This window comes from Pectobacterium quasiaquaticum, assembly GCF_014946775.2.
Classification (GTDB): domain Bacteria; phylum Pseudomonadota; class Gammaproteobacteria; order Enterobacterales; family Enterobacteriaceae; genus Pectobacterium; species Pectobacterium aquaticum.
Window position 1 is genome coordinate 805,163 of the sequence record NZ_CP065177.1, and the last position, 230,686, is coordinate 1,035,848.

General features: G+C 53.3%; 195 protein-coding genes, 4 tRNA genes, 4 rRNA genes and 7 pseudogenes (2 of these 210 cut by a window edge). 130 read left to right on the plus strand and 80 right to left on the minus strand.

Translation table 11 applies throughout. From position 1 onward, the window contains the following. The 5 genes from yjfP to rplI form a co-directional block, all read left to right on the plus strand. Positions 1-489, plus strand: the 3' portion of a protein-coding gene (yjfP, locus tag IG609_RS03695) for an esterase (RefSeq protein ID WP_193397327.1). The gene continues 264 nt to the left of window position 1, outside the view; only the last 489 of its 753 coding nucleotides appear in the window; its start codon lies off the left edge, out of view; it ends in the stop codon at positions 487-489. Positions 490-670: 181 nt separating this feature from the next. Then, a complete protein-coding gene (gene rpsF, locus IG609_RS03700; RefSeq protein ID WP_005974793.1) occupies positions 671-1,063 on the plus strand; it encodes a 30S ribosomal protein S6 in 393 nt (130 codons plus the stop codon). A gap of 5 nt (positions 1,064-1,068) precedes the next feature. Then, complete coding sequence (gene priB, locus IG609_RS03705) at positions 1,069-1,389, plus strand: primosomal replication protein N (protein WP_015841576.1); 321 nt, start codon at positions 1,069-1,071, stop codon at positions 1,387-1,389. Positions 1,390-1,393: 4 nt separating this feature from the next. Then, positions 1,394-1,621 carry a 30S ribosomal protein S18 gene (rpsR, locus tag IG609_RS03710; protein WP_005974788.1) on the plus strand — a complete coding sequence of 76 codons (228 nt, stop codon included), beginning with the start codon at positions 1,394-1,396 and terminating at the stop codon, positions 1,619-1,621. Positions 1,622-1,662: 41 nt separating this feature from the next. Beyond that, positions 1,663-2,115 carry a 50S ribosomal protein L9 gene (gene rplI, locus IG609_RS03715; RefSeq protein WP_102117464.1) on the plus strand — a complete coding sequence of 151 codons (453 nt, stop codon included), beginning with the start codon at positions 1,663-1,665 and terminating at the stop codon, positions 2,113-2,115. A gap of 220 nt (positions 2,116-2,335) precedes the next feature. On the opposite strand, the gene IG609_RS03720 is transcribed toward rplI, so the two are convergent. Further along, the gene (locus IG609_RS03720; RefSeq protein WP_193397326.1) at positions 2,336-3,049 is read right to left on the minus strand and encodes a LysM-like peptidoglycan-binding domain-containing protein; all 714 of its coding nucleotides are present in this window, start codon (positions 3,047-3,049) and stop codon (positions 2,336-2,338) included. A gap of 356 nt (positions 3,050-3,405) precedes the next feature. On the opposite strand from IG609_RS03720, the gene bamJ reads away from it, so the two are divergent. After that, positions 3,406-4,026 (plus strand): BamJ family beta-barrel-assembly machinery protein, encoded by a 621-nt coding sequence (gene bamJ, locus IG609_RS03725; RefSeq protein WP_102117466.1) that lies wholly within the window; start codon positions 3,406-3,408, stop codon positions 4,024-4,026. 100 nt (positions 4,027-4,126) lie between these two features. On the opposite strand, the gene ytfE is transcribed toward bamJ, so the two are convergent. Next, positions 4,127-4,792 carry an iron-sulfur cluster repair protein YtfE gene (gene ytfE, locus IG609_RS03730; protein ID WP_193397325.1) on the minus strand — a complete coding sequence of 222 codons (666 nt, stop codon included), beginning with the start codon at positions 4,790-4,792 and terminating at the stop codon, positions 4,127-4,129. A 228-nt stretch (positions 4,793-5,020) separates the two neighbouring features. Between ytfE and IG609_RS03735 the strand changes: the two genes are divergently transcribed. Continuing rightward, positions 5,021-5,443, plus strand: coding sequence for a DUF2502 domain-containing protein (locus IG609_RS03735; protein WP_193397324.1), 423 nt, complete (start codon positions 5,021-5,023; stop codon positions 5,441-5,443). 71 nt (positions 5,444-5,514) lie between these two features. On the opposite strand, the gene IG609_RS03740 is transcribed toward IG609_RS03735, so the two are convergent. Both IG609_RS03740 and IG609_RS03745 read right to left on the minus strand, forming a co-directional pair. Beyond that, on the minus strand, positions 5,515-6,069 hold the full coding sequence (locus tag IG609_RS03740; protein ID WP_102117469.1) for a flavodoxin family protein: 555 nt from the start codon (positions 6,067-6,069) through the stop codon (positions 5,515-5,517). A gap of 12 nt (positions 6,070-6,081) precedes the next feature. Then, positions 6,082-8,034: a bifunctional 2',3'-cyclic-nucleotide 2'-phosphodiesterase/3'-nucleotidase gene (locus IG609_RS03745; protein WP_193397323.1), complete on the minus strand. Its 1,953-nt coding sequence runs from the start codon at positions 8,032-8,034 to the stop codon at positions 6,082-6,084. A gap of 203 nt (positions 8,035-8,237) precedes the next feature. Between IG609_RS03745 and cysQ the strand changes: the two genes are divergently transcribed. After that, the gene (cysQ, locus tag IG609_RS03750) at positions 8,238-8,978 is read left to right on the plus strand and encodes a 3'(2'),5'-bisphosphate nucleotidase CysQ (RefSeq protein ID WP_193397322.1); all 741 of its coding nucleotides are present in this window, start codon (positions 8,238-8,240) and stop codon (positions 8,976-8,978) included. An 11-nt stretch (positions 8,979-8,989) separates the two neighbouring features. Here cysQ and IG609_RS03755 read toward each other — a convergent pair whose 3' ends face one another. Further along, the gene (locus tag IG609_RS03755) at positions 8,990-9,559 is read right to left on the minus strand and encodes a YtfJ family protein (RefSeq protein ID WP_193397321.1); all 570 of its coding nucleotides are present in this window, start codon (positions 9,557-9,559) and stop codon (positions 8,990-8,992) included. Positions 9,560-9,909: 350 nt separating this feature from the next. Here IG609_RS03755 and IG609_RS03760 point away from each other — a divergent pair, with 350 nt between their 5' ends. Continuing rightward, the gene (locus IG609_RS03760; RefSeq protein WP_005974755.1) at positions 9,910-10,116 is read left to right on the plus strand and encodes a DUF1107 domain-containing protein; all 207 of its coding nucleotides are present in this window, start codon (positions 9,910-9,912) and stop codon (positions 10,114-10,116) included. A 59-nt stretch (positions 10,117-10,175) separates the two neighbouring features. On the opposite strand, the gene paeA is transcribed toward IG609_RS03760, so the two are convergent. Further along, the gene (gene paeA / locus IG609_RS03765; protein WP_102117473.1) at positions 10,176-11,501 is read right to left on the minus strand and encodes a polyamine export protein PaeA; all 1,326 of its coding nucleotides are present in this window, start codon (positions 11,499-11,501) and stop codon (positions 10,176-10,178) included. 171 nt (positions 11,502-11,672) lie between these two features. Next, entirely contained in the window at positions 11,673-12,311 is a 639-nt protein-coding gene (msrA, locus tag IG609_RS03770; RefSeq protein WP_102117474.1) for a peptide-methionine (S)-S-oxide reductase MsrA, read from the minus strand. Between the two features lie 473 nt (positions 12,312-12,784). On the opposite strand from msrA, the gene tamA reads away from it, so the two are divergent. Genes tamA through IG609_RS03785 form a run of 3 tightly spaced genes read left to right on the plus strand, consistent with a single transcriptional unit; the run spans position 12,785 to position 18,893 of the window. Then, on the plus strand, positions 12,785-14,500 hold the full coding sequence (tamA, locus tag IG609_RS03775) for an autotransporter assembly complex protein TamA (RefSeq protein ID WP_193397320.1): 1,716 nt from the start codon (positions 12,785-12,787) through the stop codon (positions 14,498-14,500). Continuing rightward, the gene (tamB, locus tag IG609_RS03780; protein ID WP_193397319.1) at positions 14,497-18,531 is read left to right on the plus strand and encodes an autotransporter assembly complex protein TamB; all 4,035 of its coding nucleotides are present in this window, start codon (positions 14,497-14,499) and stop codon (positions 18,529-18,531) included. Before tamA ends, tamB begins: the two co-directional genes overlap by 4 nt. Before the next feature lie 2 nt (positions 18,532-18,533). Further along, positions 18,534-18,893 carry a gamma-glutamylcyclotransferase family protein gene (locus IG609_RS03785; RefSeq protein WP_193397318.1) on the plus strand — a complete coding sequence of 120 codons (360 nt, stop codon included), beginning with the start codon at positions 18,534-18,536 and terminating at the stop codon, positions 18,891-18,893. Between the two features lie 114 nt (positions 18,894-19,007). On the opposite strand, the gene ppa is transcribed toward IG609_RS03785, so the two are convergent. Further along, positions 19,008-19,538: an inorganic diphosphatase gene (gene ppa / locus IG609_RS03790; protein WP_010278977.1), complete on the minus strand. Its 531-nt coding sequence runs from the start codon at positions 19,536-19,538 to the stop codon at positions 19,008-19,010. A gap of 273 nt (positions 19,539-19,811) precedes the next feature. Beyond that, positions 19,812-20,447 carry a glycerol-3-phosphate 1-O-acyltransferase PlsY gene (gene plsY, locus IG609_RS03795; RefSeq protein ID WP_193397317.1) on the minus strand — a complete coding sequence of 212 codons (636 nt, stop codon included), beginning with the start codon at positions 20,445-20,447 and terminating at the stop codon, positions 19,812-19,814. 128 nt (positions 20,448-20,575) lie between these two features. On the opposite strand from plsY, the gene folB reads away from it, so the two are divergent. Further along, complete coding sequence (gene folB, locus IG609_RS03800) at positions 20,576-20,929, plus strand: bifunctional dihydroneopterin aldolase/7,8-dihydroneopterin epimerase (protein ID WP_193397316.1); 354 nt, start codon at positions 20,576-20,578, stop codon at positions 20,927-20,929. A gap of 147 nt (positions 20,930-21,076) precedes the next feature. Continuing rightward, entirely contained in the window at positions 21,077-21,895 is an 819-nt protein-coding gene (gene bacA / locus IG609_RS03805; RefSeq protein WP_193397315.1) for an undecaprenyl-diphosphate phosphatase, read from the plus strand. Between the two features lie 75 nt (positions 21,896-21,970). Here the strand turns inward: bacA and IG609_RS03810 are convergent, their stop codons facing one another. Next, positions 21,971-23,215: a multifunctional CCA addition/repair protein gene (locus tag IG609_RS03810; RefSeq protein ID WP_193397314.1), complete on the minus strand. Its 1,245-nt coding sequence runs from the start codon at positions 23,213-23,215 to the stop codon at positions 21,971-21,973. 108 nt (positions 23,216-23,323) lie between these two features. Continuing rightward, positions 23,324-23,944, minus strand: a complete 621-nt coding sequence (locus IG609_RS03815) for a TIGR04211 family SH3 domain-containing protein (protein ID WP_193397313.1) — start codon at positions 23,942-23,944, stop codon at positions 23,324-23,326. A gap of 322 nt (positions 23,945-24,266) precedes the next feature. On the opposite strand from IG609_RS03815, the gene IG609_RS03820 reads away from it, so the two are divergent. The 6 genes from IG609_RS03820 to IG609_RS03845 all read left to right on the plus strand — a co-directional run bounded on the left by IG609_RS03820 (position 24,267) and on the right by IG609_RS03845 (position 34,250). Further along, positions 24,267-25,604 carry a CYTH domain-containing protein gene (locus IG609_RS03820; protein ID WP_193397312.1) on the plus strand — a complete coding sequence of 446 codons (1,338 nt, stop codon included), beginning with the start codon at positions 24,267-24,269 and terminating at the stop codon, positions 25,602-25,604. Between the two features lie 52 nt (positions 25,605-25,656). Continuing rightward, positions 25,657-28,512: a bifunctional [glutamate--ammonia ligase]-adenylyl-L-tyrosine phosphorylase/[glutamate--ammonia-ligase] adenylyltransferase gene (gene glnE / locus IG609_RS03825; protein ID WP_193397311.1), complete on the plus strand. Its 2,856-nt coding sequence runs from the start codon at positions 25,657-25,659 to the stop codon at positions 28,510-28,512. Positions 28,513-28,824: 312 nt separating this feature from the next. After that, a complete protein-coding gene (gene hldE, locus IG609_RS03830; protein WP_193397310.1) occupies positions 28,825-30,261 on the plus strand; it encodes a bifunctional D-glycero-beta-D-manno-heptose-7-phosphate kinase/D-glycero-beta-D-manno-heptose 1-phosphate adenylyltransferase HldE in 1,437 nt (478 codons plus the stop codon). Positions 30,262-30,397: 136 nt separating this feature from the next. Continuing rightward, positions 30,398-32,452: an NAD-dependent DNA ligase LigA gene (gene ligA / locus IG609_RS03835; protein WP_193397309.1), complete on the plus strand. Its 2,055-nt coding sequence runs from the start codon at positions 30,398-30,400 to the stop codon at positions 32,450-32,452. 3 nt (positions 32,453-32,455) lie between these two features. Further along, positions 32,456-32,677: a DUF3820 family protein gene (locus IG609_RS03840; protein ID WP_193397308.1), complete on the plus strand. Its 222-nt coding sequence runs from the start codon at positions 32,456-32,458 to the stop codon at positions 32,675-32,677. A gap of 136 nt (positions 32,678-32,813) precedes the next feature. Continuing rightward, a complete protein-coding gene (locus tag IG609_RS03845) occupies positions 32,814-34,250 on the plus strand; it encodes an IS1182 family transposase (protein ID WP_226374242.1) in 1,437 nt (478 codons plus the stop codon). A 144-nt stretch (positions 34,251-34,394) separates the two neighbouring features. On the opposite strand, the gene IG609_RS03850 is transcribed toward IG609_RS03845, so the two are convergent. From IG609_RS03850 to garD, 3 genes are all read right to left on the minus strand, one after another. Continuing rightward, the gene (locus IG609_RS03850) at positions 34,395-34,754 is read right to left on the minus strand and encodes a FlxA-like family protein (RefSeq protein ID WP_116162427.1); all 360 of its coding nucleotides are present in this window, start codon (positions 34,752-34,754) and stop codon (positions 34,395-34,397) included. A 183-nt stretch (positions 34,755-34,937) separates the two neighbouring features. After that, positions 34,938-36,473: a methyl-accepting chemotaxis protein gene (locus IG609_RS03855; RefSeq protein ID WP_167469130.1), complete on the minus strand. Its 1,536-nt coding sequence runs from the start codon at positions 36,471-36,473 to the stop codon at positions 34,938-34,940. 665 nt (positions 36,474-37,138) lie between these two features. Then, positions 37,139-38,713 carry a galactarate dehydratase gene (garD, locus tag IG609_RS03860; protein WP_193397307.1) on the minus strand — a complete coding sequence of 525 codons (1,575 nt, stop codon included), beginning with the start codon at positions 38,711-38,713 and terminating at the stop codon, positions 37,139-37,141. Positions 38,714-39,255: 542 nt separating this feature from the next. Here garD and IG609_RS03865 point away from each other — a divergent pair. The 6 genes from IG609_RS03865 (at position 39,256) to IG609_RS03890 (ending at position 47,200) form a co-directional block, all read left to right on the plus strand. Next, complete coding sequence (locus IG609_RS03865; RefSeq protein WP_103861738.1) at positions 39,256-40,608, plus strand: MFS transporter; 1,353 nt, start codon at positions 39,256-39,258, stop codon at positions 40,606-40,608. Between the two features lie 740 nt (positions 40,609-41,348). Beyond that, on the plus strand, positions 41,349-42,686 hold the full coding sequence (locus IG609_RS03870) for an enolase C-terminal domain-like protein (RefSeq protein ID WP_193397305.1): 1,338 nt from the start codon (positions 41,349-41,351) through the stop codon (positions 42,684-42,686). Between the two features lie 36 nt (positions 42,687-42,722). After that, entirely contained in the window at positions 42,723-44,063 is a 1,341-nt protein-coding gene (gudD, locus tag IG609_RS03875; RefSeq protein WP_193397304.1) for a glucarate dehydratase, read from the plus strand. Positions 44,064-44,132: 69 nt separating this feature from the next. Further along, a complete protein-coding gene (garL, locus tag IG609_RS03880) occupies positions 44,133-44,903 on the plus strand; it encodes a 2-dehydro-3-deoxyglucarate aldolase (protein WP_193397303.1) in 771 nt (256 codons plus the stop codon). Positions 44,904-44,992: 89 nt separating this feature from the next. Continuing rightward, positions 44,993-45,877, plus strand: a complete 885-nt coding sequence (gene garR, locus IG609_RS03885; RefSeq protein ID WP_010285153.1) for a 2-hydroxy-3-oxopropionate reductase — start codon at positions 44,993-44,995, stop codon at positions 45,875-45,877. A 177-nt stretch (positions 45,878-46,054) separates the two neighbouring features. Continuing rightward, complete coding sequence (locus IG609_RS03890) at positions 46,055-47,200, plus strand: glycerate kinase (RefSeq protein WP_193397302.1); 1,146 nt, start codon at positions 46,055-46,057, stop codon at positions 47,198-47,200. Between the two features lie 451 nt (positions 47,201-47,651). Here the strand turns inward: IG609_RS03890 and barA are convergent, their stop codons facing one another. Beyond that, complete coding sequence (barA, locus tag IG609_RS03895; protein WP_193397301.1) at positions 47,652-50,447, minus strand: two-component sensor histidine kinase BarA; 2,796 nt, start codon at positions 50,445-50,447, stop codon at positions 47,652-47,654. Positions 50,448-50,563: 116 nt separating this feature from the next. Between barA and rlmD the strand changes: the two genes are divergently transcribed. The 5 genes from rlmD to eno all read left to right on the plus strand — a co-directional run bounded on the left by rlmD (position 50,564) and on the right by eno (position 58,685). Next, positions 50,564-51,916: a 23S rRNA (uracil(1939)-C(5))-methyltransferase RlmD gene (gene rlmD / locus IG609_RS03900; protein ID WP_193397300.1), complete on the plus strand. Its 1,353-nt coding sequence runs from the start codon at positions 50,564-50,566 to the stop codon at positions 51,914-51,916. Positions 51,917-51,966: 50 nt separating this feature from the next. After that, a complete protein-coding gene (gene relA, locus IG609_RS03905; RefSeq protein WP_116162411.1) occupies positions 51,967-54,201 on the plus strand; it encodes a GTP diphosphokinase in 2,235 nt (744 codons plus the stop codon). Between the two features lie 430 nt (positions 54,202-54,631). Beyond that, positions 54,632-55,429: a nucleoside triphosphate pyrophosphohydrolase gene (mazG, locus tag IG609_RS03910; RefSeq protein ID WP_193397299.1), complete on the plus strand. Its 798-nt coding sequence runs from the start codon at positions 54,632-54,634 to the stop codon at positions 55,427-55,429. A gap of 226 nt (positions 55,430-55,655) precedes the next feature. Next, positions 55,656-57,293, plus strand: a complete 1,638-nt coding sequence (pyrG, locus tag IG609_RS03915; RefSeq protein WP_102117503.1) for a glutamine hydrolyzing CTP synthase — start codon at positions 55,656-55,658, stop codon at positions 57,291-57,293. A gap of 96 nt (positions 57,294-57,389) precedes the next feature. Then, positions 57,390-58,685, plus strand: a complete 1,296-nt coding sequence (gene eno, locus IG609_RS03920; RefSeq protein WP_116155118.1) for a phosphopyruvate hydratase — start codon at positions 57,390-57,392, stop codon at positions 58,683-58,685. Between the two features lie 257 nt (positions 58,686-58,942). Here eno and IG609_RS03925 read toward each other — a convergent pair whose 3' ends face one another. Together IG609_RS03925 and IG609_RS03930 are read right to left on the minus strand one after the other, a co-directional pair. Beyond that, the gene (locus tag IG609_RS03925; RefSeq protein ID WP_116162497.1) at positions 58,943-59,620 is read right to left on the minus strand and encodes a type 1 glutamine amidotransferase domain-containing protein; all 678 of its coding nucleotides are present in this window, start codon (positions 59,618-59,620) and stop codon (positions 58,943-58,945) included. A gap of 47 nt (positions 59,621-59,667) precedes the next feature. Next, positions 59,668-61,086 (minus strand): coniferyl aldehyde dehydrogenase, encoded by a 1,419-nt coding sequence (locus IG609_RS03930; RefSeq protein ID WP_193397298.1) that lies wholly within the window; start codon positions 61,084-61,086, stop codon positions 59,668-59,670. 158 nt (positions 61,087-61,244) lie between these two features. Between IG609_RS03930 and IG609_RS03935 the strand changes: the two genes are divergently transcribed. The 3 genes from IG609_RS03935 to bglB all read left to right on the plus strand — a co-directional run bounded on the left by IG609_RS03935 (position 61,245) and on the right by bglB (position 65,180). Further along, positions 61,245-62,135: a LysR family transcriptional regulator gene (locus IG609_RS03935; RefSeq protein ID WP_102117506.1), complete on the plus strand. Its 891-nt coding sequence runs from the start codon at positions 61,245-61,247 to the stop codon at positions 62,133-62,135. A gap of 302 nt (positions 62,136-62,437) precedes the next feature. After that, positions 62,438-63,997: an MFS transporter gene (locus IG609_RS03940; protein ID WP_193397297.1), complete on the plus strand. Its 1,560-nt coding sequence runs from the start codon at positions 62,438-62,440 to the stop codon at positions 63,995-63,997. 43 nt (positions 63,998-64,040) lie between these two features. Continuing rightward, the gene (gene bglB / locus IG609_RS03945; RefSeq protein WP_010309925.1) at positions 64,041-65,180 is read left to right on the plus strand and encodes a beta-galactosidase BglB; all 1,140 of its coding nucleotides are present in this window, start codon (positions 64,041-64,043) and stop codon (positions 65,178-65,180) included. 131 nt (positions 65,181-65,311) lie between these two features. Here bglB and IG609_RS03950 read toward each other — a convergent pair whose 3' ends face one another. Together IG609_RS03950 and IG609_RS03955 are read right to left on the minus strand one after the other, a co-directional pair. Then, positions 65,312-66,058: an SDR family oxidoreductase gene (locus IG609_RS03950; RefSeq protein WP_116162399.1), complete on the minus strand. Its 747-nt coding sequence runs from the start codon at positions 66,056-66,058 to the stop codon at positions 65,312-65,314. Between the two features lie 8 nt (positions 66,059-66,066). Continuing rightward, positions 66,067-67,050 carry an MBL fold metallo-hydrolase gene (locus tag IG609_RS03955; protein ID WP_193397296.1) on the minus strand — a complete coding sequence of 328 codons (984 nt, stop codon included), beginning with the start codon at positions 67,048-67,050 and terminating at the stop codon, positions 66,067-66,069. 202 nt (positions 67,051-67,252) lie between these two features. Here IG609_RS03955 and queE point away from each other — a divergent pair, with 202 nt between their 5' ends. Then, positions 67,253-67,924 (plus strand): 7-carboxy-7-deazaguanine synthase QueE, encoded by a 672-nt coding sequence (gene queE, locus IG609_RS03960; protein WP_039285249.1) that lies wholly within the window; start codon positions 67,253-67,255, stop codon positions 67,922-67,924. 85 nt (positions 67,925-68,009) lie between these two features. Here the strand turns inward: queE and queD are convergent, their stop codons facing one another. Further along, positions 68,010-68,372, minus strand: coding sequence for a 6-carboxytetrahydropterin synthase QueD (queD, locus tag IG609_RS03965; RefSeq protein ID WP_010309068.1), 363 nt, complete (start codon positions 68,370-68,372; stop codon positions 68,010-68,012). A 94-nt stretch (positions 68,373-68,466) separates the two neighbouring features. Beyond that, positions 68,467-69,801: a glycoside hydrolase family 28 protein gene (locus tag IG609_RS03970; protein ID WP_193397295.1), complete on the minus strand. Its 1,335-nt coding sequence runs from the start codon at positions 69,799-69,801 to the stop codon at positions 68,467-68,469. 575 nt (positions 69,802-70,376) lie between these two features. On the opposite strand from IG609_RS03970, the gene IG609_RS03975 reads away from it, so the two are divergent. Then, the gene (locus tag IG609_RS03975) at positions 70,377-71,669 is read left to right on the plus strand and encodes an ABC transporter substrate-binding protein (protein ID WP_193397294.1); all 1,293 of its coding nucleotides are present in this window, start codon (positions 70,377-70,379) and stop codon (positions 71,667-71,669) included. 53 nt (positions 71,670-71,722) lie between these two features. Here IG609_RS03975 and IG609_RS03980 read toward each other — a convergent pair whose 3' ends face one another. Next, entirely contained in the window at positions 71,723-73,402 is a 1,680-nt protein-coding gene (locus IG609_RS03980; protein ID WP_193397293.1) for a hypothetical protein, read from the minus strand. Between the two features lie 362 nt (positions 73,403-73,764). Here IG609_RS03980 and cysJ point away from each other — a divergent pair, with 362 nt between their 5' ends. The 8 genes from cysJ to IG609_RS04020 all read left to right on the plus strand — a co-directional run bounded on the left by cysJ (position 73,765) and on the right by IG609_RS04020 (position 83,231). Continuing rightward, on the plus strand, positions 73,765-75,594 hold the full coding sequence (cysJ, locus tag IG609_RS03985) for an NADPH-dependent assimilatory sulfite reductase flavoprotein subunit (RefSeq protein ID WP_193397292.1): 1,830 nt from the start codon (positions 73,765-73,767) through the stop codon (positions 75,592-75,594). Next, complete coding sequence (cysI, locus tag IG609_RS03990) at positions 75,594-77,327, plus strand: assimilatory sulfite reductase (NADPH) hemoprotein subunit (protein ID WP_193397291.1); 1,734 nt, start codon at positions 75,594-75,596, stop codon at positions 77,325-77,327. The genes cysJ and cysI overlap by 1 nt, the downstream gene beginning before the upstream one ends. Positions 77,328-77,339: 12 nt before the next feature. Beyond that, the gene (locus IG609_RS03995) at positions 77,340-78,074 is read left to right on the plus strand and encodes a phosphoadenylyl-sulfate reductase (RefSeq protein ID WP_116186494.1); all 735 of its coding nucleotides are present in this window, start codon (positions 77,340-77,342) and stop codon (positions 78,072-78,074) included. Positions 78,075-78,359: 285 nt separating this feature from the next. Further along, positions 78,360-79,802 (plus strand): siroheme synthase CysG, encoded by a 1,443-nt coding sequence (gene cysG / locus IG609_RS04000; protein ID WP_193397290.1) that lies wholly within the window; start codon positions 78,360-78,362, stop codon positions 79,800-79,802. 9 nt (positions 79,803-79,811) lie between these two features. Next, positions 79,812-80,720: a sulfate adenylyltransferase subunit CysD gene (gene cysD / locus IG609_RS04005; RefSeq protein ID WP_010299862.1), complete on the plus strand. Its 909-nt coding sequence runs from the start codon at positions 79,812-79,814 to the stop codon at positions 80,718-80,720. Positions 80,721-80,794: 74 nt separating this feature from the next. Further along, a complete protein-coding gene (gene cysN, locus IG609_RS04010; protein WP_039285240.1) occupies positions 80,795-82,222 on the plus strand; it encodes a sulfate adenylyltransferase subunit CysN in 1,428 nt (475 codons plus the stop codon). After that, complete coding sequence (cysC, locus tag IG609_RS04015) at positions 82,161-82,841, plus strand: adenylyl-sulfate kinase (RefSeq protein WP_226373414.1); 681 nt, start codon at positions 82,161-82,163, stop codon at positions 82,839-82,841. The genes cysN and cysC overlap by 62 nt, the downstream gene beginning before the upstream one ends. 57 nt (positions 82,842-82,898) lie before the next feature. Further along, complete coding sequence (locus IG609_RS04020; protein WP_189338692.1) at positions 82,899-83,231, plus strand: DUF3561 family protein; 333 nt, start codon at positions 82,899-82,901, stop codon at positions 83,229-83,231. Positions 83,232-83,284: 53 nt separating this feature from the next. Here IG609_RS04020 and IG609_RS04025 read toward each other — a convergent pair whose 3' ends face one another. The 3 genes from IG609_RS04025 to IG609_RS04035 all read right to left on the minus strand — a co-directional run bounded on the left by IG609_RS04025 (position 83,285) and on the right by IG609_RS04035 (position 85,677). Next, positions 83,285-84,007, minus strand: a complete 723-nt coding sequence (locus tag IG609_RS04025; protein WP_095700430.1) for an amino acid ABC transporter ATP-binding protein — start codon at positions 84,005-84,007, stop codon at positions 83,285-83,287. Further along, on the minus strand, positions 83,994-84,758 hold the full coding sequence (locus tag IG609_RS04030) for an amino acid ABC transporter permease (RefSeq protein WP_039306715.1): 765 nt from the start codon (positions 84,756-84,758) through the stop codon (positions 83,994-83,996). The genes IG609_RS04025 and IG609_RS04030 overlap by 14 nt, the downstream gene beginning before the upstream one ends. 133 nt (positions 84,759-84,891) lie before the next feature. Further along, positions 84,892-85,677, minus strand: coding sequence for a basic amino acid ABC transporter substrate-binding protein (locus tag IG609_RS04035; protein WP_193397289.1), 786 nt, complete (start codon positions 85,675-85,677; stop codon positions 84,892-84,894). Positions 85,678-85,997: 320 nt separating this feature from the next. Here IG609_RS04035 and ftsB point away from each other — a divergent pair, with 320 nt between their 5' ends. The 7 genes from ftsB to rpoS all read left to right on the plus strand — a co-directional run bounded on the left by ftsB (position 85,998) and on the right by rpoS (position 91,933). Continuing rightward, a complete protein-coding gene (ftsB, locus tag IG609_RS04040) occupies positions 85,998-86,333 on the plus strand; it encodes a cell division protein FtsB (protein WP_010299850.1) in 336 nt (111 codons plus the stop codon). Between the two features lie 3 nt (positions 86,334-86,336). After that, positions 86,337-87,068: a 2-C-methyl-D-erythritol 4-phosphate cytidylyltransferase gene (gene ispD / locus IG609_RS04045; RefSeq protein WP_193397288.1), complete on the plus strand. Its 732-nt coding sequence runs from the start codon at positions 86,337-86,339 to the stop codon at positions 87,066-87,068. 35 nt (positions 87,069-87,103) lie between these two features. Then, a complete protein-coding gene (ispF, locus tag IG609_RS04050; protein ID WP_102117522.1) occupies positions 87,104-87,601 on the plus strand; it encodes a 2-C-methyl-D-erythritol 2,4-cyclodiphosphate synthase in 498 nt (165 codons plus the stop codon). Positions 87,602-87,691: 90 nt separating this feature from the next. Further along, positions 87,692-88,738, plus strand: a complete 1,047-nt coding sequence (truD, locus tag IG609_RS04055; protein WP_193397287.1) for a tRNA pseudouridine(13) synthase TruD — start codon at positions 87,692-87,694, stop codon at positions 88,736-88,738. A gap of 139 nt (positions 88,739-88,877) precedes the next feature. Continuing rightward, positions 88,878-89,504: a protein-L-isoaspartate(D-aspartate) O-methyltransferase gene (locus IG609_RS04060; protein ID WP_193397286.1), complete on the plus strand. Its 627-nt coding sequence runs from the start codon at positions 88,878-88,880 to the stop codon at positions 89,502-89,504. Positions 89,505-89,861: 357 nt separating this feature from the next. Beyond that, positions 89,862-90,887 (plus strand): murein hydrolase activator NlpD, encoded by a 1,026-nt coding sequence (gene nlpD, locus IG609_RS04065; protein WP_193397285.1) that lies wholly within the window; start codon positions 89,862-89,864, stop codon positions 90,885-90,887. Between the two features lie 53 nt (positions 90,888-90,940). Continuing rightward, positions 90,941-91,933: an RNA polymerase sigma factor RpoS gene (rpoS, locus tag IG609_RS04070; RefSeq protein WP_102117526.1), complete on the plus strand. Its 993-nt coding sequence runs from the start codon at positions 90,941-90,943 to the stop codon at positions 91,931-91,933. 118 nt (positions 91,934-92,051) lie between these two features. Here rpoS and proS read toward each other — a convergent pair whose 3' ends face one another. From proS to metN, 6 genes are all read right to left on the minus strand, one after another. Beyond that, on the minus strand, positions 92,052-93,770 hold the full coding sequence (gene proS, locus IG609_RS04075; RefSeq protein WP_193397284.1) for a proline--tRNA ligase: 1,719 nt from the start codon (positions 93,768-93,770) through the stop codon (positions 92,052-92,054). 145 nt (positions 93,771-93,915) lie between these two features. Then, entirely contained in the window at positions 93,916-94,632 is a 717-nt protein-coding gene (gene tsaA / locus IG609_RS04080; RefSeq protein ID WP_193397283.1) for a tRNA (N6-threonylcarbamoyladenosine(37)-N6)-methyltransferase TrmO, read from the minus strand. Then, positions 94,629-95,039 carry an Rcs stress response system protein RcsF gene (gene rcsF, locus IG609_RS04085; protein ID WP_193397282.1) on the minus strand — a complete coding sequence of 137 codons (411 nt, stop codon included), beginning with the start codon at positions 95,037-95,039 and terminating at the stop codon, positions 94,629-94,631. Before rcsF ends, tsaA begins: the two co-directional genes overlap by 4 nt. 313 nt (positions 95,040-95,352) lie before the next feature. Then, the gene (locus IG609_RS04090; protein ID WP_193397281.1) at positions 95,353-96,168 is read right to left on the minus strand and encodes a MetQ/NlpA family lipoprotein; all 816 of its coding nucleotides are present in this window, start codon (positions 96,166-96,168) and stop codon (positions 95,353-95,355) included. A 64-nt stretch (positions 96,169-96,232) separates the two neighbouring features. Then, on the minus strand, positions 96,233-96,886 hold the full coding sequence (locus IG609_RS04095; RefSeq protein WP_010681577.1) for a methionine ABC transporter permease MetI: 654 nt from the start codon (positions 96,884-96,886) through the stop codon (positions 96,233-96,235). Beyond that, positions 96,879-97,910 (minus strand): methionine ABC transporter ATP-binding protein MetN, encoded by a 1,032-nt coding sequence (gene metN / locus IG609_RS04100; protein WP_193397280.1) that lies wholly within the window; start codon positions 97,908-97,910, stop codon positions 96,879-96,881. Before metN ends, IG609_RS04095 begins: the two co-directional genes overlap by 8 nt. Positions 97,911-98,090: 180 nt before the next feature. Between metN and gmhB the strand changes: the two genes are divergently transcribed. The 9 genes and pseudogenes from gmhB to IG609_RS04145 form a co-directional block, all read left to right on the plus strand. Beyond that, on the plus strand, positions 98,091-98,654 hold the full coding sequence (gene gmhB / locus IG609_RS04105) for a D-glycero-beta-D-manno-heptose 1,7-bisphosphate 7-phosphatase (protein ID WP_193397279.1): 564 nt from the start codon (positions 98,091-98,093) through the stop codon (positions 98,652-98,654). A gap of 382 nt (positions 98,655-99,036) precedes the next feature. Next, a 16S ribosomal RNA gene (locus IG609_RS04110) occupies positions 99,037-100,578 on the plus strand. A 73-nt stretch (positions 100,579-100,651) separates the two neighbouring features. Further along, positions 100,652-100,728, plus strand: a tRNA-Ile gene (locus IG609_RS04115). Positions 100,729-100,770: 42 nt separating this feature from the next. Then, positions 100,771-100,846, plus strand: a tRNA-Ala gene (locus IG609_RS04120). 221 nt (positions 100,847-101,067) lie between these two features. Further along, positions 101,068-103,974: ribosomal RNA gene (locus IG609_RS04125) — 23S ribosomal RNA — on the plus strand. A 129-nt stretch (positions 103,975-104,103) separates the two neighbouring features. Next, positions 104,104-104,219: ribosomal RNA gene (rrf, locus tag IG609_RS04130) — 5S ribosomal RNA — on the plus strand. Between the two features lie 18 nt (positions 104,220-104,237). Beyond that, positions 104,238-104,313: transfer RNA gene (locus IG609_RS04135), tRNA-Thr, on the plus strand. A 37-nt stretch (positions 104,314-104,350) separates the two neighbouring features. Beyond that, a 5S ribosomal RNA gene (gene rrf / locus IG609_RS04140) occupies positions 104,351-104,466 on the plus strand. The 16S, 23S and 5S rRNA genes sit together here with 3 tRNA genes alongside, the layout of an rRNA operon. 130 nt (positions 104,467-104,596) lie before the next feature. After that, positions 104,597-104,938 (plus strand): annotated as a pseudogene (locus IG609_RS04145) (alpha-ketoglutarate transporter); the annotation flags it as partial. A gap of 108 nt (positions 104,939-105,046) precedes the next feature. Here IG609_RS04145 and pssA read toward each other — a convergent pair. The 4 genes from pssA to trxC all read right to left on the minus strand — a co-directional run bounded on the left by pssA (position 105,047) and on the right by trxC (position 110,599). Continuing rightward, a complete protein-coding gene (pssA, locus tag IG609_RS04150) occupies positions 105,047-106,402 on the minus strand; it encodes a CDP-diacylglycerol--serine O-phosphatidyltransferase (RefSeq protein WP_193399188.1) in 1,356 nt (451 codons plus the stop codon). Between the two features lie 200 nt (positions 106,403-106,602). Beyond that, positions 106,603-109,251 (minus strand): bifunctional acetate--CoA ligase family protein/GNAT family N-acetyltransferase, encoded by a 2,649-nt coding sequence (locus IG609_RS04155; protein WP_193399146.1) that lies wholly within the window; start codon positions 109,249-109,251, stop codon positions 106,603-106,605. Between the two features lie 32 nt (positions 109,252-109,283). Continuing rightward, complete coding sequence (locus tag IG609_RS04160) at positions 109,284-110,033, minus strand: tRNA-uridine aminocarboxypropyltransferase (RefSeq protein WP_193399147.1); 750 nt, start codon at positions 110,031-110,033, stop codon at positions 109,284-109,286. A gap of 146 nt (positions 110,034-110,179) precedes the next feature. Continuing rightward, positions 110,180-110,599, minus strand: coding sequence for a thioredoxin TrxC (trxC, locus tag IG609_RS04165; RefSeq protein ID WP_102119433.1), 420 nt, complete (start codon positions 110,597-110,599; stop codon positions 110,180-110,182). A gap of 249 nt (positions 110,600-110,848) precedes the next feature. Here trxC and IG609_RS04170 point away from each other — a divergent pair, with 249 nt between their 5' ends. Further along, positions 110,849-112,000: a tRNA/rRNA methyltransferase gene (locus IG609_RS04170; protein ID WP_102119434.1), complete on the plus strand. Its 1,152-nt coding sequence runs from the start codon at positions 110,849-110,851 to the stop codon at positions 111,998-112,000. 69 nt (positions 112,001-112,069) lie between these two features. Continuing rightward, positions 112,070-112,504, plus strand: a complete 435-nt coding sequence (locus tag IG609_RS04175; protein WP_102119435.1) for a DUF3574 domain-containing protein — start codon at positions 112,070-112,072, stop codon at positions 112,502-112,504. 169 nt (positions 112,505-112,673) lie between these two features. Here the strand turns inward: IG609_RS04175 and IG609_RS04180 are convergent. The 7 genes and pseudogenes from IG609_RS04180 to IG609_RS04210 all read right to left on the minus strand — a co-directional run. Beyond that, positions 112,674-113,059, minus strand: a pseudogene (locus tag IG609_RS04180) (Na+ dependent nucleoside transporter N-terminal domain-containing protein); the annotation flags it as partial. Between the two features lie 206 nt (positions 113,060-113,265). After that, the gene (gene emrB, locus IG609_RS04185) at positions 113,266-114,762 is read right to left on the minus strand and encodes a multidrug efflux MFS transporter permease subunit EmrB (RefSeq protein ID WP_240349007.1); all 1,497 of its coding nucleotides are present in this window, start codon (positions 114,760-114,762) and stop codon (positions 113,266-113,268) included. Positions 114,763-114,818: 56 nt separating this feature from the next. Next, entirely contained in the window at positions 114,819-115,994 is a 1,176-nt protein-coding gene (gene emrA, locus IG609_RS04190; protein WP_102119437.1) for a multidrug efflux MFS transporter periplasmic adaptor subunit EmrA, read from the minus strand. Between the two features lie 271 nt (positions 115,995-116,265). Next, positions 116,266-116,781, minus strand: coding sequence for a transcriptional repressor MprA (gene mprA, locus IG609_RS04195; protein WP_014916439.1), 516 nt, complete (start codon positions 116,779-116,781; stop codon positions 116,266-116,268). A 189-nt stretch (positions 116,782-116,970) separates the two neighbouring features. After that, positions 116,971-117,300 (minus strand): L-valine transporter subunit YgaH, encoded by a 330-nt coding sequence (gene ygaH, locus IG609_RS04200; protein WP_102119438.1) that lies wholly within the window; start codon positions 117,298-117,300, stop codon positions 116,971-116,973. Further along, positions 117,297-118,028 carry an AzlC family ABC transporter permease gene (locus IG609_RS04205; protein ID WP_010282655.1) on the minus strand — a complete coding sequence of 244 codons (732 nt, stop codon included), beginning with the start codon at positions 118,026-118,028 and terminating at the stop codon, positions 117,297-117,299. Before IG609_RS04205 ends, ygaH begins: the two co-directional genes overlap by 4 nt. Before the next feature lie 184 nt (positions 118,029-118,212). After that, positions 118,213-119,433 (minus strand): MFS transporter, encoded by a 1,221-nt coding sequence (locus IG609_RS04210; protein ID WP_116227098.1) that lies wholly within the window; start codon positions 119,431-119,433, stop codon positions 118,213-118,215. Between the two features lie 160 nt (positions 119,434-119,593). Here IG609_RS04210 and IG609_RS04215 point away from each other — a divergent pair, with 160 nt between their 5' ends. After that, positions 119,594-120,754: a lactonase family protein gene (locus tag IG609_RS04215; RefSeq protein WP_193399148.1), complete on the plus strand. Its 1,161-nt coding sequence runs from the start codon at positions 119,594-119,596 to the stop codon at positions 120,752-120,754. Positions 120,755-120,814: 60 nt separating this feature from the next. Here the strand turns inward: IG609_RS04215 and proX are convergent, their stop codons facing one another. The 3 genes from proX to proV are packed head-to-tail and all read right to left on the minus strand — an operon-like array spanning position 120,815 to position 124,310. Further along, on the minus strand, positions 120,815-121,819 hold the full coding sequence (gene proX, locus IG609_RS04220; RefSeq protein ID WP_193399189.1) for a glycine betaine/L-proline ABC transporter substrate-binding protein ProX: 1,005 nt from the start codon (positions 121,817-121,819) through the stop codon (positions 120,815-120,817). A 27-nt stretch (positions 121,820-121,846) separates the two neighbouring features. Continuing rightward, a complete protein-coding gene (gene proW, locus IG609_RS04225; RefSeq protein WP_193399149.1) occupies positions 121,847-123,115 on the minus strand; it encodes a glycine betaine/L-proline ABC transporter permease ProW in 1,269 nt (422 codons plus the stop codon). Continuing rightward, a complete protein-coding gene (gene proV / locus IG609_RS04230; RefSeq protein WP_193399150.1) occupies positions 123,108-124,310 on the minus strand; it encodes a glycine betaine/L-proline ABC transporter ATP-binding protein ProV in 1,203 nt (400 codons plus the stop codon). Before proV ends, proW begins: the two co-directional genes overlap by 8 nt. An 821-nt stretch (positions 124,311-125,131) precedes the next feature. On the opposite strand from proV, the gene IG609_RS04235 reads away from it, so the two are divergent. After that, on the plus strand, positions 125,132-125,314 hold the full coding sequence (locus IG609_RS04235) for a hypothetical protein (protein ID WP_193399151.1): 183 nt from the start codon (positions 125,132-125,134) through the stop codon (positions 125,312-125,314). A 55-nt stretch (positions 125,315-125,369) separates the two neighbouring features. Here the strand turns inward: IG609_RS04235 and hpxZ are convergent, their stop codons facing one another. From hpxZ to IG609_RS04255, 4 genes are read right to left on the minus strand one after another with little or no spacing between them, the layout of a single operon-like run. Continuing rightward, on the minus strand, positions 125,370-125,756 hold the full coding sequence (gene hpxZ / locus IG609_RS04240; protein WP_193399152.1) for an oxalurate catabolism protein HpxZ: 387 nt from the start codon (positions 125,754-125,756) through the stop codon (positions 125,370-125,372). Between the two features lie 11 nt (positions 125,757-125,767). Beyond that, entirely contained in the window at positions 125,768-127,165 is a 1,398-nt protein-coding gene (locus tag IG609_RS04245; RefSeq protein ID WP_193399190.1) for an AtzE family amidohydrolase, read from the minus strand. A gap of 11 nt (positions 127,166-127,176) precedes the next feature. After that, positions 127,177-127,374 (minus strand): oxalurate catabolism protein HpxX, encoded by a 198-nt coding sequence (hpxX, locus tag IG609_RS04250; RefSeq protein WP_039288532.1) that lies wholly within the window; start codon positions 127,372-127,374, stop codon positions 127,177-127,179. A gap of 26 nt (positions 127,375-127,400) precedes the next feature. Then, a complete protein-coding gene (locus tag IG609_RS04255) occupies positions 127,401-129,005 on the minus strand; it encodes a gamma-glutamyltransferase family protein (protein ID WP_193399153.1) in 1,605 nt (534 codons plus the stop codon). Between the two features lie 199 nt (positions 129,006-129,204). On the opposite strand from IG609_RS04255, the gene IG609_RS04260 reads away from it, so the two are divergent. The 7 genes from IG609_RS04260 to hpxK all read left to right on the plus strand — a co-directional run bounded on the left by IG609_RS04260 (position 129,205) and on the right by hpxK (position 136,085). Further along, positions 129,205-130,044 (plus strand): MurR/RpiR family transcriptional regulator, encoded by an 840-nt coding sequence (locus IG609_RS04260; RefSeq protein WP_193399154.1) that lies wholly within the window; start codon positions 129,205-129,207, stop codon positions 130,042-130,044. Positions 130,045-130,647: 603 nt separating this feature from the next. Beyond that, the gene (locus IG609_RS04265; protein ID WP_488646065.1) at positions 130,648-131,433 is read left to right on the plus strand and encodes a transporter substrate-binding domain-containing protein; all 786 of its coding nucleotides are present in this window, start codon (positions 130,648-130,650) and stop codon (positions 131,431-131,433) included. A gap of 12 nt (positions 131,434-131,445) precedes the next feature. After that, entirely contained in the window at positions 131,446-132,111 is a 666-nt protein-coding gene (locus IG609_RS04270; protein WP_010282622.1) for an amino acid ABC transporter permease, read from the plus strand. Then, on the plus strand, positions 132,111-132,764 hold the full coding sequence (locus IG609_RS04275) for an amino acid ABC transporter permease (RefSeq protein WP_094370396.1): 654 nt from the start codon (positions 132,111-132,113) through the stop codon (positions 132,762-132,764). Before IG609_RS04270 ends, IG609_RS04275 begins: the two co-directional genes overlap by 1 nt. Next, the gene (locus tag IG609_RS04280; protein WP_014916424.1) at positions 132,745-133,488 is read left to right on the plus strand and encodes an amino acid ABC transporter ATP-binding protein; all 744 of its coding nucleotides are present in this window, start codon (positions 132,745-132,747) and stop codon (positions 133,486-133,488) included. Before IG609_RS04275 ends, IG609_RS04280 begins: the two co-directional genes overlap by 20 nt. A gap of 93 nt (positions 133,489-133,581) precedes the next feature. Beyond that, positions 133,582-134,826 carry a pyridoxal-phosphate-dependent aminotransferase family protein gene (locus tag IG609_RS04285; RefSeq protein ID WP_193399156.1) on the plus strand — a complete coding sequence of 415 codons (1,245 nt, stop codon included), beginning with the start codon at positions 133,582-133,584 and terminating at the stop codon, positions 134,824-134,826. Beyond that, positions 134,823-136,085 carry an allantoate amidohydrolase gene (hpxK, locus tag IG609_RS04290; protein ID WP_193399157.1) on the plus strand — a complete coding sequence of 421 codons (1,263 nt, stop codon included), beginning with the start codon at positions 134,823-134,825 and terminating at the stop codon, positions 136,083-136,085. The genes IG609_RS04285 and hpxK overlap by 4 nt, the downstream gene beginning before the upstream one ends. Positions 136,086-136,093: 8 nt before the next feature. On the opposite strand, the gene IG609_RS04295 is transcribed toward hpxK, so the two are convergent. Beyond that, positions 136,094-136,861 (minus strand): amidohydrolase, encoded by a 768-nt coding sequence (locus tag IG609_RS04295; protein WP_193399158.1) that lies wholly within the window; start codon positions 136,859-136,861, stop codon positions 136,094-136,096. Beyond that, complete coding sequence (locus tag IG609_RS04300; RefSeq protein WP_193399159.1) at positions 136,849-138,006, minus strand: pyridoxal phosphate-dependent aminotransferase; 1,158 nt, start codon at positions 138,004-138,006, stop codon at positions 136,849-136,851. The genes IG609_RS04295 and IG609_RS04300 overlap by 13 nt, the downstream gene beginning before the upstream one ends. A gap of 180 nt (positions 138,007-138,186) precedes the next feature. On the opposite strand from IG609_RS04300, the gene IG609_RS04305 reads away from it, so the two are divergent. From IG609_RS04305 to IG609_RS04315, 3 genes are read left to right on the plus strand one after another with little or no spacing between them, the layout of a single operon-like run. Beyond that, positions 138,187-138,804: a methylthioribulose 1-phosphate dehydratase gene (locus IG609_RS04305; protein WP_193399160.1), complete on the plus strand. Its 618-nt coding sequence runs from the start codon at positions 138,187-138,189 to the stop codon at positions 138,802-138,804. Further along, a complete protein-coding gene (gene mtnC / locus IG609_RS04310) occupies positions 138,801-139,490 on the plus strand; it encodes an acireductone synthase (protein ID WP_193399161.1) in 690 nt (229 codons plus the stop codon). Before IG609_RS04305 ends, mtnC begins: the two co-directional genes overlap by 4 nt. Beyond that, positions 139,487-140,032: a 1,2-dihydroxy-3-keto-5-methylthiopentene dioxygenase gene (locus IG609_RS04315; RefSeq protein ID WP_116156538.1), complete on the plus strand. Its 546-nt coding sequence runs from the start codon at positions 139,487-139,489 to the stop codon at positions 140,030-140,032. The genes mtnC and IG609_RS04315 overlap by 4 nt, the downstream gene beginning before the upstream one ends. Before the next feature lie 321 nt (positions 140,033-140,353). Here the strand turns inward: IG609_RS04315 and mtnA are convergent, their stop codons facing one another. Next, positions 140,354-141,382, minus strand: a complete 1,029-nt coding sequence (gene mtnA / locus IG609_RS04320) for an S-methyl-5-thioribose-1-phosphate isomerase (RefSeq protein ID WP_193399162.1) — start codon at positions 141,380-141,382, stop codon at positions 140,354-140,356. Positions 141,383-141,551: 169 nt separating this feature from the next. Between mtnA and mtnK the strand changes: the two genes are divergently transcribed. Continuing rightward, positions 141,552-142,754 (plus strand): S-methyl-5-thioribose kinase, encoded by a 1,203-nt coding sequence (gene mtnK, locus IG609_RS04325; RefSeq protein WP_193399163.1) that lies wholly within the window; start codon positions 141,552-141,554, stop codon positions 142,752-142,754. Positions 142,755-142,819: 65 nt separating this feature from the next. Here mtnK and yajD read toward each other — a convergent pair whose 3' ends face one another. Both yajD and fadE read right to left on the minus strand, forming a co-directional pair. Then, entirely contained in the window at positions 142,820-143,170 is a 351-nt protein-coding gene (yajD, locus tag IG609_RS04330; RefSeq protein WP_039277633.1) for an HNH nuclease YajD, read from the minus strand. A gap of 241 nt (positions 143,171-143,411) precedes the next feature. Further along, the gene (gene fadE, locus IG609_RS04335; RefSeq protein WP_193399164.1) at positions 143,412-145,859 is read right to left on the minus strand and encodes an acyl-CoA dehydrogenase FadE; all 2,448 of its coding nucleotides are present in this window, start codon (positions 145,857-145,859) and stop codon (positions 143,412-143,414) included. Between the two features lie 349 nt (positions 145,860-146,208). On the opposite strand from fadE, the gene lpcA reads away from it, so the two are divergent. After that, positions 146,209-146,790, plus strand: a complete 582-nt coding sequence (gene lpcA, locus IG609_RS04340; protein WP_193399165.1) for a D-sedoheptulose 7-phosphate isomerase — start codon at positions 146,209-146,211, stop codon at positions 146,788-146,790. Between the two features lie 47 nt (positions 146,791-146,837). Next, positions 146,838-147,605, plus strand: coding sequence for a class II glutamine amidotransferase (locus tag IG609_RS04345; RefSeq protein WP_010306060.1), 768 nt, complete (start codon positions 146,838-146,840; stop codon positions 147,603-147,605). On the opposite strand, the gene dpaA is transcribed toward IG609_RS04345, so the two are convergent. Next, positions 147,576-148,331: a peptidoglycan meso-diaminopimelic acid protein amidase gene (dpaA, locus tag IG609_RS04350; RefSeq protein WP_193399166.1), complete on the minus strand. Its 756-nt coding sequence runs from the start codon at positions 148,329-148,331 to the stop codon at positions 147,576-147,578. The genes IG609_RS04345 and dpaA overlap by 30 nt on opposite strands. 267 nt (positions 148,332-148,598) lie before the next feature. Next, positions 148,599-148,883, minus strand: a pseudogene (locus tag IG609_RS04355) (SAM-dependent methyltransferase); the annotation flags it as partial. Positions 148,884-148,926: 43 nt separating this feature from the next. Here IG609_RS04355 and dinB point away from each other — a divergent pair. Beyond that, complete coding sequence (gene dinB / locus IG609_RS04360; protein ID WP_039280314.1) at positions 148,927-149,985, plus strand: DNA polymerase IV; 1,059 nt, start codon at positions 148,927-148,929, stop codon at positions 149,983-149,985. Between the two features lie 66 nt (positions 149,986-150,051). On the opposite strand, the gene pepD is transcribed toward dinB, so the two are convergent. Continuing rightward, the gene (gene pepD, locus IG609_RS04365; protein WP_193399167.1) at positions 150,052-151,512 is read right to left on the minus strand and encodes a beta-Ala-His dipeptidase; all 1,461 of its coding nucleotides are present in this window, start codon (positions 151,510-151,512) and stop codon (positions 150,052-150,054) included. A 330-nt stretch (positions 151,513-151,842) separates the two neighbouring features. Between pepD and gpt the strand changes: the two genes are divergently transcribed. Continuing rightward, positions 151,843-152,301 (plus strand): xanthine phosphoribosyltransferase, encoded by a 459-nt coding sequence (gene gpt / locus IG609_RS04370; RefSeq protein WP_010282559.1) that lies wholly within the window; start codon positions 151,843-151,845, stop codon positions 152,299-152,301. 241 nt (positions 152,302-152,542) lie between these two features. Next, on the plus strand, positions 152,543-153,790 hold the full coding sequence (gene frsA, locus IG609_RS04375; RefSeq protein WP_193399168.1) for an esterase FrsA: 1,248 nt from the start codon (positions 152,543-152,545) through the stop codon (positions 153,788-153,790). A gap of 80 nt (positions 153,791-153,870) precedes the next feature. On the opposite strand, the gene IG609_RS04380 is transcribed toward frsA, so the two are convergent. After that, positions 153,871-154,206, minus strand: a complete 336-nt coding sequence (locus tag IG609_RS04380) for a 5-carboxymethyl-2-hydroxymuconate Delta-isomerase (RefSeq protein ID WP_193399169.1) — start codon at positions 154,204-154,206, stop codon at positions 153,871-153,873. Positions 154,207-154,386: 180 nt separating this feature from the next. Here IG609_RS04380 and crl point away from each other — a divergent pair, with 180 nt between their 5' ends. The 3 genes from crl (at position 154,387) to proA (ending at position 157,253) form a co-directional block, all read left to right on the plus strand. After that, positions 154,387-154,761, plus strand: a complete 375-nt coding sequence (crl, locus tag IG609_RS04385) for a sigma factor-binding protein Crl (protein ID WP_193399170.1) — start codon at positions 154,387-154,389, stop codon at positions 154,759-154,761. A gap of 124 nt (positions 154,762-154,885) precedes the next feature. Then, positions 154,886-155,989, plus strand: coding sequence for a glutamate 5-kinase (gene proB / locus IG609_RS04390; protein ID WP_193399191.1), 1,104 nt, complete (start codon positions 154,886-154,888; stop codon positions 155,987-155,989). Between the two features lie 10 nt (positions 155,990-155,999). Then, on the plus strand, positions 156,000-157,253 hold the full coding sequence (gene proA / locus IG609_RS04395; protein ID WP_039523290.1) for a glutamate-5-semialdehyde dehydrogenase: 1,254 nt from the start codon (positions 156,000-156,002) through the stop codon (positions 157,251-157,253). 307 nt (positions 157,254-157,560) lie between these two features. On the opposite strand, the gene IG609_RS04400 is transcribed toward proA, so the two are convergent. Then, complete coding sequence (locus IG609_RS04400) at positions 157,561-158,034, minus strand: hypothetical protein (protein WP_193399171.1); 474 nt, start codon at positions 158,032-158,034, stop codon at positions 157,561-157,563. A gap of 527 nt (positions 158,035-158,561) precedes the next feature. Here IG609_RS04400 and IG609_RS04405 point away from each other — a divergent pair. After that, positions 158,562-158,637: transfer RNA gene (locus IG609_RS04405), tRNA-Thr, on the plus strand. A 307-nt stretch (positions 158,638-158,944) separates the two neighbouring features. Here the strand turns inward: IG609_RS04405 and IG609_RS04410 are convergent. Beyond that, entirely contained in the window at positions 158,945-159,529 is a 585-nt protein-coding gene (locus IG609_RS04410; RefSeq protein WP_193399172.1) for a putative adenosine monophosphate-protein transferase Fic, read from the minus strand. Further along, on the minus strand, positions 159,522-160,013 hold the full coding sequence (locus IG609_RS04415) for a YhfG family protein (protein WP_193399173.1): 492 nt from the start codon (positions 160,011-160,013) through the stop codon (positions 159,522-159,524). Before IG609_RS04415 ends, IG609_RS04410 begins: the two co-directional genes overlap by 8 nt. Before the next feature lie 736 nt (positions 160,014-160,749). Here IG609_RS04415 and IG609_RS04420 point away from each other — a divergent pair. From IG609_RS04420 to IG609_RS04430, 3 genes are all read left to right on the plus strand, one after another. After that, positions 160,750-160,944 carry a type II toxin-antitoxin system HicB family antitoxin gene (locus IG609_RS04420; RefSeq protein WP_039504723.1) on the plus strand — a complete coding sequence of 65 codons (195 nt, stop codon included), beginning with the start codon at positions 160,750-160,752 and terminating at the stop codon, positions 160,942-160,944. Between the two features lie 40 nt (positions 160,945-160,984). Beyond that, positions 160,985-161,371: a hypothetical protein gene (locus IG609_RS04425; protein ID WP_193399174.1), complete on the plus strand. Its 387-nt coding sequence runs from the start codon at positions 160,985-160,987 to the stop codon at positions 161,369-161,371. A 70-nt stretch (positions 161,372-161,441) separates the two neighbouring features. Further along, positions 161,442-161,837, plus strand: a complete 396-nt coding sequence (locus IG609_RS04430) for a hypothetical protein (RefSeq protein ID WP_039280037.1) — start codon at positions 161,442-161,444, stop codon at positions 161,835-161,837. Positions 161,838-161,923: 86 nt separating this feature from the next. Here IG609_RS04430 and IG609_RS04435 read toward each other — a convergent pair whose 3' ends face one another. The 4 genes and pseudogenes from IG609_RS04435 to IG609_RS20505 all read right to left on the minus strand — a co-directional run bounded on the left by IG609_RS04435 (position 161,924) and on the right by IG609_RS20505 (position 164,210). Next, complete coding sequence (locus IG609_RS04435; protein WP_193399175.1) at positions 161,924-162,760, minus strand: DUF4225 domain-containing protein; 837 nt, start codon at positions 162,758-162,760, stop codon at positions 161,924-161,926. Position 162,761: 1 nt separating this feature from the next. Beyond that, positions 162,762-163,241, minus strand: a complete 480-nt coding sequence (locus IG609_RS04440) for an Hcp family type VI secretion system effector (protein ID WP_193399176.1) — start codon at positions 163,239-163,241, stop codon at positions 162,762-162,764. Positions 163,242-163,685: 444 nt separating this feature from the next. Continuing rightward, a pseudogene (locus IG609_RS04445) lies at positions 163,686-163,941 on the minus strand (tyrosine-type recombinase/integrase); the annotation flags it as partial. Positions 163,942-164,087: 146 nt separating this feature from the next. Then, positions 164,088-164,210: a YhfG family protein gene (locus IG609_RS20505; protein WP_226374080.1), complete on the minus strand. Its 123-nt coding sequence runs from the start codon at positions 164,208-164,210 to the stop codon at positions 164,088-164,090. 1,152 nt (positions 164,211-165,362) lie between these two features. Between IG609_RS20505 and tssB the strand changes: the two genes are divergently transcribed. The 16 genes from tssB to IG609_RS04525 are packed head-to-tail and all read left to right on the plus strand — an operon-like array spanning position 165,363 to position 186,948. Then, positions 165,363-165,866, plus strand: a complete 504-nt coding sequence (tssB, locus tag IG609_RS04450; protein WP_010282535.1) for a type VI secretion system contractile sheath small subunit — start codon at positions 165,363-165,365, stop codon at positions 165,864-165,866. Between the two features lie 22 nt (positions 165,867-165,888). After that, positions 165,889-167,367: a type VI secretion system contractile sheath large subunit gene (gene tssC, locus IG609_RS04455; protein ID WP_193399177.1), complete on the plus strand. Its 1,479-nt coding sequence runs from the start codon at positions 165,889-165,891 to the stop codon at positions 167,365-167,367. A gap of 5 nt (positions 167,368-167,372) precedes the next feature. After that, positions 167,373-167,804 (plus strand): type VI secretion system baseplate subunit TssE, encoded by a 432-nt coding sequence (tssE, locus tag IG609_RS04460; protein ID WP_012822785.1) that lies wholly within the window; start codon positions 167,373-167,375, stop codon positions 167,802-167,804. 2 nt (positions 167,805-167,806) lie between these two features. Next, complete coding sequence (gene tssF, locus IG609_RS04465; RefSeq protein ID WP_193399178.1) at positions 167,807-169,573, plus strand: type VI secretion system baseplate subunit TssF; 1,767 nt, start codon at positions 167,807-167,809, stop codon at positions 169,571-169,573. Beyond that, a complete protein-coding gene (tssG, locus tag IG609_RS04470; RefSeq protein WP_193399179.1) occupies positions 169,537-170,535 on the plus strand; it encodes a type VI secretion system baseplate subunit TssG in 999 nt (332 codons plus the stop codon). Before tssF ends, tssG begins: the two co-directional genes overlap by 37 nt. A gap of 2 nt (positions 170,536-170,537) precedes the next feature. Continuing rightward, positions 170,538-171,758 carry a type VI secretion system-associated FHA domain protein TagH gene (gene tagH, locus IG609_RS04475; RefSeq protein ID WP_193399180.1) on the plus strand — a complete coding sequence of 407 codons (1,221 nt, stop codon included), beginning with the start codon at positions 170,538-170,540 and terminating at the stop codon, positions 171,756-171,758. Continuing rightward, on the plus strand, positions 171,758-172,279 hold the full coding sequence (gene tssJ / locus IG609_RS04480) for a type VI secretion system lipoprotein TssJ (protein ID WP_116163208.1): 522 nt from the start codon (positions 171,758-171,760) through the stop codon (positions 172,277-172,279). Before tagH ends, tssJ begins: the two co-directional genes overlap by 1 nt. A gap of 2 nt (positions 172,280-172,281) precedes the next feature. Then, positions 172,282-173,619 carry a type VI secretion system baseplate subunit TssK gene (gene tssK, locus IG609_RS04485; protein ID WP_039547059.1) on the plus strand — a complete coding sequence of 446 codons (1,338 nt, stop codon included), beginning with the start codon at positions 172,282-172,284 and terminating at the stop codon, positions 173,617-173,619. A 15-nt stretch (positions 173,620-173,634) separates the two neighbouring features. After that, entirely contained in the window at positions 173,635-174,411 is a 777-nt protein-coding gene (gene icmH, locus IG609_RS04490; RefSeq protein WP_039276629.1) for a type IVB secretion system protein IcmH/DotU, read from the plus strand. 13 nt (positions 174,412-174,424) lie between these two features. After that, positions 174,425-177,022 carry a type VI secretion system ATPase TssH gene (tssH, locus tag IG609_RS04495; RefSeq protein ID WP_193399181.1) on the plus strand — a complete coding sequence of 866 codons (2,598 nt, stop codon included), beginning with the start codon at positions 174,425-174,427 and terminating at the stop codon, positions 177,020-177,022. Between the two features lie 2 nt (positions 177,023-177,024). Next, a complete protein-coding gene (locus IG609_RS04500) occupies positions 177,025-178,563 on the plus strand; it encodes a sigma-54 interaction domain-containing protein (protein WP_193399182.1) in 1,539 nt (512 codons plus the stop codon). After that, complete coding sequence (gene vasI, locus IG609_RS04505; protein ID WP_193399183.1) at positions 178,563-179,123, plus strand: type VI secretion system-associated protein VasI; 561 nt, start codon at positions 178,563-178,565, stop codon at positions 179,121-179,123. The genes IG609_RS04500 and vasI overlap by 1 nt, the downstream gene beginning before the upstream one ends. A gap of 11 nt (positions 179,124-179,134) precedes the next feature. After that, complete coding sequence (gene tssA, locus IG609_RS04510; protein WP_193399184.1) at positions 179,135-180,556, plus strand: type VI secretion system protein TssA; 1,422 nt, start codon at positions 179,135-179,137, stop codon at positions 180,554-180,556. 24 nt (positions 180,557-180,580) lie between these two features. Beyond that, a complete protein-coding gene (gene tssM / locus IG609_RS04515) occupies positions 180,581-184,078 on the plus strand; it encodes a type VI secretion system membrane subunit TssM (RefSeq protein WP_193399185.1) in 3,498 nt (1,165 codons plus the stop codon). A gap of 49 nt (positions 184,079-184,127) precedes the next feature. After that, positions 184,128-185,564, plus strand: coding sequence for a VasL domain-containing protein (locus IG609_RS04520; protein ID WP_193399186.1), 1,437 nt, complete (start codon positions 184,128-184,130; stop codon positions 185,562-185,564). Positions 185,565-185,592: 28 nt separating this feature from the next. Further along, on the plus strand, positions 185,593-186,948 hold the full coding sequence (locus IG609_RS04525; RefSeq protein WP_116186547.1) for a tetratricopeptide repeat protein: 1,356 nt from the start codon (positions 185,593-185,595) through the stop codon (positions 186,946-186,948). A gap of 515 nt (positions 186,949-187,463) precedes the next feature. On the opposite strand, the gene IG609_RS04530 is transcribed toward IG609_RS04525, so the two are convergent. Beyond that, positions 187,464-188,069, minus strand: a complete 606-nt coding sequence (locus IG609_RS04530) for a TetR/AcrR family transcriptional regulator (protein ID WP_051910628.1) — start codon at positions 188,067-188,069, stop codon at positions 187,464-187,466. A gap of 94 nt (positions 188,070-188,163) precedes the next feature. Here IG609_RS04530 and IG609_RS04535 point away from each other — a divergent pair, with 94 nt between their 5' ends. The 9 genes from IG609_RS04535 (at position 188,164) to IG609_RS04580 (ending at position 202,669) form a co-directional block, all read left to right on the plus strand. Next, positions 188,164-189,045 carry an SDR family oxidoreductase gene (locus IG609_RS04535; protein ID WP_193399187.1) on the plus strand — a complete coding sequence of 294 codons (882 nt, stop codon included), beginning with the start codon at positions 188,164-188,166 and terminating at the stop codon, positions 189,043-189,045. A gap of 956 nt (positions 189,046-190,001) precedes the next feature. Further along, positions 190,002-190,520 carry an Hcp family type VI secretion system effector gene (locus tag IG609_RS04545; protein WP_116186550.1) on the plus strand — a complete coding sequence of 173 codons (519 nt, stop codon included), beginning with the start codon at positions 190,002-190,004 and terminating at the stop codon, positions 190,518-190,520. A gap of 201 nt (positions 190,521-190,721) precedes the next feature. Continuing rightward, complete coding sequence (locus IG609_RS04550) at positions 190,722-192,758, plus strand: type VI secretion system Vgr family protein (protein WP_250127233.1); 2,037 nt, start codon at positions 190,722-190,724, stop codon at positions 192,756-192,758. Between the two features lie 9 nt (positions 192,759-192,767). Continuing rightward, a complete protein-coding gene (locus tag IG609_RS04555) occupies positions 192,768-194,138 on the plus strand; it encodes a PAAR domain-containing protein (protein ID WP_193401198.1) in 1,371 nt (456 codons plus the stop codon). An 80-nt stretch (positions 194,139-194,218) separates the two neighbouring features. After that, positions 194,219-194,917: an ankyrin repeat domain-containing protein gene (locus IG609_RS04560; RefSeq protein ID WP_193399353.1), complete on the plus strand. Its 699-nt coding sequence runs from the start codon at positions 194,219-194,221 to the stop codon at positions 194,915-194,917. Positions 194,918-195,076: 159 nt separating this feature from the next. Then, on the plus strand, positions 195,077-196,033 hold the full coding sequence (locus IG609_RS04565) for a DUF4123 domain-containing protein (protein ID WP_193401196.1): 957 nt from the start codon (positions 195,077-195,079) through the stop codon (positions 196,031-196,033). Continuing rightward, positions 196,030-196,947, plus strand: a complete 918-nt coding sequence (locus IG609_RS04570) for a DUF4123 domain-containing protein (RefSeq protein ID WP_193401194.1) — start codon at positions 196,030-196,032, stop codon at positions 196,945-196,947. The genes IG609_RS04565 and IG609_RS04570 overlap by 4 nt, the downstream gene beginning before the upstream one ends. A 20-nt stretch (positions 196,948-196,967) precedes the next feature. Next, on the plus strand, positions 196,968-202,271 hold the full coding sequence (locus tag IG609_RS04575; RefSeq protein WP_250127234.1) for an RHS repeat-associated core domain-containing protein: 5,304 nt from the start codon (positions 196,968-196,970) through the stop codon (positions 202,269-202,271). Further along, positions 202,271-202,669 (plus strand): hypothetical protein, encoded by a 399-nt coding sequence (locus IG609_RS04580; RefSeq protein WP_226374246.1) that lies wholly within the window; start codon positions 202,271-202,273, stop codon positions 202,667-202,669. Before IG609_RS04575 ends, IG609_RS04580 begins: the two co-directional genes overlap by 1 nt. 75 nt (positions 202,670-202,744) lie before the next feature. Here IG609_RS04580 and IG609_RS04585 read toward each other — a convergent pair whose 3' ends face one another. Continuing rightward, positions 202,745-202,969 carry a SymE family type I addiction module toxin gene (locus IG609_RS04585; RefSeq protein ID WP_110372355.1) on the minus strand — a complete coding sequence of 75 codons (225 nt, stop codon included), beginning with the start codon at positions 202,967-202,969 and terminating at the stop codon, positions 202,745-202,747. 78 nt (positions 202,970-203,047) lie between these two features. After that, positions 203,048-203,419 carry a helix-turn-helix domain-containing protein gene (locus IG609_RS04590; protein WP_039289056.1) on the minus strand — a complete coding sequence of 124 codons (372 nt, stop codon included), beginning with the start codon at positions 203,417-203,419 and terminating at the stop codon, positions 203,048-203,050. Between the two features lie 152 nt (positions 203,420-203,571). Between IG609_RS04590 and IG609_RS04595 the strand changes: the two genes are divergently transcribed. From IG609_RS04595 to IG609_RS04615, 5 genes are all read left to right on the plus strand, one after another. Further along, positions 203,572-206,451 carry a CHC2 zinc finger domain-containing protein gene (locus IG609_RS04595; protein WP_193400758.1) on the plus strand — a complete coding sequence of 960 codons (2,880 nt, stop codon included), beginning with the start codon at positions 203,572-203,574 and terminating at the stop codon, positions 206,449-206,451. Between the two features lie 33 nt (positions 206,452-206,484). After that, positions 206,485-207,540, plus strand: a complete 1,056-nt coding sequence (xerC, locus tag IG609_RS04600; RefSeq protein ID WP_193400760.1) for a site-specific tyrosine recombinase XerC — start codon at positions 206,485-206,487, stop codon at positions 207,538-207,540. A gap of 96 nt (positions 207,541-207,636) precedes the next feature. Then, positions 207,637-208,017 carry a hypothetical protein gene (locus tag IG609_RS04605; protein ID WP_193400762.1) on the plus strand — a complete coding sequence of 127 codons (381 nt, stop codon included), beginning with the start codon at positions 207,637-207,639 and terminating at the stop codon, positions 208,015-208,017. 645 nt (positions 208,018-208,662) lie between these two features. Continuing rightward, positions 208,663-208,923: a hypothetical protein gene (locus IG609_RS04610; protein ID WP_198481889.1), complete on the plus strand. Its 261-nt coding sequence runs from the start codon at positions 208,663-208,665 to the stop codon at positions 208,921-208,923. Between the two features lie 8 nt (positions 208,924-208,931). After that, entirely contained in the window at positions 208,932-209,303 is a 372-nt protein-coding gene (locus IG609_RS04615) for a hypothetical protein (protein WP_193399585.1), read from the plus strand. Positions 209,304-209,360: 57 nt separating this feature from the next. Here the strand turns inward: IG609_RS04615 and IG609_RS04620 are convergent, their stop codons facing one another. The 3 genes from IG609_RS04620 to IG609_RS04630 all read right to left on the minus strand — a co-directional run bounded on the left by IG609_RS04620 (position 209,361) and on the right by IG609_RS04630 (position 210,499). Further along, positions 209,361-209,705: a SymE family type I addiction module toxin gene (locus tag IG609_RS04620; protein WP_193399584.1), complete on the minus strand. Its 345-nt coding sequence runs from the start codon at positions 209,703-209,705 to the stop codon at positions 209,361-209,363. Further along, positions 209,702-210,031: a SymE family type I addiction module toxin gene (locus IG609_RS04625; protein WP_193399583.1), complete on the minus strand. Its 330-nt coding sequence runs from the start codon at positions 210,029-210,031 to the stop codon at positions 209,702-209,704. The genes IG609_RS04620 and IG609_RS04625 overlap by 4 nt, the downstream gene beginning before the upstream one ends. Positions 210,032-210,100: 69 nt before the next feature. After that, positions 210,101-210,499: a helix-turn-helix domain-containing protein gene (locus IG609_RS04630; RefSeq protein WP_039552385.1), complete on the minus strand. Its 399-nt coding sequence runs from the start codon at positions 210,497-210,499 to the stop codon at positions 210,101-210,103. Between the two features lie 101 nt (positions 210,500-210,600). Between IG609_RS04630 and IG609_RS04635 the strand changes: the two genes are divergently transcribed. The 5 genes and pseudogenes from IG609_RS04635 (at position 210,601) to IG609_RS04650 (ending at position 216,282) form a co-directional block, all read left to right on the plus strand. Continuing rightward, a complete protein-coding gene (locus IG609_RS04635) occupies positions 210,601-213,492 on the plus strand; it encodes a CHC2 zinc finger domain-containing protein (protein ID WP_193401157.1) in 2,892 nt (963 codons plus the stop codon). Between the two features lie 33 nt (positions 213,493-213,525). Beyond that, positions 213,526-214,569, plus strand: coding sequence for a site-specific tyrosine recombinase XerC (gene xerC / locus IG609_RS04640; protein WP_193401159.1), 1,044 nt, complete (start codon positions 213,526-213,528; stop codon positions 214,567-214,569). 922 nt (positions 214,570-215,491) lie between these two features. Further along, a pseudogene (locus IG609_RS20565) lies at positions 215,492-215,575 on the plus strand (RHS repeat-associated core domain-containing protein); the annotation flags it as partial. Beyond that, positions 215,570-215,959 (plus strand): hypothetical protein, encoded by a 390-nt coding sequence (locus IG609_RS04645; protein ID WP_240349017.1) that lies wholly within the window; start codon positions 215,570-215,572, stop codon positions 215,957-215,959. The pseudogene IG609_RS20565 and the gene IG609_RS04645, both read left to right, overlap by 6 nt. Then, on the plus strand, positions 215,956-216,282 hold the full coding sequence (locus IG609_RS04650) for a hypothetical protein (RefSeq protein ID WP_193401249.1): 327 nt from the start codon (positions 215,956-215,958) through the stop codon (positions 216,280-216,282). The genes IG609_RS04645 and IG609_RS04650 overlap by 4 nt, the downstream gene beginning before the upstream one ends. Positions 216,283-216,397: 115 nt before the next feature. On the opposite strand, the gene IG609_RS04655 is transcribed toward IG609_RS04650, so the two are convergent. After that, the gene (locus IG609_RS04655; protein WP_193401252.1) at positions 216,398-216,478 is read right to left on the minus strand and encodes a SymE family type I addiction module toxin; all 81 of its coding nucleotides are present in this window, start codon (positions 216,476-216,478) and stop codon (positions 216,398-216,400) included. Positions 216,479-216,810: 332 nt separating this feature from the next. Between IG609_RS04655 and IG609_RS04660 the strand changes: the two are divergent. Both IG609_RS04660 and IG609_RS04665 read left to right on the plus strand, forming a co-directional pair. Beyond that, positions 216,811-218,788 (plus strand): annotated as a pseudogene (locus tag IG609_RS04660) (RHS repeat-associated core domain-containing protein). Next, entirely contained in the window at positions 218,742-219,275 is a 534-nt protein-coding gene (locus IG609_RS04665; protein WP_226374196.1) for a hypothetical protein, read from the plus strand. The pseudogene IG609_RS04660 and the gene IG609_RS04665 overlap by 47 nt, the downstream one beginning before the upstream one ends. 88 nt (positions 219,276-219,363) lie before the next feature. Here the strand turns inward: IG609_RS04665 and IG609_RS04670 are convergent, their stop codons facing one another. From IG609_RS04670 to IG609_RS04680, 3 genes are all read right to left on the minus strand, one after another. Continuing rightward, complete coding sequence (locus IG609_RS04670; protein ID WP_250127235.1) at positions 219,364-219,708, minus strand: SymE family type I addiction module toxin; 345 nt, start codon at positions 219,706-219,708, stop codon at positions 219,364-219,366. Beyond that, positions 219,705-220,034 (minus strand): SymE family type I addiction module toxin, encoded by a 330-nt coding sequence (locus tag IG609_RS04675; RefSeq protein WP_193399583.1) that lies wholly within the window; start codon positions 220,032-220,034, stop codon positions 219,705-219,707. Before IG609_RS04675 ends, IG609_RS04670 begins: the two co-directional genes overlap by 4 nt. Before the next feature lie 82 nt (positions 220,035-220,116). After that, positions 220,117-220,512 (minus strand): helix-turn-helix domain-containing protein, encoded by a 396-nt coding sequence (locus tag IG609_RS04680; RefSeq protein ID WP_193401204.1) that lies wholly within the window; start codon positions 220,510-220,512, stop codon positions 220,117-220,119. A gap of 98 nt (positions 220,513-220,610) precedes the next feature. Here IG609_RS04680 and IG609_RS04685 point away from each other — a divergent pair, with 98 nt between their 5' ends. The 5 genes and pseudogenes from IG609_RS04685 to IG609_RS04700 all read left to right on the plus strand — a co-directional run bounded on the left by IG609_RS04685 (position 220,611) and on the right by IG609_RS04700 (position 226,331). Beyond that, positions 220,611-223,523 carry a DNA primase gene (locus tag IG609_RS04685; protein ID WP_250127236.1) on the plus strand — a complete coding sequence of 971 codons (2,913 nt, stop codon included), beginning with the start codon at positions 220,611-220,613 and terminating at the stop codon, positions 223,521-223,523. Between the two features lie 29 nt (positions 223,524-223,552). Further along, positions 223,553-224,596 (plus strand): site-specific tyrosine recombinase XerC, encoded by a 1,044-nt coding sequence (gene xerC / locus IG609_RS04690; protein ID WP_250127237.1) that lies wholly within the window; start codon positions 223,553-223,555, stop codon positions 224,594-224,596. 953 nt (positions 224,597-225,549) lie between these two features. Continuing rightward, positions 225,550-225,631 (plus strand): annotated as a pseudogene (locus IG609_RS20700) (type IV secretion protein Rhs); the annotation flags it as partial. 149 nt (positions 225,632-225,780) lie between these two features. Further along, complete coding sequence (locus IG609_RS20705; RefSeq protein ID WP_488646066.1) at positions 225,781-225,960, plus strand: hypothetical protein; 180 nt, start codon at positions 225,781-225,783, stop codon at positions 225,958-225,960. After that, a complete protein-coding gene (locus tag IG609_RS04700) occupies positions 225,957-226,331 on the plus strand; it encodes a hypothetical protein (protein ID WP_193401225.1) in 375 nt (124 codons plus the stop codon). The genes IG609_RS20705 and IG609_RS04700 overlap by 4 nt, the downstream gene beginning before the upstream one ends. Positions 226,332-226,532: 201 nt before the next feature. Here IG609_RS04700 and IG609_RS04705 read toward each other — a convergent pair whose 3' ends face one another. The 5 genes from IG609_RS04705 to IG609_RS04725 form a co-directional block, all read right to left on the minus strand. Then, the gene (locus tag IG609_RS04705; protein WP_193399575.1) at positions 226,533-227,741 is read right to left on the minus strand and encodes an IS256 family transposase; all 1,209 of its coding nucleotides are present in this window, start codon (positions 227,739-227,741) and stop codon (positions 226,533-226,535) included. A gap of 58 nt (positions 227,742-227,799) precedes the next feature. After that, positions 227,800-228,933 (minus strand): ISAs1 family transposase, encoded by a 1,134-nt coding sequence (locus IG609_RS04710; RefSeq protein ID WP_250127238.1) that lies wholly within the window; start codon positions 228,931-228,933, stop codon positions 227,800-227,802. Between the two features lie 30 nt (positions 228,934-228,963). Continuing rightward, entirely contained in the window at positions 228,964-229,320 is a 357-nt protein-coding gene (locus IG609_RS04715; protein ID WP_250127239.1) for a SymE family type I addiction module toxin, read from the minus strand. Further along, positions 229,317-229,646 carry a SymE family type I addiction module toxin gene (locus IG609_RS04720; protein ID WP_193401494.1) on the minus strand — a complete coding sequence of 110 codons (330 nt, stop codon included), beginning with the start codon at positions 229,644-229,646 and terminating at the stop codon, positions 229,317-229,319. The genes IG609_RS04715 and IG609_RS04720 overlap by 4 nt, the downstream gene beginning before the upstream one ends. An 82-nt stretch (positions 229,647-229,728) precedes the next feature. Then, positions 229,729-230,124 (minus strand): helix-turn-helix domain-containing protein, encoded by a 396-nt coding sequence (locus IG609_RS04725; RefSeq protein ID WP_193401204.1) that lies wholly within the window; start codon positions 230,122-230,124, stop codon positions 229,729-229,731. A gap of 98 nt (positions 230,125-230,222) precedes the next feature. On the opposite strand from IG609_RS04725, the gene IG609_RS04730 reads away from it, so the two are divergent. Next, positions 230,223-230,686 carry the start of a CHC2 zinc finger domain-containing protein gene (locus tag IG609_RS04730; protein WP_250127240.1) on the plus strand. Its footprint extends 2,434 nt past the window's final position, so only the first 464 of its 2,898 coding nucleotides appear in the window; its start codon is at positions 230,223-230,225; its stop codon lies beyond the right edge, outside the window.

Below are 230,686 nucleotides of genomic sequence, written 5' to 3' on the forward strand. Positions count from 1 at the left end.
ATTGAAGAACTTCCCGATTATGTCGCGGAATATCGGCAGCGTGGCTTGATCGACGGGGAACGGGTTGGCGTTTGCGGCGCGTCACTTGGTGGAATGAGTGCACTCGGATGTATGGCGCGTTATCCGTGGATTACTGCGGTGGCAGCGTTTATGGGATCGGGCTATTTCTCTACGCTATCGTCCGCGCTGTTTCCTCCCGTTCCTGTCGATAGTGAGGAAAATCAAGCGGTGTTGCAGACGTTAGCGAGCAAACTGGCTGATTATGATGTCACCACGCGTCTGGACGCGTTGTCCGATCGGCCGCTGCTGGTGTGGCACGGGGAAGCGGATGATGTCGTGCCGGCGGCAGAAAGCGCCCGTCTCTATCAGGCATTACAGGCACGCGATAAGCTGGCCAATCTGACGTATTTGACCGAGTCGGGTGTAGGGCATCGCATTACGCCAACGGCGCTGCAGGCGGGTGCTGATTTCTTCCGGCGGACGCTGTAATCCTGCCCTGATGGTGTAAACATCACCATGCAGAAAACTCCTGTGTTTCTTCCTTGTGTTCTTTAATGTCGGGCACTATACTTACGCGTCATTTTTTCAGCCGCACACATACACGTTCCTTGCCTCCACGGGCCGCGGTTGACCCAGACAGGAGGCTGAATAATCCGTAAGGAGCAATTCGATGCGTCATTACGAAATCGTATTTATGGTTCATCCTGACCAGAGCGAACAGGTTCCGGGCATGATCGAGCGCTACACTGCTACCATCACTGGTGCGCAGGGCACGATCCACCGTCTGGAAGACTGGGGCCGCCGTCAGTTGGCTTACCCGATCAACAAACTGCACAAGGCACATTACGTTCTGCTGAACGTTGAAGCGCCGCAGGAAGCGATCGATGAGCTGGAAACAAACTTCCGCTTTAACGATGCCGTTATCCGCAGCATGGTTATGCGCGTTAAGCACGCGGTAACTGAAGCATCTCCAATGGTGAAAGCGAAAGACGAACGCCGTGAGCGTCGTGAAGATTTCGCTGAAGCTGGCGATGATGTGGATGCAGGGGATTCTGAAGAGTAATTGTTGTGGTGACGGTGAATCGTCTGGTGTTGTCCGGCACAGTGTGCAAGACGCCCATTCGTAAAGTCAGCCCGTCAGGCATTCCTCACTGTCAGTTTGTGCTTGAGCACCGCTCGACACAGGAGGAAGCCGGATTGAGTCGGCAAGCATGGTGTCGTATGCCCGTGATTGTCAGCGGACTCTCGTCACAAGCAGTTACCCACAGTATAACGGTCGGCACGCAACTTACCGTGCACGGGTTCATTAGCTGCCATCAAGGGCGCAATGGCTTGAGCAAGATAGTGTTACATGCCGAGCAGATTGAATTGATAGATTCTGGAGACTAGCCACATGGCACGTTATTTCCGTCGTCGCAAATTCTGCCGTTTCACCGCGGAAGGCGTTGTAGAGATTGATTATAAAGATATCGCTACGCTGAAAAACTATATCACTGAAAGCGGCAAGATTGTTCCGAGCCGTATCACCGGTACTCGTGCAAAATACCAGCGTCAGCTGGCCCGCGCTATCAAGCGTGCGCGTTACTTGTCTTTGTTGCCGTACACTGACCGTCATCAGTAATCGGCCACTGTCCATTAACGAGACTTTGAGAGGATAAAGTAATGCAAGTTATTCTGCTTGATAAAGTAGCAAACCTGGGCAGCCTGGGTGATCAGGTGAACGTTAAAGCGGGCTATGCTCGTAACTTCTTGGTTCCACAGGGCAAAGCTGTCCCGGCAACCAAGAAAAACGTTGAGTTCTTCGAAGCACGCCGTGCTGAACTGGAAGCCAAACTGGCTGACGTTCTGGCTGCTGCTGAAGCTCGCGCTGCTAAAATCAAAGAACTGGGTAGCGTTACCATCGCGTCTAAAGCAGGCGACGAAGGTAAACTGTTTGGTTCCATCGGTACTCGCGATATCGCTGATGCGGTAACGGCTGCCGGTGTTGACATTGCTAAGAGCGAAGTTCGCCTGCCGAACGGCGTTCTGCGTACTGTGGGTGAGCATGAAGTGAGCTTCCAGGTACACAGCGATGTCTTTGCTGCACTGAATGTCGTTGTTGTTGCTGGAGCGTAATTCACGTTTATCGTTGAATTAACACTTTAGTTAACATGTGAAACGCTGGCCTTGTGCCAGCGTTTTGCATTTTAGGGATCGGGAAATGACCTATCATTACCTACACCTAAAAGCAGGCCGGAGACTGCATGTCTGACTTGATTCATCTCATCCGTGTTTATGACGCGCAGCACAACCATGCTATCGTCCTGCGCGATTTTCTATTGGAACGGCTGGCTCGTTAGCGAGTGCGAGTAAAAGCACCGTCTGCACTGCGGGTGAACCGAATCGTCTGGTTCGCCGTGGTTTCGATCTCCAGCTCTGCGACCATACCTTGTGCATTCAACTGTAATTTGACTGCCTGACCCGCCCGTAAATTGCTGAGCGGCTTATCCCTGCCTTCCACCTGAGCCATCGCGAACACATCGCTGACTGGCAGATTGTTATCGCGAAAGAGCTGGGCCAGCGTTTGCCCTGAGGCGATCTCATACTGTCGCCACGGTGCTGATGACGGCGTCGGAGGCTCGGTAGCCGCAGGCCGCTGCTGGGGTATGGAAGGCTGGTTTTCAATAATCACGGCTTGCATCGCAGCCTGATTATCTGCCTGCGTAAGAGGCACGGGCGTGGTACGGGCTGGCTGCGAATGTTGGGCGCTGTAAGGCCAGAGCAGCACGACCAGCAGCAGTGCGATAGCGATTAAAATCCCGCGGCGATGGAGGAACGGCAGCGGTTCCATCCAGTGATAGCCGTCGGGCAAATGCCAGACTTTCTGTAGCATGGCACCAAGACGCTCACGCAGGGAAGGAGAGGGCAGTTGTTCCTGCTCTTTGTGTTCCCCGTCGTTTTCTACGATTACAGCATGTGAGGGCTGCCGCTGGATGATTCGCTGGCAGAAGCGTACTAGCGTTTGATAATCCCAGGTGGTTTTCCGCTTCCTGGGCGCAATTCTGCCCATGGTGACCTCTCTTACTACAGTTCAGTATAAAAACAATCAGTATAAAAATGACGTCACTAACAACGCTATACCAGTCACTACGCTATACCAGTAGCTACGCGGCGTCGGCATAAAAACAGTATCAGGATAATAACGCAATCCAGTATACCGATAATCCGCATGGGCTGACCAGTTAACGCGTTGATGATTAAGGCAACCCGTGCGATAGCAACATCAGAACTACCAGTATAGGCTCGCTTCCTTGAATGGCTTGGCTGGCGTGTGGTTAACGTGGTTACTTGCACACAGGATTTTACCCCAATCCCCGTCGCTGTTATGCTGCGCTTTCAGTTTTTTACAGATTAAAAGGAACATCCATGACAACTCCTTCTTTTGATAGCGTCGAAGCGCAGGCAAGTTACGGCATCGGCTTACAAGTTGGTCAACAGTTACAGGAATCAGGTCTTGAAGGTCTGATCCCAGAAGCCCTGCTTGCTGGTCTACGTGATGCGCTGGAAGGTAATGCGCCAGCGGTGCCTGTGGATGTGGTTCATCGTGCGCTGCGTGAAATTCACGAACGTGCTGATGTGGTACGTCGCGATCGCCAACAGGTGCTGGCGGTAGAAGGTCAGCAGTTCCTGGCCGAAAACGCGCAGAAAGAAGGCGTGAACAGCACGGAATCGGGTCTGCAATTCCGCGTGTTGACGCAGGGTGAAGGTTCGATCCCGGCTCGTCAGGATCGCGTACGTGTGCATTACACCGGTCGTCTGATTGACGGCAGCGTGTTCGACAGCTCCGTCCAGCGTGGTCAACCTGCTGAATTCCCAGTAAGCGGCGTGATTCCAGGCTGGATTGAAGCGCTGACGCTGATGCCAGTGGGTTCCAAGTGGGAACTCTATATTCCGCACAATTTGGCGTATGGCGAACGTGGCGCGGGTGCTTCTATTCCGCCGTTCAGCGCGCTGATTTTTGAAGTGGAACTGCTGGAAATTCTGTAATCTCCAGACAAAAGAAAGGCGCTCACTGAGCGCCTTTTTTGTTTCTACTTAAATTGTTTCTACTTAAATTGTTTTTAATTACTTTTTTATTGAAATGACATTACTCACCGCGCAGCGCGCGTGGGAACAGCAAATTGTTTTCCAGATGGATGTGTTCCATCAGGTCGGTAATGAACTCGTTGATACCAGAGTACAGCGCACGCCAGGTGTTGCAGGCCCCTTCTGGTGGTACGACACCGTTGGTTAGCTCTTTGACCACTTCCACATCACGTCCAGCGTCATCGTGCTCATGCTCCATCACTGAAATCGGTGCGGCAGCATTCGCGCCCATTCCCTGACTGATCATCGGGAAGAGGATGCGTTCTTCTTTCATCATATGCTGAGACAGCTCGTTATAGATGGTGGTCAGCTGATTTGCGAGGCCGTGCGGGCAGTCGGCTTTATCGTGATGCACGCGCTCGACTTTTTCTGCCATCAGAATCAGCTCTGGTAGCTGTTCGCGGTGGCGATCGTGAAAGCGAGGGATGATGTACGCGATAATGTCGGCCAGCGGTGCTTCACGCCAGTTGCGTGCGTCAGAAGGCTGCGCGGCCAGTTTTGCTAACTGTGCTTCCAGCTCGTCGATATTGAGATCTTTTTTGCCCGCCGCGCGGCTGAGCGTTTGCTTTCCGCCGCAGCAGAAGTCCAGATTGAGTTCACGAAAGAGTTTGGTCGCGCGCGGAATAGCGATAGCCAACTCACCCAGGGATTGATCGCGGTATGCCATGATGATGCCTCTCAACGAATGCAGTTTATAAATTGCATTTTAAATGCATCTTTAATCATTGGATATACCGCTTACGAGGTAGGCGGTAAAAAGCATGCTGTGCTGACTCGTAGATAAAACGTTAAGAACGGTAAAATCAGGAAAATAAGTATTTATCTGATAGTGACGTAGGGGAATTCCCCGTATATCTCTGTCAGGCCGCAGTCGCGGTGAGCAAGGAGTTACCCTATGTTTAAGCCACTCGTCATCAGTGCCCTGTTTGTAGGAATGTTTGCGGTCATGCCAGCGCCAGAGGCTAAGGGAGCCAGCATCGATCTGATGCCCGGCGTCACATTGAATATCGGCGAGCGTGACAGACGAGGTAATTACTGGGATGGCTATGACTGGCGCAGTGAGCGTTGGTGGCAGGAGCACCGAGGTTACCATCGTGGTGAACGTAATCAGCACGGTTACTATTGGGATGGCTGGCGCTGGCGCGATGCCCGCTGGTGGCGTGAGAGTCAGCGCGACAGGCGCTATTATGATCAGCGCCGCTTTGATCCCCCTCGCTACGTGGACGATCGCGGGCCGCATCGCGGTGAGTGGGACAGACGCGGGCATGAGCGGGGGAAGGGGTACTATCGCAATGGGCGGGGAGCGTTTCGCGACTAGCGGATAAAAAAAGCGCCGCGAAAGGGCGGCGCTTGTGAATTGGATAATGGTACGTAGAGTGTGTTGCTGAACTAGTTAGCCAGTTTTGCGGCGATGTCAGCAATGCGCTGGCCGTATAGCTTACCGGTCGCCAGATCGCCCGCGACCACTTCATCTACGCTGGCGTCAGACGGCGTCTGTGCCAGCAGACCAACAGAACCACCGAGGTTATTCAAATCATCGCGTTTTGCTGCTTTGGCATTGGAAGGCAGTTGATTCAGGCTGACCCAAATTCCGCCGTGCTGTGAAGCCAGCGTTTGCAGATAAATCAGCGTGACCTGCTTGTCGCCGTTCAGGCTGGCGCTGTTAGTAAAGCCACCAAACACTTTGTTGCTCCAACTGCGGGAGAACCAGGCTTTAGAGCTGGCATCTGCGAATTTTTTGAACTGCCAGGTTGGGCCACCCATGTAGGTCGGTGTACCGAAAATAATGGCGTCAGCGGCAGCGAGTTGCTCCCACTCGGCATCGCTGATATTTCCTTCCGCATCGATGGCAATCAGCTCGGCGTTAGCGCCTTCGGCAACGGCAGTAGCCAAACGCTGAGTGTGGCCGTAGCCTGAATGATAAATAACGACTGTTTTTGACATAACCTATCCTCTTTATTTAGCGTGTTGCAGGTCAAGGCGATAAACCGCAAAGCCTGTTTCATCATTGCCGACGGACGTCATCGGGTACTGGGCTTTCTCTTTGATAAACGCTATGGCTTTTTCAGACGGCGACGTTTCAAAACGGATATCCAGCGGTGTCTCGCTGACAATAGGCGCCAGGCGCCAGTTGTTATCCGCCTGCGGTTTCACTTCTCCCGATTTTTGCGTTTCCGCGCTGATGTAGGCCGCCAGAACGGAGCGGTTTTCATCCGGTGATGCAAAAGCCACATATTTCTCACCCGTACCGGCAAATTTCTCGCCGTAGGCGCGGTAGTTGTTGGTGGCAATCAGGAAGGTCGCTTTAGGATCGATCGGTTTGCCGTTAAACGTCAGCGCTTTGATACGGTGTGCTTTATCGTTGATTAATGCGCATTCGTTGTCATAGCGAGCAGGCTGCGTCACATCAATCTGATAATTGACGCCATCGATCACGTCGAAGTTATAGGTGCGGAAGCCGTCCCAGTTGAGTAGGGATTGCGGCTCACGCTTGCTCGGATCGATTTGTTTGAACTGACCCGCAGAGCATTCCAGCCACTCCTGTACCTGCTGCCCGTTAACTTTCACCACCACCAGCGTGTTCGGGTAGAGATACAGATCGGCAGCATTACGGAAGGTGAGCTGGCCTTTTTCCACTTCGACATAGCTGGCAGGATCGTTTTTACGCCCACCGGCTTTAAACGGCGCGGCGGCGGAAAGTACCGGCAGATCGGCCAGGTCGGGATCGCCCTGAATAAAGTGTTCCACATAGGCGCGCTGAGCATTGTTGACGATCTGCACCGTAGGATCGTCCTGAATCAGCGACAGGTAGCTATACATGTTGTCTGCGGATTTACCAATCGGTTTGCTGACAAATTCGCGCGTATTCTGGTGCGCATCGGACAGCACTTTCACCAGCTTGTCGTCTTCCGTCGCCAGCGATTTCTTCTGCGCTTTGTCATAGATCGGTCTGGCTTCCGCTTTCGCCTGTTCTACCTGCCATGTGCCGCTGTCATTATTCAGCGTGAAATCGACGACGCCGAGGTGGTCACCCCATTGCCCCGGCATCACCGCAGGCACGCCGTTAAGCGTTCCCTGTTTGATGTCAGCGCCCTTGATGTTCGCAAAGTCATTGCTGGGGAAAACCGCATGAGCATGGCCGAACATGATCGCATCGACCCCAGGAATTTGGCTGAGGTAGTAAACAGAGTTTTCCGCCATTACTTTATACGGTTCGGCAGAAAGGCCGGAGTGAGGGATAACGATCACCAGATCGGCACCTTGCTTACGCATTTCAGGCACCCACTTTTTGGCACTCTCCGTGATGTCTTCTACGGTGACTTTTCCCGTCAGATTGGCTTTATCCCACACCATGACCTGCGGTGGGACGAAGCCAATATAGCCGATGCGCAGGGTATGCTGTTTGCCGTCGCGATCCGTAACCGACTTGTTTTCAATGTGGTAAGGCGTAAATAGCGGTTTGCCCGTTTTGGCATCCAGCACGTTGGCGTTCACATAAGGGAATTTCGCGCCGGACAGCGCCTTGTGCAGATAGTCCAGGCCATAGTTGAATTCGTGGTTACCGATGTTGCCGACGGAATAATCCAGCGTGTTCATCGCCTGATAAACCGGGTGCACGTCGCCCGCTTTCAGCCCCTTCGCGGCCATGTAATCGCCTAACGGGCTGCCTTGGATCAAATCGCCGTTGTCCACCAGCACGCTATTGGTGGCCTGCTCACGCGCGGCGTGAATCAGGCTGGCGGTGCGCACCAGACCAAACTTATCGGTTGGCGCATCCTTGTAATAATCGAAGTCCATCATATTGCTGTGCAGATCGGTAGTTTCCAATACCCGTAGATCAACAGTAGCTGCATGAACGGTCGTGGCGACCAGCGTAGCAAGCAGGCTGAGTGCCAGTGAATGCTTCATTGCGTAACTCCTTGTGCGGTAATTATCGACGCGTGAGGCGATCGGGGTGTCTTTCATATCATGATGAAGTTAAAGTGATTATCGTCTCTAAATGCTGAGGATGACATCAATAATGGCAATAATCGTAGATTGCCTCACAGATGTATAATGAATGACAGAGATGAAGTCTGCGTTACGTGTAACCGATAACGACGAGGTCGATCATGTTAGAAACTGTTTGCCAACTGGCTCGCGATGCTGGTGCTGCGATTATGCAGGTTTACGAAGGGCAACATCCTGTCGATGTTGCGCACAAGAAAGATGACTCACCGGTGACGGCTGCCGACCTTGCGGCGCATCGCGTTATTAAGGACGGGCTGGCTGCGGCGTATCCTGACATTCCTTTGCTGTCAGAGGAAGATCCGCCGGAGTGGGAAATCCGTCGGCACTGGCAGCGCTATTGGTTGGTTGATCCACTGGACGGCACCAAAGAGTTCCTTAGCCGCAATGGCGAGTTTACGGTGAATATTGCGCTGATCGAGAACGGTCAGGCCGTGCTGGGCGTGGTGTATGTGCCGGTCACGGGCGTGATGTATTTTGCGGCGGACGGCAAAGCCTGGAAAGAAGAGAACGGCCAGCGTCGGCAAATTACGGTGAAGCAGGCGCATCCGCCGCTGGTGGTGGTTAGCCGCTCTCATGCCGATAGTGAACTGAAAGATTATCTTAGCCAATTGGGTGAGCACCAGACGGTGGCGATTGGGTCATCGCTAAAATTTTGTCTGGTGGCAGAAGGCGAAGCGCAGCTTTACCCACGCTTCGGGCCAACTAACATTTGGGATACCGCAGCAGGCCATGCGGTGGCAGTCGCCGCTGGGGCGCAGGTTAACGATTGGCAAGGGCGCCCGCTGTCCTACACGCCACGTGAATCTTTCCTCAACCCCGGTTTTCGCGTCTCCCTGTTTTAACTGCTTTAGTGCTATTTCTCTTCCAGCAACTGGCGCAGCAGGGACATCACCTGCTGCACTTCCTGTCCGCTCAACGCGCCATCCTTCACGAAACGGATTTTCCCTTGTTTATCCAGCACCGCGATAGCTGAGCTTTGCGGTTGTAGCTGCCAGGTCTTCCGTACGTTGCCGTTACTGTCGACAATGAATTGCGACCACGGGAAGGCTTTCTTGTTGTCCTCCAGACTACTGCGCACAAACATGCTGGTGCCTATGATGGCATCGTCGGTATTCACGATTGTCGTCGTTTGGTAATAATCATGCGGTAGGTTAGCGGCCTTCAGTGCAGAGATGAGCGGATCGTTCATCTCTTTGGCAGAGGTGCGGCCAGCGATATGTTGTATCACCCGCACTTTTCCAGGCAACTGCGCGCTGTTCCAGTTTTTATAACTAAACTGATTATTAAGGTACTGAAGTTCTCCCTTGTCTGCGACGCCAACCGGTGGAACCAATTGGTTGAGTACCAGCATATGGGCTAAGGCTGGGAGCCCCAGCAGAGGCGTGATAGAGATCGCGAGGAGCAGGTGGCGTATTTTTATCATGGTATGTCCTTCAATGTGGGTGGCCCGATGCGATGTCAGAGATGGGAAATATCAGGCTATGGAATAAGCGTAGATTCAGGAAACTGGTCTGTCCTGCTCCGCGATAAAACGGTTTGTGCCCGAGTGCACAAAACCCTTATTTTTGAAGGTTTATACTGATGACTAAGGGTTTCCTTAAACACTACTCTGTAAAAGTCTGTAAAAGCAGTTAAGAATACTGAATAGTGAGGGAACTAAATGCCGTTTTACAGTACTAACTAGCAGTATCCGTTATCTCATTAGCGCTCCAGAACCTCGGCCATGTTGGCAAAAGGGAGAGCGTAAAAAAAATAAAACGGGAGAGTAAAACGATGAGGATCTTCGAACGTTACAATCCTTTAAAAGTTGCCAAGTATGTGAAAACCCTGTTTCGTGGGCGGCTGTACATAAAAGGGGTTGGTGCTTTTGAGTTCGACTACGGCAAAATTCTATTGCCAAAGAAACAGGATAAGCAGCATCTTCTGGTGATGTCCGAAGTCAATCGCCAGGTCATCCGGCTTCAGGCCGAGATGGGATGAGTGATAAAGAAACGGCCCGTAGCGGGCCGTTCTGGTTTTTTATGCATGCCTTTTAGCGGTTAATCGTCGCTATCAATCTTCGCGCTTGATGAGACAATCGGGCGATCTTCCAGACGCGTCACCAGCAACTGATCGATCTTGTAGCTGTCGATATCTACCACTTCAAACTTATAGCCAGAGAAGCGCACCGCATCGGTACGTTTCGGGATTTTTCGCAGCGTATACATCATGAAACCGCCGATGGTTTCGTAATTGCCAGAATGCGGGAAATCATCAATATTCAGCGCCCGCATCACGTCTTCTATTGGCGTACCGCCTTCAACCAGCCACGAATTTTCATCGCGCGCGACAATCTGTTCTTCCATTCCCTGACCGACGAGATCGCCCATTAGCGTCGTCATCACGTCGTTAAGGGTGATGATGCCGACGATCAGCGCGTATTCATTCAGAATAACGGCGAAATCTTCGCCCGCGGTTTTAAAGCTTTCTAAGGCTTCGGACAGCGTCAGTGTATCCGGCACGATCAGCGCGGGACGAATCTGCACGCCGCTACTCAGCGTCAGGCTCTGGTTTCCCAGCACCCGAATCAGCAGGTCTTTGGAATCCACATAGCCGACGATCTGATCGATCGTGCCATCGCAAACCAGAAACTTGGAATGCGGTTGCTGGGCGATCTTTTCCTTAATACTGTCTTCCTGCTCGCGCAGATCGAAATAGACCACGCTTTCGCGTGAGGTCATTGAAGACGGTACGGTACGGGATTCCAGCTCAAACACGTTCTCGATAAGCTCATGTTCCTGCTTACGCAGTACGCCAGCCAGCGCACCGGCTTCCACTACGGCATAAATGTCATCGGATGTGATGTCATCTTTACGCACCATCGGCAGCTTGAGCAGGCGGAAAATGACGTTAGCCAGGCCGTTAAATACCCAAACCAGCGGGCGGAAAAGTAACAGACCGAAGCGCATGGGGTTGATTATGCGTACGGCAACGGCTTCCGGCGCAATCATACCAATGCGTTTCGGGGTGAGATCGCCAAACAGAATAAACAGACTGGTGACGAGTACGAATGAGCAGATGAAACTGACTTTATCTGCGGCTTCGGGTGACATGAAGCGTTCAAACAGTAGGGAAAACGTCGGGGAAAATGCCGCATCGCCGATGATACCGGCCAGAATCGCGACGGCGTTGACGCCAATTTGAATCACGGTAAAGAAGATGCCCGGTGTTTCCTGAAACTTGAGCACCAGATCGGCATTGAGGTTTCCCTCATCGGCCATCAGTTTGAGTTTAATTTTACGGGATGCCGCCAGCGAGATCTCGGAAATCGAGAAAAATGCACTGATGGCAATGAGAAAAAGAATCAGTAATAGACTGTTTAACATAGTTTTTACTTTAGATAAGTTTTTGCATGAACCGAAAGTGGCACTGCGACTCTCAGAAAAGTGAACACAGTAAAGTGAACACATTATGATCGTTATTGAAGGCTATAACCGAGCAACGATCCGCCCGGTTCGGACGCAGTATAGCAGGAGCGGTGAAATTACCGCCAGTGGTCAACGTTGAGGAGGCAGACAGATGCCGATGCCGCCTAATCCACAATAGCCGTTCGGGTTCTTGTACAGGTATTGCTGGTGCTCGTCTTCCGCGTAATAGAACGGACCCGCAGACTCTATTTCTGTGCTGATGGCGCGGTTGTCACCGTTCTCCCTCATCGCCTGCTGAAAGCGTTGAAGGCTTTCCTGCGCCGCCTTTTCCTGTTCGGGCGTGAGCGTATAGATAGCAGAACGGTACTGACTGCCGATATCTCCGCCCTGACGCATACCCTGCGCGGGGTCGTGATTTTCCCAGAACAGCTGTAGCAGTTGCTCGTAGTCGATCACCGCGGGATCGAAAACGACACGCACCGCTTCGGCATGATCGGTCTGCCCGCTGCACACTTCACGGTAGGTCGGGTTGGGCGTGTAACCGCCAATGTAACCCGCCGCTGTGCTATAGATACCCGGCTGTTGCCAGAACAAACGCTCCGCGCCCCAGAAGCAGCCCATCGCAAAAATCGCCACGGACATCGAGTCTGGCACATGCGTCATGGAATGTTCATGAACGACATGCAGCCTAGCGACGGGCATGGGGGTGGAACGCCCTGGTAAAGCATCGGATTGCGTAATCCGCCGTGTCTTATCAATTGAATTCATCATGTTGTTAACTCCAGCTAGACTGGGTAAATAACCCGCTTTCATGGAAAGCATAACCAAGAAGCATGTGGCTGTCTTGATATCTTCATGGTGTTTAATGTTAAGGTAATGTGTATCTGTAATGCCTCCTACGGATATTTTTAGGTGAAAATCTATTCTTAAGCTGAAAAATTAGTATTTATCACTAACATCATGCAAAGTTGGTGGGAGATTTCGGCGCTGCGTTGCGGATTGTCCGGTAAGCGTACCGCGACGGTCGTCAATGCGGTGGGCGAAGTGATAAAAGCCATGCTATAGGTTTTAGACGACAAGGTTTTAGACGACAGACCGATTTATCAGGGAGCTCAGTGACTATTTTCATCTCAACGAAAAGTTTCATTGGAAAAAAAAACGTTACCGGGCAAAAAGGCATAGCAGGACAAAAGAATAGCTTTGCTGGCTGTGGGGCGTCACGATACTGGGTTCTTGGCCTTATGTGCGCGCTGCTGATGCTGGCCCCAGAGAGCCAGGCAGCGAATGTGCGTCTGCAAGTCATGGGGCTGGAAGGGCAGTTACAAAAGAATGTACGGGCACGCTTATCAACCATTTCGGTTGATGAGGTGAATGCCGATGGGCGTTTCCGCTCACGCGTCGATGAAGCGATCCGTCAGGGGTTGCGCGCGCTTGGCTACTACGATCCACAGATTGGTTTCGAATTCCGGCCTGCCGTTAATGGCGGACGACCCGTATTGATTGCCACCGTGACTCCCGGTGAACCGGTAAAAATTGCTGGGGTGAACATCACCCTGCGCGGTGGTGCACATGACGATAAAGACTACCAACAACTGGTTAAAGACGATCGCCCCGAAATCGGTTCAGCATTGAACCATGGCGATTTCGATCGCTTTAAAAGTGGGCTGAACGGTTTGTCATTACGCAAAGGCTATTTTGATGCGCGCTTCCAGCAAAGCCAGCTCGGCGTGATGCGGGAAGAGAGAGAAGCGTTTTGGGATATCGATTTTGATAGCGGTGAACGCTATCGCTTTGGCGCCGTACATTTTCAGGGCGCACAAATCCGCGATGATTACCTGCAAAATCTGGTGCCGTTTCATGAAGGCGATGCCTACACCAGTGAAAATCTCGGTGAGTTAAACCGCCGTCTTTCTGCGACGGGGTGGTTTAACTCTGTCGTGGTTTCTCCTGATTTTGACCAGTCGAAAAGTTCTAAGGTGCTGCCGCTGGAAGCCGTGGTGACGCCACGAACCCGTAACCGTATTGAAACCGGTGTCGGCTATGCCACGGATGTTGGCCCCCGCTTTAAAACGACTTGGAATAAGCCTTGGGTGAATTCACGGGGCCACAGTCTGGAAAGCAGCCTGAGCGTGTCTGCGCCGGAGCAATCACTCGATTTTAGCTACAAAATCCCCTTGCTGAAGAACCCGCTTGAGCAGTATTACCTGCTGCAAGGCGGTTTCAAACGTGAAGATCTCAACGATACCAAATCCGATGGCACCACGCTGAACGTGGCACGCTACTGGGATCTCTCCAGTGGTTGGCAACGGGCGATTAATCTGCGCTGGAGCCTCGATCACTTTACTCAGGCAAGCGTGACGGATACCACGATGCTGATCTATCCGGGCGTCAGCATTAACCGAACTCGCCAACGCGGTGGGCTGATGCCGGTATGGGGCGATACGCAACGTTATTCTATCGATATTTCCGACACCACCTGGGGATCGGATATCGATTTTGCCGTGGTTCAGGCACAAAACGTCTGGATTCGTACGCTGGTGGATAAACACCGCTTTGTCGCGCGCGGCAATCTGGGCTGGATTGAAACCAACAATTTCTCCCGCGTGCCGCCCTCACTGCGTTTCTTTGCTGGTGGCGATCGCAGCATCCGTGGGTATAAGTACAAATCTATTTCGCCGCGCGACAACGACGGCAAACTGATTGGTGCGTCCAAGCTGGCGACCGGCTCGCTCGAATACCAATACAACGTCTCGGGAAAATGGTGGGGCGCAGTTTTTGTTGATTCAGGTGAAGCAGTGAATGACATAAAACGCAGTAATTTCAAGACCGGCACGGGCGTCGGCGTACGCTGGGCCTCGCCGATTGGGCCGGTAAAACTCGATGTTGCTATGCCGATCGGCGATGCAGAGAAGAAGAACGATGTTCAGTTCTATATCGCGCTGGGGCCTGAATTATGATGGATGAGAAAAACGAAAAAAAAGCACAGGATCCGGTGACAGAAGAAAACGTCGCGCAGGATAATGCGCCGCCGACGCCAGCACGAAAAGGGCGCTGGTGGAAAAAGGTCGGTATTGGCCTCGTGGCATTTTTACTGCTGCTCGTTGTTGGCGTAGGGCTGCTGGTGGGCACCACACCGGGCCTGCATCTGTTGCTGAATACCGCCGCACGCGTGGTGCCGGGGCTGGACATTGCTAGCGTGAGCGGCGGCTGGCGTGATTTAACGCTGAAAAACGTCAGCTACGAAATGCCAGGCGTGACGGTAAAGATCGATGAATTTCATCTGTCGCTCGCGCTGGGCTGCTTGCGTAAAAGTCAGCTGTGCATCAATGACCTCTCGGCAAACCGCATTGATGTGGTTGTGGATTCCACAGCCTTGCCTGTGGCGGCAGAACCACCGCCGCCTTCAACGCCAGTAACGGAAATTTCAACACCATTCCCTATTTCTCTGCGCCAGCTAACGCTCAGCAACGTTCAGGTTACCGTGGATGATACGGCGATTTCACTGGGCGAGTTCCGCACGGGCATGCAGTGGAAAGGGCGCGCGTTGACGCTGCTACCGACCAAAATCAGCGCGCTGCTGGTGGCCTTACCGAAAACCCCCGTCGATGTGCTGGAAGATGGCAAAGTGACGGCGGCGGAAATGGCGTCTGTCGTCAAAGAAACGGTGCAGAGCGTGCGTGAAACGGCCGAGCAAGGTACCTCGCAAACGCTTCACATTGATAACGCGCTGGCCGCAAACAATACCGTCGCGGCAGCCACCACCACGACACTGACGGCATTGACATCCAAAACGGATAGCACCTCTGACAAGCTTGCCGTGCCTGAACAACCGCTAGTTGAACGTCTTAGCGAGCTGTTCTCCAAACCGCTATTACCGGATTTGCCGCAGTTCACGCTGCCGTTGGATCTGAATATTGTTGAGATTCACGGTGAACAGTTGCGACTGACGGGCGATCAGGACATTTTGATTAATAACCTTTTCTTACAGGCATCGACCCAGCAACAACATTGGCGTCTGGACAAGCTGGTCGTGCAATCGCCACAGGGTGGATTGAATGTGCGCGGTGAAGCGACACTCAGCGATAGCTGGCCGGTCTCGCTGACGGCGAACGGCGTGCTAAACGTTGATCCGCTCAAAGGCGAGAAGCTGAAACTGACGGTTGATGGCGGCCTGCGCGAACAGCTGAATGTGGCGCTGAACCTGTCGGGACCGCAGCGTGCGAAGTTAGAGCTGCAAACTCAACTGGCGGAAGCTGGGCTGCCGCTGGCGTTGACGCTGCAAACCGAACGTGTGCGTTGGCCGCTGACGGGCGCGACGCAATATCAGGCTGACAACGTCAAGCTGCGTTTTAACGGCAAAGCGACCGACTATGCGCTGTCGCTGCACGGCGATCTGAGCGGCGCGGAGATTCCTCCCGCAACGCTGCTGCTCGATGGTAAAGGCAGCGAGCAACAGTTTACGCTGAGCCGCCTGCGGCTGGCAGCATTGCAGGGCAATGCCGATCTGAGTGCGCTTATCGACTGGAGCAAAGCCATAAGCTGGCGCAGTGAACTGGTGCTGAACGGGATTAACACGGCGAAACAGTGGCCTGAATGGCCAGCTAAAGTAGACGGCAAGATTACGACGCGCGGTAGCGTCTATGGCGGTAGCTGGCAGTTGCAGGTGCCGGAACTGCGTCTGGACGGCAACGTGAAAGCGAATAAGCTCACGGCCAGAGGTGAACTGCGCGGTAACGCGGCGGGCCAGTGGACAATTCCAGCGCTGAATCTGGCGCTAGGCCGCAACCAACTGAACGTCAAAGGCGACCTGAGCGACGAGTGGCAGTTGGATGCCGACATCAATGCGCCGTCGTTGGACGGCATCTTACCCGGTCTGGCAGGACGCGCCATCGGCGCACTCAAACTCCGAGGCAATCTGCGTGAACCACAGATGCTGGCGGATATCACGGCTTCTGGCCTGCGTTGGCAGGCTATGGCGATTAGCAGTGTGAGGGTGGAAGGCGATGTGCGCGCTGAGCAGCAGATTCAGGGCAAGCTGACCGTACGCCTCGAAGCACTGAAGCAAGAAGAAGGCTTGAATATTGCTCTGCTGACGTTGGATGCCAGCGGTAACGAGAAACAGCACCAGCTTCGGCTGAATATGCAGGGTGAACCGATCGCGGGGCAACTGGCACTTTCGGGCAGCTTTGATCGTCAGGAACAACGCTGGCGCGGCACGCTGAACAATACCCGCTTCGACACGCCGGTGGGTGAATGGCGTCTGACGCAGGATATGGCGTTGGATTACCTGAATGCGCAGCAGAAAATTACTATCGGCACGCACTGCTGGCGGAATCCGAATGCAGAACTCTGCGTACCAAAAGCGATTGAGGCCGGACCGAGCGGACAGGCGAGCATTCGACTGAACCGCTTCGATCTCGCCATGCTGAAACCCTTCCTGACGGCGGATACCGTGCTGGCCGGGACGTTCACCGGCGGTGCCGATATCAGTTGGCAGGCGGGGCAAGGTTTACCGCAGGCGAAAGTGTCGCTGGTGGGTAACGGCGTCAGCGTTCGCCAGCAGATGCGGGGCAACACGCTACCGATTGATTTCGATACCTTTACGTTGAATGCTGGGCTCGACCGCGGTCGGGCCCAGCTTGGCTGGCTGATGGCGATTCGCGAGAACGGACGCTTCAGCGGTGATATTCAGGTAACCGACCCACGGGGCCGGCGCAATCTCGGCGGCAGCGTCACGATCAACACGATTTCGCTGGCGCTGCTCAACCCTGCGTTGAGTAAAGGAGAGAAAGCGGCGGGGATACTCAATGCGAACCTGCGTCTGGCGGGGAATGCGGCGCGTCCTCAGCTCTTCGGCCAGATGGTGCTGGAGCGGGTGGACATTGACGGCAACTGGATGCCAGTCGATCTGACCAACGGGCGGCTGGCGGTGAATTTCAGTGGGATGTCGTCAACGCTGCAAGGCTTCCTGAAAACGGACAACGGGCAGTTGAACCTCGGTGGGAATGCGGACTGGTCGCGGCCTGATGCCTGGCGTGCGCGCATTGCGGCGAAAGGCCAGAAGCTGCGGGTGACGATTCCGCCGATGGCGCGGCTGGATGTCTCGCCGGATATGGTCTTCGAGGCCACGCCGCAGCTGTTCGCGTTAAACGGGTCGGTCAGTATTCCGTGGGCGCGCATTATGGTTAAAGATATGCCGGAAAGCGCGGTGGCGGTGTCATCGGATGAAGTGATGCTGGATGCCCAGCGCCAGCCGTTGAAGAAAGCCAGCGCCGCGATTCCGATTAACAGCAACCTGACGATCCGCGTCGGGAATGATGTGCAACTGGATGCGTTCGGGCTGGCGGCACGCCTACAGGGTGACCTGAAAATGGTTCAGGACGAGCGCGGATTAGGGCTGAACGGCCAGATAGACATTCCATCTGGCCGCTTTAAAGCCTACGGACAGGATCTGATCGTCCGCAAAGGGCTGATTCTGTTCTCTGGCCCGCCGGATCAGCCGATCTTGAATATCGAAGCTATTCGTAACCCAGACAACACGGCGAACGACGTCATTGCCGGTGTGCGTGTGACCGGCATGGCCACGACACCGAAGCTTGAAGTCTTCTCCGATCCGGCGATGTCACAGCAGGAAGCGCTCTCTTATCTGCTGCGTGGGCAGGGTTTGGACAGCGGCGGAGCAGATAGCTCGGCAATGACCTCAATGTTAGTCGGTTTAGGGGTTGCACAAAGTGGTCAAGTTGTGGGTAAAATCGGCGAGGCCTTTGGCGTAAGTAATTTAGCTCTGGATACACAGGGTGTTGGCGATAATTCTCAGGTTGTCGTCAGCGGCTACGTCCTTCCGGGTCTGCAAGTAAAATATGGTGTTGGCATATTTGATTCTTTGGCAACGTTAACGCTGCGTTATCGCCTGATGCCAAAGCTATACTTGGAAGCGGTGTCTGGCATTAGCCAGGCATTAGATGTGCTCTATCAGTTTGAGTTCTAGCGATGCGAATTATTGTTTACGGCAGTTTACGACGCAAACAGGGAAACAGTCATTGGATGACAAATGCGCAATGGTTAGGGGATTGTCAGCTCGCGGGTTTCGAGCTGTACGATCTCGGCCATTATCCGGCAGTCGTACCTGGTAATGGAGAAATCCATTGCGAGGTCTATCGCATTAGTTCGTCGATTTTGACAGAACTGGATGCTTTAAAGCGGGACGGCCACGAATACCAGCGTGAGTTGATTCCTACGCCTCTGGGCAGTGCTTGGATCTATCTGTACAAGCACCCTGTTGCAGGGCTGACGCGTATTGCCAGCGGTGACTGGCTAAAGCGCAGTGAAGAAGATGAAGAAGAGGCTTGAGGGCGAGTCGCCAATCAAGTCATGGTCGCTATAATTAAAAACACCGCACAAGGCGGTGTTTTTGATCATGCGATATCTTGAGCCCGTAAGGCTTTAAGGCATATCGTGTGGCGCTTATTTGTTTTTCGCGCGCTCGAAGGAAGCAACGATCTCGGCTTTCGCCGCAGCAGCGTTATCCCAACCTTCAACTTTCACCCACTTGCCTTTTTCCAGATCTTTGTAGTGCTCAAAGAAGTGGCCGATCTGTGCACGCAGCAGTTCAGGCAGGTCGTTAACGTCTTTAATGTGATCGTATTCTTTGGTCAGCTTGCTGTGTGGAACGGCAACCAGCTTGGCATCTTCGCCTGCTTCGTCGGTCATTTTCAGCACGCCAACAGGACGGCAGCGGATCACTGAGCCCGGCTGCAACGGATACGGGGTCGGAACCAGAACGTCAACTGGGTCGCCATCCAGAGACAGCGTGTGGTTGATGTAGCCGTAGTTGCATGGGTAGAACATGGCCGTAGACATGAAACGGTCTACAAACAGCGCACCGGTATCTTTATCAATTTCATATTTGATCGGATCGGCGTTCGCGGGAATTTCAATCACTACATAGATATCTTCCGGCAGATCTTTACCCGCCGGGACATTGTTCAGACTCATGTCGGTTTCCTTCTCTTAAACCTGAAATAGCGTGGCCGTCATTATAGCCAAAAAGCGTTTAATGTCCCTGATTTTTAGCGTGTGCAAGGCGTGATGCGCTTGCGCGAGTCGTTTAAGTAAAAATACGTTCGTTACTCAATGTCTTCCGGCAATGAAAGACATCCTGTCTCTCACCGGAGGTCAACCTTTGGCTGGTCAAATTCGTTCCCGACGAATTTGTCACTGTGTCGTCGCCTTCACGCAACTCGAATTATTTAGGGGAATTTTTTTGTCTTATTCTTCGGAGGACGTCTGTTCGTCTTCTGGCTGCTTCTTCTTGCGTAGCCTATTCCAGATTTTACTTTCCTGTCCGCGCCAGAGGCGTTGGATATTGTCATGATGACGCATCAGTATCAGGCAAGAGAGCATCGCGACGGGGAAGGTAAACTGTGGCTTGAACCACCAGACATAAAACGGCGCGATGAGCGCACTGACAATCGCACCCAGCGAGGAATAACCGCTCAGCAGCACGGTCAGTAGCCAGGTGCCAGTCATCAGGCCGGTCAAATCCCAGCCGATCGGGGCAATGGCACCCAGCGCCGTTGCCACACCTTTGCCGCCGCGAAAGTGGAAAAATACGGGATAGATATGGCCGAGGCAGGCAGCGATAGCGGTTAGCCCGAGATACAGCGGGGGAACGCCCAGCGCGTAAGCGGCCCAGACTGGCAGCATGCCTTTCAGAACATCAAACACCAATACGGTTGCAGCGGCCGCTTTGCCGCCAATACGCAATACGTTAGTGGCTCCGGGGTTCCCAGAACCATGTTGTCGCGGATCGGGCAGCCCAGTAATTCTGCAGAACAAAATCGCACTGGAAATAGAGCCACACAGATACGCGATTAACATCATACCAAGCGCGGTAACACTCATAACGCTATTCCGTTTAGTTTGTATAGAGAGACGTTTAATAAGGGTCGTTTTACTCTTCTCATCTGTGGATAATACGCACATTCCGTCGGAAGTGGTATCCGACAGCGACAAAAACAGAGAATGGCGTGATGGATATCGTATTTATTGAAGAACTTACTGTAATCACAACTATTGGTGTTTACGATTGGGAACAGACCATCCAGCAGAAACTGGTGTTCGATATCGAAATGGGCTGGGATAACCGTCAGGCAGCCGCCAGTGACGATGTTAAGGACTGCCTGAGCTATGCCGATGTCAGCGAGGCGGTGATTGGCCACGTGGCAAACCAGCGCTTTGCTCTGGTGGAACGCGTTGCCGAAGAAGTCGCACACATGTTGATGCAGCGCTTCTCGATTCCCTGGCTGCGGATCAAGCTCAGCAAGCCGGGTGCCGTCGCGCAGGCGCGGCAGGTTGGCGTTATCATTGAGCGCGGCACGCGATAAATCTGATTTAACAGAAGAAATACTGATTTACGTGCAACTAAACCGTAACCCAAATAGTCTATAAGCCAGTTATAGCGGCTCGCGGAAGTACGCGGCCGCTTTTTTGTGCGCTGCATTTTCGTTTTTATTAGAGGCAAGGATTTTTAGATGACTGACCTGCATTCATTGCTAATCGCATTTATTCTTGGCGTGGTCGAAGGACTGACCGAGTTTTTGCCCGTATCGTCTACAGGGCATATGATTATCGTTGGTCATTGGTTAGGGTTCGCCGATGAGAAAGCCAAGACGTTTGAAGTGATCATTCAGCTTGGCTCGATTCTGGCCGTTGTTGTGATGTTCTGGCGCCGCCTCTTTGGTCTGATAGGGATTCACTTCGGCGATGTTGCGCACGAGGGGAAAACCGCTGGGCGTTTGAAATTAACGCACATCTTGCTGGCTATGATTCCCGCCGTGGTGCTTGGGCTGGTTTTCCATGACGTGATCAAGTCGCTGTTTTATCCGCAGAACGTGATGTATGCGCTGGTGATCGGTGGTTTCCTGCTGTTAGCGGCGGAATGGTTCAAGCCAAAACAGCCTCGTGCTGCTGGGCTGGATGACATCACGCATCGTCAGGCATTTATGATTGGCTGTTTTCAATGTCTGGCGCTGTGGCCCGGCTTTTCTCGTTCGGGAGCGACCATTTCCGGCGGGATGCTGATGGGCGTTAGCCGCTATGCGGCTTCTGAGTTCTCTTTTATTCTGGCGGTTCCCATGATGATGGGTGCGACCGTTCTGGATCTGTATAAAAGCTGGCATTTCCTGTCGCTGGCCGATGCGCCGATGTTTGCCGTAGGCTTCGTGACGGCCTTTATCGTGGCGCTGATTGCGATTAAAACCTTCCTGAAAATCATCAAACGCATCTCGTTTGTCCCGTTCGCGATTTACCGTTTTATCGTCGCGGGCGTGGTTTACATGGTGTTTATGTAAGACTGATTGCGTAGATGTTAGGTCGACCATTATTTATAGAGAGAAGAGGCCACGCTGATGCGTGGCCTCTTTGTTTCAGGACGCGCCCGAGCTATCTGGCTGTTGTGCTTTCCAGTCTGCCAGTGCATGAATGCGGCGACGAGCCAGTTCGTTACGTACATCAATGCCCTTAAATCCATCGGCGACGACGTCCGCACTGCTGACCTGACTGGCGATGCAGAAGGCTTCACGCAGATAGTCGCCTTGTGGATACGAGTTCTCTTCAAAACCAGCACGACCTCTGGCATCGGCTTCGCTCGTGAGTGCTAACTGCTCCAGACGCTGTGGTTTACGCCAGACGTCAATCGCATCAAATAACTTCAGCAGGGTTTTGGGTTGCAGCACCTGCACGGTATGAACCAGATCATGATATTCCGCAACCAGCTTTGCCAAATCGCGAATCGGGTTAGGTACGCGCAGACGCTGGCACAGTGCTTCAACCAGTTTGACGCCCGCTGGGCCATGCCCGTGATGACGCGGCCACAGTTCGGGGGGCGTCAGCCCTTTTCCTAAATCGTGGCATAGCGTAGCAAAACGTACGTCAATCTCAGGGCTGAGGCGAGCAGACATCGCCACTGTCATCATCGTATGAATACCGGTATCAATTTCCGGGTGCCATTTGGCGGGAGCCGGCACGCCGTACAGATTATCGATTTCAGGGAACAGCACGGCCAGCGCACCGCAGTCACGCAGTACCTGAAAATAGACATCTGGCGACGAGGTGCCGAGCGCTTTTTCCGTCTCTTTCCAGACGCGCTCTGGCGTCAGGTAAGCCAGCTCGCCCTCATGCGCCATTGTTTGCATCAGCGCCATGGTTTCTTCGGCAATCTGGAAGCCGAGATGAGCAAAACGCGCGGCAAAACGGGCGACGCGCAGCACCCGTAACGGATCTTCGCTGAATGCGTCGGAAACGTGGCGCAGCACGCGATTCTCGAGATCGCGACGACCGTGATAAGGATCGATAAGATCGCCTCGCTCGGTGCGGGCGATCGCGTTGATGGTCAAATCGCGGCGCAGCAAATCCTGCTCTAATGTGACATCGGGGGCAGCATGGCAGACAAAACCGGTATAGCCTTTGCCAGATTTGCGTTCGGTACGTGCGAGCGCGTATTCATCGTGGCTAACGGGGTGTAAGAAGACGGGGAAATCCTTTCCAACCTGCTGGTAACCCTGCTCAAGCAGGTTCTCCGGCGTCGCGCCGACCACCACCCAATCTTTCTCGGTGACGGGTAAACCCAGCAGGCTGTCCCGAACAGCGCCGCCGACAAGGTAGATCTTCAACGTCGGGCTCCTGAATTGATAACGAATACTTCACCACATACTACCATCTTTGCTCCGTGGCGTTGGCCGCAAAGAAAAATGCCAGCGTCTCGCAGGCAAGTATTCCGATTAGCTCATCCAGCGGTCATTTTTCTTTTTGCGAGGGATGATGTGCGGCAACAGCAGACCCAGTAGCAAGCCGATGCCAGCAACGCCGCCGCCATACATAAACCACTGTAGAATGATGGTGCGCTGCTTATCGTCAAGCTGGACATTCGCCGCGCTGACTTTCTTCTGCGCGATGATAAGCTGATTTTTCAGATCCTGATTTTCCTGACGCAACCCATTGATAACACCATCGCTGGCTGCGACTTTCTGCTGCATATCCGCGGTGCGTTGGTTCCAGGTCTGATCGATATTATTCAGTTTGTCAGTCAGGTCTTTTACCTGTTTTTCCAGCTCCGGTACCCGCGTGCGCAGGCTTGGCGTCTCGCTAAGCTGGTCGAGAGGAATCCAGGTGGTGCGGTTTTTATCATCACGAATCTGCGCATAGCCTGCACTTTCATTAACGCTGAGTAGCGTGACCTCAGTGCCAGCATTCACCGTGCCGACGATACGATATTGATTGCCCGGCCCGCTGTGGACATACGTCAATAACTCATCGGAAATATAGCGTTTTTCTTCCGCCTGTGCGGTCCAACTCAGCGTGAGTGAAAATAAAGTAAAACAGAGTAAGCCTAATTTCTGCATAAGATCATCATGTTGCGTTAATGGTGGTCCGATAGTAGAGGCTTAAGTCTGACGAGGCAATGTATAAACCTAAATGAGAACAGTCTTAGAACCTATCCCATGAGGGCTATTTCGTCCCAATAACGCCTATTGGGATCGGTTCTTAGAAGGCGGTGGGCGGCGTGTTTAAGCGGGGGAAAGCGATGTTGCCAATGGCAGCTTTGCATAAGAAATGCGCGCTTGTTCGCAGGTGAAAAAGAGTGTGTGCGGTAAGAGTAGTAAGCTGAAGTAAAATGTTATTTACTGACATGATAATGAATGTGGTCTTGGTGTTGTGAATGCTATGAGTGAAGAAATTGAGCTGAAGTTTATTGTTCATCCCGACAGCGTTGAATCGCTGCTGACGCAACTGGCTGACTGGGAGAGTGATTACAGTCAGTATGAGCACATGCGTGCCCAGCGTCTGAGCAATACCTATTATGAAACGGCGGATAATTACCTGCGCCGCAATGGCATCGGCCTGCGTATTCGTGGCGAAAATGAACGCTACGAAATGACGGCGAAAAGGGCCGGCAAGGTGATTGGCGGGCTGCATCAACACCCAGAATATAATGTTGAGCTGGAGAAAGCTGAGCTGGATCTCAGCCTGTTTCCGGCGGAAGTTTGGCCGGAGGATTGCGATGTTGAGGCGCTGCAATCGTCGCTTAATCCGCTGTTTAGTACGGATTTTACGCGTGAAAAGTGGGTGTTTACTTACTATCAAAGCGTGATTGAGGTTGCTTTAGATCGCGGTGAGATTCGTGCCGGAGATCTGAGTGAACCGCTGTGCGAGCTTGAGATGGAGCTTAAGGTCGGGCAGACCACCCATCTGCTGGAGCTGGCAAAGGAAATCGCGGAATTTGGTGGTATGCGACAGGGCAGCCTGAGTAAGGCGGCGCGCGGATACCATTTGGCTAAAGGTAACCCAGTTCGCGAGTGTCAGCCTCTCAATCGATTGGTTGTGGATCCAAAAACCAATATCGATCAAGCCATCCGCGCGGCGCTGGAACTGGGGTTGAGTCACTGGCAATACCATGAAGAACTGTGGGTAAGAGGGAATGCCTCTGCCCGTGAAGCCCTGCCAGAGGCCAGCGCGTTGATGCGCGAAATGTTGGTGCTGGTGGGCGGCGTCGTGTTACGCAAGGTCACCACGCTTTTTCGCTCTGCACTCGCCACTCTGGAGGCTCGGCTACAAGGCTCCGATGGCGCGGAAGTGTGTTACAGCGTCGACTACCTGCAAAGTAAGTTAGTACTTACTTCCTGGCTGATCGAGTCTGGCTGGCGTGACCATATGGATAATAAAGATCGCATTAAGCTACAGGGATCGTTCAAACGCTTTGCCGACATTATGTTAAGCCGTAGCACGGCGGATCTGAAAAGCGCCTTTTCCTCTAAATTGACGGAAGCGCAGTACGAACAGCAAATCCCCCGTCTGCAACGTAATATTTGCGCGTTTTTTCTCTTATCCGGCGCTTATCCAGCGGAGCAGGTGGAAGCCTACGTTGAACACTGGCAGGCGTTACTGCACGAAATTGAGCGGCTCGCTGCCGGGCAGGCTCCTTCTGCGTATCTGGAAGCCTACCGTAAAGAGGTGCTGAACTTGTCCCCGTTCTGGCTACATAGCGGCGGACCATCACAGTAACCGTTAACTGCCGCTTGTCAGTGAAGATAGGCGGCGCATCAAGGGAACCCCCATGTCGATACTTCCTTTGCCCGCTTTACCTGTGCTTCTGACGGAACACTCTCAGCGTGCTCTGTCGCGTTTGCGGGAAGCCGCACCTGATGAACCGATAACCGACAGTGACTCTGCTGTTCTGGCATTGAGCGATTTTGTCAGCGACGCGCTTGCACTGCATCCTGACTGGTGGCAAGGGATTCATCAGCAACCGCCGCAGCCCGAAGAGTGGCAGCATTATGCCGACTGGTTGAGCAATGCATTGGCCGATGTTAACGATGAAAATGCGTTGATGGCCGCGTTGCGCCGGTTTCGCCGACATATGTTGACGCGAATTGCGTGGTCGCAGGCGCTGCAAACCAGTACGACGGAACACACGCTGCGTCAGCTCAGTGAGCTGGCCGAGGTGGTGATCGTGGCGGCCAGAAGCTGGCTATATCAGGCCTGTTGTCGCGAGTGGGGTACACCTTGCAATGCGCAGGGCGTAGCTCAGCCTCTGCTGATTCTTGGCATGGGAAAATTGGGTGGGGGGGAACTTAACTTCTCTTCGGATATCGATCTGATCTTCGTCTATCCCGAAAATGGTCATACGCAAGGCGGGCGTCGCGAGCTGGATAATGCACAGTTCTTCACGCGTCTGGGACAGCGGCTTATTAAGGTGCTGGATCAGCCGACCGTCGATGGTTTTGTTTACCGTGTGGATATGCGGCTACGTCCCTTTGGTGACAGTGGCCCGCTGGTGCTCAGCTTTGCGGCCATGGAAGATTATTATCAGGAGCAGGGCCGCGATTGGGAACGCTATGCAATGGTCAAAGCGCGCCTGATGGGGGGAATGGACGATGACTATAGTCAGGAACTGCGCAGTACGCTGAAGCCCTTTGTCTTCCGTCGCTATATCGATTTCAGCGTGATCCAGTCGCTGCGAAATATGAAGGGCATGATTGCCCGCGAAGTGCGTCGACGGGATCTGCGCAATAACATCAAGCTGGGTGCGGGCGGCATTCGTGAAATCGAATTTATCACGCAGGTTTTCCAACTGATTCGTGGCGGGCGTGAACCAGGATTGCAGGGGCGCTCGCTGCTGCCTACGCTCCAGCATGTAGGAACGCTGGGATTATTAACGCCGCAGCAGGTGCTCGATCTCAGTACCTCTTACCTATTTCTGCGTCGTTTAGAGAACCTGTTGCAGGCGATTGCCGATGAGCAGACGCAAACCTTGCCGGGTGATGAGCTGAATCAGCAGCGGCTGGCCTGGGGAATGGGTTTCGATAATTGGGGCACGCTGCAATCCATGCTGGAACAGCATATGCAGGCGGTGCGTCACGTATTTGATGACCTGATTGGCGATGATGCGCCGGACAATAATGATATCCCTGAACATAGCAGCTATAGCAGCCTATGGCAGGACACGCTGGATGACGGCGAACTGGCTCCGCTGACGCCGCATCTCTCAGAAAGCGTGCGTGAAAAACTGATGCGGACGATTGTGGAATTCCGTCACGATGTAGCGAAACGCACGATAGGGCCGCGCGGGCGAGACGTGCTGGATCAGCTCATGCCGTGTTTGCTGGCGGAAGTCTGCGCTCGTCAGGAAGCGGATACGGTGCTGTTTCGTCTGACGCCGCTGCTGCTGGGGATCGTCACACGCACCACCTATCTTGAACTGCTGCTGGAGTCTCGCGCTGCGCTCGGCCAACTGATTCGCCTGTGTGCGGCGTCGCCAATGGTTGCCAGCCAGTTGGCACGCTATCCCTTGCTGCTGGATGAATTGCTCGATGCGTCAACGCTATATCAGCCGACGGCACCGGGCGCGTATGCCGATGAGCTACGTCAGTATTTGATGCGTGTCCCTGAGGATGATGAAGAACAGCAGTTGGAAGCCGTTCGCCAGTTCAAACAGTCGCAGCAACTGCGTATCGCCGCAGGAGATATCGGCGGCGTATTGCCCGTGATGAAAGTGAGCGATCACTTAACCTATTTGGCGGAAGCGATTATCGCGGCCGTGGTTCAGCAGGCGTGGGGGCAGATGGTGGCGCGCTATGGCCAGCCGTCGCATTTGCAGCATCGTGAAGGTCGTGGGTTTGCCGTGATTGCCTACGGCAAACTCGGCGGCTGGGAGCTGGGATACCGCTCCGATCTGGATTTGGTCTTCTTGCTGGATTGTCCATCGGACGTGATGACGGATGGCGAACGTAGTATTGATGGTCGTCAGTTTTATCTGCGCCTCGCACAGCGAGTGATGCATCTGTTTAGCACCCGGACGTCATCAGGCATTTTGTATGAAGTGGATGCCCGTCTGCGGCCATCGGGCGCGGCGGGTATGCTGGTGAGTACGGTAGAAGCGTTTGATGACTATCAGCGCAATGAGGCATGGACGTGGGAGCATCAGGCGCTGGTGCGTGCGCGTATGGTGTACGGCGAAAGCGGTGTGCAGCAAACATTTGAGTCTATTCGTCGCAGCATTCTGTGTGCAGAGCGTGACGCGGAGACGCTGCGAACCGAAGTGCGCGAAATGCGGGAAAAAATGCGTCAGCATCTGGCGAACAAAGATAAAGCACTCTTTGACATCAAAACGGATGCGGGCGGCATTACGGATATCGAATTCATTGCCCAGTATCTGATGCTACGTTACGCCGCTCAGGAACCGCGTTTGACCCGTTGGTCAGACAACGTGCGTATTCTGGAACTGATGGCGCAATATGGCGTAATGGAAGAGAGTGAAGCCAATGCGCTCAAGCTGGCCTACGTCACCATGCGCAATGAACTGCACCATCTGGCCTTGCAGGAACTGTCCGGGCGGGTCAGCAAGGATCGGTTTGTCGCGGAGCGGGAGCAGGTGCTGGTGAGTTGGAATAAGTGGCTGGTAGGAGCGTAAGCTCCTCCACCCGTCATACTTCAAGCTGCATGTGCGTTGGCTTTTCTCGCTCACCCCAGTCACTTACTGATGTAAGCTCCTGGGGACTCGCTGCGTCGCCGCGTTACAAGGCCATAAATGGGCCTTGCCCTAAAGGGTCAACGCAGGGCGTTGTTCAAAACGCTAACGTTTTGTCCTGCAACTCGAATTATTTAGGGTATATCTATATGGTCAAAATGTGTCGTGCGGTTTAGAGCCGCGCAGCAGTGGCGTGTATGATACGTGCCTATGATATTATTACGCGCATTATGCGAAATAAGCCTGGAGTAGAGGATGAAAGTGACGCTGCCTGATTTCCGTCAAGCGGGTGTGTTAGTGGTCGGTGATGTCATGCTGGATCGTTACTGGTATGGGCCGACCAGCCGAATTTCACCAGAGGCACCGGTGCCTGTGGTCAAGGTTGATACGATCGAAGAGCGCCCAGGCGGCGCGGCGAACGTCGCCATGAACATCGCGGCATTGGGCGCGGGATCGCGTCTGGTGGGGTTAACGGGCATTGACGATGCTGCACGCGCACTGAATGCCAAACTTGGCGAAGTGAATGTGAAGTGTGACTTTGTCGCTGTTCCTACGCATCCGACGATCACCAAGCTACGCGTGCTGTCGCGTAATCAGCAGTTGATCCGACTGGATTTCGAAGAGGGCTTTGAAGGGATTGATCCTCAGCCGATCATCGAGCGTATTCAACTGGCGCTGCCAAAAATTGGCGCACTGGTGCTGTCTGACTATGCAAAAGGCGCACTAGCGCATGTGCAAACCATGATTCAGACGGCAAAAGCGGCTGGCGTTCCGGTGCTGATCGACCCGAAAGGCACGGATTTTGCCCGTTACCGTGGCGCGACGTTGCTGACGCCAAACCTGTCTGAGTTTGAAGCGGTAGCAGGGCGTTGCAAAACGGAAGACGAGTTGGTTGAGCGCGGTATGCAGATGGTAGCCGATTACGATCTGTCCGCGTTGCTGATTACCCGTTCCGAGCAAGGGATGACGCTGCTACAGCCGGGCAAAGCACCGCTGCATTTGCCGACGCAGGCGCAGGAAGTGTACGACGTGACCGGTGCGGGCGATACCGTCATCGGTGTGTTGGCCGCTGCGCTGGCGGCAGGTAACCCGCTGGAAGAAGCCTGTTTCCTGGCGAATGCTGCCGCAGGCGTCGTCGTCGGCAAGCTGGGTACGTCCACGGTCACGCCGATTGAATTGGAAAATGCTATCCGCGGCCGTGCCGACACTGGATTTGGTGTCATGACCGAAGAACAGCTGAAACATGCCGTTGAACTGGCGCGTCAGCGTGGCGAAAAGATTGTGATGACCAACGGCTGCTTCGATATTCTGCACGCCGGACACGTGTCTTACCTAGCAAACGCCCGCAAACTTGGTGACCGGTTAATCGTTGCAGTAAACAGCGATGCGTCGACCAAACGCCTGAAGGGGCCGACTCGTCCCGTCAACCCGCTGCCGCAGCGCATGATCGTGCTGGGTGCACTGGAAGCCGTCGACTGGGTCGTGCCGTTTGAAGAAGATACGCCGCAGCGCCTGATTGCCAGCATTCTGCCGGACATTCTGGTGAAAGGTGGAGACTACCAGCCACATGAAATCGCCGGTAGTGAAGAAGTCTGGGCCAACGGCGGTGAAGTGAAAGTCCTGAACTTTGAGGACGGCTGTTCCACGACGAACATCATCAACACGATTAAAGCCAACACGTCTCAATCTTAAATGAAATAAAACTGACGGTGCTCGCAAGATTTCGGCACCGTTAGGCCGCAAGCTAATGATTCTCGCTCTGGTAGATCACGAGCGAGAATCATAACAATCACGACGCCGACAGGGCGACACGTCAGATAAAACAGGTATGAAACCAGTGAAGAAAGAACCAGCCGAAGTGAATGCGGCCGCACTGCGGGTAGCGGAGTTGCGCCGGGTCTTACGCCATCACGAATACAAATATCACGTTGAAGATGCGCCCGACATTCCTGATATCGAATATGACAAGCTCATGCAGGAACTGAAAGCGTTAGAGGCGGATCACCCCGAACTGGTAACCAGTGATTCTCCCACGCAGCGCGTGGGCGCGGCACCGCTGGCGGCATTTGAGCAGGTACGTCATGAAGTGCCGATGTTATCGCTGGATAACGTCTTTGATGAAGAGAGCTATTTGGCCTTCAGCAAGCGAATTGGCGACAGGCTTAAAAACGGTGACGATCTGACATTCTGCTGCGAACTGAAACTGGATGGTTTAGCCGTCAGCTTGTTGTATGAAGAGGGTGTTTTGGTACAGGCGGCCACGCGCGGGGATGGCACGACCGGGGAAAATATCACCAGTAACATTCGTACCGTTGCAGCGATTCCACTGCGCCTTGAGGGTGACAATATTCCGCGTCGTGTTGAAGTACGCGGTGAAGTGTTTATGAAGCACAGCGGTTTTGAAAAGCTGAACGAAGAGGCTCGTCGTACGGGGAGTAAAGTTTTTGCTAACCCGCGTAACGCTGCCGCCGGATCGCTGCGCCAGCTTGATCCGCGCATTACGGCTAAGCGTCCACTGACCTTCTTCTGCTATGGCGTAGGTCTGCTGGAGGGCGGTGAGTTGCCTACGAGCCACTGGGAGCGGCTGATGCAGTTCAAGGCGTGGGGATTGCCGGTTAGCGACAGAATTAAACTATGCACGGGTCCGGCTGAAGTACTCGATTTTTATCGTCAGGTTGAGCAGACCCGCAGTTCGTTAGGCTTTGATATCGACGGCGTCGTTGTCAAAGTTGACTCTCTGGAACTGCAGGAGCGGTTAGGGTTTGTTGCCCGTGCGCCTCGCTGGGCGGTGGCCTTTAAATTCCCAGCGCAGGAGCAGCTGACCTGGGTGCGCGATGTTGAGTTTCAGGTCGGGCGTACAGGTGCGATTACGCCGGTTGCGCGTTTGGAACCCGTCGCTGTGGCCGGGGTTATCGTCAGCAACGCCACGCTGCATAATGCCGATGAAATTGAGCGGCTAGGTTTGCAGATTGGTGATCGCGTGATTGTGCGTCGAGCGGGGGATGTGATCCCGCAGATCGTCGGCATCGTGGAATCTGAGCGGCCAGAAACGGTGCGCCCGATCGTTTTCCCTGCGGCCTGTCCCGTATGTGGATCTGACGTTGAACGCGTAGAAGGTGAGGCCGTCACGCGCTGTACCGGTGGCCTGATCTGCGGTGCCCAGCGCAAAGAGGCACTGAAGCATTTTGTTTCTCGTCGCGCATTGGATGTGGAAGGCATGGGCGATAAGATCATCGATCAACTGGTGGAAAAAGAGTACGTCAAGACGCCAGCCGATCTGTTTCGTCTGAGTGCAGGGATCATGACGGGGCTGGATCGCATGGGGCCGAAATCCGCGACGAATCTGGTCAATGCGCTGGAAAAGGCGAAAAGCACCACGCTGGCACGTTTCCTCTATGCGCTGGGGATCCGTGACGTTGGCGAATCGACGGCGGCTAATCTGGCTGCGCATTTTGGTTCGCTGGAAGCCCTTTTTGCTGCCAATGAAGACGCGCTGCTGGAAGTGCCGGATGTCGGTAAAGTCGTCGCCGCGCACGTTCGCCATTTCCTTGAGGAAGAGCACAACCAAACCGTGATCCGCGAATTGACCGATCCCGCGGGCATCAACATTCACTGGCCTGAGGTTCAGGTCGTCAACGCTGAAGAGATCGACAGCCCATTTGCGGGGAAAACGGTGGTATTGACCGGATCGCTAAGTGTTCTGTCCCGCGACGAAGCCAAAGATCGGCTAACGGCGTTAGGGGCGAAAGTAAGCGGCAGCGTCTCGAAGAAAACCGATATGGTGATTGCGGGTGAAGCCGCGGGTTCTAAACTGGCGAAGGCGCAAGAATTGGGGATCCCAGTGCTCGATGAGGCGGAAATGATCCGACTATTGGGAGTGTAAGAGGTGGAAAAAGAAGACCTGATAGACATTGCCACGATGCAGATGCCGTTTGGTAAATACAAAGGGCGAGTGCTGATCGATTTACCGGAAGAGTACCTGCTGTGGTTCTCCCGCAAGGATGAATTTCCTAAAGGTCGCTTAGGGGAATTGATGCAGGTTACGCTGGCAATCAAGATAGAGGGTCTGCAAGGGTTGGTCACGCCGTTGAAGCGACCCCGTTCCTGACAATCCGTTCCTTGTCTAACCCCTGACGAAAAAAGATCGCTTCAATGAAGCGATCTTTCAGATTGCTGACAAAGTCCTGGCCGTGAGGCCAGGACTTTGATCTAATAAGGTCAGTACAAAAAACGGACTGACCGCCATGCTCAGAGAACCCGCCACACAGCAATACCAGTTTGAAATGGTCACACTTGAAGAACTGGTGCCTGAAGACCATCTGGTGCGCAAAATTGATGCCGCCATCGATTTCGAATTTATCCGCGATACGGTCACCCATCTCTATTGCCACAATAACGGACGTCCCGCCATCGACCCGGTGCGCCTGATTAAAATGATGCTGCTCGGTTACCTCTTCGGCATCCCTTCCGAGCGCCGTCTGGTAAAAGAAATTCAGGTCAACGTCGCCTACCGCTGGTTCCTGCGCATGGGGCTTACCGAAAAAGTGCCCGACGCCTCCACCCTCAGCCAGAACCGTATTCGCCGTTTTAACAACAGCGATGTCTTCCAGCAGATTTTTGACCATATCGTCGAACAGGCATTGTCACAGGGTATGGTCAATGGCCGTGTACTTTATACCGACAGCACACACCTGAAAGCTGATGCCAACCCGCGTAAATCTGTCAACGAACTACGCCCGGAAGGGGTAAGCGAATACATCGACCAACTCAATGCTGCTGTGGAGGCCGACAGGAAGCAACACGAAAAAAAGCCGCTGCCCGCCGCAAAAAACAAGCCAGAAAACACCGCCGCCGTTAAGAACACCAAAGTCAGCACCACCGACCCGGAGAGTGGCTTCATGCACCGGGACAACAAACCGCAGGGCTTCTTTTACCTCGACCACCGCACTGTGGATGGTAAGCACGGCATTATAACTGACACTCATGTGACGCCGGGGAATGTGCATGATAGTCAACCGTTTATAGGACGGCTTGAGCGGCAGATAACACGCTTCGGGCTGGAGCCAGTGGCGGCTGGTGTGGATGCGGGGTACTTCACAGCGGCGGTATGTCATCTGACACAGGAAATGGGCGTGGCGCTGGTGCCGGGCTACCGCAGACCGAACAAAGGACAAAATGAATACCAGAAGAAACACTTCACTTACGACCCCACGCGGGATGTGTATATCTGCCCGACAGAAAAATTATTGACGTACGGTACGACAGACCGCAACGGTTATCGGCACTATCGGTCAGACCCCAGCCTCTGCATAGGTTGTTCATTACGCGAGAACTGCACAAAAAACAGCAAGAAACAAAGAACCCTGACCCGGCATGTGTGGGAAGAGGCCAAAGAAGAAGCAAACAGACTACGGCTGACAAAATGGGGCAAGAAAATCTACGCGCGACGCAAGGAAACGGTGGAGAGAAGCTTCGCCGATGCGAAACAACATCATGGTCATCGCTATGCGCGGTTCCGTGGGTTGAAGAAAGTACAGATGCAATGTCTGTTGGCAGCAACGGCCCAGAATATGAAGAAAATGGCGCTGCTGGCGCTATTTTGTCGGTTTTTAGTGGCCCTGAAATGGATATTAGGGCGTGATAGCTGGCGTTCAGGTCCGATAAATGTCGTGATGGACTAAATAGTGAAAATACCGCGATCGCGACCTGCGGTCGCTTACAAAAACAAAACCCCACACAGAAACATGGGGTTCGTCAGCAGTCTGAAAGATCGCTTCAATGAAGCGATCTTTCACGTTTACTGGCTACCCCATCCCTGACGTAGATTAGACGTAGATATTAATCTGGTTGTCTGCTGTCGGGCGGTTAACGCCTTCTTGTTTAGCACTTTGAGTCGACGCAGAGGAAGCAGACTGCTGTTCCGAGCCTTCGCTCTGCAAACGGGCAATTTGCGCCTGTAGCATCTGGATCTGTGCCTGAATAGTCTGCTGCTGTTGCTGGATCTGCTGACGTTCTTCGTCGCTTTCTGCGCTGGAAGCGGATTCAGCCAGCTTACTGACCTGTTTGGTTAGCGTCTGGACCTGCTTATTGAGCTGCGCAATCTGTTGCTCAGAAGTGTTGCTACTGCTTTTACTGCTGCTTGCCGTTGTTGTCGATACGCTGATACTGCTGATGGTGTTTGACATTTTCCCTCCTGAAAAGATGCCGGTGTACCCTAATGACTTGTGCTACATGCCTTTGCATCGGCAATTTAAGCACTTTCTCGAAGGTAATATTGTTGGCAATCAAACATGAAACGCTCACTTTTTTGACAGCTCATGTAACAAAATGTATCAGTCAGTAAAGGGAGAAAAAGAAGATAGCGTCAGTTAACTTCCGTACACGTTAATCGCGCTATTCAGCCTTCTGGCTTGAAGGTTTAGCCCTTCAGCCGCTTCTGTGGAGTGCGTAACCATATCGGTGTTGCGCTGTGTCATTTGTTCTATCTGTGCAATAGAGGTATTGATCAGGCCCAATGCCGAGGTTTGCTCATGCGTTGCGTTGCTGATCTCTTTGATCATAGTGGAGACCTGCAAGACTTCATCAACAATGTCGCTGATATGCTTGCCCGCGTTCTCGACCATTATGCTGCCCTGTTTCACACTTTCGACGTTGGCGTCGATCAACGTTTTAATCTCTTTAGCCGCAGAGGCGGAATGCTGCGCCAGATTGCGAACCTCAGCGGCTACCACCGCAAACCCGCGTCCTTGTACGCCAGCACGAGCGGCTTCAACGGCCGCATTCAGCGCAAGGATGTTGGTCTGGAAGGCAATACTGTCTATCACGCCAATGATATCAACGATTTTATCGCTGGCGCTGGAGATGGAATCCATCATACCGATGGTTTCCTTCATGATATTGCCACCTTTAAACGCGGTGCTGCTGGCGGCTTCTGCCAAGGTGGTGGCCTGTGCTGCCGTTTCTGCACTCTGCTGCACGGCAACGGTAATTTCTTCAATGGCGGCGGCAGTTTGTTGCAGATTGGCCGATGTCTCTTCCGTGCGGGTATTCAAGTCGACATTGTTTTCCGCCAGCTTATGGCTGACGTTGGTGATGCCGTTTACCTGTGTACTGACGTCGTCGACAAGCGAATGCAGGTTCAGGCCAAACTGGTTAACAGAGCGTAGCAGCAAGCCGATTTCGTCGACCCGGTTCAGGTGGACATGCTTTACTTTACGGCCTGATACCACATGCTGAGCCTGCTTCAGTATCATCCTGATTGGCTGGGCAATTTGCTTTTGCAGAAACTGATCCATGATGACGATGAGTAGTAGCGTCAGTGCCAATAGCCACAGCGGATTTATGCCGTTGAACGCAAGCAGTGCGGGAATGAGGCCCACCGTTAAGACTGCCAGGCGCAAGCGCCAGCGGACTGATAATTTCTGTAAGAGCGACAGTGGCGAAAAGAGCCCAGTACGAACGACTAACCCTTTGTAGAACTTACGGCTGCCCGCCTGTTTTTTCTGCACGGCGCTATACAGCGTTTCGGCATACTTGATTTCTTCAGCGTTAGGCGTGTTACGTACTGAGATATAGCCTGCGAGCTGCTCCTGCTGATAAACCGGCGTAACGTTGGCGCGGACCCAGTAGTGGTCACCGTTATTGCGACGATTTTTAACTAATCCAGTCCAGCTATCGCCTTGTTTCAGCGTAAACCACATGTCGGCATAGGCTTCAACGGGCATGTCGGGATGGCGCACAATATTGTGAGGCTGATTGATGAGCTGCTCTTCGGAAAAACCACTAACCGTGATGAAGGCAGAGTTGGCATAGGTGATGTGGCTGTGAATATTTGTCGTGGACATCAATATGGTGTCCATGTCTAACAGATACTCCTGCTGTGTAACAGGTGTATTTAATCTCATTAGAAACCCCGGCGTACGTATCCCGCTCAGTTTTCATGTTCAGACACGTTGGCCGCTTTTCTTGCTTCAGACGCTCTGGTTGTTACAGAGGCTGAAACGCCATGTTGCTGCCGAATGGTCCGTCCCGTGAAATCTGTCAGGCATATTGCTGTATAAATATTCAAGTTATTCAAATAGGTATACTGAAATTTTTTGGGTGACGCGTTCATTTATATAAAATAATGTCAGACATTATTTATAATGATCAGCCTATTTACCCTATATTGTGCGTGATGGAGATTTTGTAACTGTATTTTTGTAACAAATATGTCATCAGTGTTAGCACGCTTTTTCAGCACGCGTAAATTTATGATGAGGATGATTATCTGTCAATTGATTCATTTTATTGACAATAAATAAATGGTAAAAAATGATTAAAAATAGGGTGAGTAAAATAGAGATTTTTCTTAAAAGGTGTTTTGGTGTCGATGATGATGACGTTAAGAAGAATGACTTGTTAAGTTTTTTTTATTTTTTCTTTGCGTGAATGAAATTAAATGTTGCTGCTCTGCTGTTTATTCTTTTAATTACGACTTTCTTCCATGTTTATTGACGCTGAATTTATTATAGATCAAATAATGCGATCCGCAGGCCAGATAATGACGCTGGCCTGCGGAGAACGGTAATCAGGTTACTGGCGCTGGATTGAAGACGGCCAGTGCATTATGCAGTCCCCACTGATCGGACCAAGTTTTTTTCCTGCCGCTGGCGATATCCAAAATGAAGTGGAAAAGCTGCCAGCCCACGTCTTCGATCGTGGCCTCTCCGGTAGCAATGGTTCCGGCATCAATATCCATCAGATCGTGCCAGCGGTTTGCCAATGCGGTTCGGGTTGCCATTTTGATGACAGGGACAGCCAGCAGGCCATAGGGTGTGCCACGACCGGTGGTGAAGACTTGCACGGTGATACCAGAAGCGAGCTGTTGAGTGCCACACACGAAATCACTGGCTGGCGTTGCGGCGTAAATCAGCCCGCGTTTGGTTGGGCGCTGACCGGGGGACAGGACTTCGACAATCGCGCTGGTGCCGGATTTGGCGATGGAGCCGAGCGCTTTTTCCACCACGTTCGCGAGGCCACCTTTTTTGTTGCCCGGCGATGGGTTAGCGCTACGATCGGTCTGCCCGCTGTCGAGGTAGTTATCGTACCAGGCCATTTCTTCCAGCAAGCGTTTACCGACCTCTTCATTGATGACGCGCGGCGTTAACAGATGAATGGCGTCGCGTACTTCGGTCACTTCGGAGAACATGACGGTTGCGCCGCAGCGTACCAGCAGATCGGATGCAAAACCAACGGCTGGGTTCGCGGTGACGCCGGAGAAAGCATCGCTGCCGCCACACTGCATGCCGACAACCAGCTCAGAGGCTGGGCAGGTTTCACGCTGACGTTTGTTCAACCGCTGTAGGTGCTTGTCTGCCATCGTCAGAATGTCATCCACCATCGATCTGAAACCAACGTGGTGTTCATCCTGCAAGCGGACAATGCTGGTGTCGTCAAGGGAGATGGCCTGTACGTCAGACGTCCCTTCCAGCAGGCGTTCCGGCTGTAATTTTTCACAGCCCAGACCAACCACCAGTATCTCGCCACCAAAATTTGGGTTCAGCGCCAGATTGTGAATGGTACGGATAGGAACCACCGCAGCAGGGGCATTGATTGCTACGCCACAGCCATAAAGATGGTTGAGTGCGACAACGCCATCCACATTGGGATATCTCGGCAATAAATCGCGCTCGATAATTTTGACGACATAGTCGACCACGCCCGCGACGCAGTGCACGCTGGTGCTGATGCCCAGCAGATTTTTCGTGCCTACGCTGCCGTCGGCGTTGCGGTAACCTTCAAAGGTATAACCTTCCAGCGCAGGCAGCGCGGGTGGGATTTTGGTCGCTAGCGGCAGGGTTTCCAGCGCGGGAGCTTGAGGCAACTCGACCAACGATTCATCGATCCAGCTTCCTTTCGCAATATCACGCTGCGCATACCCGATAATTTCACCATAGCGGATGATGGCGCCTGATTTGGCGATATCCACAAGGGCAACTTTGTGACCTTGCGGAACATGCTCAATTAATTCGAGATCATCATTAAAACGGGTTCCGGCACGTAAGCCATTATTATTAACAACAATGGCAACATTATCAGAATCGTGGACCTTAATATAAAGTGGCTGCTCTTGTGCAGCATTACTTTCTGATTTATCTGACATGATGCAAGCCTTTATTATTGGTTTATCAGAAACACGGTGGTAGCTATTACCACACTATTACTTCATTGCTCGCTAATGAGTATACGTGAGGTTCCCTTCTCGTACATTATGCAATTGACCTAAGCCAGTGCTTTTTGTTTCTGATTTATCAGGCGAAGCCCCAGTTTTTGGTGAGATTGATCACATTCTTTCAGCGCACGGTTTTTAAGTCAGAAATGAAAATAATGTGTATGAATGTAAAAAGAGAATAGCGGCGTTTTTCGTGAAACACCTCGCACTATATAGGGCAAGTGCACCAACATATTCAAAAGGACATTTTTAATGTTGTGCTTTTAGCTAGTGAGCAGTCAGTGGGTAAAAATTATAATGTTCCTGCGAGTTGAAGATGTCAGCTAATTACTCTGAGGCTATATAGCCTGGCTATTCGCAAAAAAAATAAAAATGGGAATTTAACTATCCACTGATCTTCATTCTGATAACCCTACACCGTTATCTGTTATTCGGAATGAATGAGCGAACCGCGATTGAAGCAGGAGTTCATCATGAATACAGTAAGCTCAGCAGCTGGCGCGATACAAAAGAGAACAAACGCCCGCTACTGGATTGTCGTGATGTTGTTTATTGTCACGTCATTTAACTATGGGGACCGCGCAACCTTGTCCATTGCTGGTTCAGCAATGTCTAAGGAAATTGGGCTGGATGCGGTGGGGATGGGCTATATCTTCTCTGCTTTCTCCTGGGCATATGTTATTGGGCAAATACCCGGAGGCTGGCTGCTCGATCGCTTTGGTTCAAAGAAAGTCTACTTCTATAGTATTTTTACCTGGTCGATTTTTACCTTATTACAAGGTTTTGTCGATATCTTCAGCGGTGCGGGCATCGTCATTTCCCTGTTCTTGCTGCGCTTTATGGTTGGTTTGTGTGAATCACCCTCCTTCCCGGGGAATAGCCGAATTGTAGCGGCCTGGTTCCCTGCACAAGAGCGCGGTACTGCTGTCGCGATATTCAACTCGGCACAATACTTCGCTACCGTGATTTTTGCTCCTATCATGGGCTGGCTGGTACACGCCGTGGGTTGGGCGCATGTGTTCTGGTTCATGGGCGGATTGGGGATCATTCTGAGCTTTGTCTGGCTGAAAGTGATCCACGATCCTAAAGATCACCCTAGCGTGAATCAGGCCGAACTGGATTACATCGAGGCCGGTGGCGCACTGATCAATATGGATGCCAAAGGGTCGAAGAAAGCGACTGAAAAGGGTGAAAAATGGCACCAGATCAAGCAATTAATGCAGTCCCGTATGATGCTTGGTGTTTACATCGGTCAATATTGTATTAACGCACTGACTTACTTCTTCATCACCTGGTTCCCGCTTTATCTGGTTCAGGCGCGCGGTATGTCGATCCTCAAAGCAGGATTCGTCGCCTCGGTTCCTGCTATCTGTGGTTTTGTGGGAGGCGTTCTGGGCGGCATTATTTCCGATTACCTGATGCGCAGGACTAATTCACTGACCTTTGCCCGTAAAACGCCAATCGTTCTCGGTATGTTGCTCTCCATGTCGATGGTGATTTGTAACTACGTTGAAACCGAGTGGGTCGTTATTGCGGTGATGTCTGCAGCCTTCTTCGGCAAAGGCATTGGTGCGCTGGGCTGGGCGGTTATGGCCGATACTGCACCGAAAGAAATCAGCGGATTGAGCGGTGGACTGTTCAATATGTTTGGTAACGCGTCTGGTATCGTGACGCCGATTGCGATTGGCTACATCATCGGAATGACCGGTTCCTTCAATGGTGGTCTGGTGTATGTCGGGATTCATGCGCTGGTTGCGATCTTCAGCTACCTGTTCATTGTGAAAGATATTAAACGTGTCGAATTGAAGCCGTTCGTTAAGAATTAAGGCCAGTCGTTACCGTATTAGTTTGAATATAGGCAATAACACAAAACGCTGTTCCATCAGTATGATGGCGCAGCGTTTCGCTATATACCCGTCATACTTCAAATTGCATGTGCGTTGGCTGCGCTCACGCACCCGAATCACTTACCTGAGTAAGCTCATCGGGATGCCTTCTCTTGCCGCCTGCCTGAAACTCGAATTATTTAGGGTATAGATTTGTCATTTATTCATGCCCTTTAACGTCGGGTTTTACCTCTTGTAAATCGGGTGCCAAGGGACGTATTGCGGTGTTGATAAAGCAGAAATTCGCTTTTCTCGGTTTTCGTGAAACACCTCCCATTGGTCTGTGATAATGACATATTTAATCTGCATTTTGTCAGGGAATGCTGTGCTATTGCCCAATGAGTTGTGAAATAAGAAAACTTATACTTTTTACTGAGGTTGGTAAGGCAGCATTGATGACGACACTGCTTTTCTGACTGTTTTATTCCGATATCGGGACAGTAATAACCTGTTTTTATTCTGATAACCCTACAAGCAGTGTTCAGTTCAAATCAGAGTAAAAACAAGGTCGCGCTAATAAAGTAGGAAAACAACATGAAATCATCTACTGGTGCACCATCTGTTTTTTATTTCTGTATGACTGAATTATTTTCATCTACTTCAACGCGCCCCTGCGTTGTGGCAAACATCGGAAACCTAAGCGTCAATCCTGTGCGCTCCATTTGTGACGGGAGCCTGTCATGACACACTTTTCAGCGACGCCCGTGATTACTGACATGAAAGTCATCCCCGTTGCGGGCTATGACAGCATGTTGCTGAACATTGGCGGTGCGCATGGTGCTTACTTCACGCGTAACCTCGTCATTTTAACCGACAGCGCTGGGCATACCGGTGTTGGCGAAGCGCCCGGTGGCGACGTCATTTACAACACGCTGGTTGAAGCCATTCCCCGTGTGAAAGGCGAACAAATCGCCCGCATGAACCGTCTGGTTCATGACATCCATGTCGGCAACCAGTCTTCTGATTTTGATTCCTTTGGCAAAGGTGCCTGGACGTTTGAACTGCGTGTGAATGCGGTGGCGGCACTCGAAGCTGCGTTGCTCGATCTGCTGGGGCAATTCATGGAGGTCCCCGTTGCTGAGCTGCTGGGACCGGGTAAACAGCGTGATGAAGTCACCGTGCTCGGTTACCTGTTCTATATCGGTGATCGTACGAAGACGGATCTACCCTATTTATCTGGTGAGAAAGGCAAGCACGAGTGGTATCACCTGCGTCACCAGCAGGCGATGGACAGCGACGCGATTGTGCGCTTGGCCGAAGCCACGACTGACCGCTACGGATTTAAAGATTTCAAACTCAAAGGTGGTGTACTGCCTGGCGAGCAGGAAATCGATACCGTGAAAGCGCTGAAAAAGCGTTTCCCAGATGCGCGTATTACCGTCGATCCAAACGGTGCCTGGCTGCTGGATGAAGCTATCGGGTTGTGCAAAGACATGAAGGGCATTCTGACCTACGCGGAAGATCCGTGCGGTGCTGAACAAGGTTTCTCCGGTCGTGAAGTGATGGCGGAATTCCGTCGTGCCACCGGGCTACCGGTCGCGACCAACATGATTGCGACCAACTGGCGCGAAATGAACCATGCCGTGATGCTACAGGCGGTCGATATTCCGCTGGCCGATCCGCATTTCTGGACAATGCACGGTGCGGTGCGCGTCGCCCAACTGTGTGATGAGTGGGGCCTGACGTGGGGCTGCCATTCCAATAACCACTTCGATATTTCTCTGGCGATGTTCACGCACGTAGGGGCGGCGGCACCGGGTAACCCGACGGCGATTGATACGCACTGGATTTGGCAGGAAGGGCAGCATCTGACCAAAGAGCCACTGCAAATCGTCAACGGCAAGATTAAGGTGCCGGACCGTCCCGGTCTGGGAATTGAGCTGGATAGGGAACAGGTCATGAAAGCCCACGATCTGTACAAAAAATTACCGAGCGGGGCACGTAATGATGCCGCCGCCATGCAGTACCTGATTCCTGGTTGGAAATTTGATCGTAAACGCCCGGTTTTTGGCCGCTAACCCTACATAGAAAAATTAGAGAGAAAGGATAAGAAAATGACATTGCAAAGTTCAACTCCGGTGATTACCCACATGCAGGTTATTCCGGTCGCAGGTCACGACAGTATGCTGCTCAACCTGAGTGGCGCACATGCACCTTATTTCACTCGCAACATTGTGATCCTGAAAGATAACGCTGGGAATACCGGTGTCGGCGAAATTCCCGGCGGTGAGAAAATCCGTCAGACGCTGGAAGATGCTGCTGCGCTGGTGGTGGGCAAAACGCTGGGCGAATACAAAAACGTGATGACGGCGGTACGTGTGCAGTTCGCCGACCGCGATGCTTCCGGACGCGGTTTGCAGACATTCGATCTGCGTACCACTATCCATGTCGTCACGGGGATCGAAGCCGCCATGCTCGATCTGCTGGGGCAATTCCTCAACGTCAGCGTGGCCTCGCTGCTGGGCGATGGTCAACAGCGTGATGCCGTCGAGATGCTGGGTTATCTGTTCTACATCGGCGATCGTAATAAAACCGATCTGCCTTACCAGAGTCAGGCTAACGAGAAATGCGACTGGTATCGCCTGCGTCATGAAGAAGCGCTGACGCCAGAAACCATCGTGCGTCTGGCTGAAGCCGCGTATGAAAAATACGGTTTCAACGATTTCAAACTGAAAGGCGGCGTACTGGCCGGTAGCGAAGAGGCCGAAGCGGTTACCGCGCTGGCGAAACGCTTCCCACAGGCTCGCATCACGCTGGATCCGAACGGTGCCTGGTCGCTGGATGAAGCTATCGGCCTGGGTAAACAGCTACGCGGCGTGCTGGCGTATGCAGAAGATCCATGCGGCGCGGAGCAAGGTTTCTCCGGTCGTGAAGTGATGGCGGAATTCCGCCGTGCGACGGGGCTGCCTACTGCGACCAACATGATCGCCACCGACTGGCGGCAGATGGGGCACACCATTTCGCTGCAATCGGTCGATATCCCGTTGGCCGATCCGCACTTCTGGACGATGCAAGGTTCCGTACGTGTGGCGCAGATGTGCCACGAATGGGGCTTAACCTGGGGCTCTCACTCCAATAACCACTTTGATATTTCACTGGCCATGTTTACTCAGGTCGCTGCGGCGGCTCCGGGCAAGATTACGGCGATTGATACGCATTGGATCTGGCAGGAAGGTAATCAACGCCTGACGAAAGAACCGTTGCAGATTGTTGGCGGCATGGTGGAAGTGCCGAAGAAACCGGGTCTGGGCGTCGAACTGGATATGGATCAGGTGATGAAAGCACACGAACTGTATAAAAACATGGGATTAGGCGCACGTAACGACGCCATGGGAATGCAGTACCTTATTCCTGAGTGGACGTTTGATAATAAACGTCCGTGTCTGGTTCGCTAACATTCTGATTTTCCGTTTTTTGAGCGCGCCGCTTCAGGCAAGCGGCGCTGGAATGACCGAGGATAAAAAATGAAGACTCCGCTGTTACCTAACCGTTTTCGCCAGGATTTACTGCACGGGAAAACGTTGATTGGCTGCTGGTGTGCGCTGGGCAACCCGATTTCAACTGAAGTGCTGGGGCTGGCGGGATTCGACTGGCTGGTGCTGGATGGAGAGCATGCGCCTAACGATATCGTGACGTTTATTCCTCAGCTCATGGCGTTGAAAGGCAGCCACAGCGCGCCCGTCGTCCGTCCGCCGTGCAATGAGCCGATCATCATCAAACGACTGCTGGATATCGGGTTCAATAACTTCCTGATTCCTTTCGTGGAAACGGCGGAAGAAGCTGCGCGTGCGGTCGCGTCAACCCGTTATCCGCCAGCGGGTATCCGCGGCGTTTCCGTGGCGCACCGTAGCAACGGCTATGGCACCGAACCGAACTATTTTGCCAACATTAACGACAACATTACCGTCGTAGTGCAAATCGAAAGTCAGGACGGCCTCGATAATCTGGATGCAATTATTGCCGTAGACGGCGTAGACGGCGTATTTGTTGGCCCGAGCGACCTGTCTGCGGCGCTCGGCTATCTCGGTCAGCCTAACCACCCTGACGTGCAGAAAGCGATCCGCCACATCTTCGATCGTGCGGCGGCGCATAACAAGCCGTGCGGCATTCTGGCTCCGGTTGAAGCCGATGCGCGTCGCTATCTGGAATGGGGCGCAAGCTTCGTTGCAGTCGGTAGCGATCTGGGCGTGTTCCGCAGCGCAACACAGGCGCTGAGCGACAAGTACAAGAAGTAATTCAGTCATTCCGTGCGAATCGGATCCGCCATGAGGCGGGTTCATCGTGAATTGAAGTGATATCTACATCAGACAATGAGGTTAGGGCGATGAAAATTGGTTTTATTGGATTGGGCATCATGGGAAAACCGATGAGTAAAAATCTGCTGAAAGCAGGTTACTCATTAGTCGTGATGGACAGAAATCTGGACGCGGTCGCGGAAGTGGTTGCAGCGGGTGCCACTGCGGCTACAACGCCGAAACAGGTTGCAGAGCAGTGCGATGTCATCATCACCATGCTGCCTAACTCTCCACACGTTAAAGACGTGGTGCTGGGTGAAAACGGCGTCATCGACGGTGCTCGCGCCGGAAGCATTGTAGTGGATATGAGCTCAATCGCCCCGCTTGCCAGCCGTGAAATTGCTACCGCACTGGCGGCGAAAGAGATCGCTATGCTGGACGCGCCGGTCAGTGGCGGTGAGCCTAAAGCGATCGACGGCACGCTGTCCGTGATGGTCGGTGGCGACAAAGCTCAGTTTGATCGCTGCTTTGAGATTCTGAAATCCATGGCGGGTTCCGTTGTTCATACCGGTGATATCGGTGCAGGGAACGTGACCAAACTGGCGAATCAGGTGATTGTGGCGCTGAACATTGCCGCCATGTCTGAAGCGTTGGTGCTGGCGACGAAAGCTGGGGTTAACCCAGATCTGGTTTATCAGGCGATCCGCGGTGGATTGGCGGGCAGCACCGTGCTGGATGCGAAAGCGCCGATGGTGATGGATCGTAACTTTAAGCCAGGTTTCCGCATCGATCTGCACATCAAGGATTTGGCGAACGCGCTGGATACCTCACACGGCGTCGGCGCACAGTTGCCGTTAACGGCGGCGGTGATGGAAATGATGCAGGCGCTGAAAGCGGACGATCTGGGATCGGCCGACCACAGTGCGCTGGCGTGCTACTACGAGAAGCTGGCCAAAGTTGAAGTTACGCGATAAGCCGTGAAGCGATAGTCACGAGGCTGGCACGGGATGCCAGCCGACTGGCAGATAATCACTCTGATCTACCTCCTGGGTTTCAGGATCTGCTGCCCTGAACGTTGGCAGGTATAAGCGCCGTTTCATGAGCGCGCGGATTATTGATGCAATCGGAACGTTGATGAAATCGGATCGTTTATGAAAATAGTGATCGCACCGGATTCTTATAAAGAAAGTCTGTCTGCACAAGAGGTTGCTACGCAGATTGAAAAGGGATTTCGTGAAATATTTCCCGATGCCTGCTATGTCAAATTGCCTGTTGCAGATGGTGGGGAAGGCACCGTTGAAGCCATGGTCGCTGCGACCGATGGCAAGATTGTGAATGTTAAGGTGACAGGACCGTTAGGCGATAACATCGATGCGTTCTTTGGCCTGTCTGGTGATGAAAAAACGGCTTTTATTGAGATGGCGGCGGCAAGCGGTCTGGAGCGTGTGCCTTCGCAACTGCGTAATCCGTTAAAAACCACCAGCTATGGCACGGGTGAGTTGATTCGCTGCGCGTTGGATCACGGTGTTCGGCACTGCATCATCGGAATTGGCGGGAGCGCAACCAATGACGGCGGGTCGGGCATGGTACAGGCGCTGGGCGCGAAGTTGCTGGATAAGCAGGGCGAACAGATTGGTTTTGGCGGTGGTGAACTCGACAAACTTGAACGCATCGATATCAGCGAGCTGGATGAGCGTATTAAAAATTGTCGCTTTGAAGTGGCTTGCGATGTGACTAACCCGTTGACGGGGAAACAGGGCGCGTCGGCGATTTTTGGCCCCCAGAAAGGGGCAACGCCGGAGATGATTGAACAGTTGGATAATGCGCTGAAGCATTATGCGGCGGTGATTCGCCACGATCTGGATATGGATGTGGAACACGTTCCCGGTGCGGGCGCGGCGGGCGGTATGGGGGCAGCGCTACAGGCTTTTTGCGGCGCTGAGCTACGTCAGGGCATTGAGATTGTCACGGAAGCGTTGGGGCTGGATGAACTCGTACGAGATGCCACGCTGGTGATTACCGGGGAAGGGCGCATAGACAGCCAGACGATCCACGGCAAAGTACCGATTGGTGTGGCGCGGATTGCCAAACAGTATAATAAACCGGTGATTGGCATTGCCGGTAGCCTGACGGCAGATGTCGCCGTGGTGCATGAACATGGCCTGGATGCCGTATTCAGCGTGCTTTACAACATCTGTTCACTCGAAGAAGCGCTGGATAATGCGGCAGAGAATGTACGGATGACGGCACGTAATATCGCCGCCACGATCCGACTGGCGCAGTCGGTATCGCGTTGATCGTCATCGTGATTCGATGGTGTTTGGTATTTTTCTATGCAGACTGAGAGACGATTTCGTGCGCCACAATACGGCTATTTCATGCTACTTCGCAGCACGCGCCCGACACGGGACGGCTCACACGCCGCTCGCCCCGTGACCCCAGGCTTTCGGCGGAAATTATGCCGCTAACGCGGTACCTTCGTCGATATCCGGCTTAACGGATCGCTTGCGACACGTTTACTCGCCCCATAAATGGGGCTCGCCCTTCGGGCCAGCACGAGTGCTGTTCAAAAACGTCTCTGGCGTTTTTGTCCGACGTGGCGCAAGCTTTCGCCGCGTCCTGCGGCTCATCCGAAGCCCGCTATCTCCTCAGCATAATTTTTTACGCCGTATGACAGCAAAGCGCACGAAACGGTCTCTGCATCCACATAGCATGTGACAAAAATACAGGTCTATGCTGGGATATTGATTACGAATGCATTGATTTGATATGCGGCTGGGCGGCTTTGTTGACGTTGTCGATTTCGTCCAGCAATTCCAGCCACTCGGGGTCCAGATCGCTGGCGTGAACCCCTTTACGCAGCTGTTGTTCCAGATAGCGGCAGATGCGTTGCAGACGCGGAACACCGCTGTAGCTGCAACTGCCGTGCAGTTTATGAACCAGCTCAATGATGCCATCATCCGTCTGCCCCTTCAGCACGTTTTCTATCTTCCGCTGAACCTCTGGCAAGAAGTCCAACAGCATTTGCAGCAGGTCGCGCGCCAGTTCTGGTTTGTTGGCCGCCTGTTGCTGCGCCAGCGCCCAGTCGAGCGATAGCTGGCTATCGTTGTGCTCACTCAGTAAACCTATGATATCGCCTCGGTAGCGCTTCAACGGATCTCTCCTCGCATGGCGTGTCAGCACGCTTTTCAGCATCTGTTCGTCTATCGGTTTAGCCAAATAGTCATCCATACCCGAACGCAGCAGATGCTCACGTTCCCCCGTCATGGTCTGCGCTGTCACCGCAATGATAGGCGTGGTGGCATGGTGAGGGATCTGACGGATCAATTCGCTGGCGCAAATGCCGTCCATACCCGGCATCTGAATATCCATGAGGATAATGTCGTACTGATTCCGTTCTGCCTGTGCAATCGCATCTTGTCCGCTTTCGCACAGGATAATCGTCTCGACCTGCTCTTCCAGCAGCGTGCCGATCAGTTTCAGATTAGCTGGGTTGTCGTCCACCGCCATCACCCTCAGTGGCAAACGGGCAGGATGTCGCATTGCACTCTGGTTTGGTGCGGCGGCATCCGACAGAAAAGAGAGCTGGAACAGCGTGCTGTCGTGTAACAGCGGCAGCAGGCGTGACGCGGCGAGCGGTTTACTTAGGCAGGCATGTACGCCGAAGGTTTTCAACTGCTCGGCATCCATTTGTGCGAGGCTGGGCAGCGCCAGAATCACATAAGGCGAACGGCGGCAGATATCGCGCAGTCTGGGGGTGTAGTCGAGCAGAGAGTTGCGATATTGGACGGGAATACCGAGCAGCAGGATATCGAATCCCCCTTCCGGCAGTTGCTCAAACGTCGGGCTGTAGCTCACGATAAGCGGCGTCTGGCTCAGGATATCCAGCGTGGCCTGTGCGGCAATAGAATGGGACTCAACGTACGCCAGATGCTTGCCTTGCAACATCGTGTAGGCTGGCTCGGTCGGCATGGCGTGCGGGTTGAGCGGCAGCGTGATATGGAACCAGAAGGTCGATCCCTTGTTGAGTTCGCTCTGAAAACTGATGTCGCCACCCATCTCTTTGACCAAGCGCTGGGTGATGACCAGCCCGAGACCCGTGCCGCCATGACGGCGCGAAATACTGGTGTCGGCCTGGCGGAAAGCCTGGAACAACTGCGATTGCTGCAACTCGGCAATACCGATGCCGGTATCGCGTATTTGCACCTCTAGCTGCACCTGATGTGGTTCCTGCCGGCGCTTCTCCACCCGAATATCGATATTGCCCTGTTCGGTAAATTTAATCGCGTTGCCCAGCAAGTTGGTGATGATTTGCTGTATCCGCAGTGGATCGCCGACAAACTGTTCGGGCACGTCATTCTGAATACTGAGCGTCAGCTCCAATCCTTTTTCATGTGCCGTGTGCGCCAGTAGCATCACCACGTCGTCCAGCGTGTTGTGCAGGGAGAACGGAATATCCTCCAGCACTAGCTTTCCGGCTTCCAGCTTTGAGAAATCCAGCACATCGTTAATAATATTCAGCAAGTTATTGGCAGACCGCTCGATGGTGCGTAGATAGTCCGTCTGCGTGGTGTTCAGCGGCGTCTTCAACGTCTGGCGGGTGAAACCGATCACGCCATTCAGTGGCGTTCTCAGTTCGTGCGACATATTTGCCAGAAACTCTGATTTGATGCGTGCCGCTTCCTGCGCGCGCTTTTTGGCCAGATCCAGTTCGACGTTCTGGATCTCCATCTGCTCCAGCGTTTCCCGCAGATCGTAGGTCGCCTGATCGATATTTTGCTGCATTTCTTCGTGGTAGGCGGTCAGCGACATCGCCATCGAGTTGATGCCGTTTTTCAGCATATCCAGCTCGCCGAGCATGTAACCTTCGACCCGGCTATCCAATTGCCCACGGCGAATGCGGTCAACGGTATCCACCATATTACGAATCGGGGTGGTGACATCCCGCATCAGACGATAGGCAAAGATGACGGCAGCGCCCAAAGAGAGCAGCAGCAAGAGCGCGGCAATGAACATTTCCTGATACTGCTGAAGCTGAATGGGGCTGGTATCCAGCTCGATCACCAGATAGCCGAGAGGTGTCGCGGTACTGGGTAGCACCGGAGTCGTTCCGCCCTGCATGAATTCGCTGTCATTGACGATCGGCATGTGCAGAATCAGCGCGTCATTCGTGTGGTGCAGGTGCAGTTTATTGTGTGCAAGTACATCGTTGCTGAGCGACTGCAATGTCACGTTGTTGCGTACGTTGGTGGTCGCCAGAAGCTGATTACGCGCATCGAACACGCTAATAGTACGAATAATCGCGGAATGGCGGCGATGAAGCGTATTGATTAATGCTGGAATCGTGTCCATCTGGCGATGGGTAATGGCGTAAGCGCTGATGGTTGCCAGCGGCTCAATGATACTGGCGCCTGAATCGGCCAACTGCGACTGCAACTGATTGTAACGATGAATCACGAAGAACGAACTCAGCAGCAGCCCGATCATCAGCGTCGGTGCCAAAATCAGTATCAACATCCGTGCACGAAGACTGTATTTGGTCATGAGGTTCCAATGTGGGAGAATTAGAGGATGCTGAGCACCCAATGATGTCATTAGTTATCGGGTACTGCATGTACCGGTTACAGCCGTTCAACTCAAGAGAAAATCGATAGTACATTATGGCGCAATTCTACTCTCCAAACCGGCGTGTGACGACCCGGAAAGCAATTCCTGCTAAGAACCTCACTGTTACGGTCACGTCGCTTGATCCATTTGGGCAGGGGGTGGCGCGTCACGAAGGCAAGACGGTGTTTGTCACGGGTGTACTGCCGGGAGAGCAGGCCGAGGTCCAACTGACAGAAGAGAAACGTCAGTTTTCGCATGCAAAACTTAAACGCCTTCTGATCCATAGCCCGCAGCGCGTCGCACCGCCGTGTCCGCATTTTACCCGCTGTGGCGGCTGCCAGCAGCAGCATGCGGACATCGCGCTGCAACAGAGCAGCAAAACGGCTGCATTGATGCGTCTGATGACGCGGGAAACGGGCGTAGATCTGTCTGAAGCCTCGCTGATTGCTGGCACACCTTATGCCTATCGGAGGCGCGCGCGGCTTGCGTTATACTTTCAGGCAAAAGAGCAGCGTCTGTTGATGGGCTATCGGCAGCCAAATTCTCACGATCTGGTGGATATCAAATCCTGTCCGGTGTTGCGCCCCGAGCTTGAAGCGTTGCTGCAACCGCTGCGCGACTGCCTGAGCCGATTAAAGGCGGTGAAGCGCCTTGGGCATGTAGAACTGGTGCAAGCGGATAACGGTCCGCTGCTGGTGCTGAGGCACCTTGATCCACTCCATTCATCGGATCAGCAGGCGCTGCGTGATTTTGCGCAGCAGCAGGGCGTTTCGGTTTATCTGGCACCGGATGCCGATTCGCTGACGTGTCTACAGGGCGAAGAGCCGGTTTATCACGTTGCTGGGCTGACGCTGGCCTTTAGCCCGCGCGATTTTATTCAGGTTAATGACGCGGTGAACCAGCAGATGGTCGCGCAGGCGCGGGCATGGCTGGATGTGCAACCGCAGGATAGAATATTAGATCTGTTTTGTGGCATGGGTAACTTCACGCTACCGCTGGCACAGCATGCCGCGAGCGTCGTCGGCGTTGAAGGGGTGACCGCGTTAGTTGAGAAAGGACGCGAAAATGCCCAGCGCAATGGGTTGTCCAATGTCACATTTTTTCACCAAAATCTTGAAGATCATGTCACGCAGCAGCCATGGGCGGTTCAGGGTTTTGATAAGATATTACTTGATCCGGCACGTGCGGGCGCGGCAGGCGTGATGGAGCAGATAACCAGACTGGCACCTAAACGGGTGGTGTATGTTTCCTGTAACGCCACGACGCTAGCGCGCGACAGCAAAGTCTTACTGGCTGCGGGTTTTAGACTGGCGAATGTCGCCATGTTGGATATGTTTCCACATACCGGTCACCTTGAATCGATGGCACTGTTTTTGCACGATACGGGCACGCGGAAGGCGCAATAAGCAGCAAAAACGCATCATTTGCAAGGTGAAGGGTAACGTAGGGAGAAATTATGGTTGCGGTAAGAAGTGCGCATTTGAATACGGAAGGTGAGTTTGTCCCTGACGCGTGGATTGCTTCACTGGGCATTGCCAGTCAGCAATCGTGTGAACGTTTAGCCGAAACCTGGCGTTATTGTGAGCAGCAAACGCAAGACCACGCTGATGCGCCGCTACTGCTGTGGCGTGGCATCGAAATGGTGGAAATCCTGTCCACACTCAGCATGGACAATGACAGCATGCGCGCGGCGCTGCTCTTTCCGCTGGCCGATGCGAACGTGGTCGATGAGGCGACGCTAGAAGCCGCGTTTGGGAAAAACATCGTTGATTTGGTGCATGGCGTGCGCGATATGGATGCAATTCGCCAGCTCAAAGCGACGCAGAATGATTCCGGCGCGTCTGAGCAGGTCGATAACATCCGCCGCATGCTGCTGGCGATGGTGGAAGATTTCCGCTGCGTGGTGATCAAACTCGCGGAGCGGATCGCGCATCTGCGTGAAGTGAAGGATGCCCCAGAAGAAGAACGGGTATTGGCAGCCAAAGAGTGTACCAATATCTATGCGCCGCTGGCTAACCGCCTGGGTATCGGCCAGTTGAAGTGGGAGCTGGAGGATTTCTGCTTCCGCTATCTGCATCCTGATGAATATAAAAAAATTGCCAAGCTGCTGCACGAACGCCGTATCGATCGCGCGCAGTACATTGACGATTTTGTCAAAACGCTGCGCAACGCGATGAAAGAAGAGGGCGTGCAGGCGGAGATCTACGGTCGTCCCAAGCATATCTACAGCATCTGGCGCAAGATGCAGAAGAAGGCGCTGTCGTTCGATGAGTTGTTCGATGTGCGCGCAGTGCGCATTGTCGTTGAACGCTTGCAGGATTGCTACGGCGCGCTCGGTATTGTGCATACCCATTATCGCCATCTGCCGGACGAGTTTGACGACTACGTCGCTAACCCCAAACCAAACGGTTATCAGTCCATCCACACGGTGGTGCTAGGGCCGGGCGGGAAGACGCTTGAAATTCAGATTCGCACGCGTCAGATGCATGAAGATGCTGAACTGGGCGTGGCGGCACACTGGAAATACAAAGAAGGCACGGCTGTCGGCGGGCGTTCCGGCTACGAAGGCCGCATTGCCTGGCTGCGTAAACTGCTTGCCTGGCAGGAAGAAGTGGCGGATTCGAATGACGTACTGGACGAAGTTCGCAGTCAGGTGTTTGACGACCGGGTTTATGTCTTTACGCCGAAAGGCGATGTGGTGGATCTCCCCATGGGCTCCACGCCGTTGGATTTTGCCTATCACATCCACAGTGATATCGGGCACCGCTGCATCGGGGCGAAAATCGGCGGACGTATCGTGCCGTTTACCTATCAACTGCAAATGGGCGATCAGATTGAAATCATCACCCAGAAGCAACCGAACCCGAGCCGTGACTGGCTGAACCCGAATCTGGGGTATATCACCACTAGTCGCGGACGTTCGAAGATTCAGAACTGGTTCCGTAAGCAAGATCGCGACAAGAACATTCTGGCGGGTCGACAGATCCTGGATGACGAACTGGCGCATCTGGGTGTCAGCCTGAAAGCAGCGGAAAAACTGCTGCTGCCACGCTACAACGTGAATTCGCTGGATGAGTTACTGGCTGCTATCGGTGGCGGTGATGTTCGCCTGAACCAGATGGTGAATTTCCTGCAATCGCAGCTAAAACAGCCGAGCGCGGAAGAACTGGATCGCGAAGCGCTGCGCCAACTGACGCAAAAATCGCATCAGCCTGTGGCACGTAACACGAAGGACAACGGCCGTGTGGTGGTAGAAGGTGTAGGCAATCTGATGCACCACATTGCCCGCTGCTGCCAGCCGATTCCGGGTGATGAGATCACTGGGTTTATCACGCGCGGACGGGGCATTTCGATTCACCGCGCGGACTGTGAACAGTTGGACGAACTGCGTGCCAGTTCGCCGGAACGCATTGTCGATGCCGTCTGGGGAGAAAGCTACTCCAGCGGCTATTCGCTGGTGGTGAGGGTGATTGCCAACGATCGTAGCGGGCTGCTGCGCGATATCACCACGATTCTGGCGAATGAGAAGGTTAATGTACTGGGCGTCGCCAGCCGCAGCGACACCAAGCAGCAACTGGCCACGATTGATATGGATATCGAGATCTACAACTTGCAGGTGCTGAGCCGCATTCTGGCGAAACTCAACCAACTGCCGGATGTGATTGACGCGCGGCGCCAGCAGGGGGCGTGACACTTCCCTACGTTTCCTTCATCGGCTGCCTTTTAGGCTCAAATGATGTAGGGAATCACTGGGGCTGGCTGTTACCCAGCGTAAGAAATTATGCTGAGGAGATAGCAGGCTTAGGATGAGCGGCATGGATGCCGCGAAAGCTTGCGCCACGTCGGGAACGTGTCGCAAGCGGTCCGTTAAGCCAGATACCGACGAGGGTATCGCGCAGCGACATAATTTAGCCGGAAGCCAGGGTTCACAGGGCGACGGCGATTGAGCCGCCCTGTGTCGGGCGCATGCTACGGGGTAGCATGAAAATGGCGGTATTGTGGCGCACGAAACCCTTCCCACATCGGCATAAATATGTGGTTGAGAGACAGGTCACAGCGGAGGTGTGGGGAACAGACTTTGGCGCACCTTATTTTTTGTTTGTTTTATAATCGAGAACTCAATGAACGTATCCTCCATCGAGCGCCTGCTCGCCATCATGAAAACTCTGCGCGATCCTGAAAACGGCTGCCCGTGGGACAAGAAACAGACATTTGACACTATCGCGCCCTATACATTGGAAGAAACGTATGAAGTGCTGGATGCCATCAGCCGTCAGGATTTTGATGATTTGCGCGGTGAGTTAGGGGATTTGCTGTTTCAGGTGGTGTTTTACGCGCAGATGGCGCAGGAAAAGGGCCTGTTCGATTTCTCCGACGTGTGTAACGCCATCAGCGACAAATTGGAACGCCGCCACCCGCATATTTTCGGCGATCTGACGCTGACGGACAGCGATGCCGTGCTGGCAAACTGGGAGCAGACCAAAGCACAGGAGCGAGCGGAGAAAGATCGTCATTCACCGTTGGATGACATTCCTGATGCGCTGCCTGCCTTAATGAAAGCGCAAAAAATTCAGCAGCGTTGTGCCTCTGTTGGCTTCGATTGGGACAGTCTGGGTCCGGTGCTCGATAAAGTGTATGAAGAAATCGACGAGGTGATGTTTGAGGCGCGGCAAGCCGTTGTCGATGAAGAAAAATTAGGTGAAGAGATTGGTGATTTATTGTTCGCCACAGTCAATCTATCTCGTCACCTAGGGCACAAGGCCGAGAATGCGTTACAGGCGGCGAATCGTAAGTTTACGCGTCGTTTTCGTAAGGTAGAACAAATCGTTACGGCATCGGGAAAAACGCTGGAACAGGCGACGCTGGACGAAATGGAAGCGGCATGGCAGCAGGTGAAAAAACAGGAAATAGACCATTAATCCGTTTTTAATCGCAAACCCTGTTTTTATCGATTTTAATGAATTTATTGCTTTGTTATTAAAGGTAATTATTGGTTTTGGTGAGGGTGGTTTTACCTCGCCTTAGAGTGTGTTGGAATCGCCACATTGTGTAAAACGAACATTTGTGGCGTTCATCAGGTTCAGGTATACTACTTTCCCGTCTTGGTACCTCCATCGTCTTTAAACCTAAACTCTCAGGTTCAGCATGACAACTAATTATATTTTTGTGACCGGCGGGGTCGTTTCCTCTCTGGGTAAAGGCATTGCCGCAGCCTCTCTGGCGGCTATTCTTGAAGCCCGTGGCCTCAACGTTACCATCATGAAACTGGACCCGTACATCAACGTGGATCCGGGCACGATGAGCCCGACGCAGCACGGTGAAGTGTTTGTCACCGAAGACGGCGCCGAAACCGATCTGGACTTGGGTCACTACGAGCGTTTCATCCGCACTAAAATGTCGCGCCGCAACAACTTCACCACTGGCCGTATCTACTCTGATGTCCTGCGCAAAGAGCGTCGTGGTGACTATCTGGGCGCGACTATTCAGGTGATTCCACATATCACCAACGCGATTAAAGAGCGCATCATTGAAGGTGGCGAAGGCCACGATGTCGTTCTGGTCGAAATCGGTGGTACTGTTGGTGATATCGAATCTTTGCCGTTCCTTGAAGCGATTCGGCAGATGGCGGTGCAAGTGGGCCGCGAGCACACCCTGTTTATGCACCTGACGCTGGTGCCGTATCTGGCGGCGGCAGGTGAAGTGAAAACCAAGCCGACGCAGCACTCCGTTAAAGAACTGCTTTCTATCGGTATTCAGCCTGACGTGCTGATTTGCCGTTCCGACCGCACCGTGCCTGCCAACGAGCGAGCAAAAATTGCTTTATTCTGTAATGTGCCGGAAAAAGCAGTAATCTCCCTTAAAGACATTGATTCGATTTATAAAATCCCGTCGCTATTGAAATCACAGGGGCTGGACGATTATATTTGTAAACGATTCAGCTTGGATTGCCCCGAAGCCAACCTGTCAGAATGGGAACAGGTTGTGTATGAAGAAGCCAATCCGGGCGGCGAAGTGACCATCGGTATGGTCGGTAAATATGTTGCGCTGCCGGATGCCTACAAATCTGTTATCGAAGCCCTGAAACACGGTGGGTTGAAGAACCGCCTGACGGTAAATATCAAGCTGATCGACTCACAGGATGTTGAAACCCGTGGTGTCGAAGTATTGAAAGATTTAGACGCTATTTTGATTCCGGGCGGTTTTGGCTATCGTGGCGTCGAAGGGAAAATCATGTCGGCGAATTACGCCCGTGAGAACAAGATCCCTTATCTGGGCATTTGCCTGGGGATGCAGGTCGCATTAATGGAATTTGCCCGTAACGTTGCTGGGATGGAAGGGGCAAACTCAACGGAGTTTGTGCCAGACTGTAAGTACCCGGTGGTTGCGCTGATTACAGAATGGCGTGATGAGAACGGCAATGTTGAAGTCCGTGATGAAGCAAGCGATCTGGGCGGCACCATGCGCGTTGGCGGGCAGCAATGCCATCTGACCGAAGGCAGTCTGGTGCGTCAGATGTACGGTGAGCAGACGATTATCGAACGTCACCGTCATCGTTATGAAGTTAACAACATGCTGTTGAAACAGATTGAAGCGGCGGGATTACGGGTTGCAGGCCTTTCCGCCGACCGCAAACTGGTGGAGATTGTCGAGTTACCCGATCATCCCTGGTTCGTTGCCTGTCAATTCCACCCGGAATTTACATCAACACCGCGAGATGGACATCCGCTGTTTGCCGGCTTTGTCAAAGCCGCTGGCGCGTACCAGAAGCGTCAGGTGAAGTAAGAGTTATATCAGCAACGCGCGATCTATCGCGCGTTGCTCGTCTAGGGTTTTAGTTCTATCTAAAGTTTTAGTTTAACTTGTACTGAGGAAAATCTAATGTCCAAAATTGTTAAAGTCATCGGCCGTGAAATCATCGACTCACGCGGAAACCCAACTGTTGAAGCGGAAGTTCATCTGGAAGGTGGTTTTGTAGGTCTGGCTGCTGCGCCATCAGGAGCTTCTACTGGCTCTCGCGAAGCACTGGAACTGCGTGACGGTGACAAATCCCGTTTTCTGGGCAAAGGCGTAACGAAAGCTGTTGCTGCTGTTAATGGCCCGATTGCTCAGGCTGTACTGGGTAAAGACGCGAAAGATCAGGCGAACATCGACAAGATCATGATCGATCTGGATGGTACTGAGAACAAATCCAAGTTCGGTGCTAACGCCATTCTGGCTGTTTCTCTGGCTGCGGCTAAAGCAGCAGCAGCGTCAAAAGGCCTGCCACTGTACGCGCACATCGCTGAACTGAACGGCACTCCAGGTAAATATTCCATGCCACTGCCAATGATGAATATCATCAACGGCGGCGAGCACGCGGATAACAACGTTGATATCCAAGAGTTCATGATTCAGCCTGTTGGCGCGAAAACCCTGAAAGAAGCCATCCGTATGGGTTCTGAAGTGTTCCACACCCTGGCTAAAGTTCTGAAATCCAAAGGTATGGGTACAGCTGTTGGTGACGAAGGTGGCTATGCGCCAAACCTGGGTTCCAACGCCGAAGCGCTGGCTGTTATCGCTGAAGCGGTAAAAGCAGCAGGCTACGAGCTGGGCAAAGACATCACGTTGGCGATGGACTGCGCAGCGTCTGAATTCTACAAAGACGGTAAATACGTTCTGGCTGGCGAAGGCAACAAAGCGTTCACCTCTGAAGAATTCACCCACTTCCTGGAAGATCTGACCAAACAGTACCCAATCGTCTCTATCGAAGACGGTCTGGACGAATCTGATTGGGCTGGCTTCGCTTACCAGACTAAAGTTCTGGGCGACAAAATCCAGCTGGTTGGTGACGATCTGTTCGTAACCAACACCAAGATCCTGAAAGAAGGTATCGAGAAAGGCATCGCTAACTCCATCCTGATTAAATTCAACCAGATCGGTTCTCTGACCGAAACGCTGGCTGCAATTAAAATGGCGAAAGATGCAGGCTACACGGCTGTTATCTCTCACCGTTCAGGCGAAACTGAAGATGCCACCATCGCTGATCTGGCAGTAGGTACAGCGGCTGGCCAGATCAAAACGGGTTCTATGAGCCGTTCTGACCGTGTTGCTAAATACAACCAGCTGATTCGTATCGAAGAAGCGCTGGGTGATGCTGCACCGTTCAATGGACTGAAAGAAGTTAAAGGTCAGTAATTACGTTTCTGGTGTCGTCAGACCGCGGATAAAACGGCCTGATATACGCCAACGTGATTAACTATAAAAATCCAGAAGCGTGAAAACGTTTCTGGATTTTTTTATGACGGACATCCTTGTCCGTCACCCTTCGGGCCGTTGCTTACGCAACGTTGAAAAACGTTCCCGACGTTTTTTTATGGCAGACATCCCTGTCTGCCACCCTACTGGCCGTTGCTACGCGATGCTGAAAAACGCTCTGATACCGCTAGTATCGATCACGCTAGCTGTTTGAGAATCGCTTTGGCAACCACTTCCGAGCTGGCTGGGTTCTGACCGGTGATCAGCTTGCCGTCTTCAACGAGGTATGGTGCCCAGTCTGGGCCTTTTTCGTATAGTCCGCCGAGTTTCTTGAATTCATCCTCAATCAGGAAAGGTACGACGTCCGTCAACTGAACTGCTTCTTCTTCACCGTTGGTGAAGCCCGTCACTTTGCGGCCTTTAATCAGGGCATCGCCATTTTCTGCTTTAACATGAATCAGTACGCCTGGGGCGTGGCAGACAAACCCGGTCGGTTTGTTGGCGCGTACAAAGGCTTCGATGAGCGCGATAGAGACAGGCGATTCTGCCAAATCCCAAAGCGGGCCGTGGCCGCCGGGGTAGAAGACGGCATCGAAATCCTGTTCGCTGACGGTATCGAGTTTTACCGTATTCGCCAGTGCCTGCTGCGCAGCCGGGTCTGCTTTAAAGCGATGTGTCAGTTCGGTTTGAAAATCAGCCAGATCGCTTTTCGGGTCGAGAGGCGGCTGGCCGCCCGCAGGGGAGGCGAGCACCAGCTCGGCGCCTGCGTCTTTAAAGGTGTAATAAGGGGCGGCAAACTCTTCCAGCCAGAAGCCGGTTTTATTGCCCGTGTTGCCCAGTTTGTCGTGAGAAGTCAGTACCATTAAAATTTTCATCATTTTTCTCTCTATTGTTGCAGGATGATCGGGTGGATAGACGCCAGTTAGCCTTTGAGGACGGCGACAATCGCGTCTTGTTTTTCATGGTAAGGCGCACGCAGTGTCAGGTTAGACGCACCATCTTCACTTTGTATGACAATCGGTTTGGCATGGCTGAAACGGCGGAATCCGTGAACGCCGTGGTATGCACCGATACCGGATGCGCCAACGCCGCCGAACGGAAGTGTGTCGATAGACACGTGCGTCATCACATCGTTGATAACCAGCGCACCTGATGTCGTTCTGGCTGCGAAACGCTGCTGCATCGTTTCATCGTTGCTGAACAGATACGCCGCCAGCGGGCGTGGGTGCGCATTGATGTAGTGAATCGGTTCCTCTGCTACCTGATAGGTTTTAATCGGCAGCAGCGGGCCAAAAATTTCTTCCTGCATGATCGTCATATCGTCATGTACGCCGAACACCAGATGCGGGGCAATCTTGCGGCTTTTCGCATCGTAGGGCGCTTCACCTTCCGGTGCCAGACTGACGACAGTTGCGCCCTGCTGTTCAGCCTCTTTCAGAATACGAATCAGGCGATCGTAATGCCTGTCAGCAATGATAGACGTGTAATCCGGGTTCGCCTGTAACGTCGGGAAACTTTTCTGCATAAAGGCTTTCGCGGCATCGCGGAAAGCCTGCTCCTGACCTTCAGGCAGCAAAACGTAATCCGGTGACAGGCAGATTTGCCCGGCGTTGAAGGTTTTCACCGTCAGCGTGCGTTCAACGGCTTCGGTGATGTTTGCGCTACGATCGATGACGACCGGTGATTTGCCACCCAGCTCCAGTGTAACCGGCACCAGATTCTCTGCTGCTGCGCGCATCACATGTTTCCCAACAGCGGTGCTACCGGTGAAGACCAGATGATCGAACGGCAGTTCGCTGAATGCCTGACCGATTTCCGCATCGCCCAACACGACGGCCAATTCCAGCGGGTCAAAATAGTGGGCAATCAATTCCGCCAGCAGTTCAGATGTGCGTGGCGTGAGTTCTGACGGTTTCAGAATCGCGGTATTACCGGCGGCAAAAATATCAGCCAGCGGGCCGAATGACAGGTTGATCGGGAAATTCCACGGGCTGATCACGCCGATCACGCCCAGAGGCTGATGCTGGATCCACGCCTGCATGCCGGGAGCGGGTTCATCAACAGGCTCTGGCTGCATCCAACGCTCAACGTTGTCGATGGCGTTCTGTAGCATCTTCAACGTAGTGCCGACATCAGCGGCGAAGGAATGATACAGGCTGCGATGGCCGAAATCGTCACTCATGGCCTGTGCGAGCGCCGCGTGGTTTTCACGGATAAGATTGATGCTGCGCTGTAAGCGATCTTTACGCAGTGTGGCATCGGCTGGGCCAGATGCAATGTGAGCACGCTTCATCGTATTCAGGATGGCTTGTAAATCCTTTTTGGATTGTTGTGTCGACATGTTTTGTCCCCTTTTCGTTGTCGAGTACCAGAGAAAACAGAAAGTTAACCGAGGGTTCCGGGTCACTCAAGATGGGATAAAGGATACGGCAGGGGTTGATCCGTCCGCCAACAAGATTATTATTCGAGGGGTATAAATAATTTTATAGGTATCATCGTATGTCACTTATCCGTCTACGCACGTTTGTGGAAGTCTATCGGCAGCGCTCGATTAGCGGCGCGTCGCGCGCGCTCAATCTGACCCAGCCAGCGGTGTCGCAGCATATTGCCGGGCTGGAAGTGGCGGTGGGGCGTCGTCTCTTTGAGCGTCAGGCAAACGGTGTAACGCCAACGTCGGCAGCGGATGATCTGGCGGCGGATCTGGGGGATAAGCTCGATGAAGCGGAAGCAGCGCTGGCTTCTGCCCGTGCGAGGTCAATGGACGTCGCGGGGACGCTGCATATCATTGGTCATGCGGATTTCATGGCAGAAGTGGTGTCGGAACAGCTATTGCCGCTGCTTGAGGCGGGCGTGCGGGTGCATATGCATACCGGCGACGGCGATTTAATTAAACAGATGCTGCTGGAAGGGCACTGTGATTTGGGCATAACGGCGCATCCGGTGACGGATAAGCGGCTGAAAAGCGATCTGTTAAAGAGTGCGACACTACAGGCGGTGGCGGCTCCCGCGATTGTCGAACGGCTCTTGCAGACGGGCGATCTGCCGCAGGCGCTGGCGCAGGAACCGATGCTGGCGTATGACCTTGAATTTCCTCTGATCGATCACTGGTTGAAGAAGAACCGCATGGAGGATAAGGGACTGGTGCCCGCGGTGGTGAGTCAGGATCTGCGTGCGCTGCGTCGTGTGCTAACCAGTGGATTTGGTTGGACGGTGATGCCGGTGTATTTATGTCAGGATCTGCTGGATACGGGGGCGCTTGCCATTATTCCGCCTCCTGTCGGCACCACGCAACTGGATTACTATCTGGCCTGGGTACCGGGCGCACTGCGCCAACCGCGTTTAGCCCATGCGCGGCAAACCTTCCTGTGGCGGTTGCAGCACGCAGAATAGCGCCATTTTTTTGCCAAAAAACGCCAATTTTTCAAAGCATCACAAGGCAACGTCCGCTGGCGACGTTGCCCTTCTTTCTGCTGACGTCCCATCTTCTATCCTGTGATCGCCATAAACGAACTGTTGGTTTCGTTCAGTTAAAATGCCTTTTTATAAAATCTTTGAAGCGGATCGCGCCAATCTTCCCTGTGCTGCCAGCGTGGGGCACGTGGTGGCAAACGCGCAAAGGTTTTCACGATCGCCGAGCGCTACCGTATCAGCGTGACACCTTCATAACTAAAAATGTTCGGGGAAGGATGGCGATGAAAACGCGTAAGATAGGTTTGGCTAACTATTTAGCCTACGGTTCAGGGGACTTTCTTGGTGCGGGTACAACAGCGCTGACGGCCGCTTGGTTACTCTATTTTTATACCACGTTCTGTGGCTTAACACCGATTGAGGCAACGTTTATTTTTGCGATGGCGCGTGTGCTTGATGCCGTCGTCAGCCCGCTGATGGGCTTTCTGACTGATAACTTCGGTTCAACCTGGCTCGGCAAACGCTTTGGCCGCCGCAAGTTCTTTATTCTGCTCGGTATTCCCTTCGTGTTCAGCTACAGCTTCATGTGGGTCGGGGATATGAGCTATTGGTACTATCTGCTGACGTACCTGCTGTTCGATGTCGTGTATACGATGGTGCTGGTGCCGTATGAAACGCTGGTGCCGGAAATGACCGATGACTTCAAACAAAAGACCAAGTTCTCCGGCGCACGTATCGCGCTGGCGCAGTTGTCCGCGATTCTGGCCGCGTTCCTGCCGGGTATCCTGCTGGGCTACTTTGGCAAAGATAACTCGGTGTCCTTCTTCTATTCGAGTCTGGTGTTCTCCGTTATCTGTGCGCTGGTGCTGACGCTGGTCTATCTTTTTACCTGGGAACGGCCACGCGATCAGATGTCGGAAGCGTCGCTGCGGGCGGAGAAAGAGCGCCAGTCTCTGACGTTAGGCCAAAGCCTGAAGCGGCTGAACGTCGAACTGGTTTCCACGCTGCGTATTCGCATTTTCCGTCAGCATCTCGGGATGTATCTGGGCGGGTATATCGCGCAGGACGTGTTTAACGCTGTGTTCACCTATTACGTGGTTTTTGTGCTGATGCAAAGCCCAACCATGGCGTCGAACCTGATGGGAACGATGGCGATTCTGCAATTCATTGCGGTGATTGGCATGATTCCGCTGTGCATCCGCTTTGGGCCAGCCCCGTCTTACCGCTTGGTCGTGTGCCTGTTTGGCGTGAGTGCGCTTTCCTATGCCGTCCTGTGGTACAGCGGTCTGCATGACACCTTCTCTCTATTGCTGTTGATTTCTGCGCTGGCGGGTATCGGACGTGGCGGGATCAACTACGTGCCGTGGAATACCTACACTTACATCGCCGACGTGGATGAAGTGATCACCGCGCAGCGTCGCGAAGGGATCTTCGCCGGGATTATGACGCTGACTCGCAAAGCCTCTCAGGCCGGTGCGGTGATGTTGGTGGGTATTGTGTTACAGCTCTCCGGCTTTGTATCCGGCCAGAGCGTACAGGCACCGGGCGTTAGCCACACAATTCTGATGATTTTGAGTTTCGGCACTGTGGGTGTGCTGGCGCTGGGCTTCCTGGTTTCTCTGCGCTTTAAACTCAACCTGCAAACGCACAGCGTGCTGCGGGAAGAGACGCTGAAAATGCGTGAAGCCGGGCGTCCTGTGCCGGAGAACATTACGCCGCAGGCGCGGGCAACGGTCGAAATGCTGGCTGGTATGCCGTATGAATCGCTGTGGGGCAATAACAACATCGGCTATCTGAATCGCCATAAAGGTGACAAGCCGGTCACGCACGCCACGCAGTCGTAACTGTATTGAACTGTTAACTGATAACTCAATTGGATGAATGACTATGACCGTATTCAGTGTAAAACATAGCCCGCTTTTACGTCAGCCAGAACGCTTCATCTCCCGCGAGGATCTGAAGGCGCTGATTTGCCGTATCACCGACAATCTGGTGAATATTGAGGATAAAACCGGTGAGTTTTTGTTACGGCTGGACGATGGTCGGGTAATTGATACCAAAGGCTGGGCGGGTTGGGAATGGACGCACGGCATCGGGCTGTATGGGATTTACCAGTATTACCAGCAGACGGGCGACGAGCAGATGCGCGCCATCATCGACGACTGGTTTACCGAGCGTCTGGCGGAAGGTACGCCGACGAAGAACGTGAACACCGTGTGCCCGTTCCTGACGCTGGCTTATCGCTATGAAGAAACGGGCGATGCGCGCTGGCTGCCGTATCTGGAGCGCTGGGCGGAGTGGGTGATGTATGAAATGCCGCGTACGGATAAGCAGGGCTTGCAGCATATTGTTTATAACAACGAAAACCATCAGCAGTTGTGGGATGACACGCTGATGATGAGCGTGCTGCCGCTGGCGAAAATTGGCAAGCTGTTAAACCGGCCTGAGTTTGTGGAAGAAGCCACGTATCAGTTCCTGCTGCACGTGCAATATCTGATGGATCGCGAAAGCGGCCTGTGGTTCCACGGCTGGACGTTCGAAGGACAACACAACTACGCGAAGGCTCGCTGGGCGCGTGGTAACAGCTGGCTGACGATCGTTATTCCTGAATTTATCGAACTGCTGGATCTGCCGGAAAATAACGCCACGCGCCGCTTCCTGTTGCAGGTACTGGAAAGCCAGATTGAAGCCTTGGCGAAATATCAGGATGACAGCGGCCTGTGGCACACGCTGATCGACGATCCGAATTCGTACCTTGAAAGCTCGGCAACCGCCGGTTTTGCCTACGGGATCCTGAAAGCGGTGCGCAAGCGCTACGTGGACCCGAGTTACGCTGAAGTGGCGGAGAAAGCGATTCGCGGCGTAATTAATCACGTCAATAAGGACGGTGAACTGACGCAAGTGTCATTCGGCACCGCGATGGGCAACGATTTGGATTTCTACCGCAACATCGCCTTGACCTCCATGCCGTACGGCCAGGCAATGGCGATCCTGTGTCTGGCGGAATATCTGCGGGTGTATCTGTAATTGGATTAACGCGAGCGTTGCCTCTTAGTCATATCGGTTATGCTGGCTAAGGGGCACGAAAGCCCCTCTTAATCTGCATACCAATGTGAGTAAGAGACAGGCTAAGCGGTGGGAATCTGCATAGGTTTCGTCTATTTCCCGCCCGCTAGATCGATAAAATTCCCTGTGACATAGGACGCCTCGTCCGATAACAGCCAGCCTATTGCCTGTGCGACTTCCATCGGGTGGCCGCCCCGTTTCATGGGGAGCGAGTGCTTGATGCGATCCACTCTTGCCGGTTCGCCGCCGTCAGCATGCATATCGGTATAAATAAAACCGGGACGCACGGCGTTCACTCGAATGCCCTGATCGGCGACCTCCAGCGATAAGCCAATCGTCAGCGTATCAAGCGCGCCTTTTGACGCCGCATAATCAATATATTCATGCGGTGAACCCAGCCTAGCGGCGGCGGATGACACGTTGACGATAGCCCCGCCTTTTCCGCCATGACGGAACGCCATACGCTTGACCGCTTCTCGGGCACAGAGAAAGCTGCCAATCGTGTTGGTGGCAAAAATATCGTTAAGCCGCACGGTATCAAGCTGTTCAATGGTGGCTTGAGGTTTCAGCATCGCGGCGTTATTCACCAGACCGGTGAGGCAGCCAAGTTCTTCATCCGTTCGCTTAAAAAGCTCGATAACCTGCTCTTCATCGGCGATATCGACCTGAACGGCGATGGCCGTCCCACCGTTAGCGCGAATCTCGTCGAGAACGCTATATGCACTGTCCTGCTGGGTGCGGTAGCCGATGCAAATCTTGTGGCCTTTGCCTGCCAGATAACACGCGGTTGCGCGGCCAATGCCGCGCGAACCGCCAGTAATTAACGTAATGAATGCCATTCTGATACCTAGTTCTTTAACCCTGCCACGCTGTAATTCGCTGGCAACCAGCGGTAGCCGTTAGTGGTGCCGTTGCGTTCCAGACGCGTGCCCACGTGGCCGATGCCGGGGAAGGGTAGGTGAGCGCCAGCAACCCAGTAACCCTGACTGGCGGCGTCGGCCAGCGCTTTATTACGGGATTCCGTCGCCTGATCCATATTTGAGTCAAAGCTGATGGTGGTGGCCGGTAAGCTCATTTGCACCGCTTCCGCATGAATGATGTCTCCCCATGCCAGCAGTTTTTTGCCTTCGCTCTCGATCAGAAAAGACGTGTGCCCCGGCGTATGTCCTGGGCTTGGGATCGCGGTGACACCGGGCAGCAGTGTTGTCTGTTGAGCCGAGAACGTTTTCAGCTTGTTCTCTTTGCGAATGGTATCAAAGAGGTTTTGCACGCGTTGGAACGCTGCTTTTCTGCCTTCAGGGGCATTTTTCAGGTTTTCTGGGCTGAGCCAGAAGTCGGTTTCTGGCTGGCTGACATACACGGTGGCATTCGGGTAGCTGAGTTTATTGTCCTGCACCAGACCGCCAAAATGGTCGCCGTGCAGGTGAGTCATCAATACGGTATCGACCTGTTCAGGTTTGTAGCCCGCCGCAATCAGGTTCGACAGCACTTTTCCGACCGTAGGGTTGCTCTGCTTGCCGTTACCTGTGTCGATTAGAATCAGGTGCTTGCCGGTATTGACCAAATAGGCGTTGATAGAGGTTTCTACCTGCGGCGTCAGCGCTTTTTCTGCTAGCAGTTCGGTGATTTTTTCCGGTGGGGTGCGCTGTAACAGCTTATCCATTAGCATGGTATTAGTGCCGTCAGACAGGGCGGTAATTTCGAACTGGCCCAGCATCATGCGGTAATAGCCCGGCTGCGTTTTAATCTGCGCGATATCCTGCGCCTGAGTAAATGCAGGCACAAAGGCACACGAGACGAATAATAGGGCCAGTGGTTTCAGTAACTTCATTGATTCTTTTCCTTGTTAATAATGAAACGTATGCAAGCAGGTGAAGTCGTAACAACAGATTGATTATGACGCACGGGCTAAATTACTCAACTGTCCCCAATTTAGTGTGCTCCAGCCAGATTTGCTAGCGCATTGCTGACGTCCTGCAACGCGAATGGTTTAGGGTATACTGCATTTTTAAGTGAGAGAGACAGTGAAAACCATGCAGTACCCGATTAATGAAATATTCCAGACGTTACAGGGCGAAGGCTATTTTACCGGTGTGCCGGCGGTGTTTGTGCGCCTGCAAGGCTGTCCGGTCGGCTGTAGCTGGTGCGATACCAAACATACCTGGGACAAGCTGGCAGAGCGGGAAACCTCATTGGATCAGGTGCTGGTAAAAACGGAAGAAAGCGATGCCTGGGGTGCGGCGAGTGCGGACGACATTCTGGCGCTGATGGTGCAGCAAGGCTACACGGCGCGCCACATTGTGATCACCGGCGGTGAACCCTGCATCCACGATTTGGCACCGCTGACGCTACAGTTGGAAAAGCAGGGCTTTAGTTGCCAGATCGAAACCAGCGGCACGCATGACGTGCGCTGTTCACCAAAAACCTGGGTGACGGTATCGCCGAAAGTGAATATGCGCGGCGGTATGAAAGTGCTCGATCAGGCGTTGCAACGGGCGGATGAAATAAAACATCCGGTGGCGCGTGAGCGTGACATTGAGGCGTTGGATGCATTACTGGCACGGCTTGATGATGATAAGCCGCGGATTGTGGCACTACAGCCGATCAGCCAGAAAGACGATGCGACTAAACTGTGTATCGAGACCTGCATCGCCCGCAACTGGCGGCTGTCTATGCAGACACATAAATACCTGAATATCGCCTGATATTCATTTACTGATAATAGCGACCGATCGTAGCGGCGTGAGTAAGGGATGCTCACGCCAGACTACAGCACCACCACTTCTTTTGTTACTCGCCTTTATAGACGCAGCCGGCAGTGCAGGTTTCTTTCACCATGACAGCGCTGAGCAGCGGTAATGTCGGCTTCAACTGATGCCAGATCCAGTGTGCCAGCACTTCGCTGGTCGGGTTTTCCAGACCGGGGATCTCGTTCAGATAGTGATGATCCAATCGTTCCCACGTAGGTTTGAACGCAGCTTTCAGTTCAGAGAAATCCATCACCCAGCCGGTATACGGATCCACTTCACCGGTAATTTCCAGCCTCACCATGAAAGAGTGCCCATGCAGCCGTCCGCATTTGTGGCCGTCTGGTACGTGGGGCAGATGATGCGCGGCTTCAAACTGAAAATCTTTAAAGAGTGTAGTGACCATAGCGATGTTCCCGGTTTCGTTCTGAAAAAGGGGCTCTCAGAACAGAGTATGCAAAAAACCGTCGCATACTACCCGAAAGCGTCGCTTGAATCACTTATTCTTCCTGCTGCACGATCGCGGCGTGATGCCAGCCGGAAGGCAGCGGGTCGGGACGGTGGATCGTCATGTGGCTGGTGGTCAGGTTCAGGACGCCACGGGCAAAGATCGCGGGCATGCCGCCTGGATAATAGTCGACACCGAAGGCGCGACCTGTCGCCGGATCGACCCGATACGCATTGTCCAGCCCCATACCCGTCGGGCGTTCTGGATTGCAGGGCGGACGCACATCGTACATGCCCTGTTCCGGTGAGTCGCTCTGCCGCTGTTCGAGATGCACGGCATGGAAATGGATATCCCGAATGTAGCCTGCGGGCGTACTGTGCAGGTTAATCGCTCCCTCGCTGACACCGGCGATCTGAGAAAACTGTACCGCTTCGATCCGGCCCGGCTCGATGGCGGGATCGCGATGGCGCACGGAGATAAAGATCGGATCGGCTTTGCCCCAGTGACACGGATGCGCGGCGACACACTGGAACGTGATGTTGCTGAACTGTAAGCGTCGGAATGCACCGCCATCGCGGGAGATCAGGCCGATCGCACGGTTGGTATCGTAAATGGCGCAGTTGCTGACGGAAATGTCTTCGATATCGGCAAAGGTTTCGGTGCCGATCTTCAGGGCGCAGCTCTTGGAGCGTAACAGGCAATTGCTGATGACGACCTGCTGCACCTTACGTTGCAGATGGGGCGGCTTATGGGTAGTTTTGATGCACAGCGCATCGTCGGCGGCGCTCAACGAGCAGTTGCTGATTTGCACCTGCTGGCAGCTGTCAAGATCCAGCGCGTCGGTATTCGCCATGCTCAGATCGTTATCAATCGTCAGCCGTTCGACGATGATGTGGCGACAGCTGACCAGATGCACGGTCCACATAGGGGCGTGTTCAATCGTAAAATCACACAGGCTGACGTGTTCGCAATCCTCAAAGACCACAATGCGCGGGCGATGTTGTGCAGGCAGGCGATAGCCTTGGTCGTCGGGCTCTGCAGAGAAATAGGCGTCGGCATTTCCCATGATCTTACCCTGACCGCAGATCGTGATATTGCGCTGTTGGTAGGCATAAAGAAACGCGCGGTGCGACAACTCGGCCATGCTGATCGTGGTGGCCTGCGCAAACTGTTCATAGTCACCGCTGACAATGAGCTCAGCCCCCGCCTCCAATTGCAGACAAAAATTGGAAGGCAGCAGTAATCCCCCTAATAGATAGCGCCCCGGTTCCACCGTCAGGGTGCCGCCACCCTGTGCCGCAATCCGATCGATAGCCTGCTGAAAGATGGCAGTATCCGGCGTGATGCCGTCGGCTGCGGGAGAGTATGACTGAATAGAGTGCTTCATCGCGTTATCCTATCTGATCGAGCCTGCTCCGATTGCATCACGTTTGCTGACCTTTGGCTGTGCCTGTCGTGATGAAATCTGCACAGGTTGGAGCGGGCTTCACAGCGCACGGCGTGTGGCGCAAGAAAATGTGAAAGGCATAACGAAGAGGGCGAGGCGACACGTTATGCCATGTGTGTTTCATCACACTTTTACGCCGCTTTTTCTCTTATGCCGCTTGCATGGAGCGGTTTTGTTGTTTTTGTGTTTCTTATTTGTGAATTAAATCTCTTTTTGGTGTGGTGCGTCGGTTAATGATGTGAGGCATCTCCCTGCCGCATTACCTAGGGCTCACGCTGTGTGGTTGAAACGCCCGCTAACACGGTGCAGTCATTCACATTTCTTCCGTCCGCCCCGCAAATCACGCGTTTTCCCGCCGTGATCACTAGCACGATAAAAAGGGTTCTGCCTATCTTGTCAGCGTCGAGAAATGGTTTGATTCACGGCTATGTACCTGACCTGCTTTCTCATCTATATCGCCACACCAGTACGCCAGACACACGCACAAACACAATAATAATGTCGTTGGGGGAAAAATGAGATTACCTGGACTGATTGCCATCGCCTTCTCTGCGCTCTGTTCGTTCGCGCAGGCTGCTGAACCCGTAGAATTACGCCTCTCTTGGTGGGGAGGAAACAGCCGCCATCAGGCGACCTTGACCGCGCTGGAAGCGTTTCAGAAAAAGTATCCGCACATCAGCGTGAAACCAGAATATACCGGTTGGGACGGGCACCTATCCCGCCTGACGACGCAGATTGCCAGCGGCGAAGAACCGGATGTGCTACAGGTTAACTGGAACTGGCTGCCGATTTTTTCCAAGACGGGCACCGGATTTTATGACCTGAATAAGCTGACCGATACGCTGAAATTGCAGGATTTCCCCGAAGATGCGCTGAAGCCAGCGACGATCGATGGCAAAGTGAACGCGATTTCCACTTCGCTAAATGCGCTGGTGATGTACTACAACACGGAAACCTGGAAGAAGGCTGAACTGCCGTATCCCACCACCTGGGATGAGCTGTTCCATGCAGGCAAGGTGTTTAAAGAGAAACTGGGCGATAACTATTTCCCCATTGCTTCACCTGCGCAGGACAGCGGTGAAGGCATGCTGGAATTGATCAACTATTACATGACGCAGAAGTACCAGATCGGCATGATCGATGAAAAGAATAAACGCTTTAACTACAGTGAGGCGCAGTGGATCGAGGCGTTTCGCTTCTATAAGCGTTTGATCGACGAGCATGTGATGCCGTCTTCGAAGTATTACAACGCGTTCGGCAAAGTCGGCATGTATGAAACACGTCCCTGGATTAACGGGGAATACGGTGGGGCGCATCTGTGGATTTCGGTGGTGAAGAAATACGCCGATCCACTGGCGGCACCCAGTAAGCTAGAATTAGGTCCGTACATCATGACGCCGGGATCGGACAACTCTGGGCAGTTCTTCAAACCGTCAATGCTGTTTGCTATCAGTAAAACTACCAAGCACCCGAAAGAAGCGGCACTGTTGTTGAATTATCTAATGAACGATCCTGAAGGCGCGCTGCTGATGGGCACCGAGCGCGGCATTCCGCTCAGCCGTATCGCCAGACAAGCGCTGGAAGAAAAACAGAAACTGGATACGAACGATCTGTCGGTTGCTGGGCTCTCAATGGCGCTGCAAAAACCGATGCAAACGCCGGTGTCCTCGTATCTTGAAGATCCACAGCTGGCCAGCCTGATCCTGCAAACCATCGAACAGCTCGACTATGGCAAGAAGAGCGTGGAAGAATCGGCGAAAAACTTCAGTAATTCAGGTGAACGTATTCTGAAACGTATGATTCGTTAAGTGAATGACTAGCGTAGTCAGTTACTGACTACGCTATGTGATTGGCCGGTGCGTTACGTGAGTTCAGCCAACTGCTGTTGCAGGCTATCGGCTAACGCGCGTGGACGCTCGGCATCAAACATCACATGTAGGCTCACTGGGTAATCCCGGTGTTGCAGGCAGAAATCCTCCATCTCATGCCCAATCCCGTACAGCGCCTGAATATTGGTTTTGGCGATTTCCCGCAGCGTCCAGTTGTTCTCCACCTGTTTGCAGTAGTGCAGCGTAAAGAAGGCTTTCTGTGCGTGAACAAAGGCGCGGCAATACAGCGTCAGCCCGCGCCATTCCTGCTGCCAGCGCTGTCTGAGGGCGTCCGGCATTGTGTGTTCGCGGGAGAATTGCAGTGCGGCCTGCTGGCACTGTTCCGCCAACTGCCATGCGGCATCTTTCTCTTTCGCAATGTGATAGAGGTTTTGCGAAGCCAGCTCTGCATGTTGCGGATCGAACGTAATATCCTGACCGGAACCCGGCAGCCAGTGGTTGCGATTGAGCTGACCGTACAGGCTCCAGATCGCCTGACCAAAGCTGGTCGGCAGCAGACTGTGGCGGTGAAAAACGTGGTGGCGGGTGTACAGCGACAGGGAAATGGCCTGATGAGCCTGATCTAATAAGGCCTGCATTGTGTGCAGCACACTATCGTCCGGTTGCCACTGATAGCGTGTCATTAACCACTGTGCAAACAGCGTACTTTCGTTTGTCGCTGCGGTCTGGTTAGTCAGCAGTCGCGAACAGGCAAACAACGTAAATTCGCTGAGTGTGCCGATCACGCTGTGATTATCCACTCCTTCCCAACTGATACGGCACAGCGCGCTGACAATCGCTGGGTTTTTCTCCCGGCACCACAGCAGCCGCCCCTGCACCTCGGTGTAACGCAGAAAGGGGAGATTGCCCCAGCCCACTTCTTCGCCAGCCAAATCCAGTTCAACCCAGACTTCACGCTCGGTGACGTCCAGCAGCGCGGGGTTATTGGGAAACTCCGGCCAGAAGCGTTCCGGCGTGACTTTAATGGCGACGGAGACCGATTCGGGCAGTGTGCGAATGGCGTTCAGGACATTACCGATATCCTGATGGCTGGCGGGAAACGCACGTAATACCAGATGGCGTTGGTGGTAGTGCATCACGCGGGCGACGGCGGAGAATAGACGGTGATAGATCTGCTCGCTGTCGGCGTTGGTCGGCCAGAGCGTGGTAACGGGAGCGACACCGTTGATCGCATCGCCGGAAGGGGCAGAAAAGCGCAGTAGGCTATCGCTGTTGGAAATCGCCAGCAGCAGGCCGCTCAGCCTCGGGATCTGCTGCATCAGCAGTTCGACTTTGGCGGCAAGGTAGTTGCACCAAAAATCGGTATCCATGCGGAGGCTATGCTTGTCGTCGAGTAATTCCGGGTGATGGAGCAGTAAATCAGTGGGAAAGGACAGCTCTTTGCATTGCAGATACAGCGCCAGCCCCTGTTCACGGCAGTGCGCCGCGACCTGATTCAGGTAAACACAGCGTGAACGCTGCTGGCTGCTGATGCGATCGTCAAAACGCGCGTTATTGTAGGCTTCCGGCGTCACCAGCTTATCCAGTAAATCCGCCGCACCCAGCACCAGCGTATTGAAACCCTGTTCATGGGCGTAATCGACGACCGAGATGACCTGTTGCCAGTTCCAAATATCCTGCGTATTAAGTTCCAGCGCGCGTCGTTGCCACATCGTTTTTCTCCCGTTGCCACTGGCGTGAGTATCGCATTGATGTGCGATTGCAAAGGATCAATTCCTGCGGCGAACGCCAGAAATGTGAGCCTGTTCGCTTCTTTTAGAGAAGACGGTTTAGCGCTCTTGTTATGAGAAAATGGTGTGCCGGATACTTGGATACCTACTTCCAGCTATAACACTTTAAGCAATAAGGACTATCAGAAAAACCATTTAGTCATTTTGGTTATTTAATATTTCCATCATTTCTTTAATTGTTAAGATGCAGATCGTTACCCTTATCCTCCATCCATCTTTTTATTGCCTATTTTTGTATTAGCGTCGTTGGCTAACAGCACAGGCACAAGGAAACAGAAATCACAATGACTACTCCGGTTTCCCCCACTTCATTGCTTCCGCTGAGTGTGGAGCAATTAACGCGTTTACAGGCGGCAACCGGTGATTTCTCATCGACGCAGCTAGCCTGGCTATCCGGCTATTTCTGGGGTTTAGTTCAGCAGCCAGGGAATGTGCAGCCGGGGGCGATCGCTGCCACGGCAACGACAGCATCCGCAGTCACGGTGCCGGTACAAACGATTACGCTGATTTCCGCCTCACAAACCGGCAATGCACGTCGGGTGGCGGAACAACTGCGTGACGATCTGCTGGCAGCCAAGCTGTCCGTCAATCTGGTCAATGCGGGTGATTACAAATTCAAGCAAATCGGGCAGGAAAAGCTGCTGCTGATTGTGGCCTCGACGCAGGGGGAAGGGGAGCCGCCAGAAGAAGCCGTCGCGCTGCACAAGTTCCTGCTGTCCAAAAAAGCCCCAGAGATGAAAGACACCGCGTTTGCCGTGTTTGGTCTGGGTGATACTTCTTATGAATTCTTCAGCAAGGCGGGTAAGGATTTCGATAGCCGTCTGGCTGAGCTAGGCGCTGAACGTCTGCTGGATCGCGTTGATGCCGATGTCGATTATCAGGGGCTTGCCGAACAGTGGCGACGCCAACTGGTGGACATTTTACAGGCGCGGGTGCCGGTTCAGGGTGACGCCGTGGCGCAGATTGCCGCTCAGGGCGCACTGGATGAAATTACCAGCAGCCCGTACAGCAAAGCTTCACCGCTGCATGCCACGTTTGCCGTCAATCAGAAAGTGACCGGGCGTAACTCCGAAAAGGATGTTCGCCATATCGAGATCGATCTGGGCGATTCTGGTTTGCGTTACCAGCCGGGAGATGCGCTGGGTGTGTGGTTCGATAACGATCCCGCGCTGGTTCAGGAATTGCTGGAACTGCTGTGGCTGAAAGGCGATGAGTCCGTCAGCGTTGACGGCAAGACGCTGCCATTATCGCAGGCGTTGAAAAGCCACTTTGAGCTGACGCAGAACACGGCACCGATTGTCGAGAAGTATGCGGCACTGTCGCGTAATGAAACTCTGCTGTCGCTGTTGGCCGATAAGCCTGCGCTTCAGCAGTTTGCACAGCGCACACCGCTGGTCGATATGGTGCGACAAGCGCCGACTGAGCTGACGGCGGAGCAACTGCTGGGCCTGCTGCGTCCGCTGACGCCGCGTCTTTACTCTATTGCCTCCTCGCAGGCGGAAGCCGAAAGTGAAGTGCACATCACCGTTGGCGTGGTGCGCTACGAATACGAAGGCCGCGTGCGTGCCGGTGGCGCATCCAGCTATCTGGCCGACAGGCTGAGCGAAGACGACGAAATCCGCGTCTTCATCGAACATAACGATAACTTCCGTCTGCCTGCTAACTCCGATGCACCGGTCATCATGATTGGGCCGGGCACAGGAATTGCGCCATTCCGCGCGTTTATGCAGCAGCGTGATGCCGATGGGGCTGAAGGGAAAAACTGGCTGTTCTTCGGTAATCCACACTTTACGGAAGATTTTCTGTATCAGGTTGAATGGCAGCGCTACGTCAAAGATGGCCTGCTGACCAACATCGATCTGGCCTGGTCACGCGATCAGGCGCATAAAGTTTACGTGCAGGACAAACTGCGGGAAAAAGGCGCGGAAGTCTGGCGCTGGATTCAGGACGGTGCACACTTGTACGTGTGTGGTGATGCCAACCGTATGGCAAAAGACGTCGAGCGGGCACTGCTGGATGTGATAGTTGAGCATGGCGGCATGGACAGTGAACAGGCCGATGAGTTTTTAAGCGATCTGCGCCTTGAGCGCCGTTATCAGCGAGATGTGTACTAATGAGTGAAAAATACGTTTTCAGTGAAAAACACCCCGGCCCCTTAGTGGTAGAAGGGAAACTCGCTGACGCAGAGCGCATGAAGACAGAAAGTAACTTTCTGCGCGGCACGATTGCTGAAGACCTGAACGATGGTCTGACCGGCGGCTTCAGGGGCGATAACTTTCTGCTGATCCGTTTCCACGGTATGTATCAGCAGGATGACCGCGATATTCGCGCCGAACGTGCCGAGCAGAAGCTGGAGCCGCGTCATGCGATGCTGCTGCGCTGCCGTCTGCCTGGTGGCGTGATAACGCCAGAGCAGTGGCTGCGGATCGACAAATTTGCGACTGAAAATACGATCTATGGCAGCATTCGCATCACGAACCGCCAGACGTTCCAGTACCACGGTATTCTCAAATCGAACGTGAAACCGGTGCACCAGATGCTGAATAGCATTGGGCTGGACGCGCTGGCGACGGCGAATGACATGAACCGTAACGTGCTGTGTACGTCTAACCCGATAGAATCCGAACTGCATCAGCAGGCGTATGAGTGGGCGAAAAAGATTTCTGAGCATCTGCTGCCGCGCACGCGCGCCTATGCTGAGATCTGGATGGATCAGGAAAAAGTCGCCACGACGGATGAAGAGCCGATTTTAGGTTCAACGTATCTGCCGCGTAAGTTCAAAACTACAGTGGTGATCCCGCCGCAGAATGATATCGATCTGCATGCGAACGATCTCAACTTCGTTGCGATTGCCGATAACGGCCGCCTGGTGGGCTTCAACGTGCTGGTGGGCGGTGGGCTCTCTATCGCGCACGGCGACAAAGAAACTTACCCGCGTACTGCCAGTGAGCTGGGCTACATTTCTATTGAGCATACGCTGGCCATTGCGGAAGCGGTGGTGACCACGCAGCGCGATTGGGGTAACCGGACTAACCGTAAAAATGCGAAAACCAAATACACGCTGGAGCGTGTGGGCGTAGACAACTTCAAGCAGGAAGTGGAAGCGCGTGCCGGTGTGAAATTTGAAGCGGTGCGCCCTTATGAATTTACCGGACGTGGCGATCGCATCGGTTGGGTAAAAGGCATCGACAATAAATGGCATCTGACGCTGTTTATCGAAAACGGTCGTGTTCTGGATTATCCGGGCCGTCCGCTGAAAACCGGTCTGGCGGAAATTGCCAAGATCCACAAAGGGGATTTCCGGTTAACGGCGAACCAGAATTTGATCATCGCGGGCGTTCCTGCGCGTAGCAAAGCGAAGATTGAGGCGCTGGCGCGTGAGCACGGCCTGATTGATGACGGCGTCAGCGAGCAGCGCAAGAATTCGATGGCCTGTGTGTCGTTCCCGACCTGTCCGCTGGCGATGGCGGAAGCCGAACGCTTCCTGCCGGAGTTCGTCACGAAAGTAGAAGGCATCATGCAGCAGCACGGCGTGGGCGATGAACACATCGTTCTGCGCGTGACGGGTTGCCCGAACGGCTGCGGCCGTGCAATGCTGGCGGAAATCGGTCTGGTGGGTAAAGCGGTGGGGCGTTATAACGTGCATCTGGGTGGGAATCGCGAGGGAACACGCATTCCGCGTATGTATCGCGAGAACATTAATGAAACCGAGATCCTTGCAGAAATGGATCGGCTTATCGGGCTGTGGGCGCAAGATCGCCAGCCGAATGAAGGCTTCGGGGATTTCGTGATTCGTACCAACATCATTAAACCGGTGCTGGATCCCGCTCGCGATTTTTATGACTGACAGGAGAGCCTGATGGCCGAATTTAATCTTGAGGCGCTCAACGCGTTACCGAAAGCGGAGCAGGCGGCCGCGCTGGCTGTCGTAAATGGTCAACTTGAACAGCTGTCTGCGCAGGAAAGAGTAAGCTGGGCGCTGGAGAATTTGCCGGGCGATTATGTGTTGTCGTCCAGCTTCGGCATTCAGGCGGCAGTATCGCTGCATCTGGTGACGCAACAGCGGCCAGATATTCCGGTTATTCTCACGGATACGGGCTATCTGTTTCCTGAAACCTATCAGTTTATTGATGCGCTGACAGAACAGTTAACGCTGAATCTGCAAGTGTATCGCGCAACAGCGTCTCCGGCCTGGCAAGAGGCGCGCTACGGAAAGCTGTGGGAGCAGGGGGTAGAAGGCATTGAGCGCTACAACCTGCTGAATAAAGTCGAGCCGATGAATCGGGCATTGAGCGAGTTAAAGGCGAAAACCTGGTTTGCTGGCCTGCGTCGTGAGCAGTCCGGCAGCCGGGGTGAATTACCGGTACTGGCGATTCAGCGCGGCGTCTTCAAATTCCTGCCGATTATCGACTGGGATAACCGGACGGTGTATCAATATCTGAAAGAAAACGGTCTGAGCTACCATCCACTGTGGGATCAGGGCTATCTGTCCGTCGGCGATACACACACCACCCGTAAATGGGAACCGGGTATGGCCGAAGAAGAAACGCGTTTCTTCGGTCTGAAACGTGAATGCGGGCTGCACGAAGGGTAAAAGAGAAAACGGGGTATCGTCTGATACTGGTTACTTAAGCCCGTTATTAGGGGAAACACAGGGGGAGGTTCCCGTAGGGACGCCTCACCCCTGTGGTCGCCCCGAGTATCTCGATGCTTAAACGATCGGCATTAGAGCACGGCCCGGTTTTTTATCGCCTGAATAACGGTTGTAAACGTGTTGTTATTCCATTACGGAACTTGTCATTCCAATTCGGCATTTCATAAGTGTTCTGTCCTCACCGTATAGTCGCGTTATCTCTTTTTTTGCTTAGTTAAGGCGACTGTGAACTATCTCCCTTTATTTGCCGATGTTCGTCAGCGTCCGGTACTGGTTGTTGGTGGCGGTGAGGTTGCTACGCGCAAAATCGATCTGCTGCAACGCGCGGGTGCGGAGGTAAAAATTGTCGCACAGGCGCTGGCCGAACCGTTGGCGGTGCAGCATCAGGCTGGACAGGTTGAATGGCTGGCGCATACTTTTACGCCTGATTTGTTATCCGGCGTGTTTCTGGTGATTGCCGCCACGGATGACGCCGAGCTGAATGCTGCGGTATTTGAGGCGGCGAATCAGCGGCATTTGCTGGTGAACGTGGTGGACGATCAGCCGAAGTGCTCGTTTATTTTCCCCTCGATTGTCGATCGCTCTCCGCTGGTGGTGGCGATTTCCTCGGGTGGACAGGCGCCAGTGCTGGCGCGTCTGCTGCGTGAAAAGCTGGAATCATTACTGCCCGCCAGTTTGGGCACGATGGCGGATATCGCCGGAAGCTGGCGCGACAGAATTAAAACTCGACTGCATTCGATGCCGGCACGCCGTCGCTTTTGGGAGCGGCTGTTTGTCGGACGCTTTGCGTCGCTGGTGTCCGCGGGGCAACTGGCGCAGGCCGAAGATGAATTGCAACAGCAGCTGGCGCATCAGCAAGAGGAACAGCAGCAGCCAGCAGCGGCACGTGGCGAAGTCGCACTGGTTGGCGCAGGCCCCGGTGATGCCGGACTGCTGACGCTGCGTGGATTACAGGTGATGCAGCAGGCGGATGTGGTGCTGTATGACCATCTGGTCAGCGCCGACGTGCTGGATCTGGTGCGCCGCGACGCCGAACGCATCTGCGTTGGAAAACGTGCCAGTGCGCATTCGTTGCCGCAGGATGAGATTAATCAGCTACTGGTGACGCTAGCGCAGGAAGGAAAGCGGGTCGTGCGTCTGAAAGGTGGCGATCCCTTTATTTTTGGCCGCGGCGGTGAAGAGCTGCAAGCGGTCGCGCAGGCCGGCATCACGTTTCAGGTGGTGCCCGGCGTGACGGCGGCGGCAGGCGTCACGGCGTATGCGGGGATCCCGTTAACGCACCGCGACTACGCGCAGAGCGTACTTTTTATTACCGGACACTGTCGCCCGGATGGCGATTCGCTGGACTGGTCGACGCTGGCGCGTGGCCGTCAGACGCTGGCGATTTACATGGGAACGATGAAGGCCGCCGAGATTTCGCAGCAGCTGATCGCGCATGGCCGTTCATCGCAGACGCCCGTTGCCGTGATCAGTCGCGGCACCCGACACGATCAGCAAGTGCAAATTGGCACGCTGCAACAGTTAGAACATTTGGCACGGCAAGCGCCGACACCGGCGCTGCTGGTGATTGGCGAGGTGGTGGATTTGCACCATCAGATTGCCTGGTTTGGTCAGACAACGCCGACGGTGCCACAAGACAGCCGCCCAGCGGTAGTAAACTTGGCTTAAGGAAAGGGTATGGACGAGAAACGACTCACGCATTTACGGCAGCTTGAAGCCGAAAGCATTCACATCATCCGCGAAGTAGCGGCCGAGTTCAGTAATCCGGTGATGATGTACTCCATCGGCAAAGACTCTTCGGTGATGCTGCATCTGGCGCGCAAGGCGTTCTATCCGGGATCGCTGCCTTTCCCGCTGCTGCACGTTGATACCGGCTGGAAATTTCGTGAAATGTACGAGTTCCGCGACCGGACGGCAAAGGCCTACGGCTGTGAACTGCTGGTGCACCGCAACCCGCAGGGTGAAGCGCTGGGGATTAACCCCTTTGTGCACGGCAGCGCCAAGCACACTGACATTATGAAAACCGAAGGGCTGAAGCAGGCGCTGGATAAATACGGTTTTGATGCCGCGTTTGGCGGGGCGCGTCGCGATGAAGAGAAATCGCGTGCCAAAGAGCGTATTTACTCCTTCCGCGATCGTTTCCACCGCTGGGATCCGAAGAATCAGCGCCCGGAGCTGTGGCATAACTACAACGGCCAGATTAATAAAGGCGAGAGCATTCGCGTTTTCCCGCTCTCCAACTGGACCGAGCTGGATATCTGGCAATACATCTATCTGGAAAACATCGATATTGTTCCGCTGTATCTGGCCGCGCCGCGTCCGGTGGTGGAACGCGATGGCATGCTGCTGATGGTGGATGACGATCGCATCGATCTGCAACCCGGTGAAGTGATCGAACAGCGCATGGTGCGCTTCCGCACGTTAGGCTGCTGGCCGCTGACGGGCGCGGTGGCATCAGAGGCGCAAACGCTGCCGGAAATCATCGAAGAGATGCTGGTTTCCACTACCAGTGAGCGTCAGGGAAGGGTAATTGACCGCGATCAGGCCGGTTCAATGGAGCTGAAAAAGCGTCAAGGGTATTTCTGAGGAATCGTCGAATGAGCCAAACTTCGTTAAAAGACACAGCGGCAGAAAATGCGGCTGAGAAAGATGCCGTCATCATCAACAATGCGATTGCACAGCAGATCGCCGAGCAGGGCGGTGTGGAAGCGTATTTACACGCGCAGCAGGATAAAACGCTGTTGCGTTTCCTGACCTGCGGTAGCGTCGACGATGGAAAAAGTACGCTGATTGGTCGTTTGCTGCACGATACGCGCCAAATTTATGAAGATCAGCTCAGTACGCTGCACAATGATAGCAAGCGTCTGGGCACGCAGGGCGAAAAACTGGATCTGGCGCTGCTGGTTGATGGGCTTCAGGCTGAACGTGAGCAGGGCATCACGATTGACGTGGCCTACCGCTACTTCTCGACGGAAAAACGCAAATTCATCATCGCCGATACGCCGGGACACGAGCAGTACACCCGTAACATGGCGACGGGCGCATCAACCTGCGAGCTGGCGATCCTGCTGATTGACGCGCGCAAAGGCGTATTGGATCAAACCCGTCGTCACAGTTTTATTGCGACCCTGCTGGGGATTCGCGATCTGGTGGTGGCGGTGAACAAAATGGACTTAGTGGATTATCAGCAAACGGTGTTTGAGCAATTTAAGCAGGACTATCTGGATTTTGCTCAGCAACTGCCTGCCGACCTGAATATCACCTTTGTGCCGATTTCCGCGCTGGATGGCGACAATGTCGCAACGCCGAGTACGACGATGGGCTGGTATACCGGACCGACGCTGCTGGACGTGCTGGAAACGGTCAATGTGGCACAGCGCACGCTGGAGCAGCCGATGCGCTTCCCGGTGCAGTATGTGAATCGCCCGAATCTGGATTTCCGCGGCTACGCGGGAACGCTGGCCTCCGGCATCATCCGCGTTGGGCAACGGGTTAAAGTGCTGCCATCCGGCGTAGAATCCACCGTCAGCCGTATTGTGACCTTTGACGGGGATTTACCGCAGGCGCAGGCGGGTGAAGCGATTACGCTGGTGCTGGCGGATGAGGTGGATATCAGCCGTGGTGACCTGCTGATCGACAGCAGCGAATCGCTGAAAGCGGTGCAGCATGCGCTGGTGGATGTCGTCTGGATGGCAGAGCAGCCGCTGGTGCCGGGACAGAGCTACGACATCAAGATTGGCGGTAAGAAAACGCGTGCTCGGGTCGAGAATATTCAGTATCAGGTTGAGATCAATACGCTGACGCAGCGCGTCGCGGAGAACCTGCCGTTGAATGGTATCGGTTCGGTTGAGCTGATTTTTGATGAGCCGCTGGTGTTGGACAACTATCAGCACAATGCGGTGACGGGCGGGATGATCTTTATCGATCGCCTGAGCAACGTCACGGTCGGTGCGGGGCTGGTGCGGGAACCTATCGAGCAGGTGTATCAGGAGCCGGGCGCACACAGCGCGTTTGAGCTGGAACTGAATGCGCTGGTACGTCGCCACTTCCCACATTGGGGTGCGCGCGATCTGCTGGGAGGCAAATAACGTGTCTTTACGCGATGAACCGACTGACGATAACGTCGTCTGGCATGCACACGATGTCACCCGAGAGTCGCGCGAGAAATTGCATGGTCATCAGGGCGTCGTTATCTGGTTTACCGGGTTGTCTGGATCCGGTAAATCCACGCTGGCGGGGGCGTTGGAACAGGCGCTACATCAGCGTGGTGTCAGCACCTACCTGCTGGATGGCGACAACGTGCGGCACGGGTTGTGCCGTGATTTAGGCTTCACCGACGACGATCGGCGCGAAAACATCCGCCGCGTGGGTGAAGTTGCCAAACTGATGGTGGATGCGGGTCTGGTGGTCCTGACCGCGTTTATCTCGCCGCACCGCGCCGAGCGTAAAATGGTGCAGGATTTACTGGGCGAAGGGCAGTTCATCGAAGTCTTCGTGGATACGCCGTTAGCGACCTGTGAAGCGCGCGATCCTAAGGGTTTGTATAAAAAAGCCCGTGCGGGAGAGCTACGTAATTTCACTGGGATTGACTCGGCGTATGAAGCGCCGGAAGCGCCGGATAGTCATCTGGATGGCGAACAATTCGTAACAAATTTGACAGACCAATTGTTAGATCTGCTTGGCAAGCGAGCTATTATCAAGCTCTGATGTCCCCGCTTTTTTCACCGCGTTGTTGGGTGATTCAGGGGAAGAATGGGAAAGATTATGCAAAATGCTACGCAGTTAACGATTAGCAAGACTCGGCCAGCACAAGAAGAAGATGACGGCGTTTCCTACCAGTTTATGGGGGCGGTCACGGGGTTCTCTTTTTATTGGTTGGCCTTTACTATCCCTTTTCTGGTATACGGCTCCAATACCACGTTTTTCTTCATGCTCTACACTTGGCCGTTTTTTCTGGCGCTGATGCCGTTTTCAGTGCTGGTTGGCGTCGGGTTTAGCTTTTTGCTGAGAGGCTATCTCTTTTATACGCTCTTTGCGACGGGCTTGACGGTGGTCTGTCTGTTCTGGCTGGTCTTTTCTTTTTTGATGGGGTGGTAAAAAGAAAAAGGCTGCCAGCGTGGAAGGCGCTGACAGCCTGTGGTTTTAACGCGCTACAGTATCTTGCTCAGGAAAGCCTGCGTGCGCGGGTTACTCGGATGCGTAAAAATCGCTTCTGGCGTCCCTTGTTCCTGAATAATCCCCTGATCGATAAAGATCACTCTATCGGCTACTTCTCTGGCAAATGCCATTTCATGGGTCACGATGACCATCGTCATTCCTTCATTCGCCAACGTTTTCATGACCGCTAACACTTCACCAACCAGTTCTGGATCCAGCGCGGATGTGGGTTCATCGAACAACATGATCGCGGGTTCCATCGCTAACGCGCGGGCAATCGCGACACGCTGCTGCTGCCCACCGGACAAGCTATTCGGCCAGGCATCGATTTTATCCAGCAGGCCGACCTTGCTGAGCAACGCTTTCGCCCGTTCAACGGCCTGCGCACGCGGCAATTTCTTCACATCCATCGGCGCCATAATCACATTTTCCAACACCGTCATGTGCGGAAACAGATTAAAGCGTTGGAACACCATCCCCACGCTTTCACGCACGCGATTGATATTGGTTTTCTGATCGTGAATGGCAAAACCGTTGACCGTGATCTCGCCTGCCGACAGCGTCTCCAGTGCGTTGATGCAGCGCAGAAAGGTACTTTTTCCTGAACCGGATGGGCCAATCAGGCAGAGCACTTCCTGAGGGGCGATGTCGCAGGAAATACCACGCAGGACATGCGTATCGCCAAACTGTTTTTGCAGGTTTTTAACGTGAATCACTTTTGCCAAACCTCGTTTCCATGTGCCGCACCAGCAGCGAAAGCAGGAAAGTAATAACCCAATAAACGATAGAGATCGCCAAGTAGGGTTCCCAGTACGTGGCGTAAGCCCCTGACACCGTACGAGCGGCATAGGCGAGATCCGCCAATCCGATTGCTGAAGCCAGCGATGAATCCTTCACAATCGCGATGGCGTTGTTGCCCAGCGGTGGCAGCATGCGGCGGAAAGCCTGCGGCAGAATGACTTTCCGCATGGTGCGGCCATAGCTCATTCCGAGAGAGCGTGAGGCTTCCATCTGGCCGCGATCGATCGACTGAATGCCAGCGCGGAATATCTCAGAGACATAGGCACCCGCATTCAGCGTAATTGCTACGATGCAAGAGAGGAACGCGCCGTAATCTGAGCGTAGCGTACGGGCAAAATCGACCGACATAATATTGCTGGTCACCAGCAGCCCGTCACGCGGATTGATGAACAGCGGCACCAGCGCGAAGTGCACCACCATGATTTGTACAAACAGCGGCGTGCCGCGGAAGGCGCTGATGTAGATGCGTACCGGCCATTGAACGCCGTAGTGCAGGATATATTTCCACGGCCCGTGCGGTGCCTGGGCTAAGCGGCCTAATCCGAGCGTTAATCCCCAGCAGGTGCCAAGAATGACACAGATAATGGTGCATTTGATGGTCATCCAGGTGCCTTCCATAAACAGCGGGGCATATTCCTGAATGATCTCCCAACGAAATCCCGTCAAGATCGTTTCCTTTTTTGAATAGGCTAACGTAATGATTACTCTAAATTAAACCGGACAGGCTAGCTGTCCGGTTAATGCGATGTCTCGTGTGAGGCAATGGAGACCTAGAGAGATGCGCAGTGTCTTGCAGGCGTTATTCTGCGGGTAAGGTCGGAACGTTGTTATCAAACCATGCTTGATAGATCTTGGCGTAGGTGCCATCAGCAACGATTTTTTTCAGCCCAGAGTTAATCTTCGCGCGCAACTGGTCGTTACCTTTTGCGACGGCGATCCCGAAATACTGGCGTTCGAATTTGGCGTCGGAAACCAGATTGAACTGTTTTTCAGGGTGAGTCTTAATATAAAACTTCACCACGCCCACATCGCCAACCGCTGCGCCCACACCATCTTCATACAGCTCTTGTAACATTAACGGGGTGTTATCAAAGCGCTTAATCGATGTACTGTTTTTGCCTAATACATCGGAGACCACGATATCGGCGGTGCTGGAGTTCACGACACCCACTTTGTGATCTTTCAGCGCAGCAATCGAGTCGATCGTCGAGCCTTTAGGCACCACAATGGACTGCTCAGCTGGGAAATAAGGCGTGGAGAAATCGACCATTTGCTTACGTTTGTCGGTAATCGTGATACCGGAAATGATAATGTCGCGGTCGCCGGAGTTAAGGGTCGCGAAGATCCCTTCCCACGGCGTATTGATCAGCTTGATATTAAAATTCTCCGCCTTGGCGATCGCTTTAATTATATCAATATCAAAACCTTCCAGCTCTTTCTGCGCGTTTTCAAACTCAAAAGGGCGATAGGTCCCGCCAGAGCCAACAACGTAAGTGGGTTCAGCTGCGAAGGCGCTGGTGGGCAGTACGGTAGTGGATAGGGCGGTAGTGAAGAGCGCACCGACGAATAACAGTTTTTTGAACATGGCTTTCTCCTGGTTTAAATGTAAAAATTTCTTTTTTTATGCACTTTGTATGCATAAAAATACACAGATAGCATTAATGGTTCAACTGACGTTTTTCCTATGGTCGGTTTTAGCCAGACGGACGCTATGCGCTGATGTCTTCTGATGAACAGAAAGTACAAGGGAATGAGAGAGTGGCCTGAGAGCACGTTTGGCATGCTCTTCTGCCCGAAACATCCCCATTTGGGCACGCGGCAGGGTGAATATTGCCTCCCATTACTGGACACAGTGGAGTCGAAACAAAAGTTATGGGATGATTAGGCGGTTTTTCAGGGGGCGGGATGGGAAAGCTTACGCTGTTATTATTGATATTGCTTGGCTGGCTTCAGTACTCACTGTGGCTGGGCAAGAATGGCATTCATGATTATGTTCGGGTAAAGGATGATGTTGTTGTCCAGCAGGGGAACAATGCCAAATTAAAAGACCGTAACGAACAGCTGTTTGCCGAAATTGACGACCTCAATGGCGGACAGGAAGCGATTGAAGAGCGCGCACGCAATGAACTGGGGATGATCAAACCCGGTGAAAGCTTCTATCGTCTGGTGCCAGAATCGAACCATCGTAACGCGAATACGACGTCATCTAATAACGCTTCATCTAACAACACACAACGTTGACGCATGCAGACACCACGCCTTTACCCGCCTGACATTGTTGCCGTTTTGCCCGCTGCGGGTAACGGCAGCCGGATGCAAAACGATCGTCCTAAGCAGTATCTGACGATTGGCAATGATGCGACCGGCCATAAAACCATTCTTGAACATACCATTGACGCGCTTTTACGCCATTCACGAGTACCGCGTGTCGTTGTCGTTATCAGTCCCGATGACGCATTCTTTCATACCCTGGCGATTGCTAACGATCCCCGTATTTGTGCCGTGACGGGCGGGCAGCAGCGTGCGGATTCCGTGCTGGCTGGGCTGTCCGCTGTTGCCGATAGTGCATGGGCGTTAGTGCATGACGCAGCGCGTCCGTGTCTGCATCAGGACGATTTGACGCGCCTGCTGGCGATTGTCGAGCAGAGTGACGTTGGTGGAATTCTGGCCGCACCGGTTCGTGACACCATGAAGCGCGGCACGGACGGGTTTATCGATCGCACGGTAGAACGTAACGATTTATGGCATGCGCTGACGCCGCAGCTTTTTCCTGCTGCGCTGTTGAAACAGTGCCTGCAACGGGCGCTTCAGGATGGCGTTGCCGTCACAGATGAAGCCTCCGCGTTGGAATACTGTGGCTATCGCCCACAAATTATCAGCGGACGTTCGGATAATATCAAAGTCACTCGTCCAGAGGATTTGGCATTAGCCGAATTCTATTTAACCCGTTTGCAGTCACCCCATTTTATTCGCTAAATTTATTCGTTAAATACAGATAAGGAGAACGCGCGATGCGTATCGGTCACGGTTTTGATGTTCATAAGTTCGGTGGAGAAGGTCCGCTGGTGATCGGTGGCGTGCGCATTCCTTATACTCAAGGCTTGCTGGCGCATTCCGATGGGGATGTGGTGCTGCATGCGGTGACCGATGCCCTGTTGGGGGCCGCCGCGTTGGGTGACATTGGCAAGCTATTTCCTGATACCGATCCGGCTTTTAAAGGGGCGGACAGCCGTGGCCTGCTGCGTGAAGCCTGGCGTCGTATCAATGAAAAAGGCTACCAGTTAGGCAATCTGGACGTCACGATTATTGCTCAGGCGCCGAAAATGGCACCACATATCCCGCAAATGCGCGTGAATCTGGCTGAAGATTTGCAGTGTCACATGGATGACGTCAATGTGAAAGCGACCACGACAGAACAGTTGGGCTTTACTGGTCGTGGCGAAGGCATTGCCTGCGAAGCCGTTGCCCTGCTGGTGAAAAAAGAAATGGGTGAAATTATTGCTTGGTAAGCGATAGTCTTATCAGTTATAGAAAGTTAACAGCATAAAAAACAATGTCGTGGCCGTGTGTCATCCTGCCATGCACTTTGTAGGATAACGATGGAAAATAACGAACAACTCGTCTGGTTGCACGGTGAACCACAGGCTACTGGCTCATTGAAATCCACTGCTGAAGATTTTCTGGTGGTGGAAGATCTGGGGTTTCAACCAGATGGTGACGGTGAGCAGGTATTGGTGCGCGTGCGCAAACGCGGTTGCAATACGCAATTTGTGGCCGAGATGCTGGCGAAATTTGTTCGTCTACCGCTACGTGCCGTTAGCTATGCGGGCCTGAAAGATCGTCATGCTGTCACCGAACAGTGGTTCTGCCTGCACATGCCGGGAAAAGAGACGCCTGATTTCTCCTCGCTGGCGCTTGAAGGTTGTGACGTGCTGGAGGTGATTCGCCACCGTCGCAAGCTGCGGATCGGTACGCTGCGGGGTAACCATTTTACGCTGGTGCTGCGCCAGGTCAGTGACCGAAACGAGGTTGACGCTCGTTTGGCACTGATCGCCGCGAACGGCGCACCTAATTATTTCGGCAGCCAGCGTTTCGGGCGCAACGGAAATAATCTTGAGCAGGCTCGTCTGTGGGCGAATAACGAGATTCGGGTAAAAGAACGCAGTAAGCGGAGTTTTTATCTTTCCGCCAGCCGTAGTGCGATGTTTAATCAGGTTGCCAGTGCACGACTCGCGGGGCAGCAGGCGAAAACGGTCTTGTGTGGTGACGCATTGCAGCTAACAGGTCGCGGCAGCTGGTTTGTTGCTAAGCCTGATGAATTAGACGTTTTACAGACGCGCCTTGATGCGGGCGAACTCCAGATTACCGCACCGCTGCCTGGTGATGGTGAATTGGGTACGCAGGATGACGCGCGGGTATTTGAAGAACAGGCTTTGCTCGGACAAGACGCGCTGTGGTCTTTGATTAAGCGTGAGCGGGTTGAACCTGCCCGGCGTGCGGTGCTGCTGTATCCGCAGCAGATGCACTGGGAATGGCGGGATGATGCGACCGTGGAAGTGAAGTTTTGGCTACCTGCGGGCAGTTTTGCGACCAGCGTGGTGCGTGAATTGCTGCATTCACAGCAGGATACCGATCTCGGTGCCTGATGTGCTGCGATACGTTTTTGCAGAAAATTGTTGAAGATAATCAATGCTGGCAACCGTGTAATCGCGGCAACTGGCTTACCCCTAGGCGGGAAAATTGCTGTGTTGGTGACGAGGTTAACCAGAGCTAAGGTCGGCGGGAATGGTAAACAAACGTAGAGAAACGTTGTTGGCGCAGTTGCGCCAGCAGGGCATTCAGGACGAACGTCTACTGAGTGCGATAGAAGCCGTACCCAGAGAACGTTTTGTTGACGAGGCGTTCGAGCACAAAGCGTATGAAAATACCGCTCTGCCTATCGGTTCCGGTCAGACGATTTCGCAGCCCTATATGGTTGCGAAGATGACGGAACTGCTCAGCCTGACGCCCGTCTCCCGCGTGCTGGAAATTGGCACTGGATCAGGCTATCAAACGGCAATTTTAGCGCATTTGGTCCGGCACGTTTGCTCGGTTGAGCGCATCAAAGGGCTGCAATGGCAGGCTAAACGTCGCTTAAAACAGCTTGATTTGCATAATGTATCTACCCGTCATGGCGATGGGTGGCAGGGCTGGGCGTCGCGTGGGCCGTTTGATGCCATTATCGTGACTGCGGCACCGCCGGAAATTCCTCGAGCGCTGATGGAGCAGCTCGATGACGGTGGTGTGATGGTATTGCCCGTCGGTGAACAGTCACAATACTTACAAGTTGTTCAACGCCATGCTGGCGAATTTATTATTCAAACGGTTGAAGCTGTTCGGTTTGTTCCGCTGGTCAAAGGGGAATTAGCCTGATAACGTGGCGTTGGTATGCATTTGTTGTTAAGTCTTTAAAATTTCAACACAACGGTTTTATAGTGCGAACTTGTTGATATTGTTAGCATCTAATCATTGTGGTGCCTTTCCCATTTTGCTTATGCGCCAGCGATGGTGAAGTAGCGATCTTTCTCGTTCCAACTAACGAATAAATCACCGGATACCGGTACGCTACAATCACTTACGCGATAGGCTGTTTAGCAACGGCCCGTTAAGCGAGAGCAGATGCGAGGGAGGCATGTCCGAATTGGGTTCTGAGTATTACTGTTTTTTGAATGTTATCGACACTTTTTTGAACGCTATAGTTAGAGGGGAGTAAGGCGCATGGGAAGCCGAATGATGAATTTGCGTCACATTGCTGCTTGTACGGTGATTGTCTTAGGATTGGCGGGATGTACCAACAATAATTCCAAATCCGCACCGATCAGCAGCGTTGACGGAAATACGGGCAACCGAGGGGGAATGTTATCTGCGCCACCATCACGCATTTCAACAGCGGGTGAAAGCGTTGCAACAACGTCCGACGGCCGAATTGTTTACAACCGCAGCTACGGCAATATTCCGAAAGGCAGCTACAGCGGCGGCAATGCCTACACGGTTAAACGGGGCGATACCCTATTTTATATCGCGTGGATTACCGGTAATGACTATAGGGATCTGGCGCAACGCAACAATATTCCTGAACCGTACAGCCTGAATGTCGGGCAATCACTGAGCTTAGGCAGCGGATCTGGTAACAATGCTTCGGGCGGCGGACTGACGAGTGGTGGTGGAATGTTGGCAACCACCGATGCCACCCGAGGTGGAATCCCCACGCCGCCATCAAGTGCTCAAATACAAACTACATCGGTTGATTCTCAGTCAACTAATGCGTATTCTGGTAATCAAGGTAAACAGAATAATGTAGGTAAGATGTTACCTACGGCAGGGGCGACAACAACCGCTCCTGTTTCCGCACCAGCAACTGTTGCCAGCAGCAATATGGCTGCTGTAGGCAGTTGGCATTGGCCTGCCGATGGGAAAGTCATAGATAGTTTCTCCGCTTCTGAAGGGGGAAATAAAGGGATTGATATCGCCGGCTCACGTGGGCAACCGATCACCGCAACCGCCAGTGGGCGCGTGGTGTATGCGGGTAATGCGCTACGTGGTTACGGAAATCTGATAATCATCAAACATAATGATGACTACCTCAGTGCCTATGCCCATAACGATACGATGCTAGTCCGTGAGCAACAAGATGTCACGGCAGGACAAAAAATCGCTACGATGGGCAGTACGGGTACCAGCTCAGTTCGCTTGCACTTTGAAATTCGTTACAAGGGGAAATCCGTAAACCCGCTGCGTTTTCTGCCGCAGCGATAAATCAGGCAGAATATTTCGGTATTCTGCCAAGGGATCACGGGTAGGAGCCACTTATGAGCCAAAGTACGCTGAAAGTTAACGAGTTACATGAAGATACCGATTTCGAAGAAAATGGACTTGACGTTTTTGACGATAAAGCGCTGGCAGAGGAAGATACCAATGATAATGACTCAGCGGAAGACGAGCTGTTATCACAAGGGGTCCCACAGCGTGTCCTTGACGCAACCCAACTCTATTTGGGAGAGATCGGCTATTCGCCACTTTTAACCGCAGAAGAAGAAGTCTATTTCGCACGACGCGCGTTGCGTGGCGATGTCCCATCGCGCCGCCGTATGATCGAGAGTAACCTGCGGCTGGTGGTGAAAATTGCCCGCCGTTACAACAATCGTGGTCTGGCGTTGCTGGATCTGATTGAAGAGGGGAACCTCGGCCTGATCCGTGCGGTTGAAAAATTCGATCCAGAAAGAGGATTTCGTTTTTCAACCTACGCAACCTGGTGGATTAGACAAACGATAGAACGGGCGATTATGAATCAAACCCGTACCATCCGTTTGCCGATTCACATTGTCAAAGAACTCAACGTTTATTTGCGCACTGCGCGCGAGCTGTCTCACAAACTGGATCACGAGCCGAGTGCGGAAGAAATCGCCGAACAGCTTGATAAGCCCGTTGATGACGTCAACCGCATGCTGCGCCTGAATGAACGAATTACTTCCGTCGATACCCCGCTGGGTGGTGACTCGGAAAAAGCGTTGCTGGATATTCTGGCAGACGAAAAAAATAACGGACCTGAAGATACCACTCAGGATAACGATATGAAGCAGAATATCGTTAAATGGTTGTTTGAGCTGAATGCCAAACAGCGTGAGGTGTTGGCGCGTCGTTTCGGCCTGTTAGGGTACGAAGCGGCTACGCTGGAAGATGTGGGTCGTGAAATCGGCTTAACGCGTGAACGTGTTCGCCAGATTCAAGTTGAAGGCCTACGCCGCCTGCGGGAAATTTTGCAGGTTCAGGGGCTGAGCATTGAAGAACTGTTTCGTGAATAATTCGTGACGAGTTACTGATGTTTTGAAATAAACGTCTTGAAATAAAAAATGGTGGTTTTCCCCACCATTTTTTATGCCTGTATTTGCCCTTTCGCGTGAAAGGGCGGTTCGGCGGCAATTAGCGGATGATATTCGCCAGCAGGAAATCGACGATTTCGCTGGTTTTAATCATTTGCTTTTCACCGACTCGGCGGTTCTTATATTCAATCTCTTCGCTATCCAGATTGCGATCGCCAATGACGATGGTATGCGGTACGCCAATCAACTCCATATCGGCGAACATCACGCCCGGACGCTCTTTACGGTCATCAAGCAGAACTTCAATGCCTTTAGCGCGCAACTGCTGGTAGATATCCTCAGCCACTTCCTTCACGCGGAAAGATTTGTGCATATTCATTGGCAGAATAGCGACGTGGAAAGGTGCAATCGCATCTGGCCAGATGATGCCACGTTCGTCATGGTTTTGCTCAATCGCCGCTGCGACAACGCGCGTTACACCAATACCGTAGCAACCCATCGTCAACGTCTGGTTGCGGCCATCTTCACCTTGAACTGTCGCTTTCAACGCTTCAGAATACTTGCCGCCCAGTTGGAAAATATGGCCGACTTCGATACCGCGTTTAATTTGTAGTGTGCCTTTACCGTCTGGACTGATGTCGCCTTCAACCACGTTACGGATGTCTGCAACCTGCGGCAGGGTAACGTCACGTTCCCAGTTGATGCCAAAATAGTGTTTGCCATCAATGTTTGCGCCAGCGCTGAAATCGCTCATCGCCGCAACGGTACGATCGACAACAACAGGAATCGACAATTTGACTGGGCCAAGTGAACCTGGACCTGCACCGATAGTTGCACGAATCTCTTCTTCTGTTGCGAACGTCAGCGGGCTAGCAACCTGAGCAATTTTCTCAGCCTTTATTTCGTTAAGTTCATGATCGCCGCGAACCAACAACGCAGCCAGTTTATGGCCGCTTTCTTCCGTTGCTTTAACCAGCAGCGTCTTCACGGTTTTTTCTACTGGCAACGTAAACTGCTCAACCAGCTCGGCGATGGTCTTGGCATTTGGCGTATCAACCAGACGCAACTCTTCCGTCGCTTCAGCGCGGCCTAACTTCGGCGCGACAGCTTCTGCCAGTTCAATGTTTGCCGCGTAGTCGGATTCCGTTGAGAAAACGATATCGTCTTCGCCGCTGGTCGCCAGCACCTGAAACTCATGGGAGGCATTGCCCCCGATAGAACCGGTATCTGCCTGAACAGCTCTGAAATCCAGATCCATACGGCTGAAAATCTTGCTGTAAGCGGCGTACATCGTGTCGTAAGTGACCTGCAACGATTCCTGCGAGGTATGGAAAGAGTAGGCGTCTTTCATCAGGAATTCACGTGAGCGCATGACGCCAAAACGCGGGCGCACTTCATCGCGGAATTTGGTTTGAATCTGGAAGAAATTCAGCGGCAGCTGTTTATAAGAGCTAATTTCATTACGAATCAGGTCGGTAATCACTTCTTCGTGTGTTGGGCCGAGCACAAATGGGCGCTCACCACGATCGACAAAGCGCAGCAGTTCTGGGCCATATTGATCCCAACGTCCACTTTCCACCCATAAATCGGCAGGCTGAACAACGGGCATGGACACTTCAATCGCGCCAGCGTTGTTCATCTCTTCGCGCACGATATTTTCAACTTTTCTCAAAACACGTAAACCGGTTGGCAACCAGGTGTAAAGGCCTGAGGCCAGTTTACGAATCATTCCTGCCCGGAGCATCAACTGATGGCTGATGACTTCTGCATCGGCTGGCGTCTCCTTGAGTGTGGAGAGCATGTATTGGCTAGTACGCATGGGGTTTTAGTTCCGTTAGAACGACAAGTAGCATAGGGCTGCCGTGCAGCCGAAGGCACATAAAAAGTGGCTTAGTTTACCAGCGTGGGCGACGTGTCAAAAGAGAGCAGGGACAATTTTAGAATATATTGCTGCGGTTCGTGTATTAACACGTATGTGACGGGTCGAGACTCAACACTTCGGTTTGTTCTTCGCAGACGCGCCAGCGCACATTGAACTCCAATAGCAAAACGGCGTATTCCCGCGTGGTATTTTCCCCTTTACGGTAGGCGGGGCGCGGATCCTGCGCCAATACCTGCGAGATAAAGCGTTTTAACTGGGGATATTTCTTTTGGTGTTCTACGATTTGGCTTTCCGCAAGGGGGGAAAAAGTGACTGGCATCGCGGCATCGGGTGCCATTTGGGCAAAGCCCGCTCGCGCCTGAGGATGGCTTTCTGCAAAGGGTAGGTAAGGTTTAATATCGACAACCGGTGTGCCATCGACCAGATCAAGACTGCCTAAGTCGAGTGTAATCGCATCGCCTTTTGCTCGGATGCCTTTTAATTCAACTAGCGACATGCCAACAGGATTGGGACGGAAGGTGGAACGCGTAGCGAAAACGCCCGTACGGGTGTTTCCTCCCAGACGCGGTGGTCGAACTGTCGGACGCCAGCCGCCGTCCATCGTTTGGTGAAAGATGAACAGGATCCAAATATGACTGAAATCTTCCAGCCCCCGCACACATTCTGCCTGATTGTACGGTGGTAATAGCTGAAGCTCTCCGTCTCCATCTTCAATCAGGCCCGGTTGCCGCGGAATGGCAAACTTTTCTTTATACGGTGAGCGGATAATCCCGATCTGATTGAAAACAAATTGACTCATTGTGCAGAGACTTTCAGTGCAGTGCCTTGGCAAACGACCTGGCTGTAGCAACCTGCTACGCCGCTGACGGTTTGGCATTCATGCAGTAAAACTGCATTGGCTTTCATTGCGGTTGCGCGGTTTTGCATTCTTTTACGCGCATTTGCCGTGTTAGGGGGAGCGTCCTGAGCGCTGACCTGACATGAGGAGCCTGAAACTTCGCCCATATCACGGAAAGGTTTACCGACTAATTCTTCTGCACTTTTATATAACACCGCTGGCGTCGGGCGAGCCGCTGGCTTCGGTTTAGGCGCAGGTTCTACAGTTTTGGTTTCAATAGCGGGTTGAGGTGCCGGTGCCGGTGGCTTCTGAAATAAAGAACAGCCTGTCAGCGACATGGCTAACAATATAAAGGGAACAGCACGCATTAAGGATTCCTCTGCTTTTTCTCAAAGAGCGGGTATTGAAGCAAGCAATTGCACAAATAACAAGACGGGCCGTAGCCCGTCTTACAGATATCTTTTAATTAAACGCGTATACACGTCATACTTCAAGTTGCATGTGCGTTGGCTGCGTTCACTCACCCGAATCACTTACTTGAGTAAGCTCATCGGGATTCCTTCCCTTGCCGCGTTACGATGCTCATTACTGAGCATCGCCCTAAAGGGCTAACGCTTCGCGTTGTTCAAAACGTTAACGTTTTGTCCTGAAACTTGAATTATTTAGCGTATAATTGCCGGATTACCAGCCTTTCACTGCGCCGCCATTAAAAATTTTATTTGCTGCGTCATTTACTGCGTCAGACTGATAAGCCTGAACGAATTTCTTCACATTTTCAGCGTCTTTATTGTCTTCGCGTGAAACCAACAGGTTTACATACGGAGAGTCTTTCTCTTCAACAAACAGGCCATCTTTGGTCGGCGTCAGGTTAATCTGGCTAGCGTAAGTGGTGTTGATTACCGCCAGCGCGATTTGTGCATCATCTAAAGAACGTGGCAGTTGTGGCGCTTCCAGCTCAACCAGTTTGATGTTTTTCGGGTTTTCGGTCACATCCAGTACGGTTGGCAGCAGACCAACGTTGTCTTTCAGTTTAATCAAGCCGACTTTTTGCAGCAGCAGCAGAGAACGGCCCAGGTTGGTTGGATCGTTTGGCAGCGCAACTTGAGCACCATCTTGCAGCTCATTCAGCGATTTGATTTTTTTGGAGTAACCCGCGATTGGGTAAACAAAGCTGTTACCGACAGAAACCAATTTATAACCACGATCTTTGATCTGCTGATCCAGATAAGGTTTGTGCTGGAACGCATTCAGGTCGATGTCGCCTTTGCTCAGGGCTTCATTTGGCAAAACGTAGTCGTTGAATGTGACCAATTCAACGTCCAGACCGTATTTGTCTTTCGCCACTTTCTGCGCAACTTCCGCCACTTGCTGCTCTGCACCAACAATAACGCCGACTTTAATATGATTAGGATTCTTTTCTTCCTGACCACATCCCGCTAGCGCCAGAGCACCAATAAGTGCGCCAATGGTCGCAATAGATTTCAGTTTAATCGCCATATCCTTACCCCTAATTAACTATTCTCTTGGCAGATGCCTGTATGGCAAATGCGTATTGTGATGACTACTTGTGTGTGACAGCTTTTACTGCCCTGTCGCCGCAGAATTGAATCAGGTAAACCAAAACAACCAGTAATATTAATACCGTATTCATGACCGTCGCGTTATAACCAATATAACCATACTGATAACCAATTTGACCTAAGCCGCCTGCGCCCACGGCTCCACCCATAGCAGAATAGCCTACGAGTGTGATTAGCGTGATAGTTGCGGCATTAATGAGTCCCGGTAATGCTTCCGGCAGTAATATTTTTCTGATGATTTGCATTGGCGTTGCACCCATCGCACGGGCGGCTTCGATCAGGCCGGTAGGAATTTCAAGCAGCGCATTTTCCACCATACGGGCAATAAACGGCGCTGCACCTACGGTGAGGGGAACGATAGCCGCTTGCAGGCCAATCGAGGTTCCGACAATGATGCGGGTAAAAGGAATCATCCACACCAGCAAAATAATGAATGGAATCGAGCGGAAAATGTTTACCAGTGCAGAAACGGTTCGGTAGAGTTTTGGGTTGGCGATGATTTGCCCCGGACGTGTGGTATACAACAAAACGCCTACGGGTAAGCCAAGCACAAAGCCAAAGAAACCAGAAACGAACGTCATCGCGACGGTTTCCCATACTCCCTTAGCCATTAACCACATCATTGCTTCAGACATAACCCAGAACCTCAATTGTAACGTGACTTTCCTGCAGGAATTGGATTGCGGCTTTGATGTCAGCATCGTTGCCGTGCATTTCTGCCAGCATGATGCCGAACTTAACGCCACCAGCATAATCCATCTGAGCGCTGATAATGTTGTTGTTGACGCTAAAGCGTCGAGCAACCTCGGACAGCAGCGGAGCATCCACTGATTTACCGGTAAACTCCATTCGTAATAATGGCGTGGTATCCGGGCGAGAGTCGGGAGACAAACGGGCGAGGTAATCGTCTGGGATGTCCAAGTGTAACGTGGACTGAATGAATTTCTGTGCCAGTGGCGTTTTCGGGTGTGAGAAGACTTCGCTTACCGTGTCCTGTTCGATGAGTCGTCCTTCGCTGATCACCGCAACCTGATCACAAATACGTTTCACCACGTCCATTTCATGGGTAATAAGAAGGATGGTTAGACCGAGGCGGCGATTGATGTCTTTCAGTAACTCAAGAATCGAACGGGTTGTGGCAGGATCTAATGCACTGGTTGCTTCGTCACACAACAGAACTTTAGGATTGCTCGCCAACGCACGGGCAATGGCGACTCGTTGCTTTTGTCCGCCGGACAAATTGGCGGGGTAGACATCATGCTTATCTGCCAGCCCAACCAGCTCCAACAACTCATTGACTCGTTTGGTGATGTCGGATTTCGGCGTGTTATCTAATTCCAGTGGTAGCGAAATGTTGCCAAAAACGGTGCGCGAAGCGAGCAGGTTGAAATGTTGGAAAATCATGCCGATTTGACGGCGTGCACGGGTCAAGTTGCTATCTGACAACTGAGTCAGTTCTTGTCCATTGACCAGCACTTTCCCTTCTGTCGGACGTTCCAATAAATTGACGCAGCGGATCAATGTACTTTTACCTGCGCCCGATGCGCCGATAACGCCATAGATTTGCCCCGTTGGGACATGAAGGCTCACATCAGCAAGCGCGGTAATTGTCCGCCCGTTCTGCTGGAAAACCTTAGTAATATTAGAAAGTTCAATCATATTTTTTTATCGTGAGTGCCTATGGCTGGATAAATCAGTTTCTGAATTAACAGAATATGAAATGGATGTTAGGGCGTCTAGACGTCTAAGTCAATCGGGATTGTCATGGCCTTGCATTCTCCCTATCGGCGAAAACATGCGATACTACCGCGTAATTCACGCCATTCAGGAGCAAAGTCAGTGGCACAAAGCGTTCCAGCAGTTTTTCTTGATCGTGACGGCACGATCAATGTCGATCACGGTTATGTTCATGATATTGACCATTTTCAGTTTATTGATGGTGTCATTGACGCCATGCGAGAGCTGAAGAGCATGGGGTTCGCGCTGGTTGTGGTGACTAATCAGTCCGGCATTGCCCGCGGTAAGTTTACAGAAGATCAGTTTATGCAACTGACGGAGTGGATGGATTGGTCGCTGGCCGATCGTGGTGTTGATCTGGATGGCATCTATTTTTGTCCGCATCACCCTGAAGCTGGGGAAGGTGAGTATCGCCAGAGTTGTGATTGCCGTAAGCCTGAGCCGGGCATGCTGCTTTCCGCACAGCATGAGCTGAACATTGATATGGCGGCTTCTTATATGGTGGGAGACAAATTAGAGGATATTCAGGCTGCAATTTGTGCTGGTATAGGAAAAAAACTGCTGGTTCGTACTGGTAAACCCGTTACTGAGCAAGGCGAAGCACTGGCTGATGGTGTGCTGGAAAGCCTCGCAGATCTGCCAAAATGGATAAAAACGCGCAGTTAACAAGCGGAACGAATGAAAGATGCGCAAACAGAAAAAAGTTTACGAGATTTGCTTGCGCTTCTGAATTGGCTCCCTATAATGCGCCTCCATCGACACGGCGCTGTGAACACACAACTGGGTCGATAAAGAAAGAGAAAACGCTTTAAAATAAGCATTGACTCCGAAGGTGAAAAGCGTAGTATACGCCACCTCGCGAAGTGGTTAAGGCCACAACGCACTGCTCTTTAACAATTTAATCAGACAATCTGTGTGGGCACTCACAAGACCGTATCTTAACGATATAAAAAAGTCTTGAAGAGTGAACAACAGTAAATTCATTACGAATAAACAGTTACTAATTCTTTGAGCATCGCTGACGAGTTCAGCAAATCAAACAAATCTTAAATTGAAGAGTTTGATCATGGCTCAGATTGAACGCTGGCGGCAGGCCTAACACATGCAAGTCGAGCGGTAGCACAGGAGAGCTTGCTCTCTGGGTGACGAGCGGCGGACGGGTGAGTAATGTCTGGGAAACTGCCTGATGGAGGGGGATAACTACTGGAAACGGTAGCTAATACCGCATAACGTCTTCGGACCAAAGAGGGGGACCTTAGGGCCTCTCGCCATCGGATGTGCCCAGATGGGATTAGCTAGTAGGTGAGGTAATGGCTCACCTAGGCGACGATCCCTAGCTGGTCTGAGAGGATGACCAGCCACACTGGAACTGAGACACGGTCCAGACTCCTACGGGAGGCAGCAGTGGGGAATATTGCACAATGGGCGCAAGCCTGATGCAGCCATGCCGCGTGTGTGAAGAAGGCCTTCGGGTTGTAAAGCACTTTCAGCGGGGAGGAAGGCGATGAGGTTAATAACCTTATCGATTGACGTTACCCGCAGAAGAAGCACCGGCTAACTCCGTGCCAGCAGCCGCGGTAATACGGAGGGTGCAAGCGTTAATCGGAATGACTGGGCGTAAAGCGCACGCAGGCGGTCTGTTAAGTTGGATGTGAAATCCCCGGGCTTAACCTGGGAACTGCATTCAAAACTGACAGGCTAGAGTCTTGTAGAGGGGGGTAGAATTCCAGGTGTAGCGGTGAAATGCGTAGAGATCTGGAGGAATACCGGTGGCGAAGGCGGCCCCCTGGACAAAGACTGACGCTCAGGTGCGAAAGCGTGGGGAGCAAACAGGATTAGATACCCTGGTAGTCCACGCTGTAAACGATGTCGATTTGGAGGTTGTGCCCTTGAGGCGTGGCTTCCGGAGCTAACGCGTTAAATCGACCGCCTGGGGAGTACGGCCGCAAGGTTAAAACTCAAATGAATTGACGGGGGCCCGCACAAGCGGTGGAGCATGTGGTTTAATTCGATGCAACGCGAAGAACCTTACCTACTCTTGACATCCAGAGAACTTAGCAGAGATGCTTTGGTGCCTTCGGGAACTCTGAGACAGGTGCTGCATGGCTGTCGTCAGCTCGTGTTGTGAAATGTTGGGTTAAGTCCCGCAACGAGCGCAACCCTTATCCTTTGTTGCCAGCGATTCGGTCGGGAACTCAAAGGAGACTGCCGGTGATAAACCGGAGGAAGGTGGGGATGACGTCAAGTCATCATGGCCCTTACGAGTAGGGCTACACACGTGCTACAATGGCGTATACAAAGAGAAGCGACCTCGCGAGAGCAAGCGGACCTCATAAAGTACGTCGTAGTCCGGATTGGAGTCTGCAACTCGACTCCATGAAGTCGGAATCGCTAGTAATCGTAGATCAGAATGCTACGGTGAATACGTTCCCGGGCCTTGTACACACCGCCCGTCACACCATGGGAGTGGGTTGCAAAAGAAGTAGGTAGCTTAACCTTCGGGAGGGCGCTTACCACTTTGTGATTCATGACTGGGGTGAAGTCGTAACAAGGTAACCGTAGGGGAACCTGCGGTTGGATCACCTCCTTACCAAGAAGATGTGCGTTAAGTGAAGTGCTCACACAGATTGTCTGATGAAAATAACGAGCAGAAATACCTTAATAGGCTTGTAGCTCAGGTGGTTAGAGCGCACCCCTGATAAGGGTGAGGTCGGTGGTTCAAGTCCACTCAGGCCTACCAACTCTTCCGTGAGTGGTATCTAAGGTATCTGTAAGCAACGATGGGGTTATAGCTCAGCTGGGAGAGCGCCTGCCTTGCACGCAGGAGGTCTGCGGTTCGATCCCGCATAGCTCCACCATCACTACTCGCGCTATAGAAAACTTCAGAGTGTACCTGTTAGGGTGCACTGCGACGTTTTGCTCTTTAACAATCTGGAACAAGCTGAAAATTGAAACATGACAGCTGAACATGCATGACAGCCTTCGGGTGTGTCGTGGTGAGTCAGTCTGTCAATGAGTCTCTCAAATAATCGCAGCGCGACAGTGACTTTGATTTATCAAAGACATCTTCGGGTTGTGAGGTTAAGCGACTAAGCGTACACGGTGGATGCCTAGGCAGTCAGAGGCGATGAAGGGCGTGCTAATCTGCGATAAGCGTCGGTAAGCTGATATGAAGCGTTATACCCGACGATACCCGAATGGGGAAACCCAGTGTGTTTCGACACACTATCATTATGTGAATACATAGCATAATGAGGCGAACCGGGGGAACTGAAACATCTCAGTACCCCGAGGAAAAGAAATCAACCGAGATTCCCCCAGTAGCGGCGAGCGAACGGGGAGGAGCCCAGAACCTGAATCAGTTTGTGTGTTAGTGGAAGCGTCTGGAAAGTCGCACAGTAAAGGGTGATAGTCCCGTACACAAAAATGCACAAGGTGTGAGTTCGATGAGTAGGGCGGGACACGTGACATCCTGTCTGAATATGGGGGGACCATCCTCCAAGGCTAAATACTCCTGACTGACCGATAGTGAACCAGTACCGTGAGGGAAAGGCGAAAAGAACCCCGGCGAGGGGAGTGAAATAGAACCTGAAACCGTGTACGTACAAGCAGTGGGAGCCTACTCGTTAGGTGACTGCGTACCTTTTGTATAATGGGTCAGCGACTTATATTCTGTAGCAAGGTTAACCGAATAGGGGAGCCGCAGGGAAACCGAGTCTTAACTGGGCGTTAAGTTGCAGGGTATAGACCCGAAACCCGGTGATCTAGCCATGGGCAGGTTGAAGGTTGGGTAACACTAACTGGAGGACCGAACCGACTAATGTTGAAAAATTAGCGGATGACTTGTGGCTGGGGGTGAAAGGCCAATCAAACCGGGAGATAGCTGGTTCTCCCCGAAAGCTATTTAGGTAGCGCCTCGTGAACTCATCTTCGGGGGTAGAGCACTGTTTCGGCTAGGGGGTCATCCCGACTTACCAACCCGATGCAAACTCCGAATACCGAAGAATGTTATCACGGGAGACACACGGCGGGTGCTAACGTTCGTCGTGAAGAGGGAAACAACCCAGACCGCCAGCTAAGGTCCCAAAGTCATGGTTAAGTGGGAAACGATGTGGGAAGGCATAGACAGCCAGGATGTTGGCTTAGAAGCAGCCATCATTTAAAGAAAGCGTAATAGCTCACTGGTCGAGTCGGCCTGCGCGGAAGATGTAACGGGGCTAAACCATGCACCGAAGCTGCGGCAGCGACACTTAGGTGTTGTTGGGTAGGGGAGCGTTCTGTAAGCCGTCGAAGGTGGCCTGTGAGGGCTGCTGGAGGTATCAGAAGTGCGAATGCTGACATAAGTAACGATAATGCGGGTGAAAAACCCGCACGCCGGAAGACCAAGGGTTCCTGTCCAACGTTAATCGGGGCAGGGTGAGTCGACCCCTAAGGCGAGGCTGAAAAGCGTAGTCGATGGGAAACAGGTTAATATTCCTGTACTCGGTGTTACTGCGAAGGGGGGACGGAGAAAGCTAGGTTATCCGGGCGACGGTTGTCCCGGTTTAAGCGTGAAGGTGGATGACCTTGGTAAATCCGGGTCGTCATTAACACTGAGGCGTGATGACGAGTCACTACGGTGATGAAGTAACCGATGCTACGCTTCCAGGAAAAGCCTCTAAGCTCCAGGTAACATCAAATCGTACCCCAAACCGACACAGGTGGTCAGGTAGAGAATACTCAGGCGCTTGAGAGAACTCGGGTGAAGGAACTAGGCAAAATGGTGCCGTAACTTCGGGAGAAGGCACGCTGATGGTAAGTGAAGTGACGTGCTCACGGAGCTGAAATCAGTCGAAGATACCAGCTGGCTGCAACTGTTTAATAAAAACACAGCACTGTGCAAACACGAAAGTGGACGTATACGGTGTGACGCCTGCCCGGTGCCGGAAGGTTAATTGATGGGGTCAGCCGCAAGGCGAAGCTCTTGATCGAAGCCCCGGTAAACGGCGGCCGTAACTATAACGGTCCTAAGGTAGCGAAATTCCTTGTCGGGTAAGTTCCGACCTGCACGAATGGCGTAATGATGGCCAGGCTGTCTCCACCCGAGACTCAGTGAAATTGAACTCGCTGTGAAGATGCAGTGTACCCGCGGCAAGACGGAAAGACCCCGTGAACCTTTACTATAGCTTGACACTGAACCTTGAGCCTTGATGTGTAGGATAGGTGGGAGGCTTTGAAGCGTGGACGCCAGTCTGCGTGGAGCCGACCTTGAAATACCACCCTTTAATGTTTGATGTTCTAACGTGGGCCCGTAATCCGGGTTGCGGACAGTGTCTGGTGGGTAGTTTGACTGGGGCGGTCTCCTCCCAAAGCGTAACGGAGGAGCACGAAGGTTAGCTAATCCTGGTCGGACATCAGGAGGTTAGTGCAAAGGCATAAGCTAGCTTGACTGCGAGAGTGACAGCTCGAGCAGGTGCGAAAGCAGGTCTTAGTGATCCGGTGGTTCTGAATGGAAGGGCCATCGCTCAACGGATAAAAGGTACTCCGGGGATAACAGGCTGATACCGCCCAAGAGTTCATATCGACGGCGGTGTTTGGCACCTCGATGTCGGCTCATCACATCCTGGGGCTGAAGTAGGTCCCAAGGGTATGGCTGTTCGCCATTTAAAGTGGTACGCGAGCTGGGTTTAGAACGTCGTGAGACAGTTCGGTCCCTATCTGCCGTGGGCGTTGGAAGATTGAGAGGGGTTGCTCCTAGTACGAGAGGACCGGAGTGAACGCACCACTGGTGTTCGGGTTGTGATGCCAATTGCATTGCCCGGTAGCTAAGTGCGGAAGAGATAACCGCTGAAAGCATCTAAGCGGGAAACTTGCCTCGAGATGAGTCTTCCCTGGGCACTAGATGCCCCTGAAGGGCCGTTGAAGACGACGACGTAGATAGGCTGGGTGTGTAAGCGTAGCGATACGTTGAGCTAACCAGTACTAATGACCCGAGAGGCTTAACCTTACAACACCGAAGGTGTTTTAAAGACTCATAGAGAACGATATTCAGCTTGTTCAGAGATTGGTTCTGGTGGTTACGGAGATGACAAAGAGAAAGTCATGTAAAGTAACGGCTGGAATGAAACAGAATTTGCCTGGCGGCGATAGCGCGGTGGTCCCACCTGACCCCATGCCGAACTCAGAAGTGAAACGCCGTAGCGCCGATGGTAGTGTGGGGCTTCCCCATGTGAGAGTAGGGAACTGCCAGGCATCAAATTATACAGGTGCGCTGATATGGCTCAGTTGGTAGAGCGCACCCTTGGTAAGGGTGAGGTCCCCAGTTCGACTCTGGGTATCAGCACCAGTTACTTGGGTTAATGTTCGGTTTAAAAAAGAATTTACCTGGCGGCGATAGCGCGGTGGTCCCACCTGACCCCATGCCGAACTCAGAAGTGAAACGCCGTAGCGCCGATGGTAGTGTGGGGCTTCCCCATGTGAGAGTAGGGAACTGCCAGGTTTCAATTAAGATAAAAGGCCATCCTGTTAAGGATGGCCTTTTGTTTATTTCAGGATAGTAAACTCTTCATTTTACCTGAATAGACTCGCTTCTTCTTATTAAACAACCTCATAATAACGTCCTCGTTGTTGCTGCTTTATTAGTTCCCATTCTGACGGTATTGCAGAGTGTGGCGAGCACTGTCATTGTCTCCTCATTGGTGATGCTTTCGCTGATTATTGTCAGTTTCTACACGTCCATCAGCGGCATTTTAAAAGCAGAAATGTGCCCGCCTGAAGTTCGGGCGTTGGGCGTAGGCTTATCTTATGAGGTTGCTAATGCGCTGTTTGGTGGTTTGGCTGAGTATGTTGCACTTTCGCTGAAATCGTTTGGTATGGAAACAGCTTTCTTTTGGTACGTATCAGTGATGGGGGCGATTGCGTTTATTGTGTCATTGACGCTGCATCGCAGAGGGAAGGGAATGAAACTTTAGTTTTCAGACCGCTGCCATAACGCCTGGTCGGTAGTTGCACCGGCAGGCTCCCAAATGACAATAAAAAAACCTCGGCTTCCGAGGTTTTTTTAAAGCAGAGCACGGGTCTTAGAGAATACGGCTGATGAGTCGATCGATACGGATACGGCGCAGACGTCGTATCAGCTTGCGGACTTTCACGGGATATTGCGCAATGCTCTCCAGTTCCGTATAGCTTTGTACGACGTGAGTATGCGTCCTGATCGTGTCCAGTTCGTCCAGACGTTGCTGCAATAGAACCTTCTGAGGATCGTGAATCAGGATGGCATTTTCCAGATCCAGACGCCATGCGCGTGGGTTAAGGTTATTTCCCGTCAACAGTTGCCACTTGTCATCTACCCACATGCCTTTCAGATGGAAGCTGTTATCACCATCTTTCCATAGCCGTACAACAAGCTGCTGATTCTCAATGTAGCGTTCCAGACGACTCAGGAAACGGCGAAGGTTGATCTCATAGAGATACGGTAACGCGCCGATAATTTTAAAAGGCTGATCTTCTGGAATATAGAAATCGTTAGCGGTCTTATCTCCGATAATAATTTCTACTTTTTTACCGTCTCGTAATAGCCGGATGATATTTCTTACCAGCAGCGCTGGCAGGTTGAAATACGGGGTACAGATAACCACATGTTCATCAGCGCAATACATCAGGTGATGTATGGTCTTATTCAGCGGACTTTGTTTTCCTAACCCGACCAATGGCGTGACGGTTAATTCGTTCGCGTCTGTGCTGTGTTCCGGGGCTTGATAATTGGCAGTACGCAACGTTTGGCGGAACTGCTTAATATCATTTTTGATTTCCAGACTCTTGGGGCGATCGGTATGATCCAACCGCTGTACTGCCGGAGCCGATAGCATGGTCTGGATATATTGCACCATCGTATCGGCCAATGCCGGATTATGAATCAGCTGATAGCGGTCATAACGGTATTTCTGATGTTGGTGCAGATAAACATCATTTAGGCTGGCCCCGCTGTAGATAACTGTGTCATCGACAATGAATCCTTTCAGGTGCAGCACGCCCAATGCTTCGCGTGTGTTGACAGGAATGCCATAGATAGGGAAATGCGTGTCTGGATGTTTTTTCGCCATATCGCAATACCAGTCAGCATTGGTATTTTCTGCCGCTGCGCCGATTCTGCCGCGCTGAGCACGATGCCAGTCTACCAGAATGCGGACATCCAGCTCTGGGCACTGCCGTTTGGCTTCATAAATTGCGGATAGAACTCCCATGCCGCCGTCATCACGCTCAAGATATAACGCTACGATATAGATGCGTTTTTTAGCACTCAAAATGGCGTTGATCAGCGTCGTGCGGAAAAGCTCAGGCGAATGCAACGTCTGAATATCATCTGCGTTCTGAGGAATTCTGGGCAGTTGTGCAAGGTGCTGTTGGTATTTATTGCGTTTAAAATTTGACAGCATCACAGTGCGTTTCTTCTCTCATCAGTTTATACCCACCATACGTCGAGCTGCATTAGGGTATATGACCTTCTGGTCATTATCAAAAGTTAAGGAGTAGTCGAATGGGCGATAATACCATTACTTTCCGGCTGTTGTGAGTCTGTTTTGCCATTGAATCGATATCACAATTCCCGTTGCAAGAGCCATGTCACGTATTACTATCAATTCCTCAGCGGCAATTCCAGTGTCACAATTCCCTCTTCTAATTGTACGTCGATGTGAAAACCGAGCTTTTTGGACAGCTGGATCATGCCTTGATTATGCGGCATGGTGATGCCAGTCAAGCGGGAGAGACCATGTGCTTTGGCGTAATCAATCAGCTTTTCCAACAGGCGTCTGCCAAGGCCCAGCCCTTTTAGATCGGATCGCACCAGCACGGCAAATTCCGCATCCGTATTATCCGGATCGGAAATCGCACGCGTCACGCCAATAATCTCAGTCTCCTCACCGAGCTGGCGCACGGCAACGAATGCCATCTCACGATCGTAGTCAATTTGTGTCATATTGGCTAAGTCTTCGTGAGTAAATTCATTAATTTCGCTGAAATAACGGTAATACAGATCTTCTTTCGTCACTCTTGCAATGAACGAACTGAGCAGCGGTTCATCTTCCGGCAAAATGGGTCGGAACAGACAGCTATCACCATTTTTGAGGGTAACTGTTTCTTCCAACTCGTGTGGATAAGGGCGGATTGCCAGCCTTGACTGCGGATCGCCACTGAACGGCGTCAGATGTAGCGTGACATCCAGCAGCGTAAAGGTGTCCCCAGACGCCAGCAGAGGATGAATGTCTAACCGGGAAATTTCAGGGCAGTCGAGAATCAGGTTGGAAACCTGAACCAGCAAGCGGCTGAGCGCGGGAATGTCCAGCGGACGCAGCGCGCTGTATTCCCGAATTTTGCCGCCTTTCACCGCTTGCAGCACCAAATAACGGGCCAGCGTCATATTTAGCGGAGGCAGGGCGACGGCAGCTTGTTTTTCTCGCCACTCAACGCCGCCTTCTCCTAGCATAATCAGCGGACCGAAAACGGGATCCTGCTCGACGGCAATCCTAAGCTCCTGCGCACCAGCGCGATTTGCCATGCTCTGCACGAGCAGACCGTAAATGCGTGCCTGTGGGTAGGTGCGCTTCACTCGGTCAAGAATGGCATCTGCCGCCTGCTGGACTTCTCTGGCGGTTCGCAGGTATAGCATGACGCCCTGAACTTCCGATTTATGCGGAATATCTGGCGATCTCAGCTTAATCGCGACCGGATAGCCAATTTGTTCGGCGATATGGACGGCTTCTGCGCTATCGCCAGCAATCCAAGTAGGTAACGTATCCAAACCGTAGGCTTGCAGGATCGGCTGAACTTCATGCGTGTCGAGCTGCGTCACGCCGTCTGACAGCGCCTGATGAATCAGCGCATGTGCCTGACTGGCGTTGATGCCTAAATTGAGCGGCAGCGCTGGGGTTTCCTTTAGCTGTTTCTGATTACGTCGATATTCGACGGTATGCATAAATGCCGTGACCGCGCCTTCCGGTGTGCGATAGGTCGGAATGCCAGCGTCGTTAAACAAACGTCGCGCTTCCTGCGAGGAAAATTCGCCGCACCAGTTGGTCAGTAGCGTAATTCTTTTCCCACGCGGATGCTGTTGGAAGAGCGTGATCAACTGAGATGCGCTATCGGTGCCGGGAGCCGCGGCGCTGGGCGCGTGAATGATTAATAGTGCATCGACTTCATCGCTGTCCAGTAATACTGAAACCGCTGCCAGATAGCGAGCCGCAGTCGCGTCATCACGTAGATCGAGCGGATTGCCGATCGTGACGGTCGGCGGTAGCGCGTCCTGTAGCGCTTGTCGGGTCGCCTCGCTGAGCTGTGCCAGCTTTCCTTGTCGGCTGAGGAGCTGATCCAGCGCCTGTGCAGCGGGCGATGCGCCATTGCTTACTAGCATCAAGCGTTCACCGCGTAGCGGCCGCAGGTGGCTTAAGGTTTCCACCGCGGAAAAAAGCTCATGCGTATCTCGTACCCGCAGTAAGCCTGCGCGTTGAATTGCCGCGTCATAGGCGGCATCCAGGCCGTGGCGCTGGTCATTCAGCAACTGCTGTGCCTGCTGGCTGCGCCCGCTTTTTATCACCAGTATTGGTTTATTCCGGGATGCGCTACGAGAAGCGGAAAGAAAGCGGCGCGCATCGCTGATGTGTTCCAGATGCAGCAGAATCGCACTGGTTTTGCCATCGCGTGCCAGAAAATCTAACAGGTCGTCGACATCGATATCCAGACTGTCGCCCAGAGCGATAAAATAGGAAAAACCAATGCCGCGCTGCTGCGCCCAGTCCAGTATCGTGTTGGACACAGCGGCCGACTGCGAAATGAATGCCAGCTTGCCTTTCATAATCGGTACAGGGGAGAAACTGGCATTCAGGCCTTGCCAAGGCGCGAGTAGCCCGAGGCTATTAGGGCCAAGCAGACGCATGTGGTAGCGTGCAGCGCAGGCCTTTAATTCGCTGAACTGGGTCGGTGGTGCGGAGAGGATGATGACCGTTTTGCAGCCTTTCTGGCCCAGATCGTCTAACAGCGTGAGATTACGGCTGGCGTTGGTGCAAATCACGGCAAGGTCGGGCGTCATGGGCAGGCTGGCAACAGTCGGATAGGCCAGCACGCCGCAGACGGCACGATACTTCGGTGTAACAGGCAGCACGGGGCCGCTGAAATGGCCGTCCAACAAATTTTTCATCATCAGAAAACCGGCTCTTCCCAGTTTTTCGGACGCGCCGAGAACGGCGATAGACTTAGGGCGTAGCAGTGCTTCCAATCCGCGCTGGCTCATGCGTCACTCCTTCACATTAATCCCCTTTGATACTAAACGCTTTCTGCCGGTTGTGCTGTGACGGTGGGTAAACTTTCTCGCAAGCTGTGGTGTGATTTCCCCGCCAGATAGTGTCGCCGGAAACGATCAAAATGCTGGGATAGCGCGTCGGCCGCGACGATATCCCCCGCCTGTGCGAGCAGGGCGATGGCAATTTCGGCGGTGCAGTGCTGTCCTGCGCTGCTGGCTTCACGCAGTTGATAGCGGGAAAGTGCCTCTACATTCAGCGACAGGATCGGCAGGTTGTCCAGATAGGGACTTTTACGGAACATTTTACGCGCTTCCGGCCAGGTCCCGTCGAGCAAAACAAACAGGGCGGGCTTTTCCGTTACGGGAAGTTGGTGAAACACCTGACGTCCTTCTTCCGCAGCATCGGCAAGGAAAACCAGATACGGCTGAATGTCTGGGTTTTGTAGGGTCGCAAGCAACTCGGGATCGGGCTCGGTGCGTGACCAGCGAAACGCCAGCGTTTCGGGAAGAATATCGGCGATAAGACGTCCGGTATTGCTCGGCTTTAACGGTTCGGTATCAAACATGATCAGACAGACGCGGCTGCGGGATTGCTGCGCCTGAATGGTATGGCACAGGCAGTTGGTTGCGGGTAATAAACACTGCTGGCAGCGTACTACGCGGCAACCGCGGGCGCGGAACGGTTTGGTGGACTGCTCAAGACGTTGCTGGCGCAGGCGGAGTACGGCATTGTCCGTGAGGGGACGGTTAACCGTTAAAGGATGGTTGATCATGAAATAGATGACGCCATGAGATTCTGCAACGAATCGGCTTCTTTCTCATCATTGAGAAGCTGATTCAGAAAGGCAACATTCTAATCGACAGGCGGGTTGACCAAAAGGGTAGGAGGCAATAATACCTGCTATCCTACCCTAATTCTCTACAGTGATTCGTCCAGCCAGCTCTCAAACTGTGCTTTTGGTAGCGCACCGTTGAGGATATCGGCCATCTGACCCTGTTTGAAGATCATGAGGGTTGGAATACTGCGGATACGGAAACGTGCGCTGAGTGCCGGTTCGGCTTCGGTATTGACCTTAATAAAGCGGATTTTCCCGCTACGCTCCTGCGCGACGTTTTCAAACACCGGGGCGAAGTTGACGCAGGGGCCACACCAGGGCGCCCAGAAATCGATTACGACGGGAAGATCGTCCTGTAACAGCTTATCGAGCGTCGCTTCTGTTGCATTGGTAACGTCACCGCTGAATAAGGTTTCTCCGCAACGACCACACTTTGCATGGTCATCAACACGCTCTTCTGGCAGGCGATTGGTTGTTTGGCAAGATCCACATACCGTATTCATAACAGGGCCTCAGATAAAAGGGCTAAAATAAAGATGTCGCTGATAAAATGCGCGCAATGCGGCATTGGAAAGTCAACGTCATGTTGCTTAAGCGTGAATAAATTATGGTGGGGAGACATTATGGCAACAACGTGGTTTGCCCAATAGCTACAATAGCTTCTGACTGTTAGCGCTCTTTTACCACAAGCGTGTGGCTAAGCGGGTGTACATAAGGTAATCTTCGCGCCCAGCGCGTAGGTGGAGAGAACAATGAGCGATTCATTCAATAGTAAAAGCGGCAAAGTCCGTGTGATGTACGTCCGTAGTGATGATGAGGGCGAGAAAGAGAATAAAAACAAGCGCCCAACTGACAAAGATCGCCGTGGCGATCGGCGTGATGGCGGTGGCTCTCGCGATCAACGCGAAAAGCCGAAGCATCCCCGCGACGTTAACCCGCGCTATGCCCGGGAAAATCCGTCCCGTGACGGCGATAGCAATGCTAAGTCGCCGTGGGGCAATAAAGATCGTAATGAACGCAGTGGTGATAAGCCTCGCCGGCCGCGCGGTGAAGAGACGGGAGGGTATGAATCCCCGTGGAAAACCGTGTCTCGTGCGCCAAGCGATAGCGAAACGCCGGACCATGGCGGTATCACAGGCAAGAGCCATATCGATCCTGAGCAACTGCGTCGCCAGCGTCAGGAAGAAACACGTGTCTACGGCGAAAATGCCTGTCAGGCGCTGTTTAAAAACCGTTCTGAGGTGATCGTTCGTGCCTGGTTCCTGCAAGAAGTGACACCGCGTTTCCGCGATGCACTGCGCTGGATGGCGGCAAACCGCAAGGCTTACCACGTTGTGGAAGAGGACGAGCTGATTAAGGCTTCCGGCACTGAGCACCACGGCGGTGTCTGCTTCCTGATTAAAAAGCGTCAGGGACTGGATGTGCGTGAGTACCTGAAAACGGCTGGCGAGCAAGACTGTGTACTGGCGCTGGAAGATGTGGGTAACCCGCACAACCTCGGCGGCATTATGCGCAGCTGCGCGCATTTCGGCGTGAAAGGTATTCTGGTGCAGGATGCGGCGCTGCTGGAATCCGGCGCGGCCGTGCGTACGGCAGAAGGTGGTGCGGAACACGTTAAAGCGATTAACGCTGACGATTTCCTGTCCGTGCTGACAGAGTTCCGTAACGCAGGTTATACCATCGTGACCACCTCCAGCCATAAAGGTACGGCATTGTCGCAAGCGACGCTTCCGGCGAAAACTGTGATCGTGCTGGGTCAGGAAGGCGATGGTCTGTCTGATAGCGCCTGGCAACAGGGGGACGTAAAAGTCTCTATCGGCGGTACCGGTAAGGTGGAAAGCCTGAATATTTCGGTCGCAACGGGCATTTTGCTGTCCGAGTGGTGGCGACAGAATCAGGCCTGATATCACGCATCGACGCACAGGGAGAATTGGCTCCCTGAGTCGGTGTAACCACGGATGAGAGGACGATTGATGAAGCAGAAAGTTATCGCGGTATCGTTGCTGTTGGGTACATTGCTGGTAAGCGGTTGCCATTCGCTGCCGCACTCGTCCGTTGCCGCTACGTCAGCCGCTGATGCGTGTCAGATTGGTGATAAGCAGGTGCAGACCACGCTTTATTTTGGTTTGAATCGTCCTGCTGGTCCAGTGATTTCAGAGGCTGAGTGGAAAGCGTTTTTGGATGGTGACGTTACGCCACGCTTTAAAGAAGGCCTGACGGTGTTTGATGCCAAAGGGCAATGGCTGGGGAACGATGGCGTGGTTGCCCGAGAGAACAGCAAGGCGCTGATGTTGATTCACGGTGCTGATAAAGAGCGTGATATTGAAGCGCTGCGCACCACCTACAAATCACGTTTCGCGCAGGAATCCGTCATGCGGATTGATGCTCCCGTCTGCGTCGCTTTCTGATTCATATAGTTTGTAATCCCATAGACAGAACAAGAACGGTGATAATGGGATAGAAGAGTAAAGCGTTTGCGCCATGGACAAAAACGTCAGGAACGTTTTTGAACGTCGCTTACGACGGCCCTAAAAGGGTGAATCTCAGGGATGAGATTCATATCTGCGCAACCCGAGCGTTCACTTTGGACAGCAGTGTGCCGATACCTTTGATAATCAGCGGTAAATGCGCCAGTGCTGCAAAATGCCGATCAGCGCAGAAATAAAGACGATAGGGCAGAGCACGTTGAGGAAGATAAAGGAAAGCCCTTGTGCGTTCATCCCGCCGAACACAAAATCGGTCCCTTGATTGGCAAAAGATAATAGCTTTTCAAACAAACCAGCAAAGGCGCTAATCGCGTTAAGCCCGATGCTGGAATGCAAAAGGAAATAGGCCAGCAAAATTTCAATCACCAGCAGTTGTACAATAAAGCGCAGTCGGATGCGTTTTCTGTCGTGACTGACGAGCAGTGCCAGCAAAAAAATGGCTGCCGTTGCCAAAATGAAATGTAAAACCTGTGACATAGAAGAACCACGTAATCCCCGAATAAAAGAGGCGCATTGTAATCGGAATGTGAAAATATGTTCATCCCGAATCTGTAAATCCTTATTCACTACCGCGCTATAAGAAGGGGGAGTGTATTTGAGTCATCAGGGGTCGGTGGGAAGGGTAAAAGAGGCTTCCCCTTCGGCCAGTTGCTGGCGGAAGGGGACAGAAAGCTTACGGTGAGTTAGTGCGCCCCACCGCCTCCACCGCCAGTGGTAAAGGGCGGTTTAGCGAACCAGACCAGCACCAGCAGGACCAGAAAGACGGCCGCTGCGGCCCAGAAGATTTCGTTGGCAGAAATAATCAGTCCCTGTGCGGTAATCTGCTCTGCGATGTAGGCTGAGGCCTGCGTTTGGCTCATCCCCATTGCCTGAAGCTGCTGGTACGTTTCCTGCGCGATCGGATTATAGGGCGTGATAGATTCCGTCAGGTGCGCATGGTGTAGCGATTCGCGCTGCGTCCAGAGCGTGGTGGTCAGCGACGTTCCGATTGAGCCCGCCAGCGTACGCGCAAAGTTCGATAGGCTCGATGCTGCCGCCAAACGTTCCGGCGGAAGCCCAGACAGCGTGATGGTCGTCAGCGGCATGAAGAAGCAAGCGACGGCAAACCCCTGAACAAACTGCGGCCAGGCCGATGCGCCGAAATCCATGCCCGGCTCAAAGGTGTACGCGCGCCAGTAAAAGCAGACGGCGTACATGATAAAGCTGAACGTCACCAGTTTGCGCATGTCCAGACGCGGCGCGAATCGACCGATGATCGGCGACAGCACCACCGGCATCAACCCAACGGGGGCGGATGCCAGCCCCGCCCAGGTGGCGGTATAGCCATACACCTCCTGCAACAGTTGCGGCAAGAGCACGATCGCCCCGAAGTAAAACATGTAGGCTAGGCTGATACACAGACAGCCAATGGTGAAGTTGCGCGATTTAAACAGCGATAAATCCACCACTGGGTGGTCGTCGGTTAGCTCCCAGACAATCAGGAACGCGATTGCAATCACCGCCACCACGGTTAGGGTGATGATTTCCGTCGAGTTAAACCAGTCCAGTTCTTTTCCGCGGTCGAGCATCATCTGGAGGCTACCGATACCGACAACCAACAATGCCAGCCCGATGGTATCGATGGGTTTGATCTCGGTTTTGGTTTCTCGCCCGCGCAGCGTTTGCATGGCAATAAATACCACGGCGATGCCGAGCGGAACGTTGATGAAGAATATCCAGCCCCAGTGATAGTTGTCGCTAATCCAGCCGCCCAGAATCGGGCCACAGATCGGCGCGACGACCACGGTCATCGACCATAGCGCCAGAGCGATGCTGCGTTTTGCAGGAGGATAATTGCTGAGCAACAAACTCTGTGACAGCGGGATCAGCGGCCCAGCGACAATCCCCTGCAACACGCGGGAGAAAATCAGCATTTCCAGGCTGGTGGATATTCCGCATAGCCAGGACGTCAGAGCGAAGAGTGCCGTTGACCACAAAAACAGGCGGACTTCCCCAAACCGTTTGGCCAGCCAGCCGGTAATAGGAATAGAGATGGCGTTGGCGACCCCGAACGAGGTGATGACCCACGTTCCCTGTGAGTTGGACGCACCCAGATTACCGGCGATGGTCGGAATAGCGACGTTGGCGATGGTAGAGTCCAGCACCTGCATAAACGTTGCCAGCGACAGAGCAACGGTCATCCAGGCCAGACTCGCGCCTTTAAGCGGTTCTCTCTGCACGTTTCTCTCCTGCCCGCTTAACCGGCATTCGCCTGAATAATGGCGCTGATTTCCTGATTAACAGGCGTGAGATCCAACGTCAGCGCATCACTTTGGTAGGCCGGCGTGGTGCGTGAGGTTTCCGCTAACGCGCTGCCTTCGGTATTGGCGGTATCGACATTAACCAGCGCGGACAGACCGATACGCAACGGATGTTCGGCGATCTGTTTCGGATCGATCTCAATACGTACGGGCAGGCGCTGCACAACCTTGATCCAGTTGCCCGTCGCGTTCTGCGCTGGCAGCAGAGAGAACGCGCTACCGGTACCCATATCGAGACCGACCACTTTTCCCTGATACACGACGTCGTCACCGTAGATATCCGCGATCACGGTAGCCGGTTGGCCGATACGCATATTGGCTAACTGTGTCTCTTTGAAGTTCGCATCGACCCACAGGTGATTGGCAGGAACGACGGCCATCAGCGCTGATGTCGAAGAGATACGCGCCCCAATCTGCACGCTGCGGCGTGAGACATAGCCGTCGAGCGGGCTGACGATTTTGGTACGCTGTAGCGCCAGCCAGGCATCGCGCATTTCTACGGAGGCTTGCTGTATGGCGGGTTGCTTCTCAAGCGGCGTATCCAGAATCATTGCCTGATTCGCCTGATATTGCTGTCTGGCGACTTCCAGTGCGGCTTTGGCGGTTGCGACGGCATCACGAGCATGCTGCACTTCTTCACGCCCGATAGCATTAGCGCTGCCGAGTGCTTCCCGGCGGCTCAAGTCACTTTGCGCCTTGTTCAGCTCGGTTTGGCGCAACTCAATATTGGCCTGATACTGCTTACTGTTGATGATCAACTGGTGCGTCTGGCGGACGCTGTTGGCCAACCCGGTTTTCGCGCGTTCAAACGCCTGCTGGGCATCGGTCGGATCTAACTCCACCAGCACCTGTCCCTGCTTAACAAAATCGGTATTGTCGACGTTAACATGGGTGACGCTGCCGCTGACCTGCGCCATGATCTGAATCTGATTCCCTGCGACGTAGGCGTCGTCGGTGCTTTGGTGGTGTCTGAGCACTAGGAACCAGTAAACCAACCAGGCACAGCCCAGCACGACGAAAATAAACGTCAGCAGTGATAACACGCGCTTGCGCTGCTGTTTTTTATTTTTCTGTGGCGTCTGTGGCACCCGATTTTCCACACTTTCACTCATGGTATTTTCTCTCTTTTTATTTTCTTTGTATCGGCTATCGCACCAGACAGAACAGTCTGGCGATAGTCGCAATGAATTCATTTTGCTGTGCGGCCTGGGGGGCTTAAGGTCGCTAGCCCAGAGCGTGAGATTGCCGTTTTGCTAAGCCGCATACCGCGGTTGCGGAGAAGCCATGCTTAATTTTCGCAGCAAAACGCCTCCACCCGATACATAAGCATCGGGTCATTCCGAGTGGAAAGGTGCTGACTATTGTTTTTTGTTGTTTTTTCTGTTATTCGTTGACTGACTCGTCCATCTCATCCAGCCGGACCAGCAGCTTTCTCATCAGGCTTTCGAGCTGTTTTTGCTCACCAGATTCAAGCACGGAGCAAAGCACATGGAGGCTATGGTGCTGCGGTGGAATCAGTTGACCAAGAAATGCTTTACCTTCTTCTGTCAGATGCAGATGTAGGCAGCGTCTGTCACTACTGCTTTCACGCCGTTCAATCCAGCCTCTTTTTTCCAGATCGTCGGCAATGCGCGTCGCGTTAGTGCGTGACGATCCCAGTGCGGCACTGAGTTCAGAGGGCTGAATGCTATAAGACTCTTGAGATTCCAGTGTCAGCAATGCCATGAAGAGGGTTTCATTGATGCCCTGTTCTTTCAGAATTCGGTTTCTGTGTTCCAGGATTTTGCCCTGTACGTGCATGAATAAACGCAGCAATAGCACTTCCTGACGCGGGAAGTCGGGCTTACGCGAAGCACGCAGGTCGAGCATTTGTTCTATAGGAGTGAATGAACTGTCCATTTTTTATATAAACCTCATTAATCACGGAATGCATAGTAACTAATGTTACTAACTGGGTAAACGGCATTAAGGTGGGAAATTGTGCTTATTTCTGTGACAGAAAGTAAGCGGAGAATCGCTTAAAATGAAGATTATTCACCGATTACTTTATTTAAATCAAAATGTTAGTTGATAATTCGCACGACGGATTCAAAGCAGTTTAAAGGTAATGCCGTAGCAGAGCGCGCCCAGTAACGTTGATAAGACGATACTGCGGGTTTTATAAAAACAGGCGGTCAGCGTAATGAATCCTACCAGCGTTGGCAGCAGCTTTTCACGATGCGCGAGAATATCCGGCACGCTGGAAACAATCAGCAGCGCACAAATGGAAGCAATGCCGATGCTATCAAGCAACAGCGCTTTTTTGCCGCGTTGCAGTGAACCGGAAGCGCGTGAGGCGCTCAGCCGCAGAGGCAGATAGCGGAAGAGGTAGTTCACCAAGCCGACAATCAGCCCGATAAGAATGACTTCTGTACTCATGCGTTCACCTGTGGCGTGGCAGGATTCACCAGCGAAGCCAGACAGCCGCTTAGAATGCCGAACAGTATTGCGGCTGGGATGGAGGACAGCAGCAGGCCAAGCAGCGCGCCGCCGAGCGCGCAGGCGACGACCAGACTCTGTTTCCGCCTGAAGGACGCGAGTAAAAAACTCAGGAACAGTGCGGGCAGCATAAAAGACAGCGCCGCTTCAACGGCAGGGTAATCATTCAACGGGCCGTTACCGAACACGGCTCCGATCACCGTGCCGAGCACCCATGAGAGCCAGGCAAGCAGCGACACGCCCATCATCCACTCTTCTGACCAGCGGCGGTTATCTTTCGCCAGTCGGGTGGCGGCTGCAGCAAAGACTTCGTCCGTCAGGCCGAACGCCCACAGCGCGGTTTTTCGGGTCGGTAGTCGCTGCGCAATACGATGCCGTAAAGCAGGACCATACAGCACATGGCGGACATCCATCGCCATGACGGTCAATGCTGCCACCCAGATGGACATGCCTGCGCTGAGCAGGGCGGTGATGACGAACTGGCTGGCTCCAGCGTAAATGATGCAAGAAAGGAAAATGCCTTCCAGCGGGGTAAAACCTAGCTTGACGGCGTTCATACCAAACGCGAATGCTACGGGCATGTAGCCGATAACAATCGGCAGGCTGTCAAATACGCCTTCGCTAAAAGACGCAGATTTTGTTGGTGCAGATGAGGTTAATGTCTTCACTGGCTTGATATGTTTTGTTCTTAAAGGAAATTAACCGATAACACTAGCAAAGCATCACCGGAATTTCACGTTATTACGTAACTGGCGTGATGGTTTTTGACGAAATGGTATCGGGTGTAATTTTCTCGCGAGAAACTGTCTCAAATAAGACAGTCTCACGCGAGTGTGTTGCAAATACGAAGGTCTACAGCGCTGCCATCTCGTCCTGTGTCTCATGATGATGGCTTCGCCACCACACCAGCAGATTCAACAGGCTGATAATGCCGCCCGCGGCACAAACCCCGAGCCAGCCCCACTGCTGGTAAGCCGAGGCGGAAAGGAGCGATCCCAGCGCGCCGCCGATAAAATAGCTGGTCATATAACCTGCCGTCAGGCGATTACGCGCTTCGGGCATCATACGGTAGATCACACTCTGGTTGGTCACGTGTACGCCCTGAACCGCCAGATCCAGCACGATAATACCAATGAGCAGCGCCGCAACGGAATGAATACCGAGCGCGATAAAGCCCCATGACAGCAAAAGTAGGATAATCCCCACGCTGGTGGTCGGTTTGGCTTTGCCCTGATCGACTAAACGCCCAGCGCGTGATGCAGCTAAAGCTCCGGCCGCACCGACCAGTCCAAACAGGCCGATAACGCCTTCGGAATAGCCGTATGGCGGAGAGGCCAGCAGGAAGGCCATTGACGTCCATAGAATGCTGAAATTGGCAAAGGACAGGCAGCCCAGGATGGCACGCGTGCGCAGCAGCGGAGTGGCAGAGAACAGGCGGAAGATTGAGACGAGCAACTGCGGATAGTTCAGCGTATTTTGCTGAGGAATACGCGGCAATGCCCGCCACAGAACCAGCGCCATGATGACCATCAGCGTGCTGGCAACCCAGTACACGGTGCGCCAGTCACCGAGTGAAGCAAGCGCACCCGCGACGGTACGCGCCAGCAGAATCCCCAGCAGCAGACCACTCATAATCGTGCCAACGACTTTACCGCGCGTTTCCGGCGTCGCCAGCGTCGCGGCGAGAGGCACCAGCAGCTGTGCGACAACGGAGAACAGCCCGGTCAATGCCGTACCGGCAATCATGATCCAGAGCGTGGGGGCAGAGGCGGTGATCAGCATCCCAGCCGCGGCGAGTAGCGTCATGCCGACAATCAGCGTTCGGCGTTCAAACATATCCCCCAGCGGCACCAAAAATAGCAGGCCGACGGCATAACCCAGCTGTGCGGCGGTGACAATGAACCCTGCCTGATTAACGGAAAGCGCAAAGACTCTGGCAATGGTCTCCAGCAGCGGCTGGGCATAATAGTTACTGGCGACGGCAAGACCGGTCGCGACAGACATAATCAGGGTCAAAGACAGGCTAAGCCCCGGTTGCGGCTGGGGTGATACAGATTGTTGCTGAAGAGACATAGTGTGAACGTTAATATGATGTTAAAAGCAGAGGGTATATAGTATCCGGCAGAGCCTAATGAGATACCAGAATATCTTTACGCTGCTTAAGTTTGTTTTGTTTTTCCTGAGATTGATTTAGCTTATCGCCAAAGTCATAACATTATCGACAGGGGACATTATGTTTAAGCATTATCAGATATTTAAGAAAAAAAGCGTTGCAGTGTTAATGGGATGTGCACTTCTGCCCGCAGCAGCGCTGTGGTCGATGGGCGCGCAGGCGGTTACGGCCGTCTACGTCTCTGCTGCCACTGACGGCGCAATCGATGCCTACACACTCAACATGCAAAGCGGCGAATTAACCGCTATTGGGAAAGCTGCCGCTGGCGCGAAAGTGATGCCGATGGCGATTAGCCCAGATAAATCCTTCCTCTATGCCGCGACGCGCGGCATTCCTTACTCGGCGGTTAGCTATAAAATCGATCCTAAAAGCGGCGTGCTGAGCCCGTTAGGCAAAGCGGAATTGCCGGACAGCATGGCCTACATCTCGACGGACCGAACTGGAAAGTGGCTGTTCAGCGCCTCGTACGGCGGAAATAAAGTCGCCGTTAATGGCATTGATAACGATGGCAAAGTGAACGCGAGTGTCGTCACCGTGGTGCCGACAGGTGAGAAGGCACACAGTATTATTGCCGACCGCAAAAATAAATTCGTTTTTGCCAGCAATCTGGGCAGCGACCAAATCGTACAGTTCCGGTTTGATGCGAAAACCGGCACGCTGACGCCAAATGAACCGGCAGAAATTACGCTGCCTAAAGGAAACGGACCGCGCCATCTGGTGTTATCGCCAGATAATAAAACGCTCTACGTGAGCAATGAACTGTCCGGCAAAGTCGCGCGTCTAGCGTTGAATGAAAATACAGGGCAGCTCACGCTGTTGGATTACACGGACACCGTGCCGGCCGATGCAGGGATGCGAGCGGGAACTGTTACGCCAGATAAAAATAGCACTGACAGCCGTCCACAGATATGGAGCGCCGATTTACGTTTGACGCCAAATGGAAAATTCCTGTACGTATCGGAACGCACCAAAAGCACGATTGCGCTGCTGCGGGTAGAACCGAAAACCGGGCAGTTGCAATACATTACGCGCTACCCGACGGAAACGCAGCCGCGCGGCATTCAGATCGATCCAAGCGGGAAATTCCTGATCGCCAGCGGCGAAAAATCGACGTCGCTGTCGGTGTATCGCATCAATCAGGATAACGGGGATTTAGTGCGAGTAGGGCAATTTCCGACAGGAAAAGGCGCGAACTGGGTCGAAATCGTTAACCTGCCGTAATTATCGCCCATCAATGAAAAACGCCCCTTTCCTGTGAAAGGGGCGTTCGTCTACCGGTGATTATTTCGCGGCATCGGCAGCGGTTTTCACCCAGCCGTCAAACAGCTGCTGGTGTGTTTTGATCCAGCCATCAACATGACGTTCGATATCCTTCTGTGAACCCTGACCTTTGTGCATACGTAGGTTCTGCGCATTCACATCCGCAATCGGCAGCTTCATGATAGCGAACAGCTTCGCCGCTGCTGGGTTTTTCTCGGCCCAGGCTTTATTCGCGGCAATCTTCATCGTGTTAACGGGGAAGCCATAGTCGGCACCGTTTGGCAGCTTGGTGCTGACATCTTTCATTTCACCCGGTTGAGAAGAGAAAGGTACCTGCAACCAGACTACGTCACGCCCCGGTACCAGCACATCACTCACCCAGTACGGCGTCCAGGTGTAGTACAGAATCGGCTTGCCTTCTTTATAACGGGTGATGGTATCGGCAATCATCGCCGCATAGTTACCCTGATTATGTTCTACCGTGTTGGTTAAGCCATAGGCAGGCAGGTGATGATTAATCGCCGCTTCACATCCCCAGCCCGGCGTACAGCCCGTCAGATCGGCTTTGCCGTTGCCATTGGTATCAAACAGCTTGGCGATTTTCGGATCTTTTAGCTGTGCAATATTGGTAATTTTGTATTTATCAGCCGTTTTCTTATCGATCAGATAACCCTGTGCAGCACCGGAGACATATTCACCCTGACGGTAGAATTTCGCGTCCCCGCCAGCGGCTTTGTACTGATCGGCGTGCAGCGGATCCCAGTTCACGGCGATAAACGTCGCATCGCCGGAGGCAATTGAGGTGTAGGCCACGTTGTAGTCCACTTCACGGGGGGATTGGACGTCATAGCCCAGTTTTTCCAACGCGCGGCTGACCAGCAGCGTCTGGAACGTTTCTTCGGAGATGGTGCTTTGCACCGGAATAACGGAGATACCTTTACCAGGTTGCGCGGTGTCTGCGGCGTAAACCTGCGTACTCAACAGGGCGGTAGTCAGGGCGGTGGCCCAAAGTGTGGTGTTACGCATCATGATTCCCTCTGTTTTTATCGTGCGTTATTGCTTGATGAAAGGACGGGTCAACAGGCCAATCGGGCCGCTGGTGTACCAGCTTTTGTTACCCTTGCTGCGGCGATCGCGTCCCAGAGATTGGGTAAGGCGGTCAAGAATAATCGCCAGAATGACGATCCCGACACCACCGACGGCAGCCAGACCCATATCCAGACGACCAATACCGCGCAGTACCATCTGACCCAAACCGCCTACGGCGATCATCGAGGCGATAACCACCATCGACAGCGCCAGCATCAGCGTCTGGTTAACACCGGCCATGATGGTCGGCATGGCCAGCGGGAGCTGAACCTTAAGCAGCATCTGGCGCGGGCTGGCGCCGAATGACTCGGCGGCTTCGATCAAATCGGCCGGCACCTGACGAATACCCAGAATCGTTAAGCGAATAATTGGCGGCAGGGCAAAGATTATCGTCACCACGACGCCCGGCACGTTACCGATACCGAACAGCATGACGATAGGCACTAAATAAACGAACGCGGGCGTCGTCTGCATGGCATCCAACAGTGGCCGAATGAACTTTGCGGCCCGTTCGCTACGTGCGAGCCAGATCCCAACGGGGAGCCCGATGAGCACGCAGAAGAACAGCGCAGTCAGTACCAGCGCTAACGTGATCATGGCCTGCGACCAGGCACCAATCGCACCAATCACAATGAGAGACAACAGGGTAGCCACGCCCATGCCGAGGCTGGACATCTGCCAGGCAAGCAGCGAAAACACCAGAATAGCGATCGGCGCGGGCATACCCAACAGAAACTGCTGGAAGCCGCCCAGAATAAAATCAACCGGGACGCGAACGCCCTGGAAGATCGGTCTGAAGTGCAGCACAACCCAGTCGATGCCGTGGGTGACCCAACTGTCCAGCGGGATCAGCGTGTCTTTAAACGGATCGAGCAGGTTGAAATGCTCGGGCGTCGCAGGTGCGGCGTTATTCAGCCAGTCACTGCCGGATTGCGCCGCCTGATGGGCGGCATCGGCGGAACCATCGGGAGCCGGTGCGGTGCTCCAGGCATCGCTGCCGTTAGCCGGTGCATCCTGAGCGGGCGCGCCGGTGGACCAAGGGTCACTCTGTGCAGCACTGTCAGGCGTAGCACCATCATTCGCTGGTGCAGAATCGGCTGGTGCGTTTTGCGAGCTGGCCGCCCACGGATCGTTTTGCTGTGCGCCATTGGCCTGTTCAGGGGCTGCGTTTTGATCGGTTGGCTGATGTTGTGCCGTGGTGTTATCCCACGGATTTGATGTTGATTTACTCATTGGTCACTCCTTCCTTATCCAGTGCCTGTAGCAACATTCCTTTGGAAATGATGCCAATGTACTCATGATTTTCGCCGACGACAGGAACGGCACAGGGAGCCTGTGCGACCTGAGAAATCAGCTCGTTGAGTGACATATCTGCGGGCACTGGAACAGGTTCGGGCAGTAACGCCTGTTCCAGCGGCTGCTGTTCTTTCAACGCCTGCTTCAGTGAATCAATAGACACGATGCCAATGAAACGTTTTCCACCTTCCAGCACGTAGCCGTAATCACGGTCTTCATCCTGAAGGATTTTCAGCGCGGAACGTGGCCCCACGCCGGGAGTTTTACGAATCAAGGTGACCGGGCGACGGCGGGCGATATCTTTGGCGCTAAACACGTGGCTGATATCGACGCCGCGGAAAAAGGTGCGCACATAGTCATTGGCCGGGTTATTCAGGATTTCATCGGGTGTGCCGACCTGAATCACTTCACCGCCGTGCATAATGGCAATTCGGTCACCGATGCGCATCGCTTCATCCAGATCGTGCGAGATAAAGATGATAGTGCGTTGATGACGAGACTGGAGCTTGATCAACTCATCCTGCATTTCAGTACGGATCAGCGGATCAAGCGCGGAGAACGCTTCATCCATCAGCAGGATATCGGGGTCGTTTGCTAACGCACGAGCCAGACCGACACGCTGCCGCATCCCGCCGGACAGCTCATCCGGGTAAGACGCCGCGTAGGCTTCAAGCCCTACCTGTTGCAACGCATCCAGTGCTTTTTGCTCACGTTCCGCTTTCGGCACGCCAGCCAGTTCCATACCAAACGCGGTATTGTTGAGGATGTTCAGATGCGGCATCAGCGCAAAGGATTGAAACACCATGCTGATCTTCTTGCGGCGTACGTCACGCAGCGCAGTATCGGATATCTTGGAGATATCCTCACCGTCGATCAGCACCTGACCCCGAGTGGGTTCGATCAGACGATTGAGAAGGCGTACCATGGTTGATTTGCCGGAACCGGATAATCCCATGATGACAAATATCTCGCCTTCTTCAATGGCCAGACTGGCATCTTTCACGCCGACAGTAAGCCCTGTTTTTTCAAATACCTGATCTTTGCTCAGGCCTTTATCAATCAGTTTAAATGCTCTGTCAGGATGCTCGCCAAATATCTTATAAAGATTCTTTACTTCAAGTTTAATTGCCATGAAATTATTGTTTTCCTATGTCGTTTATAATTCTATAACGTAGCCCTGATAATGATTAAACATAATCTACCCTACCATACTCAGATTCTGAGACAACCCTTGATTGCCTCAGGCGTGTTTCCCGTAAGGCGAATATCCGAGATAACAATAACGCTATTATTACTGCCTTATCTTCATGATTTACGTGATCTTTATGATTTTTGATTGGAAGGGTAATTCTTTTTATAACAGTATGTTACCTGTTGATTTTTACGCGTTGAATTCGCAGAGGATATAACCTTTTCTGATTGTGAATACATCACCATTTATAGTGAATTCCACTAATTGAATAATAGGGTAAATAAATCAAGATTTTTGTCTTATAGACACCCGAATAGGCCGACGTAACTACATTTTTTACTTATGTTATCTGTCGGTATTTTATACAGTATAGCAAAGATATTGCAGGTAAAATGATTGCGTTAATTCCCACCAATAAATGAGAGTGTTCTGAATAATATATCTGTCATATTTAGGGGATAACAACCATCGGTAAGTGGGGATTTTGAGTGTTTTTAAAAATTGCGAAGCAAAACCAGAAAGAGAAATAAGGACATTGTCACAAGAAAGGTATTTTGGTTATCTATACCCGTCATACTTCAAGCTGCTTGTGCGTTGGCCGCCCTTACTCACCCCAGTCACTTACTTGTGTAAGCTCCTGGGGATTCGCTCGGTTGCCGCCTTCACGCAACTCGAATTATTTAGGGTATATACATCTGTTTTTTGCTTTCGTATCCTCGGTATGCAGTCATTTAATCGACTTGGTTTAGATAGGAGAAGCTATGTCATCCTCACACGATATTACGACGTTAAGTCTTCAGGAACAGGCATTTTTCGCCTTGGGGAAAAAGCTGCAAATGGCGGCGCGTGATGTGATAAAGCGTAAGCTGGCTTCTGGTGAATATGTGCTTATTGATGGCAAATATTATCTGGCCTCGGATACCCCTAATCTGGCGGATAAGTAGATTAGTGGGAACTGAAACAAGCGCATAGAGATTGCGCTTGTTTTCTTTTTCATTGCTACGAACTCATCAGGCTGACGTGGGCGGCGACAACGCGCCAGCCTTCGGGCATTTTTACCCAGGTTTGCATTTGGCGACCGATCTTCGTACTGCCTGCGCGGGTAAACTCCGTGCTGGCGACGGCCATATCATGACCATAGGTGGTGATGACCGTATTACGCAGGGTTCTGTCCAGACCGGCAGAGGGGCGAGCAAGACGAAAGGCGCGGATTTCCTCGATCCCGTACAGATTTTCTCCCGCACCATAGCGCACCGTTTTGTCATCGTGCCAGAACAGTTCATCCAGTACCGCAACGTCATTACCCGTTAAGGCTTTCTCATAGCGATAGAACGCGGCAGTCACGTCGGCCAGCACATCCGGCTGGTTAATATCCTCAGGCAACATATTTTCTTTCCTCATAAGGTATAGGTGATGCCCTGCTGCTCCAGTGCCCATGCCGTCCGCAGACAAAGATCCTCGCGCCACGGTGCCGCAATAATCTGCACGCCTATCGGCAGGCCGCTGGCGGTTGCTACCGGCACTGTCACGACGGGCAGACCGACGAAAGAGATCGGCTGTGTCAGCATGCCCATGCTGGCGCGGACGGGCAGATCGATATCATTAATGCGCATGGTTTCCTGCCTGATGAGCGTGGCGGAGCAGGGCGTCGCCGGGGCGATCAGCAGGTCGGTGTGCTCAAACAGCGCCAGTGTCTGTTGACGGAAATAATTCCGAAAGCGTTGAGCCTGCACATACCAAGCGGCGGGGATCATTGCGCCTGCCAACAGCCGCTCGCGTGACAGGGGCTCGAAGCGCTCAGGCTGCGTGCGCAAGGCTGGTAGATACTGGTTGCCCCCTTCGCTGGCCGACAGAATAAAGGCGGCGCTACGTGCTAGTGCGGCATCGGTTAGCGTCAGGCTGTCCTGCGCGCCCAGCGCCTGTGCGATCTGACGAACGGCGGCGTTGGCTTCCTCGCTGGCCCACGTGGAGAAATAGCCATCCAGCACCGCGTAGCGTAATCCGTCATTGCCTGCTTCCAACTGTGCGGCGGTATGCTGCGTTTCCCGCTTGGCCTGAAAACGATCGTGTTCGTCGCGACCTTGTAAGGCATCGAATACTAATGCCAGATCGTCTGCGCTACGCGCCAGCGGGCCGATATGGTCGAGGCTGGCGACAAACGGGTGGCTGCCGTGACGTGATAACCGGCCAAACGTCGGCTTTAGCCCGAAAATGCCGCAGAGCGACGACGGTACGCGGATCGAGCCATTGGTGTCGCTGCCCAGCGTGAAGTTAACCAAGCCTGCTGCGACGGCCGCAGCCGATCCGCCAGACGATCCACCCGCAATGCGCTGTGTATCAAGCGGGTTACGCGTGGGGCCGTAATGGCTGTTTTCGGTGGTAAAACCGTAGGCATAGGCATCCATATTCAACATGCCGGACAGCAGCGCGCCCTGGCTGGCAAGCTGGCGGATGGCAAAAGCATCCTGTGCGGCGGGCGGTCGCTGGCTGAAAAGCTCGGCACCCGCCAACGTGGTTTCGCCGCTGACATCAAACAGGTTTTTGACGGCGTAAGGCACGCCGGCCAGCGCGGGCAAAGTTTCCCCGCGTTGACGGCAGACGTCGATGTGCTCGGCCTCTGCCAGCATGCGTTCGCCAGTGACATGGGTGTAGGCATTAATCGTGGGGTTGGCCTGCTCAATGGTGCCCAGCGTCTGCTGTGCAAGCTCTTTGGCGGAGAACGTGCCGGCCTGCAAACCTTGCTGAATCTGTCGGATGGATAACGATGAGGGGGCGCTTCTGGCGTATGAACTCATAGCGTATAAACTCATAGCGTATAAACCCCAGCAATTTCCTGATGCTCATCAAGAGGAAAATCCATCAGCGGCTGCGCCATGGCGTGAATGCGGCTGAATTGCACTAACAGCTCCTGACGTCGTTCCTGACTGAGTTGCAGCGCCAGCAGCGTTTCCATGTGCTGAAGATAAGCGGCTAGCGTGTCGTTATCGATAGATGTTGCCGTCATGCGGTGTTCTCCCTGTTGAGTGATGATTAAAAACCTGCCGCGCTGCCGTTGCTGCGTGGGTCGAAGGCACCTTCCAGCATGCCGTTGGTGTGCCGTATGATGGCCCCCGCGTGGCCGACCGTTTCACTAAAGCTGCTCAAGAGTTCGACGTCGTGACCGAGCTGACGCAGGGCATCCACAGTGGCGGGTTTGAAGCGATCTTCGAGCTTCAGCGTATCGGAGACCTGTCCCCAGGTACGGCCCAGCAGCCAGCGTGGGGCGCTAATCGCCTGTTGCAGCGGCAGCCCTTGCTGAACGTGACGGATAAAGATGGCCGCCTGTGTCTGCGGTTGTCCGTCGCCGCCCATCGAGCCGTAGACCATCGTTCGTCCGTCGGACAGGCGTGCGGCGGCAGGGTTTAAGGTATGAAACGGCTGCTTACCCGGCTCTAGCGCCAGCAGGTGTGCCGGATCGAGGCTGAACGAGGCACCGCGGTTCTGCCAAAGTACGCCGGTTCCCGGCAAGACCACGCCGCTGCCAAACTCGTGGTAAATGCTTTGAATAAAAGAGACGCACAGGCCGCTGCTGTCACATACGCCCATCCAGACCGTGTCACCGGGGCCTTTGCCTTCTCCCCACGGCGCGGCTTTGCGCGTATCGATTTGCCGAGCCAGCACGCCGAGCGCATCGTTTTCCAGCAGCGTCTGAACGTCCTGTGTCATCAACTTGGGATCGGTAATGAAGCGGTCACGCAGGCTAAACGCCAGCTTGGTCGATTCGACAATGCGGTGGATCGTCTGGCTATCGCTCAGATCTTCCATGTCTAAATGATCGGTCAGACCGAGAATCGCGAGCGATACCAGACCCTGCGTCGGCGGCGCGAGGTTATAGATGTCGCCTTTGCTGTGCTTCAGCACCAGCGGCGTTGTCCGCTTGGCGCGGTAATTTGCCAGATCGTCAGCCGTTAGCGGCATACCGAGCTGCGCCATTTGTGCCGACAGCCTGGCAGCGACGGAGCCGCGATAAAAACTGTCCAGCCCTTCAATACTGAGCGTCGTCAGGGTATCGGCTAAATCCGACTGCGTGAAACGGCTGCCCGCGCGCGGGATATTTCCCTGCGGCATAAACAGCTGGCTAAAGGCCGGACAATCGCCCAGCTCGTGATAGCGCTGGGTGAGCGCATCTTCCTGAGACTGCGTGACAGGAATACCGTCAGCCGCATAGCGAATCGCGTCAGATAGCAGACGAGCCAGCGGCATCGGCGTGCTGTCTATTTCTTGTGAATTGTCCAGCTCTTGTGAATAGGCCAGCGCTTCCTGCCAGCCGCCGACGGTGCCTGCGACCGTCAGCGCCGCTTTCGGGCCGCGGTGCGGAATGCGGCTTTCGCCCTGATAGTACTCACGGCAGGCCAGCGACCCCGCCGCACCGCTGGCATCGATAGCAACGGGTTCACCGTGTGGTGGCACAATCAGCCAGAAACCATCGCCGCCGATCCCGTTCATATGCGGGTACACCACGGCAATGGTTGCCGCCGCTGCGACCATGGCTTCAATAGCGTTGCCACCTTCACGCAGAATCGCCAACGCGCTGGCACTGGCTAAATGATGAGGTGCTACCGCCATGCCCAGCGGGGCGGTGTTGCTTTGCATCATCTTAGGATTCCTTTTTAAGTTTTATGTAGGGTGATGAGTTCTATTAACCCTAGCTATAAGCAAACGGCGTTCCAGTTTTTTATTGCGGTGGAAAGTCTGTATGCGGTGCAGGAAGGGTCATCTATATCATCCTGACAATCCTGTGCTATGTTCTGCGACATGAAACAAACGTTACAGCAAGCGCAACGGATGAGAGACGATGATGCAAATAGATGAACGATTACGGGATCGCTACAGCGAGCTTTCACCGCAGGAACAGCGTGTCGCGGATTTCATCTTCGATCACTTTGACGATTTAATTAGCTACAACAGCGCCGAGCTGGCGCGGCTGAGCGGCGTCTCCAAAGCGACCGTCAGCCGGTTGTTCAAACGGCTGGGCTACCCCAGCTACCGTGACATGCGCGATGAGCTCAGAACGCTGCGTCAGAGCGGGATGCCGCTGGCGGATAACCGGGATGCCGTGCAGGGGAATACGCTGCTGGCGCGGCATTACAAACAGGAAATGGCGAACCTGACGCAGTGGATAAACCAGATTGATCCCGTGCAGTTTGGCGCGGTGATTCAGGCGCTGATGCAGGCGCAGCGCCTGTGTTTGATTGGGTTGCGCAATAGCTATCCGGTGGCGCTGCACCTGCGCCAACAGCTGCTCCAGATTCGCCAACAGGTCACGCTGCTGACGCAGCCGGGGCAGACGTTATCCGAAGAGCTGGTGGATCTCACGGCGCAGGATGTCGTGATTGTGGTGGCTTTTCGCCGCCGTCCTCGCCTGATTCAGCCGCTGTTGGTGCAGTTGCAAAAGCGCGGCGTGCCTGTGCTGCTGTTGTGCGAACCACAGGCCAGTACGCTAATGTCGTTGGTAACCTGGTCGCTGTGCGTCCCGCTGGACAGCGTCTCGGCGTTTGACAGCTATTCGTCTGCCATGAGTTTAGTGAACGTGATCAGCAATGCGCTACTGCATGAAATGCTGCGTGACGGACGCCAACGCATTCACCAGATCGTGGATCTTTATGGTGAACTGGATGAGCTTGAGCAACGCTAATGGTGCATTGGGATGGTGCTATTGCACCAAAATAATGCGTTAAAGTGAGTGTTTAGATTCCTAATGCGCTTATCTGTCATGTCGTCACGTGGATTGTTTCGGGCGTGATAGCACTGGATTATTTTTGTGACATAGCGCCACGCCCGACATAGGGCAGCTCAAACGCCGCTTGCCCTATGAACCCAGGCTTTTTTCGCGGAATTGCGCCGCTTCGCGGTACCTTCGGTGTTCATGCCCGCAACACGGACCGCCAGCGACGCGCTCCCGACGCGGCGCTGACTTTCGCGGCGTCCATGCCGCTCATCCGGCGGTCATGCTCACCTCAGCGCAATTTTTTACGCGAATAAGGCATAAAACCACAAGGTTAACTCCTGAGTATCACGCCCGAAACTGTTCACCAATATTCCATATCCACAGCTATGGCATATTTCAGCATGATTGCCTGACCTTCTACGTTGTTCCTCATCGTCAAGGGTACCCGCGTAATCTGGCATGCTCCTTGCTTAATATCTGCAACGATGGTTTCAATATTTGTTTTTAAAGAATCTTTCGTTTCAATTATACTAACCGGGGGCAGAGACGATGTTGATCAATAAACTGGGCATCAAAAAAGGGTTACTGGCGGTGATGGGCGCGGCAATGTTACTGGTTCAAGCCGGTAGCGCGATGGCCGATCAGTTGCAGGATATCGAGACGCGCGGTGTGCTGCGTGTCGCTGTCCCGCAGGATTTCCCGCCGTTTGGATCGGTAGGAACGGATTTGCAACCGCAGGGGTATGACATCGATATCGCTCGCTATCTGGCGAAAGAGATGAAACTAAAGTTGCAGCTGGTTCCTGTCACCAGCGCCAACCGCGTGCCGTATCTGCAAACCAACAAAGTTGATCTGGTGATCTCCAGTCTGGGCAAAAATGCCGAGCGTGAAAAAGTGATCGATTTCAGCCGCGCCTACGCGCCGTTTTTCCTCGGCGTATTTGGGCCGAAAGACAGCACGCTGACATCGTCAGACGCGCTGGAAGGCAAGAGCATCGGCGTCACGCGCGGTGCGGTAGAAGACATGGTGCTGACGGATATCGCGCCGAAGGCCGCACAGATTAAGCGCTACGAAGATAACAACACCACGCTGTCGGCATACCTGTCCGGGCAGGTGGAATATGTTGCGACGGGTAACCTGGTTGTCGCGGCTATCGCCGAGCAGAACCCGACGAAAGCACCCGTAGCGAAGTTTATGCTGAAAGATTCGCCGTGCTATATCGGTCTGAAAAAAGACGAGCCTGCGCTGAAAGCGAAAGTCGATGCGTTGATTGAGCAAGCGCTGAAAGACAATACGCTCAATACCCTGTCGGAAAAATGGCTGAAAGCGCCGCTGCCGGCCAGCATCAAGGCTTAACGGGAGCACGCCATGACCTATCAGCTTAATTTTTCTGCGCTGTTTCCGTTCTGGCCTGAGCTGCTGGAGGGGTTGTGGGTCACCATTGAGCTGACGGTCATGGCAACCCTCGGCGGCATTGCCATCGGCATCTTCGGTGCGGCCTTGCGCAGCGGCAAGCCCACTCTGCTGAGTCGGCTATGGGGTGTCTACGTCGAGCTGATCCGCAATACGCCGTTTGTGGTTCAGCTGTTCTTCATCGTCTTCGGCTTGCCGAGTTTGGGCTTGAAGCTCACCGCCGGACAGGCCGCGCTGTTGGCGATGTTGATTAATCTGGGAGCGTACAGCACCGAGATTATCCGCGCGGGGATTCAGGTGACGCCGAAAGGCCAGTGGGAAGCTGCCCGCGTGCTGGGACTGACGCGAATGCAGACCTTTTTACGTGTGATTCTGCCGCCCGCGCTCCAGCGGATTTATCCGGCGCTGGTTAGCCAGTGCATCATCGTCATGCTGGGATCGTCAGTGGTGTCGCAGGTGTCTTACGAGGAACTGACCTTTGCCGCCAACCTGATTCAGTCCCGTACGTTTTTGAGCTTTGAAGTGTATCTGGCAACCACGCTGTGTTATCTGGTGCTGTCTGTGCTGATGCGACAACTCTTACTGCTGGCAGGTCGGCGCTTTCTGGGGAATCCGTCATGATGACATTTACCGACTGGGATATTGTGCGCAACCTGCTGCTGGCGGCACGTTGGACGCTACTGCTGTCGCTGACGGCGTTTATCGGCGGCGCGATAGTGACTTTTCCGCTGATGCTGCTGCGGTTGACGAAACGCACATGGCCGACGCGCTTTGTCCATCTGTATTCTGAGCTGTTTCAGGGCACGCCGTTGCTGATGCAGCTATTCCTCGCCTTTTTCGGGCTGGCGCTGTTCGGCATCGATGTGAGCCCGTGGACGGCGGCTGCACTGGCGCTGACGCTCTTTACCAGCGCCTTTCTGGTGGATATCTGGTGCGGCAGCGTGGAAGCCTTGCCAAAAGGGCAGTGGGAAGCGTCGCGCTGCCTCGGGCTGGATTTCGGTCAAACGCTCTATCGGGTGATTGCGCCGCAGGCGATGCGTATCGCCATCGCGCCTACCGTGGGGTTTTCCGTGCAGGTGATTAAAGGTACCGCGCTGGCGTCGATTATCGGGTTTATCGAACTGACTAAGGCGGGCACCATGTTGAATAACGTGACCTATCAGCCGTTTAAAGTGTTCGGATTGGTGGCACTGGGCTACTTCCTGATGTGCTATCCGCTCTCTTACTACAGCCGCTATCTGGAGAAGAAATTCAATGCCGCTCATCACCATTAATCAAGTTCAAAAATATTACGGTCAGAACCATGTCCTGAAAGGCGTGGATCTGGATATTGAAATGGGTGAGGTCATTTCGATCATCGGGCGCAGCGGCTCTGGTAAGAGCACGCTATTGCGCTGCATGAACGGTCTGGAAGGCTATCAGGACGGCAGCATTAAGCTGGGCGGGATGACGGTCACCGACAGGGATTCGCAGGCGCGGGAAATCAGCCGCTCGGTCGGGATGGTGTTCCAGAACTTCAATCTGTTTCCGCACATGACGGCGCTGGAAAACGTGATGCTGGCACCGCGCCGCGTGCTGGGTAAAAGTGCGGCGGAGTGCCGTGAGCTGGGCGAGCGGGTGTTGAAAAAGGTGGGGCTGGGTGAGCGCCTTCACTATTACCCTGCCAACCTGTCGGGCGGCCAGCAGCAGCGCGTCGCGATTGCCCGCGCGCTGGCGATGAACCCGAAAGTCCTGCTGTGCGATGAAATTACCTCTGCGCTCGATCCTGAATTAGTCGGCGAAGTACTGAAGGTGCTGGAACAGCTGGCCGCAGAAGGCATGACGCTGATTCTGGTCACGCATGAAATGAATTTTGCCCGTGAAGTGGGCGACCGTGTGGTGTTTATGCATCAGGGCACGGTCTGGGAGCAGGGCGACAGCAAAACGCTGTTCGCTAACCCGCAGACCCGCGAACTGAAACAGTTTATCGCCTCGGTCCGGGGACTATCGGAAGCGTAATACTTCCCTCTTTTGAGCTAATCACGCACGGAAACGCGTATCAAATCATTCGATTAGCAGATTAGTAACGTAAAGAATCTGGAGCACATAACCATGAACAGCGAACTGTACGCGCAAATTAATCCCCCTCATCGCCTGCTGATGGGGCCGGGGCCGATCAATGCCGATCCGCGCGTATTACGGGCAATGGCCAGTCAACTGGTGGGGCAGTATGACCCCGCGATGACGAACTACATGAATCAGGTCATGGCGCTCTATCGTCAACTTTTCCGCACGGAAAACCGCTGGACGATGCTGGTCGATGGCACCTCGCGTGCGGGCATTGAGGCGATTTTGCTGTCAGCGATCCGCCCCGGTGACAAGGTGCTGGTGCCGGTGTTTGGCCGTTTTGGTCATCTGCTGTGCGAGATTGCCCGCCGCTGTCGTGCTGACGTTCATACCATTGAAGTGCCGTGGGGCGAGGTGTTCTCGCCAGATCAGATCGAAGATGCGATCAAAACGGTACGCCCGCGTTTACTGCTGACGGTGCAGGGCGATACGTCGACCACCATGCTGCAACCGCTGGAGGAACTGGGCGAGATTTGTCGCCGTCACGGCGTACTGTTCTATACCGATGCCACGGCCTCTTTTGGCGGTAATCCGCTGGAAACGGATAAGTGGGGACTGGATGCGGTTTCCGCCGGATTGCAGAAGTGTCTGGGGGGGCCATCTGGCAGTTCACCGATCACGCTCAGTTCGCAGATGGAAGCGGTGATCCGCCGTCGCAAATGTATTGAGCAGGGGATCCGAACGGACGCGCATCAGGACGGCGACGACGAAATGATCTATTCCAACTATTTCGATCTGGGCATGGTGATGGATTACTGGGGGCCGGAGCGCCTGAATCACCACACCGAGGCAACGAGCATGCTGTTTGCCGCCCGCGAGTGTGCTCGAACGATCCTCGAAGAAGGGTTGGATCGCAGCATTGCCCGCCATGCGCTGCACGGCAGTGCGTTGGTGGCGGGGATTCAGGGAATGGGGCTGGAGACCTTTGGCTCGCTGACCCACAAAATGAATAACGTACTGGGCGTGGTGATTCCTGACGGCGTTCACGGTGAGCAGGTGCGTAAGCTGCTGCTGGAAGATTTCGCCATTGAGATCGGCACATCCTTTGGTCCGCTTCAGGGCAAGATCTGGCGCATCGGGACGATGGGCTACAATGCGCGTAAAGACTGCGTGATGCAAACGCTGACGGCGCTGGAGGCGGTGCTGAATCGCCTTGGCTTCCGTACCGTGCAGGGCGAAGCCTTGCAGGCGGCCTGGAATTGCTATGCGTCGGATGAGGGTCGTGCATGAGTGAAATGTTGATGTTGCCCGCTGCTGCACAGGCCGCCGCTGAGCTGATTATGTCGCGCTGCGATGCGCTGGCGGAAATCAGCGAAACACCCGGTCAACTGACCCGTGTTTATCTGTCGCTGGAGCACCTGCGTGCCAATGCGCAGGTGGGTGAATGGATGCGCGAAGCGGGCATGAACGTCTGGCAGGATAGCGTTGGCAACATTTGTGGTCGCTATGAAGGATTAACACCGGATGCGCCAGCGCTGTTGCTCGGCTCGCATCTGGATACGGTGCGCAATGCCGGACGCTATGACGGCATGCTGGGCGTATTGACGGCGATTGAAGTCGTGCGTGCATTCCATCAACAGGGGACGCGTTTGCCCGTGGCGCTGGAAATCATCGGTTTCGGCGATGAGGAAGGTACGCGTTTTGGTATTACGCTGCTGGGCAGCCGAGGGTTAACGGGCACCTGGCCGGAGAACTGGCTGGCGTGTCAGGATGCTGAGGGCACCAGCGTGACGCAGGCCTTGACCATTGCGGGGCTGGATCCGCTTGAGGTGGCGCACGCAGCACGTCCGGTCAGCGATATCACCGCCTATCTGGAGTTACACATCGAGCAAGGGCCGTGTCTGGAACAGCAGGATCTGGCGCTGGGCGTGGTCACCGCGATTAATGGTGCAAGGCGGCTCAACTGCACGTTCCTCGGGCTGGCGGGGCATGCGGGCACGGTGCCGATGACGCAGCGGCAGGATGCGCTGGCGGCGGCCGCCGACTGGATGGCGCAGGCTGAGCGGATAACGCGGGAAAGCGATCCTCATCTGGTCGCCACGTTTGGCACATTACAGTGCTTACCGGGCGCGGCGAACGTTATTCCCGGTGAGGTGAAGATGACGCTGGATATTCGTGGGCCGGAGGATGCACCGCTGGATGCGCTGCTACAAAAACTCCTGACGCTAGGGCAGGCTATCGCGCACCAGCGCGGCTGCCAGTTCAGCGCCGACGAGTATTACCGCATTGCGGCAACCCGCTGCGATCCCGCCTTGCAGTCGGTATTAAATGAGGCGGTGATGCAGGTACAAGGCAAAACGCTGATGTTGCCAAGCGGTGCGGGGCACGATGCGATTGCGATTGCCGAACGCTGGCCGGTAGCGATGCTATTTGTTCGCTGTCGCGGCGGTATCAGCCACCATCCTGACGAGTCCGTTACCACGTCAGATGTGGCGCTGGCGCTACAGGCGTTTTATCAAACCGTGTTCTACCACGCCTCTGCACAGTAGCGAGACAGCTACAGCGTAAAGCGATCGGCATCGCGCCAGGCAGGGAAGGATTCCCGGTAGCTTTGCAGCGCTTCCAGCGACAGCTCTGCGTCCAGACGCGCAGGCTGGTTGGGAGCGGCAGAGGCCAGAATTTCCCCTTGCGCATTAATAATCAGGCTATCGCCGCGGTAGCTGTGGCCGTTGCCGTCGGTGCCGACGCGGTTGCAGCCTGCGACGTAGGCCTGATTCTCAATGGCGCGCGCCGCCAGCAGCGTCTGCCAGTGTGCGGTTCGTGGCGCTGGCCAGTTAGCGACATACAGCGCCAGATCGTAGTCCTGCCGATTGCGTGACCAGACTGGGAAACGCAGGTCGTAACAGATCATCGGACAGATACGCCAGCCGCGCCACTCAAGGGTGACCCGCTCCGTGCCTGCCTGATAGTGATGGTGTTCGTCCGCCATGCGGAACAGGTGGCGTTTATCGTAGTGATGCACCTCGCCGTGCGGATCGACCAGCAGGAACCGGTTCACCGCACCTTTTGGCGTATTTACCGCGACGCTGCCGCCGATCAGCGCATTCGTCTTCTGCGCCCACTGGTGCAGCCACGCCTCTACAACCGACTGATCCAGACTGCCTTTGGCGGCTTCCATCGCAAAACCGGTGGTGAACATCTCCGGCAGGACAATCACATCACGCCCGCTCATCTCTGCCAATAAGGTATCGAAGTGGCGCAGATTGGCTTCACCATCGCGCCAGACCAGCGGCTGTTGCAGCAATGAAATCTTTAAAGTCGACATAAACGCTCCGCAGCGGCATCTAACGTTGCTTCCTGTTTAGCAAAGCATAGTCGAATCAACGTATGTGGGAACGGATCGGCGCAAAAGACGGACAGCGGAATAGCCGCAACGCCAACGTGTTCGGTCAGCCAGCGGCAGAAGCTGACATCGTCCAGATCGGAAATCGCCCGATAGTCCGCCAGCAGGAAGTAAGTGCCTTCGCAGGGCAGAATCTCGAAACGGCTGTTCGCCAGTGCCTTGATGAAACGATCGCGACGCGCGCGGTAAAAATCGGGCAGTTCACGCCAGTGTTGCGGCTGTTCACGCAGCATATCGGCAATCGCGAACTGCGCGGGCGTGTTCACGGAGAACGTCAGATACTGGTGAACCTTACGCACTTCTGCGCTTAAGGCGGCTGGGGCGACACAGTAGCCGACTTTCCAGCCGGTCATGTGGAACGTTTTGCCAAATGATGAAACGGCGATGGCACGTTGGCGCAGCGACGTATGGGCCAGTACACTGGCGTGTCCGTCGCTGTCAAAACAAATGTGTTCGTAGACTTCATCGCTCAGCACGAAGATGTTACGCGCGGCAATTGCCTGCCACAGGTGCTCAAAATCCGCCGTCTGCCAGACGGTGGCGGACGGGTTGTGCGGCGTATTCAGGATGACTAAACGAGTGCGGTCGCTCAGCAGCTCAGCAAAATGCGACCAGTCCACGCGAAAGGCGGGCGGCTGCAAGGCGATGCGCTTGAGTACGCCGCCGGCCAGCGTAACGGCAGGCGCATAGCTGTCATAGCTGGGATCGAAACAAATCACTTCGTCGCCGGGACGTACCAGCGCGGCAATGGCGGCAAACAGCGCTTCAGTCGCACCCGCCGTGACGGTCACTTCGCTATCGGCATCCGGCCTCCAGCCGTACAGCTCTTCCGTTTTTTCAGCAATCGCCTGACGCAGCGGCGCGACGCCAGTCATTGGCGCATATTGGTTGGCGCCCTGACTGACGTGATACGCCAGCCGCTGTTGTAAATAGTCCGGGCCGTCAAAATCAGGGAAACCTTGTGATAGATTGATGGCCTGATGCTGTTGGGCCAGCGCACTCATCTGGGTGAAGATGGTGGTGCCCAGCGAAGGCAGTTTACTGTCGGGGATCAGAGCGGCGCTCATAGCGGGGTGGAACTCCTGCAAGCCTGTATTGCTTGGTAATATAACATGCTGTTAGTATTTGGCAATCAAGACGCTTGGACGTTTAAACGGCTAAATGCCTTTGCGTGCTAAGACATAATGAAAAGATCTAAACCTGCAACTGCATGCTTTGAAACAGAAAGACCAAAAACGGGAAGCCTCATGACTGAAAATCAACAATTGAAGGCGCTGCTTGCGGCCTGCCACTGGATCGGCGAGAAAGGCTGGTGTCCGGCGACGGGCGGCAATATGTCCGTACGCCTTGATGACGCGCAGTGCCTGATTACTGAATCGGGTAAAGACAAAGGCAGCCTTCAGGCAGAGGATTTCCTGCTGGTGGAGATTGCCACTAATCATGTGCCGAGTGGCCGCACGCCGTCGGCGGAAACGGGGCTGCATACGCTGTTGTATCGCCGCGAGCCGACTATTGGTGCGGTGCTGCACACGCACTCGGTAAACGCGACGGTGCTGTCTCGGGTAGAGAAAGGCGCTGAGCTGGTGCTGCACGGCTACGAAATGCAAAAGTCGCTGGCGGGGCAAACCACCCATTTGGATCGCGTGGCGATCCCGATTTTCGATAACGATCAGGATATTCCGGCGCTGGCGCAGCGGGTAACCGAGTACGCCAGCCACACGCCGCTACGTTACGGTTTTCTGGTGCGCGGCCACGGTCTTTACTGCTGGGGCGCGACGGTGAAAGAAGCGCGTCGTCATCTGGAAGGGTTGGAGTTCCTGTTCCAGTGCGAATTGCAACGTCGGCTGCTGGAGGCGAAAGCATGATTAAGGCCATTGTGACGGATATTGAAGGTACCACCAGCGACATCCGTTTTGTTCACAGCGTGCTGTTCCCTTATGCCCGCGAACGTCTGGCCGACACCGTTCGCCAGCACGGTAACGATCCGGAGATCGCGCAGGCGCTGGACGTGTTGCGTCAGGAGTTAGGTCAGCCCGATGCGGATAGCGAGACGCTGATTGCCGCGCTGAACCAGTTTATGGATGAAGATCGTAAATCCACCGCGCTGAAGCAACTGCAAGGCATTATCTGGCGGTCGGGCTATCGCAACGGCGATTTTCAGGGGCATCTGTACCCTGAAGTGGCAGCGCAGCTCGCCGCATGGCAGCAGCAGGGCCTGCGCCTGTATGTGTACTCGTCAGGTTCGGTGGAAGCGCAGCAACTGCTGTTTGGGTATAGCAACGCGGGCGATCTGCGCCCGCTGTTCAGCGACTATTTTGATACCCGCGTCGGCGCGAAGCGGGAGACCGATTCTTATCGCACGATTGCACAAGCCATCGTGCTACCTGCTGAGCAACTGTTATTCCTGTCGGACATTCGTCAGGAATTGGATGCCGCGCAGGAAGCTGGTTGGCATACCTGTCAGCTTATTCGTGATGATGCGGATAACGTAAGCCGTCACCGTCAGGTGGCACGTTTTGACCAGATCGACTTACCGGAGTACGCCCAATGAGTGGATTAACCATTTTTAGCGACAGTGATGCAAGCCAGCCGATTTGGCAAAGTCAGGATGCCGAGGCGATTCAGAAACAGCTGAACGACATCGGCGTACGTTTTGAACGCTGGGAAGCCAGCCAGAAGCTGAGCGATGCACCGTCGTCTGAAGAAGTGCTGGCGGCCTATCAGCATGAAATCAATAAGCTGGTGGCAGAAAAAGGCTATCAGAGCTGGGATGTCATCAGCATGCGTTCTGATAATCCGCAGCGTGCGGAGCTGCGCACCAAGTTTTTATCCGAGCATGTCCACCATGAAGACGAAGTGCGCTTTTTCGTCGAAGGCGCGGGGCTGTTCTGTCTGCACCTGAACGGCAAGATTTACCAGATCCTGTGTGAGAAGAACGATCTGCTATCCGTCCCTGCGGGCACCGCGCACTGGTTTGATATGGGACCGGAACCACACTTCACCGCCATCCGCCTGTTCGATAATCCGGAAGGGTGGATAGCGCATTTCACCGGCGATAAGATCGCAGATGTGTATCCGAAATTGGAGCGGTAGCGCTCTAGGCTGTTGTAAACGAACGCTCTATGAATGAACGAGTATGTTTCGTGCGTTTCGACATTTGCTGCTCTATGTTGCATGTTACAATACGCCCGACCTAGGGTGGCTCAATCGCCGTCGCCCTGGGAACCCTGGCTTTTGGCGAGAAATATGCCGCTATCGCGGTCCCATCGTCGCTAATGTTCTTCTGATGGACCGCCAGTGACGCGTTCCTGACGCGGCACTGGCTTTCGCCGCGTCCGTGCGGCTCATCCAGAAGCCCATCATCTCCTCTGCATATTTACGCCGAGAAGAACGGCACTACTGAAATTTATTTTTCTATTTCAGGTGGTTATGAAATATCCCTTCTTTCACATCCTGTGGGGTGACCACGCCGGTGTCGAGTATCCAGCCGCTGATTAATTCGGCGGGGGTGACGTCAAACGCTGGGTTGTAGACTGCCGCGTTCTGCGGTGCCCACTGGCAGTGGCCGAAGCTGCCGGAAACGCCGGTGACTTCGGTGGCAGCGCGCTGTTCGATAGGGATAGCTCGACCGTCTGGGCACGCGGGATCGTGCGTGGTGTGCGGTGCCGCGACGTAAAACGGAATCTGATGATAGTGCGCCAGCACCGCGAGGCTGTAAGTGCCGATCTTATTGGCGACATCGCCGTTGGCGGCAATGCGGTCTGCGCCGACCCAAATCGCATCGACCTGACCCTGCGCCATCAGGCTGGCGGCCATCGAATCACAGATTAGCTGATAAGGAATACCTAGCTCACCCAGTTCCCAGGCCGTGAGGCGTCCGCCCTGCAAGAGCGGGCGCGTTTCATCGACCCACACCTGTGTGACCTTTCCCTGCTGGTGCGCACGCCGCAGCACGCCGATGGCAGTGCCGATCCCTGCCGTTGCCAGCCCGCCGGTGTTGCAGTGGGTCAGCAAGCGGCTGTTTGGCTTCACCAGCGCTGCGCCGTGATCGGCAATGCGTTCACACAGGGCGCGATCTTCTTCTACCAGACGCAGGGCTTCCTGCACCAGCGCCTCAACAAACTGCGGCTGTGCCAGCGCCAGCTTCATGCGATCCAGATTGTTCATCAGGTTTACGGCGGTAGGGCGCGATGCTCTCAGCGTCTCCAGCGCCTGCGCCAGTTCGGCCTGCGATAGCCCTCTCTCGGCTAGCAGCGCGAGCAGCAAGCTAGCGGACAGGCCAATCAGCGGTGCGCCGCGTACGCGTAGCGTCTGGATATGCTCAACCAGTGACGCGACATCTGGGCACGGGCTCCAGCGTTTTTCTTGCGGTAGCGCCTGTTGGTCGAGGATCCACAGTTGGTTATCAACGATTTTCAGGCTGGTTGTGTTAAGTGTCTGCATAGGTCGTTAAATCCATGTTGCATCGATATTCTTATTCTGCCAATATGCCTGATAGATGTATAGACGTCCGAACGTTTTTATGTCCATATCTCTAATTTAAGAACAGTTTTAGTTCAAGAATCGTTTTAATTTAAGAACAGTTTTGATTTCAGAATAGCGAGGAGTTGGAATGTCACTTTACCGCACTTTTACGGCGGATGACGCTGTTGAATATGCCCGCCAGTACGGTGGTGTCAGTCAGCCGCAAACGCTGGTAGCCGCAGAAGAGATCGGCGATGGCAATCTGAATCTGGTGTTTAAAATTAAAGATGAAACGGGCATCAGCCGAGTGATCGTTAAACAGGCGCTGCCCTATGTGCGCTGCGTCGGGGAATCCTGGCCGCTGACGCTTGACCGCGCCCGTATTGAGGCCGAAACGTTGCTGACGCATGCGCGGTTTTGTCCACAGCATACCGTGACCGTGCTCTATCACGATCCTGAACTGGCGGTGATGGTGCAGGAAGATCTCTCCGATCATCGTATCTGGCGCAGCGAGTTGGTTAAGGGCGCGGATTATCCTCAGGCGGCGGCACAGCTGGGAGAATATCTGGCGCAGACGTTATTCCATACCTCTGATTTTCATCAGCATCCACATGAGAAGAAGGCGGCGGTCAGCCAGTTCACTAACCCCGAACTGTGTCAGATTACCGAAGATCTTTTCTTTACCGACCCTTATATCGATCATGAAAGAAACCAGTTTGATGCCGCGCTGACGCCGGATGTTCTGGCATTGCGTGACGATCGGGCGCTGAAGCTGGCGGTTGCCGGGCTGAAGCATGGCTTCCTGAGCAAAGCCGAGGCGCTGCTGCACGGTGACATCCACAGTGGGTCGATCTTTGTCGCAGAAGGGCGCTTAAAAGCGATTGATGCTGAATTCGGTTTTTACGGGCCGATTGGCTTTGATGTCGGCACGGCAATCGGCAATCTGCTGCTGAATTATTGCGGCCTGCCTGGGCTGTTGGCTCCGCGCGAGGCGGCGGCAGGACGTGAGCGACGTCTGGAAGATATTCGTACGCTGTGGCAGACCTTTTCCGCTCGTTTTCTGGCGTTGAGCGACAATGAAAGCCGCGATCCGGCACTGGCGGAATCAGGTTATGCCGCGCTGTTTTTACAGCAGGTGTGGCGGGATGCCGTTGGCTACTGCGGTACCGAACTGATTCGCCGCACGATTGGGCTGGCGCACGTTGCTGATCTGGATAGTATTCAGGAGGCGGAAGCACGTTTAGCGTGCCAGCGTCATGCTATTTCACTAGGCAGAACGCTGGTGCTAGCCGCCCCGCATATTGCGGATGTGGATGCGCTGCTGGCGCGTGTGCGACAGAGTGGTGCTTAGTCGTCATTAGCCACGCTATTTTATAACCGCTCCCGTCAATGAACCTGATGGGAGCGGCAAACCGATTATTTCTTCCCTTTATTCATCATCGCCTTCAAATCCGCGAAAGGATTATGGGTGGCAACCCCGACATCCTTCTGCGCATCTTCACCCGCGACGACCGTCGAACCGTACATATCCGCATCGGTATATTTTGAATGCTCATTGTCGTGGCAGTAGAGGCACAGCATTTCCCAGTTACTACCATCTTCCGGGTTATTGCTGTGATCGTGATCGATGTGGTGAACGGTTAATTCACGCAGGTTGGAATAGACGAATTCGCGTGAACAGCGACCACATACCCACGGGAAAAGTTTGAGTGCTTTTTCGCGGTAGCCGCTTTCAAGTCTGGCGTAGTTCTTGGGGATGTAAGCCATGTGTCGAGTTTCATTCAGAAGGAAAGATGATGTGGATTTTACAACTGATGAACATGTAAAGGAAAGAACAGGCCGGTATAACCGCGCTGGGTTTACTGACAAAGCTTGTTGAGCGGTGATAATGGATAGATCGTAAAGACGCTGCGAGTACATCCCTGTAAGCTCGAGCCGCGCCATCCATGGCGCGGACGCTTTACTCTTCTATTCCATTATCACCGTTCCTATTTCGCAAATAAGGCTGTTATGCTGCTTCGGTTTTTCTTTCCGGCTGCGTTACGGGCGCGGGCTTGTTGGCGGCCAGTGCGTCGAACGCAAAGTCATCCACGTTGATTGAACGTAAGCGGCTGGCTTCGGCTTTGGTCAGAATTCCCGCCTCTTCTGCGGTAATCTGACCTTCGATCAGCGCTTGCTCTGCCAACTGATCTAATCGCATGAACGGCAGTGGTTTGTCGCTGGCCTTCGACAGACGTTGGTAAAGCGGCTCGGCGGCCATGATATCCAGCAGTGCCTCTTCCAGCAGCCCGATAGGGTTGTGTTTGCTGGCAACCAGATATTGACCGCGTCCCAGACGGCTGCGCGTTTCTGACGGCGTTTGCAGAATCTTCGCGACCTCGTGATCGAGGCGGTCAGACGGTGCTGGGCAGCGCAGACCCAGTGGGAAGATGATAAAAGTCAGCAGCCCTGCGACGGCACGGTTCGGGAAGTTACGCAGCAGATCGTCCAGCGCCTGCTCGGCCTGATGTAGGCTGTCCTGCACGCCCCAGTGCACCAGCGGTAAATCCGCGTTCTGACGTCCTTCGTCCTCATAGCGTTTCAGCGTCGCGGAAGCCAGATAGAGTTGGCTGAGAACATCCCCCAGACGCGCCGAGATACGCTCACGACGCTTCAGACTGCCGCCCAGAACCGCCATCGACACATCCGCCAGCAGGGCTAGGTTTGCGCTGAGTCGGTTGAGCTGCTGATAGTAGCGACGAGTTTTGTCGTTCACTGGCGCACTGCTCAGGCGGCCGTTGGTCAACCCAAGCCAGAAGCTGCGCACTTTGTTGCTGCCGACATGGCCGATGTGACCCACCAGCGAGCGGTCAAAGCGTGAGACGTCGTTTTCCTGCGCGGCTGCCATCTCTTCCAGTACATAAGGGTGGCAGCGGATGGCACCTTGTCCGAAGATGATCATACTGCGCGTCAGAATATTCGCCCCTTCCACGGTGATCGCAATCGGTGCGCCCTGATAGCTGCGCGCCAGGAAGTTGGACGGGCCAAGACAGATGCCTTTACCGCCGGCGATATCCATCGCATCCATCACGCTGCGCTGACCGCGGTGGGTACAGTGATATTTAACGATAGCGGAGAGCACCGCCGGTTTTTCGCCCTGCATGATGCCGCTGGTAATCAGCGTTGCGGCGGCGTCCATCACGTAAGCGTTACCCGCGATGCGTGCCAGCGGCTCTTCAATGCCTTCCATCTTACCGATGGAGATTTTGAACTGGCGGCGAATGTGCGCGTAAGCACCGATGCCGAGGGCAATCGATTTCAGCCCACCGGTAGAGTTGGACGGCAGCGTAATACCGCGTCCGACCGACAGACACTCCATCAGCATACGCCAGCCCTGACCCGCCATCTTCGCGCCGCCGATGATGTAATCCAGCGGAACAAAAATGTTCTCACCTTGCGTCGGTCCGTTCTGGAACGGCACGTTCAGTGGGAAATGGCGGCGGCCGATTTTAACGCCGTCGGTGTCCGTCGGAATCAACGCACAGGTAATGCCTACGTCGTCTTGATCGCCTAACAGATGATCGGGATCGTACAGCTTAAAGGCCAGCCCCAGCACGGTGGCGACGGGGGCGAGAGTGATATAGCGTTTATTCCAGGTCAGGCGCATGCCCACGACCTGTTCGCCGTGCCAGTTGCCGTAGCAGACAATACCGGTATCGGGAATCGAGCCTGCATCCGAACCCGCTTCCGGGCTGGTCAGCGCAAAGCAGGGAACTTCCTGACCACGTGCCAGACGTGGCAGGTAGTGATCTTTTTGCGCTTCTGTCCCGTAATGTTGCAGCAGTTCGCCGGGGCCGAGTGAGTTAGGGACGCCGACGGTGATCGCCACAATGCTGGAGACGCCCGCCAGTTTTTGCAGTACCTGCGCCTGTGCATAGGCCGAGAATTCCAGCCCGCCGTACTGCTTTTTGATGATCATGGCGAAGAAGCGGTGCTCTTTTAAGTATTCCCACAGTTCTGGCGGGATATCGGCGCGTTCGTGGGTGATTTCAAAGTCGTTTGCCATTCGGCAGGCTTCAGCAACTGGCCCGTCGATAAACGCCTGCTCTTCGGCGGTCAGCTGCGGACGTGGATAGTTATGCAACTTTTTCCAGTCCGGCGCGCCGCGAAACAGGTCGCCTTCCCACCAGGTTGTCCCAGCATCAATCGCTTCTTTCTCCGTGTTCGACATCGGCGGCATGACCTTCTGGAACATGCGTAGCGCGGAAGCGGAAACCAGCTTTTGGCGCAGAGAGGGAACCGTAATCGGAATCAGCAGAATCACGAGCGGAATCATCAGCCAGACAGGCCACAGTAACATCGCGGACATGGCCGCAAAGTAGGCCAGCAGGATGGCGCTGCCGAGCAGCAGACTGAGCCGATGGTAAAACATCGCTCCGATAATAATCAGTAGGAGGAGGATACTGACAGCAACCATAACGTGTCTCCAGCATTGTGATCGAATTGAGGGCTTTCACCTTTCCATCAGGCGTTACGTGGCAGTGGAAAGCGAGAACCGTGTCATCAGTGAAATAAGGCGTAATAGGTCAATGCCATAAGAGGTCTGACCTGTTGCTTATATTCGTTGTAGTTTATCTGATTATTTTTATCAATTCGTTTACATCATAATTACAACTCACTTCACAAACCGAGCGGCAGTCGTGCGTTTTCTGACGGGCATCAGCGATCCTCTCAATCCCGTGATTACGCGCTTCTCGCTGTTTGTTCAATCCGCTACACTGCATTGCAGAAGATGATACTGTCACCAGACAAAATGAGAGGATTCCATGTATCAGGATTTAATCCGTAGTGAACTGAAAGAAGCGGCAGAAACACTGAATAATTTCTTGAGTGATGATGCGAACATTCAGTCGATTCAACATGCTGCGGTACTGCTGGCTAACGCGTTTAAAGCGGGCGGTAAAGTGATCTCCTGCGGTAACGGTGGTTCACACTGTGATGCCATGCACTTTGCCGAAGAGCTGACGGGCCGCTACCGCGAGAACCGTCCGGGCTATCCGGCCATTGCGATTTCCGATCCGAGCCATCTGTCCTGCGTCAGCAACGATTTTGGCTATGACTTTGTCTTCTCGCGCTATGTCGAATCGCTGGGGCGTGAAGGCGATGTGCTGCTGGGGATTTCCACGTCGGGCAACTCCGGCAACATTATTAAAGCCATTGCTGCAGCAAAAGCGAAGGGCATGAAGGTCATTACGCTGACCGGGAAAGACGGCGGTAAAATGGCGGGCTCAGCCGACGTGGAAATTCGTGTTCCGCACTTTGGCTATGCCGACCGTATTCAGGAAATCCATATCAAAGCGATTCACATCCTGATTCAACTGATTGAAAAAGAGATGGCGGATCAGTAAGCCGCTTAATAATAAACTCTAAAAGGGCAAGAAGGGTAGGAAGTCAGATGTGTGAATTGCTGGGGATGAGCGCGAATGTACCGACGGATATCTGCTTTAGCTTTACCGGGCTGATACAGCGTGGTGGGAAAACCGGACCGCATCGGGATGGCTGGGGAATTACCTTTTATGAAGGGAACGGCTGTCGTACGTTCAAAGATCCGCTGCCAAGCTATAACTCGCCGATTGCCCGGCTAGTGCAGGATTACCCTATCAAATCGTGTGCGGTGGTTTCACACATCCGGCAAGCCAATCGCGGTGCGGTGTCGCTGGAAAATACCCATCCCTTTACGCGTGAGCTGTGGGGGCGGAACTGGACGTTCGCCCACAACGGGCAACTGAAAGGCTACCATTCCCTGAAAACAGGCATGTTTCGCCCTGTTGGCCAGACGGACAGCGAATTTGCTTTCTGCTGGCTGCTGTCCCAACTGGCTGAACGCTACCCGCGTACGCCGGGCAACTGGCCAGCGGTATTCCGCTATATCGCCAAGCAGGCCGATGTCTTGCGGGAGAAAGGCGTGTTTAACATGCTGCTGTCGGACGGGCGCTTTGTGATGGGGTATTGCTCAACCAAACTCTACTGGATCACTCGCCGCGCGCCGTTTGGTAAAGCGACGCTGTTGGATCAGGATGTGGAGATTGATTTTCAGCAGCAGACGACACCCAATGATGTCGTCACCGTGCTGGCGACGCAGCCGCTAACGGGCAACGAAACCTGGCATCAGATTATGCCAGGTGAATTCGTCCTATTTTGTTTCGGCGAGCGCATACTTTAAAGTCGGCTGGCTGGTCATCAACGGTGGGTTAACGACGTATTGCCCGTTAAACACGGTGATGGCCGGTGGCTGATTGTGCTGATTAAAATAGGCATACCCCGGCTGAAGCTGTTTCCAGAAGCTGGCGTAGATGGAATTACGGTGGCGCTGCATGTTCTGCTCCGTCATACGGAACGGGTAGATGGCGATATCAATCTTCGCCTGCCCGTGGCGTAACGCCGCTTCGGCATAGCGATAAATCTCATCCATATAGGTGTTGGTCATGGCATAGCAGCCAACCGACACACACTCACCGTGGATCATCAAATAGCGACCAGAATATCCCTGTGATTTATCATAATCGTTGGGGAAGCCGATATTGATCGCGCGGTAATATTGGCTGTCTGGCTTGAGCTGACGCAGGTCAACCTGATAGAAACCTTCTGGGCTTTTTAAATCGCCTTCAACGCGTTTTGGTCCTAATCCGCCTGAATATTTACAGATGGGATATTGTTCCAGTAAACGGTATTCGTTACCGACTTTCGCATAAAGTTCGAATATTCGCTCTTCTTTAAAGATCTGAATATAGATCGGAGAGCCTAATAATTGCTGTTTTAATTCTTTTGCTATCGGCGCTAGCGGCGGTGCGGTTTCGCTGGCGGTGCTGGTAACAACACTGGCTTCGCTGGTGATAACAAGAGAAGGCAAAAAAAACAACATCGCAAACGACAGCGCGATTTTTTGCATTATGGTTCCTGATAATAAAATTGCCTGCTACACGCGGCATCCGCGTCGCGCTACTGGTGTTTTAGCGAAAGCGTGGGGACAGCCGTTATCGGTATCTATTTCGTCGGCGAATAGGCAACGACGAAAACGAAATCACATTATCATTGGTTTCGTATTAATCAAGCGTTGAAAAGCGCTAAAAAATAACATTTACAAAAAACGACCCGAAAGGATGCGGGCCGCTCAATTTGAGATCGTTTTGAGGTCGTTAATTACGGGAAAAGCGTATCAGGCGCGGGTGGCTTCTATCATCATAGTGTCGGTGACAAAGGAACCGTCTGCCTGTACGTCAAAATGCTGTACTACCTCATCCGGCAGCGTTTTTTGCAGTTCACGAATCGCGACTGCGAAATGTTCTGGCGTACGCATACGGGCAATCCAACTGCTGAACTCCAGCGTCAGCCTGTCGCTGGTGATGTTACGCACGATAAACCCTGCGTCGGTAAAGAAGCTCAGCCATTCTCCTGGCGCGTAATTGCGCACGTGTGAGGTATCGCGCAGCTTGTCTATACTGACTTTGATCTGTATATTTATACAGCATTGTCAGAGGGCCAGTATGCGCAAAATCATTCATGTTGATATGGACTGCTTCTACGCAGCAATTGAGATGCGTGATAACCCGCGCCTGCGCGATATTCCTTTGGCGATTGGCGGGAGTGCCGATCGCCGTGGCGTCATCAGCACCGCTAACTATCCTGCCCGACGCTACGGTGTCCGCAGCGCGATGGCGACGGCAACGGCCTTGCGTCTCTGTCCACATCTCACGTTGTTGCCGGGGCGCATGGACGTGTATAAATCCACCTCGCGCCAAATCCGTGAGATCTTCGCCCGCTACACGTCGCTGATCGAACCGCTTTCTCTGGATGAAGCCTATCTGGATGTCACAGATAGCCCGTACTGCAACGGTTCGGCGACGCGCATCGCCGAAGAAATCCGTCGAACCATCGCGGATGAACTGAATCTGACCGCCTCGGCGGGGATTGCGCCGATCAAATTTCTGGCGAAGATCGCCTCTGAGTTAAATAAGCCGAATGGACAATATGTGATTACACCGGAGCAGGTGGATGACTTCCTGCTGGCGCTGCCGCTGGAGAAGATCCCCGGCGTCGGGAAGGTGACGGCGAAACGGCTGGAAGAACGTGGCCTGCATACCTGCGCGGATGTTCGGGTGTATGCGCTGGCGGATCTGCTGAAAGAGTTCGGCAAGTTTGGCCGCGTGCTGTGGGAGCGATGTCAGGGGATTGATGAGCGACGGATTTCACCCGATCGGCTGAGGAAATCGGTTGGCGTGGAAAAGACGCTGGCGCAGGATATTCACGACTGGGAACAGTGTGAAAATCTGATCGAACAGCTTTATGAGGAGCTGGAAGTCCGCCTGAAACGGGTGAAGCCCGATCTGCATATTGCGCGTCAGGGCGTCAAACTCAAGTTTGATGATTTTCAGCAAACGACGCAGGAGCATGTGTGGCCGGTGCTGAATAAACAGGATCTGTTGAAGCTGGCGCGACAAACCTGGCAGGAACGGCGTAAATCCAGAGGCGTCCGGCTGGTTGGGCTGCATGTGACGTTGCTCGACCCGCAAATTGAACGACAGCTGGTGTTTGATTGGGGATAAGGCTGTTTAGTTGAGGATAAAAAAGGGCGACGTCTATGCGCCGCCCTGATTTTTACGACTACACGGTTAAGCGCGTGGCGGGATCGCTTTCAGCAGCGCTGTCAGCAATTTCCAGTACAGATCGACGCTGCCGATATGCACTTGTTCATCCGGCGAGTGTGGCCCGGTGATGGTCGGCCCGATGGAAACCATATCCATGTCTGGGTAAGGTTTCTTGAACAGGCCGCATTCCAGACCGGCGTGAATCACCATGATGTTCGGCGTCTTGTTGAACAGCTTCTGATACGTTTCGCGTACCAGCGCCATGACCGGCGAATGGGCATCTGGCTGCCAGCCTGGGTAGCCGCCTTTCGGTGACGTTTTCGCGCCAGCCAACTGGCCCAGCGACGTCAGCGTACCGACGACGGCGTCTTTACCGCTGTCGATCAGTGAACGAATCAGGCAGATAATTTCCGCGTGGTCGTCTTCCATCGTCACAACGCCGAGGTTCAGCGATGTTTCCACCACGCCTTTGACTTCGTCGCTCATGCGGATCACGCCGTTCGGCGTGGCGTTGAGCAGCGCCAGCAGACGATCGCGGCTGTCTTGCGTCAGCGGGTGCTCATTGCTGTCGTTGGCTTCCACCAGTACGGTCACGTTTTTCTCAACGGCGGACAGTTCATTTTTCAGCACGGCCAAATAGTCCTGGCTCAGCGCTTTCAACTGCTCGACGTTAGCGGCAGGCAGTAACAGCGTAGCGAAGGCTTCACGCGGAATCGCGTTACGCAGCGTCCCACCGTTCAGATCGAGAATGCGGATATCCAGCGCTTGTGCCTGTTCGAACAGGAAACGTGCTAGCAATTTGTTGGCGTTGCCCAGCCCCAGATGAATGTCACCACCGGAGTGGCCGCCTTTCAGCCCTTTAATCGTCAGCTTCAGCGTGTGGTAACCGGCAGGTGGCAGTTCGCGCTCTAGCGGCAGGCGGGTAATGAAATCAATACCGCCAGCACAACCCATGTAGATCTCGCCTTCTTCTTCCGAATCGGTATTGATCAGGATTTCGCCCTGAAGCCAGTTAGGTTGCAGGCCAAACGCGCCATCCATACCGGCTTCTTCCGTCATGGTCAGCAGCACTTCCAGCGGGCCGTGCTCGACGCTCGGATCGGCCAGCACCGCCAGCGCAGACGCCATACCGATGCCGTTATCTGCGCCTAGCGTGGTGCCGCGTGCTTTCAGCCACTCACCGTCAACGTAAGGCTGGATCGGATCGGTAGTGAAATCGTGTACGGTATCGTTGTTTTTCTGCGGCACCATGTCCAGATGCGCCTGCAACACGACAGGTTTGCGATTTTCCATGCCTGCGGTTGCCGCTTTGCGCAGCAGAATATTGCCGACCTGATCGCGCTCGGTATAGATGCCTTTTTCTTTAGCCCATTCCAGAATGTGCTCGGCCAGCGCTTCTTCATGATAAGACGGGTGCGGAATGGAACAGATCTTGGCGAAAATATCCCACAGAGGTTGGGGGGACAGTTGAGACAATTCAGACACTATTTCAGTCTCCTTTTTAGCGGCCTGTCTTCGCGTTCTGGCAGGCAGGGCTACAGGTTTAAAGTTGATCGCAGTTAGCCACGGAACATGGCGTGTCACAACAGAATATCATTTTCCACCAAAGCAGGGGAATTGCCGTCGGCTCTGTCTTATTTTTCCTGCTGCAATATGAACCCATGGGCTTGCCGAGGCGCAGGTTGTCAGGAAAAACTCGATTCTCAGGTTGAGAAAAACTGGTTTTTATGTTGTTGGCTATCTATAATCTCGCGCAACCTTTTTCCCCCCTCAGACTCAACTTAAGCCGTTTTTTATTCGGCTGGGATATATTTTATGAGCGAAAAGTACGTCGTAACCTGGGATATGTTGCAAATTCATGCCCGCAAACTGGCACAGCGTTTACTGCCTGCCGATCAATGGAAAGGCATCATTGCCGTTAGCCGCGGTGGTCTGGTGCCAAGCGCACTGCTGGCGCGTGAGCTGGGCATTCGTCACGTTGATACCGTTTGCATCTCCAGTTATGACCACGACAACCAGCGCGAAATGAAAGTGCTGAAGCGTGCCGAGGGAGATGGCGAAGGGTTTATCGTGATTGACGATCTGGTTGATACCGGCGGTACGGCGAAAGCGATTCGTGATATGTACCCGAAAGCGCACTTTGTGACCATTTTCGCGAAACCTGCTGGTAAACCACTGGTTGACGACTACGTGATTGATATCCCGCAGGACACCTGGATTGAACAGCCGTGGGATATGGGCGTGGTGTTTGTTCCGCCTTTGTCTGGCCGTTAATCGTCAGAGCGAATATTCGTTTCCATCAATGCCCGGTTTAGCCGGGCATTGTTGTTTTTGACGATTGTTGTTGATGATTATTGCTTCTTATCTCTCGTCATTTCTAGCGCAGGATTTGATCCGATCGTGTGTTTCTGCTGTTGATAATTGTCTTCCTTAGCCTGAGTTCGTTACACTTTAGCGGGTGACGAAGACGTCGTCTGATGTCCGCTAACAGCGGTTTACATTAACGGAGGCTGCTGTGGCGCAAGCTAACCTGTCTGAAACGCTATTCAAACCATCCTTTAAACATCCAGAAACCTCGACGTTGATCAGACGTGCGCGGAATAGTCAGGATGTGCAGGGGCTGCATTCTACGCTGGAAGGGGAGAAGACCCTCAGTTGGTATCGGATGATTAACCGACTGATGTGGATTTGGCGTGGTGTCGACCCGTGGGAAATCGAAGACGTGCTGTCGCGGATTGCTGCTAGTAAGGCCGACAGAAGCAATGAGCAACTGCTCGATACGGTGATTGGCTACCGAGGCGGTAACTGGATTTATGAATGGGCTAAGCAGGGCGCAGACTGGCAGCAGCGGGCAACCGAAAGTGGTGATGATGCGCAAACAGGGCAGTTCTGGCTGAACGCAGCCAACCTCTACAGTATTGCTGCCTATCCGCATATTAAAGGCGATGAGCTGGCTGAGCAGGCACAAACGCTAGCAAACCGCGCCTATGAAGAAGCCGCTAAGTATCTGCCTTATGACCTCAAAGAACTGACCTTCCCGATAACGGGCGGCGGTACGCTGACTGGCTTTCTGCATATGCCAGCGCAGGCGAAAGCGCCTTTCCCTACTGTGCTTATGTGTGGCAGTCTGGAAATGTTGCAGAGCGATTATCACCGCCTGTTTCAGGACTATTTTGCGCCAGCGGGCATGGCAATGCTGACGATCGATGTTCCCTCCGTTGGATTTTCTTCCCGCTGGAAACTGACTCAGGATTCCAGTTTCCTGCATCAGCAGGTCTTGCGTGCGCTGCCGGATGTCCCGTGGGTCGATCACACCCGCGTTGCCGCGTTTGGCTTCCGCTTTGGCGCCAATATTGCCGTTCGGCTGGCGTATTTGGAATCGCAGCGCTTGCGCGGTGTGGCCTGCCTCGGCCCGGTAGTACACCATTTGTTAAGCGATCCGACTCGCCAACAGCAGGTGCCGGATATGTTTATGGATGTGCTGGCGAGCCGGCTGGGTATGCCGTTCTCGACGGATGCCTCGTTGAAAACCGAGTTGGGGCGCTATTCGCTGAAAACGCAGGGGCTGTTAGGACGTCGCTGCCCGACGCCGATGCTGGCAGGCTATTGGGATAACGATCCGCTCTGCCCGAAAGAAGAGGCCAGCCTGATTGTGAATTCATCCGCACAAGGGAAACTGCTGCCGGTTAATTTCTCGCCGGTGTACCAGAATTTCCACCGCGCACTACAGCAAATCAGCGGATGGCTGCAGGATAAAGTGTAGAAGAGCGGGCACAACGCACGGTCTGTGCAGGCGAATATCCGCTACACAGACCGTTGTTCCTACCAGATAAGAGTCGTCGATCACAGGATCTTTTTGGCGTAGCAAAGTCTTTCCATATCAATCACTTCAACCGTCACTGACAGGTTCTTCAATCCCAGCGCTTCTATCTTCTGAAGTACCAGATTGGAGAGATTGCTTTTCTGCTCCTCTGTCCGTCCAGAAAGCACCTTGATTGCCACATGAATGAAGCTGGCTCGTTCGCCACCTGTCGTGTAGCTATCGTAAGCAAGAGATCTGACTTTGATGTCACTGCCGTCACTGGCAAACAACCTGGATTCGAGCGCACCGTGATAGATCGCAGGGAGTAGGGCATTGACATCAATGTTTGACGAATGTTCGGCGATACAATGTGGCATAAGGTGTCACTTCTCTTAACGGCAACGAAGAGACCAGAGTATTGAATACTCCGTGTCGGGCGGCAATGCTTTTTCAGGAAAGCCTGCGCGAACAAGAGGGAGAGACATGAGTTGTCATGCAGGTGGTTGATAAATTGCCATTCTCTGCTAAAAAGAAGGTTCAACCAGAGGAGATCGTAAATGATGTTACCGAGTGGACACCCCAAAAGCCGACTCATGAAAAACTTTACGTCGTTGGGGCCTTATATCCGTGAAGCGCAGTGCGACGATACCGCGTTCTTCTTTGATTGCCTGGCAGTTTGCGTCAATATCAAGCCTGCGCCAGAAAATCGTGAGTTCTGGGGCTGGTGGTTGAAGTTGGAAGATACTGGCAAAGGCTTTACCTATGATTATCACTACGGTTTGTTTGATAAAAATGGCAACTGGCGTGAGGAAAAAATCAAGGACAAAGCCGTGATGGAACAGGTGGAAAATGCCAGAAAGGCTTTCCATGTTCGATTGGAGACGCAAATTAACGCGCTGGAACCTGCCTGTACCCTCGTTGCACGACCGTGATACTTCCCTGACGATCCCCGATTTATTCGCAGGTTTTCGCGTTGTGCCTGTTGGCATAACGCGTCTGTCCTGCTACAACGTTTTCCTTATTCTTATTTTTTTGACATCCAACGGCAGAGAAATTATGAGCGGCAGCCAGACTTTGGTTGTGAAACTGGGCACTAGCGTGCTAACCGGCGGTTCGCGCCGTCTTAACCGCGCCCACATTGTTGAACTGGTGCGCCAGTGTGCGCAGCAACATGCGGCAGGGCATCGGATTGTTATTGTCACCTCTGGGGCGATTGCCGCCGGGCGTGAACATTTGGGTTACCCCGAACTCCCGGCTACGATTGCGACCAAACAACTGCTAGCCGCCGTGGGGCAAAGTCGCCTGATTCAACTGTGGGAACAGCTGTTTTCCATCTACGGTATCCACGTCGGACAAATGTTGCTGACGCGCGCGGATATGGAAGATCGTGAGCGTTTCCTCAACGCGCGCGACACCATGCGGGCGTTGCTGGATAACAATATCGTCCCGGTCATTAATGAAAACGACGCCGTTGCGACCGCCGAGATCAAAGTCGGTGACAACGACAACCTGTCTGCGCTGGTGGCGATTCTGGCCGATGCAGATAAGCTGCTGCTGTTGACCGATCAGGCGGGGCTGTTTACCGCCGATCCGCGTAATAATCCCGATGCGGAGCTGATCCGTGAAGTGACCGGCATCAACGATGCGCTGCGCAGCATTGCGGGTGATAGCGTATCAGGCCTCGGGACGGGCGGTATGTCGACCAAATTGCAGGCTGCCGATGTGGCCTGCCGCGCGGGTATCGATGTGGTGATTGCCGCTGGCAGCAAACCGGGTGTGATTGGCGATGTGATTGCAGATATCTCCGTCGGAACGCGTTTTCATGCGCTTGATGCGCCGCTGGAAAGCCGTAAACACTGGATTTTTGGCGCACCGCCGGCGGGTGAAATTACCGTCGACGACGGCGCGCTTTCGGCGATCCTTGAGCGCGGTAGTTCTCTGTTGCCTAAAGGCATTCGCACCGTAGAAGGGAACTTCTCTCGTGGTGAAGTGGTCCGCGTGTGTAGCCTGGCGGGCCGCGATGTGGCGCATGCCGTGACACGCTATAACAGCGATGCGCTGCGTATGATTGCCGGACACCATTCTCAACAGATTGCTGATATTCTCGGCTACGAATATGGCCCGGTGGCTATCCACCGCGACGACATGATTATCAATTAAGGAGTTCGCGATGCTTGAACAAATGGGGAAAGCGGCAAAAGCGGCCTCTTATCAGTTGGCGGTCTTGAGTACGGCTCAGAAAGATCGCGCGCTGCTGACGATTGCGGATTTGCTGGAAGCCGAGAGCGCGACGATTCTCGCGGCTAACGCGCTGGATTTAGCCGATGCGCGCCAAAATGGCATGAGTGAGGCGTTGCAGGATCGTCTGCTTTTAACGCAGGAACGACTGAGTGCGATCGCCAGTGATGTGCGTCAGGTATGTCGCCTGACCGATCCGGTAGGGCAGGTGATTGACGGCAGTATGCTGGATAACGGCCTGAAGCTGGAACGTCGCCGCGTGCCGCTGGGCGTGGTCGGTGTGATTTATGAAGCGCGCCCGAACGTCACCATTGATGTGGCGTCCCTGTGCCTGAAAACCGGTAACGCGGTGATTCTGCGCGGTGGAAAAGAGACGTACCGCACCAACGCGGCGACGGTGAAAGTGATTCAGCAGGCGCTGTCGCAGTGCGGCCTGCCTGCTGCTGCGGTGCAGGCGATTGAAAGCCCGGATCGTGAGCTGGTTAATCAACTGCTGAAGCTGGATCGCTACGTAGATATGCTGATTCCGCGCGGCGGTGCAGGCTTGCACAAGCTGTGCCGTGAACAATCGACGATTCCTGTTATCACTGGTGGTATCGGTGTTTGTCACATCTATGCTGACGACAGCATCGATTTCGACAAGGCGCTGACCGTCATTGAAAGCGCCAAAGTGCAGCGCCCTAGCGCCTGTAACAGCCTGGAAACGCTGCTGGTCAACCAACATATTGCCGACCGTTTCCTGCCAGCGCTGAGCAAGAAAATGGCGGCGGCGGGTGTGACGCTCCACGCCAGCCCGTCAGCAATGCCTTATCTGACCGGTGGCCCGGCAAGCGTCGTTGCGGTGGAAGAGGCTAACTATAACGATGAATGGCTCTCTAACGACCTGAACGTTACGCTGGTTGACTCTCTGGATGCGGCGGTTGCACATATTCGCGAACATGGTACACAGCACTCTGATGCGATTCTGACGCGCTCCTTGAGCAATGCGGAACGCTTCGTGCGTGAAGTGGATTCCTCTGCGGTATATGTCAATGCCAGTACGCGCTTCACCGACGGCGGCCAGTTTGGTCTGGGCGCGGAAGTGGCGGTCAGTACCCAGAAACTGCATGCGCGTGGCCCAATGGGGCTGGAAGCGCTGACCACCTATAAGTGGATTGGTTATGGAGACGATTTGATTCGCGCTTAATCGATGCATAGCTGCGTATATTGAGAGATATGCGCAGCGTTATTTTCACTCCATTTTATTACTTTTCTCTTTTTGTCTAAATAAGACATCTTATTCCAATTGTGATTTTTGCTGTGTTATATGTATTTAACGTAAAATGTAATACAGCAATAGAATTGCAATAAAATAACCGCATCAGAGAAATATCCTCCAATAGTAACAGGCTATGCTTTGTGCGGCGTATTCACAAATACATAACCTGTCTTGCTATCGGAGGATAAAGGGTAATAATGACTTATGCTCTATTACAATAATGCATTATTTCATATTAACGCTGATGCTTCTCTGCGGCATTGTGGACTGACCGTGCGGTTTCACGAGCCTGTTTTTCCGCACGGCTGTTAAAATTATCCGCCTTGGCTTTGGCATCAGCCCAGCCTTTTTCGGCGTCTTTTCTGGCTTCGGATTCTCTGGCTTTCACATCCGCTTTGACTTTTGCTTCCCTGTTTTTGTTTTCTGATTCTCTTGCCTTTATATCGGCTTTGATGGCATCGGTTTTATCACGGAAATGAGATTCACTGTTGCTTGCCTTCTGCGGTTCACCCACAGTACCGGCATGAGCGCTAGCACCGACGTGGCTGGGCCCTTGACCAGATGATGATTCAGTTTTGGTTACGCGCTCAGTTTTGCCATCATGAGTCGACTGAGCACTGGCGGTTGCTGAGGCAAAGCTATCCGCTGCAGCCATGCCGATATAGCTCGTACCCAATAACAAGCCTAAAAATAGTGTTTTCATCTTCATTATTCACACCCTCTCACGGTACTTTCTGGTCATGCCGAAAATAATATTTTTGATGGTGAAGTATTATTTTGGCATCAACGTATAGACAGCATCCTTATTGCCTTGGCAGTAGTAGAGCAAAATAATAAATAAAAAGAATAGGGATTTCTCCTAAAACAAAATGACCGTTTGGTTGAGACCTGTTTCATTTTTATCATAAAGGTAAAAAGTTATTTTTATTGTAACCTTCCTACTCTACGGCGAAATATATTGATTAAAAATGAGCGGTGTTTGTATCGTCAGATATTATCTGTCTGGAACCGACTCCCGAAGCAAGGTGATATAGAAGCCTGAGCCTGGCTTCTCCGTTAAGCCCAAAAGCTATAGCATGCGACATTATTAGTACGGAAAATTATCAGAACCGTATCATCTTCAACAGGATGATGATAAAACCAGCAGACGATCGTCAAACGCTTGACTTGACGTACCATTATCACTAATTTGTCACCCCGTAGTTCACGTCTGGCTCTCGCCACGACGATCCCAAAGCCGATATAGCTCAGTTGGTAGAGCAGCGCATTCGTAATGCGAAGGTCGTAGGTTCGACTCCTATTATCGGCACCAGTTTTTTCAATGACTTATCTTGCTTTGATATAAACCACACTCTCTCCTTGTGCCATAGTTGTGCCACTGCGATCTAACATTGCATCTATTTTTCTCGCGTGATTGTTTAGGTGCCCAAATGTGAATCGGCGAGGTAGACGCCGCCAGCGCAAAAACCGGCATTAGCCGGTTTTTGCGTCAAACGTCACTAAGTAGTGACGGGGCATTCGTCATCTGTTAACCAACTCATTATTGCTTAATTTATTGATTATTTGTAATAAATTTTTTAGGAAGGGCGGTTTTGTGCAAAACCTTTTTATTGGAGAGGTCAGAGAATACTTTTCTCAAAAATATCGGCTAATGGTCGAGTATTGCCGTGGTATCCGGCTACGTTAGCCGCTAACCACTCCTGAACGCCGATATTCTCGAAAGAGACACCATAGCCACAATTGATAATCAAATGCTCGAACAGTAAACGCTGAGAACGTCCATTGCCTTCCCGAAACGGGTGAATCACATTCAAATCTGAATAGTATTCTGCTAGTTGAGTTATTAGCGCTGTACGTTCAAGGCCTTGTAAAAAATCATCATTGGATAGCCGTGTAAAAATTTTATTGGCTTCAATTTCGATACGGGATACGGTGCAGAAACGAGTTTGACCTTTAGAAATATCGATACGCCGCATTTCTCCTGCCCAATCGAATAAATCTCCGAATATTTTCCCGTGCAGCCCACACCAATAATGCAGATCGTAAGGCGGTTCTTTAAATTCAATATCGAGAACGGCCAGCTCGGATAGTTGACGCTCCGCCTCGTCGAATTGACTGTCATCGTTGATGTCGAGCTTATTTATCAGAACATCGCTATCAGGATAGGTATAAGGATCTTGCCCTGAGCCGTATTTATCAGACATAACCACTCGCCTTATACATGGCTATCAGATTTTTTCTCAACGATTCCCTTTCCTGCTTGTCTGCGGGAAGTGGCGTATCCTCAACGCTGAATCCTTCAAGACGCATACTGTCCCGATAGTTTTTGAGTTTCACCTGATTGTAGTAATCACGCTTTTCTTCCAGCGTCACCATACGTGGGGATCGCGTTTTGTCTGGCGATGCTTTTGTGGTGATTTTCCGGTGCTGTTTAAATATCGACAGATCGGTATTTTTCAATTTCTCGATCAACCGTTCCCCGTCGCCAAACACACCCCATGACGAGATAGACAAGGCTTGCCGTTTGCCATTTTTTACTCGTGTAATGCTGATATCCATCGTTGACTGGAGAGTGCTTAATACTTCCTGTACTTTTCTTTCAGAGATACCTGTAGCAGTGACGATAGAGTGCGTATTAGGTAAATCCTCTTGTACCAGAGCCGCGAGTACCGCCATTTCATAACGCATGTACTTTCACCTTTAACCCGCATATATATGCGATAAAGAGTATCACAATTACGACCTAGTCGTATCTTACCTGCATGGGTGATGAGTGACTCGTCACCTGTTTACTCACTGTTAACCACTTAACTAGCTAAAAATTAAGATAAAAAATTAAATGTGAAGATAGTGAACAGTTTTTCGAAAAATCATTTTATTGGGCGGTATTGTGTATATTACACAGCGAAGTTTTGCGTTTGCTTTTTGTGGCTCAAGCGCCGATGTGTATAGGTGTGTGTATAAATGAAATTTATATAACAAAAAATAATCAATAAAAACAATGGCATGATTCGTCTGGTTCGACTCCTATTATCGCACCATCCTACCTATTTTAACGTCTCCCTAAGTCTACTCAAACACCCTCTAAACCCTTATAATACGCGGTCTGACGGCCCTTATTGTCTCTGCTCGTCTACTCATGTTCACTGAAATCTACGGTGAGTTGGGGGCATCGGTGGGGGCATGTCGTGTTCGGTCTAGAGGAGATGCCCCCAAATGAAGCTCAATGCCAGACAGGTAGAGACTGCCAAGCCAAAAGATAAACCCTACAAGATGGGTAGGATCAGATTTCTTCTTGTTCCAGAGGGGTATTATCGAACATGACGCCCCCCTTAGCTTGTTGCCGAAACTGGTGATGAGAGTAATGTGCTTTTGTGATAGTGTACGTACCTATTACATTCATCATATTGAAAAAGGTACGTACATGTCAATGATAAAACGCGATACTAAAAAATCAACATCAGTGGGGAAATCACCGACTTTCCAGATACGCATCTCGCCTGATCTACGTGAACAGCTTGATGAGGTCGTAGCGACAGAAGGCGTCAGCTTAGGTAATTGGTTCAAGGAACTTGCACGCAAAGAGCTTCGCAAAAAGGGAATTGAGCCGAAGGGGTGATGATTTATTTGGTTAGCAGAATAAACAACCAAGGGAATGGATGATGGATAAAAGAGCATTAATCTTAAAATCAGGGTTGACGGTCAGGGAGCTACTTCGCCTGAAAAATAATTATGTCTATGTAAAAAGTGATGATTTTAAATTTAATACCCCAGCGAAGAAAGCTGAATCCTTTGTAGACTATGTTTTTATCGTTACTCGTTTATGCTGGAAAGCAATGTATCTCCCTGTCTTCATGAGTCTATTTTTTTCTATTTATGATTTTTATAAAAATGGGAATGTGGTTGCGAGTATAACCGTGTTTATAGTTCTTTTTTCTATAATTCTTTTTTGCGTATTAAAGGTTGAGAGTAATTATTATAACATACGCTTGATCACGATTATAAAATTAATTAAATTTAGGTTTTTTGTTTTTTTTACTAATTGACTGATGCTTGTTCAATTTTTACTCATAGTGAGAATGGTCAATCTAGAATGGCATGTGCGAGGGCGTGCATATGAATAAAAGAGCGCTAATATTAAAATCAGGGTTGAGTGTCAGGGAATTACTTCGCCTGAAAAATAACTATGTAGATACAAAAAACAGGGCTTATGGGAAAAATATAAAAATAAAAGACATTGAATCTTTTTCTGATTATATTTATTTCATCGCATATCTGTGCTGGAATCAAATGCTGATGTTTTTTCTTATGTCTCTGGGGTTTGCTATTTATGGTTACTATGAGTATGGTGTTATAATAAACAGTATAAAAATATTTTTATTAATTTATGGAATTGCGGTTATCAGTTTTATGAAAGCTAAAAGTGAAAACTATAAAATCACAATGATTATGATGATTAAATTAATCCCTCTGCGGGTTTTAAATTCATTTAATTATTTGGTCAGATTTTAAATGATATGTAGTTTTTATACTTGTGGAAGTTAGCAATGACATTTGTCATTGCTACAGGGGGGAGATAATACCTTTAGGCTAAAGAATCACTTATCACCTAAGCGGTAATTTTCATCTGTAAATTCAGCATATATTTTGTAGGCAGAACCCCCTACCATATAAACCTTCATTATGTTACTTGCGGCAGTATATTTAGGCTTGAAGTCTGAATGTGCATACTTAAACAATTTTGTTATCCTGGGCCTTTCCAGAAATCCTCTTGATAACAATCGGGTAGGACTGTCTACTAAGACAGGTGTCCTTAAAGAAGCATAAATTGTGAGGGACAAATCACCGAAACTATACAAGGCATCTCCGGTATCTTTATTATATCCAGCTAAAGATGCAAGGCCTCTGTATATATCTCTGACTGTTCCCGAACTATATTCTCCATCATGGATAATAGGACTTAATGACTCATAGATATTATTCCCGCCATGAGAAACTAATAAAACCCCGAATGATTTAAAATGCTTTACATTGAGATGTTTTCCCAATCGATATAATTGAACCCCCATAAATGCCTGAAAACCACCCGATATAATACCAGATGCGATTTTTGTGTATTTTAAAACACCCTGGTCTTCAAATATATCTGTAACGATATATTTTACATAATCACCTGTTCGTAGCTTTTGGTAGTCTCTTTCTGTTTCTTCACGCTCGGTTACCAATTCATGAAGGATATGATTTTTATCAAAAAAACTAATTGTTGATGACCTGAGTTTCATCTCTGTTTCATTGATGAAATCCTCAATTTCACGAAGATAACGCATTCTTAATGTTTTATCTTGAATGAAAAAAGAGGAAGCCAATAGAGCAACCCTCCTCAGGCGATTGCTTTCCTCTAAAAAGTGAAATTGATGTGCCGAATCGATACTCATCTTAATATTCCACATCTTTCCATAAGATATAAGAGCTTGTCCGTGCAACTACATGTTCCCATTCAATCGATGCGAACTTGAATGAAATATTTTCCTGAGGCTGTAATTCGTTGTGTGTTAATGAGTTTGGGGCGAAAAAGCGAATATCATTGATGACCGCATCTCTTAGCACCATTTTAAAATAGAGTTCATTACCACCCGATTGAGAGGTTCTGTAAAAAAAGAACTCACAGGTTAGTTTTTCATTACCATTCAATGCCTGTGCCAGAAGCGGGGTGGCTTTATCTATTGGCTTCCTGATTTCCACAGGAGAGAGTGAAACGTTATCTTGTCTTGTTATCTGGTTCATTAACTCATAAACAAAAATCTCATTTTCATGGGAAGCCTGATATTTATTACCGATGGAGTCTGCACTTGAACAGCCCGCAGAGATAAGACCTTGTTTGATGCCAGTGAGTTTCAGATAGATCAAATTTGCCATTATTTATTCCTTAATATTATCCATAATCCTGCCCCATAAATCCTTTTTCCTTATGGGAGAGATAATTTCTGCATTTTTTAGTCAATGAGTCAATAGCCGTTATCGTGCAATGTGTATGATTTTAAATGGTTATTTGGATTATAATTATTTTGGTAATTATTTAAATGGAATTCTCTTCTGGTAGAAGAGAACGGCATACCTTCACCGCCTATAAACGTAAGCCTTAAATTGGACACAAAATCCATTGGGGGTATCTTTGGGGGTATCACCAAAGATGAAACAGGTAATTTATATTATTAATCAAATTAATAAGATGTAGATATTGTTCCTATTATCACCTATTTTAACGTTTCCCTAAGTCTACTCAAACACCCTTTAAGCCCTTATAATATGCGGTTTGACGGCCCTTATTGTCTCTGCTCGTCTACTCACGTTCACTGAAATCTACGGTGAGTTGGGGGCATGTCGTGTTCGGTCTAGATTTTTGCGTAAACTACATTCTTCTTTTGTGCCATTGCGTTCTAAAATTGCATCAATTTTGCTCGCGTGCTCCGTGAGATGATCAGCGGATAAATGCGCATATCCCCGAACCATTTCGATGCTTTCCCAGCCTCCCATTTCTTGTAACACTGATATTGGCACTCCTCATCTGCACTGGCCAGCTTGCCTATGTATATCTCAGATCATGGAATCTAAAACTGTCTACCCAAGTGCGAAATAGCGAGGTAGATAGCAGAAACGACAAAACCGACTCCGGCTAGTTTTTTACGTCAATGTCGATCTTATTTATCAGACATAACCGCTCGCCTTATACATGGTAATCAGATTTTTTCTGAGCGCTTCCCTTTACTGCTTGTCGCTGGGAAGTGGCGTATACTCAACGTTGAATCCCTCAAGGCGCATGTTGTCCCGATAGTTTTTTAGTTTCACTCGATTGTAGTAGTCACGCTTTTCTTCCAGCGTCACCATGCGTGAGGGGCGCGTGTTGTTTGGTAATGTCGAGTCCTGACTAAAACCCTAAACATAATCGGGATGCTCTCGCAGCTGCGAGAACTGTTTGGGCAAGAACGAGATGCGCAACACGCTGTGTCCGCAGGTCATCCGTATCGATGAACTTCTCTCTGCATTCTGCTTTGAGCGCGTCGTATCTGTTCTCTCATTTCGTCTTTTCATCGGACACAGAGAATCACGTTCAGCCTGGAATCGTTTTCTACCAAATAACTGCCATTTTTTAACCTAAAAATGACGTCAAAAAGATCATTTCACTGCCTGTCGTGATGGTTTTTGTTAGTAAATAACGCAAAAACACCATGGTAAGTCATTAGTTCTTTGTTTGTGTTTTTTGATAGTATAAAAACCCATTAATTTTCATTAAGAAATCAATGATTGCTAAACTATCTAATATTTATTTCTTAACAGGGAAATAGTTTATCTATGTAATGGAGGTATTTATTCTGGCAAAAGTAAAAAATAGAGAGTAAATGGTTTTACTAAATTAAAATTAATGTTTTTTTATAATTTTCACACTTTGTTAGTATGTTAATTATTTCGTTTCTAACGAAATTAAAAGGCATAAAACGTATTCCTTTTCCGCTAATTGAAAATCAGATATGCATTATTTTTTATGCCGTTTATTTTTACTTAAGATTAATTTAATTTATTGTTTTTAATGTGTTTTTTGTTTTAGTGGTTCCATTTAGTTGCTCTGCTATATAAACATTGACCGTGTGTTTGTGTTGTGTGTATGATCTAAACTCAAAATATAAATGTATTTAATTCCTTCTTGGTGTGATTCTTTTTACGCCGATATAAACCGTAATGTTACGGTTTTATTATTTTTTTAATTCGGTTTTTAATTTATTTCATCTCGCTGGTCGAAAAACAAATACGCTATACCCTAAATAATTCGAGTTTCAGGAAGGCGGCAAGAGAAGGCATCCCGATGAGCTTACTCAGGTAAGTGATTCGGGTGACTGAACGCAGCCAACGTACATGCAACTTGAAGTATGACGGGGATATTTGTTTGCCGAATTGCTGCCGTTCTTATGGATTATGGCGGGCTTTTGGTAGGAATCGACTTTACTTCTCCGGGCCCGAGTGCCCTTACGTTGGTATAGACACATGGCAAAAGGAACTGATGGTGCATCTGTCGCACCAAAGGAACGTATTAATATCAAATATGTTCCGGCCACTGGTGGTCAGCAGGCGGAAATAGAATTGCCGTTGACGCTGATGATTGTGGGAAATATGAAAGGGCGCACAGAGGAGACGCCGATCGAAGAACGTCAGACTGTATCGATCGATAAGAACAACTTTACCTCAGTGATGAAAGAAGCAAATCTGGAATTGAATTTCAGTGTGCCAAACCGCCTTGAAGAAGAAAGCCAGGACGACCTGCCAGTGAAACTGAGCATCGGCGGTCTGAATGATTTCTCCCCTGACCGCATTGCCCAACAGGTGCCTGAATTACGTAAGTTGCTTGATTTACGTGAAGCGCTGGTGGCGCTGAAAGGCCCCCTCGGCAATATTCCCTCATTCCGTAATCGTTTGCAGGATCTGTTGTCCAGCGAAGAAGCCAGAGAGCAGCTTTTGAAAGAGCTCGATCTGGTAAAACCCGCCGAATAATTGACGAAATAGGGAAATAAATATGTCAATAATTGAAGAACAGGTTCAGGCAGGCGCTGCCAGCGCTTCTGGATCGCTGCTTGATGACATCATGGCTCAAGCGCGTATCAGCCCGGTTGATGAAGGCTACAGCGTGGCTAAACAGGGCATTGCCGCGCTGGTCGCTAACATTCTTGATAGCGGTAATGCAGCAGAGCCCGTGAACAAAGCGCTGGTCGATAGCATGATCGTCGAACTGGATAAAAAGCTCAGCAAGCAGATTGACGTTATTCTGCATGCGAAAGAATTACAGGAACTGGAATCTTCCTGGCGTTCTATGAAACTGCTAGTTGATCGCACCGATTTCCGTGAAAACATCAAATTATTGGTGTTGCATGCGACGAAAGAAGAGCTGTTAGAAGATTTCGAATTCGCCCCTGAAATCTCACAGTCTGGCTTCTATAAGCACGTGTATTCCAGCGGCTACGGCCAGTTCGGCGGTCAGCCTATCGGTGGCGTAATCGGTGACTATGCGCTGACGCAAAGTTCACCAGATATCAAGCTGATGCAGTATGTCAGTGCCGTGGGTGCGATGGCGCATGCGCCATTCATCTCTTCCGTTGCCCCGACCTTCTTTGGCGTGGATCGCTTCACCGATCTGCCTTCCATCAAAGATCTGAAGTCCGTTTTCGAAGGCCCAGCCTACACGAAATGGCGCTCGCTGCGTGAGTCCGAAGATGGTCGCTATCTGGGGCTGACGGCACCGCGCTTCCTGGCTCGCCTGCCTTATGACCCAGTAGAGAACCCGATTAAGGCCTTCAACTACAAGGAAGATATCAGCACCGATCACGAACACTATCTGTGGGGTAATACGGCCTATCTGATGGGAACGGCGCTGACGGACAGCTTCGCGAAATACCGCTGGTGTCCGAACATCATTGGCCCGCAGAGCGGCGGTGCGATTACCGACCTGCCCGTGCATGTTTATGAAGCCATGGGCCAACTTCAGGCCAAGATCCCGACTGAAGTCCTGATCACCGATCGTCGCGAATATGAAATGGCCGAAGAAGGCTTTATCACGCTGACGATGCGTAAAGACAGCGACAATGCGGCCTTCTTCTCGGCTAACTCGGTGCAGAAGCCGAAGGTGTTCCCGAACACCAAAGAAGGCAAAGAAGCGGAAACCAACTACAAGTTGGGTACGCAACTGCCGTACATGTTTATCATCAACCGTCTGGCGCACTACATCAAAGTGCTACAGCGTGAACAGATTGGCTCATGGAAAGAGCGTCAGGATCTGGAACGCGAGTTGAATACCTGGATTAAACAGTACATCGCCGATCAGGAAAACCCGCCGGCAGATGTTCGTAGCCGTCGTCCTCTGCGTGCCGCACAAATCAAAGTGCTGGATGTAGAAGGAGAACCAGGTTGGTATCAGGTCACCATGTCTGTGCGCCCGCACTTCAAGTATATGGGGGCGAACTTTGAGCTGTCGCTGGTAGGGCGTTTGGATAAGGAATAAGACTTATGCCGTCTCTTTCTGCCTGGGAAAGGGGAAACGCGGCAAGTCTGTTCGATCGTATCCGTGGGGAGGAGCGTCGCTCTTCCCCTGAAACGGACGTTGAAGCACTGATCGAGTCCGTTAAGCGTCAATTGGACAATGTGCTCAACACCCGGCCCGGAAATTGCCGCAGCGCACCTGAGCTTGGCGTGATTGATTTTAATGACGCGACGCAGGGTGGTGCGGACATTCGGGGGAAAATCCGGGAGGCGATCCGACAGTGTATCTGTCGCTTTGAACCGCGAATTGTTCATGTGGATGTCGACACATCGGACTATTTATCGAATCCGATGGAGATGTCGTTTCAGGTTACCGCACGGGTCAGATTGGAAGATCTGGAGCAGGTTGCCTCTTTCAATATCCATATGGATAGCCACCGCCACTACAGAATGATCTGATTATGTCACTGGAACATTTTTTCAGGGATGAGCTGAACTACTTGCGCCTGCAAGGGCGTGAATTCGCCAAGGCGCACCCAGAGCTTACCCGATTTTTGTCAGAACAAACCACGGATCCAGACGTCGAGCGTCTGCTGGAAGGGTTCGCCTTTTTGACTGGGAGCCTGCGGGCGAAGATCGAGGATGAATTTCCGGAACTGACACACGGTCTGCTGGGCATGCTGTGGCCTAATTACTTGCGCCCCGTACCGAGCATGACGATTATGCAGTTTTCGGTACTCCCCGGCGCGATTGCCCAGCCTGCGTTTGTTGAACGCGGCTGTGAGCTTGATAGTCTGCCGATTGATGATGTGGTGTGCCATTTTCAGACCTGTCACGATGCCTGGATTTATCCAGCGGATATCCGTGAGATCAAGGTACAGAGCGGCAACGATCTTTCCACCATTACGCTGGACGTCGGGTTGCATGGCCCGCTATCACTAAGTGACCTGCAACTCGACAAACTGCGCTTTTATCTGGGCGGTGATACCTATACGGCCTACGAACTCTATTTCTGGATCGCCAGCCAGCTGTCGCATATTGAGCTGGAAATTGATGGGCAGCACTTCCGTCAGGAAGCCAGCGTGCTGAAGACGGTCGGCTTTGAGCGGGAAGATGCGCTATTGCCGTACCCCGGCAATGTCTATTCCGGCTACCGCATCCTGCAGGAATATTTTTGTTTTCCTGAAAGTTTTCTCTTTTTCCAACTCGCGGACGCGGTATGGCCGGAGCTTCCGCTGACGGTAACGGAATTCCGTCTGCATTTTTGCTTTGATCGTCCGTTGCCGGCGGAACTGAAAATCCGTCCTGATTCGTTCATGCTCAACTGCGTGCCGGCGATCAATCTCTTTCAGCATCATAGCGAACCGATCAACCTCAGCGGGCGCCAGACGGATTACCCGTTGAAGGCCAGCTACCGCAACGCCGATAGTTTTGAAATCTTCTCTGTGGATAAGGTTGAAGGCTGGGTCGAAGGGAATTCCGGCCGTGCTCGGGGCATCCCACGCACCTATCAGCCGTTTGAGAGCTTTCAGCACCAAATTGAGCGCGCTAAAGGACGACTCGCGCTCTATTACCGTATTCGGGTAAGGGAAGCGGTCAGCGGCAACGGGTTTGATCACATGCTCTCTTTTGTCCGCGGCGATGAGCAGGAAGTGATTGATTTGGATGAATCCATCTCGGTAACACTGACCTGTACCAACCGATCGCGTGCGGCGAAACTGCCCGTTGGGTCGATCTGCGTACCCACTGGAAATTCGCCATCTTTCGCGACGTTTCGCAATCTGGTGCGGCCGACGCGACCGCTGCGGCCAGCCATGGATGGCAGCCTGCACTGGACACTGATCTCCAACTTGTCTCTGAACTATGTGTCGCTGCTGCAGCGCGATGCATTGGTGCAAATCTTGCGTACTTACGATTTCCCTGCGCTGCACGACAAGCAGGCGGAACAAGCCTCGCGTAAGCGTCTGGCGGGTATCGACTCTATTGAAACTACACCGATCGACCGTTTGGTTCAGGGGATGCCGGTTCGCGGCTTGAAATCCATCCTGTCAGTACGGCAATCCGCGTTTTCCAGTGAAGGAGAACTCTATCTGTTTAGTACGGTGCTGGCGCACTTCTTCTCGCTATACGCCAGCGTCAACGCTTTCCACCTGTTGGAAGTGGTCAACATCGATAACAAGGAGCGCTACCGATGGCCGGTACAGATAGGTCAACACTCAATGATGTGACGTTCCGGCAGGATGCCTCACGCTTTAATTTTTTCCAATTGGTGGAGTTACTTAACCAACTGGAAGGCGTGGATCTGGAACAAGCGTTGGATTTCCGCCCTGAACAAGAACGTCTGCGCTTTCGCTCTACGGCGTCCATCGGTTTTCACCCCAGCGACGTCTTGCAGGTGGGATGTGATGAAGAGGGACGTCAGGAGCTGGAAGTCGCGTTTCTTGGCCTGCACGGCAGTCAATCACCGATGCCCGGTTATTACCTCGAAGAGCTGGCCTGGGAATACGCGCAGGGCGAACAGAAGCTGGGCGTGTTTCTTGACTTCTTTCATCACCGCTTACTCACGCTGTTGCACCGCGCATGGCGCAAATACCGCTATCACGTCCGCTTTCAAAATGAGGGTGAGGATGGATTCTCCCGCCTGATGTTTGCGCTGGTGGGGTTAGGGAATGACGCCGTACGCGACAGCCTGCCGGTTAACCGCGCCAAGATGCTTTCCTACGCCGGGGTGCTCGCTAGCCCCAGCCGTTCCCCGGAAGTGGTCGCGGGCTTGGTTATTCACTGTTTTGACCTGGATGACGTGGCTGTCCTGGCCTGGCAGCACCGTCGCGTGCCCATTCACGAAGGGCAGCAGAACCGCCTGGGCAAAGGAAACATGATGTTGGGCGGTGACTTTGTTATCGGCGACAAAGTGAATGACTGCGCCGGCAAGTTTTTGCTCAAGGTCGGCAATCTCAGCTTTAGCCGCTTTCTCAGCTTCTTGCCCAACGGCGAGCATTTTCAGCCGCTGGTGCGCTTTGTCTCTTTCATTCTTCGCGATCAGTTGGCCTGGGATCTGCGTCTGGGTTTTGCCGAAGGCGAAGCCAAGGGCTTAAGTCTGGGCAGTGAGCAAAGCAGCCGGTTGGGATGGAGCAGCTTTCTCGGGCAGCCGCCCGCGGATCCCTATGTGACGATTTGTGTGCAGGAGTAAATGTGAACGTAACCCATCCACTCACGTTGGTTGTGCTCAACAGTGAGCAGCTCGATATCAATTCTCAGGTGCAGCACCAGTTCGATCACCGTGGTGGCACGCTGGGCGCGTCGGAAAAAGACCAGTGGCAACTGCGGGATCGGCTGGGCTCCGTCGTGCCGGAGCACGCCCGTATCGACATGACCGACGGCTATTTCAGCCTGTGCGATCTGAGCGGTCAGTCTTTTATTAACGGATCGCTGTCGCCGATTGGGCGCGATCGCAAAGTCATTTTGTCGCACGGCGATGAGCTGGTTATCGGGCCTTTCCGACTGGGCGTTTATATCGGCGATCCCACCACGGAACAGGATATCGATCAGATATTAGGGCAGGGCAAGGTCGATGTGCTGGGCGGCTGGCTAAGTGAAGATAAAAAAATGCGCTCAACCGATCTGGCTGACACCACGGTCGCGCTGAATGACCCGCTGTGGGCACTACAGAAAGAACAGAGCCAGCCACTCTTGCCATCAGACAGTGAGGCGGTCGACGCATCGCTCACGACCTCTCTTTCTTCTTTTTCTTCTGCTGAGGACACCATGGATCAGAAATTTGTGGAATTACCGACTATCAACACACCGTACGCGGGAGAAGGGCTGGAGGGCTACAGCGATGGCACGTCTCTGGCGCCGCTGATGCGTGGGCTGGGGCTGTCACTTCAGCCGGGTGACGATGCACGACTGCGCGAAATGCTGGAAGAGATGGGAAAAAGCCTGCGCGCGATGGTGGAAGGCCTGCTGGCATTACAGACGGAACAGGCGGCGATGGCGGACACGCATTTACGCCCGATTGAAGATAACCCACTGCGTCTGGGGCTGGGCTATGCGGATACGCTGTCGGTGCTGTTTGCCGAAGGAAAAAGCCCGGTGCACCTGTCTGCGCCTGCCGCCGTGGAAGAGGTGTTGAACAATGTGCGTGTGCATCACATCGCGAACCAGCAAGCGATTGCCGTGGCGTTGGAAAATATTCTTCAGGCCTTCTCGCCTGCCGCGCTGCTCAGCCGCTTTGAGCACTATCGCCGCAGTGGCGAACCGCTGGCGGCCGATGACGGCTGGGCGTGGCAGATGTATCAACACTACTACCGTGAATTAACGTCGCCGCGCCAGCAGGGCTTCCAGAAACTGTTCCATCAGGTGTATGCACAGGCGTATGACCGTTCCGTGCGTCAACAGCAGGAGCAAAAATAATGCTGCGGGCTCTGTGCTTATGTTCCCTGATGTTCCTGCTGTCGGGGTGTACCACGTTGGGCAAGATGGCGCAGGTGGCGGCGAATCCCGACATTCAGGTAGGCAATAATAATCATCAGCCTTCTACCGTGGGGTTTAGCCTGCTGGCGGAACCGGACGTTAACCCGAATGACAGCGGTGAAGCTGCACCTATCGAATTCCAACTGGTTCTGTTGGCGGAAGATTCGCGTCTGTTAGCCACCGATTACGACCAGATCACGACGGATATCGAAAAGGCGTTAACCAAAAATTACCTCAGCCATCAGGACTACACACTGCTGCCGGGGCAGTTCAAGTACCTGCCGCCCGAAGCGCTGGATGAAAAAGTGCACTATCTCGGCGTGGTGGCGCGCTATGCGGATTCAGAAAGCGCAGAGTGGCGCAAAGTCATCAAGCTAAAGAACACTGGGCAGACGTATCAGATCCTCGTGCACCTGCGCAGGGATGAAGTTGAAATCAAAAAAGACCAAGAAGAAGAATAACTATGTCGAGTCGCAATCGCATTATCTGGCGGGAAGGTCTGTTCATTAAACCGCAGCATTTTCAACAACAGCAACGACACACCGATTACGCACTGCACGCGCGTCTCAGCGCCCTCAGTGACTATTTCTATGGCTTGCAGTCGCTGGCGATTAATGAGGAATACCTCAATTTTGGCCGCATCGCGCTGGTTAACGCCAGCGGGGTGATGCCTGACGGCACCGTGTTCAATATTCCGGGTGACGATGCCCTGCCACTGCCGTTAGAGATTACCGACGTCGCGCTGGCAAACCAGAAAGTGTATCTGGCGCTGCCGCTGGCGGTAAATGGCGTCAGTGAAGTCGGTCAGCCGGGGCAGGGGATCGCCAGTCGTCTGCAATCGCACCGGCATGACGTGCGCGATCTGCACAGCGACGGCGGCGATATCGTTTCTCTGGAAGTCGGAAAAGTCAGCCTGCGCCTGATGCTCGATCGTGACGATCGCAGCGCCTATGCCTCGCTGGCGATTGCCAACATTCTGGATAAACGCCCTGACGGCGGCTTGATTCTGGATCCTAACTTTATGCCGTGCAGTATCAGCGTCACCGCGATCCCTACCCTAAAACGCTTTTTGGGGGAATCCGCCGGTCTGGTGGCGGAACGTGCGCGCAGTCTGGCGCAGCGCATTGCCGCCCCAGGACAGCAGGGTGTCGCAGACGTGGCTGAATTTATGATGCTGCAATTGCTTAACCGCGCTCAGCCTAAACTGTCGCATCTGGCGCGTCTTGGCACGTTGCACCCTGAACGCCTGCACGAAACGCTGGTTGAACTGTGCGGCGAGCTGATGACGTTTACCGATGAGTCGCGCCTGCCGCCAGAGTTCCCTGCCTATCGCCACGAACACCAGCAAGCCAGCTTTGAGCCGCTGATGATGGCGCTGCGTCAGGCGCTGAGCACCGTGCTGTCGCCGCGTGCCGTCTCCATCCAACTGAAGAAACAGCCGTATGGCGTGATGGTAGCAATGGTTGGCGATGCGGAATTGATGTCTAGCGCCGAGTTTGTGCTGGCGGTACGTGCGCGTATGCCGCAGGAGCATCTGCGTAAGCAGTTGCTGCAACAAACGAAGATCGCCTCCAGCGAGAAGATCCGCGAACTGATCAGCCTGCAACTACCGGGGATCCCGCTGCTGCCGCTGCCGGTGGCGCCGCGCCAACTGCCTTATCACGCGGGCTACAGCTATTTCCAACTGGATAGACAAAGCCCTGCCTGGCAGATGCTGGTGTCCGGCAATACGTTGGCGTTCCACATTGCTGGCGAATTCCCAGAACTGGATATGCAGCTTTGGGCTATTCGTGGCCAGTAGTCAGGAGAGGAAGAGATGAGCATCGAAGTGATTAAAAATGAGCAACTGGGCGACCTGCTTTTTGACCATGCCCGACAAATGGATATGGACTCCGACTACTGGTTCCGCCTGCGTGGACAAAGCATTAATCCGATGGTGGATGCGGTCACGCCGCTGCTGGGCATGGTGGAGCGGGTACGTCAGCTCTCTGCCTATGAGGGCGTGGAAGATCTGTATCAGCGCGTGGTGTCTGAAATTCAGGCTATCGAGCAGGAATTACACTCTCATGGCTACGAAAACGGCGTGATCTTGTCGTTCCGCTACATCCTCTGCACCTTCATTGATGAAGCCGTAATGGGGCGGGAGTGGGGCGGCCAAAGCATGTGGTCGGCCCATTCTCTGCTGACCCGTTTTCACAATGAGACATGGGGAGGCGAAAAGGTGTTTGTCCTGCTGGAGAAGCTGCTGGACGACCCCACCCGCTATCGCGACATTCTGGAGTTTATCTACCTCTGTCTCTGTCTGGGTTTTGAAGGGCGCTATCGGGTGATGACGCAGGGGCGTGAAGAACTGAATCGCGTCGTGAACAAGCTGCATGACACCCTGCGCCCCGAGCCTGCGAATTCGCCGACGGTTTTCCACCTGAATCTGGGGCAGCAAGCCTCGCGCTACCAGCTGCGCAGACAGGTGTCATTACGCACGCTATTTGTCGGCGTGTGTGTGGTCTTGGTGGCCGCCTTCGGCCTGTACCGCTATCAGCTAACTCATCAAACCCAGGACGTACTGCGTCAACTGGGAGAATTATTACAATAACAGGAGCTACACCGTGATTCGAATTGAACTGCCGACACTGGTTGAACGACTCAACCCCGTGTGCCGTCATATGCTGGAAGAAGCGGCGGCACTCTGTATTCAACATCAGGGTGCGGAAATCCGTATTGAGCACCTGTTGCTGAAAATGCTGGAAACGCCACTGTGTGATGTACGTCAGATCCTCAAGCGTGCGGGCGTGGATGCGGATGAGCTGTCTTCGCTGCTGTTGCCTTCCTCCATGGATAAAGAGTTTGATGCGGGCTATCCCTCATTCTCCCCTCTGCTGGTGGAGTGGTTACAGGATAGCTGGCTGCTGGCCTCGGCTGAATTCCAACATTCACGCCTGCGTAGCGGCATCTTGCTGCTGGTCCTGCTGATGACGCCCAATCGCTATGTGGCTGGCGCAGTATCCCGCCCGCTGGCGCAGATTAACCGTGAGCTTTTACGCCAGCAGTTTGATGAGTGGGTGAAGGATTCGGTGGAAACGGAAGTCGCGGTGCAGTCTGCCACGGCCGAACAGGCTGCTGCGGCGAACACGCAGCTCTCTCGCTATACCCAAAACGTGACGGAATCCGCCCGACAGGGGCAACTGGATCCGGTGCTGTGCCGCGACCATGAAATCGATCTGATGATCGACATTCTCTCCCGCCGTCGTAAAAACAACCCGATTGTGGTCGGGGAAGCGGGCGTCGGTAAAAGTGCGCTGATCGAAGGGCTGGCGCTGCGCATCGTGGCCGGTGCCGTGCCGGAAAGACTGCGGGATGTGGAACTGCTCACGCTCGATCTGGGAGCGATGCAGGCCGGTGCCTCGGTGAAAGGCGAATTTGAGAAACGTTTCAAAGGCGTAATGCAGGAAGTGAAAGATTCACCGCGCCCTATCATTCTGTTTATCGATGAAGCGCATACGCTCATCGGGGCAGGCAATCAGGCGGGCGGGCTGGACGTTTCTAACCTGCTCAAGCCTGCACTGGCGCGCGGTGAATTGCGCACCATCGCGGCCACGACCTGGAGCGAATACAAAAAATACGTCGAGAAGGACGCGGCGCTTTCCCGCCGTTTCCAGCTCGTCAAAGTCGGTGAACCGAATGCGGAAGAAGCCACGGTTATCCTGCGTGGGCTGCGCGGTATCTATGAAAAAGCGCACGGCGTGCTGATTGATGAAGATGCGCTTCAGGCGGCGGCACAGCTTTCGGCCCGCTATATTTCTGGTCGCCAACTGCCCGATAAAGCCATCGACGTGCTGGATACGGCCAGCGCGCGCGTGGCGATTAACCTGACGACGCCACCGCGTGCGGTCAGCCAGTTGCAAACCCGCCTGCATCAGCAGGAGATGGAAATTACCCAGCTTGAGCGTCAGGCGCGTATTGGTCTGGGTAATACCGAAGAACGGTTAGCCGACCTGCGTGACGCCCGCGAAGCAGGCGCGGCATCGCTGGCACAGCTGGAAGCCGACTGGCAGCAGCAGAAAATACAGGTTCAGCGCGTGATTGAACTGCGCACGGCGCTGCTGGATGAAGATCAGTCTGTTGATTTTGATACGGTGTCGGCTGCGGAGGAACTGGCGGCCTGTGAACAGGCGCTGGAAGCGCTGCAACACGCTTCCGTGCTGGTTTCTCCCCACGTTGATAAAACGCAAATTGCGGCCGTTATTGCCGAGTGGACAGGCGTGCCGCTGAACCGCATCTCACAGAGTGAAATGGATGTCGTCACCCGCCTGCCTGAATTCCTGGGGGATTCAATTAAAGGGCAGCAGCTAGCGATTGCTCAATTGCATAAACACCTACTGACTGCGCGTGCGGATCTTCGTCGTCCGGGGCGTCCGCTGGGGGCTTTCCTGTTGGTAGGGCCGAGCGGCGTGGGTAAAACGGAAACCGTGCTCCAGATTGCCGATCTGATGTTTGGCGGACGCAACTATCTGACCACCATCAATATGTCGGAATATCAGGAAAAACATACGGTTTCACGCCTGATCGGTTCGCCGCCGGGCTATGTCGGGTTTGGTGAAGGCGGCGTGTTAACCGAAGCCATCCGCCAGAAGCCGTATTCCGTGGTGCTGCTGGATGAGGTGGAGAAGGCGCACCCAGACGTCCTGAACCTGTTCTATCAGGCGTTTGATAAAGGTGAACTCGCCGATGGCGAAGGCCGGGTGATCGACTGCCGCAACGTGGTGTTCTTCCTGACGTCCAACCTTGGGTTCCAGACGATTGTGAACTACGCCGAGCAGTCGGATGTGTTGCTGGATGCGCTTTACCCTGAGCTGGCAGCCTTCTTCAAACCCGCACTTTTGGCGCGTATGGAAGTCATCCCTTATCTGCCGCTGGCGCATGACACCATGGTTGAGATCGTGCAAGGCAAACTGTCGCGTCTGGTGTCTCTGCTGCAACAGCGTTTTGGGGCGGAAGTCATCATTGAGAACGAGGTGCCGGAAGAGATTCTGCGGTTGGCGAATCGCAGCGAAAACGGCGCGCGTATGCTCGAATCGGTGATTGATGGCGCCTTGCTGCCACCGGTCTCGCTACAGCTGCTGCAACGCATGTCTGCGGGTGAACCTGTCAGCCGTATTCATTTCCGCGTCGAAGCCGGCCAGTTCCAGACTGAGGTTGAGGGCTGAGTATGCAACATGCCCTCGAACTGGCGCTTGCACTCACCCGACAGCATGACGAGGCCGGTCTGTGCGACTGGCTGCTGGAGACGATGCAGGCCGCCTGGCAGCCTCAAGGGATGCTACTGGGTATGGTGGATGTCAGCGGCAGGCAACTGACCTGCCAGGGACGAGTGCATGAAACGCCGGTGGCGCTGAGTCTGGGCGTGGATGACTTTAGCCACCCGCTGGCGTATGCGCTGCATAAGAATCAGGCGCGAACCTGGGATTCTCTCTATGGCGGTGCCCGCATTGAGCACCGTGAATTTCGGCAGATGCTGGTTTCTGTCGGGACGAACTGCGGGCTGCATGCGCTACCGCTGCTGTCGGAGAGCGGTAAACCGCTGGCGGTGCTGGCGCTGTTGGATACGCCGACGCGCCTGCAAACGCTGCATCAGCACGGCGAGTGCGAGAGGCTGGCGCAGGTGTTTTGCCGTCAGCTTATGCTGCTGCGTGAGCTGGCGCATACCCGACGGGAGCAGGTCGCGCTGAGAGATTCACTCCGCCAGATTAAGGATGAAGGGCAGAGCCGTCGCGAGCAGGAAACGCGGGTGGAAACGACGCTGATTGGCCGATCTGTCGTCATTAAAGAACTGCATCAGCAGATTTATCAGGCGGCAAAACACCGTCTTTCGGTGCTGATTCAGGGCGAAACCGGTTCAGGAAAAGAGGTGGTGGCGCGTCTGCTGCATCAGTGTTCCGAACGTGCCGATAAACCTTTTATCGCCATCAACTGCGCGGCGATCCCGGAAAACCTGATTGAAAGCGAGCTGTTTGGCTACCAAAAAGGCGCGTTCTCCGGCGCACAAAGTAACAAGATTGGTCTGGTCGAGCAAGCTAACGGCGGAACCCTGTTTTTGGATGAAGTCGGCGATATGCCGCAGTCCATGCAGGCCAAGCTGTTAAGGGTGTTGGAAACGCACAGCTTCCGCCCGCTGGGCGCGGAGAAAGAAGTGCATTCCGATTTCCGCCTGATTGCCGCGACCCATCAGCCGCTGGAGCAGCAGGTGTCTGACGGCGTATTTCGGCAGGATCTCTATCATCGTCTTTGCCAGTGTCTGTTGCAGGTCGCCCCGCTACGCGAGCGGCCGGACGATATTCGTCTGCTGTGTGAGCACTTCATCGGTCAATTTGCAGATAAACAGCAAAAGCACGTTGCACCATTGAACCGGGCCTTCCTTCGCCAATTGGTGGCGTATGAATTTCCCGGCAATGTGCGGGAACTGCGTAATCTGCTGGAAGTCGCCTGCGCACATACGCCGGACGGCGAAGCGCTGTCTCTGACATCGCTACCGCCGGAACTGCGCGAGCGACTGACGAGCAGTACAACTGAGGAACAGGATCGCTATCAACACATCTACGATTTGCGTATTGCCACACAGCGGTATGAAGCGGCTGTCATTGAGGCACGGCTGCGCCAGTTTCAGGGCAATCGCCTGCTGGTGGCTGATAGCCTCAATATCCCTAAACGCACTCTCGACCACAAATGCCAGAAGCTGGAGGTAAATTGATGTTTCTGACGATGGCACCTCTATTGTTGGCAACGGCCGCGACACCCGATCCCGCCTGGCAGTCATTATGGGAACAGTGCCGCAATGAGACGGCTTCAGAGCTCCGGCTGGCCTGTTATGACGCGCTGGGGCGGGAAGCGGAACGCAACGGCACGCTGTCCCCACAGCGTGATAACGCCGCGACGGGCGGAACGTTTCAACTGGGACGTGAAGCAGACAGCGGCGATATGACGCTCACCCGTATGCTGGACGATGGCAATACGCTGGTGATTAGCTGCGCCAGCAATATAACGCACTTGCGCTTAACGCTCAGCGAGCCCTGGGCAGGAGAGTCCGTCACATCGCTGCTAGATGGCGTGACGGTCTCCGACAACTGGTTTATCCGCAATCGAGGGCTGCTGCTGGAGTCGGGACGCGGCCTGCCGGCGATTGATGCGTTAAAGCGCTGGATTGGGCATCGCGAACTGGTGCTTAACGGCGCGGACGGTCACGCGCTGCGTATCGAACTCGCTGGGCTGGGCGAAGCACTCGCGCCGCTGCGTCAGCAATGTCACTGGTAAAGGAGGCGTTCATGCATGCACATCCTTGGTGTAAACGCCTGCAAACCTCGTTACCGGATGAGATGTTGCGCGCGGCGGTATTGCCGGACGATCCGCTCTGGGAAAAGGTTGAGACGGAACTGGTCAAGCTGGGGTCGCTGGCGCATAACCAGGTCGACCTTAACGTGGTGGCGGGTTACTGCCTGACCTTGCTGGAAAGCAAAACCAAAGACATGCGGGTACTGGTGCAGCTCTTGCGCTGTTTACAGCACCCAGCCAAAGCGACACCGTTTTCTACTGCCCTGATGCTGCTGGACAGTTGGCTGGAAAGTTACTGGGTGCCCGCGTGGCCTGCCAGTCCGGTTCAGAAGCAGAAGCTGATGATCCAGATTGTTCGGCGTTTTGAGAGCGCGCTGCCCCGTATTGCAGAAAGTGCCTCCAGCGCAGAGCTGGAGCAATTACAGCAGTTGACGGAGCAGGTGGCGACTCGTTGGGGCGAACTGGCCAGTGACAAAGCGGCGCTGATGGATGAACTGGTGCAGGGCGTTAAGCGTGCCAGACAGCGACAGCAGGCGCAGGAACAGGCGAATCAGACGGCAAAACCGACTCCGGCAGCCAGCAGCACTGGAGGCGCGGGCGGGAGTGAAACCAGCGCCAGCGCGGCCTCGACGCCCGTCAGTTCGGTGGAGATTAATTCATCCGATGAACGCGGCTGGCGGCAAACGCAGTTGAACGTCGCGGCATTGCTGGTTGAACGTCATCCTGACTCACCGACGGGCTACCGTCTGCGCCGCCACGCTATCTGGTCAGGCATTGCCACACCGCCGATGTCGTCCAAAGGGAATAAAACCCAACTGGCACCCGTCTCGTCAGATCGCGTGGATGAATACCAAAGTGCGCTGGCTCAGGCCGATTTGGCGCTGTGGGAACGCATAGAACAAAGTCTGGTGCTGGCACCTTACTGGTTTGATGGCCACATGCTGTCCGCCTCGGTGGCCTCACGGTTGGGACATGCTTCTGTCGCGACGGCGATTGCCGAGGAGCTTTCGTCGTTTCTTCAGCGTGTGCCGGAGCTGCGTGAACTGGCGTTCAGCGATGGAACGCCCTTTTTGACTGGGAAATGTAGCCAGTGGTTGCAGTCCAGTCAGCCGGTTCGCGGCGGCGGGGCGCGACAGGACGATCTGGCGACGGAGGCGGCGGCCTGTCGAGATGAGAAAGGCATTGGGGCAGCGATGCAGCTATTGGATGAACGTATGCGTCGCCTGAAAGAGCCGCGCGACCGCTTTTATGCCGAGTTGGTTCTGGCGGATTTACTCGCCGAAGAAGGGATGAAATCACTGGCAGCACAGCACTATCAGCACATGTGGCAGGAAAGCCAACAATTGGGCCTGATGCAATGGGAACCGGGACTGGTTAGCCGTGTGGAGCGGTTGGCGGCATCCCGCAAAAAATAAGACATTCGGAGTGAATGGTCACTTATGTTTAAAACAATCATAACCTTTCTACGCAAGCAGTTGCCTAAACTGAAACCCTCCTGGTTACTTTTTGGCGTGCTGCTGTGGGTTGTCGTGTTGGTTCTGGCCTGGTGGCTGGGGCCGCGTTTGACGGTGGGCGAGTCCCGTCCGTTGCAGGGAATCTGGGGCCGCGTGGTGTTCACGCTGGTTTGGCTGTGGCTGGCGTTTTCCTACAGCGCCTGGCTGGTCTGGCGTCGCGTGCAGCAGATGCGGGCGGAGCGTCATGAACAGCAGGTGATTGAACAGGATCCCTTGCAGGTGTTTGTCGACAGCCAGCAGACGTTTCTCGATCGCTGGCTGGAGGCGTTCCAGACCCAGTTGGGTAAACGCGCGCTGTACGCGATGCCTTGGTATCTGACGATTGGTCTGGCTGGCAGCGGGAAAAGTAGCCTGATCCATCGCGCGAATCCGGCAAACAAAATGAATCCGAAGCTGGATGCGGAGCTGCGAGACGTGGCGGCAGGCCAGCAGGTGAGCAGTTGGGTCGGCGAATCCGCGGTGATTTGGGATCCCAGCGGGCAGCTACTTGCCCAGCCTGAGTTGAAAGGCGATTCGCTCGGACAGCGTCATGCTCGACTGTGGCAGCACTTGCTACAGTGGCTCAGTGAAAACCGTCGTCGCCAGCCGCTCAACGGTCTGGTGCTCACGCTGGATATTTCCTGGCTGGCGCAGGCTGGCGTCGCCGATCGCAAAGCTTACGCGCAGGTGATGCGCGCCCGCTTGCAAGAAATTTCCGTCAACATTAATACGCGCTTACCGGTATATATCGCACTGACTCGGCTGGATATGCTGAGCGGCTTCGATAAGGTCTATCGCCAGTTGAACCGCGACGCGCGTCAGGCCGTGTTAGGCGTGACGTTTACGCCGCAGGCGAGCAACAGCAAAGGCTGGCTAGAAGAGCTGGAGCGCTTCTGGGACGAGTGGATCACGCACCTGAATGACAACCTGCCGGATATGCTGCTGACGCAATCCGACAGAAGCGTGCGTAATTCTCTGTTCTCGTTCGTCCGCCAACTCGCTGGCGTGAAAGATTATGTGATGGATGTGCTGACGGAAACGTTAGCGACGGGCGAAGATCGCGCGTTCCTGATCCGCGGCGTCTACGTCAGTTCGGTCTACCAACAAGGGGTGCCGTTCGATGCCTTTGCGCAATCGGCTTCCCGACGCTATCAACTGCCAGAGCCGATTAACCCTGCGCTGCGCGGTGAATCCAATACGTTCTTTGTACAACGTCTCTTCCCTGACGTCATTTTCCCAGAGGCCAGTCTGGCGGGGGAAAACCGGCTGCATAGCCTCTATCGCCGACGTCGGCTGAGTATCGGCGTGGGCTGCATGCTACTCGCCAGTCTGGCGCTGATTGGCAGCTGGCACCATTTCTATCGGGTCAATGAAGAGGCGGGACGTAACGTCCTGACGAAAGCGCAGGCCTTTATCGGCACCAATGAGCTGGAAGGCCAGCAGGGTTACGGCTATCAGCAGTTGCCGCGTCTGAATTTGATTCGCGATGCGACCTTATCCTTTGGTAATTACCACGAGCGTACGCCGCTGCTGGCCGATCTTGGCCTGTATCAGGGCGACAAGATTGGGCCTCATGTTGAAGGCACCTACCTGCAAATGCTGAATCAGCGCTTTCTCCCGGCGGTGATGCAAGGGCTGCTGGAAGATCTGAATCAGGCACCTGCCAATAGCGAGCAAAAGCTGACGATTCTGCGCGTGATGCGGATGCTGGATGATGCGTCAGGGCGCAATAAAGCGCTGGTCGAACAGTTTATGGCGCAGCGCTGGCAGAAGGCATTTCCCGGACAGGGCAACGTGCAGGAACAGCTGATGCAGCATCTGGATTACGCCCTTGAACACACTGATTGGCACAAGGCGCGTGAGCAGAAAGACGCGGTAGCGATCAGCACTTTTGCACCCTTTAGTCAGCCGATTACGCTGGCCCAGCAGGAACTGAGCAAGCTGCCGATGTATCAGCGGGTTTATCAGAGTCTGGTGATGAAGGCGACGCAGGTGCTGCCGCCAGATTTAGCGATTCGTGATGAAGTCGGGCCGACGTTTGATCCGGTGTTTTCTCTGCGTAATGACAAAGCGGGAAGTGTGCCTCGACTGCTGACGTATCCCGGCTTTAGCGACTATTACCTCAAGCAGGACAAAGCGCTGTTAGAGCTGACTGCGCTGGACGCCTGGGTGTTGGGACAGCGTGAGCGTGCGCAGTTCAGCGAGGCCGATCGGCGGGAAATTCTGCGTCAGGTGAATGACCGCTACATCACGGATTACATCAACCAGTGGCAGAAAGTGCTGGCGAACATTGATGTGCAGACGCTCGATACGCCGGAGCAGGCGCTCGATATTCTCACGGATATTACCGGCAACGATCAGCCTTTCCAGCGCGTGCTGACGACGGTGAGTGACAACACCCGTATCCGTAAACTGTCCGATGATGATAACGACACGGCGCAGAGCATTAATACGCGTACGGGCCGTCCGTTTATGACTATCAATGCGGCGCTGAGTGGACGTGGTGAGCAGGGGCCGTTGGTGCAAGAGGTCAATCAGAAACTGACGGATCTCTATCACTATCTCGATCAGATCGTTAACGCAACCGATCCGGGACAGGCGGCGTTGAAAGCGGTGCAGGCGCGGCAGGGAAATAAATTTGCCGATCCGGTATTCGCCTTACAGCAATACGCCCGCAGCCTGCCCGCGCCGTTGGATCGCTGGGTAGGACAATTAGCTGGAGAAAGCGCGAGTCTGGTGACTGGGTTGGCGATGTCGTCGCTGAATCAGGAATGGCTGGATAAGGTTGTCATGCCATTCAATGAGAAGCTGGCAGATCGTTATCCCTTCGACCCGTCATCGAACAAGGATGTGCCGCTATCGGAAATGGAAATGTTCTTCATGACTGGCGGGACGCTGGACAGCTTCTATCAAACCAACCTCAAGGCGATGATGGAGAGCGGCATGCTGGAAGAAGGCATGGCGTCGCCGTTGCAGGCTGAACTGGTGAAACAGCTTGAACGCGCCACTCGCATCCGCCAGACCCTGTTTAATGCGCAGGGCAGTCTGGAAGTGCATTTCGTGCTGGAACCGCTGGAGCTGACGGCGAACAAGCGCCGTAGCGTGCTCAATCTGGATGGACAACTGCTGGAATATAGCCACGGTCGTCGCCAGAAAACGCCGCTGGTGTGGCCAAACAGTATGCGCGACGGGGCCGAAAGTAAGCTGACGCTGGTGCCGGACGATCGTGAGCGTTCACCGCGCAGCCTGAGCTTTAACGGGCCGTGGGCGATGTTCCGGTTAATCAATAGCGATCAACTGACTCAGGTGAATGAGAACACCTTTGACGTGCGCTTCTCGCTGGAGAACGGGGCGATGACCTATCGCGTGTATACCGATGCCAGCCACAACCCGTTTGCCGGTGGTCTGTTCAGCCAGTTCACGCTGCCTGACTCGCTTTATTAATTTAACTCTCGGGAGCCTATCCAGGCTCCCTATTGCTGGATGATGTGATATGCAAGATGCACAACAGGCCCTGAAAGTCGGCCGCGATCCACGGATGCTGCCGGAGTTTGACGCACTTCGGGCGGAAATTAACAAGTTGAGTCATGCGTCTCGCCCCGATGTGGATTGGATGCTGGTGCACGATATGGCCACCACCATCTTTGAAAAGCAGGGCGTGGATCTCCAGACCGCGATTTACTTTACGCTGGCGCGTTCACGGCTGGCGGGATTAACCGGCTTCACGGAAAGCTGTGAGTTTCTGGCGAATTTGATCGTGACGCAGTGGGATAACTTCTGGCCGCCAGTGCATCAGGAACGAGCGCGTATCGAGATGCTGGACTGGTTTATTGCTCGTATCAGCGAAGTGGTGCGGCAGTACGCCATTAGCCATGAACACAAGCGGCTGGTTTACCGTTGCGAACGTGCGCTGCAATTGATGAGTGAAAAGCTGCATAACTCGGGGTTGAGCCGCATTCCTCGCGTCGAGAATCTGCTGCACTTCGTCGAAGGCTATACCCATTTGTTTGATGAAACCGAGATTGTCATTGTGTCGGACGATCAGGAACTGAAAAAGCAGGATATGCAGATTCCGCCCATGGTGTTCTTTCACTCTGACATGGAGCCCGGCGCGACGGTGCCAAGCAGTGGTTCATCAGGCTCGGGTCAGGCTGCTTTGCCTGCGGGTAGCATTCTCATCGGACGAGAGAAAGGGCAAATGAAACCGACGGTATTGAAAATTGAGGCGCATAAAAAGCATAAGCCAGCGTGGTTTTGGTTTGTCTCTGGGCTGCTGACCTGTGCGTTGCCTGTCGCAGCCATTACTGGCTGGCAGTATTGGCAGGAACAGAAGGCCGATGCACTGGCGTTACTGCAACAGCCAGCCTACGCGTTGCCCGCCGCCCCCGATCATAATGACATTCGCCGAGTACGTATTGCGCTGGGCGAGCAGAAATTACAGGGCATGGAAGGTGAACTGATCAATCGCTATCAGGCTCAGTTGGAACAGGTGAAAAATGCCTCGCCTTTCTACCTGTATCAATACGGCAACGGGTTGAAAAACGTGATGCAGCAACTCTATCCCGATTCGCTGGCGGTGAAGGAAATGGAACGCCAATGGCAGATTGCGCTTGAACGCCAGCAGGGCGATGAACCGAAAACGCGGGGCTACGAACAGGTTCAGGCCAGAGTCAACGATACCTTGCAGCAACTGCTGGAACTGGAGCAGCAGCGCCGGACGGTGACGATTTCCTACCTGAAGTCAAAGCTCTACGATATGCAAAAAGACCTGATATCGGACGTTCCCTTTGGGATACGGCTGCGGGAGCTTGAGGCGCGTAAAACCAGGAGCCAGTCGCTGACGCCTGCGGAGCTACGTGCGATGGAAGACGAACTGCGCGCCTTCAACGTTCGCTTGTACCGTTTGCAGCAGAGCAATTCTGCCAGTTGATTGTCGAGAAGGGAAAAACGCTGAGCACATGATGAAATACAAAAAATTAGTGATAGCTCTGTCGGCCTGTTGGCTGGCGTCATGTCAGGCGCCCGTCACATCGCTGTCTGAATCGGAACTCGTGGCGTCAGCGAACCGGGGAAACGGTGAGGCGCAATATCAACTGGCAAAGACGCTAGCCGCGCGATCGCAGTACACCGAGGCGATGCAGTGGATGCAGAAGGCATCTGGTCTTTCTGAACTTCCCGCTAATGCGGAACTGCGCGCGGCCGCCGCGCTTCAGGTTGGAGACTGGTATCAGGCCGGGCTGGGGGCGCCCAAGAACAGCCCGTCTGCTCGCCAGTGGTGGACAACGTCCTCACGTCTGGGAAATGGCGAAGCGGGGCATCGGCTTGGTATGGACTGTCAGGTTCAACATCAGGGAAAGCTGGTGGCGGCCTGCCTGAATGCTTTTGAATCGGCTGCGGCAAATGGTTATCCCCCCGCGCAGTTGATTGTCGCCCAGTGGCACGCAACGCATGCGGGCGGCGAAAAAGAGGCCGTAGCGTGGTTGCTGAAGGCCTCCGAACTGGGTAATCGGGATGCGCAATATCAGTTGGCGCAGCGCTATGAGCAAGGTAAAGGTGTGGTGATCCGTCGCGATCTGGCTGAACGTTGGTATTTCCGCGCGGCGACGCTAGGTCAGGCACAGGCGCAGCTGTGGATGGCGCGACACGAAGATGGCGAAAATGCGCTGAACTGGTATAAAAAATCCGCCTCATCAGGTGATGCCGAAGCACAGCTTTGGCTGGGCAAGGCATACCGCGAAGGTAAGCATTTACCTTGGGATGAGCAAAAGGCGCGTTATTGGCTGGAGCGTGCCGCGTCTGGCGGATCGGGCGAGGCCGATTATCTGCTCAGTCAGAGCCAGACAACCCATGAAAAGCGCGAACAGTATCTGGTTCAGGCTTCCTCTGCGGGCTATATCCAGGCACAGCGCGAACTGGGTGAACGGTTATTTAAAGCGAACGAATTCGCACGTGCGCGTGAAGAATATGCCAAAGCGGCATCAGCAGGAGATGCTGAGTCCCGACTAGCCTATGGCGAGATGCTGCGGCTGGGACAAGGAGGAAAAGAGGATTATGTCGAGGCGATGAAGCAGTACCGTCTGGCGGCGAATGACGGTAATCGTATGGCTCAATATCGTATGGGCATGATGCGTCAGGACGGGCTGGGGGCTTCCCGCAATCGTATTCATGCATACGCCTGGTACGCGATGGCGGCGACGGAGGGGATGAGCGAAGCCATTCATGCGCGTAACGATCTGGAAGCGACGATGCAGCCGGATGAAATCAAAGCTGGGCAGCGGTTGGCGATGCACTGGTCATCCGGAAAAACGGAGTAACCCGTGGTGGTGCATTGAAGGGCAATATTTTCATCAGGATAGCGATGTACCGTACTGGGAGAACCGGTAGCCATAGCAACGGCGAAGAAGGAGAAAGCCGATAGCAAACAGTACAGGATTGCAGTTCACCGTAAAGGTCGGCGCCCTGACGGCAGGCACCTTTACGGTGGTGGATTTCTAGCTGGATGAAGGGCTGAACCGGCCTTTCAGCCTGTCGCTGAGTCTGGCTAACGCGCAGCCGGATATGGATTTCAGCGCAAGGCGGAAATATTGCGTGCAGTATCAGTAAAGACGATATTCCTGATGCGCAACCAAATGAAGAAACGAACGAGGCTGAAATTGAAAAAGAGTCAGTAAAAAATTCTTGCGCAGCAGGTCGAGATGGGACATTTCCCTTCCCATTATTTGATTGATAACTATTTCCCTGTCAGAACAGGTTGTTAAGTAAGTTCTTTTTTGTCACAGATGAGAAATGTGTTCTTCTTGCAGAAACACTGAACTGACAGGAATACTCATCACAATATTGAAAAAGCGACTAATAGTATCTTCTTCACAATTTGTTGATCTTCACCGCGAGCGATCTGTGACGAGGCATGACTTAGCTGCGCATCAATATAAATGGCTGCAAACTCTGATGAAATGTCTGCAGAAAACTCTCCTTTGGCCTTTGAACGTTCCACCCATTTTCTGAAAACTGATAATCCTTGTTCTTCAAGGAAATCTACTTGCGCTCGTGTTGCTTCACCCAAATGCATTCGTGATTCACGCATTTTTATAAAAAGACATCCATTTGGGGACTCATGATTACAACTAACTGAAGTGGCAAATGACACGAGGTTATCAAGTGCCTCTCGAAACGGAGTTTTACTATTCAACATCTGCTGTACTGGATTTAGCACTTGTTCCTGATATTTAATAAGAACAGCTTTCATCAATCCATCTTCATTCGAAAATTCACGGTAAAGACTAGGTTTCGATATACCAGATCTCCTGCAAATTTCATTAAGGGATAAGTTGCCGATGTCCTCTTTCCAATAGGCATCCATTGCTACATCCAGAACGTGATCACGATCTAAAGTCTTGGGGCGTCCCCTTGAAGGTTTGATAGGATTTAAATTCATTTTTATACCACCTGGTATTTTAATTTGACAAAAAATGCTTCCTTGTTTATTGTACCAACTGGTATTTAATTTTCAACCAAATAGGAAAAGAAAGATGAGTGAAGCAAAGAAAAGCATAGTGATCACTGGAAGCAGCAGTGGATTTGGCCGAAAAGCAGTAAAAGACTTTGCCGATAAAGGCTATCAAGTGTTCGCTGCCATGCGCGGTCCAGAAGGCAAGAACGCCGTAGTCAAGGCCGAGCTGGAAGCGCATAGCGATTTCATCCATGTTGTTGATATGGATGTCACCAACGACGAATCTGTCAAAGCCGCCATTGCGAACGTGCTCGATAAAGCAGGAAAAATTGATATTTTGCTTAACAATGCAGGCGTAATGTACCTTGGTATTACAGAAGCATTTAGCATTGCCCAAGCTAGAGAGCAGATGGAAACCAATTACTATGGTGCTATGCGTACTATACAGGCTGTTTTGCCTACTATGCGTGAGGCTAACTCCGGTTTGATCATTAACACCTCATCAATGGTTGGCCAGATTTCAGCGCCGTATTTCTCTACCTATGCAGCCACCAAACATGCTTTGGAAGGCTACCTCCAAGGCTTACGCTACGAAGTCGCACCTTTTGGTATTGATGTCGCTATAGTGCAACCAGGTCCATTCCCGACAGGTCTGAGTGCTGCTGGGCAACAACCTGCACGTACTGACGTACTGGATAGTTATGGCGAGTTGGCACAGATTCCAGCCGCTATGTTCGAGGCGTTCGGCAAATTTATGCAGAGTGAGCAAGCACCTGATCCACAAATGGTCGTAGACGCTTATTTAGCGTTAGCAGATATGCCTACTGGCAAACGCCCTACACGCACAGCGGTTGGTATGGTTTGGGGAGTTGATGAAATTAACGCTGCCAAGCAACCCATTCAAGACCGTGTTTTGAAAGAAATGCAACTAGACAATGTGTTAGGCGGTTCTGACGTGTAATTTCCGGTGTCAGGGGCGAATTATTTTTTGCCCCTTTTTTGCCCCTTTTTTGGCTTTGTTGAAGAAATCGAACTTTCTTCGATAAACAGGATCAGAATGTTCTCAACCCTGACAGAGCATGGCGAACCGTGGCAAAGCAAAAGTTCAACATTACCCATTGGAAAACTTATAACGATGCGCTTCGGCAGTGGGGGAAACTGACGCTCTAAATTCGTGATGACGCGACTGCTTCATGGTACGACAAGGCTCCTCCAGAGCGGCACGGCAGGCCGTTGCGCTACACCGATACGGCGATAATCACCGCGCTGATGCTCAAAATGTTTTTCATCAAAGCTAGGTCAAGTGTGAGCATTGGCTGATACTGTTATCCTATTTCAGCGGTCACTCAGGGTATTTTCTCCAGAAAAGAGGCGAAAAGTCGTATCTGCGGATCGATTGATTTCACGAATAAATTTACTTAACACATTCTTTTACTCAATCTCAGGCGGGCGTTGCTTAATAGCAATGCCCGTTTTTTTTACGGTAAATTGCGTTTTTCAGGGGGATTTTCCTCATAAAATGTTTGTATGTACTCACTTACATAAGTAAGCGGTGTGGTTCATTTATCACCTAAAATAGATTAATTCCTATCGGTAAGTATAAAATCAATAGTTTATATCTTCATTAAATTAATGCCTAACGCAAACTTTCAGCATAACTGCGCATTCTGCGCAACTTCTTGCTCACTTTCTGGTTGAAATCACTTTTTGCGCAATAGATGCCGTTTTTTCGCGAGGTCTGCGCAACTTCTTGCTCAAATTTTGCTTAAGGAAAATTTGAGTTAAGTAAATATCGTTATAAAACATGCAGATGAAAGTTGGCATGTGGATTGCTATACAGAGCGTGAAGTTATTCATTCTGTTTAATAACTCATTTCGTTCAACAACTCATTTCGTTCAACAACAAGGAGCAAGACTATGCCAACTCCATGCTATATCAGCATCGAAGGTAAAACTCAGGGCAACATTACTGCGGGTGCTTTCACGTCTGATTCGGTCGGTAACATCTATGTGCAAGGCCACGAAGATGAAATGCTGGTACAGGAATTCAAACACATTGTCACCGTCCCAACCGACCCACAGTCTGGTCAGCCGTCCGGTCAGCGTGTGCACAAGCCGTTCAAATTCACTGTCGCGCTGAACAAAGCCGTTCCACTGATGTACAACTCCCTGGCGTCCGGCGAAATGCTGCCGACCGTGACCCTGAAATGGTATCGCACCTCGGTGGAAGGCAAGCAAGAACACTTCTTCTCTACCGTGCTGACCGATGCCACCATCGTCGACATCGACTGCAAAATGCCACACTGTCAGGACCCGTCCAAACTGGACTACACCCAGTTGATTGAAGTGTCGCTGGCCTACCGCAAAATTGACTGGGAGCACACCGTTGCCGGGACTTCCGGCTCTGATGACTGGCGTGCACCGGTCGAAGCGTAATCCTTCTGTTTCTAACCCGGCCACCGTGCCGGGTTTTCTGCGTTTTTCTCAACGCGATGCTTTATCAACATGAACTGTGGTGTGAGCAGACTCAGACCACAGCGCAGGTTTTTATTTTAATCAGGATAGTGACGTGCCGCTCTGGGAAAACCCGAGGCGTGCGGTAGCCATGGTAACGGCGAAGGAAAAAGGAGAGGACAGGTGGCAAACAGTACAGGATTACAGTTCACCGTAAAGGTCGGTGCCCTGGAAGCAGGCACTTTCGCGGTGGTGGATTTCAGGCTGGATGAAGGGCTGAATAGGCCTTTCAGCCTGTCGCTGAGTCTGGCAAGCGCGTTGCCGGATGTCGATTTCGGCGCGGTGCTGGACCAGCCGTGCGAGTTGATGATCTGGTATGAAGGCGAACTGAAACGTCGGGTCAGCGGGATTATCAGCGGCTTTACGCAGGGTGACACCGGATTCCGGCGCACGCGCTATCAGATAGACGTCCGTCCTGCCCTGTGGCGACTGGGATTACGCACCAACGCCCGCATCTTTCAGGCGCAGAAGCCGGAAGCGATTATCGGGGCGCTGCTGGAAGAAGCCGGTATCACCGACTACGCCTTTGCGCTGCGCCATGCGCACGCGCCACGCGAATACTGCGTGCAGTATCGGGAAAGCGATTTAGCCTTTATCACCCGACTGGCCGCCGAGGAGGGCATGTATTTCTTCCACGAATACGAAGAAGGTAAGCACCGGGTGGTGTTTGCCGACGATGCGGGCGCACTGACCAAAGGCCCCGAGTTGTTCTTCAACTTGGCGACACAAGGGCTGAGTGAGGGCGAATATGTCCGGCGCTTCCACTACGCAGAGCGGGTGAGTACGGCCGAAGTCGAGTTGAAAGACTACAGCTTCAAGACACCGGCTTACGGGCTGTCGCACAAGAAAATGAGCAGTGAGCTGGCACACCAGCGCGAAAGCTATCAGCATTACGACTACCCGGGGCGCTATAAGCAAGACCCGAGCGGCAAGGCGTTCAGCGGCTACCGGCTGGATGCGCTGCGCTCAGGAGCGGTGACAAGCGAAGGCGAATCCAACTGCGCGGGGCTGATGCCGGGCAACACCTTCACGCTGACGGAGCACCCGAATGCGACGCTGAATGCGGTGTGGCAGACGGTGAGCGTGACGCACGTCGGGCAACAGCCGCAGGCGCTGGAAGAGGAAAGCGGCGGCGAACCGACGACCATGAGCAACAGTTTCGAGGTCATCAGCGCGAAAAGCACCTGGCGCGCTGCCATGCCCTACAAACCGATGGTGGACGGCCCGCAAATCGCCACTGTTGTTGGTCCGGCAGGGGAAGAGATCTACTGCGATCAGTATGGTCGGGTAAAACTGCAATTCCCGTGGGACAGATACGGGGCGAGTAACGATCAGAGTTCCTGCTGGGTACGCGTCAGTCAGGGCTGGGCGGGCGGCCAGTACGGCATGATTGCCATCCCGCGCATCGGCCATGAAGTGATCGTCAGCTTCCTTGAAGGCGATCCGGACCAGCCGATTGTCACCGGGCGTACTTTCCACGCTACCAACCCGACGCCGTACGTTTTACCAGCACATAAAACACGCACGACACTGCGTACCGATACGCATAAAGGCAGTGGTTTCAACGAACTGCGTTTTGAGGATGAGGCGACGCGTGAGCAAATTTACTATCATGCTCAGAAAGATATGGATGGTGTTATCAACAACATCCACCGGCAAAGCGTAGGGCGCGATCAGCATCTCAGCGTGGATCAGGATCAGTTCCAACGGGTCACGCGTCACCGCCACCGAACGATAGGCAAGGATGATTTTGAAAACATAGGTCAGGATCATCATCAGGAAATTGGCCGGAGTTTTATTCAGAAAATTGGTGCGTCGTTCAAACGTTTCATCGGCGGGGGAGAAATTACCCGTATCGAAGGGAGCCGTCAGACCACGATGTCCGGTTCTGAAGAGACGCTGATCGGTGCGCACCAGCGCGTTCTGGTGAATACGGACAGCTACCTGAAAGCCGCGGATATCGTGCTGGAAGCGGGGCAGGCTCTGACCATTAAAGCGCCAGGCGGTTTCATCAAGATTGATAGCGCGGGTGTCACCATTTCTGGGACGATTGTGAAGATCAACGATGGCGGTGCGGCGGGTGTAGGGACTGCGCCAGTATCCATTACGCCAGAAGACCCCACGAAGCCGACGCTGCCCGATGCGCCAGACAGACGTTAAGGAGGAACTATGCCAGGTGCTGCACGTTTAGGGGACAGCTGTGCGGGTCACGGCTGTTTCCCTGCCACCCCGATTATCGAAGGCAGCGGTGATGTCATCATCAATGGCAAACCAGCGGCCCGTAAAGGCGATGGGGTTTTGCTCCATGCCTGCCCTTGCCCAAATATGCCCCACGGTGTGCACAATCGTGCGATATCCGCGGGCTCTGGTACGGTCATCATCAATGGAAAGCTGGCGGCGCGTATTGGTGATGCGATCGGCTGCGGCGGCTCGGTTGCTGCTGGCAGCGGGAATGTGATCATCGGCGATTCGCCCTATCAATCCCCAGTGAAGCCGTGCGCTGAGCAATCGGCAAAAAGCCGCGCGCCTCTGCTGGCATTGACGCCGATGCTGTTGCCGACGCTGATGGAGTGGGCGTCGGTCGCCGAGCTTCCCATTCTTGATGACCTGCTCTCCGTCGCCCAACGTAAAGATCGCTATCTGGCACGCACCACATTGGCGACCGAGGCGGCAACGCTGCCGGGATTAGCCGATGCGGCAAAGCGACTGGCGTTTAACAACGACAGCATCTTACGCGCTGAGGCGGCTCAGTACGTTTATTCGGTCGATGAATTCCGACGAGGCGTGCTGGATAAACTGCCGAAAGCACCGGTTGGATTGGATATTCTGGATACCAGCGCGATCCCTGGACTAAAAAATGCCAACATGACGGATATGAAAACAGGGTTTGGTTCTGCTTTGTTCAAATCTGCGATTAATGGCGAAACGATGTTGACCTATCGGGGCACGAATAACGCGGTGACAGGGGCTAAAGACTGGTTGACTAATGCTGCTCAGGGGATGGGACTTGAATCTGCTCAGTATAATCAGGCAATGGATTTAGCAAAACTGGTAAAAAGAGCTGTCTCACCACCTCCCGTCATTGTAGGGCATTCATTAGGCGGTGGCCTGGCATCGGCTGGTGTTGGCGTCACGGGATTGCTGGGTTATACCTTCAATGCTGCGGGTTTGCATACGAATACCGTGGCGCGCGTTGGTGGTGCCGATTTGGCGAAAACCGCCTCCTTAATAAAGACGCAGGCAGTGGATGGTGAGGTATTAACCATGGCACAAACCTACGGTAAGGCATTGATTCCAGGTTTATTGTCTGGCGCGGGCGCATTGATTGGTGGAACCGCCGGTGCAGTGCTCGGGGGAGTCATCGGTGTTGCAAAACTGTTGGAAGGGGGGCTGCCGAAAGCCAGCGGTGATATGATGGCGCTTCCCGCTGTTGGCGGTTCACCGATTGCGCGCCACGGTATGGATCAGGTGATTGCGGGTATTGAAAGCCAGAAAAAGGAAGATATCGGGAAGATAACCAATACATTCAGGGGAATATAATGCAATGGTTGGCACGTATAAAATGGGTAGGCGTCGTTATTCTGGGATTATTAACCGCTTGTCAGGCGGGAGGACACAGTATGCGGGCGAGTGAACTTTTTGAGCCACCCGTGGTGGCGGTATTGCAGAGTATCCAAAAAGGTGACGAAGCAGCGGCGCGTTATCAACTGTCGCAGGGCGTTAACCTGAATATTCAGGGCAAAGAAGGGGTGACGCCGCTGCTGTGGCTGATTTATGAGACGAAGGATAAAAAGGCCGTCACGCTGGCGCTTAAACTGGGTGTCGACCCGAATTATAAAGATGGGTTTGGCGACAGTGCAGTCAATTCCGTGGCGGGTGCCAAAGATCCAGACTGGCTGCGTATTATTCTGGATGCGGGGGGCGATCCGAATGCGATTGGGCGTCTTGGCCAGCCCGCAATATTTAGTGCTATTGGGGAAGAGCGCTGGGCCGATATTAAATTGCTTGTAGAGCGGGGCGCTGATTTGAATCTCGTTGATGGCCCCAAAAGAAACAGCGCCCTCTATGCTGCTTATCTGAATAAATATGAAATTGTATATTGGCTGATAGAACACGGCGCAGATAGTAATATTTATGATGAGACAGGCAGTAATCTCGCTTTTACCGTGGATGACAGCTTATCCATTATGTCTCCTAAATCTCCTCACTACCCTTGGGCGCTAAAGGTAAAACAGCTGTTACTGGATCGCGGCGTTAAATTCCCACCGCTTCCGCCTGCGGAGGTCAGGGAGCGTTGGGAAAAAGGACTGCCGTTGTAATTTCCTTTTTATTCACGGCTTTTATTATTTTCCCTACGTCATAAAAATAAACTGCACTTCCAGACCAGATAATCAGCATGATTATTTGGTCATTGCTATAACACTTAATACACGCTCATCGTATTAAAAATCATCTCATTTATTTATAGGCAAATAGCGATGATAACGAACAGTTATACTCTGTTTGAAATCAGCCAGGTTGATGCGCCTTTGTACGCGATTATTTCACCGCTGAGCTATCCCGAATTACCTGAATATTGGCAGGCTTTTCAACCTGCGGCGGCGGAGATATGGCAACCGCTGTATTTTGGCAAAGGTGCCGAAAGCTGGCAGATATGGGCGCCCATTGTGGTGAAAATAGAAGAAGGAAAACCAGGAGAAACATTACTGCATTGGCTGACCGATACACAGCCAGCGCGACAGAGCGGTGTGATCCTCATGCATAGCGAGCTGGCATTGCAACAGGTTATTGATTTTTGGCAGCAGCGCATTTTTTGTCTCTGGCCTGATGGCACACGAGCACTATTTCGTAGCTATGCACCAGAGGTGTTATTGGCCTGGTGGTCTACCTTGGACTTTGCTGCACAAACGGACTTTCTCGGTCCACTGAATAACCTGTATTTGCCCATCATGAATAGTGAACGTGGGGAGTATCAGCTATTCGTACAGCAGGATATTCATAAAGAAAATAAGAGTGCTATTCATAGCGAATACCAGATTAATTTGACACGTTATCAATATTACCTTCTCGCTAATGATAATCGCCTGCACCGACTGGCTAATGAACTATTTCTTTTTGTCAGTGCACAATGTTTTTTTCCTCTGGATATTGAAATAGTAAAAGCTCGCTTTATTAGCGGCATTGCATTAGCTGAGAACTATTACCCGAAAGCCAGCGAAGCGGAATGTGAAGCCTGGTCTGCTCATCGCTGGGTGCTCGGCAGTGAATTCTATTTGCACCCGATCTTTATTCATCTAACTGAACGTTATTCGATCGCGGACAGTATTCGGATTTTTAAATCCGAACCTGAACGTATTGATAGTGTGCAGCTTAATTACCATCGCCCTGGTTGGATGCGGGGCGAACTGCCTGACATAACGGAGGTCACGCTGTGAGTGTATCGCAACCTTTCCTTGAACTGCTGCCGGAAGATGACGCCGTCTGGCAAACGCGTATCGCTCAGGGCGGCTGTTTTGTTATCGCCGAAGCGTCGATGAACGATGCTGTGCCGTGGCTGGCCGAACGCTGGGGGGGCAGCCTGGAACAGACGCGTTTGTACTGGGGAGAAGCGGGGCGCGTGCATGCCTCGGTATCGCCTTATTGCATCCCGCTTCACGCCGCTAACTGGTCGCAGGTGAAAGAACACATCATCACTCAGCCGGGCTGGGGAATGGGGCTACAGATGGAATGGTTTATGCAGGCATATTCACCGCTCGATCAGCTACTTGAGGTGACGAAACATCTGCGACAGTGGAGCCTGGTGACCTCACCTTCTGGGGAGAATGCCATCATGCGTGTCGGTGACTGGCAGGTGATGAATCAGCTGTTATCCGCCAGTTCCGCACAGGAAGCCTGTGCGCTCTATGGCCCAATAGCCAGCTTCTGCGATATTTCCCCTGACGGCACGATACGTGCCTTAAATCTCACCGCCCGCGAACCGCACTCTATTCCTGACATCCTGCCTCGCCAACTGAGTGACGAACAATGGCAAGCCATCATGGTGCCTTACGGACATCACAATCTGGCGCGCTATATGGAACATCTGCGTGCTTACCATGCTGACTGGCAACACGTGCCTGATGATGAACTACAGGCGTTTACCCATCAGCAGGCGGAACAGGCGAGGAACAGCGGCTTTAACAACGACCGCGATATCGTACGCTGGCTGGCACTGGCGACAGAACTTTCGCCGGAATTCATGCAGCAGCCCTGGGCAAAAAACATTCTGGTACAGCCTGAATATATTGGCACGCAAAGTCGTATGGATCGCCTGTATCAGGCAGCCATTGACCACCTGGACGAAGCATAAAATAAAAAGGACGTCATTTCATGAGTCAGGATAAAAGCAGCGCGTTAGCTGCCAGCGGGGATGCCGCGAAGCGTAATTTCACCACGGATAATAAAATTTCAGGGGGATGTACAACCTGTGGCTGCGAAATACTCGTTTATTACCATTACGATTCGGGTGAACCAATACCGAATGCCCCTTTTCAATTAACCGATAGCAATAATCACGAGATACGGGGTAAAACTGACGAAAATGGCCTGTTTTTCATCCACGACATGGGGTGTAGCACGTATGAACTCATTTTGGGGGAAGGCAGCGATACGTTCGACCCTAAAGAAACGGTGCAAAACAACCCCGTTTTGATGTCTAACCCTGCCTATGCGAGTTTTGCCGGAGAATACTTTTCCCTGTTCGTCATTCTGAGAGCGCAAGGGCTGGTGGAGTATGGGTCTGTCCAGCAGTCAGTGAGAATGCCGCTGAGCACGATACCGGATCAATATAAACCGGCGTTGAAACGCTTCTGGGAATTGGAAAGGCAGCTCTATGGAAGTGATAGCGAGCTTCAACGGGAAATCCGCCGGATTCAGCACCAACAGGCGGCGGAGGTAGCGAGTAAGGCATCCAGTATTGATAACGCCGTTCTGCTGTTCTGTGAAGTCATTTTGGGCTGCATTCCCGTAGTCGGGCAGGTAATGGACGTCTATTTTCTAGGGAAGTGGTGCTGGGATAGTTATGAAGATGCTGAGTTATTGAACGACACCATGCATCAGATTGACGGGGTGCTGTGCGTCATTGGGTTTGTTCCTGGTGCGGGGGATGCGCTAAAAGTCAGTGGGAATGCCATTACGCAAGCTTTACGGAAACTGAAAGGCGCGAAAGGTAACAAACAGCAGCATATTGAGGAAGCCACTCAAATTATTCGCAGTTTGAGTAAAGGTAATATAGTCAACTGGTTGATGGGTATACGTTCTGATATCAGAATGTACGCTGATAAAGGGAAAAAAATACTGGAAACCATGAAAGCGGCGCTGGATCTGCTGGTGAAAAGTGTTTCTGGTGAGCGCAGTTGGATCGTTGTGCTGATGGCTGACAGCTTTCGAGCCATGGTGAACGTCCTCGAAAAATTAATCTCAATGTTTACCGTTGTCACGGCATTAATTGAGGATGAATTTGCTGAATTTATCCCTCAAATCATGACGCAGGTTATTGGCAGTGCTCGGCCTAAAGGGAGCTGCGAGTTATCTGCCATGACGGTGCAAAAGGGGGGATCGGGTGACTATCGTACCGAAGAGGAAATCACTGAATTTAATCAACGGGCAGAAAAGCCTGGTGGCTTGACGATGGCTGAGGCCGGAATGATGTCGTCAGTAGGGATACTTTCTGCTATGTCAGGAAAAGGCGGTAAGAATAGAGTCGGTATAGCCTCTCAGGGCGGGAAACATTCGACGAGCGCCCCACATGCCTCTCAACGCCCACATACACCGTCTGAGCAGCACCCTTCCACGTCATCGGAAACATCGCCGAACACTAAACCGCAGCCAAACACTAAACCACAGCCAAAAAGTGAATCCAGCAGCGATAAAAAACCACAACAAAAACCTGATGAAGCAAAAAGCAAAGATAAAGGCACGCCGCAAGATGATAAGGAAACGATAGAACTACCTAAAGGCACGCAGCCCATAACGCCCGGTGCTGCTCATCCATCGAAGCCAGGTGACGATGGCGCAGCACAGAAGAAGGCTCGAGATCAGAACGACGGTACTGAGACTGATTCTAATAATGGTGAGAAAAAGGGTGACCCGGTCGATATGGCAACCGGGGCGGTGGTGGAGCAGCGCACTGATATTCAGGTCAGCAGTCCGCTGCCGCTTTCATTGCAACGTTATTATCGTTCCACGGGAGAGCGACATCCCGGTTTGTTGGGGACGCTGTGGCGTACTAACTGGGATATCAGCCTGACGCTTAACGATGGCGTAGCGACGCTAACGGACGGTGAATTCAATCAGGCATTCTTCGCCCTGCCAAATAATGAAGGGGAGGTCAGTCGCTCATCGTCAAACCCACAATGGCGGTTGACCCGGCAGCAGGGTGAACTGGTACTCCACCATGTCAGTGGCCTACGCTATCGGTTTGAATATGCGCTCGGTCTCCAACTTTGTTTGACATCTATCGACGATGCTGCGGGCCATCGAGTGACTTTCGAATGGGTGTTGGGTGAACTGCGTTGGGTTGCTTTGTCGGACGGGCGTTTAATCCACGTCACATCGGAACACCAAAGGATTACGACACTCACACTATGCACCCCGCAGCACCAGCCCTTAAAAACGCTGGTGAGCTATAGCTATGACGATCATGGGCATTTACTGAGCGTACGGGCAGATGAGGGGCGTAATTTTGACTATCGCTACTCACAGGAAGGCTGGCTGTTACGCTGGTCGGACTTAGGTTCGACCTGGGTTGAGCACGACTACGATAAAAAAGGCCGCGCCATCCGCGACAGAACGTCGGAAGGCTACTGGCCGGGTCACTTCGAATACGACGATGACACCCTGACCAGCCACTACCACAGCGGGTTTGGTGGGGTATTCAGCTATGTGCGCGATGAACGTAATAATATCCTGCTCAAACGCACACCCGACGGTGGTGAGACCCGGTTTGAGTGGGTGGACAACCAACTGGTGGCCGAGATCGATCCGCTGGGGGGCCGCACGACATATCAGCGTAACGACTGGGGGCAGGTGACCGAGGTTACTCTCCCTGACGGTACGGTGCATCAATATGAATATGATGATAACGGACAACTGCTGGCCTATATCGATCCGCTAGGCAGCGAATGGTGCTACCAGCGTAATGCGGCCGGGCAGGTTGTCGAGGTAAATGACCCGGAAGGGCGAGAGTGGCTGTACCGTTATGGTGACACGGGGCAGCTGTCGACGGTGATAGGCCCGGATGGTGTGTTGCAGCGTTATCACTATAACCGCCGTGGCCTGCTGAGCCGCCTTGAGCGGGATAATGCGCCACCAGTCATGTTCCGGTATGACGACCTTGACCGCCTGACGGAGCGGCATATCGGGCATGAAGCGGGCGTGCAGGTGCGGCGCTGGGAGTATGACGGCGTGCGCGAGTCACCGTCGAAAGTGGTATATGAAGACGGCAGCGAGACGCGGTTTGGTTACGATGTGGAAGGTAACCTGACGGCGGTGACGGATGCACTGGGGCAGCGCTACCAGTTCCGCTATGGGGCGTTCGATAACCTGCTGGAGGCGACCGACCCGCTGGGAGCGACGGTACGCTACCACTACAATGCGGAAGCGGCGTTCGCCGGGGTGACGAACAGTCAGGGACGGGACTGGACGTACGGCTTTGACCGCAGTGGACGGTTGAGCGAGGAACGACATTACGACGGGCGGGTGTACCGCTATCAGTACGATGTAGCCGACCGTCTGGTGCAGCGCACCGCGCCGGATGGCAGCACGCTGCACTACGAACATGATGCGGCAGGGCGGATAACGCGCATCACGGCGCGGAAAGCGGACGGGGAAATGGACGGCATCACGGAACTGGCGTATGACGTGGCCGGTCGGCTGACGAAAGCCGCCAACCCGGATGCGGTGGTGGAATACGCCTATAACCGGGCGGGGCAGGTGACGTCGGAAACGGTCAACGGCGAGGCGGTGCAGAGCGGTTACGACGCGGGTGGTCAGCGTGCGGTGGTGGAAGGGATTCTGGCCCCGCTGCAGCTGGCGTGGCAGTCAGGTCGGCTGTCATCGCTGGGTATCGGCTCTCACCAGCCGTTGCAGTTCAGCCACACGGCAGCGGGGGAAGAGCAGCGACGCAGTAACGGCAGCGGGTTTGCATTACGCCACGAGTGGAGCCCGACGGGGCTGTTGCAGCGTCAGGCGCTGGAAGGGGCGGACGGCCGGGTGAATGACGTGCTGGAGCGTCGTTATCAGTACGATGTGCTGGACCGGCTGACGGGCATCAGCGACAGCCACTGGGGTGAACAGGCGTTCCGGCTGAACGGGGCGGGTCAGGTCACGGCAGAGCGCCGTGATGAGGGGCGGCGGCGTCAGGCACGGCTGTTTGGCTACGACAGCGAACAGAACCTGTGCGAGGTGTCGCAGATAGCACCGGGTCTGGGCGAGACGCTGAAGGTGCAGGATGCGGTGGTGCAGGCGTCGGCGCGGTACGATGCGGCGGGACGGGTCATCGAGCGGGGTCATACGCAGTACCGGTATGATGACTGCGGGCGTCTGGCGGTGAAGCGGGAAACGCGGCCGGGGTTCAGGCCGAAGGAAACGTACTTTGACTGGGACGTGCAGGACCGTCTGGTGCGGGTAAGCCTGCCGGACGGGGCACGCTGGCGGTATCGCTACGATGCGTTTGGCCGCAGAGTCAGTAAGGTACGTGAGGGACAACTCCCTTCGGCGCAGGCGGTCGCGCGGGTGGCGTACCGGTGGGACGGTGACCAGTTGATTGGTCAGCAGCAGTACCGTGCGGACGGGTCAGCAGCACGGGAAGTACAGTGGGTATACGAGCCGGGAAGCTTCCGGCCGCTGGCACAGGTGGAGGCGCAGGGCGACAGCACACAACTGCACTACATCGTGACCGACCTGACAGGAACGGCGAGAGAGTTGTGCAGCGAGGAAGGGGAAGTCCGCTGGCGCGGGGAACAGGGGCTGTGGGGCACACACAGGGAAGAGCGACGGCCTATCCCGCTGCGGCGCTACCTGGGCGATGCGGCGAACGAAGAGGTGTACTGCGAGCTGCGTTATCAGGGGCAGTTGTTTGATGCGGAAACGGGATTATATTATAATCGGCACCGTTATTTTGATCCGGATACAGCGCAGTATTTGTCGCCTGACCCGATAGGGCTGCTGGGTGGTAGAAGGGCATATGGTTATGTAAAAAATCCGCTCAGTTGGGTAGATCCCCTTGGATTGACACCGAAGGAAACAATAACGTACCGAGGGGATTCAAGAGATCCTAATACTATTTTTAATGAAGGTTTTCAGCCTTGGGGGGATAGTAATGATCTTTTTAAACACGCTTCCGATAATACATCTCCCCCTAGTAATTTTATAAGCACATCTAAATCACCAGAAGTAGCCGCAGAATTTGGTTCGCAGCTCTATACAGAAAGTGGCTATGTGTACGCTATAAGATCTAATAATGGCATAGATGTTAATTCTGTATTGGGAAAAGCGACACCATTCCCTCGTGAATTAGAGGTCGCAATTCCTCGGGGAGTTAAACCAGAGAATGTATTAGGTGTAACTCCGGTTAATGCCGATGGAACTTTTGGAAATTATAGTATATTAAATCCTAAGCATTATGGGTGGTGATGATGATTAATAGTGTTGATGTCAGTTTATTAATTGATGGAAAAGAGACTCTTGGGACGATAGTTCTGAAGAAAGACTCATCTTGTTTGATGACTTTACTTGTTAATGGGGAAGTTATAGAACAATCTCAAGCTAATGATTTTTTTTCTTGTCTCTGTGGTTTAAGAGATAAAGTAAAAAATATCACTTTCTTATGTAAAGGGGCAAAAAAGAATGTGTACCCTTCGAGAATGGCTAGACAGATGGCAAACGGAATAAAAGCTTATGAATTAACTTGGGGGAGGCAAGCTGATCGGGGTGATTTGGTTGGTATCTTTGATTATGAAGTAGAAGATTTAGTTAGCCCTGATGAGCAAAAAGAATATTTTGATAAATGGATAAGTTCTCTGGGAGAGTGATTTCTTAATTAAAAAATAGCCGGAAGCGATCTGATGATCCTTCCGGCTATTTTATTTTTAGCAGTTAGTCAGCAGTTATAAATTAATCTGCGTCTCAATAATAATCCTGCCTCTTTCCACCGTGACGGTCACGGGCATCCCGGTGATAAACCCCGACTCTTCCAGCCAGCGACCTTTAAGATTGATGGCCGATGGCGGGTTGGATTTACCATTATGCGGGGCGTATCCCACGGTGTAGTAACGCTCTGTTTTGGCTGCTTTATTAACGGTGACGCCTGACTTAGAATGTGCCTTAGCCATAGTAACTACCTCTTTTAGTTGCTTGTGGTGAGCGGCGTGGGTGAGGTGCGAACTCATCTTCGCCGCGCTAGTTATCCTTCAGTTACGCGCCTGAGCAATCAGAGCGCTTAACATCTCCGAAATCATCTTCTGTTTTGCCTTGGGCAAACTGTCTATCTCTTCAATAAGCTGTTGCCATTTTGGCGTCGGGCCACGTTTACGGGCGGCCTTCTCTGCTTCCTCACCGAGTAAATCCTCAAGAGAAACTGATAACACTCTCGCCACGGCTGGGAGTATGGAAATCTGTATCCGTCTTCTTCCTGCTTCCCATGCCTGTACAGCCTGCTGGGAAACGTTCAGCGCCTGTGCAACCTGCGTCTGTGTCATCCCAGCTTCTTTCCTCAGTGCGGTTATCCGCTTACCCAGTTCGGTGATAAAGACCTGTTCTTCATTGCTTATCGGTGCGGCCATAGTCGTTTTACCTGAAATCCTTTGTGACCTGATGACCATAATCTACTCCATGTTTTACATTATACTGTTGTAAATACTACTAGCTGATGTATATACTTGTCGAGTTATTTTTAGCCAAACCCTATTGACAGGTTTTTAGAGGAAATCCGTTTATGGTACGCATCCCCGAATCCGAGTTGCAGCACCTGAAAGCCGCCGTGTCACTGGTTGAGGTGGTGCGTGCGCAGGGGCGCAAGGTGGTGAAGCGCGGTAAAGGCTGGGTGGTGCTGTGTCCGTTCCATCAGGAAAACACGCCGTCGTGTGTTATCAGCCCGGAGAAGAACCTCTATCACTGCTTCGGCTGCGATGCAGGCGGTTCAGTCATTGACTGGGTGATGAAAACGGAGGGCTTAAGCCTGCCTCATGCGGTCGATAAGCTGCGGCGTAAGCTGGGTAGTGTGCCAGCGGCTGAGCCGTTGCCGCCCGTAGCGGATATCGCGAATGAACAGGAGAGGCAGGCGTTGCTGCATCGTGTTACCGAGTTCTATCATCACACCTTACTCAATGCGCCGGAGGCCATCGCCTATCTGGAAAAACGCCGCCTCAATCATCCTGAGTTAGTCGCGCAGTTCCGCTTAGGGTTCGCCAACCGGACACTGGGCTACCGTCTGCCATCGAAGAAGCTGAAAGACGGCGCGGCCATCCGGGCGCAGTTGCAGGCCATCGGGGTGATGCGCGACAGCGGCCATGAACATCTGGCGGGGTCGTTAGTGGTTCCGGTTATCGACCTTAACGGTCAGGTGCAGGAGTTGTATGGGCGTAAACTGTGCGACAAGTTGCGTGCCGGGACGCCAAAACATCTGTACCTGCCGGGGCCACACGGCGGGGTGTGGAACGAGCAGGCACTGGTTGCCAGTAAAACGGTCATCTTATGCGAATCATTAATCGATGCGATGTCGTTCTGGGTGGCAGGCTACCGCAACGTGACGGCAGCCTATGGGGTGAATGGTGTGACCGATGAACTACGCCAGTCGCTTATCCGCCACGGGGTAAAACAGGTGCTAATCGCGTTCGATAACGATGCGGCAGGCAATACGGCGGCAGTAACACTGGCTGAGTCCTTAGCCGCTGAGGGCATCACCCCGTTCCGCGTGGTGTTCCCATCTGGCATGGATGCGAACGGCTACTTATGCAGTGTGGCCGAACCAGAAGCAGCGTTCGGGTTACTGGTTGACGGCGCGTTGCCAATGGGGGAAGCGGTCAACGCTGAACCTGAATCCGTGCCACAGCCTGAAAAACCGTCTCAACCCGACTCCTCTTTAGCTGCCGGGGTTGTGGTTGACGCCCTGCCGAACGGTGAGCTTGAGATAACGTTATCCGGCCAGCAGTGGCGCATCCGGGGCATGGCGTCGGTGAAAGCGGGTAGCGGCGTTATGAAAGTGAACGCGCAGGTCATCGACACGGTCAGCGGCGTGGTGTTCGCCGACAGCGTGGACATGATGAGTGCTCGTTCGCGGGCGGGTTATGCGCGGCTGGCCGCCAGTGAGTTGGGGTTAGCAGAAAGCGACCTTAAACGCAACTTAGGCCGGGTGCTGCTGGCACTGGAAAGTCATCTGAGCCAGCCGGAAACGGGTGATAACACCGAGCCGGAACTGGACGATGCCGCGAAAGCCGACGCGCTGGCGTTGCTGCAAGACCCGAACCTTATCGGCAGGCTGACGGATGATCTTGCCGCCTGTGGCGTGGTGGGCGAATCGACCAACTTAGTGGCGGGTTACTTGGCGGCGGTATCGCGCAAGCTGGATAAGCCGCTGGCCGTACTCATCCAGTCATCAAGCGCGGCGGGAAAATCCAGCCTGATGGATGCGGTGCTGAACCTGATACCGCCGGAAGAGCGGTTGCAGTACAGCGCCATGACGGGGCAAAGCCTGTTCTATCTGGGCGAAACTAACCTGCAACACAAGATACTGGCGATAGCCGAAGAGGAAGGCGTCAGACAAGCCGCCTATGCGCTGAAGCTGTTGCAGAGTGACGGGGAGCTGACCATTGCTTCTACGGGTAAGGACGATGCCACAGGCAATCTGGTCACTAAGCAGTACACGGTGAAAGGCCCGGTGATGCTGATGCTGACCACCACGGCCATCGATGTGGACGAAGAACTGTTAAACCGCTGTCTGGTACTTACCGTCAACGAATCCCGCGAACAGACCGAAGCTATCCATGCCTTGCAGCGCCACAAGCAAACGCTGGAAGGGTTGCTGATGGAGAACGAGAAAGGCTATCTCACCGAACTGCACCAGAACGCCCAGCGGTTACTGAAACCGTTAAAGGTGGTGAACCCGTTCGCCAGTCAGCTCACGTTCCTGAGCGACAAGACCCGCACGCGCCGCGACCATATGAAATACCTCACCTTGATACAGAGCATCGCCCTGCTGCACCAGTATCAGCGGGAGGTTAAAACCGTCTCGCACCGTGGGCAGGTTATCGCGTATATCGAGGTCGAACGCTCGGACATCGTGCTGGCCAACAAACTGGCGCATGAAATCCTTGGCCGGACGCTGGACGAGATGCCGCCACAGACGCGCAAGCTGTTGCTGCTGATACAAGGGATGGTGAATCAGTTAGCGCATGCGCAGAACAAAAAACCGGGCGAGGTGCGCTTTACCCGGCGGGATATCCGCAACGCGACACAGTGGAGTGACAGTCAGCTTAAGCTGCACTGCCTGCGACTGGCTGAAATGGAATACCTGCTGGTTCATGGCGGGAGCCGGGGACACTTGTTGCAGTACGAACTGCTGTGGGATGGCACAGTGCCGGAAGGGGCGCACCTGTGTGGGTTAATCGAGCCGGAACCGAATGAAAAAGACGGGTACGACTCGTGCAAGTCTGGGTCTGGCAATGGCAAGTCGGGGTCAAGTCTGCCCCAAGTTGGGGCTAAGTCTGGGTCAGCAAAATCGCGCCAAGCCGCAACCGATAAGGGTTCATCTGTCGCAAGTCGGGTTAACGGTAAAAGCAGGGTTCCGGCAAAGCCAGCTAAGCGCATCACATCGTAGTTCCCTTCTTCTCACTTCGCAGGACGCGCCGCCATGACCAAGCCGAAAGCCCCGACACCGGAAGCCACTTACCTTAGCAGCCTGTCACAGACGCTGCGCCAGTACACCACCGCTTACCTTGAGCACCTGACAGCGACGAACCACAGCCCGCGCACAGTGGAAGGGTACGGTGAACGGCTGCGCCCGTTCGTAACGTGGTGTGAAGAGCGGGGACTGATGCAGGCGGCACAGGTAAGTCTGGCAGTGCTGGAAGCCTATCAGCGGCATCTGCACGGCTACCGCAAAGCAGATGGGAAACCGCTGGCACAGGGCGGTCAGCTTAACCGCCTGACGGCCATCAGGATGTTGTTCCGCTGGTTGCTGCAACGGCATCATATCCTGTACAACCCGGCGGAGCAGATGACGCTGCCGAAAGCGGAGAAACGACTTCCGGCGCAGATACTGAGCGAGGAAGAAACCGAAGCGGTGATGGATGCGCAGAACACGGAGACGTTAACCGGACTGCGTAATCGCGCCGTGCTGGAAATGCTGTGGAGCACGGGACTGAGGCGTAGCGAACTGGCAAACCTGATGCTGAACGATGTGGACGTGGGGCGCGGGGTTCTGGTGGTGCGACAGGGCAAGGGGAACAAAGACCGGGTGGTGCCAGTGGGAATGCGGGCGCTGGTCTGGGTGCAGCGCTATCTGGATGCGGTGCGGCCAAGGCTGACAACGAAGCACGACAGCGGCTATCTGTTCGTCACGATATGGGGCAAGCGGCTGGCACGGTCAACGCTGACGATACTGGCAGGCAGGGCGATACGGGATGATGCGCACCTGAAAAAGGCGGGTGCCTGTCATGTGTTCCGGCACTCGATGGCGACACAGATGCTGGAGCGCGGCGCGGACACACGACACATACAAGCGATACTGGGCCATGAAAAGCTGGAAACCACGCAGGTCTATACCCGCGTTGCTATCGGCCATCTGAAACAGGTGCATGAGAAGACGCACCCGGCAGAGCGGAAACCGAAAACGCGACGCAGGAAGCGCAAGCCGGGTGAGCCTAAGCCGAGCATCACGCCGCAGCCGGACAGCCCGAAAAAGTAGCTCGCTCTCTTCAAGATCGCGGTACGGTGCCGGGCAAACGCTGCGCCGTCCATGGCGCACCGCTTGCCTTGGCCGGCTAAGGTGCTCCGGCGGTAAATGCCGCCCGGCCAGCGCCAACCCAAGCCGTTCTCTGTACTTAACGTTGCTGGCCAGTCGTCATTCAACATAATGTGGCATTACGCGCAAGTTGCTGAACGCAACCCACGCGCAACACACATTATGTCGGCGCCGTTCAACGCATGGGCGCGCTGCGGTCCGCTTCGGCAGCGGTGTGCGGCTGGCCGCCGAGGTTCGGCTCTTGGTGCGGTGTGGCGCACAGCTCGCAGGCTCGCTCTGCTGCGAACATCGCGCCCGTGCTTCGGCTTCCACAGTGTGGCCGCCCTCCCTGGCGGCGCAGGCAGCGGCGTCAGCCTTCAGGCAACGTCAACATCAAGGTCAACCCCACAGCAGAAGCCGCTCCTTCGTCACGGCGCTTAACGGCTTCACCTCGCCCCCGCCCCAACCCCGCTGCACTGGCTGCGCCCGGCTCGCAGTCGCCCGCTCCTCGCTCGTTCCCGTGCTCGCCATCTCCGCCCCGTGCGGCCCCCGCCGGGGGCCTCCCTGCTTAACGGCTTGGCTTGCGGGCCTCGCCAGCCCGCACCCGGCAGACGCTTCACCGTCCCACAGGCAAGCTGCGGAACGGCTCGCGCCGCGATAAAACCCGGTTCATTAACACAACGACTAATGGCAGCGGCTGACGCCGCTGCTATGATGTGGCACAGGCAGACAGGGAAGTCACAGCATGGCGGTAGCGTGTCCGGGGGCAAAAGTGCGCGTCGGGGTGTTCGGGTTACGGGTGTGTTAATGTGGCCGAAAACGCTGTCTGAAAAGGCCGTTGCTTCAATGGGTTAAGTGCGCTAAAAAGTACGACGGCGTCAGGATCGTCCCTATGACCCGATAGGGTTACTGGGTGGTCTGAGACCGCAGGGATATGTTCACAATCCGCTGGAGTGGGTTGACCCGCTGGGGTTGACGGAAAAAGAGGGCGGGGAGGACTATGAGTATTCTTTTGGCTCCCTTCGGCATTCTTTAAGAAGGCATTCTCCCCATGTTGGTCCTCCTCGGCAGGAACCTTATGCCTCAATGAAGCCAAAAAGACAGAAAGGGTCTTTGTTCCCATCAGAATGGGGAAATAGGGATATTGCAAGCGCAGCTAAAGAAGTTGCGAATAATCCTTTGAATAAAATAGCCTCTAATAGGGAAGGTTTTTTTGGAAACGTATTTGAAGGTACGGCAACGAGAAATGGTGTGACTCAAAAAATACGGGTTATTACTGATCATGCTGATCCTCATATCGGTGGAACAGGATCGGGGATTATTACTTCCAGTATTCCAATAAAATAGGAGTCAGCATGAAATATATTACATGTCAGAATTGTTATTCTAGTTACGAATCAGAAGAAACACGTTGCCCAGATTGTAATGCGTCACAGGGAAAAAAAGATGATGGGGTAATTTTTTTTACAGATGATGTTCGGAGTGAGATATCTCGGCTTGGTGGTATTGTTTATGACATCATTCCACTTTCATTTGAAAGGTATATAGTTCCATGTGAATGGGGAGTGATATTTTTTGATAATAAAAATCAGTTCTCGTGGAATTATCTTTGCGGGATAATTGACTCTGTAGAAGTGAATGAATATGTTGAAGTTATTCATGGTAATGATAAAGATTATCTCTCTGTTGAAAAAGGTAATCTAATTAAAAGAGAGAAATTAAAATAAATAAAAGCCGGAAGCGAACTCACGATCCTTCCGGCTATTTTATTTTAGCGGTTGGTATTACGCCAGCATGTTCCTCTGTTCTGCCCGAATGGTGATTTTACCGGGTAGTACGTCAATGCTTAACGGCTGGCCGAGTAACCCGCTCAGGGTAAGCCAGTCGCCTGTCAGAATTAACTCCCCGTTGTCACTTACCCAGTCCGCACCTTCCGTCTCGTTGCCGTCCAGTTCAGCCAGCAGCGCCGCGATATCCGTATCCTCATCCAGTCGCGTCAGTATTAACCCGTTGCGGTAGAGACTGATACGAAACAACGTCTTGGCGGAAAATCCCGCCTGTTGCAGTTCATGGCCTGTCAGCGTGAGTTCCGGCAGGTCGCCGTGCTGAAATGCGTAATGAATACTCATCGTGCGCCCTCCATGTTCAGCCCGCCGGGAAAATGGTTGAGCCAGTGGGTGACGGCATACTCATCAAACGGCGCAATGCTCAGGGCGTGCAGGTTGCCCCACAGTTCATGGATATCCTGCGTGGTGATGACGATGCAGCCGGGCATGATGCGCAGCCTGAGCGGTTGCCCGGTGGTAAATCCGGCGTCTTTTAGCCACTGCCCGGCAATGTTAATCGCGGGGGTATCATGGTTGCCCTTGATGGGGCGATATCCAACGCGGGTAAAGCGCTCGGCCTGAGAGATTTTAAAAACGGTGGTATCTGGCGTAGAATGCGCGTCAGCCATGGTAACTACTCCTATAGTTGCTTGTGGTGAGCGGCGTTAACGGGCTGCAACCCGTTATCGTCGCGCTAGTTATCGTTTACTGGTGATGTTCATCACCTGTTCCATCATTGCCTTCTTAACGAAACTGTCCAGAACGGCGATCAGCGCCTGCTGATCGGAGTCTGGTAACAGATCCGCCTTCTGCCACAGCGCATGTAGCGTGTGGTTGCGTACCTTCACTTCATCCGATACTGACTTACGGCCAACCAGTTCATCCATCGAAACCTGAAGCACGTCAGCGATGTTAACCACCGTCTCAAGGTGTGGGGCGCTCACGCCTTTTTCCCAGCGGTTATAGACTCGCGGATCAACGCCAAGAAGTTCGGCGAGTCTGACCTGACTCAGATTACGGGCTTCACGCAACAAACGGAGGCGTTCGGCAAATGCTGACATGTCCATACCTGCACACAATGAATTAATGTCGCTCATTGTACTGCCTCCTTTTTAGCTGCTTGTTGCAAATGAATTAACATGTGAATATTATAATCTACTATATAGTCCATTGACAAGATTTTGACGGAGTAGATTTTATGGCACGCATCCCCGAATCTGAGTTGCAGCACCTGAAAGCCGCCGTGTCACTGGTTGAGGTGGTGCGTGGTCAGGGTCGCAAGGTGGTGAAGCGCGGTAAAGACGTCGTGGTGCTGTGCCCGTTCCATCAGGAGAAAACCCCTTCAATGGTTATCTCGCCGGACAAGAATCTCTATCACTGCTTTGGCTGTGATGCAGGCGGGTCGGTCATTGACTGGGTGATGAAAACGGAGAACCTCAGCCTGCCTCATGCGGTCGATAAGCTGCGGCGTGAGCTGGGGAGCGTGCCCGCCGCTGAGCCGTTGCCGCCCGTGGCTGATATCGCGAATGAACAAGAGCAGCAGGCGTTACTGCATCGTGTTACCGAGTTCTATCATCACACCTTACTCAATGCGCCGGAGGCCGTCGCCTATCTGGAAAAGCGTCGCCTCAACCATCCTGAGTTAGTGGCGCAGTTCCGCTTAGGGTTCGCCAACCGCACGTTGGGCTACCGTCTGCCATCGAAGAAGCTGAAAAACGGCGCAGCCATCCGGGCGCAGTTGCAGGCCATCGGGGTAATGCGCGACAGCGGCCATGAACATCTGGCGGGGTCGTTAGTGGTTCCGGTTATCGACAGTCATGGTCAGGTGCAGGAGCTGTACGGGCGCAAGCTGTGTGACAAGTTGCGTGCCGGGACGCCAAAGCACCTGTACCTGCCGGGGCCACACGGCGGGGTGTGGAACGAGTCGGCGCTAGTAGCGAGTAAGTCGGTCATCTTATGCGAATCACTTATCGATGCGATGTCGTTCTGGGTGGCAGGCTTCCGCAATGTCACCGCCGCCTATGGGGTGAATGGCTTTACCGATGAGATGCGACAAGCCTTTATCCGCCACGGGGTAAAACAGGTGCTCATCGCGTTCGATAACGATGCGGCAGGCGATGAAGGTGCGGTGAAACTGGCTTCTGCGTTAGCCGCTGACGGTATCACGCCGTTCCGGGTGGTGTTCCCGGCGGGGATGGATGCGAACGGCTACTTATGCAGTGTGGCCGAACCAGAAGCGGCGTTCGGGTTACTGGTTGACGGCGCGTTGCCAATGGGGGAAGCGATCGGGGTTGAATCCGAGCCTGAAATCGCCGCCGTACCACAGCCAGAGAAAACTTCTCAACCTGCCGCCTCTTTAGCGGCCGGGGTTGTGGTTGAAGTCTTGCCGAACGGTGAGCTTGAGATAGCGATGTCCGGTCAGCAGTGGCGCATCCGGGGTATGGCATCGGTGAAAGCGGGTAGCGGTGCGATGAAGGTGAACGCGCAGGTTATCGACACGCAAAGTGGCGTGGTGTTCGCGGACAGCGTGGACATGATGAGTGCGCGTTCGCGGGCGAGTTATGCGCGGCTGGCCGCCTCTGAGTTGGGGTTGGCGGAAAGCGACCTTAAACGCAGTCTGGGACGGGTGCTGCTGGCACTGGAAAGTCATCTGAGCCAGCCGGAAACGGGTGATAACACCGCGCCGGAACTGGACGATGCCGCGAAAGCCGACGCGCTGGCGTTGCTGCAAGACCCGAACCTGATTAGCCGACTGACGGATGACCTTGCGGCCTGTGGCGTGGTGGGGGAGTCCACTAACTTAGTGGCGGGTTACTTAGCAGCGGTGTCGCGCAAGCTGGATAAACCGCTGGCCGTGCTTATCCAGTCATCAAGCGCGGCGGGAAAATCCTCGCTGATGGATGCGGTGCTGAACCTGATACCGCCGGAGGAGCGGCTGCAATACTCGGCGATGACAGGGCAAAGCCTGTTCTATCTGGGTGAAACGAACTTACAGCACAAAATACTGGCGATAGCGGAAGAGGAAGGCGTCAGGCAAGCCGCCTATGCGCTGAAGCTGTTGCAGAGTGACGGGGAACTGACGATAGCGTCAACGGGCAAGGATGATGCCACGGGCAATCTGGTCACCAAGCAATACACGGTGAAAGGCCCGGTGATGTTGATGTTAACCACCACGGCCATCGACGTGGATGAAGAGCTGCTGAACCGCTGTCTGGTTCTCAGCGTGAACGAATCCCGCGAACAGACCGAAGCAATCCACGCCTTGCAGCGGCATAAGCAGACACTGGAAGGGTTGCTGATGGAGAACGAAAAAGGCTATCTGACCGAGTTGCACCAGAACGCGCAGCGGCTGTTACGCCCGCTCAAAGTGGTCAATCCCTATGCGTCACAGCTTACGTTCCTGAGCGATAAAACCCGCACGCGCCGCGACCATATGAAGTACCTGACGTTAATCCAGTCTGTCGCGCTGCTGCACCAGTATCAGCGGGAGGTTAAAACCGTCTCGCACCGTGGGCAGGTTATCGAGTATATCGAAGTCGAACGGTCGGACATCGTGCTGGCCAACAAACTGGCGCATGAAATCCTTGGCCGCACGCTGGATGAGATGCCGCCACAGACACGCAAGCTGTTGCTGCTGATACAAGGGATGGTCAATCAGTTAGCGCATACACAGAACAAAAAACCGGGCGAGGTGCGCTTCACCCGGCGGGATATCCGCAACGCGACACAGTGGAGTGACAGTCAGCTTAAGCTGCACTGCCTGCGACTGGCTGAAATGGAATACCTGCTGGTTCATGGCGGGAGCCGGGGACACTTGTTGCAGTACGAACTGCTGTGGGATGGCACAGTGCCGGAAGGGGCGCACCTGTGCGGGTTAATCGAGCCGGAAGTCAGTGAAAAAGACGGGTACGACTTGCGCAAGTCTGGGTCTGGTAATGGCAAGTCTGGGTCAAGTCTGCCCCAAGTCGGGGCTAAGTCTGGGTCAGTAAAACCGCGCCAAGCCGCAGCCGATAAGGGTTCATCTGTCGCAAGTCGAGTTAACGGCAAAAGCATGGTTCCGGCAAAGCCAGCTAAGCGCATCACATCGTAGTTCCCTTCTTCTCACTTCGCAGGACGCGCCGCCATGGCCAAGCCCAAACCACCCAGCTCGGAAGCCCTTTACCTTAGCAGCCTGTCACAGACGCTGCGCCAGTACACCATGGCTTACCTTGACCACCTGACGGCCACGAACCACAGCCCGCGCACGGTGGAAGGGTACGGTGAACGGCTGCGCCCGTTCGTAACGTGGTGCGAAGAACGGGGACTGATGCAGGCGGCACAGGTAAGTCTGGCAGTGCTGGAAGCCTATCAGCGCCATCTGCACGGCTACCGCAAAGCAGACGGCAAGCCGCTGGCACAGGGCGGGCAGCTTAACCGCCTGACGGCCATCCGTATGCTGTTCCGCTGGCTGCTGCAACGGCACCATATCCTGTACAACCCCGCCGAACAGATGACGCTGCCGAAAGCGGAAAAGCGGCTTCCGGCGCAGATACTGAGCGAGGAAGAAACGGAAGCGGTGATGGACGCACAGGACACCGGGACGTTAACCGGACTGCGTAACCGTGCGGTACTGGAAATGCTGTGGAGCACGGGGCTGCGGCGCAGCGAACTGGCAAACCTGATGCTGGCCGATGTGGACGTGGGGCGTGGGGTTCTGGTGGTGCGACAGGGCAAAGGCAACAAAGACCGGGTGGTTCCGGTGGGGCTGCGGGCGCTGGTCTGGGTGCAGCGCTATCTGGATGCGGTACGACCGCGACTGACGACGAAGCACGACAGCGGTTACCTGTTCGTGACGATATGGGGGAAGCGGCTGGCGCGGTCAACGCTGACGATACTGGCGGGAAGTGCCATCCGCGAGCAGGCACACCTGAAAAAGGCCGGGGCGTGCCATGTGTTCCGGCACTCGATGGCGACACAGATGCTGGAGAACGGCGCGGACACGCGACACATACAGGCGATACTCGGCCATGAGAAGCTGGAGACCACGCAGATATACACCCGTGTGGCTATCGGGCATCTGAAACAGGTGCATGAGAAGACGCACCCGGCAGAGCGGAAACCGAAAGCGCGACGCAGGAAGAAACGCAAACCGGACACCACGCCGCAGTCGGACAGCCCGAAAAAGTAGCTCGTTCCCTTCAAGGCCGCAGGACGGTGCAGGGCAAACGCTGCGCCGTCCGTGGCGCACCGCTTGCCTTATGTGGCTAAGGCGCTCCGGCGGTAAATGTCGCCCGGCCAGCGCTTATCGTCATCACTCTCTGCAACAATCGTTACTGGCCGAACGTCATTCAACATAATGTGGCATTACGCGCAAGTTGCTGAACGCAACCCGCGCGTAACACACATTATGTCTGCGCCGGTCGGGTAATGGGCGCGCTGCGGTTACTTCCACATCGGTGTGCGGCTGGCCGCCGGGGTTCGGCTCTTGGTGCGGTGTGGCGCACAGCTCGCAGGCTCGCTCTGCTGCGAACATCGCGCCCGTTCTTCAGCATCGGCGGAGTGGCCGCCTTCCCTGGCGGCGCAGGCTCCGGCGTCAGCCTTCAGCAAACATCAAGGTCAACCCCACAGCAGAAGCCGCTCCTGCGTCACGGCGCTTAACGGCTTTACCTCGCCCCCGCCCCAACCCCGCTGCACTGGCTGCGCCCGGCTCGCAGTCGCCCGCTCCTCGCTCGTTCCCGTGCTCGCCATCTCCGCCCCGTGCGGCCCCCGCCGGGGGCCTCCCTGCTTAACGGCTTGGCTTGCGGGCCTCGCCAGCCCGCACCCGGCAGACGCTTCACCGTCCCACAGGCAAGCTGCGGAACGGCTCGCGCCGCGATAAAACCCGGTTCAACAGCAAACGACTAATGGCAGCGGCTGGCGCCGCTGCTATGATGTGGCTTAGGCAGACAGGGACGTCACAGCGTGGCGGTAGCGTGTCCGGGGGCAAAAGTGCGCGTCGGGGTGTTCGGGTTAATGTGGTGTTAAGTTGGCGAAAAACGCGACTTAAAAAGGCCGTTGCTTCAATGGGTTAAGTGCGCTAAAAAGTACGACGGCGTCAGGATCGTCCCTATGACCCGATAGGATTGCTGGGTGGTCTGAGACCGCAGGCGTATGTACATAATCCTCTCACTTGGGTTGATCCGCTAGGGTTGACGCCGAAGGAAGAAAGTCAAACTGATAAGAAGCATACGGGGACAACTTATCGGGGATTGACGGAAGAACAAAAAGCTCAGGCTAAGGCAGGTAAAGATATTCAGCCTAAAAATCCGTGTGCTGATTATTCAGCACAAGAGCATGTAAGTAATGGGAAATTAGATACGCAATTAATATCAACAACAAAAAAAGAAAAAACCGCCGATTTTTATAATAGGAATGGTTGTAAGATAAAAGTAGATTTATCAAAAATACCTGATGAAAATATTATAGATGTTAGCGACGGAGGGGGCTTAAGTGGTAAAGCAGCAAGGTACGCTAAGAAAGATAGAGAAGTGCTGATTAAAAATGGTATTCCCGCTGGAGCATATGAGATAATAGAATGACTGATAATTTAAATTCCCGGCTAGTGCATCTGTCTGATGAGTTAGCTTCATCTTACGAGAAAGAATACTCTTCCGATGAGGAGGAGTATTTTGAAAATAAGAGAATAAAATCAGAACTTGTTGATTTTATTCTTGATGCTAACTCTCATGGTGAAATGTCACTTGTTGATAGTGCATTTAAAGTTCTTTTAGATAATACAGGATGTCAAGAGGATTTTGAGATTTTGGAAGAAATTCTCCGTCCTATTATTGAGAAGAAAATCATCGATAAAGATTTATTGGAAAAATATCTACAAGAAAGTCCATTATCTCGATGGTTATAGATGAATTAAACTAGGTTAGGTATAAATGCCGGAAGTGATCACAAAGATCCTTCCGGCTTTATTATTTTTGGCAGTTAGTCAGCCGCTATAAATTAATCTGCGTCTCAATAATAATTCAGCCTCTTTCCACTATGACAGTTATGGAAATGTCGGTGATAAAGCCCGACTCTTCGAGCCAGCGGCCTTTAAGGTTGATGGCGGAGGGCGGGTTGGGCTTGTCGTTTTATTTGTCTCATTTTGAGACTCGCCCTGCGGGCTAGCTAACGTTGTTCAAACCTGTTTGTCACAGGTTTGTGCGGAGCGTATCCCACGGTGTAGTCATGCTCTGTTTTGGTTGCTTATCCTTATGAAGACGGCAGCGAGACGCGGTTTGGTTACGATGTGGAAGGTAACCTGACGGCGGTGACGGATGCACTGGGGCAGCGCTACCAGTTCCGCTACGGGGCGTTCGATAACCTGCTGGAAGCGACGGACCCACTCGGGGCGACGGTACGTTACCACTACAATGCGGAAGCGGAGTTCGCCGGGGTGACGAACAGTCAGGGACGGACTGGACGTACGGCTTTGACAGCAGTGGACGGTTGAGCGAGGAGCGACATTACGACGGGCGGGTGTACCGCTATCAGTACGATGTAGCCGACCGTCTGGTGCAGCGCACCGCGCCGGATGGCAGCGCGCTGCATTATGAGCACGATGCGGCAGGGCGGATAACGCGCATCACGGCGCGGAAAGCGGACGGGGAAACGGACGGCATCACCGAACTGGACTATGATGCAGCCGGCAGACTGACCAAAGCCGCCAGCCCGGATGCGGTGGTGGAATACGCCTATAACCGGGCCGGTCAGGTGACGTCGGAAACGGTCAACGGCGAGGCGGTGCAGAGCGGTTACGACGCGGGCGGTCAGCGTGCGGTGGTGGAAGGGATTCTGGCCCCGCTGCAGCTGGCGTGGCAGTCGGGGCGGCTGTCATCGCTGGGTATCGGCTCCCACCAGCCGTTGCAGTTCAGCCACACGGCAGCGGGGGAAGAGCAGCGGCGCACTAACGGCAGCGGGTTTGCATTACGCCACGAGTGGAGCCCGACGGGCTGTTGCAGCGTCAGGCGCTGGAAGGGGCGGACGGCCGGGTGAATGACGTGCTGGAGCGTCGTTATCAGTACGATGTGCTGGACCGGCTGACGGGCATCAGCGACAGCCACTGGGGTGAACAGGCGTTCCGGCTGAACGGGGCGGGTCAGGTCACGGCAGAGCGCCGTGATGAGGGGCGGCGGCGTCAGGCACGGCTGTTTGGCTACGACAGCGAACAGAACCTGTGCGAGGTGTCGCAGATAGCACCGGGTCTGGGCGAGACGCTGAAGGTGCAGGATGCGGTGGTGCAGGCGTCGGCGCGGTACGATGCGGCGGGACGGGTCATCGAGCGGGGTCATACGCAGTACCGGTATGATGACTGCGGGCGTCTGGCGGTGAAGCGGGAAACGCGGCCGGGGTTCAGGCCGAAGGAAACGTACTTTGACTGGGACGTGCAGGACCGTCTGGTGCGGGTAAGCCTGCCGGACGGGGCACGCTGGCGGTATCGCTACGATGCGTTTGGCCGCAGAGTCAGTAAGGTACGTGAGGGACAACTCCCTTCGGCGCAGGCGGTCGCGCGGGTGGCGTACCGGTGGGACGGTGACCAGCTGATTGGTCAGCAGCAGTACCGTGCGGACGGGTCAGCAGCACGGGACGTGCAGTGGGTGTACGAACCGGGAAGCTTCCGGCCGCTGGCACAGGTGGAGGCGCAGGGAGACAGCACACAGCTGCACTACATCGTCACGGACCTGACAGGAACCGCGAGAGAGTTGTGCAGTGAGGAAGGGGAAGTCCGCTGGCGCGGTGAACAGGGGCTGTGGGGCGCCCACCGGGAAGAGCGGCGACCTATCCCGCTGCGACGCTACCTGGGGGATGCAGCGAACGAAGAGGTGTACTGCGAGCTGCGCTATCAGGGGCAGTTGTTTGATGCAGAAACGGGATTATATTATAATCGGCACCGTTATTTTGATCCGGATACAGCGCAGTACTTGTCGCCTGATCCCCTGGGGATCGCTGGGGGAATAAGGCCGCAAGCCTACGTCCACAATCCATTGGAGTGGGTTGATCCGCTGGGGCTGACGCCGAAAGAGGACAAGGTATATATACCCAGAGATAAAGATGGAAATGTAATCCCTCTGGATAAACATAAGGTAAATGGTCAGGATATCCCATTGCCTCACCCTGATGCTGAAGGACGAGCTCATACAGTATTGGGTGGAAAAGTTAGTTCTAAAACTGGTGAGGAATATAGGCAAAGTGCGACTTTTCCTGCTGATACATGGCCAGCAGCTGATGGACAGCCAGTTCCTTTAAGTGAAGTTCACTGGTCTGATCATGGACGACCTGATCATCATACAAATCCGCATCAGCATATATTTACTTATGAAGGCAAAGATGGATGGAAAAGAGGCGCGCCATCACCTTACTATCCAACGAAATGAAAACAATATAGGTAAAGCTATGGACGTTTTATTCGAGTTTTTTTTACCAAAAAATATAAATTTCAATAAATTTGGTTGGGAGGAAGTGTATACAGAATGGGGCGGTCAGCAATACCCTCAAGAACCAGCGGTATATAAATGGAATGACTTGCTTTTATTTGAGGCTAATAAGGATGTTTTATCTTATGAGCGTTTATTGGGTAGGGATGTTTCTTTAAGAAATTACTGTGCTTATACTTTAAAAAGCAGTTCTCTTTTCGATTTGGAACAGTGTGTCAATAAAAGAGTAGATGTGAGTGATAATGCTGTTTTTTTGTTTTTTGATAATTTTTTAAAGGATGTGGATCATTGGGTTGTACTGACATTGATTGATTGGGATCAATTTGATGAGATACATAATGTTAATAATGAAAAGGAAGCGTTCTTTTTTTTAATGGAAAGCTTGGATTGGAGTGAGCCAAAAGGAATTGCATTGATAAAAAATTAATAAACTTCAATTGTGATTTTATCATATTAGGTGCCGGAAGCGATCTCCACGAACCTTCCGGCTATTTTATTTTTAGCTATTGATATTATTACGCCAGCATACTTCCCCGCTCTGCCCGAATGGTGATTTTACCGGGCAACACGTCAATCCTTAACGACTGGCCGAGTAACCCGCTCAGGGTAAGCCAGTCGCCTGTCAGAGTTAACGTGTCGTTATCCCCCACCCAGTCAGCCCCTTCCGCTTCGTTGCCGTCCAGTTCAGCCATCAGCGCCGCGATGTCGGTGTCCTCATTGAGTCGTGTCAGTATCAGCCCGTTGCGGTAGAGACTGATACGAAACAACGTCTTGGCGGAAAATCCCGCCTGTTGCAGTTCATGGCCTGTCAGCGTGAGTTCCGGCAGGTCGCCGTGCTGAAATGCGTAATGAATACTCATCGTGCGCCCTCCATGTTCAGCCCGCCGGGAAAATGGTTGAGCCAGTGGGTGACGGCATACTCATCAAACGGCGCAATGCTCAGGGCGTGCAGGTTGCCCCACAGTTCATGGATATCCTGCGTGGTGATGACGATGCAGCCGGGCATGATGCGCAGCCTGAGCGGTTGCCCGGTGGTAAATCCGGCGTCTTTTAGCCACTGCCCGGCAATGTTAATCGCGGGGGTATCATGGTTGCCCTTGATGGGGCGATATCCAACGCGGGTAAAGCGCTCGGCCTGAGAGATTTTAAAAACGGTGGTATCTGGCGTAGAATGCGCGTCAGCCATGGTAACTACTCCTATTAGTTGCTTGTGGTTAGCGGCGTTATCGTGTTAGTCGCACGGTAGCGTCGCGTTAATTATCAATGTCTTATCTTGTCTTCATCGCCTGCTTGACCTTCTCCTGTGTGATAGCCATATCCAGAAAATGGCAAATCACATCCTGATCTTCCGTTCTGAGTGCATCCACCTGTTTACACAGTTCTTTTAGCCGCTTGTTTTTAATATCAAAAACCGGTGTGGCGGTGCCGTCTTCCCCTAACAGCAGGTGGTCAATACTGACTTCCAGAATCTGAGCCAGCTTGATGATGTAATCAAACTGTGGCTTGACTTGTCCCTGCTCCCAACGCCCGACCATGCGGGGCTGAATATCCAGCAGGTTAGCCAGTTCAATCTGGGTGAGTTGCCTTGCCTTACGCAGCGAGGCCAAACGTTTACCAAAATCAGTCATGGAGAAACAAAGCCAGTTAAGTTGTTTGTCCTGCATGATAAACGCCCTTCTAAAATCGACCCTTGAAAGTATTATATTGACCTGTATTATATAGGTCAATAATGACCTTGACGCATTTTTGTAAGGAACCCGATATGGCCCGCATCCCCGAATCTGAGTTGCAGCACCTGAAAGCCGCCGTGTCACTGGTTGAGGTGGTGCGCGCTCAAGGGCGCAAGGTGGTGAAGCGCGGCAAGGACTGGGTGGTGCTGTGTCCATTCCATCAGGAGAAAACCCCTTCAATGGTTATCTCGCCGGACAAGAATCTCTATCACTGCTTTGGCTGCGATGCGGGCGGCTCGGTGCTGGACTGGGTGATGAAAACGGAGGGCTTAAGCCTGCCGCATACGGTCGATAAGCTGCGGCATGAACTGGGGAGCGTGCCCGCCGCTGAGCCGTTGCCCCCTGTGGCGGATATCGCGAATGAACAAGAGCAGCAGGCGTTACTGCATCGCGTTACCGAGTTCTATCATCACACCCTGCTCAATGCGCCGGAGGTCATCGCGTATCTGGAAAAACGCCGCCTCAATCATCCTGAGTTAGTCGCGCAGTTCCGCTTAGGGTTCGCCAACCGGACGCTGGGCTATCGTCTGCCATCGAAGAAGCTGAAAGACGGTGCGGCCATCCGAGCGCAGTTGCAGGCCATCGGGGTGATGCGTTCATCCGGCCATGAGCATCTGGCGGGTTCATTAGTCGTTCCGGTTATCGACCTTAACGGTCAGGTGCGGGAGTTATATGGCCGCAAGGTGGGCGACCGTCTGCGTGCCGGCACACCGAATCATCTGTATCTGCCGGGGCCACACGGCGGGGTGTGGAACGAGCAGGCACTGGTTGCAAGTAAGTCGGTCATCTTATGTGAGTCGTTACTCGATGCGATGTCGTTCTGGGTAGCGGGCTTCCGCAATGTCACCGCCGCCTATGGGGTGAACGGGTTCACAGAGGAAATGCGCCAGTCGCTTATCCGTCACGGCGTAAAACAGGTGCTCATCGCGTTCGATAACGATGCGGCAGGGGATGAGGGCGCGGTGAAACTGGCTGAGTCCTTAGCGGCTGACGGTATCGTGCCGTTCCGGGTGGTGTTCCCGGCGGGCATGGATGCGAATGAATACCTGTGTAAGGTCTCGGAGCCTGAACGGGCGTTCCGTGCGGCGGTAGAAGGCGCCATGGCGATGGGGGAAGCAGTGAGTGCTGAACCTGAACTGGGATCTGTACCGCCCCCGGCTTCTGCGTTAGCTGCGGTTGTTCCAGTGGTAAAGGCAGCGCAAGCGTCAGAGCCAGGCGTGGTGGTTGACGTGTTGCCGAACGGTGAGGTTGAGATAGCGCTGTCTGGTCAGCAGTGGCGCATCCGGGGCATGGCGTCGGTGAAGGTCGGTAGTGGCGTGATGAAGGTGAACGCGCAGGTACTGGATACGGAAAGCGGTGTGGTGTTCGCCGACAGCGTGGACATGATGAGCGCCCGTAGTCGGGCAGGTTATGCGCGGCTGGCTGCATCGGAGCTGGGGTTGGCGGAAAGCGACCTTAAACGCAGCTTAGGCCGTGTACTGCTGGCACTGGAAAGTCATCTGAGCCAGCCGGAAACGGGTGATAACACCGTGCCGGAACTGGACGATGCCGCGAAAGCCGACGCGCTGGCGTTGCTGCAAGACCCGAACCTGATTAGCCGACTGACGGATGACCTTGCGGCCTGTGGCGTGGTGGGGGAATCCACCAACTTAGTGGCGGGTTATCTGGCGGCGGTGTCGCGCAAGCTGGATAAGCCGTTAGCGGTGTTAATCCAGTCATCAAGCGCGGCGGGAAAATCCTCGCTGATGGATGCGGTGCTGAACCTCATCCCGCCCGAAGAGCGGCTACAATACTCGGCGATGACGGGACAAAGCCTGTTCTATCTGGGCGAAACCAACCTGCAACACAAGATACTGGCAATAGCGGAAGAGGAAGGCGTGCGGCAAGCCGCCTATGCGTTGAAGCTGTTGCAGAGTGATGGGGAACTGACCATTGCTTCAACGGGCAAGGATGATGCGACGGGAAACCTCGTCACCAAACAGTACACGGTAAAAGGCCCGGTGATGCTGATGTTAACCACTACGGCCATCGATGTGGATGAAGAGCTGCTGAACCGTTGTCTGGTTCTCAGCGTAAACGAATCCCGCGAACAGACGGAAGCTATCCACGCCTTGCAGCGCCACAAGCAAACGCTGGAAGGCTTGCTGATGGAGAACGAAAAAGGCTATCTGACCGAGTTGCACCAGAACGCACAGCGGCTGTTAAGTCCGCTTAAGGTCGTGAATCCGTTCGCGTCACAGCTCACGTTCCTGAGCGATAAAACCCGCACGCGCCGCGACCATATGAAATACCTGACCCTGATACAAAGCATCGCGCTGCTGCACCAGTACCAGCGGGAGGTGAAGATGGTGGCGCACCGTGGCACGGTTATCGAGTATATCGAGGTGGAGCGTTCGGATATCGTGCTGGCCAACCAACTGGCGCATGAAATCCTTGGCCGGACGCTGGACGAGATGCCGCCACAAACGCGTAAGCTGTTGCTGCTGATACAGGGGATGGTGAACCAGTTAGCGCATACGCAGAGCAAAAAACCGAGCGAGGTGCGCTTTACCCGACGGGATATCCGTGATGCGACCCAGTGGAGCGATAACCAGTTGAAAGTCCACTGTCTGCGGCTGGTTGAAATGGAGTATCTGCTTATCCACGGCGGCAGTCGCGGACATCTGTTGCAGTACGAACTGCTGTGGGATGGTCGCGGAAACGGTGATAACACGCACCTGTGCGGCCTTATCGATCCGCCGGAAGATAATCCGGCAGGACAGTACGACTCACGCAAGTTGGAGGTTAAGGGGAGCAAGTTGGCCTCAAGTTGCCCCCAAGTTGGTGCCAAGTTGGAGTCGGGAAAATCCCGTCAAGCCACGCCGGATAAGGGTTCGTCAGCCGCAAGTGGCGATAAGGTGAAAAGCACAGTTCCGGCGAAGAGAAACAAACGCATCACATCGTAACCCCTCATCACCCCGCAGGACGCGCCATCATGACCCGACTCAAACCACTTCGCCCCGAAGCCACTTACCTTAGCGGCCTGTCACAGACGCTGCGCCAGTACACCACGGCGTACCTTGAACACCTGACGGCGACCAGCCACAGCCCGCGCACGGTGGAAGGGTACGGTGAACGGCTGCGGCCGTTCGTGACGTGGTGTGAAGAGCGGGGCATCACGCAGGCGGCACAGGTGAGCCTGTCGGTGCTGGAAGCGTACCAGCGGCATCTGCACGGCTACCGCAAAGCCGACGGGAAACTGCTGGCACAGGGTGGACAGCTTAACCGTCTGACGGCCATCCGTATGCTGTTCCGCTGGCTGCTGCACCGGCATCATATCCTGTACAACCCCGCCGAACAGATGGCGCTGCCGAAAGCGGAAAAGCGGCTTCCGGCACAGATACTGAGCGAGGAAGAAACCGAGGCGGTGATGGCCGCGCAGGACACGGAAACGCTGACCGGACTGCGTAACCGTGCCGTACTGGAAATGCTGTGGAGCACGGGGCTGAGGCGGTCAGAGCTTGCCGGGCTGATGCTGGCCGATGTGGACGTGGGGCGCGGGGTTCTGGTGGTGCGGCAGGGCAAGGGGAACAAAGACCGGGTGGTGCCAGTGGGGTTGCGGGCGCTGGTCTGGGTACAACGCTATCTGGATGCGGTACGGCCACGGCTGACGACAAAGCACGACAGCGGCTATCTGTTCGTCACGATATGGGGCAAGCGGCTGGGACGGTCAACGCTGACGATACTGGCGGGAAGCGCTATCCGCGAACAGGCGCACCTGAAAAAGGCCGGTGCGTGTCATGTGTTCCGGCACTCGATGGCGACACAGATGCTGGAGAACGGCGCGGACACCCGGCACATACAAGCGATACTCGGCCATGAAAAGCTGGAGACGACGCAAATCTACACCCGTGTGGCTATCGGGCATCTGAAAGCGGTGCATGAGAAGACGCATCCGGCAGAGCGGAAACCGAAACCCCGGCGCAGGAAGAAGCGCAAACCGGACACCACGCCGCAGGCGGATAACCCGAAAAAGTAGCTCACTTCCTTCAAGGCCGCAGGACGGCGCGGGGCAACAGGCGCGCCGTCCATGGCGCACCTCTTGCCTTGGTCAGCATCGGCGCTCCGGCGGTAAATGCCGCCCGGCCAGCGCTCACCGTCATCACTCTCTGCAACAATCGTTGCTGGCCGTTCGTCATTCAACATAATGTGGCATTACGCGAAATGGGCCGTCGGGGCGGCCCACAACGCGTAACACACATTATGTCTGCGCCGGTTGAGTAATGGGCGCGTTGCGGTCTTCCTCAGCAATGGCGTGCGGCTGGCCGCCGGGGTTGTGCTCCTCAGCACAGCGCGGCGCACAGGGCTGCGCCCTCTGCTGTCGGCATCGCGCCCGTTCTTCGGCTTCCACGGTGTGGCCGCCCTCCCTGGCGGCGCAGGCTGCTGCGTCAATCCTCGACCAACGTCAACCCCAAAGCAGAAGCCGTTCCTTCGTCACGGCGCTTAACGGCTTCATGCCCGCCCGGCTGCGTCTGGCTGCGCGGGGTCGCAGTCGCAGGCTCCTTGCTCCTTCCCCGCTCGCCAGCTTCCGCCCCCCGCCCCGGTGTGGCGTGGTCATGCAAAACCGGGTTCATCCCTGAGGCACAGCGCGACAGAGCGCCGCAGGGCGTCGCTTGCGGACTCTGTGCCGCCCGCCCCCGCAGAACCCGCGCCGGGGCCACAGACAAGCAGTGTCCCCGGCGCGGGTTGCCGTGGTAACCCCAAAACCCAAAAGGCAAACGACTAATGGCAGCGGCTGCCGCCGCTGCTATGATGCGAGGCAGGCAGACAGGGACGTCACAGCATGGCGGTAGCGTGTCCGGGGGCAAAAGTGCGCGTCGGGGTGTTGGGGTTGCGGGGCGGTTAACCTGGCCGAAGATGCTGCCTGAAAAGGCCGTTGCTTCAATGGGTTAAGTGCGCTAAAAAGTACGACTGCATCAGGATCGTCCCTATGACCCGATAGGGTTACTGGGGGGTATCCGGCCTCAAGGTTACGTACATAACCCGTTGGAGTGGGTTGATCCGCTGGGGTTAGAGAAGAAAGGGCCACATGATCCAAAATTAACGAAAGACAGAATTAAAGATTATTTATCTGACGTTAAAAGTGTTCCTCGTGAACAGCTTATTGAAGATCTTAAATCATCAGGATTGAAGGTTAAAGGACAAAGTCCAGATGGACGATTTGTGGAGTTTGTCGATAAATCCGGTAATGTTAGAGCTAAGATACACCCAGCAGATAAGGTAACGAAATATGAACACTTGCATCTTTATGATAAGAAAGGTAATCCTTTAGATGTTAATTTAAATAGAGTTGACTACCGATCTCCTGATGCTCACATTGGGATAAGGCCATTGAATAAATGATTAGATTAAATAAAATGGAATTAAGTGATTTATCTCTCTCTGATTATTCCGTTTCAAGCATGACGCTATCAGCGGATAATAAAACTATTACTTTACATGCAGATGGTGCTACGCTTTTTTCTATTAATGAGATGGGCGATATATTTGATAGCTGCGACTTAATAATAGAGTCCCCTAATGAAATAAAAATTAGCCTATATGATCATGAAGAAAAAAAATGGATGGATAACACTGTTGGAGATGTATTAAAGGATGTCTGTGAGCTATTAATTGATGACGATATTTTTTTAAGAGGATTTGGTTTAAATACAGGTATGTGGATGGAAATTAAAATTTTAAAACCAACAGATGTTACTGCAATATTAAATTGATATTTTTAATAATAGCCGGAAGCGATCACCCGATCCTTCCGGCTATTTTATTTTTAGCTATTGATATTATTACGCCAGCATACTTCCCTGTTCTGCCCGAATGGTTATTTTACCGGGCAGCACCTCAATACCAGGGCGAGAGCATGAACGCTTATTATTTGTTCATAGAGCCTGTACACCATTCTGTGTAAATGCCTTTTCTCAGAAGTGACCGTTCAGGCGGTCACCGAACTCGATAATAAAACGACTCATTGCCATACGCCAGTCCCTCAGCGGCATCGTCCATTTTTGCGATGCCGCCTGGATTGCCAGCCATACTACCTTCTTTACTGAGTCGTCCGTCGGGAACACCTTACGCTTTTTGATGGCATGACGGATCACGCTGTTCAGCGACTCTATGGCGTTGGTGGTGTAGATCACTTTGCGGATGTCTGCCGGGTAAGCGAAGAATGTCGCAAGGTTCACCCAGTTTGCCTCCCAGCTTCGACTTATCTGCGGATATCGACTGTCCCAGGTACCGGCAAACGCATCCAGGGCCTGCTGTGCTGCCTCTTCCGTTGGGGCCTGATAGATCGCTTTCAGGTCTCGAGTGACTGCCTTGTAGTCCTTCCAGGAGACGAACCGCAGGCTGTTACGCACCATATGCACAATGCACAACTGGATCCGTGCCTCTGGATAGACTGCGTTAATCGCATCCGGGAATCCTTTCAGTCCGTCAACACAGGCAATGAGGATATCGTTCAGCCCGCGATTTTTCAGTTCTGTCAGCACGTTAAGCCAGAACTTCGCACCTTCATTTTCGGCCAACCACATCCCCAATAACTCTTTCTGGCCTTCGATATTGATACCCAGTGCCAGGAACACGGATTTATTAATTACGCGACTATCCTGTCGGACTTTCAATACAATACAGTCAAGGTAAACAATAGGATAGACCGCATCCAGTGGCCGATGTTGCCATTCGACTACCTGTTCCATAACGGCATCAGTCACCTTCGATACCAGTGCGGGTGAGACATCGGCGTCATAAAGCTCTTTGAACGCAGCCGCTATTTCACGGGTTGTCATTCCTTTGGCGTATAACGACAGGATCTGGTTATCCATCCCGGTGATCCGGGTCTGGTTTTTCTTCACCAGTTGCGGTTCAAAGGTGGCTTCACGATCGCGGGGAGTACGCAGCTCCAAGGGGCCATCGACAGTGGTTACGGTCTTTGTGGAGTAGCCGTTGCGGGCGTTAGAGCCCGTTTTAGCCTGGTTTTTATCGTAGCCGAGGTGGTGGGACATTTCGGCGTTGAGCGCTGCCTCAACGCTGATTTTCTTGAGCAGCCGATCGAACTGGTTGAGATCTTCAGGAGTTTTGAGATTTTTGGCCAGTTCGTTAGCCAGAGCCTGCAACTGTTTTTCGTCCATAAAGTAACCTGCTTTTAATGTTGGGTTGAACATATCAAAATCAGGCAATTACACAAATTTATGTACAGGCTCTGTTCATACCCAGTCCCGCCAGCAATATCGCTTCAAGATAGTCCATTTTCATTGCCGCCATTCGCCGTTTACGAGGTACGCTCGCCTTCTTCCCTTTCTCCTGCCTTATCATGTTCAAACTGATATGGCGGATACTCGCCAGATTCTCCGCAGCATTACCCCGATAGATCGCGATTGCATCTTCTCTCATCGCCACATCCAGCACCCAGTGTAACTGGTTTTCTATGCGCCAATGCCCGCGCACTGCCGCCGCAAACTCTTCATTACTCAATTTTGCCGAACTGATGTAATAGCGGTATTCCAATGACTCTTTTTTATTTTTTTCAATGCGATAGCTTACAGCCACCCCTATCGTGTTTAACTGGGGCCATTCCGCAACACCCTCTTTCAGTTCCGATGCGTCCAGTACATGGTATTCCCGACATTCTGTTCGACCATGCCCCTGTTCAATCACAATATTTTCATTACTGATTTGTTGCAAGGGAGGCCGCAGCGCCTGTTTCAGCGCCTCATGCAATACCGGATGATTGCCTTTCACTGCCAGCAGATAATCCGCCTCTTTGGCCACAATGGCTTCCGCTATTTTTTTCTGACATCCCATCGCATCCAGCGTGACCAGACAGCCTTTTAGTTCCAGTAAGGACAAAAGCTCCGGTATTGCTGTTATCTCATTGGATTTACTATCCGTTTTCACCTGCCCCATGACTACGCCATTGGCGGTGGCGAAGGCACTGACCATATGGATAGCTGAACGGCGGCTATCCCGGTTATATGAGCGACGAACCGTTTTTCCATCGATAGCCACGACTTTCCCGTCTGTTTTGATGCTAACGGACTGTACCCATTGGATAAAACTGCGCTGGAGCTGTGCGGCGTCTATCTGTGAAATAACGCGTGCAATGGTGTCATGAACGGGAAGCCCAAGAGTAAAGAAGCCGTGAGATTGCAGCCAGTCAAGCCGGGCCTCGCCAAAATCCTCGATGTCTTCCCATCCGTCGCAACCGGCGATGACGGCGCATAAGGTTAAAAAGAGTATGTCGATGAGCGGATAGGAAATTTTCGCTGACTGACGTGGTTCCTGAATATCGGAAAAATAGTGCGTAAAGGTATCAAAGCTCATGGGCGGCTCGCGGAGAAAAGCGCTATCAGATCATAGCCATCTCTTCGAGTCAATCATCGGAAATTGTCTAAAAAACATTCGTGATCTTACCCTGACCTCAATACTTAACGGCTGGCCGAGTAACCCGCTTTGCGTCAGCCAGTCGCCTGCCAGAATTAACTCCCCGTTGTCACCTACCCAGTCCGCACCTTCCGTCTCGTTGCCGTCCAGTTCAGCCAGCAGCGCCGCGATATCCGTATCCTCATCCAGTCGCGTCAGTATTAACCCGTTGCGGTACAGGCTGATACGAAACAACGTCTCGGCGGAAAATCCCGCCTGTTGCAGTTCATGGCCTGTCAGCGTCAGTTCCGGCAGCTCACCGCGCTGGAATGCGTATCGAATACTCATCGTGTGCCCTCCATGTTCAGCCCGCCGGGAAAATGGTTGAGCCAGCTTGTGACGGCGTACTCATCAAACGGCGCAATGCTCAGGGCGTGCAGATTGCCCCACAGTTCATGGATATCCTGCGTGGTGATGACAATGCAGCCGGGCATAATGCGTAGCTTGAGCGGTTGCCCGGTGGTAAATCCGGCGTCTTTTAGCCACTGCCCGGCAATGTTAATCGCGGGGGTATCATGGTTGCCCTTGATGGGGCGATATCCAACGCGGGTAAAGCGCTCGGCCTGAGAGATTTTAAAAACGGTGGTATCTGGCGTAGAATGCGCGTCAGCCATGGTAACTACTCCTATTAGTTGCTTGTGGTTAGCGGCGTTATCGTGTTAGTCGCACGGTAGCGTCGCGTTAATTATCAATGTCTTATCTTGTCTTCATCGCCTGCTTGACCTTCTCCTGTGTGATAGCCATATCCAGAAAATGGCAAATCACATCCTGATCTTCCGTTCTGAGTGCATCCACCTGTTTACACAGTTCTTTTAGCCGCTTGTTTTTAATATCAAAAACCGGTGTGGCGGTGCCGTCTTCCCCTAACAGCAGGTGGTCAATACTGACTTCCAGAATCTGAGCCAGCTTGATGATGTAATCAAACTGTGGCTTGACTTGTCCCTGCTCCCAACGCCCGACCATGCGGGGCTGAATATCCAGCAGGTTAGCCAGTTCAATCTGGGTGAGTTGCCTTGCCTTACGCAGCGAGGCCAAACGTTTACCAAAATCAGTCATGGAGAAACAAAGCCAGTTAAGTTGTTTGTCCTGCATGATAAACGCCCTTCTAAAATCGACCCTTGAAAGTATTATATTGACCTGTATTATATAGGTCAATAATGACCTTGACGCATTTTTGTAAGGAACCCGATATGGCCCGCATCCCCGAATCTGAGTTGCAGCACCTGAAAGCCGCCGTGTCACTGGTTGAGGTGGTGCGCGCTCAAGGGCGCAAGGTGGTGAAGCGCGGCAAGGACTGGGTGGTGCTGTGTCCATTCCATCAGGAGAAAACCCCTTCAATGGTTATCTCGCCGGACAAGAATCTCTATCACTGCTTTGGCTGCGATGCGGGCGGCTCGGTGCTGGACTGGGTGATGAAAACGGAGGGCTTAAGCCTGCCGCATACGGTCGATAAGCTGCGGCATGAACTGGGGAGCGTGCCCGCCGCTGAGCCGTTGCCCCCTGTGGCGGATATCGCGAATGAACAAGAGCAGCAGGCGTTACTGCATCGCGTTACCGAGTTCTATCATCACACCCTGCTCAATGCGCCGGAGGTCATCGCGTATCTGGAAAAACGCCGCCTCAATCATCCTGAGTTAGTCGCGCAGTTCCGCTT

What these genes read in the sequence shown, in the direction of transcription:
- rpsF (WP_005974793.1), top strand. Translation starts at nt 671, where the DNA reads ATGCGTCATTACGAAATCGTATTTATGGTTCATCCTGACCAGAGCGAA.
- rpsR (WP_005974788.1), top strand. Translation starts at nt 1,394, where the DNA reads ATGGCACGTTATTTCCGTCGTCGCAAATTCTGCCGTTTCACCGCGGAA.
- rplI (WP_102117464.1), top strand. Translation starts at nt 1,663, where the DNA reads ATGCAAGTTATTCTGCTTGATAAAGTAGCAAACCTGGGCAGCCTGGGT.
- IG609_RS03720 (WP_193397326.1), bottom strand. Translation starts at nt 3,049, where the DNA reads ATGGGCAGAATTGCGCCCAGGAAGCGGAAAACCACCTGGGATTATCAA.
- bamJ (WP_102117466.1), top strand. Translation starts at nt 3,406, where the DNA reads ATGACAACTCCTTCTTTTGATAGCGTCGAAGCGCAGGCAAGTTACGGC.
- ytfE (WP_193397325.1), bottom strand. Translation starts at nt 4,792, where the DNA reads ATGGCATACCGCGATCAATCCCTGGGTGAGTTGGCTATCGCTATTCCG.
- IG609_RS03735 (WP_193397324.1), top strand. Translation starts at nt 5,021, where the DNA reads ATGTTTAAGCCACTCGTCATCAGTGCCCTGTTTGTAGGAATGTTTGCG.
- IG609_RS03740 (WP_102117469.1), bottom strand. Translation starts at nt 6,069, where the DNA reads ATGTCAAAAACAGTCGTTATTTATCATTCAGGCTACGGCCACACTCAG.
- IG609_RS03745 (WP_193397323.1), bottom strand. Translation starts at nt 8,034, where the DNA reads ATGAAGCATTCACTGGCACTCAGCCTGCTTGCTACGCTGGTCGCCACG.
- cysQ (WP_193397322.1), top strand. Translation starts at nt 8,238, where the DNA reads ATGTTAGAAACTGTTTGCCAACTGGCTCGCGATGCTGGTGCTGCGATT.
- IG609_RS03755 (WP_193397321.1), bottom strand. Translation starts at nt 9,559, where the DNA reads ATGATAAAAATACGCCACCTGCTCCTCGCGATCTCTATCACGCCTCTG.
- IG609_RS03760 (WP_005974755.1), top strand. Translation starts at nt 9,910, where the DNA reads ATGAGGATCTTCGAACGTTACAATCCTTTAAAAGTTGCCAAGTATGTG.
- paeA (WP_102117473.1), bottom strand. Translation starts at nt 11,501, where the DNA reads ATGTTAAACAGTCTATTACTGATTCTTTTTCTCATTGCCATCAGTGCA.
- msrA (WP_102117474.1), bottom strand. Translation starts at nt 12,311, where the DNA reads ATGAATTCAATTGATAAGACACGGCGGATTACGCAATCCGATGCTTTA.
- tamA (WP_193397320.1), top strand. Translation starts at nt 12,785, where the DNA reads ATGTGCGCGCTGCTGATGCTGGCCCCAGAGAGCCAGGCAGCGAATGTG.
- tamB (WP_193397319.1), top strand. Translation starts at nt 14,497, where the DNA reads ATGATGGATGAGAAAAACGAAAAAAAAGCACAGGATCCGGTGACAGAA.
- IG609_RS03785 (WP_193397318.1), top strand. Translation starts at nt 18,534, where the DNA reads ATGCGAATTATTGTTTACGGCAGTTTACGACGCAAACAGGGAAACAGT.
- ppa (WP_010278977.1), bottom strand. Translation starts at nt 19,538, where the DNA reads ATGAGTCTGAACAATGTCCCGGCGGGTAAAGATCTGCCGGAAGATATC.
- plsY (WP_193397317.1), bottom strand. Translation starts at nt 20,447, where the DNA reads ATGAGTGTTACCGCGCTTGGTATGATGTTAATCGCGTATCTGTGTGGC.
- folB (WP_193397316.1), top strand. Translation starts at nt 20,576, where the DNA reads ATGGATATCGTATTTATTGAAGAACTTACTGTAATCACAACTATTGGT.
- bacA (WP_193397315.1), top strand. Translation starts at nt 21,077, where the DNA reads ATGACTGACCTGCATTCATTGCTAATCGCATTTATTCTTGGCGTGGTC.
- IG609_RS03815 (WP_193397313.1), bottom strand. Translation starts at nt 23,944, where the DNA reads ATGCAGAAATTAGGCTTACTCTGTTTTACTTTATTTTCACTCACGCTG.
- IG609_RS03820 (WP_193397312.1), top strand. Translation starts at nt 24,267, where the DNA reads ATGAGTGAAGAAATTGAGCTGAAGTTTATTGTTCATCCCGACAGCGTT.
- glnE (WP_193397311.1), top strand. Translation starts at nt 25,657, where the DNA reads ATGTCGATACTTCCTTTGCCCGCTTTACCTGTGCTTCTGACGGAACAC.
- hldE (WP_193397310.1), top strand. Translation starts at nt 28,825, where the DNA reads ATGAAAGTGACGCTGCCTGATTTCCGTCAAGCGGGTGTGTTAGTGGTC.
- ligA (WP_193397309.1), top strand. Translation starts at nt 30,398, where the DNA reads ATGAAACCAGTGAAGAAAGAACCAGCCGAAGTGAATGCGGCCGCACTG.
- IG609_RS03845 (WP_226374242.1), top strand. Translation starts at nt 32,814, where the DNA reads ATGCTCAGAGAACCCGCCACACAGCAATACCAGTTTGAAATGGTCACA.
- IG609_RS03850 (WP_116162427.1), bottom strand. Translation starts at nt 34,754, where the DNA reads ATGTCAAACACCATCAGCAGTATCAGCGTATCGACAACAACGGCAAGC.
- IG609_RS03855 (WP_167469130.1), bottom strand. Translation starts at nt 36,473, where the DNA reads ATGAGATTAAATACACCTGTTACACAGCAGGAGTATCTGTTAGACATG.
- garD (WP_193397307.1), bottom strand. Translation starts at nt 38,713, where the DNA reads ATGTCAGATAAATCAGAAAGTAATGCTGCACAAGAGCAGCCACTTTAT.
- IG609_RS03865 (WP_103861738.1), top strand. Translation starts at nt 39,256, where the DNA reads ATGAATACAGTAAGCTCAGCAGCTGGCGCGATACAAAAGAGAACAAAC.
- IG609_RS03870 (WP_193397305.1), top strand. Translation starts at nt 41,349, where the DNA reads ATGACACACTTTTCAGCGACGCCCGTGATTACTGACATGAAAGTCATC.
- gudD (WP_193397304.1), top strand. Translation starts at nt 42,723, where the DNA reads ATGACATTGCAAAGTTCAACTCCGGTGATTACCCACATGCAGGTTATT.
- garL (WP_193397303.1), top strand. Translation starts at nt 44,133, where the DNA reads ATGAAGACTCCGCTGTTACCTAACCGTTTTCGCCAGGATTTACTGCAC.
- garR (WP_010285153.1), top strand. Translation starts at nt 44,993, where the DNA reads ATGAAAATTGGTTTTATTGGATTGGGCATCATGGGAAAACCGATGAGT.
- IG609_RS03890 (WP_193397302.1), top strand. Translation starts at nt 46,055, where the DNA reads ATGAAAATAGTGATCGCACCGGATTCTTATAAAGAAAGTCTGTCTGCA.
- barA (WP_193397301.1), bottom strand. Translation starts at nt 50,447, where the DNA reads ATGACCAAATACAGTCTTCGTGCACGGATGTTGATACTGATTTTGGCA.
- rlmD (WP_193397300.1), top strand. Translation starts at nt 50,564, where the DNA reads ATGGCGCAATTCTACTCTCCAAACCGGCGTGTGACGACCCGGAAAGCA.
- relA (WP_116162411.1), top strand. Translation starts at nt 51,967, where the DNA reads ATGGTTGCGGTAAGAAGTGCGCATTTGAATACGGAAGGTGAGTTTGTC.
- mazG (WP_193397299.1), top strand. Translation starts at nt 54,632, where the DNA reads ATGAACGTATCCTCCATCGAGCGCCTGCTCGCCATCATGAAAACTCTG.
- pyrG (WP_102117503.1), top strand. Translation starts at nt 55,656, where the DNA reads ATGACAACTAATTATATTTTTGTGACCGGCGGGGTCGTTTCCTCTCTG.
- eno (WP_116155118.1), top strand. Translation starts at nt 57,390, where the DNA reads ATGTCCAAAATTGTTAAAGTCATCGGCCGTGAAATCATCGACTCACGC.
- IG609_RS03925 (WP_116162497.1), bottom strand. Translation starts at nt 59,620, where the DNA reads ATGAAAATTTTAATGGTACTGACTTCTCACGACAAACTGGGCAACACG.
- IG609_RS03930 (WP_193397298.1), bottom strand. Translation starts at nt 61,086, where the DNA reads ATGTCGACACAACAATCCAAAAAGGATTTACAAGCCATCCTGAATACG.
- IG609_RS03935 (WP_102117506.1), top strand. Translation starts at nt 61,245, where the DNA reads ATGTCACTTATCCGTCTACGCACGTTTGTGGAAGTCTATCGGCAGCGC.
- IG609_RS03940 (WP_193397297.1), top strand. Translation starts at nt 62,438, where the DNA reads ATGAAAACGCGTAAGATAGGTTTGGCTAACTATTTAGCCTACGGTTCA.
- bglB (WP_010309925.1), top strand. Translation starts at nt 64,041, where the DNA reads ATGACCGTATTCAGTGTAAAACATAGCCCGCTTTTACGTCAGCCAGAA.
- IG609_RS03950 (WP_116162399.1), bottom strand. Translation starts at nt 66,058, where the DNA reads ATGGCATTCATTACGTTAATTACTGGCGGTTCGCGCGGCATTGGCCGC.
- IG609_RS03955 (WP_193397296.1), bottom strand. Translation starts at nt 67,050, where the DNA reads ATGAAGTTACTGAAACCACTGGCCCTATTATTCGTCTCGTGTGCCTTT.
- queE (WP_039285249.1), top strand. Translation starts at nt 67,253, where the DNA reads ATGCAGTACCCGATTAATGAAATATTCCAGACGTTACAGGGCGAAGGC.
- queD (WP_010309068.1), bottom strand. Translation starts at nt 68,372, where the DNA reads ATGGTCACTACACTCTTTAAAGATTTTCAGTTTGAAGCCGCGCATCAT.
- IG609_RS03970 (WP_193397295.1), bottom strand. Translation starts at nt 69,801, where the DNA reads ATGAAGCACTCTATTCAGTCATACTCTCCCGCAGCCGACGGCATCACG.
- IG609_RS03975 (WP_193397294.1), top strand. Translation starts at nt 70,377, where the DNA reads ATGAGATTACCTGGACTGATTGCCATCGCCTTCTCTGCGCTCTGTTCG.
- IG609_RS03980 (WP_193397293.1), bottom strand. Translation starts at nt 73,402, where the DNA reads ATGTGGCAACGACGCGCGCTGGAACTTAATACGCAGGATATTTGGAAC.
- cysJ (WP_193397292.1), top strand. Translation starts at nt 73,765, where the DNA reads ATGACTACTCCGGTTTCCCCCACTTCATTGCTTCCGCTGAGTGTGGAG.
- cysI (WP_193397291.1), top strand. Translation starts at nt 75,594, where the DNA reads ATGAGTGAAAAATACGTTTTCAGTGAAAAACACCCCGGCCCCTTAGTG.
- IG609_RS03995 (WP_116186494.1), top strand. Translation starts at nt 77,340, where the DNA reads ATGGCCGAATTTAATCTTGAGGCGCTCAACGCGTTACCGAAAGCGGAG.
- cysD (WP_010299862.1), top strand. Translation starts at nt 79,812, where the DNA reads ATGGACGAGAAACGACTCACGCATTTACGGCAGCTTGAAGCCGAAAGC.
- cysC (WP_226373414.1), top strand. Translation starts at nt 82,161, where the DNA reads ATGCGCTGGTACGTCGCCACTTCCCACATTGGGGTGCGCGCGATCTGC.
- IG609_RS04020 (WP_189338692.1), top strand. Translation starts at nt 82,899, where the DNA reads ATGCAAAATGCTACGCAGTTAACGATTAGCAAGACTCGGCCAGCACAA.
- IG609_RS04035 (WP_193397289.1), bottom strand. Translation starts at nt 85,677, where the DNA reads ATGTTCAAAAAACTGTTATTCGTCGGTGCGCTCTTCACTACCGCCCTA.
- ftsB (WP_010299850.1), top strand. Translation starts at nt 85,998, where the DNA reads ATGGGAAAGCTTACGCTGTTATTATTGATATTGCTTGGCTGGCTTCAG.
- ispD (WP_193397288.1), top strand. Translation starts at nt 86,337, where the DNA reads ATGCAGACACCACGCCTTTACCCGCCTGACATTGTTGCCGTTTTGCCC.
- ispF (WP_102117522.1), top strand. Translation starts at nt 87,104, where the DNA reads ATGCGTATCGGTCACGGTTTTGATGTTCATAAGTTCGGTGGAGAAGGT.
- truD (WP_193397287.1), top strand. Translation starts at nt 87,692, where the DNA reads ATGGAAAATAACGAACAACTCGTCTGGTTGCACGGTGAACCACAGGCT.
- IG609_RS04060 (WP_193397286.1), top strand. Translation starts at nt 88,878, where the DNA reads ATGGTAAACAAACGTAGAGAAACGTTGTTGGCGCAGTTGCGCCAGCAG.
- nlpD (WP_193397285.1), top strand. Translation starts at nt 89,862, where the DNA reads ATGATGAATTTGCGTCACATTGCTGCTTGTACGGTGATTGTCTTAGGA.
- rpoS (WP_102117526.1), top strand. Translation starts at nt 90,941, where the DNA reads ATGAGCCAAAGTACGCTGAAAGTTAACGAGTTACATGAAGATACCGAT.
- proS (WP_193397284.1), bottom strand. Translation starts at nt 93,770, where the DNA reads ATGCGTACTAGCCAATACATGCTCTCCACACTCAAGGAGACGCCAGCC.
- tsaA (WP_193397283.1), bottom strand. Translation starts at nt 94,632, where the DNA reads ATGAGTCAATTTGTTTTCAATCAGATCGGGATTATCCGCTCACCGTAT.
- rcsF (WP_193397282.1), bottom strand. Translation starts at nt 95,039, where the DNA reads ATGCGTGCTGTTCCCTTTATATTGTTAGCCATGTCGCTGACAGGCTGT.
- IG609_RS04090 (WP_193397281.1), bottom strand. Translation starts at nt 96,168, where the DNA reads ATGGCGATTAAACTGAAATCTATTGCGACCATTGGCGCACTTATTGGT.
- IG609_RS04095 (WP_010681577.1), bottom strand. Translation starts at nt 96,886, where the DNA reads ATGTCTGAAGCAATGATGTGGTTAATGGCTAAGGGAGTATGGGAAACC.
- metN (WP_193397280.1), bottom strand. Translation starts at nt 97,910, where the DNA reads ATGATTGAACTTTCTAATATTACTAAGGTTTTCCAGCAGAACGGGCGG.
- pssA (WP_193399188.1), bottom strand. Translation starts at nt 106,402, where the DNA reads ATGCTGTCAAATTTTAAACGCAATAAATACCAACAGCACCTTGCACAA.
- IG609_RS04155 (WP_193399146.1), bottom strand. Translation starts at nt 109,251, where the DNA reads ATGAGCCAGCGCGGATTGGAAGCACTGCTACGCCCTAAGTCTATCGCC.
- IG609_RS04160 (WP_193399147.1), bottom strand. Translation starts at nt 110,033, where the DNA reads ATGATCAACCATCCTTTAACGGTTAACCGTCCCCTCACGGACAATGCC.
- trxC (WP_102119433.1), bottom strand. Translation starts at nt 110,599, where the DNA reads ATGAATACGGTATGTGGATCTTGCCAAACAACCAATCGCCTGCCAGAA.
- IG609_RS04170 (WP_102119434.1), top strand. Translation starts at nt 110,849, where the DNA reads ATGAGCGATTCATTCAATAGTAAAAGCGGCAAAGTCCGTGTGATGTAC.
- IG609_RS04175 (WP_102119435.1), top strand. Translation starts at nt 112,070, where the DNA reads ATGAAGCAGAAAGTTATCGCGGTATCGTTGCTGTTGGGTACATTGCTG.
- emrB (WP_240349007.1), bottom strand. Translation starts at nt 114,762, where the DNA reads ATGACCGTTGCTCTGTCGCTGGCAACGTTTATGCAGGTGCTGGACTCT.
- emrA (WP_102119437.1), bottom strand. Translation starts at nt 115,994, where the DNA reads ATGAGTGAAAGTGTGGAAAATCGGGTGCCACAGACGCCACAGAAAAAT.
- mprA (WP_014916439.1), bottom strand. Translation starts at nt 116,781, where the DNA reads ATGGACAGTTCATTCACTCCTATAGAACAAATGCTCGACCTGCGTGCT.
- ygaH (WP_102119438.1), bottom strand. Translation starts at nt 117,300, where the DNA reads ATGAGTACAGAAGTCATTCTTATCGGGCTGATTGTCGGCTTGGTGAAC.
- IG609_RS04210 (WP_116227098.1), bottom strand. Translation starts at nt 119,433, where the DNA reads ATGTCTCTTCAGCAACAATCTGTATCACCCCAGCCGCAACCGGGGCTT.
- IG609_RS04215 (WP_193399148.1), top strand. Translation starts at nt 119,594, where the DNA reads ATGTTTAAGCATTATCAGATATTTAAGAAAAAAAGCGTTGCAGTGTTA.
- proX (WP_193399189.1), bottom strand. Translation starts at nt 121,819, where the DNA reads ATGCGTAACACCACACTTTGGGCCACCGCCCTGACTACCGCCCTGTTG.
- proW (WP_193399149.1), bottom strand. Translation starts at nt 123,115, where the DNA reads ATGAGTAAATCAACATCAAATCCGTGGGATAACACCACGGCACAACAT.
- proV (WP_193399150.1), bottom strand. Translation starts at nt 124,310, where the DNA reads ATGGCAATTAAACTTGAAGTAAAGAATCTTTATAAGATATTTGGCGAG.
- IG609_RS04235 (WP_193399151.1), top strand. Translation starts at nt 125,132, where the DNA reads ATGTCATCCTCACACGATATTACGACGTTAAGTCTTCAGGAACAGGCA.
- hpxZ (WP_193399152.1), bottom strand. Translation starts at nt 125,756, where the DNA reads ATGTTGCCTGAGGATATTAACCAGCCGGATGTGCTGGCCGACGTGACT.
- IG609_RS04245 (WP_193399190.1), bottom strand. Translation starts at nt 127,165, where the DNA reads ATGAGTTCATACGCCAGAAGCGCCCCCTCATCGTTATCCATCCGACAG.
- hpxX (WP_039288532.1), bottom strand. Translation starts at nt 127,374, where the DNA reads ATGACGGCAACATCTATCGATAACGACACGCTAGCCGCTTATCTTCAG.
- IG609_RS04255 (WP_193399153.1), bottom strand. Translation starts at nt 129,005, where the DNA reads ATGATGCAAAGCAACACCGCCCCGCTGGGCATGGCGGTAGCACCTCAT.
- IG609_RS04260 (WP_193399154.1), top strand. Translation starts at nt 129,205, where the DNA reads ATGATGCAAATAGATGAACGATTACGGGATCGCTACAGCGAGCTTTCA.
- IG609_RS04270 (WP_010282622.1), top strand. Translation starts at nt 131,446, where the DNA reads ATGACCTATCAGCTTAATTTTTCTGCGCTGTTTCCGTTCTGGCCTGAG.
- IG609_RS04275 (WP_094370396.1), top strand. Translation starts at nt 132,111, where the DNA reads ATGACATTTACCGACTGGGATATTGTGCGCAACCTGCTGCTGGCGGCA.
- IG609_RS04280 (WP_014916424.1), top strand. Translation starts at nt 132,745, where the DNA reads ATGCCGCTCATCACCATTAATCAAGTTCAAAAATATTACGGTCAGAAC.
- IG609_RS04285 (WP_193399156.1), top strand. Translation starts at nt 133,582, where the DNA reads ATGAACAGCGAACTGTACGCGCAAATTAATCCCCCTCATCGCCTGCTG.
- hpxK (WP_193399157.1), top strand. Translation starts at nt 134,823, where the DNA reads ATGAGTGAAATGTTGATGTTGCCCGCTGCTGCACAGGCCGCCGCTGAG.
- IG609_RS04295 (WP_193399158.1), bottom strand. Translation starts at nt 136,861, where the DNA reads ATGTCGACTTTAAAGATTTCATTGCTGCAACAGCCGCTGGTCTGGCGC.
- IG609_RS04300 (WP_193399159.1), bottom strand. Translation starts at nt 138,006, where the DNA reads ATGAGCGCCGCTCTGATCCCCGACAGTAAACTGCCTTCGCTGGGCACC.
- IG609_RS04305 (WP_193399160.1), top strand. Translation starts at nt 138,187, where the DNA reads ATGACTGAAAATCAACAATTGAAGGCGCTGCTTGCGGCCTGCCACTGG.
- mtnC (WP_193399161.1), top strand. Translation starts at nt 138,801, where the DNA reads ATGATTAAGGCCATTGTGACGGATATTGAAGGTACCACCAGCGACATC.
- IG609_RS04315 (WP_116156538.1), top strand. Translation starts at nt 139,487, where the DNA reads ATGAGTGGATTAACCATTTTTAGCGACAGTGATGCAAGCCAGCCGATT.
- mtnA (WP_193399162.1), bottom strand. Translation starts at nt 141,382, where the DNA reads ATGCAGACACTTAACACAACCAGCCTGAAAATCGTTGATAACCAACTG.
- mtnK (WP_193399163.1), top strand. Translation starts at nt 141,552, where the DNA reads ATGTCACTTTACCGCACTTTTACGGCGGATGACGCTGTTGAATATGCC.
- yajD (WP_039277633.1), bottom strand. Translation starts at nt 143,170, where the DNA reads ATGGCTTACATCCCCAAGAACTACGCCAGACTTGAAAGCGGCTACCGC.
- fadE (WP_193399164.1), bottom strand. Translation starts at nt 145,859, where the DNA reads ATGGTTGCTGTCAGTATCCTCCTCCTACTGATTATTATCGGAGCGATG.
- lpcA (WP_193399165.1), top strand. Translation starts at nt 146,209, where the DNA reads ATGTATCAGGATTTAATCCGTAGTGAACTGAAAGAAGCGGCAGAAACA.
- IG609_RS04345 (WP_010306060.1), top strand. Translation starts at nt 146,838, where the DNA reads ATGTGTGAATTGCTGGGGATGAGCGCGAATGTACCGACGGATATCTGC.
- dpaA (WP_193399166.1), bottom strand. Translation starts at nt 148,331, where the DNA reads ATGCAAAAAATCGCGCTGTCGTTTGCGATGTTGTTTTTTTTGCCTTCT.
- dinB (WP_039280314.1), top strand. Translation starts at nt 148,927, where the DNA reads ATGCGCAAAATCATTCATGTTGATATGGACTGCTTCTACGCAGCAATT.
- gpt (WP_010282559.1), top strand. Translation starts at nt 151,843, where the DNA reads ATGAGCGAAAAGTACGTCGTAACCTGGGATATGTTGCAAATTCATGCC.
- IG609_RS04380 (WP_193399169.1), bottom strand. Translation starts at nt 154,206, where the DNA reads ATGCCACATTGTATCGCCGAACATTCGTCAAACATTGATGTCAATGCC.
- crl (WP_193399170.1), top strand. Translation starts at nt 154,387, where the DNA reads ATGATGTTACCGAGTGGACACCCCAAAAGCCGACTCATGAAAAACTTT.
- proB (WP_193399191.1), top strand. Translation starts at nt 154,886, where the DNA reads ATGAGCGGCAGCCAGACTTTGGTTGTGAAACTGGGCACTAGCGTGCTA.
- proA (WP_039523290.1), top strand. Translation starts at nt 156,000, where the DNA reads ATGCTTGAACAAATGGGGAAAGCGGCAAAAGCGGCCTCTTATCAGTTG.
- IG609_RS04400 (WP_193399171.1), bottom strand. Translation starts at nt 158,034, where the DNA reads ATGAAGATGAAAACACTATTTTTAGGCTTGTTATTGGGTACGAGCTAT.
- IG609_RS04410 (WP_193399172.1), bottom strand. Translation starts at nt 159,529, where the DNA reads ATGTCTGATAAATACGGCTCAGGGCAAGATCCTTATACCTATCCTGAT.
- IG609_RS04415 (WP_193399173.1), bottom strand. Translation starts at nt 160,013, where the DNA reads ATGCGTTATGAAATGGCGGTACTCGCGGCTCTGGTACAAGAGGATTTA.
- IG609_RS04420 (WP_039504723.1), top strand. Translation starts at nt 160,750, where the DNA reads ATGTCAATGATAAAACGCGATACTAAAAAATCAACATCAGTGGGGAAA.
- IG609_RS04425 (WP_193399174.1), top strand. Translation starts at nt 160,985, where the DNA reads ATGATGGATAAAAGAGCATTAATCTTAAAATCAGGGTTGACGGTCAGG.
- IG609_RS04430 (WP_039280037.1), top strand. Translation starts at nt 161,442, where the DNA reads ATGAATAAAAGAGCGCTAATATTAAAATCAGGGTTGAGTGTCAGGGAA.
- IG609_RS04435 (WP_193399175.1), bottom strand. Translation starts at nt 162,760, where the DNA reads ATGAGTATCGATTCGGCACATCAATTTCACTTTTTAGAGGAAAGCAAT.
- IG609_RS04440 (WP_193399176.1), bottom strand. Translation starts at nt 163,241, where the DNA reads ATGGCAAATTTGATCTATCTGAAACTCACTGGCATCAAACAAGGTCTT.
- IG609_RS20505 (WP_226374080.1), bottom strand. Translation starts at nt 164,210, where the DNA reads ATGGTGACGCTGGAAGAAAAGCGTGACTACTACAATCGAGTGAAACTA.
- tssB (WP_010282535.1), top strand. Translation starts at nt 165,363, where the DNA reads ATGGCAAAAGGAACTGATGGTGCATCTGTCGCACCAAAGGAACGTATT.
- tssC (WP_193399177.1), top strand. Translation starts at nt 165,889, where the DNA reads ATGTCAATAATTGAAGAACAGGTTCAGGCAGGCGCTGCCAGCGCTTCT.
- tssE (WP_012822785.1), top strand. Translation starts at nt 167,373, where the DNA reads ATGCCGTCTCTTTCTGCCTGGGAAAGGGGAAACGCGGCAAGTCTGTTC.
- tssF (WP_193399178.1), top strand. Translation starts at nt 167,807, where the DNA reads ATGTCACTGGAACATTTTTTCAGGGATGAGCTGAACTACTTGCGCCTG.
- tssG (WP_193399179.1), top strand. Translation starts at nt 169,537, where the DNA reads ATGGCCGGTACAGATAGGTCAACACTCAATGATGTGACGTTCCGGCAG.
- tssJ (WP_116163208.1), top strand. Translation starts at nt 171,758, where the DNA reads ATGCTGCGGGCTCTGTGCTTATGTTCCCTGATGTTCCTGCTGTCGGGG.
- tssK (WP_039547059.1), top strand. Translation starts at nt 172,282, where the DNA reads ATGTCGAGTCGCAATCGCATTATCTGGCGGGAAGGTCTGTTCATTAAA.
- icmH (WP_039276629.1), top strand. Translation starts at nt 173,635, where the DNA reads ATGAGCATCGAAGTGATTAAAAATGAGCAACTGGGCGACCTGCTTTTT.
- IG609_RS04500 (WP_193399182.1), top strand. Translation starts at nt 177,025, where the DNA reads ATGCAACATGCCCTCGAACTGGCGCTTGCACTCACCCGACAGCATGAC.
- vasI (WP_193399183.1), top strand. Translation starts at nt 178,563, where the DNA reads ATGTTTCTGACGATGGCACCTCTATTGTTGGCAACGGCCGCGACACCC.
- tssA (WP_193399184.1), top strand. Translation starts at nt 179,135, where the DNA reads ATGCATGCACATCCTTGGTGTAAACGCCTGCAAACCTCGTTACCGGAT.
- tssM (WP_193399185.1), top strand. Translation starts at nt 180,581, where the DNA reads ATGTTTAAAACAATCATAACCTTTCTACGCAAGCAGTTGCCTAAACTG.
- IG609_RS04520 (WP_193399186.1), top strand. Translation starts at nt 184,128, where the DNA reads ATGCAAGATGCACAACAGGCCCTGAAAGTCGGCCGCGATCCACGGATG.
- IG609_RS04525 (WP_116186547.1), top strand. Translation starts at nt 185,593, where the DNA reads ATGATGAAATACAAAAAATTAGTGATAGCTCTGTCGGCCTGTTGGCTG.
- IG609_RS04530 (WP_051910628.1), bottom strand. Translation starts at nt 188,069, where the DNA reads ATGAATTTAAATCCTATCAAACCTTCAAGGGGACGCCCCAAGACTTTA.
- IG609_RS04535 (WP_193399187.1), top strand. Translation starts at nt 188,164, where the DNA reads ATGAGTGAAGCAAAGAAAAGCATAGTGATCACTGGAAGCAGCAGTGGA.
- IG609_RS04545 (WP_116186550.1), top strand. Translation starts at nt 190,002, where the DNA reads ATGCCAACTCCATGCTATATCAGCATCGAAGGTAAAACTCAGGGCAAC.
- IG609_RS04555 (WP_193401198.1), top strand. Translation starts at nt 192,768, where the DNA reads ATGCCAGGTGCTGCACGTTTAGGGGACAGCTGTGCGGGTCACGGCTGT.
- IG609_RS04560 (WP_193399353.1), top strand. Translation starts at nt 194,219, where the DNA reads ATGCGGGCGAGTGAACTTTTTGAGCCACCCGTGGTGGCGGTATTGCAG.
- IG609_RS04565 (WP_193401196.1), top strand. Translation starts at nt 195,077, where the DNA reads ATGATAACGAACAGTTATACTCTGTTTGAAATCAGCCAGGTTGATGCG.
- IG609_RS04575 (WP_250127234.1), top strand. Translation starts at nt 196,968, where the DNA reads ATGAGTCAGGATAAAAGCAGCGCGTTAGCTGCCAGCGGGGATGCCGCG.
- IG609_RS04580 (WP_226374246.1), top strand. Translation starts at nt 202,271, where the DNA reads ATGATGATTAATAGTGTTGATGTCAGTTTATTAATTGATGGAAAAGAG.
- IG609_RS04585 (WP_110372355.1), bottom strand. Translation starts at nt 202,969, where the DNA reads ATGGCTAAGGCACATTCTAAGTCAGGCGTCACCGTTAATAAAGCAGCC.
- IG609_RS04590 (WP_039289056.1), bottom strand. Translation starts at nt 203,419, where the DNA reads ATGGCCGCACCGATAAGCAATGAAGAACAGGTCTTTATCACCGAACTG.
- IG609_RS04595 (WP_193400758.1), top strand. Translation starts at nt 203,572, where the DNA reads ATGGTACGCATCCCCGAATCCGAGTTGCAGCACCTGAAAGCCGCCGTG.
- xerC (WP_193400760.1), top strand. Translation starts at nt 206,485, where the DNA reads ATGACCAAGCCGAAAGCCCCGACACCGGAAGCCACTTACCTTAGCAGC.
- IG609_RS04605 (WP_193400762.1), top strand. Translation starts at nt 207,637, where the DNA reads ATGCCGCCCGGCCAGCGCCAACCCAAGCCGTTCTCTGTACTTAACGTT.
- IG609_RS04610 (WP_198481889.1), top strand. Translation starts at nt 208,663, where the DNA reads ATGAAGCCAAAAAGACAGAAAGGGTCTTTGTTCCCATCAGAATGGGGA.
- IG609_RS04615 (WP_193399585.1), top strand. Translation starts at nt 208,932, where the DNA reads ATGAAATATATTACATGTCAGAATTGTTATTCTAGTTACGAATCAGAA.
- IG609_RS04620 (WP_193399584.1), bottom strand. Translation starts at nt 209,705, where the DNA reads ATGAGTATTCATTACGCATTTCAGCACGGCGACCTGCCGGAACTCACG.
- IG609_RS04625 (WP_193399583.1), bottom strand. Translation starts at nt 210,031, where the DNA reads ATGGCTGACGCGCATTCTACGCCAGATACCACCGTTTTTAAAATCTCT.
- IG609_RS04630 (WP_039552385.1), bottom strand. Translation starts at nt 210,499, where the DNA reads ATGAGCGACATTAATTCATTGTGTGCAGGTATGGACATGTCAGCATTT.
- IG609_RS04635 (WP_193401157.1), top strand. Translation starts at nt 210,601, where the DNA reads ATGGCACGCATCCCCGAATCTGAGTTGCAGCACCTGAAAGCCGCCGTG.
- xerC (WP_193401159.1), top strand. Translation starts at nt 213,526, where the DNA reads ATGGCCAAGCCCAAACCACCCAGCTCGGAAGCCCTTTACCTTAGCAGC.
- IG609_RS04650 (WP_193401249.1), top strand. Translation starts at nt 215,956, where the DNA reads ATGACTGATAATTTAAATTCCCGGCTAGTGCATCTGTCTGATGAGTTA.
- IG609_RS04665 (WP_226374196.1), top strand. Translation starts at nt 218,742, where the DNA reads ATGGATGGAAAAGAGGCGCGCCATCACCTTACTATCCAACGAAATGAA.
- IG609_RS04670 (WP_250127235.1), bottom strand. Translation starts at nt 219,708, where the DNA reads ATGAGTATTCATTACGCATTTCAGCACGGCGACCTGCCGGAACTCACG.
- IG609_RS04675 (WP_193399583.1), bottom strand. Translation starts at nt 220,034, where the DNA reads ATGGCTGACGCGCATTCTACGCCAGATACCACCGTTTTTAAAATCTCT.
- IG609_RS04680 (WP_193401204.1), bottom strand. Translation starts at nt 220,512, where the DNA reads ATGCAGGACAAACAACTTAACTGGCTTTGTTTCTCCATGACTGATTTT.
- IG609_RS04685 (WP_250127236.1), top strand. Translation starts at nt 220,611, where the DNA reads ATGGCCCGCATCCCCGAATCTGAGTTGCAGCACCTGAAAGCCGCCGTG.
- xerC (WP_250127237.1), top strand. Translation starts at nt 223,553, where the DNA reads ATGACCCGACTCAAACCACTTCGCCCCGAAGCCACTTACCTTAGCGGC.
- IG609_RS04700 (WP_193401225.1), top strand. Translation starts at nt 225,957, where the DNA reads ATGATTAGATTAAATAAAATGGAATTAAGTGATTTATCTCTCTCTGAT.
- IG609_RS04705 (WP_193399575.1), bottom strand. Translation starts at nt 227,741, where the DNA reads ATGGACGAAAAACAGTTGCAGGCTCTGGCTAACGAACTGGCCAAAAAT.
- IG609_RS04710 (WP_250127238.1), bottom strand. Translation starts at nt 228,933, where the DNA reads ATGAGCTTTGATACCTTTACGCACTATTTTTCCGATATTCAGGAACCA.
- IG609_RS04715 (WP_250127239.1), bottom strand. Translation starts at nt 229,320, where the DNA reads ATGAGTATTCGATACGCATTCCAGCGCGGTGAGCTGCCGGAACTGACG.
- IG609_RS04720 (WP_193401494.1), bottom strand. Translation starts at nt 229,646, where the DNA reads ATGGCTGACGCGCATTCTACGCCAGATACCACCGTTTTTAAAATCTCT.
- IG609_RS04725 (WP_193401204.1), bottom strand. Translation starts at nt 230,124, where the DNA reads ATGCAGGACAAACAACTTAACTGGCTTTGTTTCTCCATGACTGATTTT.